This is a genomic window from Qipengyuania thermophila, from assembly GCF_004153605.1.
Taxonomy (GTDB): domain Bacteria; phylum Pseudomonadota; class Alphaproteobacteria; order Sphingomonadales; family Sphingomonadaceae; genus Qipengyuania_B; species Qipengyuania_B thermophila.
Window position 1 is genome coordinate 167,019 of record NZ_SDSI01000001.1, and the last position, 225,474, is coordinate 392,492.

General features: G+C 67.7%; 219 protein-coding genes, 3 tRNA genes and 1 other RNA gene (2 of these 223 running past the window's edge). 94 read left to right on the top strand and 129 right to left on the bottom strand.

Translation table 11 applies throughout. The features are described from left to right. Positions 1-48, bottom strand: the start of a protein-coding gene (fliE, locus tag ETO60_RS00810; RefSeq protein ID WP_130001885.1) for a flagellar hook-basal body complex protein FliE. 315 nt of this gene lie to the left of the window's left edge; the window shows 48 of its 363 coding nt (coding positions 1-48); its start codon is at positions 46-48; its stop codon lies off the left edge, out of view. Further along, positions 45-1,307 (bottom strand): sigma-54 interaction domain-containing protein, encoded by a 1,263-nt coding sequence (locus tag ETO60_RS00815; protein WP_234026247.1) that lies wholly within the window; start codon positions 1,305-1,307, stop codon positions 45-47. Before ETO60_RS00815 ends, fliE begins: the two co-directional genes overlap by 4 nt. Before the next feature lie 212 nt (positions 1,308-1,519). On the opposite strand from ETO60_RS00815, the gene ETO60_RS00820 reads away from it, so the two are divergent. Next, the gene (locus ETO60_RS00820; protein ID WP_130001887.1) at positions 1,520-2,347 is read left to right on the top strand and encodes a flagellin N-terminal helical domain-containing protein; all 828 of its coding nucleotides are present in this window, start codon (positions 1,520-1,522) and stop codon (positions 2,345-2,347) included. A gap of 85 nt (positions 2,348-2,432) precedes the next feature. On the opposite strand, the gene ETO60_RS00825 is transcribed toward ETO60_RS00820, so the two are convergent. Together ETO60_RS00825 and ETO60_RS00830 are read right to left on the bottom strand one after the other, a co-directional pair. Further along, positions 2,433-3,638, bottom strand: a complete 1,206-nt coding sequence (locus ETO60_RS00825; RefSeq protein WP_165362073.1) for a glycosyltransferase family 4 protein — start codon at positions 3,636-3,638, stop codon at positions 2,433-2,435. 877 nt (positions 3,639-4,515) lie between these two features. Beyond that, the gene (locus ETO60_RS00830) at positions 4,516-5,556 is read right to left on the bottom strand and encodes a bifunctional transcriptional activator/DNA repair enzyme AdaA (protein WP_130001890.1); all 1,041 of its coding nucleotides are present in this window, start codon (positions 5,554-5,556) and stop codon (positions 4,516-4,518) included. 80 nt (positions 5,557-5,636) lie between these two features. Between ETO60_RS00830 and ETO60_RS00835 the strand changes: the two genes are divergently transcribed. The 7 genes from ETO60_RS00835 to ETO60_RS00865 all read left to right on the top strand — a co-directional run bounded on the left by ETO60_RS00835 (position 5,637) and on the right by ETO60_RS00865 (position 12,533). Beyond that, positions 5,637-7,184: a S1 family peptidase gene (locus tag ETO60_RS00835; RefSeq protein ID WP_130001892.1), complete on the top strand. Its 1,548-nt coding sequence runs from the start codon at positions 5,637-5,639 to the stop codon at positions 7,182-7,184. 143 nt (positions 7,185-7,327) lie between these two features. Then, the gene (locus ETO60_RS00840; protein ID WP_130001894.1) at positions 7,328-7,885 is read left to right on the top strand and encodes a F0F1 ATP synthase subunit delta; all 558 of its coding nucleotides are present in this window, start codon (positions 7,328-7,330) and stop codon (positions 7,883-7,885) included. Positions 7,886-7,911: 26 nt separating this feature from the next. Then, on the top strand, positions 7,912-9,441 hold the full coding sequence (gene atpA / locus ETO60_RS00845) for a F0F1 ATP synthase subunit alpha (protein ID WP_130001895.1): 1,530 nt from the start codon (positions 7,912-7,914) through the stop codon (positions 9,439-9,441). 25 nt (positions 9,442-9,466) lie between these two features. Then, positions 9,467-10,342: a F0F1 ATP synthase subunit gamma gene (locus ETO60_RS00850; RefSeq protein WP_130001897.1), complete on the top strand. Its 876-nt coding sequence runs from the start codon at positions 9,467-9,469 to the stop codon at positions 10,340-10,342. Between the two features lie 23 nt (positions 10,343-10,365). Then, positions 10,366-10,719 carry a hypothetical protein gene (locus ETO60_RS00855; RefSeq protein ID WP_130001899.1) on the top strand — a complete coding sequence of 118 codons (354 nt, stop codon included), beginning with the start codon at positions 10,366-10,368 and terminating at the stop codon, positions 10,717-10,719. A gap of 19 nt (positions 10,720-10,738) precedes the next feature. Then, positions 10,739-12,211 (top strand): F0F1 ATP synthase subunit beta, encoded by a 1,473-nt coding sequence (gene atpD / locus ETO60_RS00860; protein ID WP_130001901.1) that lies wholly within the window; start codon positions 10,739-10,741, stop codon positions 12,209-12,211. 49 nt (positions 12,212-12,260) lie between these two features. Then, entirely contained in the window at positions 12,261-12,533 is a 273-nt protein-coding gene (locus ETO60_RS00865) for an ATP synthase F1 subunit epsilon (RefSeq protein ID WP_130001903.1), read from the top strand. Between the two features lie 3 nt (positions 12,534-12,536). On the opposite strand, the gene ETO60_RS00870 is transcribed toward ETO60_RS00865, so the two are convergent. The 6 genes from ETO60_RS00870 to glmU form a co-directional block, all read right to left on the bottom strand. Next, positions 12,537-13,106, bottom strand: a complete 570-nt coding sequence (locus ETO60_RS00870; RefSeq protein ID WP_165362074.1) for an SOUL family heme-binding protein — start codon at positions 13,104-13,106, stop codon at positions 12,537-12,539. A 112-nt stretch (positions 13,107-13,218) separates the two neighbouring features. Next, entirely contained in the window at positions 13,219-13,770 is a 552-nt protein-coding gene (locus ETO60_RS00875; protein ID WP_130001906.1) for a CAP domain-containing protein, read from the bottom strand. Positions 13,771-13,845: 75 nt separating this feature from the next. Continuing rightward, positions 13,846-14,550 (bottom strand): L,D-transpeptidase family protein, encoded by a 705-nt coding sequence (locus tag ETO60_RS00880; RefSeq protein WP_234026248.1) that lies wholly within the window; start codon positions 14,548-14,550, stop codon positions 13,846-13,848. A gap of 2 nt (positions 14,551-14,552) precedes the next feature. Further along, positions 14,553-15,170 (bottom strand): PEP-CTERM sorting domain-containing protein, encoded by a 618-nt coding sequence (locus ETO60_RS00885; RefSeq protein ID WP_165362075.1) that lies wholly within the window; start codon positions 15,168-15,170, stop codon positions 14,553-14,555. A 271-nt stretch (positions 15,171-15,441) separates the two neighbouring features. Continuing rightward, a complete protein-coding gene (locus ETO60_RS00890; RefSeq protein ID WP_315850256.1) occupies positions 15,442-15,639 on the bottom strand; it encodes a hypothetical protein in 198 nt (65 codons plus the stop codon). Positions 15,640-15,836: 197 nt separating this feature from the next. Continuing rightward, positions 15,837-17,219, bottom strand: a complete 1,383-nt coding sequence (gene glmU, locus ETO60_RS00895; protein ID WP_130001910.1) for a bifunctional UDP-N-acetylglucosamine diphosphorylase/glucosamine-1-phosphate N-acetyltransferase GlmU — start codon at positions 17,217-17,219, stop codon at positions 15,837-15,839. 62 nt (positions 17,220-17,281) lie between these two features. Here glmU and ETO60_RS00900 point away from each other — a divergent pair, with 62 nt between their 5' ends. The 3 genes from ETO60_RS00900 (at position 17,282) to ETO60_RS00910 (ending at position 20,171) form a co-directional block, all read left to right on the top strand. Continuing rightward, positions 17,282-17,950, top strand: coding sequence for an HAD family hydrolase (locus ETO60_RS00900; protein ID WP_130001912.1), 669 nt, complete (start codon positions 17,282-17,284; stop codon positions 17,948-17,950). A 71-nt stretch (positions 17,951-18,021) separates the two neighbouring features. Beyond that, positions 18,022-18,930: an SDR family NAD(P)-dependent oxidoreductase gene (locus tag ETO60_RS00905; RefSeq protein ID WP_130001914.1), complete on the top strand. Its 909-nt coding sequence runs from the start codon at positions 18,022-18,024 to the stop codon at positions 18,928-18,930. Between the two features lie 65 nt (positions 18,931-18,995). Then, complete coding sequence (locus tag ETO60_RS00910; RefSeq protein WP_130001916.1) at positions 18,996-20,171, top strand: hypothetical protein; 1,176 nt, start codon at positions 18,996-18,998, stop codon at positions 20,169-20,171. Here the strand turns inward: ETO60_RS00910 and ETO60_RS00915 are convergent. Genes ETO60_RS00915 through ETO60_RS00930 form a run of 4 tightly spaced genes read right to left on the bottom strand, consistent with a single transcriptional unit; the run spans position 20,168 to position 23,175 of the window. Next, positions 20,168-20,515 (bottom strand): DUF2794 domain-containing protein, encoded by a 348-nt coding sequence (locus tag ETO60_RS00915; RefSeq protein ID WP_130001918.1) that lies wholly within the window; start codon positions 20,513-20,515, stop codon positions 20,168-20,170. The genes ETO60_RS00910 and ETO60_RS00915 overlap by 4 nt on opposite strands. 5 nt (positions 20,516-20,520) lie before the next feature. Continuing rightward, on the bottom strand, positions 20,521-21,210 hold the full coding sequence (gene epsC / locus ETO60_RS00920; RefSeq protein WP_130001920.1) for a serine O-acetyltransferase EpsC: 690 nt from the start codon (positions 21,208-21,210) through the stop codon (positions 20,521-20,523). 23 nt (positions 21,211-21,233) lie between these two features. Next, a complete protein-coding gene (locus ETO60_RS00925; RefSeq protein ID WP_130001922.1) occupies positions 21,234-21,854 on the bottom strand; it encodes a P-loop NTPase family protein in 621 nt (206 codons plus the stop codon). A gap of 13 nt (positions 21,855-21,867) precedes the next feature. Beyond that, entirely contained in the window at positions 21,868-23,175 is a 1,308-nt protein-coding gene (locus ETO60_RS00930; RefSeq protein WP_130001925.1) for a heavy-metal-associated domain-containing protein, read from the bottom strand. Positions 23,176-23,242: 67 nt separating this feature from the next. On the opposite strand from ETO60_RS00930, the gene purM reads away from it, so the two are divergent. Genes purM through ETO60_RS00945 form a run of 3 tightly spaced genes read left to right on the top strand, consistent with a single transcriptional unit; the run spans position 23,243 to position 26,181 of the window. Then, entirely contained in the window at positions 23,243-24,340 is a 1,098-nt protein-coding gene (gene purM, locus ETO60_RS00935; RefSeq protein WP_130001927.1) for a phosphoribosylformylglycinamidine cyclo-ligase, read from the top strand. Next, positions 24,330-24,929, top strand: a complete 600-nt coding sequence (purN, locus tag ETO60_RS00940) for a phosphoribosylglycinamide formyltransferase (RefSeq protein ID WP_130001929.1) — start codon at positions 24,330-24,332, stop codon at positions 24,927-24,929. The genes purM and purN overlap by 11 nt, the downstream gene beginning before the upstream one ends. Before the next feature lie 7 nt (positions 24,930-24,936). Further along, positions 24,937-26,181 (top strand): sulfotransferase family protein, encoded by a 1,245-nt coding sequence (locus ETO60_RS00945; protein WP_130001931.1) that lies wholly within the window; start codon positions 24,937-24,939, stop codon positions 26,179-26,181. On the opposite strand, the gene ETO60_RS00950 is transcribed toward ETO60_RS00945, so the two are convergent. The 5 genes from ETO60_RS00950 to ETO60_RS00970 form a co-directional block, all read right to left on the bottom strand. After that, positions 26,133-26,531 (bottom strand): nuclear transport factor 2 family protein, encoded by a 399-nt coding sequence (locus ETO60_RS00950; protein ID WP_130001933.1) that lies wholly within the window; start codon positions 26,529-26,531, stop codon positions 26,133-26,135. The genes ETO60_RS00945 and ETO60_RS00950 overlap by 49 nt on opposite strands. 87 nt (positions 26,532-26,618) lie before the next feature. Then, positions 26,619-27,041 (bottom strand): nucleoside-diphosphate kinase, encoded by a 423-nt coding sequence (gene ndk / locus ETO60_RS00955; RefSeq protein WP_130001935.1) that lies wholly within the window; start codon positions 27,039-27,041, stop codon positions 26,619-26,621. Between the two features lie 90 nt (positions 27,042-27,131). Next, positions 27,132-27,566, bottom strand: coding sequence for a DNA polymerase III subunit chi (locus ETO60_RS00960; RefSeq protein ID WP_130001937.1), 435 nt, complete (start codon positions 27,564-27,566; stop codon positions 27,132-27,134). Positions 27,567-27,579: 13 nt separating this feature from the next. Beyond that, complete coding sequence (locus ETO60_RS00965) at positions 27,580-27,735, bottom strand: DUF2256 domain-containing protein (protein ID WP_390612540.1); 156 nt, start codon at positions 27,733-27,735, stop codon at positions 27,580-27,582. Between the two features lie 25 nt (positions 27,736-27,760). After that, positions 27,761-29,221 (bottom strand): leucyl aminopeptidase, encoded by a 1,461-nt coding sequence (locus ETO60_RS00970; RefSeq protein WP_130001940.1) that lies wholly within the window; start codon positions 29,219-29,221, stop codon positions 27,761-27,763. A gap of 194 nt (positions 29,222-29,415) precedes the next feature. On the opposite strand from ETO60_RS00970, the gene ETO60_RS00975 reads away from it, so the two are divergent. From ETO60_RS00975 to ETO60_RS00995, 5 genes are all read left to right on the top strand, one after another. Beyond that, complete coding sequence (locus ETO60_RS00975) at positions 29,416-31,701, top strand: LPS-assembly protein LptD (protein ID WP_234026249.1); 2,286 nt, start codon at positions 29,416-29,418, stop codon at positions 31,699-31,701. Between the two features lie 164 nt (positions 31,702-31,865). Then, the gene (locus ETO60_RS00980; protein ID WP_130001942.1) at positions 31,866-33,227 is read left to right on the top strand and encodes a peptidylprolyl isomerase; all 1,362 of its coding nucleotides are present in this window, start codon (positions 31,866-31,868) and stop codon (positions 33,225-33,227) included. A 29-nt stretch (positions 33,228-33,256) separates the two neighbouring features. Beyond that, complete coding sequence (pdxA, locus tag ETO60_RS00985; protein WP_234026310.1) at positions 33,257-34,255, top strand: 4-hydroxythreonine-4-phosphate dehydrogenase PdxA; 999 nt, start codon at positions 33,257-33,259, stop codon at positions 34,253-34,255. Further along, positions 34,248-35,096, top strand: a complete 849-nt coding sequence (gene rsmA, locus ETO60_RS00990) for a 16S rRNA (adenine(1518)-N(6)/adenine(1519)-N(6))-dimethyltransferase RsmA (protein WP_130001946.1) — start codon at positions 34,248-34,250, stop codon at positions 35,094-35,096. Before pdxA ends, rsmA begins: the two co-directional genes overlap by 8 nt. Positions 35,097-35,225: 129 nt before the next feature. Then, the gene (locus ETO60_RS00995) at positions 35,226-35,888 is read left to right on the top strand and encodes a PEPxxWA-CTERM sorting domain-containing protein (protein ID WP_130001948.1); all 663 of its coding nucleotides are present in this window, start codon (positions 35,226-35,228) and stop codon (positions 35,886-35,888) included. A 69-nt stretch (positions 35,889-35,957) separates the two neighbouring features. On the opposite strand, the gene ETO60_RS01000 is transcribed toward ETO60_RS00995, so the two are convergent. Continuing rightward, positions 35,958-38,075: a malate synthase G gene (locus ETO60_RS01000; RefSeq protein ID WP_130001950.1), complete on the bottom strand. Its 2,118-nt coding sequence runs from the start codon at positions 38,073-38,075 to the stop codon at positions 35,958-35,960. 148 nt (positions 38,076-38,223) lie between these two features. Between ETO60_RS01000 and ETO60_RS01005 the strand changes: the two genes are divergently transcribed. The 4 genes from ETO60_RS01005 (at position 38,224) to ETO60_RS01020 (ending at position 42,057) form a co-directional block, all read left to right on the top strand. Continuing rightward, positions 38,224-39,435, top strand: a complete 1,212-nt coding sequence (locus ETO60_RS01005; protein WP_130001952.1) for a hydrolase — start codon at positions 38,224-38,226, stop codon at positions 39,433-39,435. Continuing rightward, a complete protein-coding gene (locus ETO60_RS01010) occupies positions 39,432-40,448 on the top strand; it encodes an arginine N-succinyltransferase (RefSeq protein ID WP_130001954.1) in 1,017 nt (338 codons plus the stop codon). The genes ETO60_RS01005 and ETO60_RS01010 overlap by 4 nt, the downstream gene beginning before the upstream one ends. Further along, the gene (locus ETO60_RS01015; RefSeq protein WP_130001956.1) at positions 40,445-41,698 is read left to right on the top strand and encodes an N-succinylarginine dihydrolase; all 1,254 of its coding nucleotides are present in this window, start codon (positions 40,445-40,447) and stop codon (positions 41,696-41,698) included. The genes ETO60_RS01010 and ETO60_RS01015 overlap by 4 nt, the downstream gene beginning before the upstream one ends. Before the next feature lie 74 nt (positions 41,699-41,772). Beyond that, on the top strand, positions 41,773-42,057 hold the full coding sequence (locus tag ETO60_RS01020; RefSeq protein WP_130001958.1) for a hypothetical protein: 285 nt from the start codon (positions 41,773-41,775) through the stop codon (positions 42,055-42,057). An 83-nt stretch (positions 42,058-42,140) separates the two neighbouring features. Here the strand turns inward: ETO60_RS01020 and ssrA are convergent. Both ssrA and mscL read right to left on the bottom strand, forming a co-directional pair. Further along, positions 42,141-42,517: a transfer-messenger RNA gene (gene ssrA, locus ETO60_RS01025) on the bottom strand. Continuing rightward, a complete protein-coding gene (gene mscL / locus ETO60_RS01030; RefSeq protein ID WP_199798807.1) occupies positions 42,504-42,986 on the bottom strand; it encodes a large conductance mechanosensitive channel protein MscL in 483 nt (160 codons plus the stop codon). The genes ssrA and mscL overlap by 14 nt, the downstream gene beginning before the upstream one ends. A gap of 118 nt (positions 42,987-43,104) precedes the next feature. Here mscL and ETO60_RS01035 point away from each other — a divergent pair, with 118 nt between their 5' ends. The 5 genes from ETO60_RS01035 to ETO60_RS01055 are packed head-to-tail and all read left to right on the top strand — an operon-like array spanning position 43,105 to position 46,673. Next, entirely contained in the window at positions 43,105-43,785 is a 681-nt protein-coding gene (locus tag ETO60_RS01035) for a LemA family protein (RefSeq protein ID WP_130001960.1), read from the top strand. 5 nt (positions 43,786-43,790) lie between these two features. Next, positions 43,791-44,663: a TPM domain-containing protein gene (locus ETO60_RS01040; protein ID WP_234026250.1), complete on the top strand. Its 873-nt coding sequence runs from the start codon at positions 43,791-43,793 to the stop codon at positions 44,661-44,663. Between the two features lie 4 nt (positions 44,664-44,667). Further along, the gene (locus ETO60_RS01045; RefSeq protein ID WP_130001962.1) at positions 44,668-45,342 is read left to right on the top strand and encodes a TPM domain-containing protein; all 675 of its coding nucleotides are present in this window, start codon (positions 44,668-44,670) and stop codon (positions 45,340-45,342) included. Continuing rightward, entirely contained in the window at positions 45,339-45,887 is a 549-nt protein-coding gene (locus ETO60_RS01050; RefSeq protein ID WP_199798808.1) for an NUDIX hydrolase, read from the top strand. The genes ETO60_RS01045 and ETO60_RS01050 overlap by 4 nt, the downstream gene beginning before the upstream one ends. A 3-nt stretch (positions 45,888-45,890) precedes the next feature. Then, entirely contained in the window at positions 45,891-46,673 is a 783-nt protein-coding gene (locus ETO60_RS01055) for an SDR family oxidoreductase (RefSeq protein ID WP_130001964.1), read from the top strand. Positions 46,674-46,755: 82 nt separating this feature from the next. Here ETO60_RS01055 and ETO60_RS11440 read toward each other — a convergent pair whose 3' ends face one another. Beyond that, complete coding sequence (locus ETO60_RS11440; RefSeq protein WP_255416974.1) at positions 46,756-46,884, bottom strand: hypothetical protein; 129 nt, start codon at positions 46,882-46,884, stop codon at positions 46,756-46,758. A 373-nt stretch (positions 46,885-47,257) separates the two neighbouring features. Here ETO60_RS11440 and recF point away from each other — a divergent pair, with 373 nt between their 5' ends. Further along, the gene (recF, locus tag ETO60_RS01060; protein WP_130001966.1) at positions 47,258-48,337 is read left to right on the top strand and encodes a DNA replication/repair protein RecF; all 1,080 of its coding nucleotides are present in this window, start codon (positions 47,258-47,260) and stop codon (positions 48,335-48,337) included. Here the strand turns inward: recF and ETO60_RS01065 are convergent. After that, positions 48,334-48,975: an arylesterase gene (locus ETO60_RS01065; RefSeq protein ID WP_234026251.1), complete on the bottom strand. Its 642-nt coding sequence runs from the start codon at positions 48,973-48,975 to the stop codon at positions 48,334-48,336. The genes recF and ETO60_RS01065 overlap by 4 nt on opposite strands. 146 nt (positions 48,976-49,121) lie before the next feature. On the opposite strand from ETO60_RS01065, the gene ETO60_RS01070 reads away from it, so the two are divergent. From ETO60_RS01070 to ETO60_RS01080, 3 genes are read left to right on the top strand one after another with little or no spacing between them, the layout of a single operon-like run. Continuing rightward, positions 49,122-49,796 carry an ABC transporter ATP-binding protein gene (locus tag ETO60_RS01070; RefSeq protein ID WP_199798809.1) on the top strand — a complete coding sequence of 225 codons (675 nt, stop codon included), beginning with the start codon at positions 49,122-49,124 and terminating at the stop codon, positions 49,794-49,796. Then, entirely contained in the window at positions 49,793-52,327 is a 2,535-nt protein-coding gene (locus ETO60_RS01075; RefSeq protein WP_130001970.1) for an ABC transporter permease, read from the top strand. The genes ETO60_RS01070 and ETO60_RS01075 overlap by 4 nt, the downstream gene beginning before the upstream one ends. 4 nt (positions 52,328-52,331) lie before the next feature. Next, positions 52,332-52,703: a VanZ family protein gene (locus ETO60_RS01080; RefSeq protein ID WP_130001972.1), complete on the top strand. Its 372-nt coding sequence runs from the start codon at positions 52,332-52,334 to the stop codon at positions 52,701-52,703. A gap of 73 nt (positions 52,704-52,776) precedes the next feature. Here ETO60_RS01080 and ETO60_RS01085 read toward each other — a convergent pair whose 3' ends face one another. Beyond that, positions 52,777-55,413 carry a TonB-dependent receptor gene (locus tag ETO60_RS01085; RefSeq protein WP_130001974.1) on the bottom strand — a complete coding sequence of 879 codons (2,637 nt, stop codon included), beginning with the start codon at positions 55,411-55,413 and terminating at the stop codon, positions 52,777-52,779. 277 nt (positions 55,414-55,690) lie between these two features. On the opposite strand from ETO60_RS01085, the gene typA reads away from it, so the two are divergent. The 3 genes from typA (at position 55,691) to ETO60_RS01100 (ending at position 60,169) form a co-directional block, all read left to right on the top strand. Next, positions 55,691-57,538 (top strand): translational GTPase TypA, encoded by a 1,848-nt coding sequence (gene typA, locus ETO60_RS01090; protein ID WP_130001975.1) that lies wholly within the window; start codon positions 55,691-55,693, stop codon positions 57,536-57,538. A gap of 31 nt (positions 57,539-57,569) precedes the next feature. After that, positions 57,570-58,016, top strand: a complete 447-nt coding sequence (locus ETO60_RS01095; protein WP_130001977.1) for an ion channel — start codon at positions 57,570-57,572, stop codon at positions 58,014-58,016. A gap of 101 nt (positions 58,017-58,117) precedes the next feature. Next, the gene (locus ETO60_RS01100) at positions 58,118-60,169 is read left to right on the top strand and encodes a DUF3857 domain-containing transglutaminase family protein (protein ID WP_130001979.1); all 2,052 of its coding nucleotides are present in this window, start codon (positions 58,118-58,120) and stop codon (positions 60,167-60,169) included. 43 nt (positions 60,170-60,212) lie between these two features. Here the strand turns inward: ETO60_RS01100 and ETO60_RS01105 are convergent, their stop codons facing one another. Next, on the bottom strand, positions 60,213-60,992 hold the full coding sequence (locus ETO60_RS01105) for a hypothetical protein (RefSeq protein ID WP_130001981.1): 780 nt from the start codon (positions 60,990-60,992) through the stop codon (positions 60,213-60,215). Between the two features lie 99 nt (positions 60,993-61,091). On the opposite strand from ETO60_RS01105, the gene ETO60_RS01110 reads away from it, so the two are divergent. Further along, entirely contained in the window at positions 61,092-61,754 is a 663-nt protein-coding gene (locus ETO60_RS01110; RefSeq protein ID WP_130001983.1) for an extensin family protein, read from the top strand. A 35-nt stretch (positions 61,755-61,789) separates the two neighbouring features. Here ETO60_RS01110 and ETO60_RS01115 read toward each other — a convergent pair whose 3' ends face one another. From ETO60_RS01115 to ETO60_RS01145, 7 genes are all read right to left on the bottom strand, one after another. Beyond that, positions 61,790-62,467, bottom strand: a complete 678-nt coding sequence (locus ETO60_RS01115; RefSeq protein WP_234026253.1) for a response regulator transcription factor — start codon at positions 62,465-62,467, stop codon at positions 61,790-61,792. A gap of 119 nt (positions 62,468-62,586) precedes the next feature. Then, positions 62,587-63,345, bottom strand: coding sequence for a proteasome-type protease (locus tag ETO60_RS01120; RefSeq protein ID WP_130001988.1), 759 nt, complete (start codon positions 63,343-63,345; stop codon positions 62,587-62,589). Beyond that, the gene (locus ETO60_RS01125) at positions 63,342-64,181 is read right to left on the bottom strand and encodes a transglutaminase family protein (protein WP_130001990.1); all 840 of its coding nucleotides are present in this window, start codon (positions 64,179-64,181) and stop codon (positions 63,342-63,344) included. The genes ETO60_RS01120 and ETO60_RS01125 overlap by 4 nt, the downstream gene beginning before the upstream one ends. A gap of 25 nt (positions 64,182-64,206) precedes the next feature. Then, positions 64,207-65,151 carry an alpha-E domain-containing protein gene (locus ETO60_RS01130; protein WP_130001992.1) on the bottom strand — a complete coding sequence of 315 codons (945 nt, stop codon included), beginning with the start codon at positions 65,149-65,151 and terminating at the stop codon, positions 64,207-64,209. A 25-nt stretch (positions 65,152-65,176) separates the two neighbouring features. After that, positions 65,177-66,604 (bottom strand): circularly permuted type 2 ATP-grasp protein, encoded by a 1,428-nt coding sequence (locus ETO60_RS01135; RefSeq protein WP_130001994.1) that lies wholly within the window; start codon positions 66,602-66,604, stop codon positions 65,177-65,179. A 54-nt stretch (positions 66,605-66,658) separates the two neighbouring features. Continuing rightward, positions 66,659-67,435, bottom strand: a complete 777-nt coding sequence (locus ETO60_RS01140) for an esterase/lipase family protein (protein WP_130001996.1) — start codon at positions 67,433-67,435, stop codon at positions 66,659-66,661. Positions 67,436-67,491: 56 nt separating this feature from the next. Beyond that, positions 67,492-68,013 (bottom strand): DUF3617 domain-containing protein, encoded by a 522-nt coding sequence (locus ETO60_RS01145; RefSeq protein ID WP_130001998.1) that lies wholly within the window; start codon positions 68,011-68,013, stop codon positions 67,492-67,494. Between the two features lie 99 nt (positions 68,014-68,112). On the opposite strand from ETO60_RS01145, the gene uvrB reads away from it, so the two are divergent. Together uvrB and ETO60_RS01155 are read left to right on the top strand one after the other, a co-directional pair. After that, positions 68,113-70,305, top strand: a complete 2,193-nt coding sequence (gene uvrB, locus ETO60_RS01150; RefSeq protein ID WP_130002000.1) for an excinuclease ABC subunit UvrB — start codon at positions 68,113-68,115, stop codon at positions 70,303-70,305. Between the two features lie 122 nt (positions 70,306-70,427). Continuing rightward, positions 70,428-71,024 carry a hypothetical protein gene (locus ETO60_RS01155; RefSeq protein ID WP_145963469.1) on the top strand — a complete coding sequence of 199 codons (597 nt, stop codon included), beginning with the start codon at positions 70,428-70,430 and terminating at the stop codon, positions 71,022-71,024. Here ETO60_RS01155 and ETO60_RS01160 read toward each other — a convergent pair. Beyond that, positions 70,963-73,110, bottom strand: coding sequence for a protein-disulfide reductase DsbD family protein (locus tag ETO60_RS01160; protein ID WP_130002003.1), 2,148 nt, complete (start codon positions 73,108-73,110; stop codon positions 70,963-70,965). The genes ETO60_RS01155 and ETO60_RS01160 overlap by 62 nt on opposite strands. A 55-nt stretch (positions 73,111-73,165) precedes the next feature. Between ETO60_RS01160 and ETO60_RS01165 the strand changes: the two genes are divergently transcribed. After that, positions 73,166-74,380, top strand: coding sequence for an FAD-dependent monooxygenase (locus ETO60_RS01165; RefSeq protein WP_130002005.1), 1,215 nt, complete (start codon positions 73,166-73,168; stop codon positions 74,378-74,380). Positions 74,381-74,387: 7 nt separating this feature from the next. On the opposite strand, the gene ETO60_RS01170 is transcribed toward ETO60_RS01165, so the two are convergent. From ETO60_RS01170 to hemC, 3 genes are all read right to left on the bottom strand, one after another. Further along, complete coding sequence (locus ETO60_RS01170) at positions 74,388-75,248, bottom strand: MICOS complex subunit MIC60 (RefSeq protein ID WP_234026254.1); 861 nt, start codon at positions 75,246-75,248, stop codon at positions 74,388-74,390. A 114-nt stretch (positions 75,249-75,362) separates the two neighbouring features. After that, on the bottom strand, positions 75,363-76,073 hold the full coding sequence (locus tag ETO60_RS01175; protein WP_130002009.1) for a uroporphyrinogen-III synthase: 711 nt from the start codon (positions 76,071-76,073) through the stop codon (positions 75,363-75,365). Beyond that, positions 76,070-77,038, bottom strand: a complete 969-nt coding sequence (hemC, locus tag ETO60_RS01180) for a hydroxymethylbilane synthase (RefSeq protein WP_255416975.1) — start codon at positions 77,036-77,038, stop codon at positions 76,070-76,072. Before hemC ends, ETO60_RS01175 begins: the two co-directional genes overlap by 4 nt. A 49-nt stretch (positions 77,039-77,087) precedes the next feature. Here hemC and tsaD point away from each other — a divergent pair, with 49 nt between their 5' ends. From tsaD to ETO60_RS01220, 8 genes are all read left to right on the top strand, one after another. Then, positions 77,088-78,140, top strand: a complete 1,053-nt coding sequence (tsaD, locus tag ETO60_RS01185; RefSeq protein WP_130002011.1) for a tRNA (adenosine(37)-N6)-threonylcarbamoyltransferase complex transferase subunit TsaD — start codon at positions 77,088-77,090, stop codon at positions 78,138-78,140. Positions 78,141-78,157: 17 nt separating this feature from the next. After that, positions 78,158-79,168: an NAD(P)H-dependent glycerol-3-phosphate dehydrogenase gene (locus tag ETO60_RS01190; RefSeq protein WP_130002013.1), complete on the top strand. Its 1,011-nt coding sequence runs from the start codon at positions 78,158-78,160 to the stop codon at positions 79,166-79,168. Further along, entirely contained in the window at positions 79,165-80,658 is a 1,494-nt protein-coding gene (locus ETO60_RS01195; protein ID WP_130002015.1) for a lipopolysaccharide biosynthesis protein, read from the top strand. Before ETO60_RS01190 ends, ETO60_RS01195 begins: the two co-directional genes overlap by 4 nt. A 74-nt stretch (positions 80,659-80,732) precedes the next feature. After that, entirely contained in the window at positions 80,733-81,533 is an 801-nt protein-coding gene (locus ETO60_RS01200) for a hypothetical protein (RefSeq protein WP_130002017.1), read from the top strand. Positions 81,534-81,600: 67 nt separating this feature from the next. After that, a complete protein-coding gene (locus ETO60_RS01205; RefSeq protein WP_130002019.1) occupies positions 81,601-81,963 on the top strand; it encodes a response regulator in 363 nt (120 codons plus the stop codon). Positions 81,964-82,063: 100 nt separating this feature from the next. Next, positions 82,064-83,248 (top strand): acyl-CoA dehydrogenase, encoded by a 1,185-nt coding sequence (locus ETO60_RS01210; RefSeq protein ID WP_234026255.1) that lies wholly within the window; start codon positions 82,064-82,066, stop codon positions 83,246-83,248. Then, positions 83,248-83,910: a maleylacetoacetate isomerase gene (gene maiA, locus ETO60_RS01215; protein ID WP_130002021.1), complete on the top strand. Its 663-nt coding sequence runs from the start codon at positions 83,248-83,250 to the stop codon at positions 83,908-83,910. Before ETO60_RS01210 ends, maiA begins: the two co-directional genes overlap by 1 nt. Further along, entirely contained in the window at positions 83,907-84,917 is a 1,011-nt protein-coding gene (locus tag ETO60_RS01220; protein ID WP_130002023.1) for a fumarylacetoacetate hydrolase family protein, read from the top strand. Before maiA ends, ETO60_RS01220 begins: the two co-directional genes overlap by 4 nt. 97 nt (positions 84,918-85,014) lie before the next feature. Here the strand turns inward: ETO60_RS01220 and ETO60_RS01225 are convergent, their stop codons facing one another. Next, entirely contained in the window at positions 85,015-86,178 is a 1,164-nt protein-coding gene (locus tag ETO60_RS01225; RefSeq protein WP_130002968.1) for an acyl-CoA dehydrogenase family protein, read from the bottom strand. 110 nt (positions 86,179-86,288) lie between these two features. On the opposite strand from ETO60_RS01225, the gene ETO60_RS11345 reads away from it, so the two are divergent. From ETO60_RS11345 to ETO60_RS01240, 3 genes are all read left to right on the top strand, one after another. Then, positions 86,289-87,353: a flavin reductase family protein gene (locus ETO60_RS11345; RefSeq protein ID WP_234026256.1), complete on the top strand. Its 1,065-nt coding sequence runs from the start codon at positions 86,289-86,291 to the stop codon at positions 87,351-87,353. An 85-nt stretch (positions 87,354-87,438) separates the two neighbouring features. Further along, positions 87,439-88,482 carry an SPFH domain-containing protein gene (locus tag ETO60_RS01235; RefSeq protein ID WP_130002025.1) on the top strand — a complete coding sequence of 348 codons (1,044 nt, stop codon included), beginning with the start codon at positions 87,439-87,441 and terminating at the stop codon, positions 88,480-88,482. Positions 88,483-88,491: 9 nt separating this feature from the next. Further along, on the top strand, positions 88,492-88,998 hold the full coding sequence (locus ETO60_RS01240; protein WP_130002026.1) for an NfeD family protein: 507 nt from the start codon (positions 88,492-88,494) through the stop codon (positions 88,996-88,998). On the opposite strand, the gene ETO60_RS01245 is transcribed toward ETO60_RS01240, so the two are convergent. Next, a complete protein-coding gene (locus tag ETO60_RS01245; protein ID WP_130002028.1) occupies positions 88,986-89,933 on the bottom strand; it encodes a complex I NDUFA9 subunit family protein in 948 nt (315 codons plus the stop codon). The two genes, ETO60_RS01240 and ETO60_RS01245, sit on opposite strands and share 13 nt — an antisense overlap. 254 nt (positions 89,934-90,187) lie before the next feature. Between ETO60_RS01245 and ETO60_RS01250 the strand changes: the two genes are divergently transcribed. Then, positions 90,188-90,274: transfer RNA gene (locus ETO60_RS01250), tRNA-Leu, on the top strand. Between the two features lie 56 nt (positions 90,275-90,330). On the opposite strand, the gene ETO60_RS01255 is transcribed toward ETO60_RS01250, so the two are convergent. Beyond that, positions 90,331-92,202 (bottom strand): TonB-dependent receptor domain-containing protein, encoded by a 1,872-nt coding sequence (locus ETO60_RS01255; protein WP_130002030.1) that lies wholly within the window; start codon positions 92,200-92,202, stop codon positions 90,331-90,333. Between the two features lie 270 nt (positions 92,203-92,472). On the opposite strand from ETO60_RS01255, the gene ETO60_RS01260 reads away from it, so the two are divergent. Continuing rightward, on the top strand, positions 92,473-93,639 hold the full coding sequence (locus ETO60_RS01260; protein WP_130002032.1) for a hypothetical protein: 1,167 nt from the start codon (positions 92,473-92,475) through the stop codon (positions 93,637-93,639). Positions 93,640-93,695: 56 nt separating this feature from the next. Here the strand turns inward: ETO60_RS01260 and ETO60_RS01265 are convergent, their stop codons facing one another. Next, the gene (locus tag ETO60_RS01265; protein ID WP_165362077.1) at positions 93,696-94,115 is read right to left on the bottom strand and encodes a rhodanese-like domain-containing protein; all 420 of its coding nucleotides are present in this window, start codon (positions 94,113-94,115) and stop codon (positions 93,696-93,698) included. A 43-nt stretch (positions 94,116-94,158) separates the two neighbouring features. Further along, the gene (gene acnA, locus ETO60_RS01270) at positions 94,159-96,831 is read right to left on the bottom strand and encodes an aconitate hydratase AcnA (protein WP_130002036.1); all 2,673 of its coding nucleotides are present in this window, start codon (positions 96,829-96,831) and stop codon (positions 94,159-94,161) included. Positions 96,832-97,034: 203 nt separating this feature from the next. On the opposite strand from acnA, the gene ETO60_RS11160 reads away from it, so the two are divergent. Further along, positions 97,035-97,193: a hypothetical protein gene (locus ETO60_RS11160; protein ID WP_165362078.1), complete on the top strand. Its 159-nt coding sequence runs from the start codon at positions 97,035-97,037 to the stop codon at positions 97,191-97,193. Here ETO60_RS11160 and ETO60_RS01275 read toward each other — a convergent pair. Both ETO60_RS01275 and ETO60_RS01280 read right to left on the bottom strand, forming a co-directional pair. After that, positions 97,190-98,071, bottom strand: coding sequence for a DMT family transporter (locus ETO60_RS01275; protein WP_130002038.1), 882 nt, complete (start codon positions 98,069-98,071; stop codon positions 97,190-97,192). The genes ETO60_RS11160 and ETO60_RS01275 overlap by 4 nt on opposite strands. Before the next feature lie 123 nt (positions 98,072-98,194). After that, a complete protein-coding gene (locus ETO60_RS01280; RefSeq protein WP_130002040.1) occupies positions 98,195-98,932 on the bottom strand; it encodes a murein L,D-transpeptidase catalytic domain-containing protein in 738 nt (245 codons plus the stop codon). 57 nt (positions 98,933-98,989) lie between these two features. On the opposite strand from ETO60_RS01280, the gene ETO60_RS01285 reads away from it, so the two are divergent. Then, positions 98,990-99,511, top strand: a complete 522-nt coding sequence (locus ETO60_RS01285; protein WP_234026257.1) for a hypothetical protein — start codon at positions 98,990-98,992, stop codon at positions 99,509-99,511. On the opposite strand, the gene ETO60_RS01290 is transcribed toward ETO60_RS01285, so the two are convergent. Then, a complete protein-coding gene (locus ETO60_RS01290) occupies positions 99,487-100,431 on the bottom strand; it encodes a histone deacetylase family protein (RefSeq protein ID WP_130002041.1) in 945 nt (314 codons plus the stop codon). The two genes, ETO60_RS01285 and ETO60_RS01290, sit on opposite strands and share 25 nt — an antisense overlap. Positions 100,432-100,526: 95 nt before the next feature. Continuing rightward, entirely contained in the window at positions 100,527-101,672 is a 1,146-nt protein-coding gene (gene ispG, locus ETO60_RS01295; protein WP_130002043.1) for a flavodoxin-dependent (E)-4-hydroxy-3-methylbut-2-enyl-diphosphate synthase, read from the bottom strand. A 211-nt stretch (positions 101,673-101,883) separates the two neighbouring features. Here ispG and ETO60_RS01300 point away from each other — a divergent pair, with 211 nt between their 5' ends. Beyond that, complete coding sequence (locus tag ETO60_RS01300; protein WP_130002045.1) at positions 101,884-102,888, top strand: CorA family divalent cation transporter; 1,005 nt, start codon at positions 101,884-101,886, stop codon at positions 102,886-102,888. A gap of 7 nt (positions 102,889-102,895) precedes the next feature. After that, entirely contained in the window at positions 102,896-103,450 is a 555-nt protein-coding gene (locus ETO60_RS01305) for a DUF924 family protein (RefSeq protein WP_130002046.1), read from the top strand. A gap of 148 nt (positions 103,451-103,598) precedes the next feature. On the opposite strand, the gene ETO60_RS01310 is transcribed toward ETO60_RS01305, so the two are convergent. Continuing rightward, complete coding sequence (locus tag ETO60_RS01310) at positions 103,599-105,047, bottom strand: mechanosensitive ion channel (RefSeq protein ID WP_234026258.1); 1,449 nt, start codon at positions 105,045-105,047, stop codon at positions 103,599-103,601. Positions 105,048-105,175: 128 nt separating this feature from the next. Here ETO60_RS01310 and gltX point away from each other — a divergent pair, with 128 nt between their 5' ends. Next, entirely contained in the window at positions 105,176-106,549 is a 1,374-nt protein-coding gene (gene gltX / locus ETO60_RS01315) for a glutamate--tRNA ligase (protein ID WP_130002974.1), read from the top strand. A gap of 73 nt (positions 106,550-106,622) precedes the next feature. Next, complete coding sequence (locus ETO60_RS01320; RefSeq protein ID WP_165362079.1) at positions 106,623-109,004, top strand: EAL domain-containing protein; 2,382 nt, start codon at positions 106,623-106,625, stop codon at positions 109,002-109,004. 218 nt (positions 109,005-109,222) lie between these two features. Here ETO60_RS01320 and ETO60_RS01325 read toward each other — a convergent pair whose 3' ends face one another. Beyond that, on the bottom strand, positions 109,223-110,455 hold the full coding sequence (locus ETO60_RS01325; RefSeq protein ID WP_130002050.1) for an RsmB/NOP family class I SAM-dependent RNA methyltransferase: 1,233 nt from the start codon (positions 110,453-110,455) through the stop codon (positions 109,223-109,225). 63 nt (positions 110,456-110,518) lie between these two features. Between ETO60_RS01325 and ETO60_RS01330 the strand changes: the two genes are divergently transcribed. After that, positions 110,519-110,692 (top strand): DUF1674 domain-containing protein, encoded by a 174-nt coding sequence (locus ETO60_RS01330; protein WP_130002052.1) that lies wholly within the window; start codon positions 110,519-110,521, stop codon positions 110,690-110,692. On the opposite strand, the gene ETO60_RS01335 is transcribed toward ETO60_RS01330, so the two are convergent. The 4 genes from ETO60_RS01335 to ETO60_RS01350 are packed head-to-tail and all read right to left on the bottom strand — an operon-like array spanning position 110,685 to position 116,489. After that, complete coding sequence (locus ETO60_RS01335) at positions 110,685-112,079, bottom strand: cytochrome P450 (protein ID WP_130002054.1); 1,395 nt, start codon at positions 112,077-112,079, stop codon at positions 110,685-110,687. The genes ETO60_RS01330 and ETO60_RS01335 overlap by 8 nt on opposite strands. A gap of 44 nt (positions 112,080-112,123) precedes the next feature. Continuing rightward, positions 112,124-113,161, bottom strand: coding sequence for a ferrochelatase (gene hemH, locus ETO60_RS01340; RefSeq protein WP_130002056.1), 1,038 nt, complete (start codon positions 113,159-113,161; stop codon positions 112,124-112,126). Then, entirely contained in the window at positions 113,158-115,512 is a 2,355-nt protein-coding gene (locus ETO60_RS01345) for a molybdopterin cofactor-binding domain-containing protein (protein WP_130002058.1), read from the bottom strand. Before ETO60_RS01345 ends, hemH begins: the two co-directional genes overlap by 4 nt. Beyond that, positions 115,494-116,489, bottom strand: a complete 996-nt coding sequence (locus ETO60_RS01350) for a P-loop NTPase (protein ID WP_130002060.1) — start codon at positions 116,487-116,489, stop codon at positions 115,494-115,496. The genes ETO60_RS01345 and ETO60_RS01350 overlap by 19 nt, the downstream gene beginning before the upstream one ends. Positions 116,490-116,567: 78 nt before the next feature. Here ETO60_RS01350 and hflK point away from each other — a divergent pair, with 78 nt between their 5' ends. From hflK to ETO60_RS01365, 3 genes are all read left to right on the top strand, one after another. Then, positions 116,568-117,752 carry a protease modulator HflK gene (gene hflK, locus ETO60_RS01355; RefSeq protein ID WP_234026259.1) on the top strand — a complete coding sequence of 395 codons (1,185 nt, stop codon included), beginning with the start codon at positions 116,568-116,570 and terminating at the stop codon, positions 117,750-117,752. Further along, positions 117,749-118,591, top strand: coding sequence for a protease modulator HflC (gene hflC, locus ETO60_RS01360; protein ID WP_130002061.1), 843 nt, complete (start codon positions 117,749-117,751; stop codon positions 118,589-118,591). The genes hflK and hflC overlap by 4 nt, the downstream gene beginning before the upstream one ends. Before the next feature lie 142 nt (positions 118,592-118,733). After that, a complete protein-coding gene (locus ETO60_RS01365; RefSeq protein ID WP_130002063.1) occupies positions 118,734-120,272 on the top strand; it encodes a Do family serine endopeptidase in 1,539 nt (512 codons plus the stop codon). A gap of 45 nt (positions 120,273-120,317) precedes the next feature. On the opposite strand, the gene ETO60_RS01370 is transcribed toward ETO60_RS01365, so the two are convergent. From ETO60_RS01370 to ETO60_RS01385, 4 genes are all read right to left on the bottom strand, one after another. After that, a complete protein-coding gene (locus ETO60_RS01370) occupies positions 120,318-122,522 on the bottom strand; it encodes a transglycosylase domain-containing protein (RefSeq protein WP_130002065.1) in 2,205 nt (734 codons plus the stop codon). Between the two features lie 76 nt (positions 122,523-122,598). Beyond that, positions 122,599-123,012, bottom strand: a complete 414-nt coding sequence (msrB, locus tag ETO60_RS01375) for a peptide-methionine (R)-S-oxide reductase MsrB (protein WP_130002067.1) — start codon at positions 123,010-123,012, stop codon at positions 122,599-122,601. A gap of 43 nt (positions 123,013-123,055) precedes the next feature. Then, positions 123,056-123,727, bottom strand: a complete 672-nt coding sequence (locus ETO60_RS01380) for a glutathione S-transferase family protein (RefSeq protein WP_130002068.1) — start codon at positions 123,725-123,727, stop codon at positions 123,056-123,058. Positions 123,728-123,811: 84 nt separating this feature from the next. Beyond that, a complete protein-coding gene (locus ETO60_RS01385) occupies positions 123,812-124,123 on the bottom strand; it encodes a hypothetical protein (protein ID WP_130002070.1) in 312 nt (103 codons plus the stop codon). A gap of 109 nt (positions 124,124-124,232) precedes the next feature. On the opposite strand from ETO60_RS01385, the gene ETO60_RS01390 reads away from it, so the two are divergent. Further along, on the top strand, positions 124,233-125,336 hold the full coding sequence (locus tag ETO60_RS01390; protein WP_130002072.1) for a pyridoxal phosphate-dependent aminotransferase: 1,104 nt from the start codon (positions 124,233-124,235) through the stop codon (positions 125,334-125,336). Here ETO60_RS01390 and ETO60_RS01395 read toward each other — a convergent pair. Genes ETO60_RS01395 through ftsE form a run of 4 tightly spaced genes read right to left on the bottom strand, consistent with a single transcriptional unit; the run spans position 125,333 to position 128,268 of the window. Beyond that, on the bottom strand, positions 125,333-126,031 hold the full coding sequence (locus tag ETO60_RS01395; RefSeq protein WP_130002074.1) for a lysophospholipid acyltransferase family protein: 699 nt from the start codon (positions 126,029-126,031) through the stop codon (positions 125,333-125,335). The genes ETO60_RS01390 and ETO60_RS01395 overlap by 4 nt on opposite strands. Further along, positions 126,025-126,555, bottom strand: coding sequence for a YdcF family protein (locus ETO60_RS01400; protein ID WP_315850258.1), 531 nt, complete (start codon positions 126,553-126,555; stop codon positions 126,025-126,027). Before ETO60_RS01400 ends, ETO60_RS01395 begins: the two co-directional genes overlap by 7 nt. Further along, positions 126,555-127,484 carry a cell division protein FtsX gene (locus ETO60_RS01405; RefSeq protein WP_130002078.1) on the bottom strand — a complete coding sequence of 310 codons (930 nt, stop codon included), beginning with the start codon at positions 127,482-127,484 and terminating at the stop codon, positions 126,555-126,557. Before ETO60_RS01405 ends, ETO60_RS01400 begins: the two co-directional genes overlap by 1 nt. 1 nt (position 127,485) lies before the next feature. Next, the gene (ftsE, locus tag ETO60_RS01410; protein ID WP_130002080.1) at positions 127,486-128,268 is read right to left on the bottom strand and encodes a cell division ATP-binding protein FtsE; all 783 of its coding nucleotides are present in this window, start codon (positions 128,266-128,268) and stop codon (positions 127,486-127,488) included. Between the two features lie 179 nt (positions 128,269-128,447). On the opposite strand from ftsE, the gene ETO60_RS01415 reads away from it, so the two are divergent. From ETO60_RS01415 to ETO60_RS01450, 8 genes are all read left to right on the top strand, one after another. Then, on the top strand, positions 128,448-129,245 hold the full coding sequence (locus tag ETO60_RS01415; RefSeq protein WP_130002082.1) for a zinc-ribbon domain-containing protein: 798 nt from the start codon (positions 128,448-128,450) through the stop codon (positions 129,243-129,245). A 107-nt stretch (positions 129,246-129,352) separates the two neighbouring features. Next, positions 129,353-129,439 (top strand) — tRNA-Leu (locus ETO60_RS01420). Positions 129,440-129,628: 189 nt separating this feature from the next. Continuing rightward, positions 129,629-130,504, top strand: a complete 876-nt coding sequence (locus tag ETO60_RS01425) for a phosphorylase family protein (RefSeq protein WP_130002084.1) — start codon at positions 129,629-129,631, stop codon at positions 130,502-130,504. Positions 130,505-130,560: 56 nt separating this feature from the next. Beyond that, the gene (gene putA, locus ETO60_RS01430; protein ID WP_130002086.1) at positions 130,561-133,722 is read left to right on the top strand and encodes a bifunctional proline dehydrogenase/L-glutamate gamma-semialdehyde dehydrogenase PutA; all 3,162 of its coding nucleotides are present in this window, start codon (positions 130,561-130,563) and stop codon (positions 133,720-133,722) included. Continuing rightward, the gene (locus tag ETO60_RS01435; RefSeq protein ID WP_130002088.1) at positions 133,722-134,252 is read left to right on the top strand and encodes a hypothetical protein; all 531 of its coding nucleotides are present in this window, start codon (positions 133,722-133,724) and stop codon (positions 134,250-134,252) included. Before putA ends, ETO60_RS01435 begins: the two co-directional genes overlap by 1 nt. Positions 134,253-134,308: 56 nt before the next feature. After that, complete coding sequence (gene dcd / locus ETO60_RS01440; RefSeq protein WP_130002090.1) at positions 134,309-134,863, top strand: dCTP deaminase; 555 nt, start codon at positions 134,309-134,311, stop codon at positions 134,861-134,863. Positions 134,864-134,944: 81 nt separating this feature from the next. Beyond that, positions 134,945-135,430: a DoxX family protein gene (locus ETO60_RS01445; RefSeq protein ID WP_130002092.1), complete on the top strand. Its 486-nt coding sequence runs from the start codon at positions 134,945-134,947 to the stop codon at positions 135,428-135,430. A 47-nt stretch (positions 135,431-135,477) separates the two neighbouring features. Next, positions 135,478-136,656, top strand: coding sequence for a saccharopine dehydrogenase family protein (locus tag ETO60_RS01450; RefSeq protein ID WP_130002094.1), 1,179 nt, complete (start codon positions 135,478-135,480; stop codon positions 136,654-136,656). Between the two features lie 3 nt (positions 136,657-136,659). Here the strand turns inward: ETO60_RS01450 and ETO60_RS01455 are convergent, their stop codons facing one another. After that, positions 136,660-138,834: a TonB-dependent receptor domain-containing protein gene (locus tag ETO60_RS01455; protein WP_130002096.1), complete on the bottom strand. Its 2,175-nt coding sequence runs from the start codon at positions 138,832-138,834 to the stop codon at positions 136,660-136,662. 332 nt (positions 138,835-139,166) lie between these two features. Here ETO60_RS01455 and ETO60_RS01460 point away from each other — a divergent pair, with 332 nt between their 5' ends. Both ETO60_RS01460 and ETO60_RS01465 read left to right on the top strand, forming a co-directional pair. Then, positions 139,167-140,432: a tyrosine-type recombinase/integrase gene (locus tag ETO60_RS01460; protein WP_130002098.1), complete on the top strand. Its 1,266-nt coding sequence runs from the start codon at positions 139,167-139,169 to the stop codon at positions 140,430-140,432. A 168-nt stretch (positions 140,433-140,600) separates the two neighbouring features. Next, entirely contained in the window at positions 140,601-141,548 is a 948-nt protein-coding gene (locus ETO60_RS01465; protein WP_130002099.1) for an Abi family protein, read from the top strand. 242 nt (positions 141,549-141,790) lie between these two features. Here the strand turns inward: ETO60_RS01465 and ETO60_RS01470 are convergent, their stop codons facing one another. Together ETO60_RS01470 and ETO60_RS01475 are read right to left on the bottom strand one after the other, a co-directional pair. After that, positions 141,791-142,198 carry a DUF2513 domain-containing protein gene (locus ETO60_RS01470; protein WP_130002101.1) on the bottom strand — a complete coding sequence of 136 codons (408 nt, stop codon included), beginning with the start codon at positions 142,196-142,198 and terminating at the stop codon, positions 141,791-141,793. A gap of 91 nt (positions 142,199-142,289) precedes the next feature. After that, complete coding sequence (locus tag ETO60_RS01475; protein ID WP_130002104.1) at positions 142,290-142,910, bottom strand: hypothetical protein; 621 nt, start codon at positions 142,908-142,910, stop codon at positions 142,290-142,292. 174 nt (positions 142,911-143,084) lie between these two features. Between ETO60_RS01475 and ETO60_RS01480 the strand changes: the two genes are divergently transcribed. The 3 genes from ETO60_RS01480 to ETO60_RS01490 are packed head-to-tail and all read left to right on the top strand — an operon-like array spanning position 143,085 to position 146,453. Next, positions 143,085-144,602: a recombinase family protein gene (locus ETO60_RS01480; protein ID WP_255416978.1), complete on the top strand. Its 1,518-nt coding sequence runs from the start codon at positions 143,085-143,087 to the stop codon at positions 144,600-144,602. Further along, positions 144,602-145,501: a plasmid partitioning protein RepB C-terminal domain-containing protein gene (locus tag ETO60_RS01485; RefSeq protein WP_130002106.1), complete on the top strand. Its 900-nt coding sequence runs from the start codon at positions 144,602-144,604 to the stop codon at positions 145,499-145,501. The genes ETO60_RS01480 and ETO60_RS01485 overlap by 1 nt, the downstream gene beginning before the upstream one ends. Next, positions 145,494-146,453: a plasmid partitioning protein RepB C-terminal domain-containing protein gene (locus ETO60_RS01490; protein WP_130002108.1), complete on the top strand. Its 960-nt coding sequence runs from the start codon at positions 145,494-145,496 to the stop codon at positions 146,451-146,453. Before ETO60_RS01485 ends, ETO60_RS01490 begins: the two co-directional genes overlap by 8 nt. A gap of 230 nt (positions 146,454-146,683) precedes the next feature. On the opposite strand, the gene ETO60_RS01495 is transcribed toward ETO60_RS01490, so the two are convergent. Next, complete coding sequence (locus ETO60_RS01495) at positions 146,684-147,004, bottom strand: DUF736 domain-containing protein (protein WP_017183376.1); 321 nt, start codon at positions 147,002-147,004, stop codon at positions 146,684-146,686. A gap of 414 nt (positions 147,005-147,418) precedes the next feature. Here ETO60_RS01495 and ETO60_RS01500 point away from each other — a divergent pair, with 414 nt between their 5' ends. Together ETO60_RS01500 and ETO60_RS01505 are read left to right on the top strand one after the other, a co-directional pair. Beyond that, the gene (locus ETO60_RS01500; RefSeq protein ID WP_130002110.1) at positions 147,419-147,802 is read left to right on the top strand and encodes an antitoxin Xre-like helix-turn-helix domain-containing protein; all 384 of its coding nucleotides are present in this window, start codon (positions 147,419-147,421) and stop codon (positions 147,800-147,802) included. 4 nt (positions 147,803-147,806) lie between these two features. Next, positions 147,807-148,490 (top strand): RES family NAD+ phosphorylase, encoded by a 684-nt coding sequence (locus tag ETO60_RS01505; protein ID WP_130002112.1) that lies wholly within the window; start codon positions 147,807-147,809, stop codon positions 148,488-148,490. A gap of 25 nt (positions 148,491-148,515) precedes the next feature. Here the strand turns inward: ETO60_RS01505 and ETO60_RS01510 are convergent, their stop codons facing one another. Together ETO60_RS01510 and ETO60_RS01515 are read right to left on the bottom strand one after the other, a co-directional pair. After that, entirely contained in the window at positions 148,516-149,271 is a 756-nt protein-coding gene (locus tag ETO60_RS01510; protein WP_130002114.1) for a class I SAM-dependent methyltransferase, read from the bottom strand. After that, on the bottom strand, positions 149,268-150,662 hold the full coding sequence (locus tag ETO60_RS01515) for a CoA transferase (protein WP_130002116.1): 1,395 nt from the start codon (positions 150,660-150,662) through the stop codon (positions 149,268-149,270). The genes ETO60_RS01510 and ETO60_RS01515 overlap by 4 nt, the downstream gene beginning before the upstream one ends. Positions 150,663-150,736: 74 nt before the next feature. On the opposite strand from ETO60_RS01515, the gene ETO60_RS01520 reads away from it, so the two are divergent. Beyond that, positions 150,737-151,867 carry a citrate synthase gene (locus ETO60_RS01520; protein WP_130002118.1) on the top strand — a complete coding sequence of 377 codons (1,131 nt, stop codon included), beginning with the start codon at positions 150,737-150,739 and terminating at the stop codon, positions 151,865-151,867. A 123-nt stretch (positions 151,868-151,990) separates the two neighbouring features. On the opposite strand, the gene ETO60_RS01525 is transcribed toward ETO60_RS01520, so the two are convergent. The 10 genes from ETO60_RS01525 to ETO60_RS01575 form a co-directional block, all read right to left on the bottom strand. Beyond that, positions 151,991-152,932: a DUF2493 domain-containing protein gene (locus ETO60_RS01525; RefSeq protein ID WP_130002120.1), complete on the bottom strand. Its 942-nt coding sequence runs from the start codon at positions 152,930-152,932 to the stop codon at positions 151,991-151,993. A gap of 315 nt (positions 152,933-153,247) precedes the next feature. Next, the gene (locus tag ETO60_RS01530; RefSeq protein WP_130002122.1) at positions 153,248-154,288 is read right to left on the bottom strand and encodes a DUF7146 domain-containing protein; all 1,041 of its coding nucleotides are present in this window, start codon (positions 154,286-154,288) and stop codon (positions 153,248-153,250) included. Positions 154,289-154,301: 13 nt separating this feature from the next. Further along, positions 154,302-158,639 carry a strawberry notch-like NTP hydrolase domain-containing protein gene (locus ETO60_RS01535; RefSeq protein WP_130002124.1) on the bottom strand — a complete coding sequence of 1,446 codons (4,338 nt, stop codon included), beginning with the start codon at positions 158,637-158,639 and terminating at the stop codon, positions 154,302-154,304. Between the two features lie 86 nt (positions 158,640-158,725). Next, the gene (locus ETO60_RS01540) at positions 158,726-159,541 is read right to left on the bottom strand and encodes a DUF7007 domain-containing protein (RefSeq protein WP_130002126.1); all 816 of its coding nucleotides are present in this window, start codon (positions 159,539-159,541) and stop codon (positions 158,726-158,728) included. Continuing rightward, entirely contained in the window at positions 159,538-160,014 is a 477-nt protein-coding gene (locus ETO60_RS01545) for a hypothetical protein (protein WP_130002128.1), read from the bottom strand. The genes ETO60_RS01540 and ETO60_RS01545 overlap by 4 nt, the downstream gene beginning before the upstream one ends. Before the next feature lie 94 nt (positions 160,015-160,108). Further along, complete coding sequence (locus ETO60_RS01550) at positions 160,109-162,199, bottom strand: ParB/RepB/Spo0J family partition protein (protein WP_130002130.1); 2,091 nt, start codon at positions 162,197-162,199, stop codon at positions 160,109-160,111. Between the two features lie 119 nt (positions 162,200-162,318). Further along, complete coding sequence (locus tag ETO60_RS01555; protein WP_234026261.1) at positions 162,319-163,308, bottom strand: ArdC family protein; 990 nt, start codon at positions 163,306-163,308, stop codon at positions 162,319-162,321. Positions 163,309-163,483: 175 nt separating this feature from the next. Then, positions 163,484-164,158 carry a hypothetical protein gene (locus ETO60_RS01560; protein WP_130002132.1) on the bottom strand — a complete coding sequence of 225 codons (675 nt, stop codon included), beginning with the start codon at positions 164,156-164,158 and terminating at the stop codon, positions 163,484-163,486. A gap of 10 nt (positions 164,159-164,168) precedes the next feature. Beyond that, the gene (locus ETO60_RS01565) at positions 164,169-164,750 is read right to left on the bottom strand and encodes a hypothetical protein (RefSeq protein WP_165362080.1); all 582 of its coding nucleotides are present in this window, start codon (positions 164,748-164,750) and stop codon (positions 164,169-164,171) included. 325 nt (positions 164,751-165,075) lie between these two features. Then, on the bottom strand, positions 165,076-166,074 hold the full coding sequence (locus ETO60_RS01575) for an IS110 family RNA-guided transposase (protein ID WP_130002136.1): 999 nt from the start codon (positions 166,072-166,074) through the stop codon (positions 165,076-165,078). A 72-nt stretch (positions 166,075-166,146) separates the two neighbouring features. On the opposite strand from ETO60_RS01575, the gene ETO60_RS01580 reads away from it, so the two are divergent. Beyond that, positions 166,147-167,510, top strand: a protein-coding gene (locus ETO60_RS01580) for an IS3 family transposase (protein WP_085995949.1) whose coding sequence is annotated in 2 segments (ribosomal slippage) — positions 166,147-166,494 and positions 166,497-167,510 — 1,362 coding nt in all. Because the reading frame shifts where the segments join, the coding sequence is not laid out codon by codon here. A 247-nt stretch (positions 167,511-167,757) separates the two neighbouring features. Here ETO60_RS01580 and ETO60_RS01585 read toward each other — a convergent pair. Continuing rightward, positions 167,758-170,715, bottom strand: coding sequence for a Tn3 family transposase (locus tag ETO60_RS01585; RefSeq protein WP_234026262.1), 2,958 nt, complete (start codon positions 170,713-170,715; stop codon positions 167,758-167,760). A 129-nt stretch (positions 170,716-170,844) separates the two neighbouring features. Between ETO60_RS01585 and ETO60_RS01590 the strand changes: the two genes are divergently transcribed. Beyond that, positions 170,845-171,435 (top strand): recombinase family protein, encoded by a 591-nt coding sequence (locus tag ETO60_RS01590; RefSeq protein WP_130002138.1) that lies wholly within the window; start codon positions 170,845-170,847, stop codon positions 171,433-171,435. A 57-nt stretch (positions 171,436-171,492) separates the two neighbouring features. After that, positions 171,493-172,401, top strand: a complete 909-nt coding sequence (locus ETO60_RS01595) for an META domain-containing protein (protein WP_165362081.1) — start codon at positions 171,493-171,495, stop codon at positions 172,399-172,401. Positions 172,402-172,930: 529 nt separating this feature from the next. Here ETO60_RS01595 and ETO60_RS01600 read toward each other — a convergent pair. Beyond that, positions 172,931-174,394 (bottom strand): hypothetical protein, encoded by a 1,464-nt coding sequence (locus tag ETO60_RS01600; protein ID WP_130002142.1) that lies wholly within the window; start codon positions 174,392-174,394, stop codon positions 172,931-172,933. A gap of 154 nt (positions 174,395-174,548) precedes the next feature. Here ETO60_RS01600 and ETO60_RS01605 point away from each other — a divergent pair, with 154 nt between their 5' ends. After that, entirely contained in the window at positions 174,549-175,445 is an 897-nt protein-coding gene (locus ETO60_RS01605; RefSeq protein WP_130002144.1) for a LysR family transcriptional regulator, read from the top strand. Here ETO60_RS01605 and ETO60_RS01610 read toward each other — a convergent pair. The 29 genes from ETO60_RS01610 to ETO60_RS01745 all read right to left on the bottom strand — a co-directional run bounded on the left by ETO60_RS01610 (position 175,433) and on the right by ETO60_RS01745 (position 198,055). Beyond that, positions 175,433-175,660: a DUF2274 domain-containing protein gene (locus ETO60_RS01610; RefSeq protein WP_130002146.1), complete on the bottom strand. Its 228-nt coding sequence runs from the start codon at positions 175,658-175,660 to the stop codon at positions 175,433-175,435. The genes ETO60_RS01605 and ETO60_RS01610 overlap by 13 nt on opposite strands. Then, positions 175,657-176,853 (bottom strand): TrbI/VirB10 family protein, encoded by a 1,197-nt coding sequence (locus ETO60_RS01615; protein ID WP_234026313.1) that lies wholly within the window; start codon positions 176,851-176,853, stop codon positions 175,657-175,659. The genes ETO60_RS01610 and ETO60_RS01615 overlap by 4 nt, the downstream gene beginning before the upstream one ends. A gap of 83 nt (positions 176,854-176,936) precedes the next feature. Next, the gene (trbG, locus tag ETO60_RS01620) at positions 176,937-177,848 is read right to left on the bottom strand and encodes a P-type conjugative transfer protein TrbG (protein ID WP_130002150.1); all 912 of its coding nucleotides are present in this window, start codon (positions 177,846-177,848) and stop codon (positions 176,937-176,939) included. Beyond that, positions 177,845-178,528 carry a conjugal transfer protein TrbF gene (gene trbF, locus ETO60_RS01625; protein WP_130002982.1) on the bottom strand — a complete coding sequence of 228 codons (684 nt, stop codon included), beginning with the start codon at positions 178,526-178,528 and terminating at the stop codon, positions 177,845-177,847. Before trbF ends, trbG begins: the two co-directional genes overlap by 4 nt. Before the next feature lie 22 nt (positions 178,529-178,550). Further along, positions 178,551-179,825, bottom strand: coding sequence for a P-type conjugative transfer protein TrbL (gene trbL / locus ETO60_RS01630; RefSeq protein WP_130002152.1), 1,275 nt, complete (start codon positions 179,823-179,825; stop codon positions 178,551-178,553). Further along, positions 179,822-180,076, bottom strand: a complete 255-nt coding sequence (trbK-alt, locus tag ETO60_RS01635; RefSeq protein WP_130002154.1) for a putative entry exclusion protein TrbK-alt — start codon at positions 180,074-180,076, stop codon at positions 179,822-179,824. Before trbK-alt ends, trbL begins: the two co-directional genes overlap by 4 nt. A gap of 1 nt (position 180,077) precedes the next feature. Beyond that, positions 180,078-180,797, bottom strand: coding sequence for a P-type conjugative transfer protein TrbJ (gene trbJ / locus ETO60_RS01640; RefSeq protein ID WP_130002156.1), 720 nt, complete (start codon positions 180,795-180,797; stop codon positions 180,078-180,080). Continuing rightward, a complete protein-coding gene (gene trbE, locus ETO60_RS01645; RefSeq protein WP_130002158.1) occupies positions 180,794-183,250 on the bottom strand; it encodes a conjugal transfer protein TrbE in 2,457 nt (818 codons plus the stop codon). Before trbE ends, trbJ begins: the two co-directional genes overlap by 4 nt. Continuing rightward, on the bottom strand, positions 183,247-183,516 hold the full coding sequence (locus tag ETO60_RS01650; RefSeq protein WP_130002160.1) for a VirB3 family type IV secretion system protein: 270 nt from the start codon (positions 183,514-183,516) through the stop codon (positions 183,247-183,249). Before ETO60_RS01650 ends, trbE begins: the two co-directional genes overlap by 4 nt. Next, complete coding sequence (locus tag ETO60_RS01655; RefSeq protein WP_066690780.1) at positions 183,516-183,848, bottom strand: TrbC/VirB2 family protein; 333 nt, start codon at positions 183,846-183,848, stop codon at positions 183,516-183,518. Before ETO60_RS01655 ends, ETO60_RS01650 begins: the two co-directional genes overlap by 1 nt. Then, entirely contained in the window at positions 183,845-184,780 is a 936-nt protein-coding gene (trbB, locus tag ETO60_RS01660; protein WP_390612545.1) for a P-type conjugative transfer ATPase TrbB, read from the bottom strand. Before trbB ends, ETO60_RS01655 begins: the two co-directional genes overlap by 4 nt. A gap of 237 nt (positions 184,781-185,017) precedes the next feature. Continuing rightward, complete coding sequence (locus ETO60_RS01665; protein WP_130002164.1) at positions 185,018-186,028, bottom strand: hypothetical protein; 1,011 nt, start codon at positions 186,026-186,028, stop codon at positions 185,018-185,020. Positions 186,029-186,226: 198 nt separating this feature from the next. Beyond that, positions 186,227-186,607, bottom strand: coding sequence for a CopG family transcriptional regulator (locus ETO60_RS01670; RefSeq protein WP_130002984.1), 381 nt, complete (start codon positions 186,605-186,607; stop codon positions 186,227-186,229). 20 nt (positions 186,608-186,627) lie between these two features. After that, a complete protein-coding gene (locus ETO60_RS01675) occupies positions 186,628-188,691 on the bottom strand; it encodes a conjugal transfer protein TraG (RefSeq protein ID WP_130002166.1) in 2,064 nt (687 codons plus the stop codon). A gap of 28 nt (positions 188,692-188,719) precedes the next feature. Beyond that, the gene (locus ETO60_RS01680; RefSeq protein ID WP_130002986.1) at positions 188,720-190,477 is read right to left on the bottom strand and encodes a relaxase/mobilization nuclease domain-containing protein; all 1,758 of its coding nucleotides are present in this window, start codon (positions 190,475-190,477) and stop codon (positions 188,720-188,722) included. 235 nt (positions 190,478-190,712) lie between these two features. After that, positions 190,713-191,447, bottom strand: a complete 735-nt coding sequence (locus tag ETO60_RS01685; RefSeq protein WP_315850259.1) for a lytic transglycosylase domain-containing protein — start codon at positions 191,445-191,447, stop codon at positions 190,713-190,715. Positions 191,448-191,488: 41 nt separating this feature from the next. Then, positions 191,489-191,821, bottom strand: a complete 333-nt coding sequence (locus ETO60_RS01690; RefSeq protein ID WP_130002170.1) for a DUF736 domain-containing protein — start codon at positions 191,819-191,821, stop codon at positions 191,489-191,491. Beyond that, complete coding sequence (locus ETO60_RS01695) at positions 191,818-192,411, bottom strand: S26 family signal peptidase (RefSeq protein WP_130002172.1); 594 nt, start codon at positions 192,409-192,411, stop codon at positions 191,818-191,820. Before ETO60_RS01695 ends, ETO60_RS01690 begins: the two co-directional genes overlap by 4 nt. Continuing rightward, the gene (locus ETO60_RS01700; protein ID WP_066114786.1) at positions 192,408-192,917 is read right to left on the bottom strand and encodes a DUF2840 domain-containing protein; all 510 of its coding nucleotides are present in this window, start codon (positions 192,915-192,917) and stop codon (positions 192,408-192,410) included. The genes ETO60_RS01695 and ETO60_RS01700 overlap by 4 nt, the downstream gene beginning before the upstream one ends. A 247-nt stretch (positions 192,918-193,164) precedes the next feature. Continuing rightward, a complete protein-coding gene (locus ETO60_RS01705; protein WP_066114784.1) occupies positions 193,165-194,031 on the bottom strand; it encodes a replication initiator protein A in 867 nt (288 codons plus the stop codon). Continuing rightward, positions 194,031-194,282 carry a helix-turn-helix transcriptional regulator gene (locus tag ETO60_RS01710; protein ID WP_081097054.1) on the bottom strand — a complete coding sequence of 84 codons (252 nt, stop codon included), beginning with the start codon at positions 194,280-194,282 and terminating at the stop codon, positions 194,031-194,033. Before ETO60_RS01710 ends, ETO60_RS01705 begins: the two co-directional genes overlap by 1 nt. A 118-nt stretch (positions 194,283-194,400) precedes the next feature. Further along, entirely contained in the window at positions 194,401-194,877 is a 477-nt protein-coding gene (locus ETO60_RS01715) for a DUF2285 domain-containing protein (protein WP_073976631.1), read from the bottom strand. 97 nt (positions 194,878-194,974) lie between these two features. Then, entirely contained in the window at positions 194,975-195,172 is a 198-nt protein-coding gene (locus ETO60_RS01720) for a transcriptional regulator domain-containing protein (RefSeq protein ID WP_066114780.1), read from the bottom strand. A gap of 135 nt (positions 195,173-195,307) precedes the next feature. Then, positions 195,308-195,571, bottom strand: a complete 264-nt coding sequence (locus tag ETO60_RS01725; RefSeq protein ID WP_130002174.1) for a DNA -binding domain-containing protein — start codon at positions 195,569-195,571, stop codon at positions 195,308-195,310. Positions 195,572-195,797: 226 nt separating this feature from the next. Beyond that, the gene (locus tag ETO60_RS01730; protein ID WP_026002496.1) at positions 195,798-196,016 is read right to left on the bottom strand and encodes a helix-turn-helix domain-containing protein; all 219 of its coding nucleotides are present in this window, start codon (positions 196,014-196,016) and stop codon (positions 195,798-195,800) included. A 93-nt stretch (positions 196,017-196,109) separates the two neighbouring features. Next, positions 196,110-196,427: a DUF736 domain-containing protein gene (locus ETO60_RS01735; protein ID WP_130002176.1), complete on the bottom strand. Its 318-nt coding sequence runs from the start codon at positions 196,425-196,427 to the stop codon at positions 196,110-196,112. 403 nt (positions 196,428-196,830) lie between these two features. Then, positions 196,831-197,286 carry a hypothetical protein gene (locus ETO60_RS01740; protein WP_066117303.1) on the bottom strand — a complete coding sequence of 152 codons (456 nt, stop codon included), beginning with the start codon at positions 197,284-197,286 and terminating at the stop codon, positions 196,831-196,833. 105 nt (positions 197,287-197,391) lie between these two features. Beyond that, the gene (locus ETO60_RS11165) at positions 197,392-197,556 is read right to left on the bottom strand and encodes a hypothetical protein (protein ID WP_165362082.1); all 165 of its coding nucleotides are present in this window, start codon (positions 197,554-197,556) and stop codon (positions 197,392-197,394) included. Between the two features lie 424 nt (positions 197,557-197,980). After that, positions 197,981-198,055: transfer RNA gene (locus ETO60_RS01745), tRNA-Gly, on the bottom strand. Positions 198,056-198,243: 188 nt separating this feature from the next. Here ETO60_RS01745 and ETO60_RS01750 point away from each other — a divergent pair. Together ETO60_RS01750 and ETO60_RS01755 are read left to right on the top strand one after the other, a co-directional pair. Further along, on the top strand, positions 198,244-199,164 hold the full coding sequence (locus ETO60_RS01750) for a tetratricopeptide repeat protein (RefSeq protein WP_130002988.1): 921 nt from the start codon (positions 198,244-198,246) through the stop codon (positions 199,162-199,164). A 17-nt stretch (positions 199,165-199,181) separates the two neighbouring features. After that, a complete protein-coding gene (locus ETO60_RS01755; RefSeq protein ID WP_130002178.1) occupies positions 199,182-199,790 on the top strand; it encodes an LON peptidase substrate-binding domain-containing protein in 609 nt (202 codons plus the stop codon). Here the strand turns inward: ETO60_RS01755 and ETO60_RS01760 are convergent. The 5 genes from ETO60_RS01760 to argB form a co-directional block, all read right to left on the bottom strand. Then, positions 199,777-200,433, bottom strand: a complete 657-nt coding sequence (locus tag ETO60_RS01760) for a MarC family protein (protein WP_130002180.1) — start codon at positions 200,431-200,433, stop codon at positions 199,777-199,779. The genes ETO60_RS01755 and ETO60_RS01760 overlap by 14 nt on opposite strands. 1 nt (position 200,434) lies before the next feature. Continuing rightward, entirely contained in the window at positions 200,435-201,130 is a 696-nt protein-coding gene (locus ETO60_RS01765) for a YybH family protein (RefSeq protein WP_130002181.1), read from the bottom strand. A gap of 61 nt (positions 201,131-201,191) precedes the next feature. Then, a complete protein-coding gene (gene folD / locus ETO60_RS01770) occupies positions 201,192-202,082 on the bottom strand; it encodes a bifunctional methylenetetrahydrofolate dehydrogenase/methenyltetrahydrofolate cyclohydrolase FolD (RefSeq protein ID WP_130002183.1) in 891 nt (296 codons plus the stop codon). Then, on the bottom strand, positions 202,079-202,360 hold the full coding sequence (locus tag ETO60_RS01775) for a YggT family protein (RefSeq protein WP_130002185.1): 282 nt from the start codon (positions 202,358-202,360) through the stop codon (positions 202,079-202,081). The genes folD and ETO60_RS01775 overlap by 4 nt, the downstream gene beginning before the upstream one ends. A gap of 104 nt (positions 202,361-202,464) precedes the next feature. After that, on the bottom strand, positions 202,465-203,376 hold the full coding sequence (gene argB, locus ETO60_RS01780; protein ID WP_130002187.1) for an acetylglutamate kinase: 912 nt from the start codon (positions 203,374-203,376) through the stop codon (positions 202,465-202,467). A 94-nt stretch (positions 203,377-203,470) separates the two neighbouring features. Here argB and ETO60_RS01785 point away from each other — a divergent pair, with 94 nt between their 5' ends. Both ETO60_RS01785 and ETO60_RS11170 read left to right on the top strand, forming a co-directional pair. Continuing rightward, positions 203,471-204,106 (top strand): thermonuclease family protein, encoded by a 636-nt coding sequence (locus ETO60_RS01785; RefSeq protein WP_130002189.1) that lies wholly within the window; start codon positions 203,471-203,473, stop codon positions 204,104-204,106. Positions 204,107-204,194: 88 nt separating this feature from the next. Next, positions 204,195-204,422, top strand: coding sequence for a hypothetical protein (locus tag ETO60_RS11170; RefSeq protein WP_165362083.1), 228 nt, complete (start codon positions 204,195-204,197; stop codon positions 204,420-204,422). Positions 204,423-204,437: 15 nt separating this feature from the next. On the opposite strand, the gene ETO60_RS01795 is transcribed toward ETO60_RS11170, so the two are convergent. Together ETO60_RS01795 and ETO60_RS11475 are read right to left on the bottom strand one after the other, a co-directional pair. Continuing rightward, positions 204,438-204,734, bottom strand: a complete 297-nt coding sequence (locus ETO60_RS01795) for a hypothetical protein (protein WP_130002193.1) — start codon at positions 204,732-204,734, stop codon at positions 204,438-204,440. A gap of 103 nt (positions 204,735-204,837) precedes the next feature. Further along, positions 204,838-205,521: a DUF1294 domain-containing protein gene (locus tag ETO60_RS11475; protein ID WP_130002990.1), complete on the bottom strand. Its 684-nt coding sequence runs from the start codon at positions 205,519-205,521 to the stop codon at positions 204,838-204,840. Between the two features lie 264 nt (positions 205,522-205,785). Between ETO60_RS11475 and ETO60_RS01805 the strand changes: the two genes are divergently transcribed. After that, positions 205,786-206,487 (top strand): BglII/BstYI family type II restriction endonuclease, encoded by a 702-nt coding sequence (locus ETO60_RS01805; protein WP_130002195.1) that lies wholly within the window; start codon positions 205,786-205,788, stop codon positions 206,485-206,487. A 9-nt stretch (positions 206,488-206,496) separates the two neighbouring features. Here the strand turns inward: ETO60_RS01805 and ETO60_RS01810 are convergent, their stop codons facing one another. After that, positions 206,497-207,150 carry an MT-A70 family methyltransferase gene (locus tag ETO60_RS01810; RefSeq protein ID WP_130002197.1) on the bottom strand — a complete coding sequence of 218 codons (654 nt, stop codon included), beginning with the start codon at positions 207,148-207,150 and terminating at the stop codon, positions 206,497-206,499. A 125-nt stretch (positions 207,151-207,275) separates the two neighbouring features. Beyond that, a complete protein-coding gene (locus ETO60_RS01815) occupies positions 207,276-208,355 on the bottom strand; it encodes a ribonucleotide-diphosphate reductase subunit beta (protein ID WP_130002199.1) in 1,080 nt (359 codons plus the stop codon). Between the two features lie 153 nt (positions 208,356-208,508). Here ETO60_RS01815 and ETO60_RS01820 point away from each other — a divergent pair, with 153 nt between their 5' ends. Continuing rightward, a complete protein-coding gene (locus tag ETO60_RS01820; RefSeq protein ID WP_130002201.1) occupies positions 208,509-208,736 on the top strand; it encodes a hypothetical protein in 228 nt (75 codons plus the stop codon). On the opposite strand, the gene ETO60_RS01825 is transcribed toward ETO60_RS01820, so the two are convergent. Next, positions 208,730-209,782, bottom strand: coding sequence for an acyltransferase family protein (locus ETO60_RS01825; protein WP_130002203.1), 1,053 nt, complete (start codon positions 209,780-209,782; stop codon positions 208,730-208,732). The genes ETO60_RS01820 and ETO60_RS01825 overlap by 7 nt on opposite strands. Positions 209,783-209,928: 146 nt before the next feature. Between ETO60_RS01825 and ETO60_RS01830 the strand changes: the two genes are divergently transcribed. Continuing rightward, positions 209,929-210,318 carry a hypothetical protein gene (locus ETO60_RS01830; protein ID WP_130002205.1) on the top strand — a complete coding sequence of 130 codons (390 nt, stop codon included), beginning with the start codon at positions 209,929-209,931 and terminating at the stop codon, positions 210,316-210,318. 73 nt (positions 210,319-210,391) lie between these two features. Here ETO60_RS01830 and ETO60_RS01835 read toward each other — a convergent pair whose 3' ends face one another. The 6 genes from ETO60_RS01835 to ETO60_RS01860 form a co-directional block, all read right to left on the bottom strand. Beyond that, the gene (locus ETO60_RS01835; RefSeq protein WP_130002207.1) at positions 210,392-210,766 is read right to left on the bottom strand and encodes a DUF4440 domain-containing protein; all 375 of its coding nucleotides are present in this window, start codon (positions 210,764-210,766) and stop codon (positions 210,392-210,394) included. A gap of 100 nt (positions 210,767-210,866) precedes the next feature. Next, positions 210,867-212,822, bottom strand: a complete 1,956-nt coding sequence (locus tag ETO60_RS01840) for a ribonucleoside-diphosphate reductase subunit alpha (protein WP_130002209.1) — start codon at positions 212,820-212,822, stop codon at positions 210,867-210,869. A 349-nt stretch (positions 212,823-213,171) separates the two neighbouring features. Then, positions 213,172-213,705 (bottom strand): YciE/YciF ferroxidase family protein, encoded by a 534-nt coding sequence (locus ETO60_RS01845; RefSeq protein ID WP_130002210.1) that lies wholly within the window; start codon positions 213,703-213,705, stop codon positions 213,172-213,174. A gap of 149 nt (positions 213,706-213,854) precedes the next feature. Continuing rightward, entirely contained in the window at positions 213,855-215,438 is a 1,584-nt protein-coding gene (gene nadB / locus ETO60_RS01850) for an L-aspartate oxidase (protein WP_130002212.1), read from the bottom strand. Between the two features lie 67 nt (positions 215,439-215,505). Continuing rightward, entirely contained in the window at positions 215,506-216,600 is a 1,095-nt protein-coding gene (locus tag ETO60_RS01855; protein ID WP_130002214.1) for a calcium:proton antiporter, read from the bottom strand. Beyond that, positions 216,593-217,543 carry an ABC transporter ATP-binding protein gene (locus tag ETO60_RS01860; RefSeq protein WP_130002216.1) on the bottom strand — a complete coding sequence of 317 codons (951 nt, stop codon included), beginning with the start codon at positions 217,541-217,543 and terminating at the stop codon, positions 216,593-216,595. Before ETO60_RS01860 ends, ETO60_RS01855 begins: the two co-directional genes overlap by 8 nt. A gap of 110 nt (positions 217,544-217,653) precedes the next feature. On the opposite strand from ETO60_RS01860, the gene ETO60_RS01865 reads away from it, so the two are divergent. Together ETO60_RS01865 and ETO60_RS01870 are read left to right on the top strand one after the other, a co-directional pair. Then, positions 217,654-217,917 (top strand): zinc-finger domain-containing protein, encoded by a 264-nt coding sequence (locus ETO60_RS01865; protein ID WP_130002217.1) that lies wholly within the window; start codon positions 217,654-217,656, stop codon positions 217,915-217,917. Positions 217,918-217,992: 75 nt separating this feature from the next. Then, positions 217,993-218,418 carry a hypothetical protein gene (locus ETO60_RS01870; protein ID WP_130002219.1) on the top strand — a complete coding sequence of 142 codons (426 nt, stop codon included), beginning with the start codon at positions 217,993-217,995 and terminating at the stop codon, positions 218,416-218,418. Between the two features lie 79 nt (positions 218,419-218,497). Here ETO60_RS01870 and ETO60_RS01875 read toward each other — a convergent pair whose 3' ends face one another. Beyond that, positions 218,498-219,052, bottom strand: coding sequence for an OmpA family protein (locus ETO60_RS01875; protein ID WP_130002221.1), 555 nt, complete (start codon positions 219,050-219,052; stop codon positions 218,498-218,500). Positions 219,053-219,179: 127 nt separating this feature from the next. Further along, positions 219,180-219,962: an endonuclease III domain-containing protein gene (locus tag ETO60_RS01880; RefSeq protein ID WP_234026264.1), complete on the bottom strand. Its 783-nt coding sequence runs from the start codon at positions 219,960-219,962 to the stop codon at positions 219,180-219,182. Between ETO60_RS01880 and gloA the strand changes: the two genes are divergently transcribed. Both gloA and ETO60_RS01890 read left to right on the top strand, forming a co-directional pair. Continuing rightward, positions 219,961-220,449 carry a lactoylglutathione lyase gene (gene gloA / locus ETO60_RS01885; protein WP_199798810.1) on the top strand — a complete coding sequence of 163 codons (489 nt, stop codon included), beginning with the start codon at positions 219,961-219,963 and terminating at the stop codon, positions 220,447-220,449. The two genes, ETO60_RS01880 and gloA, sit on opposite strands and share 2 nt — an antisense overlap. 61 nt (positions 220,450-220,510) lie before the next feature. Next, positions 220,511-221,212, top strand: a complete 702-nt coding sequence (locus ETO60_RS01890) for a VIT1/CCC1 transporter family protein (RefSeq protein WP_449314208.1) — start codon at positions 220,511-220,513, stop codon at positions 221,210-221,212. Between the two features lie 13 nt (positions 221,213-221,225). On the opposite strand, the gene ETO60_RS01895 is transcribed toward ETO60_RS01890, so the two are convergent. The 4 genes from ETO60_RS01895 to guaA all read right to left on the bottom strand — a co-directional run. Continuing rightward, positions 221,226-221,729, bottom strand: coding sequence for a BLUF domain-containing protein (locus ETO60_RS01895; RefSeq protein ID WP_130002226.1), 504 nt, complete (start codon positions 221,727-221,729; stop codon positions 221,226-221,228). Then, positions 221,726-223,756, bottom strand: coding sequence for a putative bifunctional diguanylate cyclase/phosphodiesterase (locus ETO60_RS01900; RefSeq protein WP_130002227.1), 2,031 nt, complete (start codon positions 223,754-223,756; stop codon positions 221,726-221,728). Before ETO60_RS01900 ends, ETO60_RS01895 begins: the two co-directional genes overlap by 4 nt. 74 nt (positions 223,757-223,830) lie before the next feature. After that, the gene (locus ETO60_RS01905; RefSeq protein ID WP_130002228.1) at positions 223,831-224,070 is read right to left on the bottom strand and encodes a hypothetical protein; all 240 of its coding nucleotides are present in this window, start codon (positions 224,068-224,070) and stop codon (positions 223,831-223,833) included. 118 nt (positions 224,071-224,188) lie between these two features. Next, positions 224,189-225,474, bottom strand: the 3' portion of a protein-coding gene (gene guaA, locus ETO60_RS01910; protein WP_130002229.1) for a glutamine-hydrolyzing GMP synthase. It continues 277 nt past the right edge of the window; only the last 1,286 of its 1,563 coding nucleotides appear in the window; its start codon lies beyond the right edge, outside the window — the gene reads right to left on this strand; its stop codon occupies positions 224,189-224,191.

The following is a 225,474-nucleotide window of genomic DNA, read 5'->3' on the forward strand; positions in this document are numbered from 1 at the left end:
CACCTCGCGCACGCTGCTGCCGGCGCCGCCAATGGCGGCCGCACTCATGCGGCGCCTCCCGCGACCGAGCCGCTGCGCATTTCGGCGAGGCGGTAACGCAGCGTGCGTTCGGAAATGCCGAGCATCCGCGCCGTGCGTGACCGGTCGCCCCCGCACGCGTCCAGCGCGTCGGCCACGGCCGCGGCGCGGGACCGGCGCAGGGCATGCGACAGGCTCGCGGCGTTCCCCTGCTCGTGCTGCATCGCCTGTCCAGCCAGCGGCTCCGGTGGCGGCACGCCGGCGGCTGCCCGGTCGAAGACGATGTGGCTCTCGTCAAGCACCGGGCAGCCATCGGCGAGGATGAGGGCGCGCCGCATGACGTTCTCCAGTTCGCGCACATTGCCGGGGAACGGGTGCGCCTCCAGCCGGGCGACCGCGTCCCTCGAGATCCACTCAGGACCGTGCGCCCCCGCCCGGTGACGGGCGAGCATGGCGAAGGCCAGGGGCGCGATGTCAGCTGTGCGCTCCCGCAAAGCCGGCAGGTGGAGCGGAAACACGCTGAGGCGGTAGAACAGGTCGGCACGGAACCGCCCGGCATTCACTTCACCGGCAAGATCGCGGTTGGCACAGGCGATCACCCGCACGTCGACAGGTTCGGCCCGGGTCGCACCCAGCGGCGTGACCTCCCCTTCCTGAAGCGCGCGCAGGAGCTTGGCCTGGAGGCCCAGCGGCAGTTCCGCAATCTCGTCGAGCAGCAGCGTTCCGCCATGGGCCGCCCGGAAGAAGCCCTCCCCCGCCTCGGCCGCGCCAGTAAAGGCCCCGCGGCGGTGGCCGAACAGCAGGGCTTCCATCATGGTCTCCGGAACCGCTGCACAGTTCACCGCGACGAACGGCCCGGTGGCACGCCGGCTGCACCGATGCACGAGGCGGCTGATCACCTCCTTGCCGGTGCCCGTCGGACCACCGATCAGGACGGGAACGTCGGTCGCCGCGACCCGTGTCGCCATGGCCTTGAGCGCGAGCATGGCCGGATCGCGGAGCACCGGGTCGGCTCCCGCGGCCGCCGCCAGCGCCGCGGGGACGAGGGCACCCTCGTCCGGGTCGGCATAGAGCACCCGGATGCCGTGCGCACCGGCCCGGCGGACTGTTGGCGAATCGCCCCGTGCCATCGTGACCAGCAGGTCGCCGGGCCGGCGCGCGGGTGCCGGTCCGTCATCGGAGACGACGATGCATTCGTGGGTTCCGGCCTGCGCCAGCGCGCTGGCGATCCGGCGCGCCGCCGGCGCATGGCGGCGCTCCACGTCTGGAGGCATGATTATCCTGGTCATGGCGAGGTGCAATCCTGTGGCGGTGTTGCGTGTTTGTTCCACCGCAGTACCTGCTCCACCCCACCCCGCGACAGTCCGTATTCCTACGCAGGCAGGATCGTGAGCGAGACTTTCCTGCGGCGCCGCGGCTTAAACCGGGCGCCCGAGGGTCGTTCATGAGGGGGCAAGCCGCGGCACGGGGCCGGCCGGCACGCGTTCAGGAGAGAGCATTCATGGCCGTCATCAACACCAACATCGGCGCGCTTCGCGCCAGCAATGCGGCTGCGCGCGCAGAGCAGCTGCAAGGAACCGCCATGGAGCGGCTGTCGACCGGAAAACGGATCAACGGCGCGAAGGACGACGCCGCAGGTCTTGCCATCGCGACGTCCATGACCGCCCAGATCCGCGGCATGAATCAGGGCATCCGCAACGCCAATGACGGCATCAGCCTTGCCCAGACGGCAGAAGGCGCGCTGGAGGAAGTGTCCAACATGCTTCAGCGGGTGCGGGAACTGGCGACGCAATCCGCCTCGGGCACGTATCAGGACGCCACTGACCGCGCCTACATGCAGAAGGAGGTGGACGAGCTGACCGCGCAGATCGATCAGGTCGTCACCAACACCAAATTCAACGGCGTGAGCCTGTTCGACGGCTCGACGACCACGGTCACCATTCAGGCGGGCGCCAACGCCTCCGACACGATCGATCTCGCCATGGCCGACCTCACGACCCTGGCGGCGTCCGGCGGCGCAGCGGGATCCTACGACGTCTCCACCGCCGCCGCCGCCAATGCGCTGCTGACGTCGCTGGAAGGCGAACTCGACTCGATCTCCAGCGCACGGGCCACTCTGGGCGCAGGACAGAACCGGCTGGAGTCGGCCGTGAACACGCTGTCCTCGAACGCCGTCAACCTTGCCGACGCCCGCTCACAGATCGAGGACACGGACTACTCGGCCGAGACCACCGCCCTCGCCAAGGCGCAGATCCTCAGCCAAGCCTCCACGGCAATGCTCGCCCAGGCCAATCAGAGCCAGCAGAACGTCCTGTCCCTGCTGCGCTGAGGACCAAGATCGTCTGCGCCCGGCGGCCGAAACGCTGCCGGGCGCTCGCCCCGCGTCAAATGGGCCGAACCTACGACGTGAACTTCTAGGTCGCCGATTCCAGTTTCGCGAGCCTCTCTTGAAGGTCGGGAAAGTGATGCAGCTTGTTCTGCTCCAGCCAAGGCGCGTGCGGCCCGTCGAAGATCCACGTCTTGACCATCGTTCGCCAGTCAACCGGACCCTTGAAGCGGATCCAGCTTCGATCCGCAGCATCAGACAGGCGACTGTAGAGTTCAGGATCGTCCAGCACCCGGCCGATGACCCGCGCGCAATCAACCGGATCTTCGCTTCTGAAGATGCAGGCATCCACCCCGTCACGCAGCACGGCACGAAAGGTTGGATGGCTGCTGCATACAATGGGAGTGCGCGACGCGACGGCTTCGAACAGGGTCAGCGGGAAGGCTTCGGAGTATCCGTCACGACTTGGCAGAATGACGACGTCTGCTTTCCTGAAATACTCGACGACCCGGTCGTTGGAAATCAACCCGTGAAAATTAACCTTTTTGTCGATCCCCAGTCTTGCGGTACGATCCTTCATGTCCGACAATGCCGCCCCGCCACCGGCGACATCCAGCACCACAGAGCGCCCGCCATTTGACATCACAGCCACCGCCTCGAGGAGATCACCGACACCTTTCGACTCCGCAATGGACCCGGCATAGGCGAGCCTCTTTGGTTCATGCTGTCCGAGAGTTTTGGTACTGAACTGGTCGGGAGTAAAAGCATGTGGGACATCCCAGGCGATCAACTTGTTCTTCTTAACTCCAAGATCGGCCAAGCCATAGGTCGATGGAAAGCAGTGGTTCGAGACTAATTCGATGCCTGAATGATTGAGAGCGCGCGCGATACGCCATGCACCTATTTTGGCGCGCAGAGACTTGCCGTTGTAGGTTGTACCAAGAACAGCCAGCACACGCGCCTTCGACCGTGCAGCTTTCTGGAGGAGGGAGCGATTCGGATAATGGACAATGATGCCATCGTTGTCTTGACGACTGAAGACAGCATTTGTTTGAGGTGAATCGACGCTGTCACCGACAAGTTGGACAACACGTATATGATCGCTCCATCGGCGATCATAGGGCTCCGAACCTGCCATCGAAAAAACGTCTACCTTGACGTCTGCTTTCTCAAGGTCAAGCAGCAGCTGAGATACCTCATTGTGGGTCGCATATAATTGCGAATCTCCTGCACTATGTCGACGAAGGGCCTCAAAAAAATCCCCTGCCGGGAAAAATATGGTCAGGTTCTTCATCATAATCCCAGTTTAAAAGCCACATAATTTACTGACAGCAAGTCTATTTTCTGCGACATACCGCAAGCGTCTTTCCAGCCGGCGAGTGCTCTTCATGGGGTTTCGCAGCCTGAGGTATGCTTTTCCCAAGAGGCAATAGCAATCGTCCGGGTCAGGCACGAGAGCGTCTGGAAAGTGACGATTATTGATCCATCCGGCATTCGTGCGCTCCACCGTCGGCCTTCATAGGGGCCCGTTCAGCGCCCTTGGTAGAAGTCAAAGATGAAAACACCTCCTTCGGAGCATGTTGGTTGGATGTGGACTGACTGTCGCGCTGAATGGGCAGTTTGTGAGCGAGCAGATGGTGGCGGACATGATGGCTTGAACGGCGCTGTGGGGGCGACGGCTGCGGCGGAAATGGCTGCCATTCGCGTGGGCCGCAACGACCTCTCGGGCCTGCCCCTTGCGGCTTGATTGGTCGACGAGATTCACAACGACCGGAACATCAAGTCTGCCGGGCGGGGATCTCAGCGGCACAGTGGCGGACGCGGCGCGGGCGCACGAGGGCGTGCCGGGGTCGCCGGACAGGGCCTGCCGCGGGTAAAACTGCAGCCGGAAGAAGATTACGCTGAGCACAGCTTTCCCATGGGCCTGCTCCGCGGACTTTTGGCGCTGCGCTTTTCCGCCTGTCAGGCGGCGACGTTTCGAGACGGCGTGGGTCATCAATTGCACCCCGCCATGTTGCCGGATGCGTGCCGGAGCAGCCGGCCTCCGTGTCGGCATTAAGCAGCGCGGCATGAACCTGCCGCGACGCTTGCCTGCCGCAGGCAGCTCGCTTCTCAGTTCGGCAGTTCCGAAGCCGCCGTCAGAACGCCCGCTGCGGGCCGGATCGATGGGTTCAGCCCCGCTCCTCCCGCTCGCGCCGCAGCAGCTCCTCCTTGAGCGCGAGGCCGTACGCATAGCCGCCAAGCGCGCCGTTCCCCTGCACCACCCGGTGACACGGGATCAGCACCGCCACCCCGTTCGCCCCGTTGGCACGGCCGACGGCACGCGCCGCGCCCGGCGCGCCAATCATCGCGGCCAGTTCGCCGTAGGACCGTGTCTCGCCCGGTGGAATGGTCCGCAGCGCCGCCCAGACCCGCTGCTGGAAGGCGGTGCCCTGCACGTCAAGCGGGATGTGTTCTCCCGCGCCCGGGCGCTCGACAGCGTCAAGCACCCGGCCAAGCAGGTCGCGCAAGGAGCCGTCCGCCGGTCTCAGATCCGCGGCAGGGAAGCGCCGGACGAGATCCTCCCGATCCTCTCCGAACGCAATCCTGCAAACGCCCCTCTCCGTCGCCGCGATCAGCACCGGCCCAAGGGTCGTGGCGAGCACGGCCCAGCGGATCACCTCTCCGGCGCCGCCCTTGCGCCAGGTGTCCGGCGCCATGCCGAGCCGCGTCTTCGTCTCGGCGTAGAAGCGGCTCGGCGCTGCATACCCGGCATCGTACACAGCGTCCGTGACACGCGCCGCGCCCGACAGAGCCGTGCGCGCCCGCTCCTCGCGCAGAGCGCGCGCATAGGCTGCCGGGGACAGGCCCGTGGCACGTGTGAAGACGCGTTGCAGATGCGCCGGAGAATAGCCGGTGAGCGCAGCCAGATCCGCGAGCCGTGCAACGCCTCCCGCGTTCAGGGCCGTCACCACGGCGAGCACCGCCGCCTCGTCGCCGGCCAGGCTGTCGGGCGAACAGCGCCGGCAGGGCCGCAGGCCCGCGGCCCGCGCCGCGGCGCCATGGCGGAAGAAGCGCACGTTGCCGCGCTTGGGATGACGGGCGGCGCAGCTCGGGCGGCAGTAGATGCCGGTCGTGAGGACTCCCGTGACGAAGCGGCCGTCAAACGACCGGTCGCGGTCCAGCACCGCCTGCCAGGCCCGCGCCTCGTCCAGTGGGTTGTCCTCGCTCATGCCAACGGCATAGCGCAGGCGCAGCTCCGCCGCATCCCGCAGCTTGCGGTCAAAGCCCGAGGACGCGTAAGGCGCGGGTCATGACCCGCTGGTTTGCCTCCGTTCTGGCCGCGCTGCTTGCGCTGCTGCTCGCGCCGGGAGCGGCAGCCGAGCCGGCCGACATTGATGCCGCGGCGCGCGGTGTCGTGCGGGTGGTCGTGATCGGCAGCGACGGGACCACGATCTTCCCGATCAGCCACGGCACGGGCTTCGCCGTCACCCCGACGCGCATCGTCACCAATGCCCATGTGCTTGGCGAGGCCATCGAGGATGACGAGCTGCGGATCGGCATTGTGCCCGGCGACGGGCGCCCGGCGGTGTATGCACGCATCCTCAGCGTGAGCGAGCGCAACGATCTCGCCCTGATCGAAACCACCGGGTCGCTGCGCCTCCCGCCGCTGACGCTCGTGGCGCCGGGCGGCGCCGTCAGCGGGGATGTCTATGCGGTGGGCTATCCGATGAACGTCGACCGGGCACAGGGGCTGGGGATCGGCGACATTCTCCGCTCGCAGCCGGCGGTGAAGAGCCGCGGCTCTCTGTCCGGCAATCGCCCCTCGCGGGATCTCGACACCCTGCTCCACACCGCACCCATCGCCAGCGGCAATTCGGGCGGACCGCTGCTGGACTCCTGCGGCCGGGTGATCGGGGTGAATTCGTTCGGCACGGAAGCCGACGGATCGGGCGCGGAATTCTTCTTCGCCGTCTCCAACCGAGAGCTGATCCCCTTCCTGCGCCGTAACGAGGTGTCGCCCGAGGTGAGCAGTCTGCCATGCCGCAGCCTCGCCGAGATCGAGGCCGAGGAACGCGCGCGCGCCGCCGCCGAGGACCAGGCCATGCGGGACCGGCGCGCGGCGGCCGCCGAAGCCACCGCCCTTCAGCGGCAGCGCGCTCTGGTGGAGGCTCAGTTCGCCATCATGGCCGCACGCGAACGGCACGTGGCTGGCGCCTTCGTGCTGCTGCTCGCCGGTCTGGGGCTCGGCGCTCTCGCGTGGCGCTGGCGCGAGGTCCCGGAACGCCGGCGTGGCGGGATCGTCGCCGCGATCGGCGCGGGAGCGGCGCTGATCGGGGCGGCGGCGGCATGGCTGACCCGGCCCGGCATTGACGATCTCGAAGCATATGTCACCGCCGCGCTCGCGGAAAGAGGCGGCGGCGCGCTTGGCGACGCCGGTGCGCTGGCGGCGGCCGGCGAAGGGGAATTCCTGTGCCGCGCGGACCTCGACCGCAGCCGGGTGACGAGCGCCGACACCGCCGACGTGCCGTTCGGCTGGCGTGCCGACGGGTGCGTCAACGGGCGCACCCAGTATGGCACCGCGTCGCCGGACCGCTGGCAGCGGGTGCTCGTGCCGCAGGAAAGCGAAGCGGTGACGGTGCAGACCTTCCTGCCTGCCTCGCGGACCCTCATCGCCGAACGTTTTCTGCTCGACCGCGAGGCCATGAGCCGCCTTCGCGAAGCGCGGTCGCGTGTGCAGGCGCCGGCATGCGGGGACCGGGATGCCGGAGCGCGGCTCGGGGAGGCGCAACAAGCCTTGCTCGAACAGCTGCCCGAGCGGCCCAACGAACGGCTGGTCTATCGCTGCGCGCCGCGGTGACGGTGCGGACGGGGGCCGGTGCATGGTTGCATTCGGCTGATGGCGGTGATAGGCGCGCGCCAATTCCGATGCGGCTTCCGCCCATGCGCGCGCACCGTGCGCCCGGTTGCCCGTTGTTCTAACGCTCGCTTCAAGAGGTACGCGTGGTCACTTCCGCCGCTACACGGTCCAGCCTGTCGGGGCGCTACGCATCCGCGCTGTTCGACCTGGCGGCCGAGGCGGGGCAGGTGACGCAGGTCGAAGGTGATCTTGAACGCCTCGACGCGGCGGTCGCCGAATCGGCAGAGCTGCGGCAGCTGACCACCAACCCCCGCGTGTCGCGTACCCTGGCCGAGCAGGTGCTGCGCGAGGTCGCCTCGGTGCTCGATCTGCACCCGCTCACCACCCGCTTTCTCGGCGTGCTCGCGCAGAACCGCCGGCTAGCCCAGTTGCCGGCCGTGATCCGCGCGTTTCGGGACATCGCGGCGGCGCAGCGTGGCGAGGTAACCGCGCATGTCGTCAGCGCGCACCCCCTCACCGAGGAGCAGCTTGCCGCGCTCCGCCTCAAGCTGACGCAGCGGGAGGGCCGCACGGTCAAGCTGGCCGCGTCCACGGACGCGGATCTTCTCGGCGGGCTGGTGGTCACGATCGGCTCGCGCCGGATCGACGGCTCGATCCGCACCCGTCTCAACGCTCTTGCCCAGGCCATGGCAAACGGCTGACCGGCAATCGAAAGGCTGAACACCCAATGGACATCCGCGCCGCAGAAATATCCCGTGTCATCCGCGAACAGATCGCCAACTTCGGCACCGAGGTGCAGGAGAGCGAAGTGGGCTCGGTGCTGTCGGTCGGCGATGGCATTGCCCGCATCCACGGTCTCGACAGCGTGCAGGCCGGCGAGATGATCGAATTCGCCAACGGCGTTCAGGGCATGGCCCTGAACCTCGAGGCGGACAATGTCGGCGCGGTGATCTTCGGGTCGGATGCGGACATCAAGGAAGGCGACACGGTCAAGCGGACCGGCACGATCGTCGACGTGCCCGTGGGTCGCGGACTGCTGGGCCGGGTCGTCGACGCGCTCGGCAACCCCATCGACGGCAAGGGTCCGATCGTGGCCGAGGAACGGCGCCGCGTCGAGGTGAAGGCGCCCGGCATCATCCCGCGCCAGTCGGTGCACGAGCCGGTCCAGTCGGGGCTGAAGGCCATCGACGCGCTGGTGCCGGTCGGCCGCGGCCAGCGCGAGCTGATCATCGGCGACCGCCAGACCGGCAAGTCCGCGGTGGCGATCGACACCTTCATCAACCAGAAGGGCAACAACGCCGGCTCTGACGAATCCACGAAGCTGTATTGCATCTACGTGGCGGTCGGGCAGAAGCGGTCCACGGTCGCCCAGATCGTCCGGCAGCTCGAGGAGAACGGGGCGATGGAATACTCCATCGTCGTGGCCGCCACCGCGTCCGAACCCGCCCCGCTGCAGTACCTTGCGCCCTACACCGGCTGCGCCATGGGCGAGTTCTTCCGCGACAACGCCATGCACGCCGTGATCGTCTATGACGACCTGTCGAAGCAGGCCGTGGCCTACCGCCAGATGTCGCTGCTGCTGCGCCGCCCGCCGGGTCGCGAAGCCTATCCGGGCGACGTGTTCTATCTGCACAGCCGCCTGCTCGAGCGTGCGGCCAAGATGAGCGATGCCCATGGTGGCGGTTCGCTCACCGCGCTGCCGATCATCGAGACGCAGGCCGGAGACGTGTCCGCCTACATCCCGACTAATGTCATCTCCATCACGGACGGGCAGATCTTCCTTGAAACTGGCCTGTTCTATCAGGGCATCCGTCCGGCCATCAATGTCGGCCTGTCCGTGTCGCGCGTGGGCGGCGCAGCGCAGACCAAGGCGATGAAGAAGGTCGCCGGCTCCATGAAGCTGGACCTTGCGCAGTATCGCGAAATGGCGGCGTTCGCCCAGTTCGGGTCGGACCTCGATCCGGCGACGCAGAAGCTGCTGAACCGCGGCGCACGCCTGACCGAGCTGCTGAAGCAGCCGCAGTTCTCCCCCATGCCGTTCGAGGAGCAGACCGTCTCGATCTACGCCGGCACGAGCGGCTATCTCGACGGCCTCCCGGTCGACCGCGTGACCGAATACGAGGCGGCGATGCTGAGCTTCATGCGGTCCGAGCACCCCGAGATCCTCGACGAGATCCGCAGCACGCAGAAGTTCGAAGGAGCCGTGGCCGACAAGACCAAGGCGGCGCTGGACACCTTCGCGAAGCAGTTCGCCTGAGCGGCCACGCAGCAAGGACGCCGGCATGGCCAGTCTCAAGGAACTGAAAAACCGGATCAACTCGGTCAAGTCGACCCAGAAGATCACCAAGGCCAAGCAGATGGTCGCCGCCGCGAAGCTGCGCCGGGCGCAGGCTGCGGCCGAGGCGGCGCGCCCCTATGGACAGCGGCTGTCCGCGGTCATGGCTTCGCTCGCCGGCAAGGTCACGGGCGACGGCGCGCCGCTGCTGCTGCGCGGCACCGGGTCCGACCAGCGGCACCTTCTCGTGGTGGTCAACACCGACAAGGGGCTGTGCGGCGCGCTGAACGCGAACATCGTCAAGGCGGCCAAGGTCAAGGCGCGCGAACTGCTGGCACAGGGCAAGGACGTGTCGTTCTTCCTCGTCGGCAAGAAGGGGCGCGCGCCCATCCGCCGCGATCATGCCGATGCCGTGGCCCGGCAGTTCGACACGAGCGAGGTCCGCAATCCCGGTTTCGCCGAGGCGCGCGCCATCGCCGACGAACTGCTGACCATGTTTGCCGAAGGGCGTTTCGACGTGGCGCATCTCGTGTTCCCGGTGTTCAAGTCGGCGCTTTCCCAGGATCCGGTGGTGCAGCAGCTCATTCCGGTGGCGGCGTCACAGGGAGAGGCGGGCGCCGCCGGGAGCGGAGTGGTCGATTACGAGCCCGGCGAGGAAGAGATCCTTGCCGACCTGCTGCCGCGCTTTGTGCGCACGCAGGTGTTCGCGGCGCTGCTCGAACTCGCCGCATCGGAACAGGGGGCGTCCATGACCGCCATGGACAACGCGACGCGCAACGCCGGTGACCTCATCAACAGGCTCACCATCCAGTACAACCGCAGCCGCCAGGCCGCCATCACCACGGAACTCGTCGAGATCATCGCCGGGGCCGAGGCTCTCTGATCCCAAGGAAATCACACGCAGTCATGACCAGATTCGCCCTTCTGCCGCTCCTGCTCATCGTCGGTGCGTGCGGCCAGGAACCCGCTCCGGCGCCGCAGCCCACCCAGCCGGCCGAGCCCCTTGCCACTGCGGGCCTGCCGCCGCCGGACGAAGGCGTGTTCCGGACCGTGTTCGCCGAAGCCTGCCCTTCGGCGGAACGGGTCAGCACGGCGCTGTGCCGCCGCGCCGGACTGGGTTCTGCCGATGTCGTGTGCGAGTACGGTCTCGGCAATGATGAATACCGCCGCAACCGCGCGACGCTCACGGCCGCCGACGGCGCCTGGAACCTCAACGAACCCGACCGGGTGTGCGCCGCCAACGCCGCGCGGCCTTCCTGATCTTCGAAGGACATCCCTCATGGCTACCGCCCACGATCTGACCCGCACCGCTCCGAACATGGCCGACACCGGCACCATCGCCCAGGTGATCGGCGCCGTCGTCGACGTCGCCTTCGAAGGCGAGCTTCCGCCGATCCTGACGGCGCTGGAGACACGCAACGGCGACACCACGCTGGTGCTCGAAGTGGCGCAGCACCTTGGCGAGAATACCGTGCGCACCATCGCGATGGACAGCACGGACGGGCTGGTGCGCGGACAGGAAGTGCGCAACACCGGAGCGCAAATCCGCGTCCCGGTCGGGCCGAAGACGCTGGGCCGGATCATGAACGTCGTGGGCCAGCCCATCGACGAGCGCGGGCCGATCGGTGCCGACATGACGGCGCCCATCCATGCCGAGGCGCCGGCCTTCGTGGACCAGTCCACTGAGGCCAGCATTCTTGTCACCGGGATCAAGGTCATCGACCTGCTGGCTCCCTATGCCAAGGGCGGCAAGATCGGCCTGTTCGGCGGCGCGGGCGTGGGCAAGACCGTGCTGATCCAGGAGCTGATCAACAACATCGCCAAGGGTCATGGCGGCGTGTCGGTGTTCGCCGGCGTCGGCGAGCGCACCCGCGAGGGCAACGACCTCTACCACGAATTTCTCGACGCCGGCGTCATCGCGAAGGACGCGGATGGCCATGCGACCTCCGAAGGGTCGAAGGTGGCGCTGGTGTTCGGGCAGATGAACGAGCCGCCGGGCGCACGGGCGCGCGTGGCGCTGTCGGGCCTGACCATGGCGGAATATTTCCGCGACCAGGAAGGGCAGGACGTGCTCTTCTTCGTCGACAACATCTTCCGCTTCACCCAAGCGGGCTCGGAAGTGTCGGCGCTGCTCGGCCGCATCCCGTCGGCCGTGGGTTATCAGCCGACGCTTGCGACCGACATGGGCAACCTGCAGGAGCGGATCACCTCGACCACCAAGGGTTCGATCACCTCGGTTCAGGCGATTTACGTGCCGGCGGACGACCTCACCGACCCCGCGCCGGCGACCTCGTTCGCCCACCTCGACGCGACCACCACCCTCTCGCGGGCCATCTCGGAGCTGGGCATCTATCCCGCGGTGGATCCGCTCGACTCGACCAGCCGCGTGCTCGAGCCGCGGGTCGTGGGGCAGGAGCACTACGACACGGCGCGCCGGGTTCAGGAAACGCTGCAGAAGTACAAGTCGCTGCAGGACATCATCGCCATTCTCGGCATGGACGAGCTGTCCGAAGAGGACAAGCTGACCGTGGCCCGGGCGCGCAAGATCCAGCGCTTCCTCAGCCAGCCGTTCCACGTCGCGGAGGTGTTCACCAACATTCCGGGCGTGTTCGTCCAGCTCGAGGACACCATCAAGTCCTTCAAGGCGGTCGTCGACGGCGAGTACGACCATCTTCCCGAGAGCGCCTTCTACATGGTCGGCGGCATCGACCAGGCCGTCGCCAAGGCGAAGAAAATGGCGGACGAGGCCTGAGCGCCCGTCCCGCCACCCTCCTTCCGCTGCTCGCCGCCTGGAGACACACGTGCCCCTGCGCTTTGAACTCGTCACTCCCGCCCGCCTCGTCCGCTCGGAGGAGGTGCACATGGTCGTGGTGCCCGGCGCCGAGGGCGAGTTCGGGGTGCTCGAAGGCCATGCGCCCTTCCTGTCGGCACTCAAGGACGGCCCCTTGCGGGTCTACCGCACCGCCGGCAGCACACCCGAAACCCTTGAAATCCGGGGCGGGATTGCCGAAGTCGGCGACAGCGGCCTCACCGTTCTTGCAGAAGACGTGGAAGAGCAGACGGCGGCCGGCTGAACCTCAGCCGGGCGCGACCTGCACCCACACCTCGTTGTGCCGCAGCGGCGGCGGAACTGTCGGCGAATTGTAGCAGGCGTGCTCGGCAACGCCGATCGGCCGCAGACCTCGCTCTTCCATCCATCTTCGCAAGGAGTCTTCGTGACGCCGCATTCCGCGCTCGTCGGGAGAGCCGCGGAAAGGCACCACCGCCACCGTCCGCGGCGGGATCGCTTCGAGGGTTATTCCTGCGAGCGGTGAAGGCAGGTTCTCCCGCCCCCATCCCTCCGGCATCAGGACGCACGTGCGCCAGCCACCCTCTCCATCGCGGCTGTGCAGAACCGGCACCATCATCGGAAGACGCGCGCTGCGGCGCTCCGAGGATACCCGGTCCCGTCCGTCGAGATAGCGGCTGAGTCGGCTGTAGGCACGCTTCAGCACCGTGTGCCGCGCGCCCGCATGGCTGATCGCAGCGACAAGCTGCGGCGGATAGGCTCTAAGCTCGAAAGGCTCATCGCTCAGGATCAGGCGGTGATGCGGTCGGGGAGCGGCCCGCTCGCGCAGGAGCCATACCGTTCCGGCCAAGCTGGCCAAAGCCGCGGTCCTGACCGCGCGCCGCTTCCACGAAACCACTGCCACTTTCCCTCGAGCCGTTTCGGGACGAGCGCACAGGGTCGGGACGGGTTCCCGCAGGCAACCAGGGCTTTCAGTAGGGCGCGCGACCCATGACGTTGCCGGGCCGGGCATAACGGCACACGAGCGCGTCGTACCGCGGCCCGGATGCCACCGCGCAGCCGAGATGGGTGGTGTCGCGCCAGATCATCTGCGTGTAGTGGCCGACGTCCGCCCAGTCGCCCGTGGCGCTCACCTGCGGGAACACGCCGTGGCGGAATTGTGCGCGTTCCGCGCTCCACGCGCCGACCATCTGCTCGGCCGCAAAGCGTCCGGCCGTGCCCATCCACAGGTTCTCGCCCTGTCCGGAGCCGCCGCTCTGCGGCGCGTGGGCAAGCTGCCCGGTCTGCGCCAGCGTCGCGGCCCACGCCTTCGCGTCAGCGGCCAGCGAATCTTCCCAGGCCAATGGAGGGAGATTGAGCGCCGCACGCTCGCGGTTGTGGGCCGCGAGGATGCGCGCGTCCGCGCCACCCAATGGCGTGTGGGCGCCGCCGAGCAGCAAGGCCGCCCCGACCGCGGCCAGCAGGCGCGAGGCGCATCGGCCCATGGCAGACTGCAAGGCCGCAAAGGTCGGCTGCCGCTTCATGGCGGAACACTATGCCGGAGCGCGTCTAAAGAAAAGGTGAACGCCGGCGGCTTGGCAGCCCGGAAGCGCGGAGCCTCAGCCCTGCGGCAACGCAGGCTCCCTCGAGGTGCCATGCGCCGAGGAGCGGACGATCGTCACGACGTCGCCGGGTTCGGCCACTGCGAACAGGCGCCTCGCGAACGCCAGCGGCACTCCGATGCAGCCATGCGTCGCCCGACCCCAGCGCACGTCGCTGCCATGCACCGCCACACCGTCATCCGTCAGCCACAGGGAATAGGGCATGGGCGCGTCATAGGTGCGCGAATGGTAGCGCTCACGCTTGTCTTTAATCGGAAACGAGCCCTCCGGGGTGGCCTTGCCTTCGGTGCCGTAGAGGATGACCGACGTCCCGATCTCGTGCCCGTCGAGGAACGCGGACACGAGCTGCCGGTCGAGATCCGCCCAGATCACCAGCCGACCGGAGACGCGCCCGTTGTCCTGCCAGACGAACTGGCCATGCCGCATCCGTTCGCGCACGTCGAGAACCGAACGCACATCGGCCGGGATCAACCCCTGCCGCGCGGCGGCCGCGGCGTCGGCGGCGCTCAGCAGGATGCGGCCTTCATGCTCGGGATCCCTGCGGCTGGGGAGCGCCTCCTCCTGCGGGGCGGCGGCCATGGCGCTCAGCCCGTTCATCGCCGGCGGAGGCGGTGGCGCGCGCATCGGCATCAACAGAACCAGCAGCACACAGGCGACCGCGAAAAGGCCCAACGCTGCCCACAGCCGGGGTGATCGGGACATTCTCAGATGTGTGCCGGGTCGCTGTGCCCGGACAGCGCGGCAGCGCCCGTCTTGCCAGCGCGCAGCGATGCTCCGACGAACGCCATCCCCAGCAACAGCATCAGCCAGGTCGAGGGTTCCGGAATCGGCGCCACCGGCGGAACCGGCGGCACTGGTGGCACTGGCGGCACGGGGGTTTCAGGTGTTGGCGGAACGCCGCCGCCACCGCCACCTCCGCCGCCGATCGAAATGCCGCCGCCGGGAGGGAAAAACAGTCCGCCACCCGGTCCAGCGACAACCCCGCCGGTCGGCGGCAGAACAGCCTCCGTGATGCCGGGTGCCGGCGCGGCTGCCAGCAGATCGTCAGGCAGCACCAGCGGCGTTGCCCCCACGGGCGGCGCAGTCTCCTCGATCACCCGTCGCGCCCCGACAGGCGAGTCGAACGCGTCCTGCAAGGCACGGGACGCGGGGCTGCGGACATAGCGGTAGGCCCGCGCCGGCCCCTTGCCCTTGCCGGACACGGCGACGCGCCGCTCACCGGGCGAACGGCCAAGCAGCGTGTCGAGCACATCGTCGACCACGTCGATCCCGGTCAGCCTCTCGCCATCCTGCATGTCCCCGCCGGCCGACTGCTGCGCCATCGGGGTGGCACTGCTCGATTGATTCCAGGTCGCCGGATCCTGAAGACGGTTGATGCCATAAGTCGCCAGTCCTGCGCCAAGAAGCGCAAGAACGGCGGCAACAGCAAATTTCCCTTTCTGGGTCATAGGCACCAAAACCGACACATGGTTGTCCTAGCACGATTACGCGCAGGGTCCATTAAAGTTCTGGCAAGCATAACGCGCTGTCCCGCAAAAGGACGCAACTTCTGCAAAGATTAACGTTCTTTTGCCCGGCGCCTGGCGTGCCCGATCACCGGACGGGGGCGTCGAAATCAGCCGGACGGGTCCGCAGCCAGGCGAGGAACCGCGCGAGTTCCTCGTTCTCAAGCAATGTCTCGCGCCGGTCACCTATGCGGGCAAGCTGGGCGTTGGTGAACAGCTTGTGGATCGTGCGATGGCAGATCGGGTGGATGGCGACCGTCTTGCGCCCCTTTTTCGAGCGGGGCACAGGATGGTGCCATTCGACTCGCTCGCCAAGGGGGCGCTCGCACAGCCAGCAGATGGGCGGTGCCTCCTCCTCAGGTCCGGGCTCGTCCGCCGGGATGCGCGGCTCACCCCGCCGCGGCATCGCTGTCCTGCGGGTTGCTGACGCAGCGCCGGCGCCACCCGAAACCGGGCGCTGCCGCCATGGGGCGGGCCTCGCCGTTACTCACGCTCGGCCTTCTTCCTTTTCATCGTGTCGTGGAACCTGTCGGCCCAGCCAGGTTTCACTAGCTGTTCGCCCCGCACCATGCGCAGCTCCCCGTCGGCGACGTCGCGGCTGACCGCGCTGCCCGCCGCCACGATCGCATCCGCCCCGATGCGCAGCGGGGCGATGAGCGCGGAGTTGGAGCCGATGAACGCCCGCTCGCCGATCTCGGTCCGGTACTTGAAATACCCGTCGTAATTGCAGGTGATCGTGCCCGCGCCGATGTTGGCGTGCGCGCCCACTCCGGCGTCCCCGACATAGGACAGGTGGTTGGCCTTGGCGCCCTCACCCATGACCGCGTTCTTGATCTCGACGAAATTGCCGACCTTGCTGCCGGGCTTCAGCACGGTTCCGGGGCGCAGGCGGGCAAAGGGGCCAACCTCGCACCCTTCCCCCACCTCGGCTCCCTGCAGATGGCTGAACGCGCGGATCACCGCGCCGTCGGCGACCTTCACCCCCGGGCCGAACACGACGTTGGGCTCCACCACCACGTCGCGGCCGAGCGTGGTGTCCCAGCTGAAAAACACCGTCTCGGGGGCGCGCAGCGTCACCCCGTCCGCCATCGCCTGCTCCCGCCGGTCGGCCTGCCACTGCGCCTCGGCCGCGGCGAGTTCGGCGCGGCTGTTGATGCCGGCCACCTCGCCCGGTACGTCCGTGCGCACGACGGCCGCCGGCCGTCCGGCGGCGATGGCGATGTTGACGACATCGGGCAGGTAATATTCGCCCTGCGCGTTGTCGTTGCCGACCCGCGCGAGGAGAGCGAACAGATCGGCAGCCCGCGCGGCAAGCAGACCCGAATTGCACAGGCGGCAGGCGCGCTCCTCTTCGCTGGCGTCCTTGTACTCGACCATCTTCGCGATCCGCCCATCCGCGTCGGCAATGACGCGTCCGTAGGCCAGTGAGTCGTGCGGTTCGAAGCCCAGGACGACCGCCGCCGGGGCATCATCCGCATTGAGCCGGTCGAGCATCGCCTTCATGGTCTGCGGCCGCACGAAGGGCACATCGCCATAGAGCACCAGCACGTCGCCCTCGAACCCGGCCAGCATGGCGCCAGCCTGCTGCACGGCGTGGCCGGTGCCAAGCTGCGGTTCCTGGACGCAGACCTGCGCCGTGTCGGCGACGGCGCGCTCGATCTGGTCGCGGCCGGCCCCTGCGACCACGACCTTGTGCACCGGCGCGAGCGCGTCGACCGAGCGGAGCAGGTGACGCAGCATCGGCTCGCCGGCGATCGGATGGAGAACTTTGTGCAGGTCGCTCTTCATGCGCGTTCCCTTGCCGGCGGCAAGGATGATGACGGCGACGGGACGGTGCGGCGGCGCGGAGTGTGGCAGGTCAGGCATCGCAAGCCCCTTGCCACCGTTCGCTTGCGGTTTGAAGCGGCTTGCGCCACCGGCTGCGACCCATGACCCCGCTTCCCTTCGACGCGATCGGCTTCGACCTCGACGGCACCCTGCTCGACACGCACCGCGACCTGGGCGCGGCGGTGAACCATGCCCTCGCCCTCGGCGGCTTCCGGCCGGTGCCGGTCGAGGAGGTCGAGGGGCTGATCGGCGGCGGCGCCAAGCGGATGCTGGCCCGCGCGCTCGAGGGTCAGGGCGGTGTCCCGGCTGACGAGTTCCGCCGCCTCTACAAGGCGCTGCTGGCGTTCTACGGCGCCCACGCCGCCGTGCACACCCGCCCCTATCCCGGCGTCGTGGAAACGCTCGATGACCTTGCCGCGCGGGGCATCCGGATGGCGGTGGTCACCAACAAGTTCGAAAGCTTCGCGCGCGACATTCTGGCCGCGCTGGCGCTTTCGGACCGCTTTGACGCCATCATCGGCGGCGACACGCTCGGCAAGGGCCGGGCCAAACCGGCACCCGACCCGGTGCTTGCCGCCATCGACGCGTGCGGCGGCCGACGCTTCGCCTTCGTCGGGGACAGCAGCTACGATGTCATGGCCGCACGAGCTGCGGGTGTTCCGGTGCTCGCAGCCGCGTATGGGTACTGCGACAGGCCGGCCGCGGAGCTGGGAGCCGATGCGGTGATCCGGTCCTTTGCCGAACTGATCCCGGTACTCGGGACGCTGTGACCCGCTGTTGCGCTGCGGCGCAAGTTTTGCCACCGCACCGCTCCGACCTTCAACGCATCGAGGAACCGTTCATGAGCATCGACTTCACCGACAAGGTTGCCATCGTCACCGGCGCGGGCGGCGGACTGGGCAGGGCGTATGCGCTCGAACTGGCGCGCCGCGGGGCGAAGGTGGTGGTGAACGATCTGGGCGGCGCGCGCGATGGCACCGGAGCCTCGGATGCGGCGGCGCAGGTCGTGCAGGAAATCGAGGCGGCCGGCGGCGAGGCGATGGCCAACGGCGCCTCCGTCACCGAGTACGAGCAGATGGAGGCGATGGTCGCCGAGGCGAAGGACCGCTGGGGCGGCGTCCACATCCTCATCAACAATGCCGGCGTCCTGCGCGACAAGAGCTTTGCCAAGATGACCCCGCAGGACTTCGAGTTCGTGGTGCGTGTCCATCTCCTCGGGTCCGCCTACGCCACCAAGGCATGCTGGGAAACGATGCGCGAGCAGAGCTACGGCCGCATCCTCATGACGTCGTCCTCGACCGGCCTGTTCGGCAATTTCGGACAGGCGAACTATGGCGCGGCCAAGCTGGGCCTCGCCGGGCTGACCAAGACGCTCTACCTCGAAGGCGCGAAGAACAACATCAAGGTCAACACGCTGGCTCCGGTGGCGGGCACGCGGATGACCGAGGATCTGTTCCCCGAACAAGCGTTCAAGCTGTTCAGCCCGGAAAACGTCGTGCCGGCCGCCCTCTACCTCGTCAGCGAGGATGCGCCCACCAACGCCATCGTCGGCGCGGGCGCGGGTGGCTACCACTCCGCCTGGGTGGTGATGAACGACGCGGTGTTCCTGCCCGAGGGGGAGCGCACGGTGGAAGGCTTCGCTGCGCACTGGGACCGCATCAGCGCGCAGGAAAACCTCCACGCGCCGCAGTCGGGCGCCGAGCAGTCGGGCGCGATCCTCAAGGCCATGCAGGCGGCTGGGGCTGCCTGAGGGTGCATTGACCCGATAATACGCTTGGCCTAGCCTGTCGCCGGACAGGTGTCGGGGGGCAGGCCATGTACAGCGAAGAGGACATCAATTCGGCCGTGGCGGCAGGGGCGTTGACGCCCGATGCGGCCGCGGCCTTCCGCGCGCACATGACGCGTGTGCGCGCCATGCCGCGCAGCGACGAGGAAGGATTCCGCCTCGTCAACAGCTTCAACGACATCTTCGTGGCCATCGCCATCGTCATCATGCTGGTGGCGGCGGGCGCGATCGGGCAGGCGCTGGCGGGCGCGTTTGCACCGGAACCGGTCTTCCCCGTCGATGCTCAGGTCAACAACGCCGCGATGGACGCGTGGGCGCGGCAGAATGCCTACAGATCCGCAATGAGCCGGCTGTTTTCCGGCCTGCTGGTTGCCGCGACCGCCTGGCCGCTGGCGGAGGTGTTTACGCGAAGGCGGCGGATGGCGCTGCCGTCCATCCTGCTGCTGCTGGCTTTTGTCGGCGGCGTGTTCGCGGCATTCTCCGGCGTGGGCGACGTGCTGAACCGGAGCGCGAACGAGACGACCGGAGCGCTGATGATCTCCGGTGCGGGGCTGGTTGCCGCCGGCGCGGCCTGGCTGCACTGGCGGCGCTTCATGGTGCCGATCACGGTTGCGGCAGGGGTCGGCGCTCTCGCGCTGACCGTGCTGTCGCTGATCGCCGGCGTGCTCAAAGCGGCGGGCGTGGAGGATACCGGCACCATGATCCTGTGGCTCGTGTTCCTCGCCGGCCTCGCCATCTTCGCCTTCGCCATGCGCTGGGACATGTCCGACCGGGCGCGCACGACGCGGCGCAGCGACGTCGCCTTCTGGCTGCACCTGCTGGCCGCGCCAATGATCGCGCACCCGATCTTCTACTCGCTCGGCATCATGGATGGCGGCGACGAGGTCGGCGTCGGCGCGGCCTTGGTGGTCGTGGCGATCTATGTGCTGTTCGGGCTGGTCGCCCTCGTCATCGACCGGCGGGCGCTGCTGGTCTCGGCGCTGGCCTATGTCCTGGCGGCGCTCGGCTTCCTGTTCGACCGCTTCGGCGCGGTCGAGCTGAACGTCGCGCTGACCGCGCTGGTGATCGGCTCGGCGCTGCTGATGCTGTCGGCGTTCTGGACCTCGCTGCGCTCACGGCTGGTGATGGGCTTGCCCGCGGCCTGGCAGGAGCGCGTCCCGCCCGCGATGCCCGTCATGCGAGCGGCACCGGCGCTGCCCGCCTAGCCGTCGACCAGCTTGACCAGCCTACGCTCCACCGGCGCCAGCACGCCGGGCAGCTCATGCCCGCGCTTCAGCACCTGACCGTGCTCGCCGAACAGCGTCCACATGCCCTGCCGGTTGCGGTTGGCGGGCCGCTTCTCCACCCGCGCCTGAGGACGTTCGGCCGTGCGGCGGAAGGCGGCGAAGCTCGCGGCGTCGCGGTCGAAGTTCATCGCGTAGTCGCGCCACTCCCCGGCCGCGACCATCCGGCCGTACAGATCAAGGATCCGCTGGAGTTCCTGCCGGGTGAAGCCGACCTGCCCGAGGCGCGGCTGGGGAAAGGACAGGATCGCCGGGTCGTTCGTCACGACGTTCAGCGGCCGGTGCCGTTGCGCGGCTGGTCCGCGCCTGCGCGCCGCAGCGCGGCGATCTCGTCCCGAAGCGCGTGCACCTCCTGCTCCAGCGCCTCCAGACGGGCGGATGACGGCTCGCACGGCGCCTCGCAGGGCGTGCCATAGGGCATGAAGGCGCGCATGTACGTCTCGACGGGAACAAGCGTCGAACGGGCCTTGAACCCGATCATGGTCGCCCCCGCCGGTACGTCGTCCAGCACCACGGCATTGGCGCCGATGCGCGCCCGCTCGCCGACGGTGATCGGCCCGATCACCTGCGCCCCCGAGCCGATGATGACGCCGTTGCCGATCGTCGGATGGCGTTTGCCCCCGATCCCGTTGGCCGGATTGGTGCCGCCCAGCGTCACGCACTGGTAGATCGTCACGTCGTCGCCGATCTCCGCCGTCTCGCCGATGACGGTGAAGCCATGGTCGATGAAGAAATTGCGTCCGATGCGCGCGCCGGGATGGATGTCGATGGCGGTGAGGATGCGCGACAGATGGTTGACGAAGCGGGCAAGCAGGAACAGCCTTGCCCGGTACAGGGCATGGGCGACGCGATGGAGGCCAAGCGCCAGCACGCCCGGATACAGCAGGATTTCCGCCCGCGAACGGGCGGCAGGGTCGCGGGCGCGGACGGAGTCGAGATAGGAGAGGAAAGCACTTGCCATGTTCGCCTCGTCCTCTCCGCCGGTCAGGCCAAATCCCGCTGCGCCGGTCCGCAGACGGCCTCGAGCGCGGCGCGCCACACCGAACGGCCCGGCGCAATCTTCAGTTCCAGACTCAGCCGGTCAATCTCGGCCACGAGCCGCTCCGCCACGGCGTATGATCGCACCATCCGGGGCACCAGATAGGTAGCGAAGCTCTCGTCCAGAACAAGGCGCCGGAGGCGTGCATGGTGACGCAGGAGCGCCGTGAGCAGGGCATCGTCCGGCTCGCCCACGCTGAGCGCAAGCGCCGCCTGCACCCGCGAGGAAAGGTCGGGCAAGGCTGGCATCCATGGCTCTGTTCCCGCGATGAGGAGCAGCGGCGCTGAGGCTTCCTGCGCCCTGTTCCACGCGTGGAAGAGCACAGGCTCGGCCTCCCGGTGTGCATCGTCGATGACGGTCGCCGCCCGGACTCCGGCGGCGAACCAGCGGCCGAGCAGGGTCTTGCCGGATCGCGGCGGACCGGACAGCACCGCCGTGCGGTAGGGCCAGCTGTGCGGCCGGGCGAGTGCCTCGACCGCAGCGGCGTTGGCCGTTCCGATGAGCACTCCCGCCTCGTCCCCGGCGCCGGCGCTCGCCGGGTCGAGGGGCAGGAGCAGCTGCGTCATGCGCTGCAACCCGTCAGCGGCTGATCGACAGGGCCGATCCACCCTGCTGGACGGTGAACCCGCGCCCGCGCAGCGCGCCGGCTAGGTCGCCGATGGCGCCCTCGTACTGGACGACCATGACCGATGTGCCGCCAAGGGCGAGACTGCGCGTGGACGCGCCGCGCACGCCGCTCACCCCGCGCACCGCTGCAAGGGTGGCGTCCACGCTCGCTGCGTCGGGCGTTGCAAACTGCACCGTGATCGTCGTGAGCGTGGCGGACGGTGCGGGGGCGGTGACCGGCGTTTCGCCCGCCGGCACCGCCGCTCCGGCATCGACCGGCACCGGGCGAGCGGCCTGGGCCGCGGCGGCCGCGCGCTGCCGTTCGCCGGCGCGCACCTGCATGCCGATCTCGACCAGACGTGCGAACGCGGGATCCATCCGTCCGCCTTCCGCCGCAAGGGTCGTGTCCACGCCGAGGTCGCCGCGCGCAAGCGCCTGGGTGAAGATGGCGTCGAAACGGCGGACCGCCTCAGCCAGCATCTGCGGCAACGCCTCGGGCGTCTCCGCGGTGAGGGTGAAGCGGGCAAGGAAGCGGTTGTCCGGCCCGTGCCGGGCGGTGAATTCCCCGTCGATCGGACCGCCGGGAAAGCGGTGCTGCAGCCGGGCGATCGGAATCACCACCCCGGAGGCGGAGAACTGGTCGAGGATGTTGCGCCACCACAGCCGGCTGCGCCGGTCGGTCTGGCCGAAATTGACGAGCAGCGATTCGCCGCCCGCACCGGAAGGACGGACGTAGTCGATCCGGCTGCCTCCGGCCTGGAACTCGGCCCAGGCGCGTTGCCACTCGTTGCGCAGTTCGAACGTGGTGGCGGTGCCGGCCGACAGGGTGACCGGAATGACGAGCATGGGCGGCGACTTCGCCATTTGCCCGCCCTGCCCCAGCAGTCCGCCGGCACGCTGCCGGTCGAACACCACCGTCAGGCGGGCGATGTAGCGGCGGGGACCGATCCGCTCCTGCTCAATGACGATGGAGGAGACCAGCCCCTGAAGCTGGCTGTCGGAGATCGCCGGTCCGCCGATCTTCTCCCAGGCCCTGCGCTGCGCCTCGCGCCAGGCGCTGTCGCGCGCCTCCTCGGCGCTCGGCCCTTGCACATTCACCTCGATGCCGCTGACCTGGATGTCGGTGGTCGCCGCCACCGGAGCGATGCCGCGTTCGCCTCCGACCTGGGCCGCGAGCGTGGCGCCGAGGAGCAGAACAGCCACGGCGACGCCCGTCAGCAGCACCGGACCGGATCGCTGCCGGCGGTTCGGGACGGCGATGGAGGAGGAAACGGCAGTCATGGGCAGAGCCGGCCTTTTGCCCAATGCGGCATGGAAATCCAAGCGCGAAACGCTAAGGCTGGCCGGCATGACCTCCGCACCTCCCCGCTACACCTACGCCGGTGCCGGCGTCTCCGTCGCCGCGGGCAACGCCCTTGTCCGCCGCATCGCGCCGCTCGCCCGCTCCACCGCGCGCGCCGGTGCCGACGCCGATCTCGGCGGCTTCGGCGGCTTCTTCGACCTGCGGGCGGCGGGCTATGCAGACCCGCTGCTGGTGGCCGCGAACGACGGCGTGGGAACCAAGCTGCGCCTGGCGATCGACCATGGCCGGCATGACGGCGTCGGCATCGATCTCGTCGCCATGTGCGTCAACGATCTCATCGTGCAGGGCGCCGAACCGCTTTTCTTCCTCGACTACTTCGCCTGCGGCAAGCTCGACCCGGAGGTTGCCGAAGCGGTGGTGGCCGGCATCGCGCGCGGTTGCCGGGAGGCCGGATGCGCCCTGATCGGCGGCGAGACGGCGGAAATGCCCGGCATGTATGCGCCCGGCGACTACGATCTGGCGGGGTTCTGCGTCGGCGCGGTGGAACGGGGCGAGCAGCTGACCGGCGGCCGGGTCGCTCCTGGCCATGTGCTGCTCGGTCTTGCCAGTTCGGGGGTGCATTCCAACGGCTACTCCCTGGTGCGCAGGCTGGCGGCCGACCATGGCTGGCGGCTGGACCGGCCGGCGCTGTTCGAACCTGACCGCATCCTTCGCGATGTCCTGCTGGAGCCGACGCGCATCTATGTCGGCTCGCTGCTGCCCCAGATCCGGGCCGGTCGGATCGACGCACTGGCCCACATCACCGGCGGCGGTCTGCTGGAGAACGTCCCGCGCGTGCTGCCCGCGGGGTGCCACGCGCGCATCGACGCCGACCGCTGGCCCCAGCCCCGCCTGATGGCGTTTCTGCAGGGGCAGGGGAACATCGAACCCGAGGAGATGGCCCGCACCTTCAATTGCGGCATCGGCATGGTGGTCATGGTGCAGCCTTCGCTGGTGGAGGACACCGCCGCGGCGCTGAGGGAGGCGGGAGAAACTGTACACGTCATCGGCGCCGTCGAGGAGGGCGAGCGCGGCTGCACGGTGCAGGGCGGCGCCGGCACCTGGAGCGCGCGGGCCGCGTGGCAGGCCGCGCATGCCGGCTGACCCGCGGCGCGAGCCGGTGGCGGTGTTCATCTCGGGCACCGGCAGCAACATGGCCGCGCTTCTCTATGCCAGCCGCATGGAACCGTGCCCCTACGAGATCGCCCTCGTCGCCAGCAACAATCCCGCCGCACCCGGCCTTGCCCTCGCCGCGGCCGAAGGGGTGCCGACCTTTGCGCTGAGCCATCGGGGCCTCACCCGGCACGAACACGACGCGGCCATGGGCAAGGCGGCCGAACGGCACGGAGCACGCTGGATCGCGCTCGCCGGATACATGCGGGTGCTCGGATCCGCCTTCGTCGACGCATGGGCCGGGCGCATCCTCAACATTCACCCTTCGCTGCTGCCGCTCTACAAGGGGCTGGACACGCACGCCCGCGCCCTGGCGGCAGGCGACCGGGAGGCCGGGTGCAGCGTGCATCTGGTGACGGCCGAACTCGACGATGGCGAGGTGATCGCCCAGGCGCGGGTCGCGGTGCTGCCCGGCGACACCGCGGATTCGCTCGCGCGCCGGGTGCTCATCGCCGAACACCAGCTTTATCCGCGCGCGCTGGCCCGGTTCGTCGGCACGGCCCGCGCCGAAGGCTGCTGAAGCACGCATGGCCGCACCGCCCCGCCCGCATCCGCTCGCCCGTGCCCGCGCGGCGGAGCGCCTGAACGAACTGCTCGGCATCGCATGGCAGCGGGGCTGGTCGGCGCGCCCGGACCTGTCGGCCGCGGCCATCTTCGCCGCCGGCGCCAAGGGCTTTCATCCTGACGACGAGCGGTCCGGCCGCAACGAGGCCGACGTGGCCGACTTCCGCGCGCGGCTGGAGGTGCTCGCCGGTGCGCTCGAGAGCGAAGCGCGCCTCAACAATCTCGGGCGCACCGTGGCCGCCGGCATGCTCGCCCGCACGGTGCGCCAGCGGCTCGCGCTGGGGCGGTGGTGGCGGCATCGCCCGGCCGATGCCATTGGAGAGATCGCGCCGCCGCTGATCGTCCTTGGGCAGATGCGCGGGGGCACGACGCGCGTGCACCGGTTGCTCGCCGCCGATCCCGCCCACACGGCGACGCGCTTCTGCGACAGCTGGAACCCGGTGCCGCTCCGCCCCGACCTGCGCCCGCTGAAGGGCGCGGCGGCGCTGAGGCTGGCGCGCGTGCTCAATCCCTGGCTCGACGTGCTGCACCCGATGACCGCCACCGGGGTCGAGGAGGAGCTTGGCTGGCTGGCATCGGCACTGGGTGGCAGCGCCTATTACACCCAATGGCACGTGCCGTCCTTCACGCGGGACTGCGAAGACCGCGATCCCGCCCCGCTTTACCGCGAGTTTGGCCGGATCCTGAGGACCGACGCGCAGCACCACGGAACGAGGAGCCGGACGCGCGTGCTCAAGGTGCCCGAGTTCACCGATGCGATCCCCGCCCTGTGCACAGCCTTCCCCGAGGCGCGCTTCGTCATCGCCCGGCGCGACCCGGCGGAGGCAGCGCACAGCGCCGCCTCTCTCGTCGCCGCGCAGATGGCGCCGCAGACGGACGCAGCTGACTTCGCGTGGATCCTCGCCGAGTGGGAACGCAAGACGGCGCTGCGCGAACGGCACCTCGACGCGGCCGTCACGGCGCTGGGCGACCGCTGCGTCGTGGTCGACTTCGCGCTTCTCGACAGGGACTGGCGCGCGGCCATGCGCGGGGTGTACGCCGCGCTCGGCCGAGCGTGGACGCCCCCGGTCGACACGGCCATGGCCCATGCCCAAGCGCGCATGGCACAAGGCGCGCATCGGGAACACCGCCGCCAACGCGCGAATTTCGCCGCCGCCGGTCAGTGTGCGGTCAACGGCGGCGGCACCGGCAGGGGATCGGCGGAGTAGCGTCGCCACTCGCTGACCCGTCCACCCGAGAAGGTGAGCCGCCACAAGGTGCGGCGCGCCTCGGGAAAGAAGCGGCTGACCGTCGTTCCGGTCACCAGGGCCGAGCCGTTGGACGAGGTGACGGCATCGACCTGCAAGGCAAAGCTCGGATCGGCGGCGATCACGTCGCGCAGCCAGTCAATGACCCGTGCCAAGCCCGAAATCTGTCCGCCGCGGCTGTCGCAGAAGAGCAGATCCGCGGTCGCGTAGCGTTCGAGCGCGTCGAAATCGCGCGCGTTCACAGCGGCAATGATCGCGTTGACCAGCTGCGCGGCTGCGCCGTTCCAGAAACGATCGCTGAGCCCACCCATGCCGGCAGGATATCATGCGCGCGGGACGCCGGCAAACCGGCGCCGCACGCCGCAGGAGGAGACGCTTGAACGCCTCCGAACGAAGGGTCAGCCGACGATCTCGTCCTCGGTGAAGAAGTAGGCGATCTCGGTTGCGGCGTTTTCGTCGCTGTCCGAACCGTGCACCGAATTGGCCTCGATCGACTCGGCGAACGTCTTGCGGATCGTGCCTTCGGCCGCGTCGGCGGGGTTGGTGGCGCCCATGACGTCGCGGTTGCGCTTCACCGCGTCCTCCCCTTCGAGCACCTGGACGACGACGGGGCCGCTGATCATGAAGGACACCAACTCGCCGAAGAACGGCCGTTCGCGATGCACCGCATAGAACCCTTCGGCCTGCTCGCGGGTCATGCGGATCCGCTTGCTGGCGATCACGCGCAGCCCCGCGTCTTCCAGCATCTTGGTGACCGCGCCGGTCAGGTTGCGACGCGTGGCGTCCGGCTTGATGATCGAGAAGGTGCGGGTGACCGCCATGGGGTGTCCTTTGCTGCTGGAGAGTTTGGCGCGCGCCCTAGCTGCGGACCGCCGGTGGGGCAACCCCGCGCACGGGCGGCGGCGCCGGTGTCAGGGCCCGGCGCGCCAGCCCCCAACCGGCGTCTGCTTGAAAATCCTCAGCGTCGCCGTGCCGCCGGTGCTCAGCCGCCGCCAGAGCGTCCGCGCCGGCTCGGTCTGCGCGGCGTCGAAGAGGAGCATGGTGCGCGCAAAGCCCTGGGCCTCCTCCCGCCACACCCCGTCGGCAAGCAGGGCGATGCGGGCGCCGTTGGCCGGCGCGCATGCCGTCGACAGCAGGATCGGCTGACGGGCGGCTTGCGGCGTGCCTTCCAGCCCGTGGGCAAGAAACCCCGGATCCTCCCACAGGGCCTGCGACAGCGTGTCGAGTTGTTCGGTCCCGCGCGCCACCACGAGCAGCCGTTCGCCCGAGTCCAGCACCTTGGCCGCAAGGCGCGGGACGACCGCTTCCACCGGATCGCGGCTCAGCTGATAGAAATCGACCTGCATCGCCCGGCCGCGCTCAGGTGCTCGCCGGCGGCGCGGCGGTGCGCGTGCGGCGGCACCGGTCCGAGCAGTGCCGCACCTGGTCCCAGTCGCGCGCCCATTTCCTGCGCCAGGCGAACGGCAGTCCGCAGGTGGCGCACAGCTTGCGGGGCAGGTCGCCCTTGCGCACCATGCGCGGCACTGGCGGAGCCTCTGCCTCAGCCCTCGCCCGTGTCGGCGATGAAGCGGTCGATCAGGCGCACCCCGTAGCCCGTGGCGCCCTTGTCGTAGGTCGCGCCGGGCTTGTCCGCCCACACCATGCCGGCGATGTCGCAATGCGCCCACGGAGTGCCGTTCAGCACGAAGCGCTGGAGGAACTGGGCCGCAGTGATCGATCCGGCCTGGCGCGGTCCGACGTTCTTGATGTCGGCGATGGGCGAGTCGATGAGCTTGTCGTAGGCTGGCGACAGCGGGAAGCGCCACAATTTGTCGCCCGAGGCGCTGCCGGCCGCCAGCAGCTGCTGCGCCAGCGTGTCGTCATTGGAAAACAGCCCGCCATGTTCATGGCCAAGCGCGATGATCATGGCGCCCGTGAGGGTGGCGAAATCGACCATGCGCGCGGGCTTGAACTCGGTCTGGGTCCAGTGCATCACGTCCGCCAGCACCAGCCGGCCCTCGGCATCGGTGTTGATGACCTCGATGGTCTGGCCGTTCATAGACGTGACCACGTCACCCGGCCGCTGGGCCTTGCCGTCGGGCATGTTCTCGACCAGCCCGACGACGCCGACGACATTCGCGCGCGCCTTGCGCAGCGCCAGTGTCAGCATGGCACCGACCACGGCCGCCGCGCCGCCCATGTCCCACTTCATGTCCTCCATGCCGGCGCCCGGTTTGATGGAGATGCCGCCGGTGTCGAAGGTGACGCCCTTGCCGACAAGGGCCGTGGGCGCCGCGTCGGCAGCGCCGCCATCCCAGCGCACGGCCAGCAGCCGCGACGCACGTGCCGAACCCTGTCCGACGCCAAGCAGCGCGCCCATGCCCAGCATCCGCATCTGCTCGTCGTCGAGAACGGTGAGCTGCACGCCCGTGCCTTCGAACCTGTCACGGCACCGTTCCACGAAGCTTTCGGGATAGATGACATTGGCCGGCTCCGCGACCAGTTCGCGCGCGAACTCCACCCCTTGCGCGACGGCGGCAGCGCGGGTCCAGGCATCCTCGGTGCCGGACGGCGCGCCGACGACCGTTATGTGGTCGAGCGTCGGCCGCGCCTCGTCCTTCAGCCGGGTGCGGTAGGTGTCGAGCCGCCACGCCCGCAGGCGCAGCCCGAGCAGCAGCGCGGCGGCCTCCTCCGCCCCAAGCCCGCTGTCCCGCAGGTCGAGGGCCAGTTCCGTCTGGCCCGAGCACAGGTAACGGGCGCACAGCGCCCCGCCCGCCTTTTCGGCGGCCACGGCCTCCGGCTCGCTCCCCTCGGCGCCAAGGCCCGCCAGCGCGATCTGCCGCACCTCGCCCTCGACTTCCTCGAACCCGGCGAACACCTGCCCGGCAGCGCCGTCGAAGCGGCTCGCCGCAGCGCCCTCGCGCGACACCCGGCCGATCGTGTCTGGCAGCTTGCCTTGGCGCACCGGATAGGCAACAAGCCGCGCGCCCGATGGAAGGTCCGCAGTGAAGTGAAAGTCCATGGTAGCTCCGTCTTTGTGTCCCGGCGGAAGACAGGCACGGGTCGGTGGCCGTAACCGCTTCCTCCGCGCGCTGTGATGGGCGGCGTCCGCTCAGGGCTGGCGAGGTAGGCGCCGGCGCGGCGTTAGGCAAGCCGGCGCTCCATCGGCTGCACCGACGACTCGCGCTGCTGCTGACAGGTGCCTGCCTGACGGGGTTGATCGTTCCCGGACAGGCGCGGGCGCAGGACGCCGTGACCGGCCGAGAGGCGTTGCAGCCCCGGGCAGCGGAACGCGAACAGCCGGCCCCGCAGGAACAGGATGCGCCCTCCCCCGCCGCACAGGGTGTGCAGGAGACGACCGGCGGGCCGGCCACTCCCGCACCGGGGAGCGCGGACGCGGTCATCACCTTCTCCGCCAATCAGGTGCAGTATCTTGCCGACACCGACACGGTGATTGCCATCGGCGATGTGTTCCTTGAGTCCGGGGGGCGCTCGGTCCGGTCGGCGCGGGTCGTCTGGAACCGGACCACCGGCGCCATCAACGCCGAGGGAGAGGTGCTGCTCGTCGACGAGAACGGCAACCAGCTGTTCGCCGACAGCATCGCCCTGACCGATGCGTTCGACGCCGGCACGATCGACAACCTGCTGCTGGCGCTCAGCCAAGGCGGGCGCATCGCTGCGGCGAGCGCCACGCGCCTTGCCGACGGGACCCTCGTGCTGGAGCGCGCCGCCTATTCGAGCTGCGCGGTCGTGGATGGCGAGGGTGCGGACCGCTGCCCCACTTGGCGGATCACCGCCGACTCGGTGACATACGATCCCGTGACCGAGCGGGTGCGGTTCCGCGGCGCGACCTTTGAACTGTTCGGCCGCCGCATCCTGCCCCTGCCGGGCCTGTCGCTGCGCACCGACGGATCGGCGGCAAGCGGTATTCTGCTTCCCGACGTGCGGATCTCGCGCAACAACGGCATCGAACTGAGCGGCTCCTACTACTGGCGTCTGGCGCCCAACCGGGATGTAACCGCCACCGCGACGCTCTTCACCGGCGCGCCGCCGATGATCTCGGGCCAGTGGCGGCACCTGACCGAACTCGGCGCCTACCAGGTGACCGGCTATCTCACCGGCAGCCGGCGGATCGGCGTCGGGCCGGGTGAGCCAACCGCGCAGAGCGACATTCGCGGCTACGTGTTCACCAACGGCCGGTTGCAGTTTGACCCGCTGTGGAGCCTGACCGGCTCCGTGCGCCTCGCGAGCGACCGGACTTTCCTGCGCCGCTACGACATCAGCCGCGAAGACCGGCTGCGATCGGTGGTGGAGCTGGAGCGGATCGACGCCTCCTCCTACCTCTCCGTGGCCGGATGGGCGACGCAGACCCTGCGGCTCAACGTCGAGCAGGGGCAGCAGCCGATTGCCCTGCCCGTCGTCGACTACCGGCGGCGTCTCGCCGATCCGCTGGCGGGCGGGACCATCGACCTTCAGCTCAATTCGCTGTCCATCGTGCGGACCAGCGGCCAGGACACGCAGCGCGCCTTTGCCTCGGCGACGTGGCAGCTGCGCTCTCTGACGCCGCTGGGCCAGATCCTGTCGCTCACGGCGCTCGGCCGCGGCGATGTCTACCACACCGCCGACACGCTTCTGACCGACACGGCGGCCTATCGCGGCACGCCGGGCTGGCAGGCGCGGCTGATCGGGACGGCGGCCGTCGATCTTGAATGGCCGCTCGTCGGCCCCGCGTTCGGCGGAACGCAGGTGGTCAACCCCCGGGTCCAGCTTGTCGCCTCTCCGCCGATCCGCAATCTCGCCGTGCCGAACGAGGACGCGCGCGCCTTCGACCTCGAGGATTCCAACCTCTTCGCGCTCAACCGTTTTCCGGGCTACGACCGCATCGAGGATGGCGTCCGGCTGGTCTACGGTGTGGACTGGCGCTTCAACCGCCCCGGCCTGCTGGTACGCGCCAATGTGGGGCAGTCGCTGCGCCTGTCGGGGAGCCGTGACTTCCTGATCGACGGCACGGGCATCAGCGAGCGCGTGTCCGATTTCGTCGGCCGCACGCAGGTGCGGCTGCGCGACCGGCTCACCTTCACCCACCGCTTCCGCATCGACAAGGACAGCCTCGTCCTCAGGCGCAACGAACTTGACGCGGCCTTCGGCACGGCGGAACGCTATGTCGAGATCGGCTATCTGCGGCTGAACCGCGACATCGACGACACCATCGAGGACCTGCAGGACCGCGAGGAAGTCCGCTTTGCCGCGCGCACGACCTTCCGCCGTTACTGGTCGGTGTTCGCGTCGGGCAACATCAACCTGACCGACGCCGCCGAGGATCCGCTCCAGACCTCCGACGGTTTCCAGCCGATCCGGACCCGGCTCGGCGTGGCGTACAGCGACGACTGCCTCGAAATGGGCGTCACATGGCGGCGCGACTATGTCACGGCCGGCGATGCGCGGCGCGGCGACACGTTCCAGTTCACCTTTGCCCTGCGCAACATCGGCTTCCGCCGCTGAGCCCCTTCCACGCCCGGCGCGGGCGGCGTATAGTGCGCGGCCGCGGCCGGCGACAATCAGCTTGCGTTCAGCCGCCGGTTTCCATGGCAATGCGTCATGACGCTGCGCACGGCGCGCCTCCCAAGGGTGGCGGTGGGCAATTTGAGCTAGGGGTGAAGCGAAGCATGCAACGTTTGACAGCCTTTCTGCTGGCAGGAAGTGCGCTCCTCGGGTTGGGCGGCGCCTCGCTCGTGACCGCGCAGGAGCAGCCGCAGGAACAGGGCCGCACCGGTCAGTCTTCGACAAACGCCTTCGGCCTGCCCGACGAGGTGGCGCTGCTGCGCGCCAACGATCCCAATCTCAGGGTGGCGAACGCCAAGGTGAACGGCGAGATCATCACCGGCACCGATGTCGACCAGCGGGTGGCGCTGGTGGTGGCCGCATCCCAGACCCAGGTGCAGCCCGACGAGCTGGCCCGTCTGCGCCAGCAGGTGCTACGCAACCTCATCGACGAGACGCTGCAGATCCAGGCGGCGCGGCGGCAGGAACTGCCGGTCACGCGCGAGCGGATCGAACAGACCTACAACCGTGTCGCCGTGCAGAACTTCGGCCAGAACCCGGCCGCCATGGACGAGTACCTGCGTTCCATCGGGTCGTCGCCGAACTCGCTGAAGCGGCAGATCGAGGGCGAGCTTGCGTGGCAGGCGATCGTCGGCCGCAACGTGTCGCCCTTCGTCAACGTGTCCGCCGAGGAAGTGAACGACGTGCTGCAGCGGCTCGAGGCCGCTCGCGGAACGGAGGAGTACCGGCTGGGCGAAATCTATCTGGCAGCCACTCCCGAGAACGCGGTCCAGGTGCAGCAGCAGCTGCGCCAGATCATGGAGCAGCTGCGCCAGGGGGGCAGCTTCGTCGCCTACGCGCGCCAGTACTCGCAGGCATCGACGGCCGTCGTGGGCGGCGATCTGGGCTTCGTGCGTCTGCCGCAGCTGCCCGCCGCGCTGGCCGACGCGGCACGCGCGATGCAGCCGGGCCAGCTGGCCGGTCCGATTGCCGTTCCCGGCGGCTATTCGGTGCTCTACCTCATCGACAAGCGCCAGGTGCTGACCGCCGATCCCCGCGACGCGGTCCTCGCGCTCAAGCAGATCAGCATCACTTTCCAGCCGGGCATGACCCAGCAGCAGGCGCAGGGGCGGGTGCAGGCCTTTGCAGAAGGCGTGCAGCGGATCCGCGGCTGCGGCGACGCCGAGCAGGCCGCGGCGGCGCTTGGCGCGACCGTCGTGTCGAACGACGAGGTGCGCGCCCGCGACCTGCCCGAGCAGCTGCAGCCGGTCCTGCTCGGCATGCAGATCGGCCAGGTCACTCCGCCGTTCGGCAATCTCGAGGACGGCGTGCGCGTGCTGATGCTGTGCGGCCGTGACGATCCCGAGACCGGCAGCACGCCCGACTTCAACGCGGTGATGGCGCGGCTCGAGGAGGATCGCATCAACAAGCGGGCGCAGCGTTACCTGCGCGACCTGCGCAACGACGCCTTCATCGAGTACAACTGATCGCCGCGGCGCCATCAGCGCCGCCCCTGCTGGCGGTGTCCCTCGGCGATCCGGCGGGGATCGGGCCGGAACTGATCGTGCGCTGCTGGGAGCAGCGCCGGGAGCGTCGCCTGCCGTCGTTCGTGGTCGTGGGCGGAGCCGGCATCCTCGCGGCAGCCGCCCGCTCGCTGGGCAGTGCCGCTCCTGTCCGAGTGGTGGACTCGGCCGAAGAAGCGCGTGCCGCCATCGCGGACGGCATTCCCGTGCTGCCGCTCGGAACCGGCGACCCTGGAACGAAGCCGGGGCGGCCCGACGCGGCCGGCGCGCGTCTTGCGCTTGCGTCGCTGGAGAGCGCCGCCCGCCTCGCCCTTGCCGGCCGCGTCGACGGCCTTGTCACCGCACCCGTCAGCAAGGCAGGACTGGCGGCGGTCGGCTTCGTGCATCCGGGCCAGACGGAATTTCTCGCTTCCGCCTGCGGAGTCGAACCGGCGCGGGCGGTCATGATGCTGGCCGGGCCGAACCTGCGCACGGTTCCGGTGACCGTTCACATCGCCCTGTCAAGCGTCCCCGCCCACCTCTCGGCAGCGCGGATCGAGACTTGCGCGCGCATCGTCGCTCATGGACTGCGGCATGATTTCGGCATCGCCGCCCCGCGCCTTGCAGTGGCCGCCCTCAATCCCCATGCCGGCGAGGACGGGACGTTCGGCTCCGAAGAGCGCGACATCATCCGTCCCGCCATCGCACGGCTGCGGGACAGCGGCATGGACGTCACCGGCCCGCATCCCGCCGATGCGCTGTTCACGCCGCGCGCCCGGCGCGGCTATGACGCCGCCGTGTGCATGTATCACGACCAGGCTCTGATCCCGCTCAAGGCGCTCGATTTCGATGAGGGGGTCAATGTCACCCTGGGACTGCCGATCGTGCGGACCTCGCCCGACCATGGCACCGCGTTCGACATTGCCGGGCGCGGGATGGCGGACCCGGGCGCCATGGCGGCGGCGTTGCGGATGGCCGCCGACTGTGCCGGCCGGCGGCGCCAGCATGGCTGAGCTGCCGCCGCTGCGGACAGTCATCGCCCGCCACGGCCTTTCCGCGTCCAAGGCGCTCGGACAGAATTTCCTGCTCGACGAGCAGCTTCTGTCCCGCATCGCCGCCATTCCCGGCGAGTTGCGTGATCAGGCCGTGCTGGAGATCGGCCCCGGACCGGGCGGATTGACCCGCGCCCTGCTGCGCGCGGGCGCGCGGGTGACGGCCATCGAGGCGGATCCCCGCTGTCTGCCGGCGCTGGCGGAACTCGACGCCGCCTTTCCCGGCGCCTTGAGGGTGGTTGCCGGAGACGCGCTGCGCGTCGACCATGACGCGTTGATGGGCGGACCCTACGCAGTCGTCGCGAACCTGCCCTACAATGTCGGCACGGCGCTGTTCACCCGCTGGCTCGGCGGCGACGCCTGGCCGCCGCGGTGGACGTCCCTCACCCTCATGTTCCAGCAGGAGGTCGCCGAGCGCATCGTCGCCGCGCCGGGAACCCCCGCCTACGGCCGGCTGGCAGTGCTGGCGCAGTGGCGCAGCCAGCCCCGGCTCGCGCTCAGGGTCCACCGCAGCGCCTTCACCCCGCCGCCCAAGGTCATGAGCGCGATCGTGCATGTCGTGCCAACGCCCGCCCCCGCGGGCGTTTCGGCAGCGACGCTGGAGCGCGTGACCGCGGCCGCGTTCGGCCAGCGGCGCAAGATGCTGCGGCAAAGTCTGCGGGAAATTCCCGGCGCGCTCGAGGCGCTCGATCAACTCGGCATCGACCCGCAGCGGCGCGCGGAAACGCTGGCGGTCGCCGATTTCGTCGCCATCGCCGGCAGGCTCGGCAGCGCCTCGGCGCCGGCGGATGCACCGCCCTGACGGCAGAACTGTCCCGATCTGGCGCATGCATGCGGCCGCGGATTTGCCTTCTGCGCGCAAGTGGCTAAGGTATGCCCCTACTGGGGTCGTGCTTCGAGGGTCGCGCTTCGTTCGCACTGGGGGGATATCATGAGAAATATTGCTGTGGCGCTGGTCGGCGCCGTGCTGGCGGCTGGCGCGGTGCCGGCGTCGGCGGCCGTGGTGCTGTGCAGCGGTGCAAATTGCGCCCCGACGGACGAAAACGTCCTCATCCGGTCGGTCGTCAACGGCGTGGTGACCGGCACCACCAATCAGTCGCAGGTGGGCGTGACGTTCACCAGCGGGACCGACGTGCTGACTGCAAACGCCAATGGGCAGGCGAGCGTCGGCGCCGCCGACGGTCTGCTCAACAGCCTCACCTTCACGCTGCAGCAGGGCTTCGGCTTCACCTCGGCGGTGTTCAACCTGTCGCCCCTGCCCGGCAACAGGCCGAACGAAGCGACCAGCGTCTTCATCACCTATTTCACGCCGCAGCTGGGTCAGCAGACGCGCACGATCAGCACCAATGGCAACAACTTCATCGGCATCTCGGCGACCAACGGCGAAATCTTCACCGGCGCCGGGTTCGTCGCCAATCCGGGCAGCACCGGAATCGATTCGTTCCAGCAGCTGCGTCTCGGCGGCGTGCAGAGCCTGACCGCTGCGGTGCCCGAGCCGTCGACCTGGGCGATGATGCTGCTCGGCATGTTCGGCATCGGCGCCTCGCTGCGTTCGAGCCGCCGGCGGACGCGCGCACGGATCGCGTTCGCCTGATCGCCGGAGTTCAAGTGAGCAGGCACCGCCGCGGAGCGCCGCGGCGGTCGCTGTCATGTGGGCGCCGGATCAGGCGGCGAACTCGCCCGGCGCCGCCTCCTTCGCCTGCCGGCGCCAGTGGTGGAGCAACGGCTCGGTGTAGCCCGACGGCTGTTCGACGCCCTTGAACACCAGATCGCACGCCGCGCGAAAGGCCGGCCCATCCGGATTGGCAAGCAGCGGCACATAGGCCGGGTCGCCCGCATTCTGCGCATCGACCTTCCCCGCCATCCGCCTCAGCGAATCCATCACCTCCTCAGGCGTGATCACCCCGTGCAGCAGCCAGTTGGCGATGTGCTGTGACGAGATCCGCAGCGTCGCGCGATCCTCCATCAGACCGACATCGTTGATGTCCGGCACCTTGGAGCAGCCGACGCCCGCGTCGATCCAGCGCACGACATAGCCCAGCAGCCCCTGGCAGTTGTTGTCGAGTTCCTCGCGGATCTCCTCCCCGGACCAGTTCGTGCGGGCGGCAAGGGGGATGGCCAGCAGGTCGCGAAGGTTGGGCGGCGGTGCCAACGCCTTCTGGATCGCGAACACGTCCTCCCGGTGATAGTGCATGGCGTGCAGCGTTGCCGCCGTCGGCGAGGGCACCCAGGCCGTGTTCGCGCCCGCGCGCAGGTGGTCGATCTTCTGCTCCACCATGGCGCGCATCATGTCCGGCGCGGGCCACATGCCCTTCCCGATCTGCGCGCGGCCCGACAGTCCGCAGGCAAGGCCGATCGCAACATTGCGCGCCTCGTAGGCAAGAAGCCAAGAACTGCTCTTCATCTGCCCTTTGCGCAGCATCGGCCCGGCGCGCATCGAGGTGTGGATTTCGTCCCCGGTTCGGTCGAGGAACCCGGTGTTGATGAACACGATCCGGTCGCGCACGGCGTGGATGCACGCCGCCAGATTGGCGGAGGTGCGCCGCTCCTCGTCCATCACGCCGACCTTCACCGTGTTCGGCGCCAGGCCAAGCAGCGCCTCCACGGCATCGAACACCTCGCCGGTGAAGGCGCATTCATCGGGTCCGTGCATCTTCGGCTTGACGATGTAGATCGAGCCGGTGCGGGAGTTGGTGAACCGCCCCTTCCCCGCCAGCCCCAGCGCGCCGATCGCGGACGTGACGACCGCATCCATGATCCCTTCGGGAATTTCGCTGCCGTCCTCGAGCAGAACGGCCGGAGAGGTCATGAGATGGCCGACATTGCGCACGAACAGCAGGCTGCGTCCCGGCAGGATGACCTCCTGTCCGTCCGGCGCGGTGACCCGCTTGTCGCCGGCCAGCCGCCGGGTGACTGTCCTGCCATTCTTCGCGAAGGTGTCGGTCAGGTCGCCGCGGATCACCCCGAGCCAGTTGCGGTATCCCGTGAGCTTGTCGGCGGCGTCGACGGCCGCCACGGAATCCTCGAAATCGACAATGGTCGTGAGCGCCGCCTCCAGCACCACGTCAGCCAGCCCGAGCCGGTCGCCGCGCCCGACCGGGTGGTCAGGGTCCACCACCAGCTCGATGCCGAGGCCGTTGTTCCGCAGCAACAGCCCGCGATCCGTGCGGCCGGCGAACTGGGCCGGATCGGCCAGCGGCAGCGGCTCGAGCGCCTCCAGCTCCGCCCAGCTTCCGCTGGAGAGCGGCACCGCCTCGTCGAGAAAGGCGCGGGCCGCAGCGATGACCGCCTCGCCGCGCGCCTCGTCATAGCCGCCCGGACGCGGCGGCGGCGCATCCAGCACATCGGTGCCGTAGAGCGCGTCATACAGGCTGCCCCAGCGCGCGTTGACGGCGTTGAGGAGAAACCGCGCATTGAGGACCGGCACGACCAGCTGCGGCCCGGCCATGGTCGCGATTTCGGCATCGACGTTCGCCGTGCCGATCGTGAAGGGGGCCGGTTCCGGGACGAGGTAGCCGATGGCCCGCAGAAAAGCCTCGAAGGCGACCGGATCGTGCGGCTGCCCGCGCCGCTCCTCGTGCCATGCATCGATCCGCTGCTGAAGCCGCTCGCGCTCCGCGAGGAGCGCGCGGTTGCGCGGTGCGAAACGGTGCGCCAGAGCCGCGAAACCGCTCCAGAACCGCTCCGTATCGAGCGTCAGCGGTGTCAGCACCTCCGCCTCGAGGAACTCCGCCAGCTCGGCGTCAACCTGCAGACCGCCGCGTTCAACATGTCGTGCCATCATTCCTCCACACTGGTGTCCGGCCGCACCGGCGGCCGGGTCGTTCGGCAAGGCTGATTCCGGGGGAGGAGCGCTTGCCATGGCGGAGACGAGCCGCCGTGGCAAGGGCGGCCTACCCATCCGGACATGCTTTCGCTAAGGCGGCGCCATGAGGGAGTGCAAAGGGGCGCTGGCCGCAGCGATCGCGACCATCGACGCCGCCGCGATGCTGGACGAGACCTGCACGTGGGCGGCGATCAACACGGGGACAGGCAACCTCGCCGGGCTGGCACGGCAGGCGCAGGCGCTGGCGGACGCTTTCGCGGCGCTGCCGGGCGAGATCGCGCTTGTCGATCCCGCGCCGGTCACCGCCATCGACCCGTCCGGGCAGGACACCGTGCTGGACCATGGCCGCCATCTGGTGCTGAAGGTCCGGCCCGACGCGGGGCGCCGGATGCTGCTGGCCGGACACATGGACACCGTCTATCCCGCCGACCACCCCTTCCAGGCGACCCGGTGGCGGGACGAGCGGACGCTCAACGGTCCGGGTGTCGCAGACATGAAAGGGGGATTGAGCGTCCTGCTCCATGCCCTGCTCGCCTTCGAACGCACGACGGACGCAGTGCGGATCGGCTACGACGTGCTGATCAACGCCGACGAGGAAACGGGTTCGCTGTCATCGGCGGGCCTCATCGCCGAACTGGCGCAGGGCAAGTGTGCCGCGCTCGTCTATGAGCCCAGCGCCCGTCCCGACGGCACGCTTGCACACCGGCGCGGCGGCAGCGGCAACTACAGCGTGGTGGTTGCGGGGCGTTCTGCCCATGCAGGCCGCAACCCGCAGGACGGACGCAACGCAGTGGTCGCAGCCGCGGACCTTGCCCTGCGCCTCAAGGCGCTGGACGACGACAGCCTGCGCGTCAATCCGGCCAAGATCGAGGGCGGCTCCGGCAACAATGTCGTGCCGGATCACGCGGTGCTGCGGTTCAACATCCGGCCGGCGGACGATCCTGCGGCCCGGCGTTTCCCCGCCGCCTTCAGGACGCTGGTGGAGGAGGTCGAGCGCACGCACGACGTCACCTGCCGCGTCCATGGCGGCGTGTCGCGCCCGCCCAAGCCGGTTGACGCGCGGGCGCAGGCGCTGTTCAATCTCGTGCGCGAATGCGGCCAGGCGCTCGGTCAGCCCATCGGGTGGCAGCCGAGCGGCGGCGTGTGCGATGGCAACAACATCGCCGCCTGCGGCGTCCCGGTGGTGGACACGATGGGAGTGCGCGGCGGCGCCATCCACAGCACGGACGAGTATCTCCTCACCGATTCCCTGGCGGAACGGGCCGCCCTGTCTGCGGCGGTGCTGCACCGGCTGGCCGGCGGAGATCTGCCATGAGCTACCGGATGCGTGCGGCCACGGTGGACGATCTCGACCATCTCTACCAGATGGCCAAGCTGACCGGCGGCGGGTTCACGAACCTGCCTCCGGACCGCAAGGCGCTGGAGACGAAGCTGACCAACGCCGCGCACGCCTTTGCCGACCCCGAGGACGCGCCGCGTGACGAAACCTTTGTCCTCGTGCTGGAAAACACGCTGACGGGGGAGGTGCGAGGCACATGCCAGCTGTTCACCCAGGTGGGGCAGTGCTGGCCGTTCTACTCCTACCGGCTGAACACCATCAGCCAGCACAGCCGCGAGCTGAACCGCACCGTCAGGGCCGAGCTTCTCTTTCTGGTCACCGATCTGGAAGGGTGCAGCGAGGTCGGCGGGCTGTTCCTGCATCCGGGTGAGAGGGCGGGCGGGCTGGGCCAGCTGCTGGCGCGCAGCCGCTACCTGTTCATCGCCATGCACCGTCCGCGTTTTGCGGCGCGGGTGCTGGCGGAGTTGCGCGGCATCATCGACGAACGTGGCGGTTCGCCGTTCTGGGATGGGGTTGCCGGGCGGTTCTTCGGCATGACCTTCCAGGAGGCCGACTACTTCAATGCCATTCACGGCAACCAGTTCATCGCCGACCTGATGCCCAAGCATCCGGTCTACACTGCCATGCTTGCCGACAGCGCCCGCGAGGTCATCGGCCTCCCGCATCCCTCGGGCCGCGCGGCGATGCGGATGCTCGAACGCGAGGGGTTTCACTACGAAGGCTATGTCGACATCTTCGATGGCGGCCCGACGATGCTGGCCCACACCGACAAGGTGCGCACCGTGAGCGAAGCGCGGAGCGCGACCGTTGCGGTCTGCGATCTGGAAGGCGGCGAGGAGGCGCTGCTGGCGAGCGGCCGGCTCGCCGCGTTCCGCGCCTGCTTCGGCCGCATTTTGCCGGCGGACGACGGCACCGTGTCGGTGTCGGCGGAAGCGGCTGCGTTGCTCGGCGTCGAGGCGGGCGACACGCTGTGGTTCGCCCCCCGATGAGCCTGCGCGAGATCAATTTCGACGGCCTCATCGGGCCGACGCACAATTACGCCGGCCTGAGCCTCGGCAACATCGCCAGCGACCGGCATCGCGGGCAGGTATCCCGTCCCCGTGCCGCCGCCCTTCAGGGGCTGGCGAAGATGCGGGCCAACATGGCGCTGGGCCTGTGCCAGGGCGTGCTGCTCCCCCTGCCCCGCCCCAACACGGCATTGCTGGACCGGCTGGGCTACGACCCGGGCGCCAGTCCGGCGCTGCTGGCTGCCGCGTGGTCGGCATCGGCGATGTGGGCGGCCAACGCCGCCACGGTCAGCCCGGCACCCGACACGCGCGACGGGCGCTGCCACCTGACACCAGCGAACCTGGTGACCATGGTGCACCGGGCGCAGGAATGGCCGGACACGCAGCGCCAGCTGCGCCTCGCTTTCGCGGACACCCGGCACTTCATGGTGCACGAGCCTGTTCCGCCCTCGTTCGGAGACGAAGGGGCTGCCAATCACATGCGGTTGTGCACCCGCCATGACGAACCCGGCGTCGAGGTGTTCGTCTACGGGCGCAGCGGCGGCCGCTTCCCCGCGCGCCAGCACGAGGAGGCGAGCCGCGCAGTGGCGCGCCTGCACGGACTTGATCCGGCGCGCTGCCTTTTTGTCGAACAGAACCCCGACGCGATCGCCGCCGGCGCGTTTCATAACGACGTGGTGGCAGTCGCCAACGAAAAGGTGCTGTTCACCCATGCCCGCGCCTTTGCCGACCAGCAGAGGGCATACGCTGCGATGCGGGCGGTGTTTCCCGACCTCGAGGTGGTTGAAGTGCCGGAGGAGGCTGTCAGCCTCGAGGAGGCCATCCGCACCTATCTGTTCAACGCGCAGCTCGTCACCCTGCCGAACGGCGGCGGCATGGCGCTGATCGTGCCGACGGAATGCCGCGACAGCCCGGCCGTCTCCTCGTGGTGCGAGCGGATGCTGGCCGGCAACGGCCCGATCAGGCGGGTGATCGCCGTCGATGTGCGTCAGTCGATGGCCAATGGCGGCGGACCGGCCTGCCTGCGGCTGAGGGTGGTGGCTGATCCGGCGACCGTCGATCCCCGTTTCCTGCTCGACAGCGACAAGGCGGACCGGCTCTCGGCGGTGATCGGCCGCGAATGGCCCGAGCAGATCGCGCCGCACGACCTCGGGAGCGACTGGCTGATCGCACAGGCGCGGCGCGCTTATCTGTCCGTTTTGGAGACACTTGGTCTCACCGAACTGGGTTAACGCGCTAGACACCCCCATAAGGCTGTTCCACCCTGGCAAGAGATGGGGCGGACGCGCGTACCGGAAGGACAAGCATGCTGCGGAAGCTCGGAAGACTGTTCGTCATCAAGACGCGGCTGGAGGCGTTCCTGATCATCTACGCTCTCGGCCTGGGCGCCACGACGCGCGGCGCGCACTATCTCGACACCTTCCCTGGCGTGGGCGGCTGGCTGCTGTTCGCCGCGTGCACGGGGTCGGTGTTCATGGCCGGCGCCAAGATCCTCGACTGCCTGCGCTATGAAAAGGCCGCGCGCGAAGCTGTCGGGGCCACCTCTCCCGAACGGCCGGCGCGCGAAGGCGCGGCCGAAGCGAGGCGCTGAACGGCGCGCAGATCCGGCGCCGGCAAACGGTTGTGGCCAAACAGGGGTTGGGGGTTTCTGTTGCTACGCACCCCCGGGCGCCCGGTTTCCGATTCTGTTACCCGGTTCGGTCCGAACCGTGCTCGTAGCGTTGCAACTTCAGGCCGCGAAGGCCGTCACGTTACGCGGCGAGAGCAAGTGCTTCGTTGTCGTTGGCACTTGTGTGTGTCGAGCCTTTGACGGGTTACTCAGCCCGGGCGAAAGCGATGTCTTTCAACACACGTCGATCCTGGTTCGGCCCCGTCAGCTGAACCGCGCGGCCGGCACGTCCTCGACGTCCGGCCGGAGCGGCGCAGGTGGTGGAGCCGCCGGGTACTGCCCCCGGGTCCGCTGTGTCTATTGCACACCACACTTTATCGCCATAGCCGGCGGCAAAGCCGGCACGGACGAATATAGCGCGGCGGCCGTCATTGTGAAGGGGTCGACCCGGACCGCTGCAGTTCGGCGAGGATCTTCTTGAGCACGTCGAGCTGCGGGTCCGTCACCACCTCCTCGTCGCGGGCGGTGTCGGTGCTTTCGGCCTGCTTGCGCTGCATCTCGTCGAGCACCCTGTTCACCCCCTTCAGCAGCAGGAACAGCGCCACGGCAAGGATCAGGAAATTCAGCACCTGGGTAAGGAAATCCCCGTAGCCGAGCATGGTCGCCCCGGCAGCGCGGAGCGCCGCGAAGTCACGCAGGGAACCGGTGTAGCCCGGCGGCACCGGCCCGAGAATAATGAACCAGTTGGTGAAGTCGACATCACCGAAGGCCCAGCTGATGAGCGGCATGAGGATGCTTTCCGTCAGCGAGGTGGTGATCCGGCCGAAGGCCGCGCCGATCAGCACCCCGACGGCAAGATCGAGGACATTGCCGCGGGCGATGAACTTCTTGAATTCGGACAGGATCGTCATTGGCTCCCCTTTCCCCGGCACGAGGGGCCGTTCCTGCGGACCAATGATCCGGCTTGAACGGCCCTGCTGCTGTGGTATGCCGATAGGACACATTGCAAGCGCAAGGAACCTGTCCGCGATGAACCCCGCCGCCGCTCTCCGCTCCGCGATTGCCGCCTTCCTCGCCATGACCCTCACGGCCTGCGGGATCAACACCGTGCCCACCAAGGAGGAAGCCGCCAAGGCGCAGTGGGGCAATGTGGAAACAGCGCTGCAGCGGCGCGCCGACCTCATTCCCAACCTTGTCGCCGTCGTCGAGGCGGCGGCGGTCGCGGAACGCGACACGCTGCGCGCAGTGACGGAGGCGCGGGCGCGGGCCACGTCCATCAACATCACCACCGACGACCTGTCCAATCCGGAGGAGTTTCGCCGCTTCAACGAGGCGCAGAACCAGCTCACTCAGGCGCTGGGACAGCTGCGCACCGTCGTCGAGGCGTATCCCCAGCTCGCCAGCCAGCCGCGCTTCGCCGACCTGATGGTCGCGCTGGACGAGAGCAACAACCTCATCAACACCGAACGGGTGCGCTACAACGAGGCCGCCCGCGACTACAACACGACCATCCGCACCTTTCCGGCGACCATCGCGGCCAACGTGATCTATGGCGCGCAGCCGCTGCAGTATTTCGAGGCCGCCGAAGGTGCGCAGGCGAACCCCAACGTCAACTTCGGCAACATCACCGGCGGCGGCACGGCGGCACCCGGGCGCGCGGTCAACGACAATGCCGCGCCGCAGCCCGGACGGGCCACGGCGGCGAACTGAGCGGCTTGTTCGCATTCGTCAATCGCCGCGCGGGAGCATGGCTGCGCCTTTCGGCGCTCGCTCTCCTGGCGCTGCTCGGACTGCTGGCGGCCTCTGCCGCTGCTGCGCAGGGGTTCCCACCGCGTCCGGAGGGACCGGTATATGACGGCGCGAACATCCTGTCCGCCACCACGGAAGCTTCGCTCGACCAGCGGCTGCGGACCTACACCCGCGACACCGGCCGCGCGGTCATCGTCGCCACCGTGCCGAGCCTGAACGGCCAGCCGATCGACAGCTATGCCACGGCGCTGTTCGCCGACTGGGGCATCGGCGGAGCGCAGCGGGATCAGGGTCTGCTGCTGCTCGTCGCCCCCAATGAACGCCGCGTGCGGATCGAGGTCGGCTATGGTCTGCATCCGTATTTCGGCGGGATCATGGCCGGGCGCGTCATCCGCGACGTCATCACGCCGCGCTTTCGCGACGGGGATTTTGATGGCGGCGTGGTCGCCGGCGTCGATGCCATCCTCGAGCACCTCGCCCGCAGCCCGGCAGATGCGGCGGCCATAGCCGAGGCGGCGGAAGCGGCCGACGCGCAGGCGCGCCAGAGTGCCGGCTTTCCCATCGGGGCGGTGTTCTGGATCGCCTTCCTGTGGCTTTTTTTCGTCCTTCCGGCAATGAAGGGCGGGCGGCGGCGGCGCTACCGGCGCGGCGGAATGGGCGGACTGGCGCGCGACATCATCCTGTGGGAGGCCGGCAAGGCCATCGCGCGGGGCATGGACGGCGGCAGGGGCTGGGGCGGCGGTGGCGGTTTCGGCGGTGGTGGTTTCGGCGGTGGCGGCGGCTTCGGTGGCTTCGGCGGCGGCATGTCCGGCGGCGGCGGCGCGAGCGGAGGCTGGTAGGCCGGTGCGACCCCTGTCCCCCGAGGAGCAGGCGCTCGTCACCCGGGCGGTGGAGAGCGCCGAAGCCCGCACAAGCGGCGAGATCGTGACCGTTCTGGCCGAACGGTCCGACGGCTACAGCGACGTGGTGCTCGTCGGCTGTGCGGCTATTGCCTTCACGGCGATGAGCGTCTTTGCCGCCATGCCGGCACCGTTCCTGGAATTGTGGGACCGGATTTTCGCGCAATGGGGTCATGTCTGGAGCATCGGGGAGATCGCCAGCATGACGATCGCGCTCGGTCTTTTCGCATTCCTGCTGGCGTGGCTGGTCCTGACCAACGACGCACTCCGGTTCGCTCTCGTGCCCGGCCCGGTACGGACCCGCCGGGTTCATGACGCGGCCGTGCGCCACTTCAAGGTCGGCGCGGAACGGCGCACGCACGGGCGCACCGGCGTGCTCCTGTACGTGTCGCTGCGCGAACATCGTGCCGAAATCTTTGCCGACGAGGCGATCGCGACCCGCGTGCCGGCCGACGTGTGGGGCGAGGCAATGGCCGACATGCTGGCGGAAATCCGCAACGGACGCATCGCCGAAGGTTTCGCCGCGGGCGTGCGCGACGTCGGCGAGGTGCTGGCGCAGCACTTCCCCAAGGCGGAGAACGACCGCAACGAGCTGCCCGACCGGCTGATCCAGCTGTGAGCGCGACCATTCCTGACGCCGACGCACCGGAGGAGATCGTCTGGCAGGGACGGTTCGTCACCGCGAAGCGGCGGGGTCGGTGGGAGTATGCCGGACGCGCGCGCGGGATCCAGGCGGCGGTCATCGTCGCGCTGGACGGCGAGCACGTCATCCTGGTCTCGCAATACCGGGTGCCGCTCGGCCGCATGTCGCTGGAACTGCCTGCGGGACTCGTCGGCGACGAGGAAGGGCAGGAAAGCGAAAGCATCATCGACGCCGCCCGCCGGGAACTCGAGGAGGAAACCGGCTACCGCGCCGGGCGCATGGAGGTGGTGATGACGCTCTACGCCTCGCCGGGTCTGCTCAGCGAGAGTTTCACGCTCCTGCGCGCCACCGAACTCCAGCGCGTCGGCGAAGGCGGCGGCTTGCCCGGAGAGAACATCACCGTTCACCGCGTGCCGCTGGACGGCCTGCGGGCGGAGGTGGACGCATGGCGGCGCGAAGGCGGTGCGGTCGACGTGAAGGTCGCGCTTCTCCTTGGCCGCGATCTGTTGCAGGAGACCTGAGCGATGACCGGACGCGTGGCAGGCAAGAAGGCGCTGGTGACGGGCGCGGCGCAGGGTTTGGGGGCGGCACAGGCGCGGATGCTGGCGCGCGAGGGTGCCCGCGTGCTGCTGACCGATCTGAACGAGGACGGCGCCCGGCAGGTGGCCGACAGCATCAACACGCAATGCGGCGCCACCGTGGCATTCGCGCTGCATCATGACGTCACCAGCGAGGCAGACTGGGCGCGGGCCATCGAAACGGCGCGGGACCGGCTCGGCGGCTTGTCGGTGCTGGTCAACAATGCCGGCATCGGCGCCGGCGGCAACATCGAGGAGTGCAGCTTTGCCGACTGGAAGCGCAGTTTCGCGGTGAATGTGGACAGCGCCTTCATCGGCATCCAGCACGCCCTGCCGCTCATGAAGGACAATCAGCCCGGGTCCATCATCAACATCTCCTCGATCGCGGGGCTCATCGCCAGCGACACCATGCCGGCCTACAATGCGTCAAAGGCGGCGATCTGGATGCTGACCAAGTCGGTCGCGCTCCACTGCGCCAAGCAGGGCTGGACGATCCGGTGCAACTCGGTTCATCCCACCTTCGTCGACACGCCGATCCTCGACGGGATCAGCCGCCGCGCGGGGCTGGAGCACGACGTCGTGCTGGGCAAGCTCGCGCGCCAGATCCCGCTGAAACGGGTCGGGCACCCTGACGAGATCGCCAGCGGGGTCCTGTTCCTCGCGAGCGACGAAAGCAGCTTCATGACCGGGGCCGAGCTGAAGCTCGATGGCGGCATTTCCGCCATGTGACCGAAGCGCGGGAGGTCGGCGCGCCTCGACGGGGAGCCGGATCCGGGCACGGGATCACGACTCCCCCCAAAGGGGTGCAGCCTCATACGAGAGCGGCGCTGCCAAGGCCGGGCACCCCCGGCAGAACGGCGAGCGCGAGGCAAGCAGCGCTCATGGCCGCGGCGGCGGCCGCCGCGACGAGGCGCTGCACGAGGGGCGAACGGTTGAACATGGCTTGACTCCGTTGGGCGAGAGACGCGCGGCTGCGGGTCTCTCAGAGGACGACAGTGGGCGAGGCCGGCACGATGGCCATGGCCATGAGCAGCACCGACAGGCTGGTGGCGGTGACTGCGGCGACGATGCGGCTGGTGATGATCGACATGTACGTGCTCCCTTGCTGTGGTTGCGAGGGCCAACCTCGCCAACACCTCCCTCATCGCAAGGCGCGTGCCAGTTCTGTAAGTGCATGATTAGGAACGATGTGAAGATCCGGAGAGTGACAGCGCTTCACCTGCCCGACCAACATTGGGTGGATTTCGCCATATCTTGGCAAGAGCGATCCCGGGCTGGCGCTCGTGCCGCCAAAGCACTAGGCAGCGGCGGGCATGGCAATCCGCTCGGTCAGTCTCCGGACCTTCAGGAATCACCGCGACACGGTGCTGGACAAATCCGGGCACATCAACCTGCTGCTCGGCCGCAACGGTGCGGGAAAGACCAACATCCTCGAGGCGCTCTCGCTGCTCGCGCCCGGACGGGGACTGCGCCGCGCGGCGCCGGCTGATCTGCCGCTGGCGGGCGCCGGCGACTTTGCCGTCGGCGTGGGGGTCGCCACCGCTGCGGGAGAGGTGAGACTCGGGACACACACCCTGCCAGGCCAGGGCGGGCGGCGATTCGCGCGGATCAACGGCGCCCCGGCCACGCTGACCACGCTTGCGGAGTGGCTCTCGCTCGCCTGGCTCACGCCGGCAATGGATGGACTTTTCACCGGCCCGGCCAGCGGCCGGCGCCTTTACCTTGACCGGCTGACGGTGGCCTGCGACCCCCGCCATGCCGCCCACGCGACCCGCTACGCCGCCGCCCTGCGGGAGCGCAACCGGCTGCTGGCGGCGGGCGGCGGCGCGGATGACCCGCGCTGGCTGGACGCCGTGGAGCGGCTTCTGGCCGAACACGGCGCCGCTCTTTCGCGCGGACGCAAGGGACTGGTCGACGCGCTGGCTGGCCGCATGGAAGCGGAGCGCGACGCGCTCTTCATGCCACCGGCGCTGCACTACCGCGCGGGCGGCCCGACCGAGGCCGGCGCGCTGCTCGACGCGCTGCAGGCCGGCCGGCGCAGCGATGCGGCGGCCGGACGCACGCTCCTGGGGCCGCATCGGGACGAGCTGGAGGTCCGCCATGCGTCACGGGACATGGCCGCGGCGCAATGCTCGACGGGGGAACAGAAGGCGATGCTGATCGCCATGACCCTTGCTCATGCGCAGCTCGCGGCAGGCAGCAGGCCGGCCGTGCTTCTTCTCGACGAGGTCGCGGCGCACCTCGATCCCGAGCGCCGGGCCGCCCTGTTCGCGCGGCTGCGGTCCGGCGCGGCGCAGGTCTGGCTGACCGGCACCGACGCCGCGCCATTCAGCGCGCTCGGGCAAGACGCAGCCGTCTGGCTGGTCGAAGAAGGCAAGGCACGCCCCGCCTAGCGGGCCTCGGCGGGTGTCGGCGGCAGAGCCGCGGCAACGTCGTCCACCGTTGCCGCCACCAGCGCGTCGATCCCCTGCGCAGTGGGATGGATCCGGTCCGGCTGTATCAGCTGCGGCTGGTCATAGATCGATTCAAGAAAGAACGGCACGAGCGCGGCGCCGTGTTCGCGGGCCAGATCGGCATAGATGGCATCGAACTGCGCCACATAGTCGGCGCCAAGGTTGGGCGGCGCCCGCATGCCCATCAGCAGCACCGGGATGCCCCGCCGCCGCAGTTCCGACAGCATCGCAGACAGGTTCGCGCGGGTCTGTTCCGGCGGCAGCCCGCGCAGCAGATCGTTGCCGCCGAGCTCGAGGATGAAGAGGTCCGGCCGCCGTTCCTGGGCGTCGAGAACGAAGCCGAGCCGCGCCCGGCCCGCAGCCGTCGTGTCGCCGGAGACACCGGCGCCGATCACCCGCACATTGAGGCCCCGCCGGCGCAGCGCCTCCTGAAGGCGTTCGGGATAGCTTTCCCCCGGCTGCAGGTTGTAGCCGGCAAACAGGCTGTTGCCGAAGGCAAGGATGCGCCGCTCGGGTCCGGTCACGGGCGCCGCTGTCGCCGGGGCGGCCGCGGTCGGGGTCTGAACCGCAGGTGCCATCGCATCCGCCGGTCCGGCCGGCTCGCGGCATCCGGCCATTGCCAGCACCAGAGCGCACCATGCCAACCGTGAACGCGCCATCGGAACCCTTTCTTGTGTGCCGTTCATGCCTATGCCATCGGCGCGGCGTGACAAGTGGCAACATGATGATCCGCGCCCGCAATCTGACCTTGCGCTTCGGCGGACCCGGCGCGGTCGTCGAGGTCCTGCGCGGCATCGACCTTGACCTGGCCGCCGGTGAAACGGTCGCGGTGCTCGGCCCGTCGGGCTCTGGCAAAAGCTCGCTGATGGCGGTGCTGAGCGGGCTGGAACGCGCGTCGGGCGGCACGCTGGAGGTTGCCGGGGCCGATTGGAGCGGCCTTGACGAGGACGCGCTGGCCCGTGCCCGGCGGGGCAGCATCGGCATCATCCTCCAGGCCTTTCACCTCCTGCCGACGATGACCGCGATGGAGAATGTCGCCACTCCGCTTGAACTTGCCGGCGTCGCGGATGCGCGGCGCAAGGCGGCCGAGGAGCTGGAAGCGGTCGGGCTCGGGCACCGCCTCGGCCACTATCCCCAGCAGCTGTCCGGCGGAGAGCAGCAGCGGGTGGCCATCGCCCGGGCGCTCGCCCCCTCCCCGCTGCTGCTGTTCGCCGACGAGCCGACCGGAAACCTCGACAGTGCCACGGGCGAGACCATCACCGAGCTGCTGTTCACGCGCCAGCGGGCCGCAGGGGCGACGCTGATGGTCATCACCCACGACCCGGCCCTGGCGCAGCGTTGCCATCGCATCCTGCGGATGGAGGACGGGCAGATCATCAGCGACGGGCCGGGCGGATGAGGGTGGCAAACGATGCCGACCGGCTGCCATGGGCGGCAGCATGGCGCATCGCCCGGCGGGATCTGAGCGCCCGGTTCAGAGGGCTGCGGCTGCTGCTTGCGTGCCTCTTCCTCGGCACCGCCGCGCTCACCGCGATCGGCACGCTCACCGCGGCGGTGGAGCGGGAACTCGCAGCCAATGGCGCCGAGCTGCTGGGTGGGGATATCCAGGTCAGCGTGTGGCAGCGCCCCCTGTCCGACGCCGAGGCGAGTGCGCTTGCGGCGCTCGGCACCGTGTCCGGGGGAACACGCCTGCAGGCGGTGGCGCGCGCCGAAGAGGCCACGGCGCCCGTCGAGGTGAAGGCGGTCGATGCGGCCTATCCCCTCTACGGTGCGCTCGTCCTGACCGACGGCCGCACGGCGGGCGCGCCCCCGCCGGGCGACGCCTGGCTGGCACAGGGAGCCTTGGACCGGCTGGGCATCGAAGTTGGCGACACTTTCACCCTTGGGCTGAGCACGCTGCGCGCGGCCGGGGTCATCGCCGCGGAACCCGACCGGCTTGGAGAAGGGTTCCAGCTCGGCCCGACCATCATCGTTGCCGAGAACCTGCCCGCGCAAGCGGGCCTTCTTGCGCCCGGCGCGATGTACCGCACGAAGGTGCGCGTCGCCTTCGATCCTCCGCGCGACGCGGCGCCGGTGGCCGAAACGCTGGAGCAGCGCTTCGCGGATTCCGGGCTAGAAGTGCGGACCCGCGACCGCGCCTCGCCCGGAGCCGACCGGTTCGTGACCCAGATGGGCGATTTCCTCACCCTGGTCGGACTGGCGGCGCTGGTGATCGCCGGGATCGGGATTGGCGGCGGAGTGGCCTCTTATCTTCAGAGCCGGCGCGGGGCGATCGCCACGCTGAAGGTGCTGGGCGCCGGCAGCGCCGACACCGGCCGCATCTATGCGCTGCAGATCGGCGCGGCGGCGCTGATCGGCAGTGTCGCGGGCGTGGTGGCGGGGATCGCGGTCACGCCGCTTCTGGCCCGCGCCCTTGCCGGCGTGCTGCCGGTCCGGAGCGGTGTGGTGGCCGACCCCGGCGCCATCGTTCTGGCGCTCGCCTACAGCCTGCTCGTCGCGGCGATCTTCACCGCTTCGCCGCTGCTGGCTGCGCGGCGCACGCCGGCCATGGCGCTGATGCGCGGTGCGGTGGCCGAACACACGGGCGACCGCAAGGCGATCATGGTCGTGGCCGGCGGGGTGGCGCTGCTGGTGGCGCTCGTGCTGCTGACATCGGTGCGCCCGGCGCTGGCGGCAGGCTTCATGGCTGCGAGTGCGCTTGCCATGGCCATTCTCGCCGGTCTTGCCCTCCTGCTGCGCCGCGCCGCGCGCAGGGCACCCTCGCCCGCCAGTCCGCTGACGCGGCTGGCTGTCGCCAATCTCGCGCGGCCCGGCAGCAATCTGGTGGCGCTGGTCACCGCGCTCGGCTTCGGCCTGTCCGCCTTCGTCCTGCTGGCGGCGGTGCAGACGAGCATCGCGGGGAACATCGAACGGCGCGTTCCGCAGCAGGCGCCCGACTACTTCGTGCTCGACATTCCCCAAGCCGGTTTGCCCGCCTTCAGCGCTGCGGTGCGGGCGGTGGACCCGGATGCGCAGATCCGTGCGGTGCCCAATCTGCGCGGCGCGATCCTCGCCTACGGCCCGCCGGACGCGATGACGCGGGTGAGCGCGCTCGAGGAGGTGCCGGACGGTGCCTGGGCGCTGCGAGGCGAGCGCGGGCTGACCTATGCGGAGACGCTGCCGCCCGGAAACCGGCTGGTCGAGGGGACGTGGTGGAGCGCCGATCACGCGGGCGAGCGGCTGGTGTCGGTGGACGAGGACCTCGCCCGGGCAATCGGCCTCAGGGTCGGCGACCGGCTGAGCGTCGGCGTGCTGGGGACGGAGATCACCGCAACGGTGGCAAACCTGCGCCAGATCGACTGGGATTCGCTCGGCTTCAACCATGTGCTCGTGTTTTCGCCCAACACGCTGCGCGATGCGCCGCACACGCTGTCGGCCACGCTCGGCCTCAACGACGGCGCTGACCGGCGGCGGCTGCTGCAGACGCTGGTGCAGCAGTTCCCCGCCAGCTCGGTGATTGAGGTGGGAGAGGTGCTGCAGCAGGCGCGCCTGCTGCTGGACCAGATCGGCCTCGCGACGCTCGCCGCCGCCTCCGTCGCGGTTCTGGCCGGGCTGGTGGTGCTTGTCGGCGCGATGGCGGCGGCCCGTGCCGCGCGCGTCTATGACACGGTGATCCTCCGGGTGCTCGGAGCGGACCGGAGGCAGATCCTGTTGCTGCAGGCGCTCGAATTCGGCATCCTCACCGCAGTTCTGGCCGTGATTGCCCTCGCCATCGGCGCCGGTACTGCGTGGCTGGTCATCACCCAGCTGTTCAGCTTCGACTGGCTTCCGGACTGGGGAACGGTGCTGAGCGTTCTGGTGGCGGGGCTGGTCGTGGTGCTCGTCTTTGCCACCGCCGGCTCGCTCCCCTTCCTGCGGGCGCGTCCGGCGCAGGCACTGCGGACGCTCTGACCCGATGCCCCGCCTGCTGCTGAACCTTCTACGTGCCGCCTACTGCGTGCTGCTGGCCGGCATCGTCGTGGCAGCCCTGCTGCCCAACGTGCAGACCGGCATTCTGGCCGGGAACGACAAGCTGCAGCATTTCGGCGCCTTCTTCACGCTCGCGGCGCTGGCGCGGCTTTTGTGGCGGCGCCTGCATCCGGCGTGGCCGCTGCTGCATCTCACCGCCGTGGGCGGCGCGATCGAGGTGCTGCAATGGGTCATGGGGCTGGGTCGTGAAGGCGACTGGCGGGACATGGCCGTCAATCTCGCCGGCATCGCGCTGGGCCTGTGCGCCGCGCAGCTCGTGCTTGCCGCCTTCGACCGGACGCAACAGGTCGCGCGCTGAGCAGGCAAGAAAAAAGGCGCCGGCTGGTGAAAGCCGGCGCCTTGCGCATGATCCTGTCCGGCGGAACGGCGGTTCAGAACCGGAACCGGCCCGTCACGCCATAGGTGCGCGGCTGGTTGGGGTAACCGGACACCGTCCCCGCCTGCGCCACCCCGTCGAACACCGACAGGATGTAGCGTTCGTTGGTGAGGTTGCGCACGAAGGCGGACACTTCGAGCCCGTTGACCAGCGCCAGCGTCAGCGACGCGTTGACCTGGTTGATCTCGCGACGGAAGTTGCGGGCGGCCGCGATCCCTTCCGCGAGCGTGGGGAAGCCGAGCAGGCCGTTGAGGATCTGCGTGTTCGACTCGTGGTAGTAGTCGATCCGCCCGATGAGCTGGTTGCCGCTTCCGCCAAGATCGTGTGCATAGGTGGCGGAGGTCGCGATGCTGAACTCCGGCACGCCGGCGGGCCGCTGCCCCGACAGGTCGCCGAACGGCGAGTCGACGAAGCTGTCGAACTTCGCATCGAGGTAGGTGAGCGCGAAGGTGAAGACCAGCGGGTCGATCGGCTGGATGGTGGTGTCGAGCTCGAAGCCGCGCGTCGACTGCTGCCCTGCGTTCACCAGCGAGAAGCCGGTGCCGGTGAAGATGTTCGACTGGAACCCCTGAAGGGTCTGATCGAACAGCGCCAGGTTCACCGTCAGGCCGGGGAACGACCCCTTGACGCCGATTTCATAGACCTCCGATTCCTCCGGCCCGGCGAAGCGGGTGCCGGTGCGCAGGTTCGGGATCGCAAGCCCCGCATCGCGGATGGCGGAACGCGGCGCAAGGATCGTGCTGTTCAGCGGACCGGGCGTGAAATCGCTGGCGAACGGACGGCTGTCGCGCGACAGGTTGACCGACGACGCTTTGAACCCGGTCGCGTAGGTGAAATACGCGTTGAGCTGGTCGTTGATGTCGTAGGCCGCGCGCAGCGTGTAGCTCCAGTCGTCGTCGCGGGTGCGCCCCGGTTCGACGGCGTTCGGAAGGTTGAGGAACGGCGGCAGGAACTGCAGCGGCCGCAGCGCCAGCAGCGGGTTCGTTGCCGGGTTGACCGCCTGCCCGGCAATGGCCTGGAAGATCGGCGCGGTCGCGGGGTTGCCGGCGAACTGCTGGACCACGGCGGGCGTGACCTGCGCCGGAGGAATGCGCAGCGCCTGAGCGATGCCGCCGACGATGAACGCATCGACGAGGTTGACGTTGGCGAGCGGATCGGTCGACACCTGCGACAGCTGGAAGTCCTTGCGGTCCTTGGTGTAGTTGAACCCGCCGGTCAGCGTCAGCCGGTCGGTGACGTCGAAATCGACCTGTCCGAAGATGGACCACGACTCGTTCTGCAGCGCGAAGGCCTCGACTGTGGACGGGCCGGGGCGGAAGATCGCGCCGGCCGGAATGCCGAGCGCCGCTTCCGCCGTCGGCAGGGCGCCGCCGGACAGAAGGGTGAAGAACGGGCGCGTGGCGACCCCGTTGACGATCGAGCTGTCCTGGGTGATGTCCTCCTTGAAGAAGAACCCGCCAAGCAGGAAGTTCAGCGGACCGGCAAAGTCGGAGGCGAGGCGCACTTCCTGCGTGAAGGTGTCGATCTTCTGGTCCCGGAACTCGGTGATGAGATCGGCGCCGGTGAAGTCCACATCCTGATTGAAGAACGAGCGCAGCTCGCGGTAGGCGGTGATCGAGGTCAGCGTCAGGTTGCCGAACTGGAGATCGGCCTGGAGCGAGCCGCCATAGCTCTCGATGTCGTTCTCCGGCAGCACGTTGAGGAACGTGCGGTCGGCGAACAGATCCTCGGGCACGATGGCCCCGCCGACGGCGAACACCGCCGGCACCGTCGGACCGGCGACAAGGTTGCCGGCGTAGCAGCACAGCTCGCTGATCTTCTGGTAATCGCCGATGGCCCGCAGCCGCAGCGCGCCGCCATTGTCGAACAGGAGCTGCCCGCGCGCCGACCAGCGGTTGCGGTCGTTGATGCGGTCGTTGAAGCCGACCACCTCGACATAGCCGTCGCGGCGGTTGTAGTTGCCGTCGATGGAGAAGGCGAGGCTGTCGGTGATCGGGCCGGTGACGTCGCCCTTGATGACCACCTGGTTGAAGTTGCCGTAGGTCGCCGAGACGGAGCCGCCGAACTCGAATTGCGGTTCACGGGTGATGACGGAAATGACACCGGCCGAGGCGTTCTTGCCGAACAGGGTGGATTGCGGCCCGCGCAGCACCTCGACCCGCGCGACATTGGCGAGGTCGGCGATCTGGCCGGCCGAGCGCGAGCGGTAGACGCCATCGATGAACACGGCCACCGAAGGCTCCACCCCGACATTGTTGTCCCCGTTGCCGAAACCGCGGATGAAGAAGGTGGTGTTGGACGAATTCTGCAGCTGCCCCACGCGCAGCGACGGGGCCACCGTCTGCAGGTCGAGGAGGTCGCGGATTTCGGCCCGCTCCAGAGTCTCGCCCGTGGTGACGGTCACGGCGACGGGCGTGTCCTGAAGCGTCTGTGCCCGCTTGGTCGCGGTGACGATGATCTCGTTGCCGAGGGTGACGGTGGGCGTCGTCTGGTCCTGAACCCCGGTGTCGGTCGGACCGGCCACGCTGTCGTCGGGCCGCACCTGCGCCAGCGCGGGCGCCGCCGCCCCCGCCGCAACGCCCGCCATGAGAAATGCGCGCGTGACCTGTCCGAATAGCCGCTTGGTGTTCATCCGATGTGCATCCTCATTCCCGCTGACCCGCGGCCGGACGTGGCCGTGTGCCCTTGTTCTGTGCCCTCGGTGTAGCAGGCAGCAGCCGCGCTCCGCAAGCGCGCCCGCGCGGACGGGTGACGCTGTGGCCGCAGCGACACAGGCGCATGTCCGGAAGAGCCCCTTGCCCGCGCCGGGCGCGGGTTGCCGCGCCACCGTCGAACGGGTAAGGGCGGCGCGCCCGCTGTCCGCGACAGGGCGCGGCGGACGTTTTCCCCCGACAGCAAGAGTAGCCTTCATGTCCCACGGCTTGCGCAACATCGCGATCATCGCCCACGTCGACCACGGCAAGACCACGCTCGTGGACCAGTTGTTCCGCCAGTCGGGCACGTTCCGCGACAACCAGCGCGTCGAGGAGCGGGCGATGGACTCGGGCGACCTCGAGAAGGAGCGCGGGATCACCATCCTCGCCAAGTGCACCTCGGTCGAGTGGCCCCCTGCCGGGGCGCCTGGCGACGTCACCCGCATCAACATCGTCGACACGCCCGGCCATGCGGACTTCGGCGCCGAGGTCGAGCGGATCCTGTCGATGGTCGACGGTGTGATCCTGCTGGTCGACGCCGCCGAGGGGCCGATGCCGCAGACCAAGTTCGTCACCGGCAAGGCGCTGGCTCTCGGCCTGAAGCCCATCGTGGTCGTCAACAAGATCGATCGTTCCGACGCGCGGCCCTCCGAAGTGCTGGACGAGGTGTTCGACCTGTTCGTGTCGCTCGACGCGAACGACGAGCAGCTCGACTTCCCCGTGCTCTACGCCTCGGGCCGCGACGGGTATGCCAGCGAGGACGCGGCGGCGCGCTCGGGCACGCTGGAGCCGCTTTTCGCGCGGATCGTGGAGCATGTCCCGGCACCCGGACTGGATCCGTCCGGGCCGTTCTCCTTCCTTGCCACCCTGCTCGACCGGGACCCCTTCATGGGGCGCGTGCTCACCGGCCGGGTGCAGTCCGGCACGATCAGGGTCAACGATCCGATCCGCGCGCTCGATGCCGAGGGCAACGTGGTCGAGACCGGCCGCGCAACCAAGCTGATGAGCTTCGACGGGCTGGAGCGCGTGCCGGTGGAGAGCGCGAGGGCCGGCGACATCATCGCGCTTGCCGGGCTGGAGAAGGCGACCGTCGCCAACACGATCGCCGATCCGGCCGTGACCCGCCCCATCGAGGCGCAGCCGATCGATCCGCCCACCCTGGCCATGCGCTTTGCCGTGAACGACAGCCCGCTGGCCGGGCGCGAGGGCGATAAGGTGACCAGCCGCATGATCCGCGACCGGCTGTTCCGCGAGGCGGAAACCAATGTCGCCATTCGCGTGACCGAAAGCGCCGACCGCGACAGCTACGAAGTGGCGGGACGCGGTGAGCTTCAGCTCGGCGTCCTCATCGAGACCATGCGGCGGGAGGGTTTCGAACTCGGCATCTCCCGTCCCCGCGTGCTGTTCGGCACGGACGAGAACGGCCAGCGCACGGAGCCGTACGAACAGGTCGTGATCGACGTCGACGACGAATATTCCGGCACGGTCGTCGAGAAGATGCAGCGCCGCAAGGCCGAACTGCTCGACATGCGCCCGTCCGGCCAGGGCAAGACACGCATCACCTTCTCCGCGCCCTCGCGCGGCCTCATCGGCTATCACGGCGAGTTTCTATCCGACACCCGCGGCACCGGCATCATGAACCGGCTGTTCGACCGCTACGGCCCCTACAAGGGCCCGATCGAAGGACGCATCAACGGCGTGCTCATTTCCAACGCCACCGGCGAGGCGGTGCCCTATGCCCTCAACGCGCTGGAGGAGCGCGGCGAACTGTTCATCGGCGGCGGGGCCAAGCTCTACGAAGGCATGATCATCGGCGAAAACGCCAAGCCTGAGGATCTGGAAGTCAATCCGCTCAAGTCCAAGCAGCTGACCAACTTCCGCTCTTCCGGCAAGGACGATGCCATCCGCCTCACCCCGCCGCGGATCATGACGCTGGAACAGGCCATCGCCTACATCGACGACGACGAGATGGTCGAGGTGACACCGAAGTCGATCCGCTTGCGCAAGGCGGAACTCGACCCGCACGAGCGCAAGAAGCAGAAGCGCAAGAGCGAGGCGGCTTGACCGTTTCCGCTCCCGCCGGCGGAGCGGCGCGATGAGCGGCAGCGACTGGCTGATGCTGCTGCTCGGGGTGCTGATGCTCGGCCTGTTCGGCGGCGTGCACCTTGCGGGACTGGAGATCATCCGCCGGATGCGGCCGAGCGAACGCCGGCACCCGTGGCTCGCGGCGGTGCTGGTGTTCTGGAGCGTCGGCCTGCTGCACCTCACCGAGATCGCGCTGGCGGCGGTGCTGCTGTTCGCCATCGCCGCCGTCAGCGCCGCGACGGGCGCACTGGCGGCGCCCGATGCGGCCTCGTGGCTCTACTTCGCCGGCATCACCTTTGCGACGCTGGGTTTTGCCCAGGTGGAGCCGGAAGGACCGCTGCGCCTTCTTTACATGATGCTGTCGGTGACAGGGTTCATGCTCATCACCTGGTCGGCGACGTTCCTGCACGACGTCTGGTCGCGGAGCGAACGGGCCGAGGAGACCGGCGGCGGCTGAGTGGCCGCCGGGACCAGCTGCCTGCGCTTGACACGCGCTCATGCAGCGCGCGAAGTGTCTGCCGGACAGGGCTTTGAACGGCCTTGGGCAAAGGGGGACAGATGCAGAAATGGATTGCGGCATGTGCGGCGGGCCTCGCTGCGGGCGCGCTGGCCACTCCGGTGCGGGCCGACAACGACGCCGTTCTGCGCGGACCTGCGCCCGCCTGGGCCATCGCGCCGGCACTGGCCGACGTGCCGGAGGACGCGTCAGGGCTGGTGTTCGTGCGTGCCAGCGTCACGCAGGCGCGGCTCGACGCACGCGGGCAGCAGCATTACCAGAGCATCCGCGTGCGTCTCCTGCACACGTCGGCGTTGCAGATGGGCACGACTGGCTTCGCGTGGAACCCGGCGGCGGGCAGTCCGGTCCTCCATGCCCTCAAGGTGCACCGGGGCAACGAGGTCATCGACCATACGCAAACCGCCGAGTTCGAGATCCTGCGGCGCGAGGATCGGCTGGAGGCGCAGCAGCTCACCGGCATCCTGACGGCGGTGCTGCGCGTGCCGGACCTGCGCGTGGGGGACGAGCTGGAGATGGCCTTCACCCTGCCGGCCAGCGACCCCACGCTGGGCAAGGACGACGCGGGGTTGCTGGCCCTTCTGCCCGAGCCCGCGCCCGGCTTGCACGTGCTTCAGCTGAGCTGGGCGGATGGTCACCGGCCTATTGTCCGCGTGCCTTCGGCCATGACCGCGGCCATGACCTCGGCGCAGCAGGATACCGCAGGCAGCCTCACCTTCACGTTCCGCGATCCGCCGCCCCTCGCCGCGCCCGCCGACGCGCCGGGCCGGTTCGGCTGGGCCCGGATCGTCGAATTCAGCGACTATCGCGACTGGCCGGCGGTGGCGGCCAAGTTCGCCCCTCTCTACGCCAGCGCGGCCCGGCTCGCTCCGGCCTCGCCCCTGCGGGCGGTGGCGGCGCGCATCGCTGCCGAAACGACCGATCCGCTGGCGCGTGCCAACGCCGCGCTCAAACTCGTGCAGGGCGAGATCGGCTACATCAGCGACGGCATGAACGGCGGCAATTACACCCCCGCAGCCGCCGATGCAGTCTGGGAGCGGCGCTTCGGGGACTGCAAGGGCAAGACGGCGGTGCTGCTGGCGCTGCTCGGCGAACTCGGCATCGCGACCGAGCCGGTGCTCGTCAACGCGTCGGGTTTCGACGACGGGCTCGACGAGCGCCTGCCCTCGCCCGGGGTGTTCGATCACGTGCTGGTCAGGGCGACCATCAACGGGGAGCCGCTCTGGCTCGACGGCACCCTGCCGCCCGTTGTTCCGGCCTCGGCGCAGTTCGTGCTGCCGCTGCGCTGGGTGCTGCCGCTCGGCGGTGCGCGGCCGACGCTGGAGCGGCTTGCCTGGGCGCCTCCGGCGAAGCCTGACACGCGCGCGGTGTACAGCATCGACGCGCGGGGCGGCTTCGACAAGCCCGCCCCGGTGGTGCTGACCATGGTCGAGCGCGGCCCCGAGGCGCTGAAGGAGTATGTGCGCTTCTCCGCCCTGACGCCGGCCCGGCTGGAACAGTCGGCGCGCGAAACGCTCGAAAACGACGGCTGGGAACAGGTGGAGCGTGTGACATGGCGCTTCGAGCCGGCCACCGGGGAGAGTGTCTACACCATTGTCGGGACCCAGCAGCTCGAATGGACGGACACGGACGATGGCAGGCGCGAACTTGTCCTGCCGCAAGGGGGTTTCTCGCCGCCGGCGCGACGCCGCCGGCCTGCCGGACAGGATCAGGACGCGCCCTACCTCGTCAAGCCGACGTTCTCGTGCAGCGTCGTAACCCTGCACCTGCCAGCCGACAGCCGCCCGGCGCAGTGGTCGCACGGCTCCTCCTTCAACACCGTCCTCTTCGGTCGCCGCTACGCCCGCGCGTTCGCGCGCGAAGGCGGTGTCGTGCAGATGCTGCGCGCGGACCGGGCGGACGTTGCGGAGATCACGGCCGAGCAGGCACGGCTCGACAACGGCAGGGTGGGGGCCTTCGACAACAGCAAGGCCGTCGTCACCTACAACCCGAAGGGCCGTGGTGGCGGTGCCGCCGGATCGGGCCGGGCGCTTCCCGGCGCCGGACATGACTGGGTCGCCGATCCGTCTCCCTGCGCGGCGGTCGTCGCCGGTTGAGCGTGGCGCTGTCCCGCACACGCCGTTGGCCCGCGCCCGGTGTTCAGCCGTGTGCCAGCCACTCCTCCGCCAGCACCAGCGCTCCGTAGAGCAGCGCCCCGGCGAGGAACGGGAAGAACCGCCCTTCCCGCTCCGCCGGCAGTTCTTCCTTCAGCACGGTCAGGATGATCCCCCCCGCCACAAAGGCGAACATGCCGCCGACGACCGCCGGCTGCAGGTCCACCACCAGGCCCAGACCCCATCCGCCGATCGTGGCGCCGGCCAAGACCCAGCGCCCGCCGCGATCATAAAGATGCGGATGATGGGCGCGGCTGCCGAAATCGGCGGTGGCGAAATGGAGGGCCATGGCCGTGAAGTAGGTCATTGTGCCCGCGGCGGTCATGGTGTCGCGGTTCTCCAGCAGATAGGCGACGATCGCCGCCAGCAGCGCTGAACACCCGATGTGGAGCCAGAACACGCCCGCGCCCGCCTGCCGGTCGGCGTCTGCGTCCGGACCAGCCGCCGGTTGCCGACGCGAAATCAGCATCGCCCGCTCCACCCCGTAGAACAGCACCAGCCCGAGCAGCGTCAGCCCGTACACCGCGCTTCCGGCGAAGGCGGCGCCGAACGGCACCGCGAGCGCCCGCTCGTGCCCGGCAAGCTCGGGCAGCATGTGCATGACCACGTAGGCGACCGCCACCCCGCCGGCGAAGGACAGCCAGCGGCTGCGCGGCTCCGCATGCAGGAAGCGCAGCCGGCCGATGCGCAGATGCACCGCGCAGAATGCCAGTGCCAGCAGCGCAGTGAGCGCCGCCGGTGCCGGTGGAAGAGCGGTCACTGCCATCCGAGCGCTACGAAGATCGGGCGGGATTGTGCCTGAAGCGCCGGCACAAACGAAACGCCCTGTTCATCGCGGGGCCGCCAGCTATGCTTTTGCACCCCCATGCGACCGGCGTTCCTGCTCCTGTACCTGCTGGCCATGAGCCTCCTGCTCGCCGCCTGCGCGCGCGACCGCGCGGCCGTGCCCACGCGGCCGGGAGAAGAGCGGCCGCGCAGCGAGTCCCGCGCGGTGGCGCAGTGCGTCGCCCAGTTGCACGAGGGGCGTGCGCGCTTCAGCACCGTGCCCGACCAGACCTTCGGCAATGGCTGCGCGATCCGGGACGCGGTCTTTTTCACCGCGCTGGGCAGCGACGAGGGCAGCATCGCGCTCGGCAACATCGGGCCGGTGGCCTGCCCGCTGGCGCAGACCTTCGCCGCCTGGGCGCGCTACGGGGTGGACAGGGCCGCGCGGCAGATCCTCGGCAGTCCCGTCGTGCGGATCGAGACCATGGGCAGTTACGCCTGCCGCAATGTGGCGGGCACCGCGCGGCTCTCGGCCCATTCGCAGGCGCGCGCGATCGACATCGCGGGCTTCGTCCTCGCCGACGGACGGCGCATTTCGGTGCTGCGCCACTGGACCGAAGGATCGGAGGCGGAGCGGCAGTTCCTGCGCACCGTCCACGCAAGCGCCTGCCGCCGCTTCGGCACCGTGCTCGGTCCCGACTACAACGCCGCGCATCGCGACCACTTCCATCTCGAGGAGAGCGACGGGCGCTTCTGCCGCTGAGGCGGCCGGACGGAAGCCGCGGGAGGCGCGCCGGTTCAGCCGACGCCCATGACCAGGCCACAGGCTCCCGCTTCCAGCCGCAGGCGGATGGCTTCGGCAGCATGGCGGGCGCCCAGCTTGGTCATCATCTTGGCGCGGTGGATCTCCACCGTCCGCGGGCTGATGGTCAGCTGACGGGCGATGGCCTTGTTCGAGCACCCGCGGGTCAGCCAGTCGAGCACTTCCCGCTCGCGCCGCGACAGGTCGGCCATGCGCCGCGCGGCGGCAACCGCCTGCCGCTGGGCCTCGCCATGGGCGGCCACGTCGGCGCTGATCCGGGCGAGACTGTCGGACAGGCGCGCGGCATCGAGCGGCAGGGGCAGGTAGTCGAGGACGCCCTTCTTCACCGCCGCGACGACACGGTTTGTTTGCGGATCGGCATCAAGGGCGATGACGGGCAGCCAGCAGCCCGCCCGCGTGAGCGCAGCAACAGCCGCGGCGGCAAGTCCTGCGCCACCGCCGCCGTCCGGGTCCGGCGTCTCGGCGCACAGCACGATGCCGTGCTGCGGTTCCCGCTCGGCGAGTTCGGCCGCATCGGCATAGACCTCGCAATGGTGGCCGAGCGCGTATCCGGTCCTCGCGACCGCCGCGCGGACCTGGTGGGAGAGGGCGATGATGTGGAGTGTGTGGTGCTGTTCCATGGCTCCCGTGCTGCCACGGGCGGTCGTCTCCATCACGCACAGGTGCCGCCATTCCGGTGCGACAGCGCAGCCCGCCAGCGCCGCGCGCGCCCGACGACTCTGGATGACACCGCAGTCCGTTTCGGAGCCAACGGCTTGGGCAGGCGCGCCTGTCAGGCGGTCGTAGCCGCCGGGTCGGTGAAGTCGTAGTCGGGCAGCGAATGGAAGGCGCCGCGCAGAGCGTCCGCCCACGCGGTCGACAGCGACTGGAAGTATGCGTCCTCGTATTCGATGCGGCGGCAGTGCCGCGGCTCGTAGCGATCCCGCTCCACCACCATCAGGTCGAGCGGCATGCCGACGGACAGGTTGGCCTTGAGCGTGGAATCGAATGACACCATCAGCAGCTTGGCGGCATCCTCCATGCTCATCGCCGCGTCATAGCCGCGGATGATGATGGGCCGGCCGTACTTGGTTTCGCCGATCTGGAAGAACGGCGTTTCGGCACTTGCTTCGATGAAGTTGCCTTCGGGATAGATCAGGAACAGGCGCGGCTCCATTCCCTTGATCTGCCCGGCGACGATGAGGGAGGCGGTGAAGCGGTTGCGGCCGCCCTCCCCGTTGGCGTCCTGCCGCTCGGCAATCGTGGCGCGCAGCAGCCGTCCGACCTCCGTCGCGACCTGGAACATGGTCGGCGCCTTGAGCAGCACGTTAGTCCGCTCGTCGGGAGATTTGGTGCGTTCCTCCAGCAGGCTGATCACCGCCTGGGTGGTGGCGAGGTTGCCGGCGGTCATGATGGCGACGATCCGTTCGCCCGGCACGCACCAGTGGAACATCTTGCGGAAGACGGAGATGTTGTCGACGCCCGAATTGGTGCGGGTGTCGCTCATCATCACCAGCCCCTTGTCGAGGATCATGCCCACGCAATAGGTCACTGCTGCTGTTCCTTCTGCTGCTGTGCGCGCATGGCGCGTTCCACACGCACCGCCACCTCGGCCTCGTCGGTGACGGCGCCGTAGCTCACGCCAAGAACGGGGGCCGCATCGCGGTAGTCGCCCCCTGTCGCCAGCCGGACGTAGCGGGCATCAGGGCTGATGGCGTTGGCGATGTCGAAGCCGACCCAGCCCAGCCCGTCGATGAACGCCTCGGCCCAGCCGTGCGTGGCCTCCTGGTCCACGCGGTCGGTCATCAGCAGATAGCCGCTGACATAACGGGCCGGGATGGAGAGCGCGCGCGCCACGCCGATGAACACATGCGCCTGGTCCTGGCAGACGCCGGCGCCTCCGGCGCACGCCTCCTCTCCGGTGGTGCGCGTGGTGGTCACTCCCTTGCGCCACACCACCCGCTCGCGGACCAGCGCCGAGAGATCGTGCAGCAGCGCCACCTGATCGCCGGTGTCGCGGCCGCGTGCCGCATCGGCCAGCGCCGTCATCGCCGGGCCGGGGCGCGTCAGCGGGGTCTGGCGGAGGAAGCTCCACAGCGGCATATAGCCCGAGTGCCAGCCGATGACCCCGCTCTCGTCGCGGGTGTCGACCTGCCCCTCGCAGGTGATCACCACCTCGCGCGCGCCTTCGTTGACCGAAACGAGCGTCACCTCGTTGTGGTGGCTGTCCTGGTAGCTCAGCTCCTGCGTCGCGCCGGTGCACATGATCGACCAGCTTGCCACCGCCTGCCCGCCGCTGGCCTTGGGGGTGAGGCGCAGGCGCTGAAGCCCGAACACGACGGGCTGGTCGAAGCGGTAGCGGCTCGTGTGCCGGATGCTCAGGCGCATGGCGTCCCTCCGTGCGGCGCGGTGCTCATGACAGGAAGCGGTAATCGGCGGAAATCGCCTGGGCGATGGCGTTGTTGCGCCCCATGAAGCCGAGCAGGAACTGGTGCAGCCCTTCCTCGAAAATCTCGTCGATGGTGCGTCCGGCAAGAAGGGAGTCCGCCTCGCGCATCAGCGCATCGGCCTTCCCCTCGCGGCCATGGATCTGCGCCAGTGCCGCCAGCTCCGCCTTGAGAGCGCGGTGACAGAACGCCAGACTGCGCGGGAAACGCGCGTCAAGCACGAGAAACTCGACGATGCCCCGCGCGTCGATCTGCCCCGCATGGATGGCGCGGTAGGCCCGGTCGCCGGAGACGGAGCGCAGCACCGTGTCCCACTGCCCGGTGTCGAGGCTCGAGCCGACATAGGACAGGGACGGGAGCAGCAGGTAGTACTTGATGTCGAGGATGCGGGCGACGGCGTCGGCGCGTTCGGTGAAGCTGCCGGCGCGCGCGAAGTGGTAGCTTTCGTCGCGCATCATCGACCCGATCATCGCCCCGTGGGCGAGCACCGCCAGGCGGCGCACGACGCTCACCGCCTCGCCCACCTGGTTCTGTCCCAGCGGCCGGGCCAGCATGCGCGAGACATGGTGCCAGGCGTCGTTCACCACCTCCCACAGCTCGCTGCTGATGGCGTTGCGTGCCAGCCGCGCATTGGTGCGGACCTGACCCAGCATGGCGAGGACCGACTGCGGGTTTTCGGGATCGCGCAGCATGTGGTTCCAGGTCTGGATGCCGGTGTAGCTGCTGTGCCGCGCCTCGTAGCCCTCGCGCTGTCCGGCGGTGGCGATGACCGACCGCCACTCTTCCTCCGCCGCCACCATGTCGCGGGTGAGCGCCATTCTCAGGCCGGCATCGATGAGCCGCGCCGTGTGCTCCGCCCGTTCGAGATAGCGGAACATCCAGAACAGCCCGTTGGCCGTGCGCCCGAGCATCAGCGCGCCTGTTCCCGCGGCCGGATCATTCCTTGAGCACCCACGTGTCCTTGGTGCCGCCGCCCTGGCTCGAATTGACCACCAGCGACCCTTCGGTGAGGGCCACGCGCGTCAGGCCGCCGGGCGTGATGTCGATCGTGTCGGGGGACACCAGCACATAGGGGCGCAGGTCGACATGGCGCGGTGCCAGTCCCCGCTCTACGAACACCGGGCACCGCGACAGGGCGAGGGTCGGCTGGGCGATGTAGTTGTCCGGCCGTGCGACGAGCTTGGCCCGGAACGCCTCCAGCTCCTCCCGGCTGGCGGCGGGACCGATCAGCATCCCGTAGCCGCCGGAGCCGTGGACCTCCTTGACCACCAGCTCGTCGAGCCGGTCCAGCACGTAGGCCAGATCGTCCGCCTCGGCGCAGCGCCAGGTCTGCACATTGGCGAGGATCGGCTTCTCGCCGGTGTAGAACTCGACGATCTGGGGCATGAAGCTGTAGATCGCCTTGTCGTCGGCGATGCCCGTGCCGGGCGCGTTGGCGATGGTCACGCCGCCGGCGCGGTACACGTCGAGGATCCCCGGAATCCCCAGCATGCTGTCCGGCCGGAACGACAGCGGATCGAGATAGTCGTCGTCCACCCGCCGGTAGATGACATCCACCGGCTTGTATCCGGCGGTGGTGCGCATCGCGACCCGGCCGCCGACGACCCTGAGGTCGCTGCCCTCGACGAGCTCGGCGCCCATCTGGTCGGCGAGGAAGGCGTGCTCGAAATAGGCGGCGTTGTAGATCCCCGGTGTCAGCACCGCGACGACGGGGCGCCCCGTGCAGGCCGGCGGCGCGCAGGCGGCAAGGCTCTTGGCCAGCCGCCGCGGGTAGTTGGACACGGTCTCGACCCCGATCCGCATGAACAGTTCGGGAAACATCGCCATCATGGTTTCCCGGTTCTCCAGCATGTAGGAGACGCCGGACGGCGTGCGGGCGTTGTCTTCCAGCACGAAGAAATCGTCTTCGCCCGTGCGCACGAGGTCGATGCCGACGATATGGGTGTACACCCCGCCGGGTGGCCGCTGTCCCACCATCAGCGGCAGCCAGGCCGGATTGTCGAGCAGCAGCCGGCGCGGGAGGCGTCCGGCGCGCACGATTTCCTGCCGGTGGTAGATGTCGTCGAGAAAGGCGTTGAGCGCGCGCACCCGCTGTTCGATCCCGCGGGTCAGGCGGCGCCATTCCGCGGCGGTGAGAATGCGCGGGACGAGATCGAACGGGATCAGCCGCTCCTCCGCCTCCGCCTCGCCATAGACGTTGAAGGTGATCCCCGTGCGGCGGAAGATGGTTTCGGCGTCGCGGTGCTTGCGCTCGAGCGCGGCCGCGTCCTGTTCGGAGAACCACCGGCTGAACTCGCGATAGGCGGGACGCACCGCACCCGACGGGTCGTGCATCTCGTCAAACAGTGCGCGGGAACCCTCCATTCGGCCTTTCGGATCAGGTCGCGCCGGCCGACCTGCCGGGCGAATGCCCGTCTGTCAAACCGGAGGCGGGCTGTCCAGTTCCGACAGGAGGGTGCCGATGGCCTCCGGCATGAAGATGAAGCCCATGTGCGTGCAGCGCAGACGGATCGCGCGGTCGCGCTCCCCGGGGCGCCCGCAGGCGCAGCGCGGGCTGACGATGCCGTCGCGCGCGCTCCACAAGGCCACCGTCTCGACCGGAGGCTTCTGCGCCAGCTGCGTCTCGACCGGAGGCTGGTCAACGCGGTAGCCCGCGATCGCCTGATAGGCGCGCCACGCATTGTTGGCCCGCATGTTGCCCGAAAACGGCGTGCCCATGGTGATGACCTTGGCGACGGCGTCAGGGCGGCGCTTGGCGACCTCGCGGGCGAACAGGCCGCCAAGGCTCCACCCGATCAGCACGAGCGGCTCGCCGTGACAGGCACGCAGCTGCGTCACCCGGCGCTCGACACTGGCCAGCCGCTCGGGCGTGGCGCCCCAGTTCATGCCGAGACCCCAGTGGCTGACCCGGTGCCCTGCGGCCTCGAGCGCCTGCTGAAGATAGCGCATCCGCGCCGGATGGGTGACGAAGCCCGGCAGCAGCATGACCGCACGCGGGTGCCGCGCCGACGTGATCGGCAAGGTGCGGAACCGCCGGCGGACAGGCTCAAGAACCCAGCCCATCTCTCCCAGCAGCAGCCGCCGCGGCGGACCATGCACCTTCTCGGTCAGCGGCTCGCGCGCCAGGGCAATTCGCCGGGCGATCTCGGCCCTGTGCCTGCTGCGAACGACGGGGGAAGAAGCGAAGGTGGTCATGGCGCCATCATGCTCCGGCGCTGCTGTCGCCAAGCCGAACGCGCGCCGTCCCGTTTTCAGCCGGGGCAGTCACCGATGCGCTCGTTCTGCAGCCGCATCGTCATGCTCGCATCCCCCCTTCCGCCAAGCGCTCCCGTCATCGCCAGCGTCATGTCCGATCGCGTCGGCCCGCCCGAGCCGTTCATGGTGATCCGCACGACCCCGGCCTCGCTGCGGCAGGTCAGCGCGGCGCGGAACTGCTCGCCTCGCGCCTCGTAGCTGTCCGTCGTGCAGTTGCCTTCCTGCGAGCGGCGGGCCATTTCGGCGAAGGATTGCTGCGCTTCCTCGGGTGTCAGGCAGTACACATGGGTGCGCGCGCCCATCATCTGCCGCATCATCTCCACGGCGCCGGGTGGCGCATCGGGAAGGCTGGCGTCCACCAACGTCAGCTGCGCCCGGTACTGCCCCGGCAGCGGCCTCGCCTCGGCCTGCCCTTGCAACGCTGCTTCTGACCCGGCCGATCGTCCCTCCGGCGCGGGATCGGCGGAGCCGCACGCCGTCAGCAGGAGCGCAACGATTGCGGCGGCGGGGGTTTTCATGACGCGGCTCCCTGATATGCCGACGGCAGTGTACCACCGCCCGTCCACGCCGCCAAACGCGCGTTGCGCGGCCGGGAGGCGGTGCCCATATGGCGGCGCATGGAACTCGTGATCCGCCGCGGGCTGGCAGAGCCTGTCACCGCCGACGATTTCGTCCCCCACCGGCCCGTTCGTCCCGAGAAGTCGCTGCCCGGCAAGCGGTTCACGCTGGTGTCCGATTACACCCCCGCCGGCGATCAGCCGCGCGCCATCGCCGAACTGGTCGAGTCCGCCCGCGCCGGAGAGAAGACGCAGGTGCTGCTTGGCGTCACCGGCTCGGGCAAGACATTCACCATGGCCAGTGTCATCGAGCAGCTGCAACGCCCGGCGCTGATCCTGGCCCCCAACAAGATCCTCGCCGCGCAGCTCTATGGCGAGTTCAAGAGCTTCTTCCCCGACAACGCGGTGGAGTACTTCGTCTCCTACTACGACTACTATCAGCCCGAAGCCTACGTGCCGCGCTCCGACACCTACATCGAGAAGGAGTCGAGCGTGAACGAGGCGATCGACCGGATGCGCCATTCGGCCACCCGCGCCCTGCTTGAACGCGACGACGTGATCATCGTGGCGTCGGTGTCCTGCCTCTACGGCATCGGTTCGGTCGAGACGTATTCGGCGATGATCTTCGACCTCAAGACCGGCACGTCGCAGGATCAGCGCGAGATCATCCGCAAGCTCGTCGCCCTGCAGTACAAGCGCAACGACGCCGCCTTTCAGCGCGGCAATTTTCGTGTCCGCGGCGACAGCCTCGAACTGCATCCCAGCCATCTGGAGGACACGGCCTGGCGGATCAGCTTTTTCGGCGACGAGATCGAGGAGATTGCGGAATTCGATCCCCTCACCGGCAGGAAGGGCGCGGTGCTGCCGTCGGTGCGGGTCTACGCCAATTCGCACTACGTCACCCCCGGCCCGACGATGAAGCAGGCCATGCAGGCAATCCGCTTCGAGCTGGAGGAGCGGCTGAAGGAGCTGCACGCCGAAGGCCGCCTGCTGGAGGCGCAGCGGCTGGAGCAGCGAACCAATTTCGATCTCGAGATGATCGCCGCCACGGGTTCGTGCAACGGGATCGAGAACTACTCCCGCTTCCTCACCGGCCGCCTGCCGGGTGAGCCGCCGCCGACGCTGTTCGAGTACCTGCCCGAAAACGCCTTGCTGTTCGTGGACGAGAGCCACCAGACCGTGCCGCAGATCGGCGCGATGGCGCGGGGCGACCACCGGCGCAAGATCACGCTGGCGGAATACGGCTTCCGCCTGCCGTCCTGCATCGACAACCGGCCCTTGCGCTTCAACGAGTGGGACGCGATGCGGCCGCAGACCGTCGCCGTGTCCGCCACTCCCGGCCAGTGGGAGCTGGACCAGGCCGGCGGCGTCTTCGCGGAGCAGGTGATCCGTCCGACGGGCCTCATCGACCCCCCGGTCGAGGTGCGCCCGGTCGAGGATCAGGTGCAGGATTGCATTGCCGAGTGCAAGGCGACCGCCAGACTGGGCTACCGCACGCTGGTCACCACGCTCACCAAGCGCATGGCCGAGGACCTGACCGAGTTCATGCACGAAGCGGGCGTGAAGGTGCGCTACATGCATTCCGACGTCGAGACGCTGGAGCGCATCGAGCTGATCCGCGACCTGCGCCTCGGCGTGTATGACGTGCTCGTCGGCATCAACCTGCTGCGCGAGGGGCTGGACATTCCCGAATGCGGCCTCGTCTGCATCCTTGACGCGGACAAGGAAGGGTTCCTGCGTTCCGAAACCTCGCTGATCCAGACCATCGGCCGCGCGGCGCGCAATGTGGACGGACGGGTGATCCTCTACGCCGACCGCATCACCGGGTCCATGGAACGGGCAATGGCGGAGACCGAACGCCGGCGCGAGAAGCAGCGCGCCTTCAACGCCGAGCATGGAATCACGCCCCAGACCATCAAGCGGGACATTCACGACATCGTGGCGCACACCGCATCGCAGGACGGCGTGGTGATCGACACCGGCGACGCGGAACGCAACAATCTCGTCGGGCACAACCTGCGCGCCTACATCGAGGATCTGGAGAAGCGGATGCGCAAGGCCGCCGCCGATCTCGAGTTCGAGGAAGCCGGCCGACTGCGCGACGAGATCAGGCGGCTGGAGAACGACGAGCTGGGTCTGCCGGACACGGACAAGCGCGCGCCGGTGGTCGGCCGGAGCAACGAGGGCAAGCCAGGCACGCGCAAGACGCGCTTCGGCAAGACGCGTTACAAGCGGATGGGCGGTCGCCCCTGAACGCCAGAGGGAGAGCGCCGGCCGGCCGGTCCCGGCCGCGGCCGCGGCCGCGGGGTTGCGCCCCTGCCGCAGGCCGGGCTAGATGCCGCGCCATGACGTGCCCGGTCAGCAGGATCAAAGGCTTGCCCGTTCCGCATCGCGCCGGCGCGGCAGGCATTGCGGCCATGGCCACCCTGCTGCTCGTCTCGTGCGATGCGGGTGTCGCTGCTGTTCCGCCGGGTGCAGGAGCGGACGAACCGCCGCACGAAGGGGTGCCGCCGGCGCTTGCTTCCCCCGACGTGACGGGTGCGCGCTGGGCGACCGATGCCAGCCCGCACCGGATCGTGTACGGCAAGGAGGGGGAGGCGCCGCTGATCGCGCTCGAATGCGTGCAGAACGGACCGCAGCCACAGCTTCTCCTGACCCGCCTCGCTCCTGCACCCGCAGGCGGCAAGGCCATCTTCGCCGTGGATGGCAACGGCTATATCGGCCGCTGGCACGCCGATGCCGCAGAGGTGAACGGTGAGCGGGTGTGGCAGAGCACCATCGATCTGTCCGAATACAAACTTCCGGCGCTCACCGGGCCGCGCTTCATCGAAGCCACAGTGTCCGGCGCAGGAACGGTGGTGATCCACCAGAACGAACTGCCGCGCCAGCTGGTGGAGACCTGTCGCGGCTTCACCGTGCCGTCGGCGACGGGCCCGACGCAGCCGCCCGGGCGCTCAGCATCGCCGGGGTGAGCACCTGCGGCAACTGCTCGGGCGCGCGCGCGCCGGGGGCATACCACAGATAGAGCGGCACGCCGGCCGCCCCTTGATCCGAAAGGAAGCGGGTGATCGCCGGATCGCGCCGTGTCCAGTCGCCGCGAAGGGCGACGACGCCGGCTTTGGCAAAGGCAGTGCCGGTGTCCTCGCGTTCGATGGCGGCGGCCTCGTTGACCTTGCAGGTGATGCACCAGTCGGCGGTGAACCAGACGAACACCGGCCGGCCCTGCGCGCGGGCTTGCGCCAGGGCGGCTTCGCTGAAAGGTTGCGTGCCCGGCAGCGCAGAGGCGGCAGCTGCGCTCTGCCCCGGTGATGGCGCGGGCAGCAGCGCCACCGCGAGAACAGCGCCGGCAAGCGCGGCCACACCCGCCAACCCGGGCCGTCCGGAAGCGCGGCGCTGCTCCCGTCCCGCCAGCCCGAGCAACGCCAGCAACACCGCGCCGCCGGCGAGCACGAGCGCGAGATATCCGTGCCCGCCAAGCCGCCACAGCAGCCAGGCGAGCGCCATCGCCGTCAGCCCCATCGGGACGGCCATGAGACGGCGAAACCGCTCCAGCCAGGGGCCGGGACGCGGCAAGCGGCGCCGGAGCCCCGGAACAAGCGCGAGCAGCAGGAACGGCAGCGCCAGCCCAAGTCCGAGCGCGGCGAACAGCGCCAGCGCCCACGGAGCCGGCAGCAGCAGCGCCGCACCCAGCGCCGTCGCCATGAACGGTCCGGTGCACGGCGTCGCGACGAATGCCGCCAGCAGACCGGTGGCGAAGGCCCCGGCCGGTTTTCCGCCCGCGCGCAGCGGCAGGCCGGGCAGTTCGAACAGCCCGAGGAAATTTGCGGTGAGGGCCAGCGCCAGCAGGAAGAGCGCCAGCACCACGGCCGGTTCCTGAAGCTGGAAGGCCCAGCCCACCTGCTCCCCGCCGGCGCGCAGCAGCAGCACCGCCGCGCCGAGACCGAGACAGGCCAGCACCGCGCCGGCGGTGTAGGCAAGGCCATCGCGGCGCGGCGCACCCTCGTCCGCGCCCGCGCGCGCCAGCGACAGCGCCTTCAGGCTGAGGATCGGAAACACGCACGGCATGACGTTGAGCAGCAACCCGCCGAGCAGCGCTCCGCCCATCAGGAGCACGAGCGCACCCATAGGCCGCTGCGCCGCGATCGGAGGCAGACCGTCCGGCACGGGACCGGGCGCGGCGGTGAAGCGAACGCCATCGGGAGCGCCTTGCGCAAAGGCCAGAATGCCCTCGATCGCCTCCGGCGGCGCGGCAGCCGCACCGGGCAAGAGCGGCAGTTCGGCAACCAGTTGATCTCCCGCCCGGGTGAAGCGCTGCGCGCCGGCCGCTGCGACCACTCCCTCGGTGCGCACGAACAGATGCGGATCGGAGAGTGACTGCGCCGCAGGAAGCGGGATCAGAACCCGCACCCTGTCTCCCGCGAGCGTGAAGCGCCCCGGCGCGGCAAGGTCCGGCGCCAGCGCCGCTCGCCATCGTTCGAACCGTTCATCACGCCCGTTCTGCGGCCAGCGTCCGGTGACGACGGCTGTCTCGGGCACGCAGATCTGATCGGTGCAGGCAAGATAGTCGAGGCGGACGCGCACCTGACCGCCCGCTGCATCGGCGCCGGGCATCAGCGGCACGATCACCACATGCTCGCCCTTGTAGACGTGGTTCATCAGGTCGCCGATGCGGAGCGTGTACGGCACCGGGTAGAGCGGCTCGCCCGCGGCCCATCCGCGCGGCAGCTGCCACTCGGCCTGCATCCCCAGACCCGCATCACCGGGATTGGCCCAGTAGCCGTGCCATTCCCGCGAACGCGGCACGAACCGCAGCGCGGCCGTGACCGGCTCACCCGCGCGCGGCGCGTGTTCGAGCAGCAGTTCCACGGCGATGTTGCGCCCCGGCTGATCACCCGGCCAGACCTGCGCCGCGGGGGTCTGCGCGGCAAGAGGCCGTTCGCCGTCCGCGCCGCCCCAGAAGACCAGCAACGCCAGCAGGACGAGCGCCGCCTGCGCCGCCACCCGCGTCAGGACCGTCACCCGCGTCCGCGTCTGGCCGATCGTGCTTGCCTCGCCCATTCCGGGCCATCTAGAGACGGGGCGGTGAACACTCAATGAGAACAGGCCCCATCCGATGACCGACCACCGCGACCTGCTGATCCTGGGAGGCGGGCTGGTGGGGATGACGCTGGCCCTTGCCGCCGCCCGCCGCGGCATCTCCGCCCACGTCGTCGACCGTGCCGACGCGTCGGCCTTGACGGCGCCGGGTTTCGACGGACGCGCCTCGGCCATTTCGACCGCAAGCTGGAACCTGTTCACGAACATCGGCCTTGCGGACGCACTCGAACCGTTCGGCTGTCCGATCGCGGCGATCGCCGTCACTGACCAGCTGCGCCCCGGCCGGATCGACTTCCGCCCCGAACCCCACGAGGGCACCCTTGGACGCATGTTCGAGAACCGCCGCCTGCGGCTCGCCCTGTTCGAAGCGGCGCGCGGCGAACCGCTCATCGCCTGGCACAGCCGGGCCGATGTCCGGCGCCGCCACCGCACGGCGCACGGCGTGGCGGTGGAACTCGCGGGCGGCGAGCGGCTCGATGCGGCCTTGATGGTGGCGGCGGAAGGGCGCGCCTCGCCCACCCGGGACGAGGCTGGCATCGCCATGGCACGCTGGGACTACCGGCACCGCGCCATCATCGCCGGGCTGCACCATGCGCGCCCGCATGAGGGCGTCGCGTGGGAGATCTTCTATCCGCAAGGCCCCTTTGCGCTGCTGCCCCTGCGCGACACCGATGACGGTGCATATCGCAGCGCGCTGGTCTGGACAGTGGCCGAACGCCAGGCAGGCGCCATACTGAAACTTGCCGATCGCGCCTTTCGTGCCGAAGTCGAGAAACGCATGGGCGGCCTGCTGGGGCGGGTCGAGGCGGTGGAGCCGCGCTCGTCCTGGAAGCTTGGATTCCACCACGCGGCACGGCTCACGGATCAGCGCCTGGCGCTCGTCGGCGACGCCGGTCACGGGATCCACCCCATCGCGGGCCAGGGTCTGAACCTTGGACTGCGTGACGTCGGCGCGCTGGTCGAGGTTCTGGAGGACGGGCTGCGGCTGGGCCTTGAACCGGGCGATGCACAGCTGTTGCGCCGCTATGACAGATGGCGCCGGCTGGACGTGTTCTCCGTCGCCCTCGCCACCGACACGCTCACCCGGTTGTTCGGCGTGCCGGGACGCCTGCCCTCGGCGGTGCGGCGCCTCGGAATGGCCGGGGTGGAGCGGATGCCCGCGCTCAAGACCTGGTTCATGGACGAGGCCCGCGGCGTGTCGGGGCGCCTGCCACGACTGCTGCAGGACTGAACCGGCCTCAGGGCGCGCCGGCGGCGCCTTCGCGGTCCAGTGGGCTCGCCTGCTCCACGAGTGCTCCCTCGCCGTCGCGCAGGCGACGCGGCTCAAGCACCGCGGCCGTCTCGATGAGGTCGAGCGCCTGCTGCATCGCCGCGTAGCGCGAGGCGTCGGCGATCCATGCTTCGCCGTTCCGCGCACCGGGCAGCATCCGCACCTCGGCGATCGCCGCCGGCACCCGGCCGCTTTCCAGAAACAGGCGGGCCCGTTCGAGCCGCCGCTCGGGTTGCAGCCCGGGCGTCGTGTCGCGGCGGATGACGAACAGGGAGGCCATCTCCTCGCGCAGCGCTTGCCATGACAGCTCGCGCGGGCGGGTGGAGAGCGAGCCGCGCAGCCCGTCGAGACGCGTGAGCAGCTGGTCCAGCGTGACCGGAGCACGGGCGCCGTTCACCACTGTTGAGACGGCATTGGGCACCGCTTCGCCGAAGCGCAGCTGAAGCTGGTGTTCAAGGTAGCCGAGCGGGGTGCCCCGCTCCACCGCCCGCCGCGCGGCGAAAGCAATCAGCAATCCTTCCGCGCGCGCGACGTTCCCGGCAGCCGCCTGGCTGCGCAGGTCGATCTGCGCCAGCCGCTGTTCGGCGGCGATGAGGCGCTGTTCCAGCCCGCCCTGCTGCGCGGCGACGGCGGCCACGTCGGCTCCGACCTGCGCAGCGGCGAGTTCGGCGGTGCCACCGGCGCTCGCAGACACGAGCGGAGCCGGCACCGCCGGCCTCTCGACGACCTGAACCGGCAAGCGCCGCGGATCGAGCCAGCCCTGGCTCCACGCCATCAGCGCCGCCGCCAGCGCTCCGGCCACAAACGCGAGCAGCGCCGCCAGCAGCACGGCACGCCGCCGGCCGCCGCCGGCCGCGCGGCGAACCTCTGCGGCGTGCGCGGGCGTGGTTCGTGCGATGTTCGCCGTGTCCGTGATCGTGTCTTCCCGCCAAGCGTGCGGCTGTCAGGCCGCGGCACCCCCGCCCGCTTCCTGCCACAAGCGGGCGGTCGCTGCCAAGAGCGCAGCATCGTTGGGCGCCGCGGCGACCGCATGCGCACGCCAGCCGGGACCGGCCGCCGCCAGCACCCGCGGCGCCAGCGCGGCAAGCGCCACCTTCGCGCGGGGGAGCGCAAGACGCTCGCACTCCGCCGCCCAGTGCGCCGCCGCCGCCGCCGAATGCAGCAGCACGACGCCTCCGCCGGCCCGCAGTCGCGCCGCCCGGCCGGCGGAGAGCGGCTTCGGCCGCATGGTGTAGACCACGCGCAGGTCCACCGTGCAGCCGGGCGGAGGGACCACCTGCACATGCGCGTGCCCCGCCAGCCGCAGCAGGCGTCCCGGCCGCAGTGAGCCGAGAAGCGACTGGAGATCGCCGCGACCGGTCGACACCACGGTGAGGCCCGCATCTGTCGCCGCCTGCGCGGTCGCCCTGCCGACCGCGTGGACCGGCAGGTGCCGGAAAAGGGTCAGGGCCTCACCGGCACAGCGAACCGCGGCCCCGCTCCCCAGCAGGAGGGCATCATAGTCCGCCGGATCGGGCGGCTGCCACGGCAATGCGTGTGCCTCGAACAATGCTTCCCCCTCCATCGGCAGGGCGGCACGCCGGGCGGCCGCCAGCGTCCGTGACAGACCCGGCTGCGGGCGGATGGCGAGCAGCAGCGGCGGCGCCGGCGTCATGGCCCGCCGAACACGGCTCTCACGGCGGGGGGTGCGCGGCGGAGGAGATCGTCGGCCTGAGCGGCGATCCAGTCGTCCCGACCCGCCGGTCCCTCGGCGGTGCCGTCCACCCGGTCCGCGCCGTCCGGGCTGAACAGCGCCACGGTGAGGCGCAGCGTGCGGGGTTCCGCCATCCGGCAGACCAGCGCCACCGGGCTGCGGCACGAGCCGTCAAGCCGGGCAAGCAGCGCCCGCTCGGCCTCGATCTCGGCCCGGGTCGAGGCGTCATCGATTGCCGCCAGCGCCCGGCGCAGCGCCTCGTCGCCTGCGCGGCACTCGATCCCGATTGCACCCTGCGCCGGCGCGGGGAGGAACTCGGTCTCGTCGAGCAGCGTCCCCACGCCGGTCTCGTCCAGCCGCTCCAGCCCGGCCCGCGCGAGCAGGGTGGCGTCCGCCTCGCCGGCAGCGAGCTTGGCGAGGCGCGTGGCCACGTTGCCGCGGAACAGCACGATGGCAAGATCGGGGCGCAAGTGCAGGAGCTGCGCCGCGCGCCGCGGCGCGCTCGTGCCTACCCTCGCCCCGGCCGGCAGTGCGGCGATGCTGCGGGCGCCGACCAGCACGTCGCGCCGGTCGGCTCGTGGCAGCAGCGCGCCGACCGTCAGTCCGGCGGGCCGGACGGTCTCGACATCCTTCATCGAATGCACCGCCGCGTCGATCCGTCCGTCGAGCAGGCAAGCATCGAGTTCACGCGTCCAGAGCGCCTTGCCGCCGATCTCGGCGAGCGGGCGGTCCTGGATCCGGTCGCCGGCCGCGGTGACGGGAACCAGCTCCACCGCATCGCGCGGCCAGCCATGGGCCGCGCACAGCCGCGCCCGGGCCTCCTCCGCCTGCGCCATGGCCAGCGGCGAGCGGCGGGTGCCGAGGCGCAGGGGCAGAGCGGGCGGAGCAATGTCGGTCATGAGCAGCAGGACGGCGGGACAGCGCATCCCGGGCCGGCTGCTTGCCCTAGCGGGGCATTGCGGTAAGGGAAAGGGCATGGACGTGGTGCTGGGCATTGAATCGAGCTGCGACGAAACGGCGGCGGCCCTGGTGCGCGCCGACGGCACCGTGCTGGCGCAGGCGATCGCCAGCCAGGATGACCGCCATGCGCCGTTCGGCGGCGTCGTGCCGGAGATCGCCGCCCGCGCCCATGTGGAACGGCTCGCACCGATGATCGACCGGGTGCTGGACGAGGCGGGCATGACGCTGTCCGGCTGCGCCGCCGTTGCCGCCACGGCGGGACCGGGCCTGATCGGCGGGGTGATGGTGGGGCTGGTCACGGCCAAGGCGCTGGCGATGGCGAGCGACCGGCCGCTCCTGGCGATCAACCATCTCGAGGGTCATGCCCTCTCCCCGCGCCTTGCCGATCCGCGGCTCGGCTTCCCGTATCTCCTGCTGCTGGTTTCGGGCGGCCACTGCCAGATCCTGCTGGTGGAGGACGTCGGCCGCTACCGCCGTCTCGCGACCACCATCGACGATGCCTTGGGCGAAGCCTTCGACAAGACCGCCAAGGTGCTCGGCCTCGGTTTCCCCGGAGGACCGGCGCTGGAGCGGCTGGCCCTCGCCGGCTCCCCGCAGGCGGTGCCGCTGCCGCGCCCGCTGCTGGGCAGCCCCGAGCCGCACTTCTCCTTCGCCGGTCTCAAGAGCGCGGTGGTGCGCGCTCATGACAGCGGCGCCCATGCGGCGGCCGACATTGCCGCCAGTTTCCAGCAGGCGGCCATCGACTGTCTGCTCGATCGCCTTGAACTGGCCGTGGGCCGTCTCGATCAGGCGCCGCCTGCGCTGGTCGTCGCAGGCGGCGTGGCCGCGAATGCGGCGGTGCGGGCGGCGCTGCTCCGCTTTGCCCACGCGCACGGACTTGCCTTCGGCGCGCCGCCTCCGGCGCTGTGCACCGACAACGCCGCCATGATCGCGTGGGCCGGGCTGGAGCGGCTTGCAGCCGGCGGAGCAGCGGCGCGAGCGGGGGACGCGCTTGACGTGGCGGCGCGGCCACGCTGGCCGCTCGATCCGGGCGCCGAGGCCGTGCGCGGCGCCGGAGTGAAGGCTTGAGCGGCGCGGTCAGCGACATGCCGGCCATCGGAGTGCTGGGCGCGGGCGCGTGGGGAACGGCGCTGGCGCAGATGCTGGCGAGCGACGGATCGTCGGTGCGCCTGTGGGCGCGCGACCCGGCGCTTGCCCATGCGATCACCGCGACGAGGCGCAACGAACGCCACCTGCCGGCGATCGTGCTGGCGCCGCAGATCGACGCCACCGCCGCGCTGGACGCGGTGGCGCGCTGTCCGGTGCTGCTCGCCGTGGTTCCGGCGCAGGTGATGCGCTCGGTCCTTGCGCGGCTGCCCGACCGGCCTCGAGATCTGGTGCTGTGCAGCAAGGGCATCGAGCGGGAAAGCGGCGCGCTCATGCACGAAGTCGCGCGCGCTGTCCTTCCTTCCGCCACACCCGCCGTGCTGTCGGGGCCGACCTTTGCCCACGAGGTCGCCGCGGGCCTGCCCACAGCCGTCACCCTGGCTTGTTCCGGCGGCAAGGCGCAGTGGGAACGTCTGTCGCCGGCGCTCGCCCGGCCCGCCTTTCGTCCCTACTACACCGACGACCTGCTCGGCACGGAGATCGCCGGCGCGGTGAAGAACGTGCTGGCAATCGCCAGCGGCCTGGTCGACGGGCTGGGGCTGGGCCAGAACGCGCGCGCGGCGATGATCGCGCGCGGCTTTGCCGAGCTGCTGCGGCTGGGCGAGGCGACCGGCGCCCGCCGCGACACGCTCACCGGCCTGTGCGGACTGGGAGACCTCGTGCTGACCTGCACCTCGGCGGCGAGCCGCAACTATTCCCTCGGCCTGGCACTGGGACGGGGCGAGACGGCGGACGCGCTGCTCGGCGGCGCCCATGCCCTGACCGAGGGTGCGCACACGGCTCCCGTGCTCGTCACGCTGGCACAGGCGCACGGTGTCGAACTGCCGATCGCCGCCGCGGTCCGCGACATCCTTGCCGGTGCGGAGCCCCGCGACGCCGTGGACAGGCTCCTTGCCCGCCCGCTTCGGCCTGAAGCCGGCCCGGACGCGGCGACGCGCGCCCGGCCGTGAGCGCCACCGCGCAAAGCGACATCGCCGCGCTGGCCCGGGGCGGACGCACGAACCTGCTCGGCTTCCTGCTGCGGCTGCTCGCCCGCCTGCCGTTCCTGTTCATCGCCGGGCGGCTCTACGGGGCCGATGCGCTCGGGAGGTTCGCCTCGGCGCTGGTGGTGGTGGAACTGGTCGCGCTGCTGTGTTCGCTGGGCGAGAAGCGCGGACTCGCTCAGCGTCTGGCCGAAAGCGACGAGCCGCCCGCGCATCTCGTCGCCGACGCGCTGCTGCTGGCGCTGCTGCTCGGGAGCGGGGCGGCGCTGTTCTTCTGGTGGGTGCCGCAGCCGCTGTTCCCGGCCGGCAGCTTCACGAAGCTCGACAAGCTGGTCGTCGTGGCCATCCCCGCTTACGCCATGACGGAAATCGTGCTGGCGGCGCAAGCCTACCGTTTCGACGTCGCCACCACCGTGCGCGCCCGTGCCATCGTCGAGCCGTGGACGATTTCCATCATGGCCGGCGTGCTGTTCTTCGTTGTGCCGGAGGCCGGATTGCCGCTTGCCTATGTGCTGTCGGTGCTGGCCGGTCTCGTTGCCGCGCTGGTGCCGTTTGCGCGCAGCTACGGCTGGCCTCGCGGCTGGCGTCCGCGGCCGCGCGCGCTCCACGCCCTGACGTGGAGAGCGCTGCCGCTGGCGGGCGCGGACGTGGTGGAGTGGGGCACGCGGCGCATCGACATCTTCATCCTCGGCCTGTTCGCCGCTCCGGCGGTCGTCGGCGTCTATTACGTGGCGCAGCAGGTCGCCTCACTGCCGCAGAAGCTCAAGACCAGCTTCGAGCCGATCCTCGGCCCGGTCATCACCCGCAACCTCAAGCTCGGCGATCACGCCGCGATCGCCGCTCAGGTGCGACAGGTGGGCTTCTGGATCATCGCTGCCCAGGCCGGCATCGCGCTCGCGCTGGCGATCCCCGGCGAAGCCATCATGGGGCTGATGGGTCCGAACTTCGTCGGCGGCACCGGCGCGCTCGCGCTGCTGCTGGCGGCCGAGGTGGTTGCCTCCCTCGCCGTCGTGGCCGAAGCCGCGCTCGTCTACATGGCGCGCCTGCGCAACCTCCTGCTGTCGGTGGCGACCATCGTGTTCCAGGCCGGATTGACCGTGGCGGCCATCCATCTCATCGCCAGCCAGGATGTTCCGGCGACCTGGCAGGGTGCGGGCGCCGCGGGCGCGCTGTTCGTGGCGCTGGGCATCGCCTCGCTCATCAAGGCGGCCATGCTGGGCCGGCTGCTGGGCGAACCGGTCGGGAACTGGCGCTGGCCCCTCCTGTGGGCGGCGGGGCCGGCGGCGTTTGTGGGCTGGCTGGCGACCCTGCTGCCCGAATGGGCCGAGCTGGCCTTCGGCGTGCCGGCGGTTCTCGCGACCTACGGGCTGATCATCTGGCGGTGGGGTTTCGGGCCGGACGACCGCATCCTGTTCCGGCGCAGCCTTGCGGCGCCCGAGCCGGCTCCGTCCGGTTGATTGAACCTGTCGGCGGTGCCATGCGTTGCACAGGCGACGGCCTGCATCTGCGGGCGGTGGTGCGAGGTGGGCGTATGATCGAGTGGGTGGAAGCCAACTGGCTGCTGGTCGTCCTTGCCGTGCTGTTCGCGGTGGCGATCGCATGGTATATCTTCAACGCGCGCCGCCGCACGCGGGTGGTGTCGGACAGCACGGATGTGCTCGACGAAGGCGCTCCGCCCGCCCGGCGCAATCAGGCGCTGCTGGATGCGCCGCCGCTTGCGGTGCCGGGCACCGGGCCGCCGGCGGCAGGCGATCCGGCGGGCTCGCCGGCCGTGCAGCGTGATTTGCGGACACCGGGCGAGGCTGCGGCACAGGCGGCATCCGCTCCGAGCGGCGATCCAAGCGATGAGGTGGCCGGTCGCGGGACGGCCTCGCCGCCCCTTCCGGGCGCGCTCGGCGGCGCCGACGTCGCCATCACCGCTGCCGGCGGCGCGTCCGCCGCCATCGCCCGTGCCGAGCAGGCCGAGCGTGAGGAGTTCGGTGCCGCGCCGACGGACCCAGACGAGCCTTCCGGGCTTCCGCCCGAAAGCAGTGCGGCCGAGACGCTGGCCGAGGCCGTCTCGCTGGTCGAGCCGCCAGCCTCGCCGTTGCCGGACGGTGGCGAGTTGACCCGGCTCAAGGGCATCGGCCCCAAGCTCGCCCTGCGCCTGGAGGAGCTGGGCATCACGCGGATCGAGCAGATCGCGCAGTGGACGCCGGAAGAGGCGGAACGGATCGACGCGCAGCTTGGCCGCTTCCAGGGACGCATTCATCGCGACGGGTGGATCGAGCAGGCGCGCCTGCTGAGCAGCGGCGATGCGGCCGGGTACGAGGCGCGGTTCGGTCGTTTGTAAGACGAGGCGGAACCTTTCCCGCCTGCGCGCGTATGCGTCCGATGCCCCGCCCGCGAGGAGTGATGCGATGAAGGAGCACCCGGTCGTCCTGGTCGCCGAGAATGAGCCGGTGATCGCCCTCGACCTGCGCGACACGGTCGAAGAGGCGGGCTACATCGTCGAAGGGCCGCATGAACGCGTCGACCAGGCGATTTTGGCGGTGCAGGCCAACCGGCCCGACCTTGCCATCCTGGACATCGAACTGGATGACGGAATGGTGTATCCCTTGGCCGAGCGGCTGGCCCAGGAACAGATTCCTTTCATTTTCCACTCGGGCCGCACCCCCTTGCCCGACACCAGCGATCGTTTTCCCGGCGCCCCCATGCTGGCCAAGCCTTGCCCGCCTTCCGAGATGCTGCGCGGCCTCGAGGCTGCCTTGGCGCATCGCTGATCCGCCCCCCGTTCCCGTCGCCCGTCCGCGCCGCACCGGCTGCACTCTTGAAGCGGGTCCGCTTCGGTGCAATGAGCCGACCGGCAGCTGAGGACTACGGATGGCCGGCATGATCCCCTTCGACTGGAGCGACCCGCTCGGTCTCGACGACCAGCTCAGCGACGAGGAGCGCATGGTGCGCGACACGGCGCAGGCCTTCTGCCAGAGCGAACTGCAACCGCGGGTCGTCGACGCCTATCGCGACGAACGCGACGCTCCGGAACTGTTCCCCATGATGGGTGCGGCCGGCCTTCTGGGTGCCACCATTCCCGAGGAATACGGGGGCGCGGGCGCGTCCTATGTCGCCTATGGCCTCATCGCCCGCGAGATCGAGCGGGTCGACAGCGGCTACCGTTCCATGGCGTCGGTGCAATCGAGCCTGGTCATGTATCCGATTTACGCCTTCGGTTCGGAGGAGCAGCGGCACCGCTATCTCCCGCTGCTCGCGCGCGGGGAGCTGATCGGCTGCTTCGGCCTGACGGAGCCGGACGCCGGCTCCGACCCGGCCGGGATGAAGACGGTGGCGCGGGCCGATGGCGACGGCTTCGTGCTGAACGGATCCAAGACCTGGATCTCGAACGCGCCCTTTGCCGACGTGTTCGTGGTGTGGGCGAAATCCGAGGCGCATGACGGCGCGATCCGGGGGTTCGTGCTCGACAAGGGCACTCCCGGTCTCAGCGCACCCAAGATCGACAACAAGCTCAGCCTGCGCGCATCGACGACGGGGATGATCGTCATGGACGATGTGCGCGTGGGCAAGGACACCCTGCTTCCGGATGTGACCGGGCTGAAGGGGCCGTTTTCCTGTCTCAACCGCGCGCGGTACGGCATCTCCTGGGGCGCCATGGGCGCGGCCGAGTTCTGCCTTCACGCCGCGCGGCAGTATGGCCTCGACCGGCACCAGTTCGGGGTGCCGCTCGCCTCGAAGCAGCTCTACCAGAAGAAGCTGGCCGACATGATGTGCGACATCGCTCTTGGCCTGCAGGCCAGCTTGCGGGTCGGGCGGCTGATGGACGAGGGCCGGTTCGCGCCGGAGATGATCTCGATCGTCAAGCGCAACAATGTCGGCCGGGCGCTGGAGATCGCCCGCCATGCCCGTGACATGCACGGCGGCAACGGGATTTCCGGCGAGTACCAGGTGATCCGTCACATGATCAATCTGGAGACGGTGAACACCTATGAAGGGACACACGACGTCCACGCCCTGATCCTGGGCCGCGCCATCACCGGGATCGCGGCGTTCTGATGAAGCTGCACGGCTACTACCGCAGCTCCACGACCTACAGGTTGCGCATCGCGCTCGAGCTGAAAGGGCTGGCCTACACGGTGGTGCCGGTGAACCTGCTCGAGCAGGCGCACAAGGCGCTGGACTTCACCGCCCGCAACCCCTTCGGCTCCGTGCCGGTGCTGGAGGTTGACGGCCGCTGGCGTGCCCAGTCGCTGGCCATTCTCGAATGGCTCGAGGAAGAATGGCCGCAGCCGCCGCTGCTGCCGGCCGGCGGCGAGGCGCGGTTCGTCACCCGCGAACTCGCCTATGCGATCGCCACCGAACTTCACGCACCGCTTAACCTGCCGGTGCTGCGGTATCTCAAGGAGCCGCTCGGTCACGCCCAGGACGAGATCGACACCTACTACCGCCATGTCCTTGCCCGCACCCTCACGCCGGTCGAGCAGCGGCTGGAGAGGCTGGACACGGGCGATTTCCTTCACGACGCGCCGGGGCTGTTCGAAGCCGTGCTCGTCCCCCAGCTCTACAACGCCCGGCGCTTCGCCTACCCGGTTGACGATCACCCGCGCCTTGCCCGCATCGAGGCAGCCTGCCTTGACCTGCCCGCCTTCCGGCGCGCCCATCCCGACGTCCAGCCGGACAATCCCGCCGCCCCTTCATCGGAGAAGACCACGCCATGAAACTCGCCACGCTCAACACCGGATCGCGCGACGGGCGGCTGGTGGTGGTTTCGCGCGACCTCACCCGCTACTGCGAGGCGGACAACATCGCCCCCACCCTTCAGGCGGCGCTCGACGACTGGGCGAGAACGGCACCGCTGCTCGAGGCGCTCTACCGCGATGTCGAGCACAAGGCCGTCCCGTGCCAGCGGTTCCACGAGCGCGAGGCGCACTCCCCGCTGCCCCGCGCCTACCAGTGGGCCGACGGCTCGGCCTACATCAACCACGTCGAGCTGGTCCGGCGCGCCCGCGGCGCTGAAGTGCCGGCCTCGTTCTACACCGATCCGCTGATGTACCAGGGCGGATCGGACTGCTTCCTGCCGCCCCGCGGCGACATCCCGCTGCGCGACACAGCGTGGGGTTGCGACATGGAAGGCGAGGTCGCGGTCATCACCGACGACGTGCCCATGGGCGTCACCGAGGAGGAAGCTGCCGAGCACATCAAGCTGGTGATGCTGGTCAACGATGTCAGCCTGCGCGGGTTGATCCCGGACGAACTGGCCAAGGGGTTCGGCTTCTTCCAGTCGAAGCCCGCCTCCGCCTTTTCCCCCGTCGCCGTGACGCCGGACGAGCTGGGTGACGCCTGGCGCGGCTGCGTGGTCCATCTGCCGCTGATGGTGGACTACAATGGCGAGCCTTTCGGCCGCGCCAATGCCGGGGAGGATGCGACCTTTTCGCTGGCGCGCCTCATCGCACACGCCGCCAAGACGCGCGACCTGTGCGCAGGCTCCATCATCGGCTCGGGGACGGTGTCGAACCGCGATGCCGATGGCGGTCCTGGTCGCCCGGTCAGCGAAGGCGGGCGCGGCTATTCCTGCATCGCGGAAATCCGCACCATCGAGACGATCCGCGACGGTCAGCCCTCAACCCGCTTCATGGCGCCGGGCGACGTGGTGCGGGTCGAGATGCGCGACGCGCGCGGGCAGTCGATCTTCGGCGCCATCGAGCAGCGCGTCGTCGCCGCCTGAGGGAGCGGAGAGCGGGTCAAGGCTGCCGTTCACCCCGCCCCGCCGGCGCGGTGGCTCTGGCCTGACCCCGCAGCCCGCCCGCCCGGCGCGCGTCCTGCTACATGCTGCGGGCGATGAGCATCTTCATGATTTCGTTCGATCCGCCGTAAATGCGGCTGATGCGGCTGTCGCGATACATCCGGGCGATCGGATAATCGTTGATGTAGCCGGCGCCGCCATGAAGCTGCAGGCACTTGTCGACGACTTCGCTCTGCAGCTCGGTGATCCAGTACTTCGCCATGCTGGCCGTCGCGACGTCCAGCTTCCCGTCAAGCAGCCGCGCGATGCAGTCGTTGACGAAGACACGGCTGGCGGTGCCCTTGGCCTTGAGGTCGGCGAGCACGAACTGCGTGTTCTGGAAGTCCCAGATGGTCTGGCCGAACGCCTTGCGTTCCTTGACGTAGTCCACCGTCACATCGAGCGCGTGCTCGATGCCGAGCTGCGCCTGGAGAGCGATGACCAGACGCTCCTGCGGCAGTTCTCCCATCAGCTGGTAGAAGCCGCGCCCTTCCACACCGCCGAGGATGTTCTCGCCCGGCACGAACACGTCGTCGAAGAACAGCTCGGAGGTGTCCTGCGCGTCCAGCCCGATCTTGTCGAGCTTCTTGCCCCGCGCGAACCCTTCGGCCCCTTGCGTCTCCAGAAGAACGAGCGAGATGCCCTTCGCCCGCGCCTCTGGATCGGTCTTGGCCACGACGATGATGAAGTCGGCAATCTGCCCGTTCGAAATCCACGTCTTGGAGCCGTTCAGGCGGTATCCGTTGCCGTCCTTCAGCGCCGTGGTGGTGATCGCCTGAAGATCCGAGCCCGCACCCGGCTCGCTCATGGCGATGGCGCTGACGAGTTCGCCGGAAACGAGGCGCGGCAGATACTTGCGCTTCTGCTCCTCGGTCCCGTGGCGCACGAGATAGGGCAGGATGATGACGTTGTGCAGGCTTGCGGCGAAGCCCTCGGCGCCGTGTTTCGTCACCTGCTCGACCACGACCATGTCGTGCCGGAAGTCGCCGCCATGCCCGCCATATTCCTCCGGCACGCTGACGCCGAGCAGCCCGGCCTCGCCGGCCTCGCGCCAGAAATCGCGCTCGACCTGTCCGTCTTCGCGCCACTTCGCGATCCGCTTGGCCGGCGCGGCGCGTTCGAGGAACTTGCTTACGCTGTCGGAGAACATGGAGATTTCCTCGTCCTCCATGAAGGCCGGACGGGGAATGTCGATGACGGGCATGGGCAGTTCCTTGCAGTGGACGTTCGGGACGGTCGGCATGATGTGCCAAACGCCGGCCTGTCGGGCAATGCCGCGTTGCCAGCGGTGCAGGGGCGCACTAGGCAGGCGACGTGATCGCTCCGCTGCTCGACCCCGCCGGACGTCCTTTGTCCGCCTATCGTGCGGGCGCGGGCGATGCGCCGCTCGTGCTGCTGGTGGCGCACGACGCGGCAACGCAGCAGCGCTGGCATCGCTGCGCCGAGGCGCTCGCCGATGCCGGACGGCAGGCGCTGGTGCTCGGCGCCGAGGCGCTGTGCGGCGACGCGGCGCTGCAGGTCGCCACCTTGAGGGCGGTGCTGCGCCAACTGCCTGCGCGCCCTGCGATCGTCGCCGCCGGAGCCGCAGCGGCGCCGGTGCTCGCCGCGCTGTCGGGCGGAGAACCCGACCCCGCCTCGGCGCTGGTGCTCATCGATCCGCCGGACCCGTTGTGCGACGACGCGTCCATCGGCGCGCGGGCCTGCCACGCGGCGGGCACCCTTGCGCTCCCCGTGCTGGTCCTCGCCAGCGACGGCGCGGAGGCGGCGGCGCTGGACATCCCCGCAGCCGAGCACGCATGTCTCGCCGACGGCGCGGGTGAGACGCAGGATGCGTTCGACGCCCAGCTGATCGAGTTTCTGGAGCGCCGCGTGCCCCGCGCGCCGATCGACTATGTGGGCGGGTCGGACCAGCGCACGCTCCGCGACGCGCTCGGCACCTTTGCCACCGGGGTGACGGTGGTGACCGCCACCGCCCCGGACGGCACCCATGTCGGCCTGACCGCCAACAGCTTCACGTCCGTCAGCCTCGACCCGCCGCTGCTGCTGGTCTGCCCCGCACGGTCCTCCTCCTCCGCCCCGATCCTGGCCGAGGCGGAGTTCTTCGCCGTCAACGTGCTCCACATCGGCCAGCAGCCCGTCTCGACCCTGTTCGCCACCCGCGGCGCCGACCGCTTTGCGGACACCGCCATCGAACTTTGGGAGCGCGGCGTGCCGATCCTGCCGAACTCCCTCGCCTCGTTCGAATGCCGGCGCCATGCCGCGCACGATGCGGGCGACCACTTCATCCTCGTCGGCGAGGTGGAGCGGGCCCGCTACGCCCCGCAGCGCGATCCGCTGCTCTATTTCCGGGGCAAGTACCGCCGGCTGCATTTCGCCTGATGCGCGAGGGCCGCGCGGTTTCGCTTTCACGCGTTCCCCCGTCCGGCTACACTTCGCTCTGAACACGCCGGGGGAAGGGGCGCTTATGGAATATGTTCTGATCGGTCTGGTGGTGCTTGTCGTCATTTTCCTGCTGATGGCGGTGACGACGGTGCGCCAGGGGTTCGTCTACACCATCGAGCGGTTCGGCAAATACACCAAGGCCGCTGAGCCCGGCCTCCACCTCATCGTGCCGCTGATCGACCGCGTCGGGCATCGCATCAACATGATGGAGCAGGTGCTCGACATTCCGGGGCAGGAGATCATCACGGCCGACAACGCCATGGTCGGGGTCGACGCCGTGGTGTTCTTCCAGGTGCTCGACGCGCCCAAGGCCGCCTACGAGGTGTCGGGCCTGCAGAACGCGATCATGGCGCTGACCACCACCAACCTGCGCACGGTCATGGGGTCGATGGACCTCGACGAAACCCTCTCCAAGCGCGACGAGATCAACGCCCGGCTGCTCGGCGTGGTCGATCACGCGACCTCGCCCTGGGGAGTGAAGATCACCCGGGTCGAAATCAAGGACATCCGCCCGCCGCTCGACATCTCCGAGGCTATGGCGCGGCAGATGAAGGCGGAGCGCCTGAAGCGCGCCGAAATCCTTGAGGCGGAAGGGGACCGGGCCAGCCGCATCCTGCGCGCTGAGGGCGAGAAGCAGTCCGCCATCCTCAAGGCCGAAGGCGCGCGCGAAAGCGCGTTCCGCAACGCCGAAGCGCGCGAGCGCGAGGCGGAGGCCGAAGCCAAGGCGACGCAGATGGTGTCCGACGCCATCGCCGGGTCGGGGGTGTCGGCGATCAACTACTTCGTCGCGCAGGACTATGTGAAGGCGCTGGGCAGGTTCGCCGACAGCCCCAACGCCAAGACGATCCTGATGCCGGTCGAAGCGACGCAGATCCTCGGCTCGCTCGGTGGGATCGGCGAGCTTGTCCGGGAAACCTTCGGCGAGCGGGAGCCTGCGGGCACACCGCCGTCGTCCGGTCCCGCCGCGAGCCGCGAAACCACCCGGCAGCTGTCGCAGGCATCTCCTGAGCCGGTCGGCCAAAGGTCCGCCGCAACCGGCGTGCCGCGCACCGGCGAGCGGACGTAAGGCTCCGCGATGAACGGCATCGATGGCATCGACGCGCACTGGCTGTGGGCGGCGCTTGGCCTTGCCCTGTTGACGGCGGAGATGCTGGTGCCCGGCGTTTTCCTGCTGTGGTTCGGTCTCGCCGCGCTTGCCACGGCCGTGCTGGTGTTCGCGACCGATCCCTCGCTTCCGGTGCAGATCGTGTCGTTCTCGTTTCTCGCGCTGATCTTCGCCTACAGCGCCAAGCGGTTCGTCACCGACCGTCCGATCGCAAGTTCCGATCCGCTGCTCAACAACCGCGCGGCGCGGCTGGTCGGCGAGGTGGCGGTGGTGTCGCTCCCGCTCGACGGAGGTCGCGGGCGGGTGCGCCTTGGCGACAGCGAGTGGCAGGCCGAAGGGCCCGATCTGCCGCTTGGCGAACGTGTCCGGGTGACAGGCACGCGGGGCACCGTGCTGCTGGTTGAACGCAGCTCCGGCCCGGTCATCGAGATCCGCAAGAACCCTGCCGACGACGCGGCGGGCGATCAGCGCTTGTAGTCGGGGTTCTTGGTCGCAAAGCGCCCGTGGCGGCGATACGGCACCATCCACTCGTCGAGAAACAGGTCGAGCGGACGCGGCGTAATGCCGAGCTCGGCAAATCCGGGCCAGGAGCCAGACACTCTCGTTCCGGCTTTCAGCATCAGCCACTGGTCCCGGCTCATCGGCGAGCCGGGAAGGCTGGCGAACAGCCCCGATGCGGCGTCGGGCATCGGCACGAAGGTGCGGCGGCGGCGCTGCGCCCTGGCGATCCGCTCGTTCAGCTCCAGCATGGTGAGCGTGTCCGGCCCGCCCAGTTCGAAGATCTCGCCCCCATGCCTCTCCGGATGTTCGAGCGCGGTGGCGATCGCTTCGGCGACGTCGTCGACGTAGACAAGCTGGAGCGGAGCGTCGGGGCCGAACACCGGCAGCACGCGGAACCGGCGGATCAGCCGGGCGAACATGGTGATGAAGCCGTCGTCGCGGCCGAACACGATCGTGGGGCGGACCACCACCGCCCGCGGCTGATGCTCGCGGACCAGCCGTTCGCCCAGCGCCTTGGCCCGCGCATAGGCCGTCGCCCCTTGCGGGTCGGCGGCAGTGGCGCTGACGTGGACGAACCGATCCACTCCCGCGGCCGCGGAGAGCCGGGCCATGGTGCCGGGCGCGTGCCCCATGAGCAGGTCGAGATTGCCGGCAAACGCCCCGACCAGATTGACCACCGCTTGCGCTCCGGAGAGCGCGGCGGCGATGTCGGGCTCGCGGGTGATGTCGCAGCGCACCGCCTGCATCTGGCCCAGATTGGCGAGCGGGCGCAGCCGGTGCGCGCGCGACGGATTGCGGCTCGCGATCCTGAGCCGCGCACCGCGTGCGAGCAGGGTGGCGGCGACATAGGTGCCGATGAAGCCGTCCCCGCCGAACAGCGTGACCAGCCTTCCTCTGAGATCGCCGTTCATAATCCGCCTGCTCGTCCCGTCCGGTGTCTTGCGGCCGCGGCCTTGCCGACCACCCCCGGTTGCCGCCCCGCCACAGTGTCCGCGCCTGATGGCTCAAGCGCCGCGCGCGTGCAAGGGGCTGCGGGGCTGTAGCGAGGCGCGGACCGCCCGGCTGATCGAGCGCGGGCGATTTGCGCGTTGACAAGCACGCCCGCCCGCCGCTAACCGCGCCCCACTACCGCGTCGACAGGGCGAAGAAGCCATGCCGACACCGTGCCCAGATGGCGGAATTGGTAGACGCACCGTCTTCAGGTGGCGGCGGTCGCAAGGCCGTGGAGGTTCGAGTCCTCTTCTGGGCACCACTTTTCTTGGCTTATCCGTGCAAGCCCGGCCCGTGCGCCAGCAATGCCCGGCTGCGCTACACGTCGGCGGAGAGGGACAGCGTGAACGTCCGTGGCGCGTTGAATTCGTAGGCGCCGCTGCTGACCGGGCGCCATTCGAAGACGTTGGTGAGGTTCGTCACCTGCAGGCGCAGCATGGCGGGCGCTTCGCCGAGCGCGAAGCGGTAACGCAGACCCGCCTCCAGCGTCGCGACGGCGGGCAGGCGCACTTGGTTCTGCCGGTCGCCATATCGCTCTCCGCGCGCGCGCAGACCGGCCGTCAGGGTCAGCCCCTCCACCGCTGCCAGATCGTAATTGGCTGACACGGACACGAGCGTCCCCTCCTGTCCCACCGGCCGCCGGCCGATCCTCCCTTCCTCGACCGGCGCGCCGGACACTTCCGGGTCCATCAGCACCGCGCCGGCCACCAGCGACAGCCGCGGCACGGGCGATCCGGTCAGGCTGAACTCGAAACCCTGGTGACGCACCTCGCCCAGCTCGACGAAGACGTTGTTCTCGTCGGCCGCGAAATAGGGCTTGCTGATGCTGAACGCGCCCGCGACAAGGCGCATGCCGCCGGGCATGGCCCACCGCACGCCGCCGTCAATCTGACGGGTGAAGATCGCCGGCAGCACCTCGCCGCGATTGGCGGCGCTGTCGGGCGCGGTGCCGCTCTCCTCGAGGCCGCGAGTGTAGCCGCCATAGACGACGAGCGGACGCGAAGGGTCGCTCGCCGCCATCGCGCTGAGCAGCCAGGCCCGGTCCCGGACTGCGCTCGCCGGACTGGCCGGCGCCCGCACCTGCTTGCGGTAGTCGGTCCGCTGCACCCCGAGCTGGAGTGAGCCGAGCCTCCGCCACTGCAGCCCGTAGGCGACGCCCGGCGTCCACTGGCGGATCTGCTCATGCGTCTGCGGTCCGAACGCGAAGTCGGGCTCATCGGGTCCGAGCGGCGCGGGCGCCGGCTGGCTGCCGAGGTCCAGCACTGCTCCGCCGCCGTAGCGGTTGGCGCGTTCCCGCCCGCGCAGCATCAGGGCGAGACGGTGCCGGCGCTCCCCGTCCGCGAACACGCGGGTTGCGCGCACCTCGCCGCTGGTCGCCGCCTGACGCCGGTCACGCTCCGCAATCACGGTGCGGCGGACGCCTTCATCCCCGTCTCCCGCCGCGCGCACGAGGTCGGAGAAGGCAGTCCTGTTCTCCTGGGAGGAGCGGAACAGCCCGGCGGCAAGGCTCCACGGGCCGACGCTGCCGCGCGCCACGACGCCGGCATTGGTGCTGACGCTGCGCGCATCGGTCCAATCGGCGCCGACGAAGCGCCGGCGCGGCACCCGTGGCGGCACGGACGGGCCGCCGGCGACGTAGATCGCCTGCGCCTCGCGGTCGAGCCCGTCGATCCGGCTCCAGAACGGCGAGACGGTCACATCCGCACCCGAACGCCAGTGAAGCGCCGCCGCCTGGCTGATGAAGAAGCCGCCATTGCCTGCCGGCAACTCGTCGGCGTAGACGCCCAGCCCCGCCGTCATGCCCAGCCTGTCGCCGGCCAACGGCACTTGCGCGTCCAGCTCGACCCGCCCACCGCCGAACGGCCCGACGCCCGCAAGCACGGCAAGAACGGGTTCGGAGCCGACCGGCCGAAGCCGGAAGTCGGCGATGCCGGTGGGCGCGGCGAACAGCGTGTCCTGCGCCGTCAGCCCGACGCGCACCGTGCTCCCCGCCGTCAGGCGGTCGGTGAACCCGGCCGCGCGGTCGATGTACAGGTCCTCCAGCCGGACATTGCCGGCCGCGACCGGGGAGAAGCCGCGCACGTCGCCGGCGTTGTAGACGCCCGCACGCTCGTTGCCGACGCTGATGCCGAAGCCGTCCTGTGCCTGGCGCACGGGATCCTCGTCGACGCGCTGGGCCGCCGCCGGCATGCAGAGCAGCGCGGCGGATGCGGCGAGGAACCCTCGCGCAAGTGCATGAGAAGAGAGGAACAGGTGCAGCACTCCGCCGGTGATGAGAACGGCGCCCTGCCCTGCCCGCCTCCGCGCAGGCTGGCAAGGTGCGTTCGTCGGCGTCCTGACGTTTCCGCCGAAAGGTGCCCAAAGAGCCGGCGGACTGCGCCGCGCGGCTCGCGCGCATTGGGCCTTGCCGTCACCCTGCACATGTGAGAGCCTCTTCCGGCAAGGTTGGGGAGACAAGCCATGCTCGCGAGTGCACTGATGCTGCTGATGACTGCGTCCGCACAGGCGCCGGACCGGCAGGAGACGATCGTCGTGGTCGGACGCAAGGCCGAGGAGGAGCTGGCCGAGTGCCTGGCAAGACACTGTCCGCCGGCGGAGGAGATCGAAGCCTCGCTGCAGGCATCCGTGGAACAGTTCGCGGACGCGCGCTATGCCGACGCGCGCCAGACGCTGCAACGCGCCATCCGGCGCAACCGCCACCATGCCGCGCAGCTTCCGGGTCCGGTCTCCAGCCTTCACGCGACGCTCGCCACGGTGGCCGAGCACGAAGGAGACCGCGATCTGTGGCTCAGGGCGGAGCGCGACAGCGTTCTTGTCCTGCGCCGCCACGCGGGCCTGAACAACCCGGCCACCTTGATGCAGGAACTCACACAGGCCGACACGATGGTGCAGCAGGGGCTGAGCGTGGCGGCCGACGAAGCCTACGCTTCCGTCCACCGCCGTGCGCAGGCGGAAGGTCTGCGCGATCTGGCGGCAGCGGCGACGTTCCGTCGTGCTTACCTCGCCTACGCCCTCGAACGGTATGACCGCGCGCGGCGGTTGGCGGACGAGGCGGTGGCTGCCGCCGGGGAGAGGGCTGCGGATATCGAGGAGATGCGGGGCCTGCTGCACGAGCGGATCGCGTTCCGCCGCGGCGCGGACATTGCACAGGCCGACGTCGCGGCGCGGATGCGCCGATCACCCACGGACCGTCCGGTGCTGCTGTTCGCCGACAGGAAACTGGTTCAATCCCGCGTGGGCGACAGCGACCTCGACCGTGGAGCGAACCGCCTGCTGGACGACGGTTCGATCCGGTTCGCCGATGTGGGGTTCTGGATCATGCCGAACGGGCAGGTGGGTGAGGTCGAGGTGCTGCGTCAGTACGGTCTCGGGCAGCTGCGTTCCACGATCCTCGATCACGTCGCCACGCGTCAGTATGCCGCTCTCGACCTGCCGGCGGACCACCCGGGCATCTACCGGATCGAGCGTTTCACCATGCGCGGCGAACAGGAGACACCCACCGGGTCGCGGATCGCCATGCGGGCGGGCACGCCGCGTCTGCGCATCGTTGATCTCACCGAGACCGAAGCCATGAGCGATGTTCACCGGCAGCGCAGCCGGCAGCAGTCGGCAGCGCTGCCGAACTGACCTGCGAGGCGGCCTTCGGCTGCCTCTCTCGTGTCACGGATTGCCGCGCCGATGGCTCAGCGGCGGCGCGGATCATCCGCCGGCTGGTTGGCGATCGTGGGATAACCGGCCGCGGTCCACGCGCCGAAGCCGCCTTCGAGATGCCGCACCACGCCGCCGCGCAGGGCGACGAGGCGCTCCGCCGCCTGCTGCGAGCGCCGCGAGGTGCCGCAGTACAGAATGACCTCGCGCGTGCGGTCCACCGGCACCGCGGCGGCGTCGAAATGGGTGAGCGGCATGTTGAGCGCACCCGCGATCCGCCCGTCGGCAAATTCGTACGGGGTGCGCACGTCGATCAGGACGACCTGTCCCGAGTCGACCAGCGCCTTGAGCTGCGTCGCCGTCAGGGTGACGACGCGCGCCTGCGGCGCTGAGGCCGCCGGGCGCGCCGCAGACGGATCCGTCGCCGCGCAGCCGGTGGCAAGAAGCGCCGCCATCAGGGCGCCAGCAAGGCGTGGAGGAGACATCGATCGCGTCCTTTCAGGCGGCCAGCTTGCGGATCACGTAGGGCAGGATGCCACCATGGCGGAAATACTCCAGCTCGTTGGGCGTGTCGATCCGGCACAGCGCCGTGAAGGTGAACTGGCTGCCGTCGGCACGCGACACGTCGACTTCCACCTCCTGCCCCGGCTGGAGATCCGCGACGCCGCGCACCGTGAAGCGGTCGTCGCCCTTCAGCCCCAGCGAGGCGCGGCTCTCCCCCTCGCGGAACTGCAGGGGCAGCACGCCCATGCCGACAAGGTTGGACCGGTGGATCCGCTCGAAGCTTTCGACGATCACCACCCGCACCCCGAGCAGCATGGTGCCCTTGGCCGCCCAGTCGCGCGACGAGCCGGTGCCGTATTCCTTGCCGGCGATGACGACCAGCGGCGTGCCGTCGGCCTTGTGGCGCATGGCGGCGTCGTAGATCGGCATCGTCTCGCCCTTGTAGGCGGTCATGCCGCCCTCCACGCCCGGCACCATTTCGTTGCGGATGCGGATGTTGGCGAAGGTGCCGCGCATCATCACCTCGTGGTGGCCGCGGCGCGAGCCGTAGGAGTTGAAGTCCGCCCGCGCCACCTGATGCTGGCGCAGCCACTGCCCGGCAGGGCTGTCCTCCTTGATCGAGCCTGCCGGGGAGATGTGGTCGGTGGTGACGCTGTCGCCAAGGATGGCGAGCGGCATGGCGTCGACAATGTCGGTGAGCACCGGCGGGGTCATGGTCATGCCCTCGAAGAAGGGCGGGTTGGCGATGTAGGTCGAGCCGGGCTGCCACTGGTAGGTGTCCGACCCCGTCACCTCGATCGCGCGCCAGTGCTCGTCCCCGTCATAAACGTTGGCGTAACGCGACACGAACATCGATCGGTCGATGTTGGCGGCGCGCAGTGCGGCGATCTCGTCGCTGCTCGGCCAGACATCGGCAAGCATGACGTCGCGTCCCTGCTGGTCCTGCCCCAGAGGCGTCGTGGTGATGTCCTCGGTGACTGTGCCCTTGATGGCGTAGGCGACGACCAGCGGTGGCGAGGCAAGGAAGTTGGCCCGCACGTCGGGCGACACGCGTCCCTCGAAGTTGCGGTTGCCGGACAGGACGGAGGCGGCGACGATGTCGTTGCCGTTGATCGCGTCGCTGATCGGCTGCGGCAGCGGTCCCGAATTGCCGATGCAGGTGGTGCAGCCGTAGCCCACGAGGTCGAAGCCCATGGCGTCCAGATCGTCCTGCAGCCCCGCCTTGACGAGGTAGTCGGTCACCACCTGGCTCCCAGGAGCAAGCGAGGTCTTCACCCAGGGTTTTGGCTTCAGGCCGCGTTCGCGCGCCTTGCGCGCCACGAGGCCGGCGGCGATCAGGACGTCGGGATTGGACGTGTTGGTGCAGGAGGTGATGGCCGCGATCACCACGTCGCCGTCCCCGATCCGGTGGTCGCGCCCGTTCACCTCGACCCGGCGCGGCGCCGCCTTGCCGTAAACGGTCCTGAGGTCGCTGTTGAACAGCTCGTCCACATCCGGCAGCGACACCCGGTCCTGCGGCCGCTTGGGTCCGGCCAGCGACGGCACGACCGAGGCCATGTCGAGGTGCAGCGTCTTGGAAAAGACCGGCTCGTTGCGGGGATCGAACCACAGCCCCTGCTCGCGGGAATAGGCTTCGGTGAGGGCGATGACATCCTCGTCGCGCCCCGTCAGTCGCAGATAGTCGATCGTCTTGCCGTCGATGCCGAAGAAGCCGCAGGTGGCGCCGTACTCCGGCGCCATGTTGGCGATGGTCGCGCGGTCGGCGAGGCTGAGCGTCGCGACGCCTTCGCCGTAGAACTCCACGAACCGGCCCACCACGCCCACGTCACGCAGCATCTTGACACAGGTGAGCACGAGATCGGTCGCGGTCACGCCCTCGGCCAGCGCGCCGGTCAGATGGAAGCCGACGACCTCGGGGATGAGCATGGAGATCGGCTGCCCCAGCATGGCCGCCTCGGCCTCGATGCCGCCAACGCCCCACCCGAGCACGCCGAGGCCGTTGATCATGGTCGTGTGGCTGTCGGTCCCGACGCAGGTGTCGGGATAGGCGACCGGCTCGCCGTTCTGATCAGTGGACGACCAGACCCCGCGGGCGATGTATTCAAGGTTCACCTGGTGGCAGATGCCGGTCCCCGGCGGCACGGCGGAGAAGTTCTCGAAGCTCTTGGACCCCCATTTGAGGAAGTCGTAGCGTTCGGCGTTGCGGGCATATTCCAGCGCCATGTTGCGTTGCATCGCCTTGGGATGGCCGAATTCGTCCACCATGACGGAATGGTCGATGACGAGGTTCACCGGCACCTGCGGATTGATCCGGGCGGTGTCGCCGCCCAGCGAGGCGATGGCATCGCGCATGGCGGCGAGGTCGACGACGCAGGGCACGCCGGTGAAATCCTGAAGCAGCACGCGCGCCGGCCGGAACTGGATCTCCATGCCGGTCACCGGGGCGTACTGCCACGCGGCGATGGCGCGGGCGTGCTGTTCGCCCACGGTGAAGCCCCCGTCCTCGAAGCGGAGCATGTTCTCCAGCAGCACCTTGAGCGAGATCGGCAGGCGGGCCACGTCGCCCACCTTCTCGCGCGCCTTGTCCAGCGAGTAGTAGGCGTAAGCCTTGCCGTTCACGTCGAGGGTGGAGCGGGTGGAAAGGGTGTCGGTGCCGACCTGGGTCATGGAAGCGTGTCGTCCTTCGCGTCTGGTGCGGCAGGCCACCGTCCGGCGAAGAACGGCCGCGCCGCGTCTGCTGTGTCCCCTGCGCCGACACGCCCGCAAATGCAAGGACCGCTTGACCCCCCTCTTAACCTTGATTTAAGCAACTGAAGGGATTGTGGAGACGCGGCGGGTCGATGCCTCGCCCACGTCAGGGAGTCGCAGGAATGTCGGCAGAAACGGGTGTCGGAACGTCGCGCCGCTCGGTGCGGATTGCCATCGTGATCGCCTCGACGGCGGTCGGCTTGTGCTTTGCCGCCGCCTTCGGCCTGGTGCAGCAGCCGTTGAAGGCCGAAACCGCCCAGTCGGCGGCCCGCACCGACTAGACCAGATCCGGCAGCGGCCGGCGGCGCGCGGCGATCAGGCATCCCGTCACGATCAGAGCCGTGCCTGCCAGGGTCGTGAACGACACCCGCTCGGCAAAGAACCACCAGCCGAACAGCACCGCCCAGACGAAACCGCTGTACTCCACCGGCACCAGCCGCTGCGCTTCCGCCCGCGCGTAGGCCCAGGCCAGCGTCATCGCGCCGCCCACCGTCAGCGCGGCGGCCACCCCGATCGACGACAGTGCGGCGCTTTCCGGCCAGCGCAGCAGCCATGGCGCGGCGACGCCCAGCACAAGGGCGGCAACGCCGCCGTGGAAGGTGGCGATCTCCGCCGGCCGGGCGAGCAGGGCCTGTTGCCGCATCAGGATGAAGTTCCACGCATAAAGCAGCGTCGAGACGCCGATGGCGGCAAGTCCCTCCGCCGCGTCGCGGTCGAGCGCCTGCTGCCCGAGGCGCCCGCCGATGATCACCAGCGCGCCCGCGAACCCCACCACCGAGGCGAGCACCGCCTCGCGCCGGATCCTCTCGCCGAGCAGCACCGCGGCAAGGTACAGCGCGATGAGCGGCGCGACGAAGGAGATGGCGATCGTCTCTGCGATGGGCAGCTTGGTCAGGGCATGGAAGAAGGTGAGCGCCATGAACGCCGACACCGTGCCGCGCAGGAGATGAAGGCGCAGCGCCGCGCGTCCCGGCCAGCGGCCGCCCAGCACCAGCCACAGCGGCGCCATGAGGCAGACGGAGAACAGCGCGCGCAGCAGGGCGGCGCTGTAGGCTCCGGCCGCGAGCGAGGCGCCCTTCATGAAGGCGTCCATGAGCGCGAGCATGGCCACGCCCGCCAGCGCCGCAGCCACGGGCAGGATCGGTTCTCCGGTGCGCATGCGGCGCCGGCCTAGCCGGTTCGCGCGGGCGGGTCACGCGGCTTTCGGATGGCCACGCCCCGTCGCCACGCCACGGCGCCGCGGTGCAGGATCACGGCTGCGGACGGCTGCCGGCGCCGGCGGTCAGTACACGCCGGGGAGCAGCCTTGCGCGCCCGTGCGGCCGCTCCGGCAGCAGCGGCCGCAGATTGCCCGGCAGCCGCTGCGCCAGCGTGCCGTCCGGCTGCACACCGTAACTGTCGGCAAGGAGCAGCCGCCCCTCGGGCAGCAGGTTCAGGGCGTGACCGAACTCCGCCGGGTCCATGGCGAAGCACCCGAAGGAGCGGCCCAGCTTCCCGTGGCGCGCCACATGGCTCGCCCGGGCATACTCGGCCGCATGGGCGACGATCGCGCGCTGGCGGGCGTTGCTGTTGGTGGGATCCAGTCCGTCGAGGCGGAACGACGTGCCGTACTGCCCGTCATAGACCTCGCCGGTGCGGTAGGCGCCTCTGCTCGTCGCCAGCGAGCCGTCGGCGTTCGAATAGGTCTTGAGCCAGCCGTCGTGCTGGGGATCCGAACCCTGCCCGTGCGTGACGAGAAAGGACCGCACCCGGTTGAGGGCGAAGCTGAGTAGGTGAAGCCGCGGCTGCGCGGAGTGGTGCCCGAAGTCGACCACGGCCACGAGGTCGCGCTGCGGGATGCGGTTGCCGAGCCGGTCGAGCTGCGCGGTGGCGAGCGCGAAGAGGGTCCGGTCGCGCGGCCGCAGGGCCGACGGCGCCGCATACACCGGCGCCGACAGCGACGAGGGCACGGCCAGTGCGGCTCCCGCGCCGACCGCGCCTTTCAACACCGCCCGGCGGGGGAGGGGGTTGCTGATGGGCATGCCGCTCGCCTAGCACATTCCTGCCGACGCTGCATGAACGGAGGGGAACAGCTTGCCATGTCTGCTGCACACGTGATCGCCGCCACCGCCGGAGCCGTCCTGCTGGGCGGCTGCACCGCCGCCGCCACGCAGACACCGCCCGTCCTTTCGCCCCCGGTGCCGGCGGCGGCCGCCCCGGCCGCGCCGGGCATCCGTGTCCTCGACGGCGCGGCGCTGGAGCAGCTCAAGGCGAACGCGGGTGTGACGCTGCAATGGATCAGCTGGCGCCAGCGCGGCCATGCCTTCGTCCGCGCCGAAGACGGGCAGATGCGGCTCAGCGCCGTGCAGGGCGAGGTCGACGGACCGGGACAGCTCACGCTGGAAGGGCGGGTGACGGAAATCGGACGCGACTACTTCGTCTTCGCCGGGCAGATCGCGATCAGCGACGTGCCGGACCGGGGGCGGCGCTGCGTGGCGACCCGCGACAACTGGCGCTTCGCCGTGACCCAGAACCGGCCCTACTGGCGGCTGCGCGACTTCGAGTGGTGCGACGGACTGACCGACTACATCGACATCTACCATCCCGGCACCCGCCCCTGAGGCAGACGGACCGGGGCGGCATGGCGGGCGTTTTCCTCCGCCATGGCGATCATGCCCGCCGCGTGGCGCTGGCCAAGCACCAGCGGATCGGGACCGTAGCCGCCGCCCAGCGCCGACGCCACCGGCACACCGCGGCGGCGCGCCTCGCGCAGCACCAGCCGGTCGCGCGCCAGCAGCCCGGCGTCGCTGAGGGCAAGCCGCCCCAGCCGGTCGTCGCGGTGCGGATCCACGCCGGCCTGGTAGAGCACGAGATCCGGGGCGAAGGTGTCGAGGATGGCGGGCAGGCGCGCGCCGATCTCGGCAAGATAGGTGTCGTCGTCCGCCCCGTCGGGCAGCGCCACGTCGAGCGAGGAGCGCGCCTTGCGCACGGGGAAGTTCCTGGCCGCATGAACGGAGAAGGTGAAGACCTGCGGCCGTCCGGCCATCAGCGCTGCGGTGCCGTCGCCCTGGTGGACGTCGAGATCGACGATGAGGATCCGGCGCGCATCGCCTTCGCCGATCAGCCGGTTGGCGGCGACCGCCAGATCGTTGAACACGCAATAGCCCGCGCCCGTCTCATGCAGGGCATGGTGGCTGCCCGCGGCGCTGTTGGCGGCATAGCCGTGGCTCAGGGCCAGCTTCGCTGCGAGCCAGGTGCCGCCGTTGGTGTGCTGCACCCGGGCGGCGATCCGCGGCGTCACCGGAAAGCCGATGCGCCGCTCCTTGGCGGCTGGCACGCGGGCCGCCAGCACCTCGTCGACATAGGCGGGGTCATGGACCGCTTCCAGCCATTCGCGCGGCATTGGTGCCGGCGCGTGCTCCGTCAGCGGATAGCCGCTTTCCCGCAAGGCCGCCATGACGGCCCGGTACTTGTCGAACCGGAACGTGCCGCGCGCGGGACTGGCCGGGGCGTAATCGGCGTGATGGACGACGTGAAGCACAGCTCAGGCTGGCGCCGCGACCCCGGCTGTGCGCGCCGCCTGCCCTGCGCCGTGCCCGGCCGGGGCCGGCCCGGCAGCCTCACGAGGCAGCCGGCTCACTCCGCGGCGACGCCCATCGCGTCGGCATCGCCCGCATCGCTCATGCCGGCCTCGATCTCGGCCGCCTTGGCCTCGACCAGCGCGACGATGTGGTCGATCATGCGCTCGTCCTCGACATGGTGGTCGGTGACGCCGGACAGGTACACCATGTGCCGGCCCTTGCCGCCGCCGGTGATGCCGATGTCGGTTTCACGCGCCTCGCCAGGGCCGTTGACGACGCAGCCGAGCACGGAGAGCGACAGCGGCGTCTTGATGTGCTCCAGCCGTTTCTCCAGCGCCTCGACCGTGCGGATGACGTCAAATCCCTGGCGCGAACAGGACGGGCAGGACACGACCCGCACGCCGCGCGTCCTGAGGCCGAGCGACTTCAGGATTTCGAAGCCGACCTTCACCTCCTGTTCCGGTTCGGCCGACAGGCTGACCCGGATGGTGTCGCCGATGCCTGCCCACAGCAGCGAGCCGATGCCGATGGCGCTCTTCACCGTGCCGCCGACGAAGCCACCCGCCTCGGTGATGCCCAGATGCAGCGGACAATCCACCGCGTCGGCCAGCCCCTGATACGCCGCCACGGCGAGAAACACGTCGCTGGCCTTCACCGCGACCTTGTATTCGTGGAAATCGTGATCCTGCAGCAGCTTTATGTGATCGAGCGCGCTTTCGATCAGCGCCTCGGGACATGGTTCGCCGTATTTCTCCAGCAGATGCTTCTCGAGCGAGCCGGCGTTGACCCCGATGCGGATGGCACAGCCATTGGCCTTGGCCGCGCGCACCACCTCCGCCACACGCGCGGACGAACCGATGTTGCCCGGATTGATCCGCAGACACGCCGCGCCCGCATCCGCCGCCTCCAGCGCGCGCTGGTAGTGGAAATGGATGTCGGCGACGATCGGGACGCGCGCCGCGCGGGTGATCAGGCGGAAGGCGCGCGTCGCCTCGGGCGTGGGGCACGAGACGCGGATAATGTCGGCGCCCGCATCCTCGCACCGCCGGATCTGGTCCAGCGTCGCGGCGGCGTCCTCCGTCGGCGTGTTGGTCATGGTCTGCACGGTGATCGGCGCATCGCCGCCGACCGGAACGTTGCCGACCATGATCTGCCGGCAGGGGCGCCGTTCGATCGTGCGCCAGGGACGGATGCTGCTCATCGCTTCGTCTCTCGTGAAGAACACATGGACCGGATGTGACACGGTCCAAGGACACGCCGCCCGGTCATTCGCCCATGAACCCGGCACGGCGCGTGCCGCACCGGGAGAAGCGAGATTGCGGCGCCAGACATGCCCCGCTAGCTAGCATGGCGCATCCCGATAGGAAATGCGCGCGTGCGGCAGAGCGGAGGCGGACACGATGAACGGGGCCATGACGCGCGCTGAAATGACCGCTTCCGACGGGCCGCTGCTGTTCGGCCGGGTTCTGGACGGCGCGGGGGGAGGTGCGCCGATCACCTGGGACGAGGCGCGCGACTGGCGACCGGAACGGCCGGGTGCGGTGCTGTGGCTCCATCTCGACCGGACACTGCCCGAAGTGCGGGCATGGCTGCTGCACACGCTGAGCCTGCCCGAGCCGACGGCCGAACTGCTGACCAGCGACGACACCCGCCCGCGCGCCTTCCGCGAGGGCGAGACGCTCGTCGCCACGCTGCGGACCATCAACTTCAATCCCGGCGCCGAACCCGAGGACATGGTGTCCATGCAGCTGTGGAGCGACGGGACGCGGGTGCTGACCTTCCGCCGCCACTGGCTTCAGGGTCCGCGACAGGTGCTGGCGCTGGTGGATGGCGGCGGGCCGGGGCCGACCGACGCGGGCGCGCTGATCACCAGCCTGGTGGAACACATGATCCACCACATGAACCATTCGGTGATCGACATGAACGAGCAGATCGACGCCCTGTTCGCCGTCGACGGCGCGGACGACCGCGCGGACGACCTGCTGGGCCGGATCTCGGCCATCCGCCGCGACTGTCTGGCGCTGAAGCGGCACATGGGGCCCGAGCACGTCGCGCTGGAGGCGATCGCCCGCGACGCGCCGGGCTGGTTCGAGCCGCACGACCGGCGCGAGATCGGCGAGAGCATCGCGCTGCTGCGGCGGTTCCTCGACGACATCGACGTCAGCAAGGAATCGGCGGTGGTGCTGATGGACGAGATCCGCGGCCGGTCGCTCGCCCGCTCGGAACGGACCAACCGGCTGCTGACGGTGGTCGCGACCGTGTTCCTGCCCCTCACCTTTCTCACCGGCCTGCTCGGCATGAACGTGGAGGGGATTCCGGCCGCCGAGCACCCTCTGGCGTTCTGGAGCGTTGTGGGCCTGTGCGGTGTCGTTCTGATCGTGCAGGTCATGCTGTTCCGCCGCTGGCGCTGGCTGTGAGCGGGCGGTGACGGCGGCCCGGCGCGGCTGGGCGGCGGCCCTGCACCACCACTGGTTCCACCGGCTCTCCCCCGCTGACTGGTTCGGCGGCTCGGATGCGGTGGATGACGGGCTGCGGGCGCGGTTCGGCCGCTGGCACGCGGCGTTGCGGACGCAGCCGGCCATCCGGTTTCTCGCCAGCCCGCGCGATGCGCTGGGAGCGGTGCTGCTGTTCGATCAGGTGCCGCGCAACATCTTTCGCGGGCAGGCCGAGGCCTGGGCGACCGATCCGCTCGCGCTGGCGATCACCCGCGCGGTGCTGGCGCGCGGCTGGGAGGCCGGGCTGCGGCAGGAGGAGCGGCAGTTCCTCTACATGCCGCTGATGCACAGCGAGGACATCCGCGACCAGCGCCTGTCCCTGCGCGCCTTTGCCAGCCTGCCGCGCCGCATGGGCTGGGACTATGCCCGGGCCCACCACCGGATGATCGCCCGCTTCGGCCGCTATCCCCACCGCAACGCCATCCTCGGCCGGGCAAGCACGCCGGCGGAAGAGGCGGCGGTGGCGGCCGGCTACGCCTGGTAGCGCACACCAGGCCGTTCGGGCGCGCGGAGCGGCCGCGCAGCGCCGTTTTCGGCGCCTGTTGATCGGATGCGGCGACGAAAGAACAGGGCGCAGGCGAATGGCCCGCGCCCTGTTCGTTTCAGCCGCCGGCTGCGCCCGTCAGGCCGGCTCAGGCGCCGGGAGGCAGCGGATCGTCCTCCGGCCGGCTGCTGCCCGCGGCCGGACCGCTGCTGGGCCGCACGGCGAGCGGGTCCGCGGCCGCCGACGAGGAAGAGGAGGCGGGCGACGCCGTGGTGCCGGTGGCCGCCGCGCCGCCGCGCCGCAAGCCGCCGAGGCCCGGCCCAGCGGAGGCCGAGGCCGGCTTTTCCGCCTGCTCGCGCACCTTGGTGTCCATCTGCTCGAGCTTGCGGCTCGCCCATTCCCGGCCGCCGATGCCAAAGGCGAGCGCTCCCGCCACCGCCGCGCCGATCACGAGCGCGCCGAAGAAGATGCGGATGATGTCCTCGCCGATGCCGGTGAACTGCAGCCCCATGAAGGTGAAGACGAAGATCGTCGCCCACTTCACGATCAGCGCCGCCAGCCCCGTCTCTTCCGCTCCGCCGATCATGCGCGCCAGCATGCGGGCAAGCAGGAAGCCGACGATGATGACCACCGCGCCGAAGATGACCTGACCGCCGAGTTCGAGCACCTGGCTGAGCAGGGCGCTCAGCTCCGGGAAGTTGAGCAGCCGGGTCGCGGCGATGGCGAAGAACAGGATGATGGCGATCTGCGCCACGCGCGCGACGATGGAGGACAGCGTCACGGAGCCGGGCAGCAGTTCGGTGGTGCCGAACGCCCGGTCGGCGCCGAGGCCGGCCATGATGCTCTTGATGAGATCGACCACGAACCGGCTGATGACATAGCCCAGCCCCAGCAGGATCGCCGCACCGATGATCAGCGGGATGGCGTTGAGGATGAGGTTGAGCATGGCGCTGGCCGGGCCCGACACCGCCTGGATGTTGAGGACGTCGAGCGCCATGATCGAGAAGAAGATCACGATCAGGGCGTAAAGGACCGTGCCGATGGTCTGGCTGAGCTGCGCCCCGCCGCCGGCAGAGGGATCGTCCGCCGCGCGGGCGTCGGCGCCGGCATTGTCCATGTCGGACCGCACGGCCGCGGCCGGCTCCCCGGCCGTGCGGTAGGCGCCCGCCCGTCCGATCAGGCGGTCGATGTTGAACGTCTGCAGCCCCGTCGTGGCGATGTCCCGCACGATCCGGGCAATCACGAGGCCGATGAAGAACAGCACGGCCGCACCCACCAGATTGGGAATGAAGGCGGCGATGTTGTTGAGCAGGTTCTGCGCCGGCGCCAGCACCTGGCCGAGCTGAAGGATCTGGAGCACGGTGACGAGGCCGAACAGCCAGATCACCAGCGACACGAGCCGGCCGAGCGACGAGCCGATCGTCTCTCCCGAGGTGGTGTTGTGCCGCCGGAAGAACCCGACATTGTCGACCAGCCTGGCGAACGCCCAGCGGGCGCCCCGCGCCAGCAGCCAGGTGATGACCAGCGTCGCAAGCACCAGCAGCCCGCGTTCCAGCCACAGGCTGGCAAGCGATTCGTTGAAGCGCAACTGTCCCATCGGTCGAAAATCCCCCTGAAGAACCTTGCTCTCTTACCAACGCGCCGACTTTTGGTTCCCTGCGGCCTCGGGGGTGCCGGCGGGTGCAGGATGGCCAAGTGCCGGTCCTGGCGGTAACGGCACTCGCCATGGTCACGACCCGGTTCGCCCCCTCGCCCACCGGCCGCCTGCATGTCGGCAATCTGCGCACGGCGCTGCACAACTGGCTGCTCGCCCGCCGCGCGGGCGGACGGTTCCTGCTGCGCATCGACGACACCGACGCCGAGCGCAGCCGGGAGGCGTATGTGGACGCGATCCGCCGCGATCTCGACTGGCTCGGCCTTCGCCCCGACGGCGAGGTGCGCCAGTCCGCCCGCCTCGACCTCTACAAAGCGGCCTTCGCCCGGCTGGTGGCCGAGGGGCGCGTCTACCCGGCGTACGAGACGGCACAGGAGCTGGAGCTGAAGCGCAAGGTGCGCCTCGGGCGCGGCCTGCCGCCGATCTACGACCGGGCGGCGCTGCGCCTGAGTGCACAGGAGCGCCGGGCGCTGGAGGAAGGCGGCCGGCGGCCGCACTGGCGGTTCCGCCTTGATCACGACCAGCCGATCGTCTGGCACGACGCCATCCGCGGCGAACAGCGCTTCGATCCGGCGCAGCTGTCCGACCCGGTGGTCCGGCGCGCCGACGGCAGCTGGCTCTACATGCTGCCCAGCGTCGTGGACGACATCGACATGAACATCACGGACGTGCTGAGGGGCGAGGACCATGTGTCGAACACGGCCGTGCAGGTGCAGATCTTCGCCGCACTCGGCCGGACGCCGCCGCGTTTCGCGCACGAGGCGCTGCTCGTGGGAGACGAGGGCAAGCTGTCCAAGCGCCTCGGCTCCATCGACTGCGACACGTTGCGGGCGCGGGGCATCGAACCCGACGCGCTCGCGGCGCTGCTGGCGAGGCTCGGCACCAGCCGTCCGGTCGAGCCGGTGGGCGAGCGCGGCGTGCTCGTGGAGGAGTTCGACCTGTCGCTCTTCAGCCGCGCGCCGGCGCGCTTCTCGCTCGACGAACTCGACCGGCTGAACCGCGGCATCGTCCACCAGCTGCCCTTCGAGCGGGTCGCCGGCCGTTTGCCCGACGGGATCGGAGAGGCGGCGTGGCTGGCGCTGCGCCCGAACCTTGGCCGGGTCGCCGACGCCGGCGACTGGCTCGCGGTGCTGTCCGGCCCGCTTGCCCCTCCCGCGCTTGAGCCGGAGGATCAGGCGCTTGCCGCGCTGGCGGCCGAGCGGCTGACCTGGTCGGCGACACCCTGGCAGGACCTCACCGCTGCTCTCAAAACGGAGACAGGGCGCAGCGGACGGGCGCTGTTCCTGCCGCTGCGTCTGGCGCTGACCGGCCGGGCGCAGGGGCCCGACATGGCCGCCCTCCTGCCGCTCATTGGAGAGCGGGAAGCGCGGGCCCGCCTGCGCGCGGCCGCCGGCCTGCCGGACGGCGCGGAACAGCTCCATTCCGGAGGAGATCGCGGCGCCTGAACGAACGCTTCGTTAACCAATCTGAACGCATGGTCGTGCGGCACACCCGAGGCCCGAGAGCCGGAAGGACATGATGCCGGGAGCGTTGATCAGGACGAGGGCAAAGCGCTGGCGGCGGCTGTGGACGCTGCGGCAGCGGCTGCGCGTCCGCCGCGAACGTTCCATGCCGCAGCAGCAGGTCGTCGCCCGCGTCCGGCTGCGCCACGTGCTGACCGCGTGCGCCACCGGACTGCTGCTGGGGACGGCCACGCTGCTCGAGCCGATCGACCAGATCACCTGGGTCACGCAGACCCACCTCGTGCGCAAGGCCCCGTCCGGGACCATCGTGTTCGTCGCGCTCGACCCGGATGTCGCCTCCCCCAACTCTCCCGACGCCCGGCGCAGGCTGGCCCAGGCGCTTGACCAGCTACGCGCCGCCGGGCCGCGTCTCGTCGCTCTCGACGTGGTGTTCGAGGCGCCCACCACCCCCGACGCCGACGCCGCGCTGCGCCGCGCCATCGCCCGCTACGGCGACCGCATCGTGCTGGTGCAACGGCGGGTGGATCATGTGAATGGTCAGCGCGTATACCGTTCGACTCATCCGGACATCCGCGGAACCGCGCCTCAGGCGCTGAACTTCCGGTACGTCAACTACCTGAATCTCACGTGGGACTCCTACCGCCGACTGGATCAGCGCGCGGAACTGCCGACGCTTCCGGTCGCCCTCGCAGGCGAACCGACCAGTGGTCCAGAGCGTTTCGCGATCGACTACCGGTACGACACCGACGAGATCGCCTACCTACGCAAGAGTGAATTGCTGGAACAGATTCAGCCGGCGACTGTGAAAGGCAAGGTCGTCGTCCTCGGGATCGACAACGGTCCTGTCCGTGAGCTTGCCAACATTCCGGGACGCATCAATGTCCCGGCGAGTTATGTAACCATCCTTGCGGCGGAAACGCTGCGTGGCGGCGTGCCCTGGGTGACACCGCAATGGCTGCCCTTGACGCTGTTCCTTGCTGCCCTTGCAGCAGCCTCATTGCTGCGAAGGGCGTTGTGGCGGTGGGCCGGCTACGGTGTGGCAGTCCTCGCAGGCGGTCTGGCTGTCTACGTCGCCACGGTGTTCAACATCATGGTCACGTCCGGCCCTGTCGTCATGGCCGCGCTGATCTATGCGGGCCTGCGGATCTGGTGGCGGGCGCGCAACCGGGGGGTCATGTTCGACGACCGCACGGGCCTGCCGACGACCCGCGCGCTCGAGCGCGAATTCTCGCCGCAGGAGACGCAGACCGCCAGCTTCATCGTCGCCCGGGTCCACAATTTCGACGACGTGCTGAGCACGCTGCCCGAGTCGCGTCACGCCGAATACATCAAGCTGCTGTCCGACCGGCTGCGCATCGCCGACGAGAACCGGCAGCTCTACTCGGGCGGCAACGGCTTCTTCGCCTGGACCATGCCGGTCATGGGGCGCGAGCGGCTGAGCGACCACCTGCTCGGCACCCGGCTGCTCTGCTACGAACCGGTGCAGCTCGGTGACACCGCCATCGACATCAACGTCACCTTCGGTGTCGATGCCAGCGCCGACAATTCGCCGGGTCGCAAGCTCGCCTCCGCCCGCAACGCGGCGCAGCGCTCGAACGAGGCCGACCGCCCGATCGTGTTCGTCGAACATTCCGCCGACGAGGAGCACCTGTGGAACCTGTCGATCCAGCACAAGATCGACGCGGCCATCGCCGGGGGGCACATCTACCCGGTGTTCCAGCCGCAGTTCTGCACGGCCACCGGCGCCGTCGTGGGGGTCGAGGCGCTCGTCCGCTGGAACGATCCGGCCCGCGGCATCGTGCCGACCGACTGGTTCATCGACCAGTGCGAGAAGGCCGGGCGGATCGATCGGCTGACCCGGCTGATGCTGCACGAATCGATGCGGCTGGTGCAGCAGCTCGACGGCGAGCAGTCGCTGCGCCTCTCGGTCAACATCTCCGCCCTTTCGGTGCAGGACATGCGGCTGTGCGACATGGTGCGCGGGCTGCTCGAGCTCACCGGCTTCCATCCGGCGCGGCTGACGCTGGAGCTGACCGAGACATGGCACATTGCCCGGCCGGAACGCGCCGCGGCGGTGATGGAGGCCATCGCCGCGATGGGCGTGCGCTGGGCGCTCGATGATTTCGGCGTCAAGACCGCGACCTATGACGCGCTGATGCTCTACCCCATCGACGAGCTGAAGATCGACCGCAGCCTGACGGGCAAGGTGCTGGACCTGCGCAAGGGGCGCCGGATCGTGCGGCACATCTGTCGCCTGGGCGCCGACCTCGAGATCGACGTGGTTGCGGAAGGTGTCGAATCGGAGGCCGAGTTCGAAACTCTGCGCGCGTTCGGCTGTCCGCTGGTGCAGGGGTTCGTGCTTGCGCCGCCGGTGCCGTTCGACACGCTGCGTGCCATGGTGTCCTCCGGCGGGACACGGGACGAACGCCGGATGTGAGGCGGTCTTTACTTCCTGTTAAGGTTAATTTAGCCTTAAGCTCTCAACTAAGCAGGGGAGCTTTGTGATGAAAAAGTATCTCGGTCAGGTTCTCGGCGGTTTCTGGGACTGGTTCTGGGGCGGCCGCGCCATGGGCTTCGCGTTCTGAGACCAGACGCCATCGAACACGGAAGGCCCTCGCGAAAGCGGGGGCCTTTTTGCGTCACCGTCTGGCGCGGTCACCCCCGCCAACGGGCGATGAAGAAGCCGTCCAGCCCGCCCTCTTCCGCCAGCATGCCCGGGTGCGTGCGCACCCGGCCGAGCGCATCGGGCCGCAGACCTGCCGGCAGTTCGTCGGCAGCAACCGGAAGGGAAACGGCGTCCACCCGCGCGGCCTGCTCCTCGCCCTCCTCCCGCTCGAGCGAACACACCGCGTAGACCAGCACCCCGCCGGGTCGCAGATGCGCGCGCGCCCGGCGCAGCATCGCCTCCTGCATTCCGGCCATGCGCGCGATCGCGGCGGCGTCGATGCGGTGCAGCACGTCCGGGTTGCGGCGGCAGGTGCCGGTGGCGGTGCACGGCGCGTCGAGCAGCACGGCGTCGAACGGTTCCGCCGCATGCCATGCGAGCGCGTCTGCGCAGATCAGGTCCGCCCGCAAGCCCGTGCGGGCAAGATTGTCGCGCAGGCGCCCGAGCCGCCGGGCCGAAGCGTCGAGCGCGGTGACCTCCCAGCCGCGACTCGCCAGCTGAAGCGTCTTGCCACCGGGCGCCGCGGCAAGATCGAGCACCCGCCGCCCCGCGCCCTCGCCCAGCAGCCGCGCCGGCAGTGACGCCGCCAGATCCTGCACCCACCAGGCACCTTCGCCGAAGCCGGGCAGGTCCGGCACCGCCCGGCCGCGCTCCAGCCGCACATGCCCCGGCGCCAGCGAACGCCGGCCGAGCCGCGCGGCCCACAGGGCGGTGGCGCCCGCATCCTTCAGTGTGAGATCGAGCGGCGGCGGCTCGCGCAGCGCCGGCGCCACGGCCTCGGCCATCGCGCCCCAGCGGGCGCGCACCGCCTGCGGCAGGGTTGGCGCCGGTGGTAGCTGCACACCCCGGCGGACGAGGGCGGCGAACACGCCATGCGCAAGCCGGCGCGGACCTCCGGTCAGGAGCGGCAGACCGGTCGCCACCACCGCATGCGCCGGCATGCCGAGGCGCAGCGACTGGGCAAGCATCAGACGCAGCACCGTGCGGGCCTTCGCATCCGGGGGCAGCGGACGGGCGGTGGCGCCGTCGATGAGGTGATCGAGGTCGACCAGCCACCGGAGCGCCTCGCCGGCGATCGCCCGCGCCAGAGCCTTGTCAGCCGGATGCGCAAGGCCGCTCAGGGCCGCAGCACCGGCCTGATCCAAAGTCTCGCCCCGCCGCAGCACGGCATCGAGCAGCTTCAGGGCCGCCAGCCGGGCCGCCGTTCCGGGAACCGTGTCCATCGGCCGCTCTTAGGATGCGCGGGCCGGATTGAAACCCCGTCCGTCGCGGCGCATCTGGGGCGCATGACCCAGCGCAGCACCCGTCGACCGGCCGGCTTCCGCAAGCCGGCCTACTGGACCAACGACCCCGCACCGGCTCCGCGGGCGATCGATCCCGCGGCCAGCGAACCGCGGGCGGTCAGTCCCACGCGCTATGGTGACTGGACCGAGAACGGCATCGCCATCGATTTTAGTTGAGCGCCCTGAGAGCAATCCGCAGGCCGTCACGCGGCTGCGGGATGGGCCAGGCCTGCCAGCGCGGCTCGTATCCGTCCGCGACCTCGATGCGGTAGCGGGTCAGGAGGTGGGCCATGAGGATCTTGATCTGCATGTAGGCGAAATGCAGCCCGAGGCACATGTGCGCGCCGCCCCCGAACGGCACCCAGGCGTATTTGTGCCGGGCGCGGACCTGTTCGGGAAGAAAACGCTCGGGGTCGAAGCGGTCGGGCTCGGGCCAGTGTTCCTCCAGGTGATGGACCATGGCCGGGCTGACGCTGACCGGCGCGCCCGCCGGGATGTGGTAGCCGCCGAACTCGAACGCGCGCAGCGCCCGCCGCGGCAGCGAAGGCACCGGCGGGATCATCCGCAGCGCTTCCTTGAAGGCCATTTCCGTCAGCTGCGGCCTGGCGAGATCGTCGAAGGACAAGGGCGCGCCCGGCGTCCCGGTGAGCGCCAGCAGCTCGTCCCGAACACGGTCCTGCCAGACCGGATGCCGCGCGAGCAGGTATACGAGCGCCGTGGCGCTGGAGGTGATGGTGTCGTGCGCCGCCATCATCAGGAAGTTCATGTGGTCGACGACCTCGTCGATCGGCAACAGCGTGCCGCTCTCGTCCGTGGCGGTCGCGAACTGGCTGAACATGTCCTGCCCGCCGCCACTTTCCCGGCGGCGCAGGGTTTCGCGGGTGAAGTAGTCGACCAGGAACGCCCGGCCGTCCACGCCCTTCTTCATCCGGCTGAAGGGCAAGGGCTTGCGGACAGGCGCGACCGACGCCTGCACCATGTCGACGAAGGCCTGGTTGATGCGCTCCGCCTCCGGGCCGAAGGGAAGACCGATGAAGCTGTCGGCCGCAAGGTCCAGCGTCAGCTGCTTGATGGCGGGATAGAACCGCATCGGCCCGCTCCCCCAGCTTTCGACGCGCCGGGCGATCTCGCGGTTGAGCGTGCCGGCGTAGTGGCGCATCGGCTCGGGCTTGAAGGCGATCGACAGCGCCCGGCGGTCGGCGCGGTGCTTCTCGAAGTCGAGCAGCATCAGACCACGCGGGAACAGCCGGTGAAGCACAGGGCTCCAGCCCTGCTCGCTGGAAAAGATCCCCTGCCGGTCGAACAGCACCAGTTCGTTCGCCTCGGCGCCGATGAGGTTCACGTTGCGGATGCCGAAGCTGTTGGTGCGGAAGACCGGACCGTAGCGGGCATACATGCGCCGGCCGTAGGCGGGCGGATCGGCGAGAACCTTGAGGGTGGTGCCGACGAGCGGCCAGCCATCATCGCCCGGAATGTGGTCGAGCGCGGACTTGGGCAAGCGCTGCGACCAGTGCGCGGGCGTGAACGGCTCTGCGCCTGACAGCGGCGCGGCGACGGTAGCCATGGCTCGACCCTCCTTGTTGACGTGAGTGTAAATAGATCGCGGCGTCAAATCCACCCTGACAGTTCGCGCCGGACCATGGCCTCCAGCATCGCCATCCCGTCCCCGGACGCGTTGAGGCAGGACAGCACGGCATAGTCGCTGCCACCCGCCGCCTCGAACTGTTCGCGGCCGGCAATCGCCAGCTCTTCCAGCGTCTCGACGCAGTCGGCGGCAAAGCCGGGCGCGGCAACCGCGATCCGCCGCGTGCCTGCCCTCGCCTCCGCCTCGAGCGTGGCGTCGGTGGCGGGTTCCAGCCATTTGGCCGGGCCGAAGCGCGACTGGAACGTCGTCTCGATCCTCAGCCCCGCCCAGCGCGGATCGGCGTGCAGGCGCGCCGCGAGCAGCCGCGCCGTCTTGCGGCAGTGGCAATGGTACGGATCACCCTTGTGCAGCGTGCGCTCCGGCATGCCGTGGAAGGAAAGCAGCAGCACCTCGGGCGCGAACGGCAAGGCCGCAAGCTGCCGGCCGAGATCGCGGTGAAGCGCGTCGAGGTAGAGCGGATCGTCGTGATAGGGCGGCAGGGTGCGCAGCGTCGGCTGCCAGCGCATCGTCCGCAGCGCCTCTGCCGCCTTGTCGACGGCGGTCGCCGTCGTGGCGGCGCAGTATTGCGGATAGAGGGGCGCAAAGAGGATGCGCTCGCACCCTTGCGCCATCAGCGTGGCGAGGCGGCTGGCGATGGACGGATTGCCGTACCGCATGGCGTAGTCCACCCGCACGCCGTCGCCCGCCAGCCGCTCGGCCAGACCGGCCGCCTGCGCCCGCGTGATCGCCGCCAGCGGCGAGCCGTCCGCCGTCCACACCTTGCCATAGGCATGGGCGGACTTGCGCGGGCGCACGTTCAGGATCACGCCGCGCAGGATGGGTTGCCAGACAAGCCTCGGCACTTCGATCACCCGCGGGTCCGAAAGGAACTCGCGCAGGTAGCGGCGCACGGCCGGCGGATCGGCGGCGTCGGGCGTGCCGAGGTTGACGAGCAGCACGCCCACGCCTCCCGAACGGACCGGCGGGTGGTCCGGGGGCAGCGCTTGGGTTGTCCAGGTCATGCGTTCTCCAGCAGCGGCAGGGCACGGATCCGCCGCCCCGTGGCGGCGAACAGGGCGTTGGCAATCGCGGGCGGCGCCACGACCGTCCCCAGTTCGCCGGGATCGAAGGGCGGTGCCGCTTCGTCGCCGACGAACCGCACCTCGATCTGAGGTGTCCGCGCCAGCGGCGCAATGGCCAGATCGCCAAGCCGGTCGCTGACCGGGAGGCCGCCGGCGAAAGCGGCCTGTCCGCCAAGCGCCATGGTGAGGCCGAACAGCAACCCTCCCTCGATCTGCTGGCGGGCGATGTCCGCGTTGACGATCCGCCCGAGGTCCACGGCGGCGAACAGGCGGCGCACCGCGATCTGCCCGCCGGCAGCGTCCACGGCCGCAATGCAGGCGATCCGCCCGCCGCCACCGTCCTCGTCATTCTCGGCGGCCGCCCGCAGCCGCGCGCAGGCCAGTCCCTGTCCCCCCGACCGGCCGGCGCCGTCCCACTGCGCCATCTCGGCCACGGCCAGCAGGCAGGCGGCGAGGCGCGGGTCATGCCCGAGCATGGCGATGCGCCAGGACAGCGGCTCGCGCCCGGCCCTCGCCGCAAGTTCGTCGATCATGCTTTCGGTGCAGAATGCCGCCACCGCCGCGCCGTTGCCGCGCACCGGCCCCGCCGGCAGCGGCAGGTCGACCGGCACGTGCTCCACCGCGACATTGGGGATGGCATAGGGCGGCACGGCGTCGCGCAGCGCCAGCGGATCGGCAACTCCGGCGCTCGCGCGCAGGGCCGCCGTGGCGGTCATGTTGTCGAACAGCCGGTGCCCCATCTGCCGCATCCAGGCCGGCGCGGCAAAGCGCGCCGACCACTGGCCGATGCGCGGCTCTCCTCCGGGCTGGAAGGCGGCGCCAACCCGGACGTGGACAAAGGGACCGTGAGGCAGGGCCAGCAGCTCCTGCCGCCGGGGCCAGGTGAGCTGCACCGGGCGGCCGACCGCCTCGGCAATCACGGCGGCCTCGATGGCGTGGGTGTGATCGAGCCGCGCATCGAAGCTGCCGCCCCCCGCGACAGGATACAGCACCGCGTCCTCCGGGCGCAGCCGCACTGCCCGCGCGGCCGCCGCCAGCGCCTGTGCGGGCGCCTGCGCCGCCAGCCACAGCTCCAGCCGGTTGCCGCTGATCCGCGCCGTGGCGCTGGCTGTCTCGAGCGCGGCGTGAACGGCGGGCGCGATGCGGTAGGTGGCGGTCAGCAACCCGGCCGCGGACGGATCGACACTGCCGGAGGCGGCGATCACCTCGCCGTCCTGCTCCAGCGCGGCGTCGAGCATGCGGGTCATGGCCGCGCTGCTCACCGGCGCACCGCCGCCAAAGCGCGGGCGCATGGCATCGAGCGCCCGTTCCGCCATCCACCAGCTTTCGGCGACGGCCGCGAGCCAGCGCTTCGAGCGCACCACCCGGACCAGACCCGCGATGCCGCGCGCCGCCGCGGCGTCGAAGCCGGCCAGAAAGGGCGCTCCGGCCGGACCGTGGCGGATGGAGGCATGAACAAGGTTCGGCAGGCGCACGTCGCCGGCGAACAGCGTCGATCCGCTCGCCTTGGAAGGAAGGTCGAGCCGCGGAAACGGGTTCGGCCCTGCGCGCGCCTGCGCCCGCGGATCAGGCTGCGCGGGCGGTGCAGGCCCCGCGTCATCAGGCGCGTCGAGCCGCGCCGCGGCGGGCGCCAGCGCACCGAATGTCGCCCGCCGCTCGCCGCAGGTGATCAGCCCGTCGGCGACCAGGCACTCTGCCGGCGCGACGTTCCACTGGCGGCTGGCCGCCTCGACCAGCAGGGCGCGCGCGGCCGCCCCGGCGCGGCGGCACGGCTCCTCGTAGGCGGCAAGCGCGGTGCCGGCGGCCGTGGCGGCGAAGGCCGCGCGGCGGGCAAAGGCGCGCGCGCCCACGCCCCCCGGCAGCCGGGCGAGCACCGGGGCCGAAGGCGCCCACAACGGCTCCCAGAGCTGCGCCAGCGGCACGTTGGCGAAGGCGGCATGCGGCGGCACCGGCTGCACCGCGATCAGCCGCCAGTCCGCCCCCAGCTCCTCCGCCACCACCTGCGGCAGGAGGGTGCTGATCCCCTGCCCCGTCTCAACCTGCGGCACCGCCACGGTCACCACGCCGTCGCGGCCGATGGTCAGCCACGCCCCGAACGGCAGATCGTTGCGGCCGGACGGCAGGCGCGGGCCGTCGGCATCGGGCCAGGCAAGCCACGCCACGAGGAGTCCGCCACCGGCGGCGGCGCCGGCGAGCAGACCCCGCCGGCTCAGACGCCAGTGCGGGGACAGCAACGTCCCCCTTCCGCCGGACCCGGACACCGCCGCACGCGTCAAGGGCGGGCGAGCCATTGCGCCACCTTGCGGGCGATGGCGTCGAAGGGTTCTGCATCCGGGCCGCCCGCCGCCGCCGGCGGGGTGCCCCGGTCGCTCGCCTCACGCAGGGCGATGGAGAGCGGGATCCGGCCGAGGAACGGGATGTCCATGCGCGCCGCGGCGCCTTCGATCCCGCCTTTCCCGAAGGGATCGCTCCAGCCGCCGCAGTGGGGACAGCTGTAGCCGGACATGTTCTCGACCAGGCCGATGATCGGAACGCCGGCGGCCTCCAGCATCTGCCCGGCCCGCGCCGCGTCGACGAGCGCCAGATCCTGCGGCGTCGACACGATCACCGCGCCCGCGGGCCGGAAGCGTTGCAGCATGGTGATCTGGATGTCGCCGGTTCCGGGCGGCAGGTCCGCCAGCAGCAGTTCGGTGTCGCCCCAGTCCGCCTCGACGAGCTGGGCCAGTGCCTTGCCCGCCATCGGCCCGCGCCATGCCAGCGCCCGGCCCGGCGGGACGAGGTGTCCGGCGGACAGCACGGGAACGCCGCCGGCGCCGCGGACGGGCAGGAGACGGTTGCCCACCGCCTCGGGCTTCGCCGCCGTGGTGCCAAGCAGCATCGGCTGCGACGGTCCGTGTATGTCGGCATCGACGATGCCGACGCGAAGCCCCGTCCGCGCCAGCGCCAGCGCCAGATTGGCGGTGAGGGTCGACTTGCCCACCCCGCCCTTGCCCGACCCGACCGCGACGATGCGCGGACGCACCGGCGAGCCGCTTGCCGCCGGCGGAGCCGGGGCGGGTTCGCTCGCGCCGATCGCCACATGCACGGCGGCTCCCGCCGCGTGATCCTGCGCCGCCGCGACCAGCTCTGCCTCCAGCCGGGTACGCGCGGCCGCGTCGAGGCCGTCGCCGCTCGCCACCAGCAGGATGCGCCCGTGCTGGCGCCTCACCGTCAGCACGCGCCCGGCCAGCGCGGCCGGAAGCCGGTCGAGAAGTGGATCGCGTGGCATGCGAACCGGTGCCTTTAGCAGCAAAAACGGAATGCCAACCCCTGTTTTTCTCGCGGACGCGCGCCTATAACCTTCGTCATGACATTCATGGACGGGATCGGCCGCGCGATCGGCTTGAGCATGGCCGGCCAGCGCAGCCCGTGGGGCAAGCCCAAGGGCGCGGACGGCGGCGGCGGCGAACCGCCACGCGCGGAAGGCGCCGGGCCGCCGCGCAATCCGTGGCTGCCGCCGGGTGGTGGCGGGACACAGCCGGGGCGCCGCCCCGCGAGCATCGAGGACCTGTTCAAGAACCGCGGACCCGAAGGACCGCGGCGGATCGGCGGCGGTGGCGGCGGGACGGGCGGACCCGGCTTCCGGCTGCCGCGGCGGGCGGACGGCAAGAGCTGGGTTCCGGTGCTCCTGATGAGTGCCGGCGCCCTGTGGATCATCCTTTCTTCCGTCCATCAGGTGCAGCCCAAGGAACAGGGCATCGTCACGACCTTCGGCCAGTACACCCGCACGCTGCAGCCGGGCATCAACGTCACCCTGCCCTGGCCGTTGCAGAACGTCTCGGTGGTCGATGTCAGCACCTTCCGCTCCGAACGCGTGCCGGGCACCGAGGCGGAGAAGCTGATCCTCACCGGGGACCAGAACCTCGTCGACCTGTCCTATCTGATCCGCTGGAACATCAAGGATCTGCGCCAGTTCCGCTTCCAGCTTGCCGAGCCGGAGGAGACGGTGCGGGAGGTGGCCGAAGCGGCGATGCGCGCCTCCGTCGCCGAGCACGAACTCGACTACGTGCTGTCCGGCGCCGGGCGTGCCGACATCGAGCAGCGGGTGCGGACCCGGATGCAGGAGCTGCTCGACGCCTATCGCTCGGGCGTGGCGGTGCAGGGCATCGAGATCGAAAAGACCGACCCGCCCGAGCGGGTGGTGGAAGCGTTCAAGGACGTCTCGGCCGCGCAGCAGGATGCCGAGACGGACATCAACCGCGCGCGCGCCTACGCCCAGCAGCTGCTCGCCCGCGCCGAAGGCGATGCCACCGCCTTCAACAAGATCTACGAGGAATACCGGCTGGCGCCCGAGGTGACGCGCCGGCGCCTCTATTACGAGACCATGGAGAGCGTGCTGGCACGCACCGACAAGACGGTTGTCGAGGCACCGGGAGTCCAGACCTACCTCCCCCTGCCCGAGGTGCAGCGGCGCGCCCGCGAGGCGCAGCAGCAGGCGCAGCAGGCGCCGCGCCCGGCGCAGCCGGCCGCCCCCGCGGGAGCCGGACGATGACGCGCACGCAGAACCGGATGAAGCTCATCGGGGTGGCGCTGGTCGCTGCGCTGATCGTGCTGTGGTCGTTCTTCTTCGTCGTGCCGGAGACGAAGCAGGCCGTGATCGTGAGAGGCGGGGAGGCGATCGGCACGGTGAACCGCTTCACGCCCGACCGGCAGCCGGGCAACACCGGCGCGGGCATCTGGTACCGCATCCCGTTCCTCGACCGGGTGCAGATGGTCGACCGCCGGGTGCTCGATCTCGACATGGAGCGTCAGCAGGTGCTGTCCAACGACCAGCAGCGCCTGCAGGTCGACGCCTATGCCCGCTTCCGCATCATCGACCCGGTGCTGATGGTGGAAACGGCGGGCACGGCGGAGAACGTCGAGCAGCAGCTTCAGCCGATCCTGACCTCGGTGCTGCGGCAGGAACTCGGCCGCCGTCCCTTCGCGGCGCTGCTGACGGCCGAACGCGGCAACGCCATGGCGAACATCCGCACCGCTCTCGACCGGCAGGCGCGGCAGTACGGCGCGCAGGTGATCGATGTCCGCATCAAGCGCGCCGACCTGCCCGAGGGCACGCCGCTCGACGCGGCCTTCACCCGCATGGAGACCGACCGGGTGCAGGAGGCGGAAACGATCCGGGCGCAGGGCCGCAAGAACGCGCAGATCATCCGGGCCGAGGCGGAGGCGACCGCCGCGCGGACCTACGCCGCCGCCTATGGCCAGGATCCGCAGTTCTACGACTTCTACCGGGCCATGGAGAGCTACCGCCGGTCGTTCGAAAGCGGGCAGGGTGACAGCTCGGTCGTGCTGTCCACCGACAACGAGTACCTGCGCCAGTTCCGCGGCCGCTGAACCGCCGCCATGGCTCGGGAAACCGGCGGCGGTGCCAGCGGTTGTTCAATGGCCGTTCAGTGCTCTTGTGGCGAAATTCCGGGCTGAGCGGCGCGGCCGTCCGGCCGCCCGACTTCCCCGCAGCAGGAAGGATTCCCGACACGTGCGTTATGCTTACGGAATAACCGCAACTCTCCTCGCCGGCGGTGCGGCACTGTCGCTGGCGACCGGGCACCCGGCCGGCGCGCAGGTGGCCCAGAACGACGACACCCAGATGACGCGCGTGGCGCCGCGCGCAGGGGCTCCGGCCAGCTTCGCCGACCTGACGGCTCAGCTCCAGCCGGCGGTGGTCAACATCTCCACGCGGCAGCGGGTCGAGGTCGGCACGGGCAATCCCTTTGCCGGCACGCCGTTCGAACAGTTCTTCGGCCAGCGCGGCCAGCCGGCGCAGCCCCAGACGCGGCAGGCCCAGTCGCTCGGCTCGGGGTTCCTCATTTCCGCGGACGGCTATGTCGTCACCAACAACCACGTCATCAATCCTCCGGGACAGCGCGCCACGCTCGAGGAGGTGACGGTGACGCTGGCCGACGGAACGGAATACCGCGCGCAGGTGGTGGGACAGGACGCGCAGTCCGATCTCGCCGTGCTCAAGATCAGCCGGCGCGAACCTTTTCCCTTCGTCCGCTTCGGCGATTCGGCCCAGGCGCGCGTCGGCGACTGGGTCATCGCCATCGGCAACCCCTTCGGTCTTGGCGGCACGGTGACGAGCGGCATCATCTCGGCGGTTTACCGGTCCAGCGGTTTCGGCGGCGCCTACGACCGCTTCATCCAGACCGATGCGGCCATCAACCGCGGCAATTCGGGCGGCCCGCTGTTCGACATGCAGGGCAATGTCATCGGCATCAACAACGCCATCTTCTCTCCCACCGGCGGCAATGTGGGTGTCGGCTTCGCCATCCCGGCCGAGATCGCCGCACCCATCGTGTCGCAGCTGCGCGCCGGGCAGACGATCACCCGCGGCTATCTGGGCGTGTCGATCCAGCCGGTCACCGGCGACCTCGCCGCCTCGCTCGGCCTGCCGCAAAACCGCGGCGAGTTCATCCAGTCTGTCGTGCCGGGCGAAGCCGCCGACCGCGCCGGACTGCGGCCCGGCGACGTGGTGCTGTCAGTCAACAACGAGGAAGTCACGCCCGAGCGGACCCTGTCCTTCACCGTCGCCAACATCCGGCCCGGCACGACGATCCCGGTCGAAATCATCCGCGACGGGCAGCGGCGGCGCCTCAACGTCACCGTCAGCCGGCGCCCGAGCGAGGAGGAACTGCGCCAGACGCAGGGCGAGTTCAACCCCGAGCAGGACCAGCTCGCTCCGCCTTCCGGGGGCAGCGACAATGTCAGCGCGGCGGTCGAGCAGAGCCTCGGCCTGCAGCTGCTCCCCCTCAACGAGCAGATCCGCCGGCAGCTGCGTCTCGGCGCAAACGTCAACGGCGTCGTCATCGCCAATGTCGATCCCAGCAGCGATGCGGCCGCCAAGGGCCTGCGCCGGGGCGACCTGATCATCGCCGCCAACAACCGGACGACGACCTCCATTGCCGATGTCGAGGGCGTGGTGCGGGACGCGCGGGCCGCGAACCGCACCGCCGTGCTGCTGCGCATCCAGCGCGGCACATCGCCAGCGGTGTCGATCGCCGTTCGCCTCCGCTGACCGCCCGCACGTGCGGCTGCCCGTTGGCGGCCGCACGGGCGTGCGCTAGCGCGGCGGCGCCGGCGGTCCTTCCGGGGCAGGCTGGCGTCCGGTCGCCTGCCGGAGAAACTCCTCGCTGGCCGCGGGAGGGATCGCCGGACGGGCGTCGTTCGGCGCCGGTCCGGGCGGCGGGCGGCGGGGGGTGCCCGGTGACGGCGCGGCCGGCTGGCCGGGCGCCGGCGGCAGCGCGATCTCGCCTTCGGGGCCAGCGTCGCGACCCGGATCCGCTCCGCCCGGCCGCGGTCCAGGGTCGAGAGGATTGCCCTCCTCGTCGACGAGGTAATACTCGTCCGGGTTGCCGAAGCCGTATTCCGCGTCCGGCTCCAGCTGCCATTCAGGCAGCTGGACCTGTGTCATGAACGGCTCCACCGGCCGGTCGGCGACCGCCACGCGCATGAATTGCGAGAACGCCCGCGCCGGCGCCGTCCCTCCCTGCAAGCCGGCCACGGGCCGGGCATCGTCACGGCCCATCCAGATGCCCGTGGTGATGCCGCTCGAGAAGCCGAGGAACCAGCCGTCGCGGTTGGAATTTGTCGTGCCGGTCTTGCCCGCGACGGGCCGGCCGATCTGAGCCGCCCGGCCGGTGCCGGTGTTCACCGTCGTCTGCAGCAGGTCGGTGATGCCCGCCGCCACGTAATCCGGCACGAGCTGCGTCACCCGGCGGCTCTCGCGCCGGTAGATCGTGTCGCCGCTGGCCGTGGTGACGCGCACCACGCCATAGGGCTGCACCGCCTGCCCGCCCGCAGAAATGGCGGCAAAGGCCTGAGTCATGTCGATGAGGCGGGTTTCCGAGGTGCCGAGCACCATGGCGGGCGTGGTGCTGATCGGCGTCGTGATGCCGAACCGCCGCGCCATCGCCGCCACCGTGTTGAAGCCGACCTCGTTGCCGAGCTGCGCCGCCACCGTGTTGGTGGAGAAGGCGAACGCCGAGCGCAGGCTCATCTCGCCGACATTGCGGCCGTTGGCGTTGCGCGGGGTCCACTCGCCGATGGTGACCGGCGCATCGACCACCCGGTCCTCTGGCGTGTAGCCGGCCTCCAGCGCGGCGAGATAGACGAACAGCTTCCAGGCCGATCCGGGCTGGCGCACCGCCTGGGTGGCGCGGTTGTAGTTGGTCGCGACGTAGTCGGTGCCGCCGACGAGGGCGAGCACGGCGCCGTCACGGTCGAGGGCCACGAGCGCGCCCTGCGCGCCGGCGGGCACATTGTCCCGCAGGGTGCGGGTCGCCACGTTCTGAAGATTGGCGTCGAGCGTCGTCCACACCTCGATCGGCTCGAAGGTTTCGGGCAGGAGCACGTCGAGCTGCGGCAGCACCCAGTCGCTGAAATAGCGGGCGGCGTTGGAGCTGGTGTCGCGCTTCAGCCGGATGGAGGAGACATCCACCGACGCTTCCGAGGGCGAGATGTAGCCCTGCTCGCGCATCAGCCGCAGCACGATCCGCGCCCGGTCGACGGCGGCCTCGACATCGGCGCTCGGCGCATAGCGCGACGGCGCCTTGACCAGCCCGGCGATGATGGCCGCCTCTCCGGTGCTGAGGTCGGTGGCGGGATGGCTGAAGAACCGGCGGCTGGCGGAATCGATGCCCCACGCCCCGCCCCCGAAATAGACCTTGTTGAGGTACAGCTCGAGGATCTCCTCCTTGGAGAATTTGGCCTCGAGCGCCATGGCGAGCACCGCCTCGCGCATCTTGCGGTCGATCGAGCGGTTGGAGTTCAGGAAGATGTTTCGGGCGAGCTGCTGCGTGATGGTGGAGGTCGCGCCGAGCCGCCGCTCTCCCGTCGCCCAGACATAAACCGCGCGTGCCAGACCGATCGGGTCGACGCCGAAATGGTAGTGGAACCGCCGGTCCTCGACCGCGATCATCGCATGCTTCATGACCTCGGGGATCTCGTCGCTGCTCAGCCATTCGCCGTAGGAGGGACCAAGCTCGACCACCGCCGTGCCATCGCGAGCGCGCACCACGATGGTCTGGCCAGGCTGGGCGTTGCGCAGCTCGCCGAAGGAGGGCAGCTCGCGCATGGCGAACACCACCGCCGCGCCGGTGAAGAGGGCCGCGATGCCGGCAAGCAGCGCCAGCCAGCCGAACACCCGTCGCAGCCGCCCGGTGCGGCGCGGTGCCGCCGCGCCTCGCGCCGACCGGGCCGGCGCCCCGCGCGAAGGCATGCGGCGCCGCGCCGCGCCCGTCGTTGACGTGCCGTTCCCGCGCGCCATGGTGCCTCAGCGATATCCTGCGGGCAGCGCGGCCGCGATGGCGGCGATGCGCAGGGCCGCAGCCGCGCCTGCGCATTCAGCGGGGGTCATTGCCATCATCCGGATCGAAATCGAGCGCCGCCGAATTGATGCAGTAACGCAGCCCGTCCGGCCCCGGCCCATCGGGGAAGACGTGCCCCAGATGCCCTTCGCAGCGGGCGCAGACGACCTCCGTGCGGACCATCCCGTGCGAGATGTCGCGATGCTCCTCCACGGCATCGGGTGCCGCCGGAGTGGTGAAACTCGGCCAGCCCGACCCGCTGTCGTACTTCGCCTCGGAGGCGAACAGGAGCGCCCCGCAGCCGGCGCAGCGGTACTGTCCCGGCTGCTTGTTCGCCTCGTAGGCGCCGGTGAACGCACGCTCGGTGCCAGCCTGACGCAGCACACGGTACTGTTCCGGGCTGAGGCGGCGGCGCCACTCCGCGTCGGTCAGGGTCAGCTTGTCGGCCATGGCAGAAACTCCGCTGGGGACGATGGGGTGGACGGGGCGCGGGTCAGGCGTCGACCTTGGCATAGTGGGCGGGCGGCAGAATGCCTTCCATCTTTTCCGCCAGCAGCGGGCGGAAGCTTGGTCTGCTCTTGAACACGGCATACCAGGCGCGCGCCGGGTCGTGCCCGCGCCAGTCGATCCCGTTGAGATAGTCGGCGACAGAAATCTGCGCCGCCGCGGTCAGATCGGCCAGGCTCATCGTCGGCCCGGCAAGCCAGGGACGATGATCGACGAGCCAGTCGATGTAGTCGAGATGGCCGTGCGCGAGCTTCATCGCGCCGCGCAGCACCCGGCTGTCGGGCGACTGGCGGTGCAACAGGCGCTTCGTCATGCGCTCGTGCAGCAGGGGCGCGGTGACATCGCGGTAGAAGTTTTCGCTGAACAGCGCCACCAGCCGGCGGATCTCCGCCCGGCCGGCGGCATTGGCGTTCAGCATCGGGCTGGTCTCGCCCGTCTCCTCCAGATATTCGCAGATCGCCCGGCTGTCCGCGAGGGTGATGCCGCGCTCGGGATCGTGCAGGACCGGCACCTGCCCCGCCGGGTTGAGCGCCCACAGTTCGTCGCGCCGCTCCCACGGATATTCGCGCTGGAGTTCGTAGGCCACTCCCTTCTCGCCCAGCATGATGCGGACCGTGCGGCTGAACGGGCAGAGCGGAAACTGGTAAAGACGCCACATGGAGCATGACGTTGTGCCGCAACCCGGCACCCGCGTCCACCGTCTCGAACGGTCGCCCGCCGCGGCGCCTGTCCTGCGCGGCTCTCAGCGCGCCGCGGGGCCGGGCAGAAGCATGCGGCATGGCGGCAGGACACGCTCCAGCTCTCCGGGCGTGTCGGCCAGGCGGCGTGCCTCCGCGCTCGCCATCCCGGCGATGGCCGCGCGGTCGGCTCCCGTCTCGTCCATGATCTGCGCCAGCACCTGCACAAAGAATTCGCGCTCGCGGGAGCGGTCCCGCACCTCCGCCCCGGGCTGCCCGGCATCCACCGCGAAGGCCGCGGCGCAGGTCAGGGCGCCTTGCTGCAGCGGGCTGAGCTGCGGCGCGGCCGCGGCGAGAAGGAAAAGCGCGTGGAGCATGAGAACGCCTCTAGCCGCGGACAGATGAACAGGGGCCAACCAACAACCTTTGGAGGAATAGGCCTTCCCCCGCTTGCCCGGCGCGCAAAGCCGCGTAAGGCGCTGCGGCATGACTGCTGACGCGCCGCGCATGAAGCCCTGGACCGCCGCCATCCACGCCTACACGCCCGGCGCCTCGAAGGCGGCTGACGGGCGGGCGCTGGTGAAGCTTTCGGCCAACGAGAACCCGCTCGGGTGCAGCGCGGCGGTGCTGGCGGCCGCCGCGGACAGCCGACAGGCGCCGGCCACCTACCCCGATCCCCAGTCCGAACTCCTGCGCGAGGCGCTGGGACGCTGCCACCGGCTCGACCCCGCGCGGATCGTGTGCGGCACGGGATCGGACGAGCTGCTCAACCTTGCCGCGCAGGCGTTCGCCGGGCCGGGCGACGAGGTGCTGTTCACCCGCTACGCCTTTGCCGTGTACGACATCGCGGCGCGGCGGTGCGGGGCCACGCCGGTCGAGGCGCCCGATCGCGGCTACGGCACCGACGTGGAGGCGCTGCTGGCCTGCGTCACGCCCCGCACGCGGGTTGTCTTTCTGGCCAATCCGAACAACCCGACCGGCACCTTCCTCCCCCGCGCAGAGCTTGCCCGCCTCCACACGGCCCTGCCGGCCGACGTGCTGCTGGTGGTGGATCAGGCCTACGCCGAGTATCTCGAACCCGAGGACGAGGACGGCGGCCTCGATCTCAGCCGCCGGGCGCCCAATGTGCTCGTCACCCGCACCTTTTCGAAGATCTACGGTCTTGCGGGAGAGCGGATCGGCTGGGCGACCGGAGCGGCCCCGCTCGTCGAGGCGCTGAACCGGATCCGCGGACCCTTCAACGTCACCGCCACCGGACAGCGACTCGCGCTGGCTGCACTCGGCGATCAGGAGTTCGTGGCCCGTTCGCGGGCGCACAACCTGCGGTGGCGCACCTGGCTGGCGGAGGCGATCGGCCGGCTGGGCAACAGCGGTCTCGCCGCCGTCCCGAGCCGGGCCAACTTCCTGCTCGTGACCTTTCCCGATACCGCGGCCGCCGCAGCGGCGCTCGGCGCCTTTGCCGCCGAAGGCTACGCCGTGCGCCACCTCCCCGGCCAGGGGCTGGGCCATGCCCTGCGGATCACGATCGGCACCGAACGCGATGTTCGCGCCTGCGCGGCCATTCTGCAGCGGCTGGCGACGACACTCTAAAGAGCGGCCGGGGCCAGCATGTTGATGGCGGCATGCACCCGCGCCTCGGCCTCCTCGCGCGGCAGCCCCGGCGGCACCGGCGCGCCGAAGCGGTAGGTGATCGGCACCGGCCGCTTGATCCAGCGGTGGTAGGCGCGGCCGCTGTCGACGGCGACAGGCACCACCGGCAGGCCGAGCGCCTTGTACAGGCCGGCGAACCCGGACTGCAGCGGCGGAGCCGTGCCGACCGGCACGCGCGTGCCTTCGGGCAGCAGCACCAGCGGACGCCCCGCCGCCACCATTGCCCGTGCCTCGCGCAGCATGGTCATCAACGTGCGTGCCCCGCCATCCCGCGCGACCGGGATCAGCCCGTAGGCGCGGGCAGCGCGCCCCCACAGCGGGATTCCGAACAACTCCTGCTTGGCGAACACCGACGGCGTGTCGAACAGCGCCGGCGCGTCGATCGCCTCGAAGAAGCTTTCGTGCTTGACCGCAAACAGGGCCGGCCCCGGTGGCGGCGCCCCCTCCACCCGGATCGGGGAGCCGATCAGCACCCGCACGCACCAGCGGTGGAACAGGCTCCATCCGCGCACGACCCGGCGGAACGCGTCGTCCGAGCGCAGCCGCGCCAGCAACGCCGCGCTCGTGTAGCCGGCCGAGCCGAGATAGAACACCGCGTAGAACAGCAGGCTGCGCGCGGCCGCGACAGTCACCATGGCAGCAGTCGCCACACGAGGCTCGCCACCAGCTTGTTGTATTCCGCGAACATCGTGCCGAGCGACGGACGCGTCCGGACCGCGTCGCGCAGGATTGTCACGCCGGGCGGCATGACGTCCGCGACCTCGCCGGCGGCGCGCCGCATGTGATAGTCGGCGGTGATCAGCCGGACGGAGCGGTGGCCGCTTTCCTCCACCCACTGCGCCGCCTCGCGGGCGTTGCTGCGCGTGTCGACGGCGGCATAGCCCAGCGTGACGCAGCACCGGCGCAGCGGCGCCGCAATCCGGTACCGGTCCGCAAATTCCTGCTCGGTCACCTGACGGGCCACGCCCGACACGAACACCTCGCGCGCCGCCCCGGCGTTCACCACCGCGAGGCCGCGCTCGATCCGCCCCGGACCGCCCGTCAGCACGAGCGCGGCGTCGGTGCGTTCGGCGACCGGCGCGGGCTGCGGCGGAAAGGCGGCCTGCCAGATGAAGCCGCCCACATACAGGAGCAGCAGAGCGGCAAGAAAGCGGATCATCACAGGCGTCTCTGCAGGGCGGACAGCACGGTCAGCCAGGCCGTTAACAGAGCGACGCCAGCAGCCGCAAGCGGCACCAGCGCCAGCAGCGCCCAGGCACCGGCGCCGAACTGCACTCCGCCGCCAAGACCCGCCTCCACCGCCGAGAAGCGGCGGGCGATGAACCACAGCACCGCCGCCCCGCCGGCCGCTCCGGCAAGGCTTCCGCCGACCACGGCCGGAAACACCGAGCGCAGGAACACGCGGGCGATCTGGCTGTCGTCGGCGCCCAGCAGATGCACCACCTCGACCGTGTCGGCACTGGATGCCAGGGCGCTGCGGGCCGCCAGCCACACGGCGATCATCCCGAGCACCGCCAGCAGCGCGACGACGCCCAGCGCCAGACGCTGAAGCGAAGTCATGGCGCCGAGCGCCGGCGCCAGAAGAGCGGCGTGCGTGTCCAGCCGCGCAGCGGGCGCGACTTCGGCGAGGCGCGTCTCGAGGCGCCCGAGGACGCCCTCGTCGACCGGCCCGCGCGTGGTCACGTCGATCAGGCCGGGCACCGGCAGGCCCTGCGTCTCAAGCAGGTCGGCGCCAAGCCACGGCGCGACCAGCGCGTGCAGCTCGTCCGGCGGGATCACCCGGACCGACGCCACCTCGTCCTGAGCGGCGAGGATCTGCGCGGCCGCCCGCACCTGCCGATCGCGCACGGCCGCATCGGAGGCGACGATCTGCACCGTCGCCGTGCGGGCGAGCTGGCTGCGCGATGCCGCTCCTGCGCCGTTCAGCGCGAGCGCCGCACCCGTCGCGAGCATCACCAGCCCCACCATGATGGCAAGGATCCACGACATCGGCCCGCCAAGCCGCGTGGCGGGCAGCAGCGGCGCCTCCCGCGCGGCGCGTCGCGGGCCGGCGGTGTCGCGGCGTCGCCGTCCGGTCCATGGCCGCATGTCAGCCCCCCTCCCCGGCGCCGGAATGCGGATGCGCCGGACGCCGGACCTCCGCGCGCGGCGGGGCGATCCGGTCGGGACGCGGGGGATAGCGCAGGGCGCCGGTCGGATCGTGCAGGCGGCCCCGGTCGAGGCGCATGATGAGCGCGTCGGGGATCTGGCGAAGAAGCTGCACGTCGTGGGTGGCGACCACCACGGTCGTGCCAAGCCGGTTCAGCGCCTGGAACAGGCCGATGAGCCGCAGCGACATCTCCGGATCGACATTGCCGGTCGGCTCGTCGGCCACGAGCACGTCGGGACGCGAGATCACGGCGCGGGCGATGGCGACGCGCTGCTGCTCTCCGCCCGACAGGGTCGGCGGCCGCGCGCGGGCCCGGTGCCCCAGCCCGACCCAGTCCAGCATGTCGGCGACCGGCTGGGCGAGATCCCGCTCCCGCACGCCCGCGACCCGGAGCGGCAGGGCCACGTTGTCGAACGCGTCGAGCTGCTCGATCAGGCGGAAGTCCTGGAACACCACTCCGATCCGGCGGCGCAGCGCGGGCAAGGCGCGGCGCGGCAGGGTGACGAGATCCTCGCCGAACATCCGCACCGCACCGCGCGAGGGCCGCTGCGCGAGGTACAGGAGCCGCAGCAGCGACGTCTTGCCCGCGCCGCTGGCCCCGGTGAGGAAGTAGAACCGGCCCTCGAACAGCGAGAACGACAGGTCGCTGAGCACCTCGCGGTCGGTCCCGTAGCGCAGGCCGACATTGTCGAACCGCACGATCTCGCCGTCGGGAGGCGTCATTCGGCGGGGCGCCGCCCGATCGGTCGCAAACCCGTTGCCGGACCGCCTGTGCTGTGTCCCTCGCCCGTCATTCGCGGCGGCTATAGCCGGGCGCGGATGTGGAAAAAAGGGTGCGTCGATGGCGAGCCGGGCGCCGCAACCTTGCCAGCGCGGTTAACGCCTGCCTAAGAAGACGGCCCATGCTGATCGCCTGCCCGGAATGCGGGACCAGATATGTCGTGCCCGATCAGGCGCTCGGCGAGGAAGGGCGGACCGTTCGCTGCGCCAAGTGCCGGCACAGCTGGTTTCAGGACAACCCTGCACCATCTCCCGCGCCTCCTGCCACTTCCCCGCCCCCGCTCCCGCCCCGCGAGGCCGAGCCGCCGGAGAGCGCCCCCCGCGAAGGTGTGGCAGACGCCGCCGGGCGGGAGGGCGGCGCGCCCGCGCCCGAACTGCCCGAGCCGCCGTTCTACCGCCCGTCGGACCACAGGCGCGGGGGAGACACGCCGGAGGGGCGTGCGCGGGACGAGGTGGGTGAGGCCGACGACGACACCCGCGAGGCGGCACCGGAGCGGAGAAGGCGTTGGCGCGGGCCCGTGCTCGCGGGGGCGTTGCTGCTTGCCCTGGCAGCGGCGCTGGTGATGTCGCGCGCCATGTCCACGCCAGCCTGGCTGTGGCAGACCCAGCCGCAATTCGTCGCCGGCGATCCGGGTCTGACGATCCATTTCCCCGACGAACGCAACCAGACCCGCACGCTTCCCGACGGAGGCGAGTTCCTGGCCATCAGCGGAACGATCACCAACACGAGCCGCGAGAGCCGCAACGTGCCCCCTGTGTTGGTCATCCTGCGCGACGCGCGCGAACGGGTGGTCTACAGCCAGGTCATCCAGCCGCCGCGCACCCGTCTCGCGCCGGGGGAGAGCGACGAGATCAACGAGGCGATCGCCGACGTGCCGCGCTCGGCCGTCGTCGCCGAGTTCGGCTGGGCACCACGCTGAGCGCCTCGGACGCCGCGCATTCGCCCTTGCCACGCCGCGAGGCGGTTGTTAGGGGCGCACCCTTCCGGCAGGAGCGCCCGGTCCCGGCCGGTGCGATGAAGCGACGTGCGGTCGTGGCGGAATTGGTAGACGCGCAACGTTGAGGTCGTTGTGGGCGAAAGCCCGTGGAAGTTCGAGTCTTCTCGACCGCACCAGCCGCTTGTCGGCTTCTGTCTCCTTGGCTTCTGCTGCGTGCCTTGGCATGCATCCGGCGAGTGGTCGCCGGCCGGCCCGCGTCCCTGACTGGTTAATCCTGCCGTAGCATCTTGAGCGCTAGCACGCGTCGGCGCAGCATGGCGGCGGGATGCGGCCGCACGGGAAAAGCACATGGGCAGGGGGCGGGGATGAGCGGCGAGTGGACTGTGGGGATCATCGGCGGGTCGGGCTTCTACGACCTGCCTGATCTGGAGGACGCGCAGTGGATCGCGGTGGAGTCCCCCTGGGGCACGCCGTCGGATGCCGTCCTGTGCGGCCGGCTGGGCGCGCTCAACATCCGCTTTCTGCCGCGTCATGGCCGTGGACACCGCCTTCCCCCCGACCGCATCAACGCCCGCGCCAACATCGACGCGCTGAAGCGGGCCGGGTGCACCGACATCGTCGCCTTTGGCGCGGTAGGCGCGCTCGATCCCGGCATCGCGCCGGGGACGACGGTCATTGCCGACCAGTTCATCGACCACACGCACGGGCGCGACCGGAGCTTCTTCGGCGCGGGTCTGGTGGCCCATGTCAGCCTGGCCGAACCGGTGTGCCCACGCCTCGCGGACGCGCTGACGGCGGCGGCCGGGCGCGCCGGCGCGCGGGTGCAGGCGGGCGGCACCTGCATCGTCGTCGACGGCCCGCAGTTCCCGACTCGCGCGGAAGCGTCGCTGTGGCACCATTGGGGCGCCGGCATCGCCAGCATGACGGCCATGCCGGAGGCGCGGCTCGCCCGGGAGGCCGAGCTGCCCTACGCGCTGATGGGCTTTGTCACCGACGTGCATCCGGGCCTCGACGGAAGGACGCCCCTCGGCGTCGAGCAAGTGGTCGCCCACGGCGCGGCCGGTGTGCGGCTGGCGCGCATGGTGGTCGCGGGGCTTGCCGCCCAGCTCCCCCGCTTCAGGGAGGAGTCGCCGATCGACTTCGCGCTGGAGGATGCGGTGGTGACGGCGCCCGCCGAGCACGACCCCGAGCTGCGGATCCGGCTCGGAGCCGTGGCGCGGCGGCTGCTGGAACGCCTCTGAGCCACGGCGCCACCTGCGCCCTTGCCGCGCATGACGGAGCGCAATATCTGCACCTTATGGCCAGCCCGTCTCCGCGCACCCCCGTTCCGCCGGCGCCCGTCGCAAAGAGCGTGCCGCGCAACCACCTGCGCGCCGCCTACCGGCAGGACGAGGAGTCGTGTGTCCGCCAGCGGCTCGTCGAGGCGGAAGCGGCGGCGGGCGTTCATCGTCCGGCGGCCGAGATCGCGGCGCTGCTCATCGCCGGGGCGCGCCGCCGCAAGGCCAGCGGCATCGATGCATTCCTTCACCAGTTCGGCCTCGACACGGACGAGGGCATCGCGCTCATGTGCCTTGCCGAAGCGCTGCTCCGGGTTCCCGATCCGGCGACGGCCGATGCGCTGATCCGCGACAAGCTCGGCCCCATCGACTGGTCGGAGCATCTGGGCGAGAGTTCGTCAACCTTCGTCAACGCCGCCACGTTCTCGCTGATGCTGACCGGCGAGGTGCTGGACCGGCCCGACGAGGCGCAGCGCGGGCTGGGCGCGTCGCTGCGGCGGGCCATCGGGCGTGTGGGAGAACCCGTCATCCGGCGTGCCACGCTGCAGGCGATGCGCATCCTGGGCGGGCAGTTCGTCTATGGCCGCGACATCGAGGAAGCGCTCCGCCGCGCCGCACCGGAGCGCGCCCGCGGCCTGACGCAATCCTTCGACATGCTCGGCGAAGCCGCCATGACCTTTGCCGATGCGGAGCGCTATCGCCGGTCCTACGAAGCGGCGGTGACGCGGCTTGCCCGCGAGGGCGGCGCCGGCGTGACACGGGCGCCGGGCATTTCGGTCAAGCTGTCCGCGCTGCACCCGCGCTACTCGTTCCTGCACGCCGAGGAGGCGAAAACGGCGCTGGTGCCCGTGCTGCGCACCCTGGCGGGACACGCGGCGGCCGGCAACATCCATTTCACCATCGATGCCGAAGAGGCGGAGCGGCTCGAGCTGTCGCTCGACATCATCGAAGCGCTCGTCGCCGACGACAGCCTGTTCGCGCTGCAGCCGGGCGGCTGGCAGGGGTTCGGCCTTGCCATTCAGGCCTATCAGAAGCGGGCCGTGCCGCTGTGCGACTGGGTCGTGGATCTGGCCCGCCGGCACGGGCGGCGGCTGTTCGTGCGGCTGGTCAAGGGCGCCTACTGGGACAGCGAGATCAAGCTGGCGCAGGTCGGCGGGCATTCGGAATACCCCGTGTTCACGCGCAAGGTGGCGACGGACGTGTCGTATCTTGCCTGCGCGGGCCGGTTGCTGGACGCCCCGGACCAGGTGTTTCCGGCCTTTGCCACGCACAACGCCTACACGATCGGGGCGATCAAGGCGCTGGCGGCGGCGCGGGGCGCAGATGGCGGCTTCGAGTTCCAGCGCCTGCACGGGATGGGCGAGGACGTGTATGCGGAACTCGCCGCGCTCGAGGGCGATGCCCGCACGCCGGTGCGCGTCTATGCACCCGTCGGCAACCACAAGGATCTGCTTGCCTATCTCGTGCGCCGCCTGCTGGAGAACGGGGCCAACTCCTCGTTCGTGAACCGCATGGCCGATGCCCATGTGCCCGTGTCGGCACTGACCGGGGACCCGGTGGCCGAGCTTGCCGCCATGACGCCCGCGCGCAATCCGCGCATCCCGCTGCCGCGCGACCTCTATCCCGGCCGCCGCAACAGCGCCGGAGTGGATCTGAGCGATCCGCTGGTGCGCGAGCCGCTGCTGGCGCGGCTTGACGCGCTGAGCGCCCGCCGATGGGACGCGGCGCCGACCTTCGCCTCGGGCGCGCCAGCCGCTCCGGCGGAGGTGACGATGCCCCAGAACCCGTCCGTTGCGGTCGGCACGCGGGTGGACGCGACGGAGGCCGATGTCGCGGAGGCGATCACCCGGGCCGAGGCGGCACAGCCCGGATGGGACGCGGCAGGCGCCGAGCACCGGGCGCAGCGTCTCGAGGCCGCCGCCGACCTGTTCGAGGCGCATGCGGCCGAGTTCCTCTCGCTGTGCACGCGCGAGGCCGGCAAGACGCTTGTCGACGGGGTGCTGGAGGTTCGCGAGGCGGTCGACTTCCTACGCTATTACGCGGCGGAGGCGCGCCGCCTGTTCGCCCAGCCGGTGCCCTTGCCCGGCCCCACGGGCGAGACGAACTGCCTGCGCCTGCACGGCCGCGGCGTCTGGGCCACCATCAGCCCGTGGAATTTCCCGCTTGCAATCTTCATCGGCCCGGCGGCAGCGGCGCTGGCTGCGGGCAACAGCGTGGTGGCCAAGCCGGCGGAGCAGACCCCGCTGATCGCCGCGCTGGCGGTGGAGCTGTGTCACCGGGCGGGGATCCCGCGCGAGGTGCTCCAGCTCCTGCCGGGTGACGGCAATGTCGGCCGCCTGATCACCAGCGATCCGCGCATCACGGGCGTAGCGTTCACCGGCTCGACCGACACGGCGCGCGCCATCAACCGCACACTGGCCGCTCGGGACGGGCCGGTCGGCATCCTCATCGCGGAAACCGGCGGCCAGAACGCCATGATCGTCGACAGCTCCGCCCTGCCCGAGCAGGTCACGCGGGACGTGGTCGCCTCCGCCTTCCAGAGCGCGGGCCAGCGGTGCAGCGCCCTGCGCGTCCTCTATGTCCAGGACGACATCGCCGACGGGCTGCTGGAGATGATCCGCGGCGCCTTCGACGCCCTGCATGTGGGCGATCCGGCGCGGCTGGACACCGATGTCGGCCCGGTCATCGACGCGGAGGCAAAGGCGCTGCTCGAACGTCACGTCGCAGCCCAGCAGGCGCTCGGCCGGCCGGTGTGGCGGCGCAGCGGTGCGCCCCCTGCGGGCCATTTCGTCGCGCCCACCATCATCGAGGTGCCGACGATCGCGGCCATCGACCGGGAGAACTTCGGACCCGTGCTCCACGTCGTGCGCTTCCGCAGCGATCAGCTGGCGGAGGTGATCGCCGACATCAACGCGACGGGCTATGGCCTGACGCTGGGCCTGCACAGCCGCATCGCGGCCACCGCCCGCCTGGTCGAGCGGCAGGCGCGGGTCGGCAACCTGTATGTGAACCGCAACCAGATCGGTGCGGTGGTCGAAAGCCAGCCCTTCGGCGGCGAGGGACTGTCGGGCACCGGACCCAAGGCGGGCGGTCCGCACTACCTGCTGCGCTTCGCCACCGAGCGGGTGACCACCACCGACACCACGGCGGCGGGCGGCAACGCCTCGCTGCTCGCCAGCTGATGCGACGGCTTGTCGCGGCGCTTCTCGCCACCGTCCTGCTGACGTGGAGCCACGCCGGCCTCGCCGCGGTCCAGCTCCACTTCCACAGCTTCAACGGATCCATGGTGGGCGGACGCTATCCGCACACCTTCATCGTTCTCGAGGGGACGCTTCAGGCCACCGGCGCGCCCGTGAACGAAAATTACGGCTTCACCGCGCGCCGGGTGACCCCGGCCATTCTGCGCGGCCCGGTCGAACACATGATCATGACCGAGCAGCCCCGGTACATCCAGACCACCAACCGTCACTTCTCCGTGACGTTGACGGACGCGCAATACCGCGCCATCGTCGCGGAGGTCGCGCGCTGGCGCAATGCGCCGGGTCGCTTCTACGATCTCGACACCCGCAACTGCATCCACTTCGTCGGCGCGATCGCCGAGATCGTCGGCATCCGGGTCGAGTATCCGCAGGCCATGCTTCGCCGTCCCAAGCAGTGGCTCAACCACATCGCCACGCTGAACCCCAAGCTCGGCGCGCGGCCGATCCGGTAGCGGATAACCGCCCCGCGGCGCTTGCCGGACGCGTCCGTCACGTCGCAAGGAGAGCCATGGCGATTCTTTCCGACCGCTGGATCCGCAAAGCTGCCGAGCGTCACGGCATGATCGAACCGTTCGTGGAGGCGCAGCGCCGGGACGGCTGCATCTCCTACGGCCTTTCGTCCTATGGCTACGACGCGCGGGTGGCCGACGAGTTCAAGATCTTCACCAATGTCGACAACGCCGTGGTCGACCCCAAGAACTTCGCCGCCACCTCGTTCGTCGACCGCAAGACGGATGTCTGCACCATCCCACCCAACTCCTTCGCGCTGGCCCGCACGGTGGAATACTTCCGCGTGCCGGAAGACGTGCTGGTGATCTGCCTGGGCAAGTCGACCTATGCGCGCTGCGGCATCATCGTGAACGTCACGCCGCTCGAGCCGGGATGGGAGGGCCATGTGACGCTCGAATTCTCGAACACCACGCCGCTGCCCGCGCGCATCTACGCCAACGAGGGGGCGTGCCAGTTCCTGTTCCTCAAGGGCAACGAGCGGTGCGAGACGAGCTACGCCGAGCGCTCGGGCAAGTACATGGGACAGCGCGGCGTCACCCTGCCCCGGCTCTAGCGCGGCCGGCACCAACGCGCCGTTGATGCGTTGCCTCGACACGACCGGCGCGGGGGCGCCGTCAAGGGGAGCATTGGTGCCATGTCCGCAATCACCGCCACAGTCGGCCGGATCCTGATCGGCCTTCTGTTCGTCATTTCCGGGTTCAACAAGGTCATGTACCCAGCCGGCTTCGTCACCGATCTGCAGGCCGTGAATCTCCCGGCTGCCTGGGCGCAGGGCATCGGCATCTTCGAGATGGTCGCCGGCCTCCTGCTCGGCCTCGGCCTCATGACGCGGCTGGTGTCGGTCGTGCTGGCGATCTGGACGCTGCTGACGATCTTCTTCTTCTACAACCAGTTCAGCGACTACGACACCGGCACGACGGCGCTGCGCCTGCTGGCGGTGACGGGCGGTCTGCTGCTGACCTTCGCCTATGGCAATGTGCGCGGGAGCCTCGATCATTACCGCAGCCGCGCCCGCGAACAGCAGGCGGAGCTGCGCGCCGCCCGCGCCGAGGCGGACGCCGAAGCGACGCGCCGGGTTGCCGCGGAGACGCCGGCCGACAATCGTCCCGTGCGCCCGTGACCTGACGGGCGGTTGCCGGCGCGAAAGGATTGGTCCACACCCGGCCCATGGACCAATCCTCGCGCGAGTTCGACATCATCGTCTTCGGCGCCACCGGTTACACCGGCCGCCTTGTGGCAGAGCATCTCGTGCGCGAACACGGCGCCGCGCCCGACAAGCCGCGCTGGGCCATGGCGGGGCGCAGCCAGGCCAAGCTCGAGGAGGTGCGGGAGCGCATCGGCGCCGCCCCCGACACGCCGCTGGTGGTGGTCGACGCGCAGGACCGGTCGGCTCTCGAAGCGATGTGCCGGCGCACGCGGGTCGTGCTCACCACCGTCGGGCCGTATCAGCTCTATGGCGACGCGCTGCTCGCGGCGTGCGTCGCCACCGGCACCGACTACGCCGACCTGTGCGGCGAGCCGGCGTGGATGGCGCGCAAGATCACCGAGCATCACGCCGATGCGCAGGAAAGCGGCGCCCGCATCTGCTTCTCGGCCGGCTTCGACTCGATCCCCTTCGACCTCGGCGTGCTCATGCTTCAGAAGGAGGCGATCAGGCGTCATGGACAGCCCGCACCGCGGGTGAAGGCGCGTGTGCGCCGCATGGTCGGCACGTTTTCCGGCGGGACTGCGGCGTCGTTCAGGGCGACCATGGCGGCGGCGGCGCGCGATCCGGGGCTGCTCAAGGTGCTCGCCGATCCCTTCGCCCTGACGCCCGGCTTCTCCGGACCTGACCAGCCGGCCGGACTGCTGCCGGAGTATGACCGCGCCCTCGACAGCTGGGCCGCACCGTTCGTGATGGCGCCGATCAACACCAAGACCGTTCACCGCACCAATCTCCTGCTGAACCATCCCTACGGCCGCGATTTCCGTTACGACGAAATGGTGCTGACCAGCCCCGGCGAGATGGGCATGAAGGCGGCCAAGGCGATCGCCGGGGGCATCAGGTCGATGTTCGGGGACAGCGGACCCAAGCCTGGCGAGGGGCCGACCGCCGAGGAGCGCGAAAACGGATCCTACGACATCCTGTTCCTCGGCGAGTACCCCGAAGGACGGTCGCTGCGCTACGGCGTCAAGGGCCGCTACGATCCCGGCTACGGCTCGACCAGCCGCATGCTCGGGGAAACCGGAATCGCCCTGCTGGCGTGCGCGGCGCCGGGCGGGGTCGGCACGCCCGGATCGTTGCTCGGCGAGGCGCTGGTGGAGCGGCTGCGCAGGCACGCCGCCCTCACATTTGCACCCGAATGAGCCTCAGAAGCTGAGGCGGACCGACGCGGACAGGTTGCGTCCCGGCAGCGGAACGAAGTCCTTGGTGAAGCTGGAGTGCCGGCGTCCTTCCGCGTCGAAGATGTTGTCGGCCTTCAGCAACACGGTGACGTTGCGGTCGCCCCGGAACGGCCTGAACGCCAGCGACGCGTTTACGAAGGCGAAATCGTCCGTGGGAGTCTCGAACGCCGCCACCCGGTTCTGGGCGGCAAACCACTGGACCTCCACCCGCGCGTCGACGATCCCGGCCTGCGCCTCCAGCGCGCCGAGCAGGCTGAGCGGCGGGATGCGCGGCACGGGCGAGCCGTCATCAAGCGTCGCGCGCACATAGTCGCCCCGCAGGTCGGCAAGCAGGGTGAAACCATCCTGCCGCAGCAACGGCACGCTCACCTGCCCCTCGACGCCGAAGTAACGCGCCCCGTCTTGCTGGTAGACGAACACCGGCAGCCCGTCCTCCTCCTCCTCGCCGGTCTGACGCAGATAGATGAAGTCGTCGAACCAGTTGTGATACACGGCGGCGCTGAGCTGGGCGGGGCCCAGCTGTCCGCGGACGAACCCTTCGACGCCCCACGCCTTCTCCTTGCGCAGATCGACGTCGCCGATCTCGAACGCCTGCGTGGCGACGTGCGGACCATCCGAGAACAACTCCTCGCCCGACGGGGCGCGCTGAACCCGCGTGCCGTTCAACCCGACGCGCAGCCCGCTGGCGAGATCGACCGACAGGCCGAGCGCTCCGGAGAGGGCGTTGAACTGCCGCTCGACGCCCAGGGGCGAGGACACGACCCCGGTGCGCTCCCAGCGCACCGCTCCTTCGAGCTGGGCCGCGCCGAGGTCATACTCCTGCAGGGCGAAAAGCCCGACCTGGCTCGTGCGGTGGGGCGCCACGAACGCCTCTTCCCCGACCGCCTGGAAGTCGCGGGCGTAGTATTGCGCCCCGAACGATCCGCGCAGCGCACCGGCCCGGTTCTGCACGAACTCGGCCCGCGCCTCGATGCCGTGCACGTCGAACACCGTGCCGACCTCGTCGCCCTCGAACTCCGTATGGGTGTAGTTCGAATAGCCGACGCGGGTGATCAGCCGTTCGATCGCCCCCGTGCCGAGCATCAGCTCGCCGCGCAGATCCGCCCGGAACTGCCGCAGGTCGATGGTGACGTTCTCGTGCCCGTGTTCGTCATGATCGTGGTCGTGGTCATGATCGTGGTCATGATCATGGTCGTGGTCGTGATGGTGGTGATGCCCCGCGCCGGGCCGTGTGGGCAGACCATAGCGGGTGTCATACCAGCCGACCGCCGCGCCAAGCATGCTGCCGCCCGAGAAGAAGCTGACGCCGGCATTGGCGCTCCAGGTGTCGACGAAGCTGTTCGGCAGGCGTCCGCGCTGTTCGGCAAGCTCGCGCAGTTCCTCGGCGTCGGCGAGTTCGCCCTCGGCTTCCTCCTCGGCGGCGCGGGCCAGCACGTCCGCGCGCAGGCGGCGAGACAGGACATACCCCGGCACCCGCAGGTCGCCGGCGCTGCGCCACGATCCGTCCGCGTGCACGACGAACCCGCCGCCGAGCGGCGCATCGACCGATCCGGCCAGGCTGGCGCTGTCGTTGACGCTGTCATAGCGCGCAAGGGCGTCGACATGCACCGACTCGTCCGGCACCCGGCGAGGGATGCGCTTGTCGATCAGATTGACCGCGCCGCCGATGGCCTGGCTGCCGTATAGGAGGACCGCCGGGCCGCGCAGGACCTCCACCCGTTCGAGCGTCAGCGGCTCAAGGCTGACGGCGTGGTCGTCCGACGTGTTGGACGCGTCCAGAGTGCCGAGACCGTCGACGAGCACCCGCACGCGTTCTCCGGAAAAGCCGCGCAGCACGGGCCGGGAGGCGCCCGGAGTGAAGCTCGTGGCGGTCACGCCCGGCAGGCGGGTGAGCACCTCGCCGATCTGCGCGTCGAGGTTGCGCTGAAGCTCCACCCCTTCCACGACCGACGTGCCGGCAAGGATGTCCAGTTCGCGCAGGCCCTGCGCGCTGACGACGATGACGCCGGCGTCGCGGCTGTGGAAGTCGTCATCCACGGCCGGCGGCGCTGTGCCGGTCTGCGCCGCAGCAGCGGCGGGAACGAGGGTGGCGAGGGACAGGGCGACGCGCGACGCACGCGCAAAGGCATGATACAACATATCCCGCCTTTTGCCGATCGCTGCTCGAAGCGCAAGCCGGTAAATGCTGCGCGACAGGAACATGCGGGTGCCGGTGCACCGGTGGCCGGCAGAATGTCGAAGGAAAATGGAGCGGGCGAAGGGATTCGAACCCTCGACCCCAACCTTGGCAAGAAGAACGACGGGCTTTTCTCCAGTACGCTCCACATCGCTATACCACGCTAAACGCTCGATATATGTAGCATTCCAGTTTCCCTTAGTGCGATCAAGATGCCTGAAATGGACTTGCATCTGCTGACAATTTGGTGACAAAAGGCTCGGCAGAGAATTTTGTCACCAAATGAGGGGTGGGGATGACTCCGGTCAAGCTAAACAAGCGCTGCGTCGATAGCCTGCTTCCGCCCTCCAAGGGGCAAGCGGTTCTCTGGGATACCGAGGTACGCGGCTATGGCGTACGTGTCCTTCCGTCGGGCACAAAGACCTTCATCCTCCAGTATCGCAACCCAGAGGGAATTCAGCGCCGCATCAATATTGGCCGATACGGCGTCCTTACCGTCGATCAGGCGCGCGATCAGGCCAAGCTGTTCCTGGCCTCCGTGATCAAGGGAGAAGATCCGGCTGATGAAACACGTCGTGCGCGCAAAGGCATGACGGTCGCGGAGATGTGCGAATGGTATCTGGCCGAAGCGCGGGCCGGGAACATCTTGGGACGACTGAACCGACCGATAAAGGCATCGTCCCTTGATATGGACGAGAGTCGTATTAAGACGCACATAATCCCACTCCTCGGAAAGCGCGTGGTGGCGCAGCTGAGCGTCGCCGATGTCGAGCAGATGCAGTCCGATGTTAAGAACGGGAAAACCGCTAAAGCTCGGAGCGGTGGTCGTGGCGGACAGGCGACCGGAGGAGCTGGTGTAGCCTCGCGATGCCTGGGTACGCTTCAAGCGATCATAGGGCATGCCAAGCACAAGGGGTTGCTGGCGGCCCATCCAACCCAAGGTGCGAAAAAGCTGGCCAGCGCAAAGCGGACCCGACGGCTGAGCGTCGCCGAGATTGAGACGCTCGGTAAGGCAATCGCGTTTGCCGAGCGAAACCACGAAAATCCTGTGGCGCTGGCCGTTTTGAAGACGCTTCTGCTAACGGGTTATCGCCGGGAAGAAGCCCAAGCCATGCAGAGGTCCTGGGTTAACGCCGCGGGAGGGTTCATCAGTTTCCCGGACACCAAAGGCGGTGCGCAAGTCCGTGCCATTGGCCCTGCGGCCCTGAAGATCGTCCTGAGCCAGCCAGAAATGCTCGGCAATCCTTATGTCTTCGCATCAGAAATCGGGGCCGGGCCCTATACTGCCGTGAGTTCCTGTCTTGACCGTGTTTGCAAGCTCGCAGGAATTTCGGGCGTCACGCCACATACCCTTCGGCATACGTTCGGAAGCATCGCAGGCGAACTGGGTTTTTCGGAACTGACAATCCGCGCTATGCTCGGTCACGCTTCGCAAAACGTGACGCAAGACTATATCCATATCGACGAAGCGCTGAAGCTGGCTGTTCAAAGGACATCGGATGAAATTGCGCGTCTACTCGACTTGGGGGCAAAACGTCTTGCAATGATGTCCTATCCATAACCAGCACCTTGTACCGAGCCTTGTTGGGACTGCCACCGGCTAGCTGCATCGAGACTCCCGGCGCCCAGTCCATACAAAGACCGGCGCCGTGTCGATGTCGCCAGTTACTATAAAATCTGCTTCGGGTGTGGCACTCAACACTCATGGTTGACGTATCGGGGGCATTGCGTGTCGGGGACAGACTGGAAAAGCTTCGCTGATCAGCTCCAGATTCTGAAGGATCGCGGCTTGACGGTGGGGGATGATACCCGAGCGATCAGTTACCTCGAGAAGATCGGCTATTATTGCCTCAGTGGCTATTGGTATCCGTTTCGCTCGCCAAAAGCACAGCCCGTCGGCCTGGTGTTCCGGGAAGACCATTTCCTTCCTGACTCAACATTCGAGGACGCTGTTGCGCTCTACGCCTTCGATCGCAAGCTGCGGCTCCTGGCGCTCGATGCGCTGGAACGGATCGAACGAGCCATCCGGGTCGACGTAGCCCACCTGCTGGGCAGGCTCGACTGCTTCGCGCAGTACGACCCCGCCCTACTGCACGGCAATTTTGCTCGCAGGGCAATTCCGAAGGGCTACAACGCGGGAAAGACCGAGCACCAGCTTTGGCTCGATCACCAGGACAAGCTGATTCACCGTAGCCGGAAGCAGCATTTCGTTGCCCACAACATGAACAAGCACGGGCGCTTGCCGATCTGGGTGGCGATCGAGATCTGGGATTTCGGTGCCCTTTCGCGGCTCTTTGCCGGCATGAACGTAAAGGACCAGGATGTCATTGCGGCCAGCTACGGTCTGGGGACGGGACGCGAACTGGAGAAATGGTTGCGAAGTCTGAGCTATCTTCGCAACGTCGCAGCGCACCATAGTCGCATGTGGAATGTGAACGTGTTGGAGCTGTCGCCGGTGCCACAGTTCGACCAGAACTGGCAGTCGCTCGCCAATGCGCGCCCATTCATGTACTTTTGCATCATGCGGTTTCTGCTGGCGCGGATCAGTCCGAATTCCAGCTGGGGTGAGCGGTTCAAAGCTTTGATGGCGGAGTTCCCCGAACCTGCAAACAAGGCCGTGACGGCCGCCGATTTCGGGTTGGTTGCAGGCTGGGAGGGATGGCCGCTTTGGGCCTAGACCATCCGCACAAAAGAAAACCGGCACGTACACATCGCTGTGCAGAGGTGCCGGTCATATTACGTCCATATATACCCATACGAACGCGTTTGTCAATGAGAGACATTCGCGGCGCTGCCCCAGACACTAGCTGAATCGGAGCGATTCTCGCCGTGGCGCGCTCAGATCAAGGCCTGCGGCACGGCGTCAGCCTGAGGCCAAGCTTCGCCCAATGCGCTCTTGCGACGGCTATATATCGGACCCTACAAATCGAGCTCAACCCCTGTGTGTTGCTCGATCTTCTTCTTCACCAAGCCCTTGGCGAGCGCCTTCAGGAGATCGAGACTGAAGCCGCCAGCCTTCTTTGCGCCGGCCTTTGTCTCGCGCCAGATGGCGGGATCACGGACGGTGTCGAGGAAGTCATGCCCGGCCCATGTGATCTGGCCAATCTGCCAAGCCGCGCCGGATAGCTTCGCTTTTATGGTAATGAGACCAGCATTGTCGAGCAGGTCCAGGTGATACTCCAATAGTTCTGCCTGCTCGCGCGGCAGCTTGCCTTCGCTGCTCTCGCCCAAAACCTCAGCGATCTCCGGGGTCAAAAGATCAAACGAGCGTCGTCCGTCTTCGATCTGCAAGAGCAGATCCCGGATGAGGTCCATGTCGCGCTTCATGCCTTGGACCGTACCGCAAACACAGCGGAAGGACAGCGAACTGTTCGACCGGCAATGACTGATCGCCATAATTGCCCGCACTGCTTGCGGGTCAGCGGTGAGCGAGCTGATAGCGGCCATTCTTGCGGGCACCGACAAAGCGCAAAAGACCGCAGCCGCACAGACCCGCAAGATCGCGCCGCGCGGACTTGATGCTCACCTGCCAGTGTGCCGCGATCTCGCGGGCTTTGACCGAGTGCCCCTTGCCGACTCGGTCGAGCACCCAGCGTTGGCGCTCATTGAGACCCAAACTTATTGGGTCATTTCCAGGGTCATTTCCAAGGTCATTTATAGGGTCAGAATTCGGTCGATGCTTGCCCAACGGCCGCTCATTCCCGTTTTCATGTGCCCACGATGTTCCCCCGCGCAACCATTCGGATGACTCGGCGAGTCTGGATTGCTGGCTTTCGATAATGCCGAGAACGAACGCTCGAATAACGGGAGACGTCGCAACCAAGCGCAGAAAGAATAGCGTGTCGGGGCCATGTTGCCCGGCCATCCAATGTTTTGCGGACCGCTCGCTGGCATGGGTCAGCCGCATCAGTTGCTTCACGGCACGATGCGTGTCCCCATGTTCCTTGCGCAGCAAATTGGCGATGGTCTCGGCAAAGGCTTGGCGACTGGCGAGCGCACCCTCCCAAGCTGGCAACTTCCTGCCCTTTTTCGGCAACATCTTCCGGTCCTTTCCCACATATACTGTTGAGAGTGCGGGAATGCCGGAGCGGTCCGTAGTTCGCGCTGCAGCGGTTGGCCGCCCTGGCCACTGCAGTTCGGGTTTCGAAAGGGGCGAGCATTGCCGGGATGGGAGAAAGACGAGGCACCGGGCGATGCAGAACAGAGGCCTACCGTGCGCGCGGCCGAATATGTTCGGATGTCCACGGACCATCAGAAATACTCGACCGAAAATCAGGCAGATGCGATCCGCCACTACGCCGCATCTCGAGGCATAGAGATTGTCAGGACCTATGCTGACGACGGCAAAAGCGGCCTATCGATCGACGGTCGCGCTTCTCTGCAGCGGCTGATTGCCGACGTCGAATCCGGCGCCGCCGATTTCCAGATGATCCTGGTTTATGATGTCAGCCGCTGGGGCCGTTTCCAGGACGCCGATGAGAGCGCCTACTACGAGTACATCTGCCGCCGCTCCGGAATTCAGATCGCCTATTGCGCCGAACAGTTCGAGAATGACGGGTCGCCGATGAGCACCATGTTCAAGGGCTTCAAGCGCGCCATGGCTGGTGAATACAGCCGGGAACTTTCGGTCAAGGTTTTCGCTGGCCAGGGGCGGCTCATCGAAAAGGGGTATCGACAAGGCGGTCCCGCTGGCTTCGGCCTGCGTCGGACATTGATCGACGAGCATGGTAACGTCGAAGCGGTCCTCTGCCGCGGCGAACAAAAGAGTCTCCAGACCGATCGGGTCATCCTGACACCGGGCCCGCCCGAAGAGATTGACGTGGTTCGCGAAGTATATCGCAGCTTCGTGCACGAAGGTCGCTCAGAGCGCGAAATCGCCGAGGAGCTTAATGCTCGAGGTGTTCTATCCGACCTCGAACGCCCCTGGACACGTGGCACCGTCCATCAGCTGCTGATCAACGAGAAATACGTCGGCGACAATGTCTGGAATCGGCGGTCGTTCAAACTGAAGAAGAAGCGGGTCCGCAACGCTCCTGACATGTGGATCCGCTCGGAGGGGGCATTCGAGGGGATCGTTGAACGGGACCTGTTCGAGGCAGCTCATTCGATCATCACGGCACGCTCGTTCCGCCTGACGGACGAGGAAATGCTCCAAGCGCTGCGAGGCCTCTACGCCAGCAAGGGTCTGCTGTCGGGCATTATTATCGACGAATGCGAGGGATTGCCGTCAAGCAGCGCCTACAGCTCGCGGTTCGGCAGCCTGCTTCGCGCATACAGTCTGGTCGGTTTTTCGCCGGAGCGGGACTATCGCTATATCGCCATCAACAAGGTCCTGCGCCGTCTCCATCCGGATATCGTTCGCGAAATCTTGGCGGGCCTCCATGCCCAGGGGAGCGATGCGTTTCAGGATCTTGCCAGTGACAGCATCCGGGTGAACGGCGAGTTCAGCCTTGCAATCGTTCTGGTGCGCTGCACGCCAACGCCGACCGGGATGCTGCGTTGGAAGATTCGCTTCGACACGAGCCAGCTTGCCGACATCACGGTGGTTGTCCGCATGGACATGCACAATCGCGCGCCGTTCGATTACTACCTGTTCCCCAGGATCGACGTCACGAGCGAACGACTGCGTCTCGCCGAAGACAACGATCTGCACCTCGATGCCTATCGCTTCGACACGCTTGATTTCTTCTATGACATTGCGGCGCCCGTCGCCATTCCGGAGGCTGCGTAATGCCTGTCGTGCGTCCTCAGCAAATCGAGATGATCCCGGTCGCCAAGATCACGGTTCTCAACCCGCGCTCGCGAAACAAGCGTCAGCACCGCGAGATCGTGAACAACATTGAGTCGATCGGATTGAAGCGACCGATCACGGTCAGTCGACACCGCGGCCCCGGCGGGCCTCGCTACGATCTCGTATGCGGCGAAGGTAGGCTCGAGGCATTCCTCATGCTTGGCCAGACCGAAATCCCGGCGGTCGTCATCGAGGCGAGCGAGAGCGATTGCCTCGTGATGAGTCTCGTGGAGAACATCGCTCGACGAACCCCGCGCCCGATCGATGTGATGCGCGAGATCGGTGCGCTGCGCGAACGCGGCTACAATGAAACCGAAATCGGTCAAAAAATCGGGGTTAGCAGTTCGTGGGTCAGCATGATCGTTTCCCTTCTGGAGCGCGGCGAGGAGCGGCTCGTGGCAGCAGTGGAAACGGGCCTCATCCCGATCAGCCTCGCCATGGAAATCTCGCGGGCCGAGTCCGAGGAAGCGCAGAACCTGCTGCTCGACGCTTATGAGACGGGCAAGCTGCGCGGCAAGAAACTGGCTTCGGTGAGAAGGTTACTCGAGCTGCGAATGCGCGGGCAGAACAAGTCCATGCCGTCAGGCAAGCTGGGCAGACGATCCGCCAATCGGAAACTGACCGCGAGCGACCTTATGCAAGTTTATCAGCGAGAAGCGGAGAAGCAGCGTCTGCTCGTGAAGAAGTCCGATTTCACGCAAACCCGGCTGCTGTTCATTGTCGAGGCCATCAAGGATCTGCTCGGTGACGAGGGGTTTCTGACCTTGCTCCGTGCCGAGGGGCTGGAGACCATGCCACGAGCCCTTGCCATGAGAATCGCGGGCCAAACCGATGACTGACTGGACCGAGACTGAGACATCAGGTCAGGAGCCGGGCTCGGAACACCGCGTCCGGCTCGGCTTTGAACGCGAAACCGTCACCGTTGCACTCGATCAGCTCGTCCCTCTGAAAATACTCCAGCAAGGCGTCCGAGAGAGCAAGAAGTTCGCCCAGATCGTCAGTTCGATCAAGGCGATCGGGATCGTCGAGGCTCCTGCTGTCGCGCCCGATCCCAAGCATCCGGGGAAGTATTTCCTGCTCGATGGCCATCTGCGGATTGAAGCTCTGCGCCAGCTCGCGATTCCGACAGTCGAGTGCCTCGTCGCAAATGACGATGAAACCTACACCTACAACAAACGCGTCAATCGCCTGCCACCCGTGCAGGAGCACCGGATGATCGTGCGCGCGATTGAACGCGGCGTCACAGAAGCGGTCATCGCTGATGCGCTCGGTCTCGAAGTGCAGTCGATACGCGCACGCTTCCGTCTCCTCGACGGCATCTGCGCTGAGGCCGCTGATGCGCTGAAGGACACCAATTGCTCAATGAAGGTGTTTGATCTTCTGCGGCGCATGACCGCGTTCCGCCAGATTGAAGCCGCTGATCTGATGATCGGTCAGAACAACTTCTCCGTGATGTTTGCTCGTGCGCTACTAGCGGCGACCCCGGATGAGCAGCTTGTTCCCGTCAGCAAGAAGGCGGGCAAGGCCGACGCGGCGGGACCAACCAGCCAGCAGATCACTCGCATGGAGCGAGAACTTGCCGCTTTGCAGACGCAGGTCAAATCGGTCGAGGAAAGCTATGGGATCGACAACCTCCACCTGACCTTTGCGCGAGGCTATCTCGGCAAACTCCTTGCCAATGCGCGCATAGTGCGTTGGCTCTCGCTGCACCGTCCAGAATATCTGACCGAGTTCCAGCGCATTGCGGAAATCGACAGTCTCGGCGGCTTACCCGCGCCCAGCGCTGAGTAATGTGATGGGGACCCGGACCCGATAAGCGCGGGGACCATGGGAGACGCCGCACTGAGGGGCGGATCGAGCATGGAGGTGGGAATGGCGGCGAACCCGCAGGAAGCCCACCAGGTCGGCCGCCATAGGGTCCGACCGCCTATTGAAAATGTGACGGGCGCGTCCTGCCGTGCGCGCCCGTCACGAGATGGGAGAACCGGCCCCGCCCGGTTAGGCGGAGCCGGTGCGGCGGGTCAGGCCGGCGGATTCCAGATGATGACCTTCTTGGAGGGATCATCGCCCGGCGCGTTGGCGATATTGCCGTAGATCGTGCCGAACTCGGGTGCGGAGAGCGAAACCGAAACATATTCGGCGCCGGTGTTCTGCGAGAAGCGCTTCCAGCCTGCGCCCAGCTCGAAGCCGTTCTTGCGGCTGACGATGCGATAATCGGGCTCGGATTCCTTCGCCTTGCGGTTGTTGGGGATGATCGCGATCGGCGCGGAGACCGTCAGCGTCGCCAGCGTGCCCTCGAAGCTGTCGTCGGCCTTCACGGTCAGGTTAGCGATGGTAGCCATGAAAATTCTCCTTCGATTGTCGGGGACCATCCCCGATGGCGCCCACCAAAGGGTCCGGCTGCTGGCGTCACCGAGCGCGCCGCGCGAGGGCGAACCCCGCACGGGGTTGACGGCATGAGGCGGACGAGACCCGCAGACAGGCGACAAGCAAGGGGTGGTTCGCGCACGATCTGGAGAACAACCGATACCAAGCTCCCGGCAAAGGCCAGCGACTTCGACACGCGTTTGAGCGGTGTCAGGCACTGGGATCATTCCCGACACCCAAGGCGAGCAACTGCCAATCGCGTCAGCCATGTGACCGGATGAGGCGCGTGCCAGACAAAGCCTCGCGTGAGCGGCGCCATGTTCATATTTCTACGCATCATTGACTTTCGCGCGATTTATAATCATATTGCTGCTTGGAAAGGATGAGCAATGAACGTGAGCGAAGCCAAGGCGACCGATCGCAAGGACCTGACTGGTCCGGCGCTCAGGACATTCTTTCGCATTGCCGAAGCTTGGGGCCTCCGCGAGCAGGAGCAGATGCGCCTGCTTGGGCTAGATAGCCGCTCGACCTTTCAGTCCTGGAAGCGCGGGGCGATCGCAGCCCTTCCGAAAGACGCGCTCGAACGGATTTCCTATGTCATGGGCATCTACAAGGGGCTGCATATCCTCTTGCCCAAGACCGCCGACGACTGGGTTCGCAAGCCAAACAAGGCGCGGACGTTCGGGGGCGCGTCGGCGCTCGACCGCATGATGTCGGGTAACGTCTCGGACCTCTATGTCGTGCGGCAATATGTCGACGGGCAGCGCGGCTGATCCCTTGGACATTCCCGTAACCGAGGTTCGGTGGCAGCCCTGTTACCGGATCATTCCGAGCCGCTTTCCGCCTATCGCGCTGTTCGAGGCGGTTGCCGATCCCGCTGATCTCGAAGCTGTCTTCCAGATCGAGGCAATGACCAATGACCGCTTGCGCGAGGAGGCCGGTGACCTTGCGCTCGTCCCTGCCGAAGATCGCATCGCAGGCCCTGGCACGTCGCCGATCATGGCGGCCTTTACCCATCTCAATCCCGAAGGCGACCGGTTCACGGATGGGAGCTATGGTGTGTTCTACGCTGGCCGCACTCTTGGCACGGCGATTGCGGAAACGCGTTACCACAGAACCCGCTTCCTCGCCGCGACGGACGAACCCGCGCAGGAACTCGATATGCGCGTCTATGCAGTCGACCTTGACGCCGCATTGCATGACATTCGCGAGATGCGAGCCACCCAGGCCGCGCTGTATCACCCGGACAGCTACGCCGTCGCCCAGGAGACGGCGCGCAGCCTGCGCCACGAGGGTGCGAACGGCATCGTCTATGCGAGTGTGCGCGATGAGGGCGGCGAATGTGCAGCGGTGTTCCGCCCGCGACACCTGTCCAATTGCCGTCAGGAACGCCACCTCACTTATGTCTGGGATGGCTCTGCGATCAGCACTGTCTATGAGAAGCGCATGTTGGAAGGGTAATCTTCAGGAGTATTGCCACCAATTTTCAGTGATCCTGATACTTACCGCTGTCCCCGTCTGTTACAACCAGACGGTAGCCAGCATCGTAAACCTTGCGTTCAAGCATGTTTGCATATCGCCGCGCCCACTCGCCAGTCTCGAGATCGTCGCTAAGGCGGGCGATCCCCTTGGAAATGTCCGGCAGTGCCCAAAATGAAGAACTGCCCGAACGGAGCCTTGGGTCGAGGTAAGCATACGGTCGGCGCCAATAGGCGTAGAGGAAGCCGTCGCTGCAATCGTGCGGGATCATGAGTGGCTCTACACGGACCCGACCCAAGTATTTCTCGTACTCGTCGAGCGAAGGCATCTGCGCTTCGTCGAGTGCCGCGAGCTCCGGAAGGTAGTCTGTGAGCCAAGGACGACTGGCGGGATCAAAGGTCAACAGAACAACTCTGCCGCGCGCCACCCGCCGCAGCTCGCGCAAACCTTTCGGCTTGTCGCGCCAGTGGTGCACAGTCAAAATTGCCATGGCAGCATCAAAGCTGTTGTCGTCGAATGGCAAACATTCCGCTGATGCCTTGACTGCCGGTGCAGCATTGGGTGCACGTTTGCGGATCATGTCTATTGACGGTTCGACCGCCACAACTTGCCGGTCGGTGGGTTCGTAAGAGCCGGTGCCCGCCCCCACGTTGACCACTGATCGGCAGTCACTCAGCGCTTCCTTGATCGCCGAGGCAATGCGGGGATCGGGCCTGCGCAGATCGGCGTAATTGATGCCGATTGAATCATAAAGTGCAGTCATGTCGATTCCCCCGAAACCCTCTCCCAATGCGCACCTGCCGATCCCAGCTTTTGCGCGGGGCGCTCCCAACGCATGTCGCAGTTCGACAACTTCAATGGGGACTTCAATCGAAGCGCAGGACCCCAGGGGGTGAATTCCGTAGCGCTGGCGTAGTCGGTACGCGCAGCTGGCGGAAAATCGCCAGTGGTTGGCTCACCACGGGCGGCGAATAAGAGCTCAGCCGTACGCGCAAGGGAAAGGCGCGCCTTTCGCTGTGTCGAACCCGACAAGCGCGCGCGTACCCCGATGATCACAGCAGCCGCCATCAGATACCCCGTAGCGTGATCGAGCGCCTGCACCGGCAAGGAGACCGGCCGATCCGACGACCGCCAGACCATGCCCGCCGCAGCAATGCCCGATGACAGCTGAACCAGACTGTCAAACCCGCGTCGGTTGGCCCACGGGCCGGAATGACCATAGGCATTGAGCGAAACGTCGATCAGGCCGGGCCGGATGGCCTGCCGTGCGACAGGGCCAAGCCCCAACGCCTCAAGCGCATCGCGCCGATAGCCATGAACTAGCACATCCGCTTCAGACAGCAAATGCTCGAACACTTCTCGATCAGGCTGACGGCGAAGATTTAACCGCGTGCACCGCTTGCCGAGCGTTACATCGGGCGCGATGGCGGGCTCATCCCAGTCTGGGGGATCAATCCGCAACACGTCAGCGCCAAAGCCTGCCAGAAAGCGGGTCGCTATCGGCCCTGCCAGAATGCGTGTCAGATCCAGAACGCGCAGCCCTGCCAGCGGGCGATCCAGCTTCGGCCTCCATGCAGAGGGGATGTCACTGCCAGCCTCTCCCCAATGGACGAGCGGCTCGGCAATCACCGCTCGACCTTGAGGGTGCTCCTGCCACTCGACATGGCTTCGCATTACCGCAGCACATCCACCTGCTGCGACAATGGCCGTTTCCAGCTCTTGCGATGATCGTTCAGCGATAGCAGCTGAAACTGCATCACGGTCTGGCTCGCAATCCAGAACCGAGAGTGCTGCCTGCTTGTGATGCGGCGCATTGGTGTGCAATTTGATCCAACCATCGTGAGCCTCATAATCGCCCGCAATCGGATCCCAAGCGTTCGGCAATTCCCACCCCAGAGGCGCAATTGTGAAATCGAACCATAGCGAAGCCATGCGTCGATCCACCTCCACGCGCACAGTCTGGCCCTGAGCAGCCATCAGGTCTGCCAGCGCCAGTCCGGCCGCACCGATCGAAGCGACAGCAAGGTCGGTCACCGGGAAGCAGGACGGAAGGCTCTCAGTGCCCGTCACGCTCAGCCACTCGATCACATGATCGGGCAGTCCAAGCGCTGATGAGCATTGCGTAAGAATCGCATGCGCGGAAAATTGGGGCATCGGTGCTTCCTCTTGAAACGGAAGAAACTAACCGCACTTGGATTTTGCGATCAATCTTGATACATATAATCAATATGAAGTCCTGGATTGATCGAAACGCCGCGCTCGCTCTGTTGGGGGTCAAGGCGCAGACTCTATACGCCTATGTCAGTCGTGGTCGTATCCGCATGGAGCCGGATCGCGCGGACGCGCGCCGCAGCCTCTATCATGCCGGTGATATCGATGATCTGGTGAGGCGGCGCTCGCGCGGGCGCAAGGCTGCTGCCATCGCAGCAGGGGCGCTCTCGCTCGGTGAACCAACCATCCCAACCGGAATTTCAACCTCAGCCAAAGGGAGATTGTTCTTCAAGGGTCAAGATGCAGTTGCGCTCGCCCAGACCGCACCGTTGGAACATGTCGCCAGCCTGTTATGGGAAGCGGCGATTCCTGCTAATCTGTCCAGTCGCTCGGTGGCTGCCCCCGATCCCTTTGCTGCCCTAGCGTGTCTCGCATCAGCCTCCCAGCCGAGCCTTGGGCGTGGTCGCGTAACCCTGATCCAGGATGCGGGCCTGATTGTCGGTTCAATTGCCAACGCATCTGGCGCATCATTGGATGATGCACCGCTTCACCAACGGCTCGTGGAAGGCTGGGGCTGCGATCCCACGGTAGCGCCCAAGCTGCGTGAAGCGCTTGTGCTGATGGCTGATCATGATCTGACGGCATCGACCTTCGCCGTCCGGGTTGCCGCATCGACAGGAGCCTCGCTTGCAGCAAGCATCCTCGCCGGACTCTGCGCACTTTCTGGCCCGCGCCACGGCGGTGCGCCAGCGGCCTTAAGCCAGCTCATCGCCGAAGCCGCGCGCGACGGCGTGGCAAGCACGGTTGATCGCTGGCTCAACCGCGGCGCAGAGTTACCCGGTTTTGGCCATCCACTTTATCCGGATGGCGATCCGCGCGCGGTCGTCATGCTTGAGGGCATCGTCATCCCTGATGCCATGAAGCGCTTGGTGGACGCCGTTTTCGCGAAAACTGGCTTACGGCCCAATTGCGATTTTGGACTTGTTGCGATTTCAACCCGATTTGCATTGCCTCAAAATGCGCCCTTCAGCCTCTTCCTGATCGGCCGAAGCGTTGGCTGGTGCGCGCACGCGATGGAGCAATCCCTATCAGGCCAGTTGATCCGCCCTCGCGGTCGGTACCAAGGTCCGGTGTTAGCGATTGATTGAACCTGAGCACAATCGACGATACCTGGGCTGGACGAGCGGCGGAACTCCTTTTTTGCCAGAAGGCATTCAAACGTCAGGAATGTTCACGTAACTGGCTCAATCAATTTCCGTACAATTCGGCGGTCACGCCGGTTTCCGATCACGGAAATCCCAGAGTGGAATGCCCATCTTGCGCGCCTTGTCGGCAAGGTTGTCCTGAATGCCCGTGCCGGGGAAGACCACGAGCCCGACTGGCAAGGATTCGAGCATGCGATCATTGCGCTTGAACGGTGCGGCCTTCTTGTGCCGGTTCCAGTCGGGACGAAAGGCAACTTGCGGTACGCGCCGGGCATCGGCCCAGCAGGCGGCGGCGCGCTCAGCGCCGGTCGGTGTAGCCCCGTGCAGGAGTACCATATCGGCATGGCGAGCATGGACCCGGTCGAGCGCATCCCAGATCGCTGCATGGTCATTGCAATCAGGGCCACCTGTAAAGCCGACGCGTGTTCCTTGAGGGAGCATCACGCGAGCCTTCTCGCGGACGCGCTTGTCGAGGAAATCCCGGCTATCAATGACGGCGGAGGTAAGCGCCTTGTGATTGACCCGCGATCCCGAGCGCGGTGTCCAGGCCTTGCGCATATGGATGCGGAACTGATCGGCTGCGGTATCGCGAAAGAACTCCATCGTGTCGCGGCGCTCGATCATCGATACGCCTTCACAGATTGAACGCTCCAGTTCGACCGAACGAACTTCGCTGCCGTCCTGCTCGCGCTGCAGTCGCTTTTGCGCCTGCTCGTTGTCGTCGAGGTCGCGTTCGATTCGCTCGGCCGAGCGATGGAAGACGTTGACCAGCTGCCAGAGCAGATCCTCAAGATCGGGTTCGATCCGGGTGTCGATCAGCGCTGCGACCATGCCGTCGAACATGTCGGCAACCGCGCCGCCTGCGAGCCTGGCTTCGGGCAACGGACGTGCGTCGGGCTCGTCGTCGAAGGGGCGATAGCCATAGAGCTGCATTTCCTGGAGGAGATAGGCGGTAGGACCGGGTTCGCTCTGGCCCTCGTCATCGAAATGGTCGGAAGCGTTTTGCATGATTGTCTCCGCATCTCACGCCGCGCCACTCGCGGCTTCGTGGCGACGCCGGGCGGCAGGGGAGGCAGGGATGCACCCGCGCTCTCGCGGGCCGGAGCGACAGCGGAGGATGGAAGAAGACGCCTATTTTGCTTCGCGATGCAAAGGAGCACCGCTCCGGCGGAAAATAGGCGCCGCTCGCCCATTGCAGCGCCTGGCGCCCATGCCGCAGTCGCCCCTTCACGAAGCCGTTGCGCGGCAACCGACCGATTGCGGAAAATTTTCAATGCGCTCCTGCCAAAGAGACGGGCGAGCGATGGGCATCACCGCTTCCCTCTATGGTCGCAAAAATGCAGCCGCATCGTCGCCGAAAAGTTGTGCCCGCAGTGCCATCGCCAGCTGCTCGGCACCGTCAGCCTGCAAGTCAGTGTTGAAGTCATCGCGGCTGGGTTTCAGCGCGATGACCTCGATCCCGGTCCCGGCAACACGGTGTTGAAGCGTTGCCATAGCGTTTTCGCCAGCCGTATCGTTATCGCACCCTACGTAGAGGCGACGCAGGGCAGGAGGGAGGTTCACAGCAGCCAGATGGGCAGCCGACAGGCAGGCGATCATCGGCACTTCCGGCAGGACGTGGCGGAGCGACAATGTGGTTTCGATGCCTTCGGCTGCGAGCATGACCGGACCGGCTAGCCCGAAGCGGACGCCATTGCCCAGAAGACCGCCCATAGCGCGGCGTGGATTGGTGATCTGCGCCTTGGTGCATGTCGCGGGCTCGAGCCAGGTTCGGTGAACGCCGGTGATTGCACCGTGAAGATCAGTGACAGCAGCGATCATCGCAGGCCACGCACGTGGTGTGTCGGGAGAGTCTCGGCGGGACGGACGGTAGTAGCACGAGGGATGGAAGCGAAGAGCCTGGCCATGTCCGGCTGACACGAGCGACCGGCCTTCCAGATACTGCGAGACGACAGTGCTCTCGATCGGCTTTGAGGCGGCCCAGAGTCGCCGTGCTGCCTCGGCGGTTCCAGGCCGTGCCTTCGCCGTTCGTGCATTCTCCACATGGGCATCCACTTGCGGCAGACTCAAGAAGCGACGCGCTTCCTCCAGCGTCTCGCGCATCGAATGGTGGCCGGATGCGGCGGCGATGATATCGAGCAGGTCGCCATGCTCGCCAGTATGGGCATCGGTCCATTTTCCCGCAGCCCCGCGCCCGTCCGCCGATGTGCTGAGGCGAACATAGAGACTTTGGCCGGGCGAGTTTCGCGCATCACCGACCAGCCAGTAGCGTCCTTCCTTGCGTCCGGCAGCGAGGTAGCGGCGGCATACGGCCTCTGCACATTCGCCAAGGCGGCGGGCAATGTCACGGGCGGGACTGTCCATGCACCGGGCTCCTTCATGCGGCCTTGCGTGGAGTGACGCGCACAACCGGGAACCGGTCGAGCAGCTTTTCCAACACATCACCGCCGACAGCCCCTGTCGGCACGTAGAGGCGGAGTTTCCATGAGACGATCTCGGAGATCAAGCCCATAGACTTGAGCCGTTCGACCCCCAGATCGTTGAAGCCGGTCAGTTCGATGCGCCATTCGTTCATCGCGCGAACGCGGCGCAAGGTCTGACCCTCTGCGATCTCGATCGATGCCTCGTCGGCGATCAGCATCGACCAGGCCGTGTCCGGCGTGATTTGCGGGGCAGCGTCCGGGACAATGCTTGTTGCCCAGGCCGGTGAAACGCGGCGTCCGATGACACGTTCACCTGCATCGGTCTGAAGGCGATAGACCCGTGTCGATTCGTTCGGGAGACGTCTCCAGATCGGCAGAAGCAACCCTGTCACCATGTGCAAGGTCGAGATTTCGAATTCGGGCAGTTCGGCAAGTTCGCCGGTCCATGCGGCACAAAAGCTGGCACGATCCGCCTTTTCCCAGTGGCTCGTAGCAAACAGGTCCGCGAAGAGGAAGGAAGCTTCCATCGGCCGTACGAGGCGGACCCGGGCGAGTATGGCACCGTCATCATCGACAATGCTGCGGGCACGCAATTTGACGGCGGCCCGGCCGGATCGGGCGTTGATCATCAGATCGGCGTGCTCCTCGCCCGCCAGTTCCAAAGCGCGCTCAAGCGATACGGGTGTGAGCTTTTCTTTGCGCGAGATGGTGAGCAAGTGGGTCAGCGCACCGGTCCCCGGATGCGTGTAGATCGTGCGCCGCTCCGAGATCGTGAAACTCTCGGCCTGGAGAGTTTCAAGGCCAGTCTCGAATGTGCCGCTCGCGATCGCGCCTTCGATCCGGGCGGTAAGAAGGCCCTCGAATGCCTCAAACAGGATATTCTGAAGGTCGATTGTCAGCGCCAGCATCCGGTTGAGGAACGTCGTGATGCCGGGCAATTCGTCCTTGATGCCGCCATCGCTGTCGAGCAGTGAAAGCCCCGTCGCTGTCTCGAAGGCGGTGAGAGAGCATCCTTCGATCCGCCCGCGCACCAGCAGCATGTAAAGCTGGCGCAAGGCATCGCGGGCGTAGAAGGATTCGAGATTATCCTCGGGCCGGAACATATTCTGCCCGCCGGTCTGGCGTTGGCCACGGGTGATGGCACCGAGGCTGTCGAGACGCCGCGCAATTGTTGAGATGAACCGCTTCTGCGCCTTCACATCGGTCGAAACCGGCCGAAACAGCGGTGGCTGCTTCTGATTGGTGCGATTGGTCCGGCCAAAGCCTTGTATGGCGGCATCTGCCTTCCACCCGGCCTCCAGCAGATAGTGAATCCGGCGTCGCTGGTTCTTCGCGCCAAGGTCGGCATGATAGGAACGGCCGGTGCCGCCTGCTTCGGAAAACACCAGGATGCGTTTGGCGTCGTCCATGAAGGCATGGGTCTCGGCGATGTTCGCTGATGCGGGCCGGTTCTCGACAGCGAAGCGGACGGAACCGTCATTGCCTGTGCGCGGCACGATCCGGCGCGACCGGCCGGTAACTTCGGCCACAGCATCGCTCCCGAAGTACTGAACGATCTGATCGAGTGCGCCCGGCACAGGCGGCAGCGCGGCAAGACCTTCGATCATTTGGTCGCGGCGGCGGCAGGCCTCGCGATTGAGCACCGGATTGCCGTCGCCATCGAAGACAGGCCGTGATGCGAGATTTCCTTCGCCATCAGTATAGGGCTCGTAAAGCTGAACCGGAAAGCTGTGTTCCAGGTACGACAGAACATATTCGCGCGGCGTAATGTCCAGGCGGACATCGTCCCACTGGTCGGTGGGAATTTCGGCAAGGCGCCGTTCCTGCAGCGCCTCACCGGTCGAGACAATTTGCACGACTGCGGCGTGGCCTGCTTCAAGATCGCTCTCGATCGACGCAATGGTGCTCGGGGTCTGCATGGCGGTAATGAGGTGGTTGAAGAAGCGTTGTTTCACGCTTTCAAACGCCGATCGCGCTGCCGATTTCGCCTGGGCATTGAGCGTGCCGTGTGCCGAGCTGGTTACGCCGGACGCCTCAAGCGCGGCATCGAGATGGGTGTGAATGATCTGGAACGCCGCGGCATAGGCGTCGTAGATGCGGACCTGCTCTGCACTCAGTCGATGCTCGAGAAGGTCGTATTCGACGCCGTCGAACGAGAGCGAGCGGGCGGCATAGAGGCCCAAAGCCTTCAAATCGCGTGCCAGCACTTCCATCGCCGCAACGCCGCCTTCCTCGATGGCCGATACGAAGTCCGCGCGCGATGCGAACGGAAAGTCTTCGCCGCCCCATAGGCCGAGCCGCTGCGCATAGGCGAGGTTTTGCACGGTCGTGGCACCGGTTGCAGACACATAGAGAACGCGCGCATTGGGCAGCGCGTGCTGGAGGCGCAGGCCTGCACGCCCCTGCTGAGAGGCAGCGACATCGCCGCGCTCGCCTTTGCCGCCCGCCGCATTGGCCATCGCGTGGGCTTCATCGAAAACGATGATGCCGTCGAAGTCGCGCCCTAGCCACTCAACGATCTGGCTGACCCTGCTGGCCTTGCCCGACCGCGCCTGCGAGCGCAGGGTTGCGTAGGTCGTGAACAATATGCCCTCGGCGAGCCGGATTGGCGTCCCCTGCCGGTAGCGGGACAAGGGCGTCACAAGTAAACGTTCTTGCCCGAGAGCGGACCAGTCGCGCTGTGCGTCTTCGAGCAAGCGATCCGAGACCGAAATCCACACCGCGCGGCGGCGTCCCTTGCACCAATTGTCGAGGATGATGCCTGCGACCTGACGCCCTTTGCCCGCACCGGTCCCGTCACCCAGAAACCAACCCCTGCGGAAACGAACTGCGCCTTCAGCATCATCCGCGGCTGCAGACACGACGTCCCAGGTCGCATCTACCGCCCATGCGCCTGACAAGTGCCCAGCATGGGCTTCGCCAGCGTAGATGATGGCTTCAAGCTGCGCGTCCGAAAGGGTGCCGTTCGCCACCAGCGTCGCCGGGATATGGGGCCGATAGCTGGGCTTGGGCGGTGCGACCGATGCCATCGACGCTGACTGGACGAGCGGCGTCGGATGAGGTTGTGCGCCGGGAATAACCAGCGATTGCAACCCATAGGCTTCGTAGATCGTGTCGCCGAGCCGCTCTGAAGCGGGCGCCCAATCCACGGTCTGGTAGGCGAGCTCGTCTGCCTCGACCGCAATGACGGTCTCCGATGGTGCAACCACTTGTCGGGGCCGATCGGTCGGCCTCGATGGTAAAACCGCAAGCTCTGCCGGCGGCATCGGTGCAACCGGTGGCCGCGGTGGCACAAGGCATTCCACCCATTGCAGCAGGGTCGCAGCATCAGGCGCGATGCCAGCACTGGGCACAAATTGGGCAGGATCTTCCGCCGGCACCTTGTCGATCACGGTGAGCCGGGTCTCGATTGTCGTTCCGTGCTTGCGATAAATGCGGCCGTCGATGGCGGCGGTGAAAACAATCCGGCCGCTGCGCTGCAAGGCTTCGAACGCAGCACGCCAATTCCCATTCTCCGGGCAGCATGTCGCTGAAGTAATCGCGACCAGTCGCCCGCCCGGTTCAAGCCGTGCCAGCGCTGACGCGATGTGCCGGAGCGCGGCATCCTTCATCGCGCGATCGACGTGCGCAATGGCCGAAAAAGGCGGGTTCATCAGAACAACTGTCGGGCGATGGCCCACGGGTAGCCTGTCGTCGATCGATGCCGCATCATGCTTACTGACGGGCGCATCCATGATTTTGCTCAGCAGTTCAGCGCGGGTCTCGCTCAGTTCGTTGAGAACGAGGTTTGCCCGCATTAGCTCGGCGTGCACCGCCAGCATCCCGGTGCCGGCTGATGGCTCGAGTACTACATCGCCAGGCTCGATCATTGCAGCGGTCGCAGCAACAAAGGCGAGCCCAAGCGGGGTCGAGAATTGCTGAAGGGCCTGCCCGACCTCCGAACGGCGCGTGTGCGTAGGCACGCGTGCCGCGATCCGCTCCAAAGCCGTGAGCATGCGCTGGGGTTCAGGATTGCGGCGGGCCAGCGCTCTGCCATAGCGACGAAGAAGCAGAATCTGGGCGGCTTCGCAGGCGTCATACGCCATCTTCCAGTCCCATGCCCCTTCGGCATCGCTCCGGGTAAAGGCACCGGTCATGACATCGCGCAATTGAGTGCTGCTGATGGGCGAGCCTGTTTCCAGCAAAGGAAGCAGCGCATTTGCTGCGGCGAACAGTGCAGCCGAGCGGGGGCTGGTAAGGCGCATGGAAGTGGGCGACGCGGCGCAGGCCGCATCGGCTAGAGTGTCGGACATGATGAGGACTCCGGGAGAATGGAGAAAGGAAAGCCCGCGCCCAAGGCTCTTTCGATGCTATGGCGCGGTCATGGGCAACGGGCAGGTCATCGAGGCGAAAGTTCGATCTCGCCGTGCCTGTCCGGGTCGATGACGAAACCGTGGCGGCCACGGTGTGCATAGTCTTCACCGGGAACGAGGAATGCTCGCTTTGGCGAGGCGTCGCGCCGACCACCCAGCGACGCGATTACCTCGACGTAACCGGGGGGCGATGCTGTTGTCCTGGCGGAAATGACGACCCAGTCTTGGGTATGCCTGCGGGAAAATTCGTCGCGCTCACGGGAAAAGGATTCACCTGGCGCCAGTGCCCGTCCGTGGATCGCTTCCCAGGCGTCGGGGCACCAGTCGCGCAATATCCGGTCAGCTGAGGCCTGCTCACGGTAGGTGAAGAGGTCAGGATAACCGGCTGCAACCCTCGCCCAGTCTCCATCCTCCTCATACCATCCGCCAGCGATGCGCAGCGCTTCTGGCATGGCCTTGTTGCGCATACGATCGAGCTTGAACCCGCCATGCCCCGCAGTGGAGTGAAAAACGATCCCCGGGGCATAGACCGTGGCGGTCTGCGATTTGCCCCAAGGCGTCGAAATGGGATGGACCGTCTCGATCCGCCCGAGCGCCTCGCGCTGGCGCACATGAAGCGCGATGTCTCCGACATAGGCCCGGAAGGCTTGGTGGTCGCTGACCGAGCATTCAGCACCGTAAACATCTGCGCGGTTCCACTCGTGTAAGGGGCGACTGAGACGCCAAGCCGATGCGACCGAAAAGCCGGCGTCTATCGGAATGGCGATATAGGCGAGATCACCCACGCGCGCGGCCATATCGCCATCGCGCGTGGTACCAAATTCGACCATGATGGCGCTCATGCCGCCCTCCTCGTCGTTGGCGGGAGGATGACCGGGTCCGGATCGCTGACAATCTCCGTCCGCATGTTCGAGTAACGATTGACTTGCATCCAGCTCTCGGCGGCAGCCAGGTTGCTGGCGAGATGACGCAGCTCATCGCGACCATCGACACTGGTCAGGATGCGCACGGAACCCGCTCGCGGGGTCTCGACAATCTCAAAATGCAGACTGCTATCGAGGCCATAGGCGCGCCGCACGGTCAGGACGATCGTGCCCTGACTGCCATAATCGCCCAGGTGGAGCATGAAGTGGGGCGGCGAGTTGAAACTTGCGCTGACGTAACCCGGATAGCGCTCGACCAAGCGACCCACGCCGTTTTCATGCTCCCATGCCCTCAGCTTGCGCCTGAAACGGGCCGGAGGACGGGGTTTGCCATTGGAGTAGCGGATCAGGCTGCCGAGCGGAGCGCTGGTGTAGATTTGCTGGGCTGACACGGGATATTCCTCAAGAAATGCGAAAGCCCGACGCAGTGGCCGGGCTTTGCGGGAAAAGGGAAAGAGCAAGGCGGCTCTTGCCGCCCTGCCGGTTTCATTCGGCAGCGATCGCGTAAGCGCCGTCCTCGTTTTCGAGGAAGGCAGGCAGAGCATCGCTGTCCATGTCGCCGGGCTCTGCTTCGCAGGCTGGCGGCGTGCGGAGCGGCTCGGGCAGCCATTGGGCGTCCTCGAGCAGACGTTCGGCCTCGCGCGCCATGTCTGCCTTTTTGAGGTGATCGATCATGCCTGCGAACTGCTCGCCGCGCGCTTCGGTGACGTCGGCGAGAATCCGCGGCTTGGTGACGCTCCGGAAGTAGCCGTCGACGGTCGGTCGCCAGCCTGCGGCTACAGGATCAAGACCAACGGCCCGCGCGAGGACGTGGCTATGGGCAAGACGGCGCTCGATGCTGTGCTTCGATACACGGCCATTGTCGTACTTGGGCACAATCTCGCACTGGGCATTCACGCTGCGCGAAGCACAATGAGCGAACAAGGCCGCCTGCTCGTCGCCGTTGAGGGCGAGCAACGCATCCCACAGATCAGCGTCTGACTCGGGAAGCCGCTCCTCCCAGTAACGGGCGCGCTCGGCGAGGCTGCGGGCAGGCGCGCTGTCACGCAGGCCGGAGGGCGGATTGGCGAAGCTCACGTCCTGTACAGTAAGCTGGAGGCAGCTTTCCCGGCTCGCGAAATAGCAGGTCTGCAGAACCAGTGCATGCAGCACCGCCGCGAACGCGGTTGCCGGATTCTGCGCCAGCGCATCCTGCAAGGCGAGTGTGCGCCAGGCGGTCAGATCGGCAACGAGACGATCCGGCAGCGGCTTGAGCCCCTCGTCGGCTTCCTCGTCATCCTCGCCCCCAGTGCGGCCATCGTCATCCGTGCCGACAGGTCTGGCGCTGCCCGTGTCGCCGTTAACCGATACCAGCTCGTGCTCAGTGCCATCCGGTACCGGATCTGCTGCCGGCTCGTCTTCGGGACGGACATAGCCGCGTTCGACACATAGGGAGCCGTCGCGCTCGATCGAAACAAAGACGCCAGCGATTGCCACATCGGCGGGTTCGAAAACCAGCGGTCGATCCGCGAGTTTGCCGATCTCAGCGTTGATGGCGTCGAGCCGGTCATAGACGTCCTGCGGCACATCATGCTCGTCCGCCCATTGCGCTTCGATCTCTTCCGATTCCCCTTGCAGCGCGACAAAGCGTGCTTGCTCAGCCTCGGTCATGGCGACTTCGGTCCCGCTGATTTCGCGATGGCCGTTGGTGACCGCCCAGGGCATGTCGACGGCCGTCGCCACCCACTTCCAGCCTTCGGCGGCGATGTCTTCCCCCGCCCGGCGCAGCTTTTCTGCAACGAGCGTGTCGAGCAATCCCGGGTCCGTCAGCCAGCCTCCATCGTCGTCCTCGAACAGGTCGCGCATGACCCCGCCGCCAGCAGCGACATAGGTGTCGATGGTGACGAAGCGGACCCGCTTGTCGGCAACCCGCACGCTGTTTTCGGTGAGGCGCTGCCGAATATAGGCCGCCGACTTGTTGTAGCTATGGGCCAGCATCTCCCACACCTGCTCCTGGCGGGCATGGTCGTCCGACACGGTGAACGCCATCAACTGTTCGAGGGTCATGCCGTCATCGGCATAGATTTCGCACAGACGCGGCGAGACCGATGCCAGTTTGAGGCGCTGGCGCACCACGGCGGGCGTCACGCCGAAGTGGGAGGCGATGTCCTCGACCGCGCTGCCTTTATCGACCATGGCCTGCATGGCGCGAAACTGGTCGAGGGGATGGAGCTGCTCGCGCACCGCATTTTCCGCATAGCTGTCCTCCTCGGCAGATATGTCGGTAGTGGCCGCCTTGACGATGCAGGGTACGAGAGCGGTGCTTGCCAACCGCCTTTGCTTCACCAGCAGTTCGAGCGCACGGTAACGCCGGCCGCCGGCCGGAACCTCGAACATGCCGGTTTCGGCACCATTCCCGTCCAGAACAGGCCGGACATTGAGGCTTTGCAGAAGAGTGCGCCGGGCGATGTCTTCGGCAAGCTCGGGAATGGATACCCCCGCCTTGATCCGGCGGACGTTGGACTGGGACAGGACCAGCTTGTCGAACGGGATGTCGCGCGACGGGCTGAGGGTGATTTTCGCAGGCTGTTTGCCCATGTGGTTTCTCCATGACAGGCCGCCGCGAGACTCTCTCCCGGCTCCCGGGCCCATCACGAATTTCCCGGCCCTCCTCTTCCTCTGGCCCGCCGCGAGCGGGGCCGTGCGCAGCCGCGGGGTCACGCCACCGCCCTCGAGGTGGGAGCACCTCCCGCATCAGGCTCGTCTGGCTCCCCGGGATCGTTGGCGGCTTTTCCGCTCGCAGCCGACGGGCCATGCTCGAGCAAGTAGTTGGCCGCCTTTGATGCGGCGCTGGCGGCACGGAGAATGGCGCGATTGTCCTCACGGATAATCTCGAGCCACGACCCGATATAGTCAGCGTGACGGACGGTTGGGGTGATCCCCAGCGCGGCGCAGACAAAGGCACCGGTCATCTCCGCGACCAACTCCTCGCGCCCATAGTCCTTCGATCCGAATGCACCAGTCTGGTCACGATCAAGGCGGCTGCGATGCCCGGTCCAGTGCCCCAGCTCGTGAAAGGCTGTGCGATGCCAATTGACGGGGTCGTGAAAATCGTCCGGCCGGGGCACGGCCACGAAATCGTGTGCCGGGCTGTAATAGGCCGATGCGCCACCGATCCGGAAATCTGCACCCGTTGCGCGGATAAGAGCATCCGCCTGCGGCAAGATCAGACCGGCAGGTACGGGCGGTGGCGGTACGCAGACATGTTCGGGCAGTCCTTCGCACTGATCGACCGAAAACACCGTGAAGGTACGCAGGAACGGGATACCCCCGACCGGCTCGCGTTCCTCGGTGGCGGCTCGGCGTTGCTCTTCGCCGGGCACGAACCGGCGCGTGTAGATGATCGGCACGCCGTGCTCGCCGCGCCGTACCGTACCGCCGAGCATCGATGCTTGCCGGAAAGTGAGAAAGGCGTGGCCCGAATATCCGTTGGAGACTATCGCATCCCACAAGGTCAGGATATTGATACCGCTGTAGGCCCGCTGGCTGACGGCATTGTGCGGCATGCCGACGCCCGTCTGGGCACTGGTCCACGGCTGGACCCAAGGCACTCGACCAGCTTCGAGGTCGGCAATGATCCGGTCGGTGATCTGTTGGTAGAGGTTGGCGCGTCCGTTGGGCGAGCGCGGTTTGGTTCGAGATGCCATCGCATGAAGCTCCGCGACGGACCGCGACAAGCCTCTCTCGCCGCTCTTCATCCGTCACGGACTGATGGAGGCACTCTCACTCTGGCGGGGCGTTGCGGGGCAGCCGCCCCGCTCGAAGGGGTCCGTCAAGACCGGAACGGGCATGGCGGCAGGGGAAGGCCTTCCCCAACGCTAGCTAGAAGCCTGCCTTGAACAACTCGCCTTTGCGTGGCTGCAATCGTACCAGCATGGCGCGCGCAAGATGCGGCGGAATGCGGTGATGCATCGACCACAGGTCGGTATCGTGGCAGTCGCGCAGGCGCCTGGTGCTGCCGCAGGGACAGGGCCAATGCCCCCTCGGCCGCGGCAGTCTCAATATCCGCAGGTAATAGAGAATGTCCTTGCGCCGGTTCGCAATGCCAAGCGCATCGGCATAGGCCTCCTCCATACCCTCCATCCCATGCGCTCGTTCACCGAATGGCCAGCTGCCGGTCTTCTCAAACCAGAACTGACCCAGAAAATACTCACGCAGAGGTCCGCCGAGATAGGCCGCAATGCCGGTGTCGGCTGCTGTCGCCAACCAGTTTTCCCAGACCGTCACGCAGCAATCGCCATCACCGTTGATGTGGTGATCGGGGTCGCGCTTGATGCGCCCGCCGGTCTCGAACACGCGCGGTTCGATGCGCGGATAGGCGTGGGTCAGCTCGATTCTTACAGCGTAGCGCGCCAGTGGACCTGCCGGATCACATACGGCACTGCCGGCTGTGACGACGAACGTCCCTTCAACGACGATCTTGCCGTCTATCTCCGTTGCCCGGAAACCGGGCTGTTCAAACGCGATCGCGGCTTGAACCTCGAGCAAAGTGAGCAAAGTGGCCGCCTCAGCGCACCCAGGGGCGGGACTGGGATCCGCTGCTCTGGATCGCGTCAACCGCGTGGCGGGCACGCTCGAGTTCGGCATCATGGCCGCCCCCCAGAAGCAGTGCAGGAGCCCCGATGGCACCATCGTCCGGCATAACGCTGTTGAGCGCGCGCTTTACCAGGGCGGGACCGAGCCGCCGCTCCAGTTCGTCCGGAATGGTATCGTAGGGGCTGGCGCGCAGATACTGCGCGAAATCCTGCCGGGCCTGTGCGAGCCAGCGGAAGAAGTTGTCGCGCTTGCACGGCTCTTCCGGCCATTTGTCGGCGAAGTTCTCGGCCGGATTAACGGGGTTGGAGACCCAGGCAATGCCGTCACGCTCCTCGATGTAACGATCCATGTTCATCAAGATGGACTGCAGCGCTGCCGACAGCGAGGCTTCCTCGTTATAGGCATGGGCCGCGAGCGTCGTGATGATGATCGAGATGGGCTTGTGTTCGCCGTCTTCGGCAAACATGCAGTCGCGGTGACGCTTGAGAAGCTGGATGGCCTGCTGAAGCGGCGTGCGCACCTTGTAATCCGGGATGCTCCCCGTCAGCACCAATGGCACAGATTTGAGGTTGTGATTTAAGGAGGATTTGGGCTTCTTCGTAGTGACGAAGGAACGAATCTATGGACGCCTCCCGCGCAAGGCAATTTCTCGATGTTGCTCCGGCATTGGATGCGTGAATCTATCCGGCCTTTTGATCGGGGCAGACTTGCCCCTGGCCATGATGGGAATCCGCTCGTTTCATTGCCTTTTAAGATGAGCGGCCTCGAAGGCCATCGTTCCTTGCAGGCTGTGAAGCGGCGGTCCGTGCCGTTACACCATCAAGTCTTCCACCTCGCATTCGTAATTTCTGATCAGACTGCGGCCCGCATCCGGACGGTCAGGCCATTTTGTAGTTATCGCCGCTTCGCAACATCGCCCAGGCTATGCGAGCAGTCTTATTCGCCATCGCGACGAGTGTCTTGTTGTGGCCTGCCCTCGATTGCAGTTCCTGCGCCCATTTTGAACGTCGGTCGTCATGCTTGGCGACCCGCAGCAACGCAGATCGTGCACCATGTATTAGCTGGCGCCTTAGGTAATGATTGGCTCTGTTCCCGATACCACCGAGCCTTGGCTTTCCACCGGTCGTGTATTGGCGCGGAACCAGTCCAATCCAGGCGGAAAGGGCTCGGCCCGATGCGAAGTGTCGGCCATCATCAATTGCGGCGACTAGAGCGGTTGCGACAATCGGTCCCACTCCGGGTAGCGTAGTCAGGCGTTTGCAACGCTCATCCTCCCGGCAAATCTCAGCCAGCATGTCATCGAGAGCTGAGACTCTGGCATCCAGGCTGCGATACTCCTCGGCCAGCTTCAGGAACAGATTCTTCGACAGTTCCGACAGTTCGGCAGTCTCGACCATCTTGTCGATCTGCAGCCGGAATCGGGATGCACCTACCGGCATGACGACACCATATTCGGCCAAAAGACCACGAGTGTGATTGATCAGCGCGGTGCGCTGCACGATCAGTCTGTCGCGTGTTCGGTGTAGAGCTTGCAGATCCTGCTGCTCGACACTCTTCAACGGCACGAACCGCATCGTCGGCCTGTTGGCAGCTTCGAAAATGGCTTCGGCATCGACTGCATCATTCTTCGATCCCTTCACGAATGGCTTCACGAAGCGCGGATGGATCAGGTGCACCGTGTATCCCTGCCCCTCGAAGACCCGCCCCCAATGGTGCGAACTGGCGCAAGCCTCCATCGCGACCGATTGCGGGTGCAACTTGGTCACCGCATCGGTCAACTTTGCCCTGCTGACCTTTCGCGAAACCACTTCGCCATCGCCAGTGATCCCATAGATATGAAAGGACTGCTTGCCCAAATCGATCGCCAACATTTGCATGTGATGAACTCCTCGCCTCGGTCGCACTGGCAATATGCTCGGCCCGATTGCGGGAGGCGTCCATCCCATAAGATGAAGCCCAAATCCTCCAATGCAAAATCGCCGACCAAGGCCCCTGCGGAGCGGGTGGTGAAGGACATCCGGCGTGCAACCCGCCGGCACTTCTCGGCCGAAGACAAGATCCGCATCGTGCTGGATGGCCTGCGCGGCGAGGACAGCATCGCCGAGCTGTGCCGCAAGGAAGGCATTGCCCAGAGCCTGTATTACACCTGGTCGAAGGAGTTCATGGAAGCCGGCAAGCGCCGCCTGGCCGGCGACACCGCCCGTGCCGCGACCACTGGCGAGGTGCAGGATCTGCGCCGCGAAGCCCGCGCCCTGAAGGAATGCGTGGCCGACCTGACGCTCGAAAACCGTCTGCTCAAAAAAAGCATGATCGCGGATGGGGGCGACGACGAATGAGGTATCCCGCCTCGGAGAAGCTCGAGATCATCCGGATCGTCGAGCAGTCGCACCTGCCCGCCAAACGCACGCTGGACCAGCTCGGCATCGCCCGTCGGACCTTCTACCGCTGGTATGACCGGTTCCTCGAAGGCGGCCCGGAGGCCTTGGAGGATCGGCCGTCGGCGCCGACCCGGGTGTGGAACCGCATCGGCGATGATATCCAGGACCAGATCGTCGAGATGGCCCTGGACTACAGCGAACTGTCACCGCGCGAGCTGGCGGTGCGGTTCACCGACGAGAAGCGCTACTTCGTGTCGGAAGCCACGGTTTACCGCCTGTTGAAGGCCCATGACCTGATCACCAGCCCGGCCTATGTCGTGATCAAGGCCGCCGATCAGTTCCACACCAAGACCACCCGGCCGAACGAGATGTGGCAAACCGACTTCACCTACTTCAAGATCATCGGGTGGGGCTGGATGTACCTGTCGACCGTGCTCGACGACTTCTCGCGCTACATCATCGCCTGGAAACTGTGCACCAACATGCGGGCCGAGGACGTCACCGACACGCTGGACATGGCGCTGGCTGCCTCGGGCTGCGACAGCGCCACCGTGCTGCACAAACCCAGGCTGCTCAGCGATAACGGTCCCAGCTACATCGCTGGCGAACTGGCTGAATACATCGAAGCTCAGCAGATGAGTCATGTGCGCGGTGCACCGTGCCACCCTCAGACCCAGGGCAAGATCGAGCGCTGGCACCAGACTCTGAAGAACCGCATCCTGCTGGAGAACTACTTCCTGCCCGGCGACCTCGAGGCCCAGATCGAAGCCTTCGTCGAGCACTACAACAATCAACGTTACCACGAGAGCCTGAACAACGTGACGCCCGCCGACGCCTACTTCGGCAGGGCACCAGCCATCATCAAACAGCGTGAAAGGATCAAACGACAGACCATCGAATATCGACGCTTGCAACACCGCAAGCTCGCCGCATAACATCAACCCCGAGACGAGGCCCGCACTCCGCTAATTTACGCCGCGAGTTGTGCCAAATGTTCTGACGACGGACATTGGAGAGATATCTGGGCAGCTCTCTGAACTGTAAAATCTGTGCTTAAGTCCTCGTTTCAATGCACTACATTGCTAATGGCGAATTTTTTCATTGAACTCGAATGCTGAACTTGGCTCAATTGGCCCCAGTGCATTATTGGGACACAGATTCACGGTAGCAACGTAAGCGGCATCAGCGCTGGCCAACCTTGAGTGGCAAAAACCCGTCAGCGTCGAACACCGCGGGGTCCGACCAGACATAGTCGCCGGTCAAATTGATGTGGTCCCAGCCCAGCGGTGAGAGCTGACCGAGCGCGCCCTTGTGGTCGGCGATCTCGATGTTCAGCGTGCTCATTGCGCGATCAAGATAGCGGCAGTTGAACAGGATGATCGCCGCCGTGACGAGGTTCAGGGCGGCAGCACGCGTCTGCTGGTTCTCGTGTCCGCGATCGCGAAAGCGGCCAAGGCGATGGAACGCGACAGCGCGCGCGAGGGTGTTTCGCGCCTCGCCTTTGTTCAGCTCGGCAGTGACCTGTCGGCGCAGCGCCGGGTCTTCGAACCAGCGCAGCGTGAACAGCGTGCGCTCGACGCGACCGATCTCGCGAAGCGCGGCGGCCAGCGTATTCTGCTGCCGGAACGCGGACAGCTTCTTGAGGATGAGCGACGGGGTGACGGTCCTGTTCCGCATCGCCTCGATCAGCGGCGCGACGTCCTGCCAATGGCCCCGAATGAGGTTTGCATCGAGCCGGTGCCCGAACAGCGGCGCGAGGCGCCCGTATCGGGCTCGCGGTTCGAATGCGTAGAGGCGACGATCGGAGAGGCGCGGGATGCGTGGCTCGAAGTTGAGCCCGAGCAGGTGCATGACCGCGAACACGATGTCGGAGACGCCACCACCGTCGGTATGAAGTGCACCGATGTTCGCTCCGCTCTCATGACCGAGAATGCCATCCAGCGCGTGGATGGCTTCGCCCGCCGTCCCCGCAATCACGGTCTGGTGCAGCGGCGCGTACCGGTCGGTGATCGTCGTGTAGATTTTGACGATCGGGTCGCGGCCGTAGTGGGCATTGACGCTGCCGCCGCCTTCGCCGGGACCGCCGAGGTAGAAGTGCTGGCCGTCGGCCGTCGCGCGCCAGCCTTCGCCGAACCACGCCGCGACCGGCTCGGCATGGATGGCGTCGGTCAGACAGCCGAGTGCGGCGCGGAACGTGTCCTCGCGCATGTGCCAGGTCTGCATCCTGAGCAGTGCGCGCCTCGACGCGACGCCGCAAATGTCGGCCATTCTCGTGAGGCCGAGGTTCGTAGCTTCAGCGATCAGCGCGGCCAGGAACGCGCGTTCGTCGGAAGGCGGCAACCCTGATGAGACATGGCCGAAGTGATCGACAAAGCCGGTCCAGCGCGCGACCTGCGAGAGGACGTCGGTGATGCGGATCGTCGGCAGTGCGCCATACATTTGCGCCCCGAGCGCGCGCCCCGGCGCGTCGTCGCCATCGTCGGCCTTCGGTCCCTTGGGGAAGCGGAGCTTCTCGCCGGTAAACAGCAACGGGTCCTTCCCCGACAGACCGCGAGCAGTCGCCAGCAGCGCGGCGTCGAGTTCGACCGACTTGCGCGCGAGCCACTCGTCCGCGCTGAAGGTCGGCGGCGGAAGGAGCGCGACGGGGATACCGGGCTGCGCTGTTGCGGGCGTGATCAGATCCTCGAGCGCGCGGTGCACGCGCGAGGTTGGCACCCATAAGTCGCCCGAGGTCAGCGCGCTCGACACCGCGAAGTATGTCGCCAGCTCCCAATAGGTCCGGTCGATTCTGCCGCCGCTCACGACATGGCGATGCCAGCGCAGCTCGACATGCCCGAGCGGAACGTCGGCGGGTAGCGGTTTGCGCCAATCACCAGCGAGGTCGACCAGAACACCGATGGCGGTGCGCAGCGCCGCCGTCGCTGCACGTCCCTCGAATGCGAAGCTGCACAGGAAGCGATCACCGACCTGCTTGAACACGCGGTATTCAGCGGCGAGCTCGCCGAGGGCGCGGGGTCGCCCCGGTCGGACCGTGCGACGGATGAGCGCGGCGTCGGCGGCGATGACGTCGAGGTCGGCGACGGCGGCGACCGCCGCGGCGATATCGCCGCCGGTTCGCGCCGCACTCGTCAGTGCTTCGAGCACTCCGGCGATGCGGGTGAGCCGTTCGCGTCCCTGCTCGTCGGCGACCGCGATCGTCTCCTCGAGCCGCTTGCGCGCGTTGAGGTTGGCACGCCCGACCAGCGCACCGAACATGGCGATTGCGGCATCGGTCAGTGTCGCCTCGAGCTCGCGCAGCGTTGCGACCAGTGTAGTGTACCGTCGCGCCGGGCCCATCTGCTGCAGGGACTGAGCGGTATGTCGCGCCCCCTCGCGTGCCATCAGCGCGAAGCGGGCGCTGAAGTCACCGGGCACGTCGACATCCGCATAACCCGTCGCGCGTAGCAGATCGATCTTGTCGAGCAGCTCGAGCAAGCTTCGTCCGCCGACCCGCGAGGGCGGCTCGCGCAGCCAGCTGAGGCGACTTTGCTGCGCGTGCGCCTTGTCAGACAATAGTGCATCGAGCGCGGCTCGCTGTTCCTCGCGAAGCGCGGCGTGGACGTCACTCGTCACGCGCGTGTCGGCCGCGTGCATCGCCTCGCCTGCCATGCGCTCGACCACGGTGACGCCGGGAACGATGATGCGCTGCTCGCGCATGCGATTCAGGAGCCGCTCGATCAGCAGCTTGCCGTCAGTCAGCCCGATCGCTTCGTCCGCGAGCCATGTCGCAAGTTCGCGGCGTGCGGGCCGTGTGAGATCGGTAAAGCCGAATTGTCGCTTGATCGCCGCCAGCTGCTCGTACCGCGTCTGTGTCCGCCGTGCGAAGGAGGCGATCGCGGCGGCATCGACGCCGACCTGCTCGGCCACATGGTCGAGCATGATGGCCGGTAGCCGCTCGCCCCTTCGCAGATGCCGTCCCGGGTAGCGGAGGCACGCGAGCTGGAGCGCATAGCCGAGCCGGGTCTCCGGCGTCCGCGCTCCGGCGATGGCGGCAAGGTCGCCGGCGTCGAAGCTGTGGTGCCGAACCACCTCGTCCTCGGTCTCGGGCAAGGCGAGCAGCGCGCCACGCTGCCGCTCGGTCATCGGTATGCGCGCGGGCATCGCTGATCCTCTCAAAAACCGCTTGCCATTAGCCGCCGTTTTGAAAGAGGATATTGCAAGACGCAACGTCGCGGTTTTGCGTGAGCCGTCGATCGGCGATGCAAACGTTCGTTTGCGAAAGGAGCATGCTTGACCGCCGAACCCTATCTGATCGGTTATGCCCGGGTGTCGAAGGGCGACGACCAGTCGAACGCCGCGCAGGCGCGCGCGCTCAAGGCGGCGGGGTGTAGGCGCACATTCGAGGAGACCGCGAGCGGGGGACGCTGGGATCGGCCGAAGCTCCAGGAGCTGGTCGGCCAGCTGCGCGACGGCGATGTCGTCGTCGTGTGGAAGCTCGACCGGCTGTCGCGCAGCCTCAAGGACCTGCTGCACCTGATGGAGAAGATCGAGGAAGCCGGCGCCGGATTTCGTTCGCTGACCGAAAGCATCGATACGACGACGCCCGCGGGCCGCATGATGATGCAGATGGTCGGCAGCTTCGCCGAGTTCGAGCGCGCGATGATCCGCGAGCGCACGTCCGCGGGGCTGGCGCAGGCGCGGATCGAGGGACGCGTCGGGGGGCGCCGCCGCAAGCTCGACGCCAAGAAGCGTCGCGAGATCGCGGACTCGGTGATCTCGGGGCGCAAGTCGGGCGCCGAGATGGCGCGCCTCTACGATGTCAGCGAGCCGACCGTATCGCGCATCGTCGCCGAGCATCGACGCGCAGGTGAAAAACCATGAAGATGGGACTAACATGATGTCCTTCCGGGACCATGGTCGACACTCAGAATGCTAACGGTGGCACTTGCCGCGCTGGGGATCCTGGCGGGCTGCTCTGGTAACCGAGCCAAGGAAACAAGCGCAAAGCCTGTCGACGAAACGATCGCCGAGACGAATTGGGAACTTGTTGCGCTTGACGGCGCGCAGGTACCCGCGACGAAGCCCGCGGCAGCAATCATAGCTTTTGGACCCGATGGCTCGATCGGAGGCACGGCAGCGTGCAACGAGGGCGGGAGCCCGATGCGGTGGCATCAAGGCAGATTCGCCATCTCTTCGAACGTCAACACTGTGCCGTTGCCCATTTTCACCGTCATGCGATGCCTTGACGACGCTTCCAGCGAGATTGGCAATCGTTTCTGGAACCGGATGATGACTGCCCAAACCTGGGTGCGCGATGGTCGGACGCTGAAGATCGTCTTCAAGGACGCGAGAACCGCGTCGCTTCGTCTGTTGCCGCCGCGTATCGCTGCGGACGCCCAATTACCCGCGGGGGATCGACTTGCACTCGTCGGACCAGGCAGTACCGAGGGAGTTAGCAACCGGCAGCTGATCGCAATGTTCGGTCAAGCCTTGGCCCGGGGGGCACCGCTCGCCGAGGCTAAGGCGGTTTGCTTGGGGCTTCAGGGTGAGCAAGACAACCGGACGCGCGACGCCCCGGCCTTTATACTCAAACTCCTTGCGCCCAGCATCGGATTGCCCGTGCTGCCAGCTTCGAAATGCTCAATGGATACAGTGCCTCGAAACGCTGCAACGCGCGAACAGGCAGTCCTGTATACCGCGAAGGTCGAACACCTCGGACAGCCAATCACCTTCATGGCTACAGCCGTCTTCGGCAATCTTGGAGCCAAAGGCACACAGTATCGACTTCGCTCGCTACGCGGTGGTGGGTTTGCGGCCGAACCTACCGGACTCACCGTTTTGTCCTAGCGCTGCACGCCCGAATTATGGCTGGCTGCTAGTTGGTCAACCGACGGAGAGTGCCAGCAGTGACGAGGATAGCGTCACGGGTGCCGCACGCTCCTGCAACCCCGTCCATTGGATACGTGCCCTGCCGATCGTTCACCCGGGAACCAGCTAGTTCGACTTTAGCTCCGAAGGGGACGACTTCATCATTTGTCAGACGGATGCCGTTCGCGTTGGCAGATACAGCCGTCCCCTTTTCAAAGACCAAGGGGACGGCTTCGGTTTGCATCCGAAGCCGGATGCAGCTGCCGTTTGATTCCAAAATGCCCTCAACTCGCGCCATTGGCCCGGCGGATGGCGGCCCGCCGTTGGCGGTTGGCTGCTGGTCGTATTGAAGCAACATGACTGTCTCGGACGCTCCTTTGCCATGTATGTCTGGATCTGACGCAGTCGCCACCGCAGCACGGTTGGGCGCAGAAGTGCCATCGCTGCCTGATGAGCATGCCGATAAAAGCAAAACAGTGGACGCCAATACAGTTCTCATAGCTTCTTCCTAGTAGGCAAGCCGATAGCCTGCCGCATATGCGGCGTCGGTGCTGGAGTAATAGAGAACCGAATCCTTGCCGGCGTTGTAGGAATTTTCGCTACAAGCAGTGACCACGCCGAACGCTGTCTGCCAAGCAAACACGGGGCCACCGCTATCTCCGGGTCCGCAGCGAAGTCCCGTCGTTGGTCCGATGATCGTGGCGTAGTAGCTGGGACCGGTCCCAGGCGAGGCCGTCGGATGGGTATAGTCGATGTATTTCCAGTATACTTCACCACATCCCTGACCGTAGGTCGGGCTCGAGGTCACGCCGTAAAAGCAGATCCAGCTCCCTTGAGGCGTGCCGTCCGTAATTTTGGCTTCGGTAGATGCAAGGGTTCGACGGCCCGTCAACGACCGCGGACTCTCACCCTTATTCCCGATGAACTGCGGCAGCCCGGTCAGGCCAGTTGGAAATCTCAGGAAGAGGAAATCGCGCTTGGAGTCGTAGACGACAGAAGACGTGTCGGTGATCAAATTGTAGCGCTTGCCGTCGGTATCGACATACGTGAAAGTGCCCGGCGCAAGCTTCTCACAATGACCTGCCGTTATGATGCCCGGGCGGTTGCTTGAGTCATAGCCGATAAAGCCAGCCGTACACCGCGCTCCTCCACTCGCGTTCTGGAGCGCTGTTCCACCGCGCGCCGCGGTCGGCCCGACGGGTTTGGCTAGATACTCCACCCTTGTTGGTACCCCGAGCAAGGTGGCGAGCTGGCTTCGAGTTGCTTCTGCAACGGAGTTTTCGGCACCGACGACTGCGACGACGATTTCTCCAGACTTCTCGTCGTATCCAGTCGACTGACTTGCGGGCAGCAATTCCTTGATCTGCCGACCATTACGCTCGATTGCCCTAAGGGCCGCCCTTCGGGTAGCGCGGGCATTTGGCACGAATCTGACAGTCGTCGAGACATCGGAACCGATAACCTGCTCAGCCTGAGCAAGTTCTGCGTCTGTGATGCGTCGGCCCTGACGATCGACCGCCCTTGCGGCTTGTCGCTCGGATTTTCTTGCATCTCGACGCTCTTGCCGGGCATCACGCTTGATCGCGCGACGCTCCAGCTTTCGCTGCTGCCTTGCTTCGGCACCCGTGAGGCGAAGGACCAAGCCGAAGTTGTTGCTATTGTCGAAGTAAGCGCCGGAAAGCTCCTGATTGAATTCCTGCTGGAGAGCCTCGATTTGCTCGCTCGTACCTGCCATGACCGTCACGCGCCGCATTGCTTCTTCGAGCGACACACCGAAACGCTCAGCATAGGCTTTCCCGTCGAGGACGAGCGCCTCTTCAGCTGTTAACGACGCGTCCTCGGTTAGGGGCGCTCCGGTCTGTCCCGTTGCAGGCGGCTCCTGCGCGATCAACGGCGTCGCAGCAGGAACACTGCTCAGGAGCAGCGTTCCTGCTAACTTGGCAGGGAACGAGCGGGCAATCCGAAAAGGCAAGGCATGTCTCCTTCGCACGATTTTCAAAATCAACAGGAGAAGCGGGCATTCGTTCCCATTGAGGACCGGATCACGTCCATCCTACCGTGAATCTGTGTCCCAATAATGCACTGAGGCCCAATTGGCATAAGGGACCGAGTTTGGGGGCGGATGCATGACGATCGAGGTTCGGCAGCTGCGCTACGCAGTGCTGACGGCAGACATGAGCAGTTTGTCCCGGGCTGCGGCGGCGCTCAACATGCGACAGGCGACGCTCAGCCAACGGGTAACGCAGCTTGAGGATCAGCTGGGGATCAAGCTCTTCACTCGGTCTACGCGCGGCGCTGAGCCGACCGAAATGGGCAAGGTATTCATCGAATCCGCCCGGCGTATCATCACCGATATCGACAATCTGCAAACCACGGCGCGGGCGGTCAGTTACGGCGAACAAGGTCGGCTCGCGGTTGGCTACAGTTCGTCCCTGATGGCCGGAAACCTCAAGCACACCTTCTCGGATTACCTGGTGCGGTTTCCCGACGTTCAATTCGATGGCGTCGAAGCGGGTCCCGAGCGCCTGCTCCATCGCTTGCAAGCCCGGACGATCGATGTCGCGGTGGCTCCGACAGGTATGGAAGAGGCCGGGATACGGTCGCGACGGGTCTGGTCGGATCGTCTGATGGTGACTCTGCTCGACGGTCATCGCTTGTTGCAGAACGAACGCATCTATTGGTCTGACCTGCGGCGCGAAGTGTTTGTCGTCCCCGGCAGTGGGGTTGGCCCTATCATTTCAAACCTGCTGGCCGCGCGCCTGACCGAGCAAGGCTACCGCCCCAATATCATTGTCCAGGATACAAGCCTGGAAAGCGTCCTCAGCATCGTGTCGGTCGGGCGTTTCATCACGATCGCGACCGAAGCTTCACAGGGCGTGACATGGCCCGGGCTCAATTTCCGGGAAATACATGATCAAGGTGGAACGGCCCGCCTGGAGTTTTCGGTCTACTGGCGCGAGGACAATGAAAATCCCGCGCTGCAACGCTTCTTCACGCTCATCAACGAGCGCTACCCCGCCTGAGAATTTCGACGCCCTTTGGAGAAGCCCCGGTCGGTGGCAATGAACCGCTCCAGCATGGGCGGGACAAGCCTTTCGACCGTGGGCGCCCCCTTGGGATCTCCCCCGTTCACCGCAAGGGCATAGGCGGTAAGATCCCGATGTAGCCGCGCTGGCAGATCGAGTGTCAGGCGTACAGGCTTTTCGTCGGCAAGATCGCTCAGTTTGAGCCGGGTCATCGCGCTTCTCCTGTCTGAAAGGGCTCAAGGATCAGGTCACGCGTGACAATGATCCGGAGAGCAAACCCCGGACGCACGGTAAGGGTGGGTGGAACATTGAGCTGCCGCTGCACCACCTGCCGCCCCGTCTGGTTGACGGTATCCTGTGTGCCATAGCGCAGTGCCCGGACAAGATCGCTCTCATCACTGGCGACCAGTTCCGTGCCCGCGCCGAGCAGCGTTGAGATCAGGGCAGCCTTAAGCATGTTGCCCCAGTGGAAGTTGGTGCGATCCTGAAGGCCGGCCATACCTGCGACATCTGCACCGGGAAGCCGGTCGAGCAGGATCGAGTGCCCACCCGGGAGGATGAGCCTGTCCCAGGCCAGCAGTACGCGGTTTTGCCCGGACGCGACGTCGCTGTCGTACTCGCCGATCAGACGCGCCCCTTGCGGAATCAGCAGGATGCGTCCGGTGGGACTGTCGTAGACATTCTGCGTGACCTGCGCCGTGATCTGGCCAGGAAGATCCGAGCGAATTCCCGTGATCAACGCGGCGGGAATGATGCTTCCTGCCTGCACGACATTGGGAGACCCAAGCCGCATAATGCGCTCGGGGCTCTCTGTCCCACGATCCGCCCTTCGCTCCAGAAATGAACGGCGACTGGTCGACGGTGAGGCAGGAGCGGCCTGAGCCGCCTCACCGGCGGAATTGGCAATCGCAGGTATTGCGTTAGGCGCCGCATCGGCTCGATTCTCGTTCGCCCGTGTGCCCCCTGCCAGAAACAGCTGACTCGTGCGCGCGCTGTCGCGCTCCTGCGCGGCCCGTTCCCGCGCTTGCTCCGCAGCTATCTGCCTTGGATCGGACGTTGGTGTGTCATTGGCTGGCGGTCCGATTGGGGGAATCGGGACATTTTGACCACCCTGTTGTGCAGCGACGATTGGCCTTCCCAGATCACCTGGTAGCGGAGGCCCTAGTTTGGGGACATCGCTATAGTTGGCTGGCGCGCCGGTCACCTGTTCAGCGCGGTTCCGGCTGTTCGTATCGAAGAGGTTTTCTGGCGGTACAGGCGACTTGGGCTGAAGGGCATAGATGAGCGAACCGCCAATGGCGACGCTGGCAGCCACGCCGAGCGTGGCAAGAGCCTTTCGCGATAGCCGCATTACGCGTGGCGGCTCTCCGCCAAGGCGAAAGCTGTTGGGGCTGGTCGGCGCCATTGGGGCTTCTGCTTCCGGCTTTTCATGCAAATCCTCGAGCAGCTCGTCGGCAGATGGCTGATGATGAACCTGGGAGGATGTGATCATGCCCGCCCCCTGCTGCGGGGAATTTCGCGTACGATGCGAACCTGACGTGCGTTGCGGCCGACACCGAGCCGCAGCTCGGCTTTATCGAATAGACGGTCTACGACCATGTAGCGCCCTCGCACCCGATAGTTGACGAGTTCCGCCGAACCGTCTGCGCCGATTACGAAGAGGGGTGGCATATCACTGTTCGCGATGCTCGCGGGGAACTCGATGAAGACTTGGCGTCCGTCATCAAAGACCCGCAATGGTCGCCATTGCGGCCGGTCACCAGACATGCGGTAGTCAAAGCTAAGCGCTGAAAAGTCGATTCCTGCCGCAACCGGGGCGCTGCGTTCGGCCTCGGCCTCAGCGCTGCGCAGAGCAATGAGGGCATCCTGCGGATAGGTCCACGAGACGGCTGCCATATAGGTGGACGTCGTGGCGCTCAGTTCGAGGTGATAGGTACGACGATTGGTGTTGATGACCAGATTGGTGCTGATATCGGCCCGCGTCGGCTTCACCAAAATGTGTACGCGGCGCGTAAGGCCGGTGCCGCTCACTGTATCTCCGATGATCCAGCGGACTGTATCGCCCGATGCTACCGGCCCCGGCCCCACAAGCTCCTCGCCTTCCTGGAGCATGATATTCGTGACATGCCCCGGTGAGGTGTAGATCTGGAACAGCGCGCCTTCAGCATAGGCATATTGCTGGATCGCATTGAAATAGCTTGTCCGCTCCGGCTGCACGCGCGCCGCAGCGTTTGCGCGACCGATACGTGTTCGCGGGTCTGCAGGTTCGGCAGTGGGCGGCGGCGTCTGCGCAAAAGCCCGAACGGGAGCCCCGCTGGCAATGACAGGGACAGGAATGTTTCCGAGAGCGGTTACCGACAACAGAAGCGACAGGCGCAGCGCGCGTGAATGGGGGATCATTGGCTAAGCTCCTTTGACCAGTTGATGGCGTTGACAAACAGGCCGAGCGGATTCTTGCGCAGCGCGTCAGGTGTGCGTGGCGGCTGCACGACCGTGGTTAGAATGGCGGACCAACGTGTGGTTTCGATCAGCGCCCCGTCTTGATAGCGCCTCTCGGTCCATGCGACGCGGAAGCTGTCGTTCGAGGCACGGATGACGCTTGAGACATCCACTGCGACCTGCACCTTGCCGACTTGGGCGAAAGGATCGTTGCCACGCGCATAGTCGTTGAGCGCCTGTGCGCCGCGGTCAGTGGTGAAGTCGTAGGCTCTGAGCCAGTCCTGCCGCAACACAATGGGATCGGCCGGGATGGAGCGCACCTGCTCGATGAAACGGGCGAGGTGAAAAGCCATTTGGGGATCGGTTGGATGAAAATCGGCGTCTGCCGGAGCAATGGCCTGAGCCTGTCCCAACTTGTCGACCTCGACCACCCATGGGGTGATTGTGCCGCGTGCGGATTGCCAGACCAGACCTCCCGCAAGCCCACCCGAAAGCGCAAGGCAGCCAAAGAATGCCAAGCGCCAGTTTTTCGCCTGGACGCGTGCGGAGCCAATACGATCGTCCCACACCTGCGCTGCGCGCTGATAGGGAGTGACGGGTTCGGGACTTGCCCCGTAGCGGATGGATGGACGTCGAAACATGGTGATGTCCTCGTGGATGATTTCAGCTCTTGTCGGTGATGTCGGGGCCTGAGCCGCTGCCATGGCTGTCGCCGCCCTTCAGCGTGTGCGTGGCAATGGAGGCGCCTTGGCCCATGGTCTGCCGGCGCCGCATTGCTGTTGCCCAAGCCGGTGGACCGTCAGGCGTCGCTGTTCCGTCTTTGGGGGCGTCAGCCTTCGCCGAGGCATAGTTGGCCTTGAGGCTATTGGCTGCGCGCTTGAGCGGCGAGGTTGCAGCGTCGGCGGCCGATTTCGCGACGTTGGCAAAACCCGATGCCGCTGCGGCCCCGCCAGTCTTGCCGGCGGCGCCTGCTGCGTAGGCGCGCGAGGCACCACCCGCGGCGCGAGCGCCTCCAGTGGCAGCTCCTGCCATGGCCGATCCGGCGCCACCCGCAGCAAGCTTGGCGCCCGCGATACCACCAGCCAATGTAGCACCTGCAGCAATCGCCGTTCCTGCCGCCGCGCCTGCGCCGAGCTGCGGGCCACCGGCAACGATGCCGTTAGCGATGCTGGGACCAAAAATGCCGAGGCCGAGCAGTGTCAATGCGGCCAGAGCAATGGCCATGACCTGCTGGATGTCAGGTTCGGCGCCAAGCCCGGCGTTGATGAACTGCGCAAAAAGAGTGGTGCCGATGCCGGTAATGACGGCCAGCACGAGGACCTTGATCCCCGACGAAATGATATGCCCAAGAACGCGCTCTGCCATGAAGGCGGTGCGTCCAAAGAAGGCAAACGGTAGCAGGACGAAGCCTGCAAGCGTGACCAGCTTGAACTCGATGATCGTGACGAAGACCTGGATTGCCAGCACGAAGAAGGCGATTACGACGATCACCCAGGCAATTAGCAGGATGAGGATCTGCACGAAGTTTGTGAAGAGCCCTACCGGTCCGACGAGGTCTGCGGTCGCATCGATCAGAGGCTGTCCGGCATCAAGCCCGGTGGCGGCGACGACACCGGGGCGCATGAAATCGCCAATCGCCATGCCGCTGCCGCTGGCCTGGAGGCCGAGACCGGCAAAGCTCTGGAGCATGATCCCGGCGAGGCTCGAGAAATTGCCGATGATGAATGCGAAAGTGCCAATATAGAGCGTCTTCTTGATCAGACGCTGCAGGACATCCTCGTCCGTGCCCCAAGCCCAGAACAAGGCCGCCAGGGTGACGTCGATCACGATCAGGGTCGATGACAGGAACCCCACCTCGCCGCCCAGCAGGCCAAAGCCACTGTCGATATATTGGATGAAGACCGCCAGGAACTGGTCGATCACGCCGGTGTCATTCATCGGTGATCATCCCTTCCATGGAAAAATCGCTGGCGTTCGGCATCCCAGACGGCGTCGCACCCAGATTCCGGCATGGTGATTGTCCGACAGCGCCTGAGTTCGGCGGCATGAGGGTCGGGCGACGTTGCCTCGTCAGCGACAAGGACGGTCGTCGTTGGCACCACTGGCGACCGCGTTGCCGAAGCAATCGCGATCGCCATGAGGAGCCCGCCAAGTGCTGCGGCCGCCGCCAACTTGACCGACCGGCTCATGTCAGTTGCGGGTCCGGAAGCGGCGGAAGCGCTCGCGTCCTTCAGCCTCAGTCGCTGCACTGCGGGCAGATTCCAGTGCCTGTGCGCGGCTATGCGCCGCGATGGCCGCTGTCAGATCGGCAAGCTGCTGGGTCTGCAACGCGAGCAGCTGATTTCCCACCTGTGCTGCCTGAAGAGCGCCTGTTGCCGACTGGCTGGCACCAACAAGCGTCGTGATGGTGCTGCGGGTCGCGCCGAGATTGCCGACGATCCCGGCCTGAACCTTCATGGCATCTTCAAACGCGCCGACGCTGTCCTGCCAGCGGGCATCGGCATTGGCGACCATCTGAGCCTGCCCCGCTGACAGGGCTGCGCCCTTGTAGCGACCGTTGAACACCTGCTGGACGTCGGTCACATCGTAGGCGATCCGCTGCGCCTGGTTGAGCAACTGCCTTGTCTGATCGACCTGTTGCTGGAGCGTCTGGATCGTCGAAACCGGCAAGCTTGCGAGATTGCGCGCTTCGTTGATCAAGCTGGTCGCCTGATTCTGGATCTGCTGGATCTGGTTGTTGATCTGCTGCAGCGTCCGGGCGGCGGTCAGCACGTTTTGCGCGTAGTTGCTGGGATCATAGACAATCCCGCCGAACTGGGCCTGCGCTGGCGCGGCGATCATGGTGCCTGCCACCAGCGAGGTGGCGATTGCCGTCGCCATGAGGGTGCGGCGTAGGACGGGAATTTTCATGGGAGGATTTCCTTTCCGTTGAGTGCGGGCGGCGGGGGAGGAAGCAGTTCGGCCGCCCATGCGAGGCTGCGATGCCGGAGCCAGGCCGCAGCAAAGCCGTCGCGGCCATGGGCAGCGACAAGTTCGGCAATGCGGAGCTGGTCGGATTTGGAGGATGCCGCGCTGAAGGCGAGTGCGACCTCGCCAAGGCCAAGTTCGAACAGGCGATTGCCGCGCCGTGACTGGCAGTAATAATCGCGCTTCGGCGTGGCCCGGCTCAGGATCTCGATTTGCCGGTCATTCAGTCCAAACCGCTCATACACCTTGGCAATCTGGGGTTCGGCGGCCCGCTCGTTAGGCAGAAATATCCGCGTCGGGCAGCTCTCGATGATGGCCGGCGCGATGGCCGAGCTCTCGATGTCGGCAAGGCTTTGCGTGGCGAAAATGACGCTGGCATTCTTCTTGCGCAGCGTCTTCAGCCATTCGCGCAGCTGTGCGGCGAAGGCCGGGCTATCGAGCACCAGCCAGCCCTCATCGATGATGATCATGGTTGGCGAGCCGTCGAGCCGACCCTCGATCCGGTGAAACAGATAGGCGAGAACAGCTGCAGCCGACGACGCGCCGATTAGACCCTCGGTCTCGAACGCCTGGACCGGGGCCTCACCAAGACGTTCCTGCTCGGCATCAAGCAGCCTGCCCCAAGGGCCTCCGACGAGGTAGGGCGACAGCGCCTGTTTCAGCTCCTGCGATTGCAGCAGCACGGCTAGTCCGGTCAGGGTGCGTTCGGGCGGCGGGGCGGACGCAAGTGACGTCAGCGCCGACCAGAGATGCTCCTTTGCCGCCGGGTCAACATGCACGCCTTCGCCCGCGAACATCGCTGCCAGCCATTCCGCAGCCCAGGCGCGCTCACCCGGATTGTCGATGCGGGCGAGCGGTTGAAGCGCGACGGCCGTATTGTCATCCTCATCTGCGCTGAGGGCACCGCCCAGGTCCTGCCAATCGCCGCCCATTCCAAGTGCTGCGGCCCGGATGGAACCGCCGAAGTCGAAGGCGAAGATTTGCGAGCCGGGGTAGCGCCGGAATTGCAGCGCCATCAGCGCCAGCAGCACCGATTTCCCGGCCCCTGTCGGGCCAACAATCAGGCTGTGGCCGACATCGCCGACATGAAGGGAAAGGCGGAACGGGGTCGAGCCTTCGGTCTTGCCGTAAAGCAAGGGGGCGTCACCGAAATGCTCGTCCCGTTCCGCTCCCGCCCATACCGCTGACAGGGGGATCAGGTGGGCGAGATTGAGCGTGGAAATGGGGGGCTGGCGGACATTGGCGTAGACATGACCGGGGAGCGATCCCAGCCACGCCTCGATCGCGTTCATGCCCTCGATCGTGCAGGTGAAATCGCGGCCCTGGATGACCTTCTCGACCAAGCGAAGCTTCTCGGCAGCAAGCGCCGGATCGCGGTCCCAAACGGTGACCGTTGCCGTAACGTAGGCAATGCCGGCATGGTCGGCGCCGAGTTCCTGAAGCGCCATGTCAGCGTCGGCGGCCTTGTTCGAAGCGTCCGAATCCATGAGTACCGATTGCTCGTTGGTCATCACCTCCTTGAGAATGGCGGCGACCGATTTGCGCTTGGCGAACCATTGGCGGCGGATTTTTGCCAGCAGCTTGGTTGCATCGGTCTTGTCGAGCATGATCGCACGGGTCGACCACCGGTATGGAAATGCCTGCCGGTTGAGTTCGTCGAGCAGTCCGGGAAATGTTGCGGTCGGGAAGCCGGTAATGGTGAGCGTGCGCAGATGGGCTTGCCCCAGCTTTGGTTCGAGACCGCCGGTCAGCGGCTCGTCGGTCAGCAAGGCGTCGAGATAGACGGGCGTTTCGGGAACGCGGACATGCTGGATTTTGGTTGAAACAGTGCTGTGAAGATAGGTCAGCGTCGCGCGATCATCGAGCCAGCCGGCATCGGGCATGAAGCCCTCGACAAGGTGCAGTACGCGGTCCGTTCGATCGACGAAGGACTTAACCAGCTCGTTTGGGTCAACACCCGTCGCCGCCTTGCCCTCGTAGAGCCAGCTTTCGGCGCGGGCCGCATCCTCCGGCGGTGGCATCCACAGCAGGGTGAGGTAGTAGCCGCTCTCAAAGTGCGCTCCCTCTTCGCGAAACTGCTCACGACGCTCCATGTCGACCAGGGCCGAAACGGGATCGGGGAAATTGCTGTGCGGGTAAGCCTGTGCGGGGATACGCTGCGCTTCGACGAACACGGCCCATCCCGAGCCCAGTCGCCTCAGGGCATTATTGAGGCGTGATGTCACGGCTACCAGCTCAGCGGGCGTGGCGCTGTCGAGATCCGGACCGCGAAAGCGCGCCGTGCGCTGAAACGATCCATCCTTGTTGAGCACCACGCCCGGCCCCACCAGTGCGACCCAGGGGAGGAAGTCGGCCAGACTGGCGGATTTGGCGCGGTATTCGCGGAGCGACATCATGGCCGCACCCACGTTGGATATTTGAGGTGACGGCGCGCGACATCGACGAACTGGGGATCACGCCGGGCCGCCCAGACAGCGAGTGCGTGTCCGATTGCCCATATCGCGAGGCCCGCGATCCACAGCCGCAAGCCGAGGCCAATCGCGCCCGCCAACGTACCATTGACGATTGCCAGAGCACGAGGGGCACCGCCGAGCAGAATCGGCTCTGCCAGCGCGCGGTGGACCGGCGCGTAGTAGCCCAAGATATCGTCAGCCGGTGGCATCAGATGAGCGCCCCGCCGCCAAAGCTGAAGAAGCTGAGGAAGAAGCTCGATGCGGCAAAGGCGATCGAGAGGCCGAAAACGATCTGGATCAGCCGGCGAAAGCCGCCGGACGTATCGCCGAACGCCAGGCTGAGGCCGGTGACGATGATGATGATCACCGCGACAATCTTGGCGACCGGCCCTTCGATGCTTTCAAGGATCGATTGCAGTGGTGCTTCCCACGGCATCGACGATCCACCAGCAAGGGCCGGGGTGGAAGTGGCCACCGCAACAAATGCTGCGGCAGCGGCGAGCGAAGCACGAGTGGTGCCACGCCGGAGGGCACGGGTCATAGGAGGTCTCCTTGAGTTTGGGTGGCGGGGATCAGTCGATAATCGCCGGTGACATGGTCGAGCCCGTCGACGCGGGCCAGTTCAGCGAGACGTCGTCCCGTGCCCTCGCGCACCAGCACGGCAACGAGGTTGATAGTCTCGGCAATCAGGGCGCGCGGAACGGTGAGGACCGCTTCCTGGATTAATTGCTCCATCCGCCGAAGTGCGCCCATGGCGCTTCCGGCATGGATCGTTCCGATCCCGCCAGGGTGGCCAGTGCCCCAGGCTTTGAGCAGATCGAGCGCCTCGGCGCCGCGCACTTCGCCAATCGGGATCCGGTCAGGGCGCAGACGGAGGCTGGATCGAACCAGGTCGGATAGCGAAGCCACGCCATCTTTTGTCCGCATTGCCACGAGGTTTGGCGCGCGACATTGCAGCTCGCGGGTGTCTTCGATGAGCACGACTCTATCTGTGGTTCTGGCCACCTCGGCGAGTAGAGCATTGGTCAGGGTGGTTTTGCCGGTGCCGGTTCCGCCCGCGACGAGGATGTTGAGGCGGTCAGCCACGCCGGAGCGAAGCGTTGCGGCCTCTTGAACGGACATGATCCCGGAACCGACATAGTCTTCGAGCAGAAACACTGCGATGGCGGGCTTGCGGATCGCGAAGGTTGGTGCGGCTACCACCGGTGGCAGAAGGCCTTCAAACCTCTCCCCGCTTTCCGGCAGCTCGGCCGACACGCGGGGAGCATCGCTGTGGACTTCGGCACCGACATGATGAGCGACCAAGCGGATTATGCGCTCCCCATCGGCAGCCGTTAGCCGGTCACCGCTGTCCGAGAGACCCATACCCAAACGGTCGACCCAGAGCCGCCCATCGGGATTGAGCATGATCTCGATGACCTGCGGATCGGCAAGCCAGGTTGAGATCGATGCACCCATCGCGGTGCGCAGCATGCGTGCGCCGCGTGAACGTGCCTCGATTTTGACTGGCTCAATGCCCATCGGATACCCCGCCTTGGGAGCGGGACAAGTTCGTCCTGCTCGACGGGGACGATTAAGAGACGCAGAAAAGGGGCAGATTCAACAAGGATTTAGCATCATCGTAGTGGGGCGCAGAAAAACAGGGATGAGCGTAGATTGCGACCTGTATCAGCCGTCGACGCTGCGACGCTTACGCCGGGGATTTGATGGTTAGGCCAATACAACCTTGCGGTTCGGTGCTGGCGTTAGGTGGAAGCGGCGCAACTTGATTCCGAGTTCTGCTAAGCAGAGATCCATCCCCTCTGGCAGGTCCCCTTCTGGCAGGACCAGTGTCCGATTGACTTCTGCGCCTTCGCGGACTGAGTGGGCTAAGAGTTGACCGATACCTGTGTAGAGAGACTGGCGCCCGCAATCCGTTTTGACCTCATAAATTTCGGTCATCCTGCTTCCGATTTTCACCATGAGGTCGACAAGCAGACTGTTTACGACCACTTCATTTTTTGCGGCCATTGCCTGGCGTTCATCACGAAGCGCCCTCACAACATCGCCGTGGTAAGAAAAATAATCGAACTCGGGGCGTCGCCGTCCTTTCCGGCGGCCTGAAGCTTCATTTCTGAATTTATCCCATTCAGCGATCTTCTTACGAGCAGCGACGTTATCAAGGTCTCCTCGCTTCACGGCGTCCTTGAATTGACGGACGGTGCAGACGAAGGTCCAGATGCGGCCAGCCAGATCGGGATCATCTACCCGACCGATGACGATCCCTGATCTTGGCTCGCCTGTCGTTCGTTCGACATCCTCTAGGACACTGTCTGACCAACTCATGAAAGCACCGCGTCCAACGCCCTTTTTCCCGCCGCCCACGCTTCCATCGTGCATGAGATAGGTGGCGCCCGTTGATGGGTCGTGAGCGAAGAAACCTGCGACAGATGCGGAATTCGTAGTGGTCGGGACGTTAATCTCGACGGTAATCATCTGGGTATGGCGCTTGCTGTCATAGACTCCGAAGGCATTCCAGCGCCTCGGTATTTTGGCATCATTGGCATGCGAGAACGCTGCCCACAAAGTGCCGTCACCGTTGGCATACATAGTTTCGTCGAGATTTCCGCTGGGAAAGCCGATGTTGCGCTTTCCGATGCACTGCAAAGATCTAGTCAGGACGTCTTCCATAGCCTTCTGGGCTGCGTCTTTCGCCTTTTTGTCTTCCACCAGTACGAGCATGCATCACCAATTTCTGGAATTTCCGGCCATATGAAGCATGAATATATGTGCCGGGCAGCAGAAAATGTCAGGCAACATTTTTGCAGGGGCACTGCCGGCGCGCGTATGTGACGGCATTAACCTTCGTGATGATGTTGTGGGCTTAAAGTCGGATGAGAGGCTGACCACAAACCAAAGGCCATCGCCAGGGTCGGTTTCTTACCCTTCCATCTCTTCCCGCAGCTTCGGCCCAGCCTCCATCCGCCGCGCTAAGGACTCCACAAAGGCCTGATACCGCTTTTTCCCGGTTGTCTGTGCGGCCCGCATTGCCTCGTCGGGCAACGGAGCATTGCTGGTCAGCCAGAACCGCACGAAGATCGCAAACGCTTCATTCGACAGCTCAACATGCCATTCGAGGCGCTCAAGCTGCCGCGATATCCGGTCGAGCCGCTTGGTCAGCACGGCCTCGACCCGTTCCTCCTGGTCAGGAGTGAGCATCGAAGCGAGCGCGGCCTCGAGGACTTCTGTTTGCGACACCCGCCTGGACCGCGCACGCTCCGAAAGCTGTCGCGCCAAGTGGGCATCGATGCGGAACGTCATCTTTTGGCGATCAGGCTTCTTCACAGCTCGATTCCATCGTCTGGATCGAGCGAGGCATTACGCGCATTGCGCCGCATTGCCCGGTCAATGGCCTGCCGGTTCTGTACCGTCTCGTCCGGGGATGTGTCGGCGTCGGGATCGAACGGGTTGAAGGGACGGTCCGGCTCCGGCTCGATATTCTCATGCTCGGGCAGGCCGGGCTCCTGGCGGATACCGCTGGTCTCGGTCTGACTATCGGCCTTCGACTTCATGTTGCGCCTCTTGACGGACGCATTGGGCCTGGTGGTTTTCAAAGCTCCTATCGCTGCGGGCCGTCCATTGGCCTCGGGAGCCTGGAGAAGCTGTTCGGCTTGGATGGGCTCACGGCCAGACCAATCATCTGCAGCAGCTTTCGAGAAATTGGCGTGTACCGGCTTGGGTGGCTCGAGCACACGCATGGTGAATCGCGGGTCTCGGAAATAACGTGCCTTGTGCGCACGGATCGGCGGGATCCCAGCAGCCATCACGACCTCGTCATCTGGGGGCAGTTGCATCACTTCGCCGGGCGTCAGCAAGGCCCGTGCTGTCTCGGAGCGCGAGACCATGAGATGCCCCAGCCATGGTGAAAGCCGGTGCCCTGCATAATTCTTCATGGCCCGCATTTCCGTCGCGGTTCCCAAGGCTTCCGAGATTCGCTTCGCAGTCCGCTCGTCATTGGTCGCAAAACTGACCCTGACGTGACAGTTGTCGAGGATGGCATTGTTCTGGCCGTAAGCCTTCTCGATCTGGTTCAATGACTGCGCGATCAGGAACGCCTTGATCCCGTAGCCCGCCATGAAGGCAAGTGCGCTCTCGAAGAAATCGAGCCGTCCGAGCGCCGGAAACTCGTCGAGCATGAGAAGCAGACGCTGCGGACGATTGCCGGGATTGAGGTCTTCGGTCAGGCGTCGGCCGATCTGGTTGAGGAGCAGCCGGATGAGCGGCTTGGTCCGGCTGATGTCACCGGGCGGAATGACGAGATACAGCGAGGTCGGATGCTGACCGGCCATAAGGTCTGCGATGCGCCAATGCGACGCGCTGGTGACCTTCGCCACCACCGGATCGCGGTAGAGCCCAAGGAACGACATCGCGGTCGACAGCACGCCGGACCGCTCATTGTCCGATTTGTTGAGCAGTTCCTGCGCCGCTGCCGCCACGACGGGGTGGACACCCTTTTCACCAAGATGCCGGGTGGCTTTCATCCGGTGCAGCGTCGTTTCGATCCCGCAGCGCGGATCAGACAGGAACGCGGCGACCCCGGCGAGCGATTTGTCCTTTTCGGCATAGAGCACGTGAAGGATCGCGCCGACAAGCAAAGCATGGCTGGTCTTTTCCCAGTGGTTGCGCTTTTCAAGGCTGCCTTCAGGATCGACCAGCACGTCGGCGACATTCTGCACATCGCGCACTTCCCATTCGCCGCGCCGGACCTCGAGCAGAGGATTGTAAGCGGCGGAAGCGGGATTGGTCGGATCGAACAGTAGAACGCGGCCATGGCGAGCGCGAAAGCCTGCCGTGAGCTGCCAGTTCTCGCCCTTGATGTCGTGAATGATCGCCGATCCGGGCCAGGTCAGCAGCGTTGGAACGACCAGGCCCACACCTTTGCCTGACCGTGTCGGTGCGAAGCAGAGGACATGCTCAGGCCCGTCATGCCGGAGATAGGTGTCCGCGAAGCGTCCGAGTACCACACCAGCATCTCCGAGCATGCCCGCCTTGCGGATTTCGCGCTCATTGGCCCACCGCGCCGAGCCATAGGTTTCGGCCTTCCGGCGTTCGCGGGCACGCCAGACAGACATGGCGATAGCGACCATGAAGGACAGAAATCCGCCTGATACTGCAATGAGGGCACCGCGCTCGAATACTGACGGCGCATAGGCATCGAATGCGAACCACCACCAGAAGAAGGCCGGTGGCGGATAGACGGGGGAAGCGCCGATCCAAAACCACGGCTGTCCCAGTTCCGGCTGATAGCCGAGCGCGGCAGCGGTCCACTGGGTCGCGCTCCAGATGGTGAAGAGGATAATCGCGAACACGGCCAATATCTGGCCCCAGAGAATCTTGTCATTCATGGGATTTTGTCCTCTCGGAATTGGTGCATCACAGGCCGATCCCCCGCCCGCGACCCAAGCTCCAATCGACTGTCCCGCCGGGCGACATCGTGCCTGTGATGTGTTGCCCAAGGTGCGTGTCGAGCGCTGGGCGCCACGGCACGAGCTGGAAGCTCATACCGTCGTCGATCATCGCGAAGCGCCCGGACGATAGTGTCAGGCGCTCGCGATAGATCCCGCTGACGTATTCGCCCGAAGACGACGATTTGTGCTCAAGCCCGGTCCGCGCAGCGATCGCTTGCGCGGTCGACGCAAGCTCTTCGTTCCGGAGCGTGCCGATAAGGTCCTGTGCGAGGATCAACCTCTGTCCCTGCCGCCGGGCAAGACCCTGCGCTTCGAGATGGTGCGCGCGGGCCTCCATCGCGTTGCGCACTTCGAGTCCGAAGCCATTGCCTGTGGTTACCGGTTCGCGCGCGACGATCTGGCGATCGAGCCATGTTGCGCCTGGCGAAGTGATCTGGTCCGCAAGGGGCACGTCCGAACGTGTTGCCAGCGAGAGCCGTGTCTGGCCTTTGGCGTCCTCCCATGATCTGAGCTCGACGATTGCTCCCGGCCTCGTATCGCCGGTCATGTCCATGTCGTCGAAGCGCAAGTGATGCGTACGGCCATCGGTGCCGTCGACGATGGCATAGGCGCTGCCTGCCAGTTCATCCTGGAGGCCGCGCTCAACGAGCCGCCCGACGATGGGGTCACTGGGCGTCTTTGAGTGCAGAGCCAGTGCAGCTGGATCGAAGCGTCCGCCGTCCCGGGTCATGGCGCGGTGCATGGTCTTGATGATGTCGTTGCGGACCGAAAGATCGCGCAAGGCGCGCTCGGCACCGGGATCAATGGTCCAAACTGCAGGACCTTCGCGGGACGCAAGCCCTAGTTGTTCCAGCTTGGCGGCACGGCCGATGAGCAGACGGCGCATGCCGGGTTCGCCATCGCCCCCTGGGCGAAGGTCGACCCGGCCCGACATGTCCTCGCCGAGCTTTGAGAGCTGGCGGTCAAGACCAGTCCACCGTTCGGCATCGACTTCGCGTTCAAGTGCCGTACGGATATCCAGTTCACTGCGCCGTCCGAGTTCGAGCGTGACGCGCTCCTCGGCTCGGCGGCGCAGTCCATCGCTTATGTAGCCGCGGTCGATGATCAGGTCTGTGCCGTCATCAGCAACGCCGCGGACAAGGATATGAATGTGCGGATTGTCGGTGTTCCAGTGGTCGACCGCCACCCAGTCCAGCCTGGTGCCGAGATCCTTGGCCATGTCGGTCATCAACTCGCGGGTGAATGCCCGCAGGTCCGGCATGTCGCCCGCATCTTCGGGACTGACGATGAAGCGGAAGTGGTGCCGGTCATCCTCGCAACGATCGGCGAAGCCTTCGCGATCACTCTCGTCAGAGCGGGCATCGAACATGGATGCATCGCGTCCGTCGCGGGTCACCCCGTCGCGTTCGAGATAGGAGATATGGCGAGCAAGCGGTGCGGCGCGATAGTGTGCGCCCTTGTGCCGGACGATGCGAGCCAGGACAGTAACCCGTCGCTGACCAGGCGAGCGGTGTCGCATAGCGGCAAGCGCAAGCCGACCTCGGCCCGCTCTGCCAGAGCTTCGGCCTGTTCGCGTCCCACCTCTGCGCAGGCGCGTTTGGCCTGATCGTGCTGCAGCACGGCGGACCTGTGCCGCCAGCTTCTGGCCTCTTTGGCCTGCGCCCTTACCGCTGTCTCTCCCCCTTCCCGGCCGGACACGAAATTCACTGTCGTCCCCGCTCATGGTCGGTGTGCCATACTGTTTTGCGTTGAAAACAAAGCCGAATTCGAAGCAGCGTATGGCAGACATGCCTTCATGCCATACGAAATCTGCCAATCATCCCAACCACATAGGACTAGCCTGCTGGCAACCCTTTTATCTTGCCCTCCAAAACTGACCTGTCTCTCCCACGCCTGCCTCACCGCCAGAACAAGCCCGCACATCGCCGTGACCGTCAGAACTGCGACCGAGAACACCATCACGGCACCCGCGGTGAAAGCGGAATAAACAGGGGGTGCGGAGCCGACTCATCGCGCTGCGAAGAAGCCGCTGTTGGTGCACTGATCGCACGTTCCAGCTGCACCGAAGTTGCATCGGTGATGACTTCTGCGCCGCCATAGTCACGCGCCGCAAACAACGCCGCCTGACGCCAAGATTGCGGAGCTGATGCCGGGATCGCCGCAGTGGCAACAGTACTGGCTATACCAAGGCTTGGGGTGATCTGCGCAACATAGCTGACGGTTTCTGCTGGCAGTCGCCGACGGCCATTTGCATAATCATCAGCACGAGCCGGCCCGGCATTGTAGGCCGCCAGCATCAGGCTGACGTCGCCATATCGGTCCCACATAGCGCGCAGATAGGCTGTCCCGCCGAGAATATTTGCGCGGACATCGAACGGGTCAGATCCAAGCCGGTGGCGCTCGGTGAGCATTGCCCAAGTGCCCGGCATGATCTGCATCAGACCCATGGCGCCTGCTGGCGAGACGGCACGGGAGTTGCCCCGGCTTTCGGCCCGCATGACCGCCCAGATCCAGAGTTCGGGTATACCGAAACGCCGCGAGGCTTCCACGACATGCGGCGCGTAAGGATGGGCCGCGAACTGGTCTGACCCGCTAGCAGACGCTGCCTGCTGGGCGGTCACTGAACTGACACCAAGTGCGAGGCAGAGACCGGGAAGGAGGAGATAGCGGTGCAGATGAACGGCGATCCGCAATGGATGCCGCCTGCTCGCGGAGCGTGATCGACGATCCATGGCTATCTCCGATCGCGATGTGTTGGACGTGTCCAGAGCAGGTGATACTCATCATGCCGACTCATCGAGCGCAGCAGGTTGGCGCGCAAAGGCTGGACAAAAGCCGGGTCATCGATCTGTACCGCAACATAGGCGCCGGCGCGCTCGCCGGTGCGATCCCATCCCGCACCGATTTCGATACCGGTGTCCGCATCGCCAAGCAGAACGCGCCAGTCGGGCGCATTTTCGCTGTCGTTTGCAGGCGCTGGAACAAGTGTCACAACAGCATCAAGCATGAGCGTCCTGATGCGGCCTGCAAAGCCGTCCTGCGTGGATTGAAAGTCGCCGATCATCATGGCTTGATCTCCTGGTTGGTCGTCGGGAAAGGGATGGGTCTGTCCGGCACGCGCCAGCGCAGCGGCTCTCCGGGTGCATTGCGTGTGAGGACGGGGTGCGCGGTGCCAATCAGGCCTGCTGCTGGGAGCACCCCGAAATAGCGCCCATCGAGACTGTCGGGGGCAGGATTGAGGAGGAAGATTTCACCGGCTCGGACGCGATGGCAGCCGCGCCAGACAGGCAGCGCGCGGCCCATGCGGTCCTGCAATTTGGCCACAGCCAATGGCCGTCCATCGATCGTGATGACTGCACCGACGCGGCAGACCTGCTGACCCGGCAAAGCCGCGACATGCTTCATGAGCGGCACACCGGACGGCAGATAGCGGCGGTTGTCGAGGAAACGGGCAATCTCGGCGCTAGGCGCGACAGCGACGAGCTGGCCGAGCGTCACAGGCGCATCGCTATCGATCCGGTAGAGACCGATGGGCGCGCTGGCGCTCGCGTTCCACATCAATCGCGGTCGCGGTGCCAGCACAGCGACTGCGGCAAATCCGGCGCTGAACAGGCATGCCGACAGCAGCGTCGCGTGCAGATAGGGACGGCGGCTCACGCTTCGAGCGCCTTACGGCGAAGCCAGGCTGCATGGCGCTCAGCCGTATAGGCGCGAGCCGGCATTCCGGCGCTCAAGCGGTTGCAGACATGGCGCCAGTGATCGGGTGATGCGTCGCACGGATCGACCCCAGCCGCTTCGACGGCATCGATGGCCTGGAGCACTTGTGCGACCTTGGGCCAGCCTTCGATATGCAACAGGATTTCACCGCCCGGGCGCACGAATGGCAGCGTCGTGTAAGGCTCGCCGGGTTTGACGGCGGTGATGATGTCGATGCTGGAGTAAACCGTTCCGAAGTCGCTCGACAACCAGCGCACAAACGCGAAGGTTGTCCCAGGACGGAAGCCGACGATGCGTGTGCGACGGTTGATGATCCGATCCGTCGCCATGCGGCCGAAGCGGATCCATTGCTCGTAGCGCTTCTCGATCCAGGTCAGTTCCACCTCGGTCAACGCGCTGCGTGGTTGCGGTCTGGATGCAGACCGTTGCAATGCCGGACTGCTCATGATTGCCGTCCCGACCCCGAGCGCAAAGCGGCGGTCCCAAGGCCTGGAAGCGTCGGCGCTGCGCCAGCGTTTTCCACAGGTGGCCGGGCCGTTAGCAAGAATCCGAAGGATTCTGTTCTATTAGCAAAGTTAGAGAGCAGTCGATTTGTCGCGGATTTCTGCGGGTTTCTGGCACTATCGGGTTTCCGATAGGCCGAGGATCGGGTTTCTGATGGGCCGAGTCTGGCGGTTTTCGATAGGCCGAGCGTCATGGCAACTTCTCCACAGGCAAGCCAACGCGCCGGGCCGCAGCGACGAACGAGTCGACGGGAATGGGTTTGAAAATCAGCCGCTCGCGGCCGAAGCTGTGCTCGAGGCTCAAATGGTAGCCCGGAAGCGACTGCTGCCGGACGATCTTGCGCAGCTCGAACGCGAATTGCTTGAGCGGCGAGAGCACGCCTGATTTGAGATGCAGGTGTGGAACGTCGAAGCTCCAGCCACCGCGCTGATGGCCGCCATGCTTGCGCACAATCCGGTAAAGCCAGCGCTCGACGCCGCCAGTCAGGCTGAAATAGGCCCGGTCGATGGTCAGGATCAGCCCTCTGTCCAGCACGCCTTCATAGAACCAGTCAGGCAGGATCATCTCGATGCCGGTCGCCCGGCCACGATCGTCCAGTGTTTCCCGCCATTCGTTGATCCAGGAGAAACGGTGACGGCGACGTTGGTGCTGTTGCCGGATTGAGGTCGCAACGGTGGTGGATTGCAGTCGGTCAAGTGCCGCGCGCAGCCGCTCATAATGGTCTTTGCCAGTCCCGCGCCCGATGAAGTTCAGGATTTCGTGCGGTCGAGCTGCAACAAGGCGTGACGTGGGTCTTCCTGCATCGCGGGCCTCGACGAGTTGGCTAGCCGCCCAGATCAGGATGTCGGCGTCCCAGATGGTCGCCATGCCATGCTCCGGCACGGCCTCGACCGAAATCCACGTCGCGCCCATCGTGAAATCGATTGGTGTGCAGCGGCGCGATTTGGCGAGGCTGAAAAAGGGCCACGCCATGAGATCCTGTGCGTCCCGCGCGGCGATATCGCCGCCGATCGGCCGGAACAGCTCCAGTTGCGTGGCGGGCGCAAAGGGCCGCATCAGCGCCGCACCGGTCGAGCGGAGAGACAGATGCCTTTTCCGGGGTCCGACGTCGAATTCCGGCGTCCATTCTGTGCCCAGGCGTCGAGGTCTGCGATGGCATAGACGATCCGGCGCCCCAGCTTATGAAAGGCGGGCCCTGTCCCATAGCACCGATGCTTCTCCAGCGTGCGAGCGGAAAGCCCAAGGTGAACGGCAGCGTCTGGTGTTCGAACGTAGCGCGGAACGACGGGTACAAATTCTCCATCCATGACTGTCCTCCTGTGAAGTGCCGGACACACGGGGATTGACCGGCGAGCAGGAGGCGAGAGATCGGATTTTCAGGGGATTGGGTGAACGGACATACCGCGACGGTCTGGATTGTCCCGATCAGTTGCCGTTCAGCAGGCGGCGGTAGCCGCCGTCGCGGACTGCGAGCGCGTGGCGGTGCCAGCGTGCAATCCGCTTGCGCTCGCTTGAGCTATCCCATTCAGCTGCGGAGTAGTGGCGCGCGTCGTTGGCAATCAGGTCAACTGCGAGTTCGCGTGCGCTGACACCTTCAGGCAAGGCATCGAGCAACCTCAACCATTGCACCAAACGCCAGCGTTCGGATGGCCCAGGGTCGAGAGAAACTGGTCGCGGACGCAGCCGACCAAAGTGAATATGCTCATGGAAAGCTGACATGGCAGCCCGGCGCAGTTCCCAGAACGTGTCCGCAGGCAGCATATAGGTGAGCGGGTCAGTGTCGGATGCTCCTGTTGGGACGGTCAACCGATAGCGTCGTCCGCTAGACGTCAGCACCAGATGTGATGCTTGATCAGCAATATGGCTGGCGATGACCGTCGCACCTTTGCCAGCGGAAAGCATATTGAAGCTGCCGGTCGTGGCTGGATCCGGTTGCAGCCGGATGATTGTAGCGGATGCGAAAGGGTCCCAGATGGCGGGGCTTTGCGTGGCGGTATGTTCAGGGTCGGCCGCGAAAGACCAACCCCCAGTGCTTGGCCAGACGTTTGCGCGCTATGGGCGCTGCGTCGATGGCACGAGCATATTGGGCACGATAATCGGGATTGCGGCGCAGGAATTCCTGCGCGAAGTCCGCACGGTCGTGTGCTTCAAAGGCTTTGGCGTAACTCTCCGAACGCCAGTCGGGCTTCTCTTCCATCACAGCTCTCCTGTGAGGTTTTTTGGAGTCGGACGATCATGTTACCGGCAAGCTCCGAGAAGTGCCGGAGTCAGTGGCACGCTATCAGCGCGAAATGCACAATCGATTGCGCCACAATCGTGGAAAGTCGGGAGTTTAGTTTGTGCGAGGATCCAGCAAATGACGGTATCCGCTCTGTGTCATCCATTTGGCACGAGCGAGGTGGCCGTCGTAAACCAGCTTGGCCCGCTCGGGCTCCTTTTTGGGATCGATGGCGAAGATGATCGCTACCGCCTCTTCCCAGCGCGCACCCTCTTTTTCGGCGTCCAGCAGACGCAAATAGGTCACGAGGTGGCGCTCGTCATAAGCGCTTAGCCGGTCCATCTGCGGTGGTTGATCTTCGAAGTCAGGAGCCGACATGGGTCCCTCCTAAGTGTGGAGCCATAATAGTCGCGTTAACGCCGCAACACGAGTGGTGAAGCAGGCCACATTTCCCCCTAAATCCGTAGGGCATTATGCGCTTTCCCGCATAAGCTGAGACGGATTGTGGTTGCGCAACCACTTGCGAAGAACAAGCTTCTGCTTTCTGTCGTTGAAAAATTGTAAAGTTGGAACGTCGAATCTGCGAACGGGCGCTATTGTGCGGTCACTGTTCGCCAGTCTTGTCGAAGAATCGGGCCGGATCGACGACAAGTTCCTCTGCCAGTCGTTCAACCGTGTCGAGCGTGGGCGAATTTGCTGCGCGTTCAAGCAGGCCGACATAGTTGCGGTTGAGCCCAGCACGATGCGCCAATTCCTCCTGCGAAAGCCCACTGGCGTGACGCATTCGCCTTAAATTCGTCGCAAAAATCTCCCGAAGCTTCATGCTCCGTGGGTCGGCGGAACCCTAATATACTGCCACCCAATATACTAGGGATTCGTCATCGCCCGGTGTTGCCCGGGCGATGACTTGGCCGGGTCAGCTTTCGCTGCGTCGTGCGGGGCGGTTCCAGACCAGATCGTAGCTGCCGTCTTCAGCTTCGAAGAGCTGGGCGAAGATGGGGGCTACAAAGCTCGGATCATCGAGCTTGATCGAGAGGTAGTGCCGGTCATCCTGGGTGCGCTTTTCCCATGCCGCGCCGATTTCGACGTCGCCGACAAATACTCGGTGGCTGGGAGCATTCGAGCTGGCGCCTTCTTCTGCTGCGATACAGACCGACTTGGCCTGCAGTGCGAGAGTGGCGATCTGGCCACGGAATTCTCCCGAGACCTTCTTGAAATTGCCGATCTTTGCCATGGGTATTTCCTTTCCGTTGGTCGGACCGCTCCAGTGCGGCCTCGATGCGCGGATGAAGGTCAGCCAGTGGCAGGCGCCGCAGCGTCAGCCCGCAGCGTCAGCGAAGGACGGGGTGATCGGTCTTTCTTGTCTCGCGAGGAACGGCGGAACGCCGGGGGAAGAAAGTCCGAAACACACCGTTGCGGCAAGCCTGCCAAGCGTAGCATCTTGCTGACATAGGCGCGGATCGAAAGAGGCCGTCCTAGAGCTGTCCGTCTGGAAATGAAGCCCGGTACGCAGTTCGCGAGGTCAATCGTCGGGAGGGCCGGTCCAGAGGAAGCTCGAACCTGGTCAGTCGATGACGCTGCAGGAGGCAATCGCCCTGACCACGCCGTCCTGCTATTCGTTTCCGACGAATGCAGCGCTATCGGGGATAGCTTCCATCTGATCGGTCGGTAGCTGAGGCCATGTCGAACAGATCGCTGCCACTCATTACGTTTCGCCAGGCGGAGATGGATGTGGCGACAGCCGCGATCGTTCCGAGAATCGCCAATGCGGGATCGCTGCTCGTCGCTAGTGAAGCCAGGCCGTGGGCAGCTTGATAGCCGGCGAAGGCGGCCGGCACCGCAAAGAGCAGCGCAATTCCAAGCCGAACCGAGGGTGATCGGATATAGGCGATCAGAAATCGGCCGATAAGCAGGGTAGCGATTCCAGCGAAAAAGCCAGTCAGAATTGCCGCAGGATAACCGTGCGCGCCGCGAAGCAGGGCAAAGCTCGTACCGATGGCGACGTAGACTGGCAGCGCCAGGCTGGCGAGCCGGAACAGGAGCGAGAGCATGTAAAGGCCGGCGATGCTCCCGAGGATGAGAAGAATGGTCATAGGCGTCCCTTGTCTGGACGCGCTCGCCACCACCACCTCAGCGCAATCTGCGCGGCAAGATTAGCACAATGAATCTCGGTTCGAAACGTCCGAGTGTCCCTGAAGTCAGCGGGCGAATGGGTCATATTCGCGCACGACCTGATCGGGGTCGCCGTCAAATTCGTCGGCAGGGATGACAAAATAGCCCTGACCGGTCTTGATCAGGACGATAACCGTCATCAGCGTCCGGGAAAGGTTCAAGCCAAGTGATTGTGCGGTTGCAAGTGGCATGATGCGGCTCCTGTCGAGGAGCGGGACCACCCCGCTCGACAGTCGCCCCAAGGGCCGGGGGCTGGCCGCAATCACCGCGGCTCGGCTGCGGCCGCACGCGCTAGCGTAGCGGACCCTTCACGGGTTGATTGAAGGAGGACAGGCTTCGAGCCCAGGGATCAGCGGCTAATGCGAGTGGTTGGTCATGCCCGGGTGCAGGCAATTCGCGTAACCGGCGCCCCAACAAGATTGGCCTGTCCCGACCACCGGTCGTGTGATTATCGATGTTATTGATTGGGCTGGCTGGGACGTGAGCACGCCTGAATTGTCCCAAGCTGGAATTGCACTGGTGACAATGTGGTGACAATCCCGGGGGAATTGACTGTTGTCACCAAGCCCTCGCGAGCTTCGCGAGGTTCAAACAATTGGTTTTCTGGGAGAAAACTGGAGCGGGCGAAGGGATTCGAACCCTCGACCCCAACCTTGGCAAGGTTGTGCTCTACCCCTGAGCTACGCCCGCTCTGGCGCAACCGGCGGCGTGGCGCCGGATGGGAGAGGCGCGGTTAGCAAGCGATCCGTGGCCCGGCAAGCGGAAAAGATGGTGCATTGACGGCCGGAACGACCGCCCGGGCGTTTCCCCTTCACAAAGGCGGCGCAGCGCCCACATTGCGGCAAAAGCACCAGCAGGGGAGTGTCATCTTGGCGAGTTTGGGCCTGAACATGGACGAGCAGAAAGCCGTCGACCGGTTCCGCAAGGACGTTGTCGAGCCGTCCATGAAGAAGCTGGTGGTGCTCGACTTCTATGCGGACTGGTGCGGCCCCTGCAAGGCGCTGACGCCGTTGCTGGAGAAGGTCGTCGGCGAGTACGGCGCGAAGGGTGTCGTGCTGCGCAAGATCGACGTCGATGCCGAGCAGTTCATTGCCGCACAGTTCCAGGTGCGCTCGATCCCGACCGTCTACGCGATGTTCCAGGGTCAGCCCGTGGCGGACCTGACGCCGGCGCGGTCGGAAAGTCAGCTGCGCGCAGCGCTCGACCAGCTCCTCGCCCAGCTTCCGGTGCAGGCCGGCGCCGAGACGGCGGAAGGCCCGTCCGTCGAAGAGCTCGCGCAGTTCGTCGCCATGGGGGAGCAGGTGCTCGCAGACGGCGACGCCCAGCGGGCCGTGAGCATTTTCAACCAGGTCATTGACATGGCGGCCGATCACGCGCCGGCGCATGCCGGACTGATCCGCGCGCTGATCGCGGCAGGCCAGCCCGAGGTCGCGCGTGCTGCGCTGGACGTGGCGCTGGCCGATCCGGCGCTGGCCGCGCATCCGCTGGTCATCGCCGCCCGCAGCGCGGTCGATCTCGCCAGTCGCCGGGTCGATGATGGCGAACTCGCCGCGCTCCGCTCCCGCGCCGAGCAGCATCCTGACGATGCGGAGGCGCGCTACGCCTATGCCGAAGCGGCGTTTGCCGCCGGCGACCGGGACGAGGCGGCCGACCAGTTGCTGCATCTTGTCGCCCACAGTCCGGACTGGAACGAGGGCGCCGCCCGCAAGCGGCTGCTGCAGATCTTCGAGGCCGTCGGACTGGAAGATCCGTGGGTGGTCGCCAACCGCCGCCGCCTGTCGCGGCTGCTGTTCGGCTGAGCCGGGCGGACCCGGCAATGCGCCTCTCGATCTTCCCGCTGCCGGGCGCCATTCTGTTTCCGGGTCTTCAGCTGCCGCTGCACATCTTCGAACCGCGTTACCGGGCGCTGGTGAGCGATGCCCTCGCCCGCGACCGGCGGATCGCGATGATCCAGCCGCGCCACCCCGGCGATGCGAGCCAGCTCTACACCGTCGGCTGCATCGGCCGCATCGGCGACGTGGAAGCGCTGGAGGACGGCCGATTCAACCTCGTTCTCGAAGGAGAGCAGCGGTTCCGCCTCGTGCGCGAGCTGGACGTCGCCACCGCCTTCCGTCAGGTCGAGGGCGAACCGATCGAGGAGAGCCGCGAACAGTATCTCTCTTCCGTCGAGCGCGCCGGCTTCGAGCAGGAGGCCAGGCGCTTCGCCGACCGTCAGGGCTACAGCGTCGACTGGGCGGCGGTGGCGCGCCTCGACGATCAGTCGCTGATCAACGGCGTGGCGCAGATCGCGCCTTTCGACCCGGCGGCCAAGCAGGCCTTGCTGGAAGCGGCGGACCTGAGCACGCGGTGCGAGCTGCTCGTGCAGCTCATGCAGTTCTTCGGATTGCACGACGGCGGCGAGGACGGGCGGGTCACGCTCCAGTAAGCGCGGGCGCCAGAGCGAAGCTGCCGCGCAGCCCGTCGATCACGTATTGCGCCGCCAACGCGGCCAGCAGCACGCCGAGCAGCCGCGTGATGACCGCCTCCACCCGATCGCCGAACAGGCGCATCAGCGGGGCCGCCCCGATGAGCGCCAGCATGGTCAGCAGCAGGACGCTCGCCAGGGCGCCGAGGACGACAAAGGTCTGCGGCCAGCCCTGCGCCGTGCTGGTCAGGAGCATGATGGAGGCGATGGCGCCCGGCCCGGCCAGCATCGGCATCGCCATCGGAAACACCGACACGTCCTCGAAGTGCGGTGTCTTCTCATTTTCCGCAATGATCCTTTCGGCCCGCTCCTCGCGGCGCTGCGTGCGCTTCTCGAACACCATGTCGAGCGCGATCAGGAACAGCATCAGGCCGCCGGCGATGCGGAACGAGTCCAGGTCGATGTGCAGCGCGCGCAGCAGCTGCTCGCCGAACAGGGCGAAGCCGAGCAGGATGAGTCCGGCGATCCACGTCGCGCGAATGGCCATCGCGCGCGTGTCGCGGGCCGGCGCCCCTTTGGTCAGCCCTGCGTAGATCGGTGCGCATCCGGGGGGATCGATCACGACGAACAGGGTGATGAAGGCGGAGAGGAAAATCTCGAGCATGTCAGTCGCCCCCCGCGCCGACCTCGTCGTCCACGACGCGCACGAAGCCCCCGTCGCCGAGCAGCAAGGCCGAAATGGTCCGCGATCCGTCCGGGCGGACATGGGCCATCCACATCAGGCTCCGGTCTTCGGCCTGCCCCTGCAACACCTCCCCGGCCTCTGACGCACGCGCGCGCTCCGGCGCGGTGATGGCGGCTCCCGCCTGCGGGCAGGTCGCCACGCGCGACTGGATGAAGTCGGGCCGCGGCAGCGGCGTGTCAACGATCTGGCCGTGGTCCATGACCCACATGTAGCGGCCGTCGCGTTGCCGCTGCCACACGGTCGTGAACCGCCCCGGCCGCCCGTCCGGCCACTGGGCAGCGCCTGTCGTCACCGCCATGGTCCCGTCACAGCTCATCCACACCGCATGCGGCTGCCACTGGACCGCCTGAGCCGGGTCCGGCCGGCCGCGCAGCCATTCCTGCGCCCGGACAGGCTGGGGCACGAACAGCACCGCATCCTGTGCTGCGTAGTCACGAAAGGCGGTCCACTGCCCCCGCTCCCGCGCCGCACGGGCAAAGGCGAGCTCGGTGGCGATGACCGCCGACGGATTGGCTGCGACGGCCTGCGTCCGCTCGCCACGGCCCGTGGCCACGGCTCCTGCGGTGCAGGCGGAGGCGGCAAGCGCGAGAGCCACGAGGGCGGCGGTCCTGATCAAGCCGATCTCCTCTCCCGTTCGCGCCTGATCCACGCCGCCATCCCCGCAGCGGCGCACCGCGTCACAGCGCGGGCATGTCGAGGCCGCTGCGGTGATACGCGGCCTGCAGCGTGTTGCGCAACAGCACGGCGATCGTCATCGGCCCCACACCACCCGGCACGGGTGTGATGGCGCCCGCCATCTCCCGGGCCTCGTCGAAGGCGACATCGCCGACGAGACGGCCCTTGTCCGCGCCCGGCTCGGGCGCCAGCCGGTTGATGCCCACATCGATCACCACGGCGCCCGGCTTCAGCCAGCTGCCGCGCACCATCTCGGCCCGGCCCACCGCCGCAATCACGATGTCCGCCCGGCGCACCACGTCGGCAAGGTTGCGCGTCCGGCTGTGCGCCACTGTCACGGTCGCGTCGGCAGAGAGCAGCAGCTGCGCCATGGGCTTGCCGACGATGTTGGAACGGCCGATCACCACCGCTTCCATTCCTGTCAGGTCGCCCACTTCCGCGCGCAGCAGCATGAGACAGCCGAGCGGGGTGCACGGCACGAACCCCGCCTGCCCGACCGCCAGCCGCCCGGCATTGACCACGTGGAAGCCGTCCACGTCCTTGGCCGGGTCGATGGCGTCGATCACCGCCGCCGCGTCGATGTGGCCGGGCAGAGGCAGCTGCACCAGGATGCCGTCCACCGCATCGTCGGCGTTCAGCCACCGGATGAGCGCCAGCAGGTCATCCTGCGAGGTGCCGGCCGGCAGGCGATGGCTGAAGCTTGTCATGTTCGCCGCCGCCGTCGCTCGGCCCTTCGCGCCGACATACACCGCGCTGGCAGGATCGTCGCCGACCAGCACCACCGCCATCCCCGGGCTGCGCCCGGCGCGCGCCGCGAACTCGAGCGCCAGCGTCCCCGTCCGCGCGCGCAACCGCGCGGCATGGGCCTTGCCGTCGATCAGCCGCGCCGTCACGCCGCCGCCATGCTGCGCAGGATGATCAGCAAGGCGTTGAGCAGCAGGATCAGCACCAGCGGGGAAAAGTCGATTGCACCGGTGCCCGGCAGGATCCGCCGGATCGGCGCCAGCACCGGATCAAGCAGCGCGTTGATCGACTGGTACACCTGCGCCATGAACTCGTTCGAGCGGTTGATGACGTTGAAGGCAAACAGCAGGCCGATGATGAACTGGACGATCACCAGCATCACCAGCACGTTGATCAGCATCGACACAATTTGGATGAGCGCGGTCATGGGCGGGAAGGCTCTTTCACACGGAATGTTGGCCCAGGCGGGCAAGGTGTCTTGAGCACCTAACACGCCGAACGCGGACAGGCGAGAGCAAAGGCATCATGCGGTCAGAACCGTGATCCGTCGCGGCGCACCAGCGTACCGACCCCCCGCGTGGTGAAGATTTCCAGCAGAACGGCATGCGGCACGCGGCCGTCGAGCACGACCGCCGCCTCGCAGCCGGCTTCGACGGCGGCGGTGCAGGTCTCCAGCTTGGGGATCATGCCCCCGCTCACGATGCCCGAGGCGCGCAGCTCCTCGATCTGCGAGGGCGTCAGGTCGCTCAGCACGGTGCCGTCCGCGTCCAGCACCCCGGCCACGTCGGTGAGCAGGAACAGCCGCGCCGCGCCGAGCGCTCCGGCGAGGGCGCCGGCCATGGTGTCGGCGTTGATGTTGTAGGTCTGGCCGTCCTCGCCCGCGGCGACCGGCGCCACGACCGGGATGAGACCGCCGCGAACGGCCGTGTCGATGACGTGCGGGTCGATGGCGGCGGGCTCGCCGACGAAGCCGAGATCCACCACCTGCGTGATGGCGCTGTCGGACGCCGGTCCGGGCCGCTCCATCTTGCGCGCGCGCACCAGATTGCCGTCCTTGCCGGAGATGCCGATCGCTCGCCCGCCGGCCGCGCCGATCGCCGCCACGAGTTGCTTGTTGATGGCGCCGCTCAGGACCATCTCGGCCACTTCCATGGTCGCCGCGTCGGTCACCCGCAGCCCGTCGACGAAGCGTGTCGCCACGCCCAGCCGGTCGAGCATGGCGCCGATCTGCGGCCCGCCGCCATGCACCACCACCGGGTTGATGCCGACGGCCTTGAGCAACGCCATGTCTTCGGCAAAGGCGCGGGCGGTCTGCGGATCCCCCATCGCGTGTCCGCCATACTTCACGACAAAGTTGCGCCCGGCATAACGCTGCAGATAGGGCAGCGCCTCGATCAGGACCTCGGCCTTGGCGATCGTCGCGGGCGCGGGAGTGTCGCTCATGGCCAAGCGCCTTTAGCGTGCTGCACGGCCCGCGCAAGGCGCACGCCGGCCGGGCACTGGAGGCGCGCGGCCGCTCCCGCTACAAGGGCGGCGCATGGGCTTCCGTCCGAGACTTGTCTGGCCGACCGCGCGCCGGCGCCCGGCGGCCGGTCGGCCGGGGCGGCACGGGACCGGCGGCCTGACCGGCGGGCGCAAGCTGCCCCGGCCGCCCCGTTTCCGCACGCCGCGCCGCGCGGGTGGCTGGGGTGCGGCGCTGCGGGACGTCCGTCCGTTCATCCTCCTCATCGCCCTCGTCACCATCGCCGTGGTGCTGCACGACGCACCGGGCATGCGGACGCCGTTTTCCTTCGACGCTGAGCGGCAGGAGATCGCGGCCGGGCGCTGGCCGGTCTGCGGCAGCCTCACGCGGGGCGGCCAGTGCGTCGTCGACGGGGACACGGTACGGATCGGCGGCACCGCGGTCCGGCTGGCGGGCCTCGACGCGCCCGAGATAAACGGTGCCTGCGAGGCGGAGCGTATCGCCGCCCGCGCCGCCCGCGACCGGCTGGCAGAGTGGCTGGAACAGGGGCCGTTCACCGTGCAGGGCACCCGGAGCGACCGCTACGGCCGGGCGCTGCGCCGCTTCACCCGCGGACCCGGCGTGCTGGCCGAGGACGCCGCCGACGTGCTGATCGCCGAAGGGCTGGCGCGCCCCTACCGTGGCGAGGCTCGGGAGGGCTGGTGCGGATGAGCGCGGACGACCGCCGCGCCTTGTCCTGCGACGAGCCGCCGCGGTTGCGGGTGGCCGCGGCCGCGCCGATCGGCTAGGATGCCGCGCCATGGGCAAGATCATCAAGTTCGACCCCGCCCGGCGGCGCAAGCAGGCCCGCAGCTGGACCCGCCCCGAGGATTACATCGCCCTTCCGCCGCGCGAGCCGCCGGCGCGGCAGGCCGCGTTCCGCCCCGACGCGCCCGAGCGCACGACGCCCGTGCGCTGGCCGGCCCGGCTCGCGGTCGCCGGTCTGGTGCTCGCCGCCGTCGCCGCGTCGCTCTTCGGCGTGCAGTGACGCCGCTGCCGCGCTTCAGCGCGGTGCGGGCGTGGCCGTGGCGGTCGCGGTTGCGGCGGTCGCCTGCGGCGTGGGCGGAAGCGGGGTCGCGGCCAGCGCCGCCTCGGTCTCCGTCGTGACACGCACCGGCGCAGTCGGCACCTCGACCGGCACCGAGCCTTCCGGCTGATCCGCCACGATCAGCTGAGAGCCGTCGTTGGTGGTCGCGTCGACCCGCGTTTCGGTCGCCGTCGGCTCGTTGCTGCACGCGGTCAGCGCCGCCCCGACAACACCCGTCAGCATCAGCCGCGCTGCGGTCGTTCCCAGTCGCATCTCGTGTCTCCTTGCCTGCTCCGCCTGACGGTATCGCATGGCGCGGCGCCCGGTTCCAGCGCGCAGGCGCGGCCGGACGCGCAGCCCGACCGCATCCGACGGTTCAGCGGCGCAGCGGCTCGCAGGCGATCCCGTCGCCGTCGCCGTCCATGTCGGGATGGTAGTCGGGATCCCCGGCATAGACCGGGGCGCGCCCCGCCGCGCGCAAGGCCGAGCAGCCGACCGCCCGGCCGCCAACGGGCGCGGCCTGCGCGAAGGAGCGGACGGGAGCAGCCGCGTGCCGGGACTGCCACGCGCCCGACGACAGCCCCAGCCCGCTTGGCGTGTCGTCGATCGGGCCGGAGCGGTCGTCCGGCGCCTCGATGCTCGCCATCGGGCCGCGCGCGGCCCCGCCGGCAGGCCCGGACGACGGCAGCGGGACGGGGCCGTCCGCCCAGGCCGCGGACGCCGCCGCCGGCACTGCGCCGGGCAACGTCCCCGTCGCGGCGAGAAACGCCGCCACCAGCGCGCCCGCCACCTGAAACATGGCCACGCCGCCAAGCGCGCGGACGAACGGCGCCTTGCGCGTCTTGTGCCGGAAGGCGTAGCGCCCGGCATAGGCGCCGGGCGTTCCGCCGAGCAGCGCGAGGGTGAGCAGCGTGCTTTCGCTGATCCGCCACGCCCCCGCCTCGGCCCGCGCCTTGTCGATGCCGAAGGCGGCGAAGGCGGCGAAATTGAGCGCGATGAGCCAGTAGGTCGCCAGCTCGAGCGGCTGGAACGGCAGGGCGGCGAGAAGATCCGGCGGCATGGCGCGAACGATGACGCGTCCCCGTTAACATCGCGTTTTCACCCGCCCCGGCCGAGACATGGACCGCCTGTGACACGGTCCTGGGTTGAAATGCCGGAGGGGAGCGTGGGTCGCAGGTTCCACGGTCGGCGACAGGTGCTGGCGGTCTTCATCAGGCATGTCCTAGCGCGTCAGGCGCGGTGTAGGACAGTTAAGAGCTTTTCAGGATCACTTAGCTGAAGGATGAGACTTGGCCCACGCGCCCGCATGCAGCATAGACCTGATATGTTCCTCACATCGACTTACGATCTTCCTCATGTTTTACCGCCTGCCGCCCGGCAGCATTGGGACTTTATGGAATCGAACTCCGCTGCCGCAGTCATGCAAGCCGTGTGTCCCAACGAATGGGCGGATATTGTGGAGGTATTATCGACCTACCGTCTTGACCCTAACTCATGGCTGAAGGCCGGGGGCAACCGAGGCGACATTGCGGAGGAAATCGATGGTGAGTTTGGCAAGCGCGGCTGGGTGGAAGCGAGGCTTGATCTAGAGACCAAGGGCATCCTCTACCGCAAGAGCGGCGACAGGATTGGCGAATTGCCCGCTGTGAAGCAGGAGGGCTATCTCGTCGACAACTTCAAAAATCGCGTTGTCCTTGACGTAGAATGGAACGCCAAAGATGGAAACTTAGACCGGGATCTTGCCTCCTACAGATCATGGTTTGAGGCAGGCGTTATATCGTCTGCTGTAATCATAACGAAGGACAGGCTGAAGCTTCTGTCCTTGGCGCGAAAGCTATGGGCGCAGCATCAAGCAACGCTGCCCGAAGAGAAACGTAACGCGAAGCTACCCATTGATCTGACCACCTCGACCGTCACTGCATTCGATAAAGCACAGATGCGAGTAAAGCGTGGAGTGATGGGGACTTGCCCTGTGTTGATCGTCGCTGCGACTGACGCGACGTGGAACGGCAAACCTTTTTTGTAATGATATGATCTACTCGGCCGCCACCCCAGCTGCGCTGTTATAGCTGTACGTGTTCCAGTCAGGCTTGTAGCTATCGTCTGCCTGATTGCCCCAAACTGTCCAGCCGGCACGGGTGCCGCGGCTGAACAGCTCAATGCGCGGGCCCCAGCTACAAGACTCGATGATGGCATATTGCTCGTCAGGCTTTCGTGAGTGCTCGCGCTTCCGGGTCTGCATCATGTTGACTTGGCTGCGACCGGGTTGAAGCGTACGGGCGCTCTTGCCATGAACACCGAACAGCAAGAGTTCGGTGACGTTGCGGAAGTAGAACCCAACACCTCGCCCATCCGAGCCGCCATCCTTACGGACCTTATGCCAGACGATGTTGGACACATAGCGAAAGCCCCAAGCTTCCATCACCCGTAAGCCCTCGGGCAGCAGCGCATTGGGTACCCAGAGGTATAAGTGCGCAGGATCGGCAGCGATTTCTGCCACTGGCAGCGCGCAGATCTCGGGCAACTCCATCGTTCCGTAGCGGTTCAGGCGCTTATGCTCCGGCGCGACCTTGCCGGTGCGGTTCTGGAACTGCCATGGGGGATCGGCAAGGATTGTCCCGAACCGCTGCCCTCTTGCGGTGCTCAGCAGATCGAGACGCGCATCAATAATGAATTGCGATGAGAACATAACAGGATCTCACCGCAGTTTCAGCGGCGCGTCAAGTGCTCTCGTCGAATTGCCGCAATCGCTGTGGATCCCCTCAAATTCGGGAGTGACGGAATTCCGATCAAGATGGAAAGCTGACAGGGAGATCACTCCGCCGCCACCCCCAGCACTCTGCCCGCGCCCGCATCCCCGAACAGCCCCGGCCCCTCGTGCTCGGCGGCCTCGTCGTTGGCGCCTTCGCCGCGCTTGGCGGCCTGGCGCTTGTCGAAGCTCGACCACACGTCGTTCCAGTTGCCGCGCGTCGCCGCCTTGGAATATTCGGTCGCGCGGGTTTCGAAGAAGTTGGCGTGCTCCACCCCGTTGAGCAGCGGGGTGAGCCAGGGCAACGGGTGCTCATCCACCATGTAGATCGCCGGCAGGCCGAGCTGCCCCAGCCGCCAGTCGGCGATGTAGCGGATATACTTCTTGATCTCCTTGGCGGTCATGCCGGGGACCGGACCCTGCTCGAAGGCGAGGTCGATGAAGGCGTCCTCGAGCCGGACGGTCTTCTGGCACATGTCCATGATGTCCTCCTTGACGCTGCGGGTGAGGCACCCGCGCTCGGCGCAGAAGGCGTGGAACAGGCGCGTGATCCCCTCGCAGTGCAGGCTCTCGTCGCGGACCGACCAGCTGACGATCTGCCCCATCCCCTTCATCTTGTTGAAGCGCGGGAAGTTCATCAGCATGGCGAAGGACGCGAACAGCTGCAGCCCTTCGGTAAAGCCGCCGAACATGGCCAGCGTGCGGGCGATGTCCTCGTCATTGTCGACGCCGAATTCCTGCAGGTAATCGTGCTTGGCCTTCATCTCCTCGTATTCGAGGAACATGCCGTATTCGCTTTCCGGCATGCCGATCGTGTCGAGCAGGTGCGAATAGGCGGCGATGTGGACCGTCTCCATGTTGGAGAACGCGGCCAGCATCATCTTGATCTCGGTCGGCTTGAACACCCGGCCGTATTTCTCGTGATAGCAGTCCTGCACCTCGACATCGGCCTGGGTGAAGAAGCGGAAGATCTGCGTCAGCAGGTTGCGTTCGTGATCGGTCAGCTTCTGCGCCCAGTCGCGGCAATCCTCGCCCAGCGGCACTTCCTCGGGCATCCAGTGGATCTGCTGCTGCCGTTTCCAGAACTCGTAGGCCCAGGGGTATTCGAAGGGCTTGTAGGTCTTGCGGGCTTCGAGAAGGGACACGGGCCTGGCTCCTGACGGACGTGCGGGGTGGAACCGTCCAATATAGGAGCGCGCCGGATTCGGCCAATGGAGCCGTGCCCGCGCGGCTGGGGATAACCTTCCGCGGAACGGGGTGCGGGACGCGCCGTTGACCCGGGGCAAAGGAGAACCGCGATGGGCGAATACGCACCCGACGACAGCCGCAATGTGACGCTGGGCACCCCGAACAACCCGATCGAACCGGAGCGCACCGGCCCGCGCGAGGACGCGGCGCGCGAGGCGGTGGCCGAGGGCGAAGCGGAAAAGGGCGATCGCTGGGCAGAGGCGAACCCGTCGTCGGGCGACGGCGCTCCTGCCAGCGGCAACGCCGCCGAGGTGGCCAGCCGGCCCCGCGATCAGTAGGCGCGCAGGGGCACGGCGCCGCGCGGGCGGGTGATCTGCCGCGCCCAGTCGGTGAACCGCTGCTCGAAATGGAAGGTGGACAGGTGCGCCGCCGCCCATGTGGCCAGGGCGAGCAGCGGCCGCTTGAGGTATTTCTCCAGCGTGTCGCCGCTCCCCAGCCAGGTCGCGCCGAGCATCAGGTGGAACACGTAGAGCGCGTAGCTGATCTGCGCGATGTAGGCGGCCGGTGCCGAGGTCAGGACCGGCCCGAGCCAGCGCGGGACGCGCAGCAGGGTGACGCCGACGAGCAGCGCCACGGCATAGGGCCGCGCATAGGCGAGAGGCGTCTCGATGAACCAGACGCACAGCACCGCCGCCACCACCGCGGCCCAGAACGGCACCGCCGCCAGCGCCCGGCGGGCCGCATCGCCCAGCAGGCCGTAACAGACGAGCGCCAGCACGGCCCCCGCAAGGATCTCGTCCACCCGGTGCCAGGTGACGATGCTGATCGTTTCCCCGGCGGCGATCCGCGCGCCGGTGACCGCGGCCGCAAGCAGCGGCAGGACGAACAGGCTGCGCCGCCCGCCGACTGCGACGAGCAGGGCGATGCCGCCATAGAAGTGCATTTCGACCGCGAGACTCCACAGGTGCTCGCCGCCGGGAAACAGCCGCGCCGGCGGCAGATTGCCGAAGAACAGCAGATTGGCGACGAGATGCTGCGGCGTGGCGGCAGGGCTGTCCTGCACCCAGGCGGCCATGAACAGGATCGCGACCGCCAACCAGGCGAGCGGCACGATCCGCAGGACGCGCCGGATCAGGAAGGCGCGCGGCTCGGGCCGCTTGATCATGAACCCGGTGATGAGGAAGCCCGACAAGGTGAAGAACAGGGCCATGCCGCCCGCCCCTGCGGCCGCGTTGGCGCCTTGAAGAAAGGGGTCGAGCGGCAGCCAGTGGGCGGCGATGACCAGCAGGATCGACAGCGCGCGCCAGCCGTCCAGCACCGCCAGCCGCTCGCCCCCGCCGCCGATGGCGGGGGCCGTAGCGGGAACGGAAACAGGTGCGATCATTGCGGTTTGTTAACGTAACCCGGCGGGGGTGGGAAGAGCCTGACACACACTGTGCTGCGCCGGCACAGGTTGCGCCGCGCTGAACCCCACACGCCACCGCGGAACTCCTGCCCGCATCGACCGCTTGGCCAGCGAAGGAGAGCCGCATGACCCGTTCCGATCCCGACACACGCACCACACCCGCCACGCAGAAGCAGCATGCGGGCGGGCAGTCACAAACCCTGGGCACGATGACGCAGAGCCAGGGCTTCACATCGCCTGAGGCGGGCACTGCCCGCGGCGAGGCGGCCACCGGACCTTCGGGCCACGACATTCCGCAGGAGCAGGCGGGCTATGGCAGCTCGCACGGGACCCAAGCTGCGTCAGGCGGCGGCGATGCGCAGGCACCCGAGGACAAGACCGCGTCGGCTTGGCTTGAGGACGACGCTGACGACGCCGAAGCGGCGCTGGGCGGCAAGGCGGTGCCGGGCGAGATCTCCAGCCGCCCGGACGAGCAGGCCCGCGCCGACGCAAACCCGCAGCTTTACGAAGGCTGATCCGGCCGGGCGCGGCGGCCGGCTGCCGTGGCGAGACCGGCCGCCGCGCCCCGAATGCAACCGCCGCCGGGCGTCAGCCGTCCTCGGGTTCGGCGATCTGCACACCCAGCGGGGTCTGCTGGTGCTGGACGACGTCCCAGACCTCGTGCTCGAGCCGGCGCAGCGTGCTGGTGCACAGCGCATGATAGGACCGCTCGCCCTTCTTCGCCCTGACGCGATAGGCAATGACGATCAGCCCCTCCTGTGGGCGTTCCACGCGGCGGTCGAGAAACTCGGCCTCGTCCCAGCGCGGCGTCGCCTTGACCGCCTCGCGAGCCTGCGCCCCGTCGAGCAGCCACGGATCGTGGGGCAGAGCCATCACGACCGCGTCAGACACCTTGCGGTCATAGGCCTCGGCCGGTCCCGTCCACAGCTCCTGCTCGAACTCCCAGATGCGGCTATCATCCATGCGCGTGCTCTCCTGCTTGAGCAGGCTCAACGCGCGAACAAGTCTTTGGGTTCAGGCCCGACGCCCTGCCCGGCCAGGCGGCGGGGGAGGCCACCACCCCTTACTGGCAGGCCAAGCACTCCTCGTAATCCGTCTGCCCACCTTCCGCCGCCAGCTCGTAGCGCGGCGCTTCCGGGGTGTTGTCCGCCTCCACCCCGCCAGCGAAGCCGGCCCGCTGCACCGACTTCGAGCGCAGGTAGTACAGCGACTTGATGCCCTTCTCCCACGCTTGGAAATGGAGCATCATCAGGTCCCACTTGTCGACATCGGCGGGGATGAACAGGTTCAGCGACTGCGCCTGGTCGATATAGGGCGTGCGGTCGGCGGCGAATTCGAGCAGCCAGCGCTGGTCGATTTCGAACGAGGTCTTGAACACCGCCTTTTCCTCGGTTGTCAGGAAGTCGAGGTGCTGCACGCTGCCGCCCCGCTCGAGGATCGAATTCCAGACGTTGGTCGAGTCCTTCGACTTCTCCCGCAGGAGCCGCTCGAGATACGGGTTCTTGACGATGAAGCTGCCCGACAGCGTCTTGTGTGTGTAGATGTTCGCCGGAATCGGTTCGATGCAGGCCGAGGTGCCGCCGCAGATGATCGAGATGGACGCGGTCGGCGCGATCGCCATCTTGCAGGAAAACCGCTCCATCGCGCCCATGTCGGCCGCGTCGGGGCACGGGCCCCGCTCCTGCGCGAGCAGCAGCGAGGCCTCTTCGGCCTTGGCGGCGATGTGGCGGAACATCTTGAGGTTCCACACCTTCGCCATGGGCGATTCGAAGCCGATGTTCTTCGACTGCAGGAAGGAGTGGAAGCCCATCACCCCCAGCCCGACGCTGCGCTCGCGGCTGGCCGAATACTTGGCCCGCGCCATCTCGTCGGGCGCGCGGTCGATGTAGTCCTGCAGCACATTGTCGAGGAAGCGCATCACGTCCTCGATGAACCGCTTGTCGCCCTCCCACGCATCCCAGGTCTCGAGGTTGAGCGACGACAGGCAGCACACCGCCGTCCGGTCGTTGCCGAGGTGATCGCGGCCCGTCGGCAGGGTGATTTCCGAGCACAGGTTCGAGGTCGACACCTTGAGGCCCAGATCGCGGTGATGCTTGGGCATCATCCGGTTCACCGTGTCGGAGAACACGATGTAGGGCTCGCCCGTGGCGAGGCGGGTCTCCACCAGCTTCTGGAACAGCGAGCGCGCGTCCACCGTCTTGCGCACGCTGCCGTCCTTGGGCGAGACGAGGTCGAACTCCGTTCCCGACCGCACGGCTTCCATGAAAGCGTCGGTCAGCAGCACGCCGTGGTGGAGGTTCAGCGCCTTGCGGTTGAAGTCGCCCGACGGCTTGCGGATCTCGAGGAACTCCTCGATCTCGGGATGCGAGATGTCGAGATAGCAGGCCGCCGACCCGCGCCGCAGGCTCCCCTGGCTGATCGCGAGCGTCAGCGAGTCCATGACCCGGATGAAGGGGATGATGCCGCTCGTCTTGCCGTTGAGGCCGACCGGCTCGCCGATGCCGCGCACCTCGCCCCAATAGGTGCCGATGCCCCCGCCCCGGCTGGCGAGCCAGACGTTCTCGTTCCAGGTGCCGACAATCCCCTCGAGGCTGTCCGACACCGAATTGAGGTAGCACGAGATCGGCAGGCCCCTGTTCGTGCCCGCGTTCGACAGGACGGGCGTCGCCGGCATGAACCACAGCCGCGAAATGTACTCGTAGAGCCGCTGCGCATGCGCGGCGTCGTCGGCGTAGGCGTCGGCCACCCGGGCGAACAGGTCCTGAAACGATTCGCCGGGAAGGAGATAGCGGTCGGTCAGCGTCTCCTTGCCGAAGTCCGTCAGCAACGCATCGCGGGCCGGATCGGTGCGCACGTCGAAGCGGCGCGGATTGACCGCCTTGCTGTCATCGCCTTCGGCCGGAGCGGTCGGCATGGCCGCGGCCGGTGCCGCCGCCTCGTGGCTTTGTGCGGAAGCGGAACCGGCGCTGTGCCCGCTGTCGTGGCTGGCGGTGGCGGGATCGTCGCTTCTGAAGTCCATGTCGGCATTCCTGCTCGCTGCGGTTGGGTTTTCGCCTTTCCGGCGCCGGTCGTCGTCCGGCCGCAGGCAGCGCCCCCGGTCGGTCCGCCACAATGGTGAAATGGTCCCCGCTGCGCAAGCGCCAGCCTCTGTTGCGGTCCCTGTCCGAGCAGGGCCGCCGGCGGTCTGTCCGCCCCGGCGACTCGCCGCTTTTCAGCGCCTTTCGCGAGGGCGCGCCGCTATGCGAGAAATCCGTGGATAGTGGTAAAAAGTGCGTGAGCGCCCGGCCTTGGTCGGTGGCGCGCATCGCGGGCCGCCGACGCGGCGCCGACCGCCGCGGCGCGCAGCGCACCGCGGCGGCGGCTTGGACTCAGGCGTCTTCGTCTTCGTCCTCGTCCTCGCTCTCCGCCTCCTTGGCGCGCAGGTTGACGCTGCGCTCGGCGAGGTCGGTCATGTTCTGGTCGGCGTCGTAGATCTGCGCCACAATCTCGTCGAGCTTCTGCGCATGATCGTCCATGCCCAGCGCCTCGGCGAAGGCCTTGGCCGATCCCAGCCCGGCCAGCCCGTAATGGCACATCCGCTGGTACTGGGTGATGATCACGACGTCGCGCACGTCGCTGTCCTCGATGTCGGCATCGATCGCGTGCTTGTGCGCTTCCTTGACGAGACCTTCCATGCCCTTGCAGTGCTCGGGCTCGTCCTCGCCGAGTTCCTCGAGCAGCGACTTGATCGTCTCCGTGTGCTTCTCGATGCCCTCGCTCGCCTTTTCGAGCCGCTTGCGCAGGGTGTCGTCGCCGGCCACCTTCGCCATTTCCTTCACCGCCTTGCGCATCTGGTCGTTGGCGGACCAGTTGTCGGCGAGCTCGTCGATGTAGATGTCTTCCAGGTTCTCGGGAGTGGACATTCTGGATTCCTCACCTTCTCAGCCAGGCCGCGCACCACCGCGCGTCCTGCGGGAAGAGAACGCAGCGGGGGCAGCATTGTGTCCGTGCGCCAAGACATTGTTTTTCCGGCGCGCGCCGGGCCGGGCGCGACGTGCGGTTATCCGCCGGATCAGGGCACCAGCACCGTGTCGCGCGGCTCGGCGTCGGTCAGCGGCCAGTCGCGGACGAAATGCAGGCCGCGGCTTTCGCGCCGCCGCAGCGCCGAACGCACGATCAGGTCGGCGCACTGGTGCAGGTTGCGCAGCTCGATGAGATCGGTCGTAACCCGGAAGCTGCCGTAATAGTCCTCGATCTCCTGCCCGAGCAGGCGGATCCGGTTCGCCGCACGCTCCAGCCGCTTGGTCGTGCGCACGATGCCGACATAGTTCCACATGAACCGGCGGATCTCCGTCCAGTTCTGCTTGATTACGACCTCCTCGTCCGAGTCGGTGACCCGGCTCTCGTCCCAGGGGCGGATGGGCGGCGGCGCGGGCAGCGTGCCCCAGTGCGCGGCGATGTCGCGGGCGGCGGCTTCCCCAAACACGAAGCATTCCAGCAGGCTGTTGGAGGCGAGGCGATTGGCCCCGTGCAGCCCGCTCTCGGTGCACTCGCCCGCGGCCCACAGCCCCGGCAGGTCGGTGCGCGCATCGCGATCGACCACCACCCCGCCGCAGGTGTAGTGCTGCGCGGGGACGACGGGGATCGGCTGGCGCGTGATGTCGATCCCGAGGCCGAGCAGGCGGTCGTGGATCGTGGGGAAATGCGCGCGGATGAAGGCCGCCGGACGGTGGCTGATGTCCAGATGGACGAAGTCCAGCCCGAACCGCTTGATCTGGTCGTCGATGGCCCGCGCCACCACGTCGCGCGGCGCCAGTTCCAGCCGCTCGGGATCGTAGTCGGCCATGAACCGGTGGCCCGTCACCGGGTGGAGCAGGCGGCCGCCCTCGCCGCGCACCGCTTCGGTGATGAGGAAGTTCTTGACCTCCAGATGGTACAGGCAGGTCGGGTGGAACTGCATCATCTCCATGTTCGAGACCCGGCAGCCCGCCCGCCAGCCCATGGCGATGCCGTCACCCGTGGCGCCCCGCGGCGCGGTCGAAAACTGGTACACCCGCCCTGCCCCGCCGGTGGCGAGCACGGTGGCGGGGGCGACGTGGGCCTCCACCCGGCCGCTCTCCGCGGCCAGCGCATAGACGCCCCACACCCGCCCCTCGCCCGAGAACCGCTGCGCATGGCGGCCGGTGATGAGGTCGATGCAGGTCTGCCCCTGCGCGAGGGTGATGTTCGGCTGCGCCCGCGCGGCGCGCAGCAGCGCGTCCTGGATGGCCCAGCCGGTCGCATCGTTCACATGGACGATCCGGCGGTGGGAGTGGCCGCCCTCGCGCGTCAGGTGCAGGTTCGCCCCTTCGGCGTTGAACGGCACGCCAAGGTCCCGCAGGCGGGCGATGGACCGGGGCGCCTGCTCGACCACCCATTCCACGATCTCGCGATCGTTCAGACCGGCGCCCGCGACCATCGTGTCGCGCACGTGGTTTTCGAACGTGTCGCCCGCGTCCAGCACCGCCGCCACGCCGCCCTGCGCCCAGGCCGTGGACCCGCTGTCCAGCGCGCCCTTGGCCAGCACCAGCACGCGCCGGGTCTCGGCCAGGGCCAGAGCCGCGGTGAGGCCGGCCGCGCCCGAGCCGATGACGATCACGTCGTGTGCCGCTTGCATGGCTGCGCCATGGCGCCGGCGGGAGCAGGTGGCAAGCCGCGCCGGCCGGCCGGCGGAGTCGACGCGGTCAGGGAACGATGGTGGTGAACAGGTAGACGGCGAAGATCACGAGGTGCACCATGCCGTGCAGCACCGTCGTGCGCCCGGTGCTCAGACTGACCGCGGTGACGAACAGCGACAGCGCGAGCAGGGTCATCGCCTTGCTGCTCACGCCCAGCGCCAGCGGGAGGTCGAACACCAGCGACACCATGGCGACGGTCGGGATCGTCAGGCCGATCGTCGCCAGTGCCGAGCCGAAGGCGAGATTGACGCTCGTCTGCAGGCGGTTGCGGCGGGCGGCGCGGACCGCCGATGTCCCTTCGGGCGCCAGCACCACACCGGCGATGAGCACCGCGACCAGCGCCAGCGGCAGCCCTGCCCCCACCACCGCCCGTTCGATGGGCGAGGCCAGCGCCTGCGCTAGCAGGATCACCGCCGTCAGCGCGGCGATGAGCGCGACGAACGCCGCCACCGCGAGCCGGCCGGACGGAGGCGGCGCCGACTTCACCGTGATGTCTTCCTCGGCGGGAAGGAAATAGGTGCGGTGCCGCAGCGTCTGCACCATGACGAAGGTGATGTAGAGCACGAAGGTGACGACGGACACGAACACCAGCTGCGACGGAGCGTAGGAGGCGCCCGGCTCGCTGACGGTGTAGTTGGGCAGGATCAGCACCAGCACGGCCAGCGCCGCCAGGGTCGAGAGGCCCGCGCTGACCCCCTCGCGGGTGAACCGCTGCTCCCGGTGACGCAGGCCGCCGACAAAGAAGCACGCGCCGAGCATACCGGTCAGGATGATCATGATCGCCGCCACCACCGTGTCGCGGGCGAGCGTGGACGCATCCGCCACGTTGGAGAGCATCAGCGACACGATCAGCGAGCTTTCGATCACCGTCACCGCCAGCGCCAGCACCAGCGTGCCGAACGGCTCGCCGATCCGCAGCGCGATGACCTCGGCATGGTGGACCGCGGCGATGACCGACCCGATCAGCACGGCCGCGAGCACCGCCACGCTCGCCGAGCCCGACTGCGCCAGCCCGGCCAGCGAGGCGGCGATGCCGACGATGGGGGTCAGCAGGCTCCAGGACGGCAGCCGGACCTGCGGCTTCTTGCTGCCGTCAGGCATCGCGCGGCGCGCTGTCCTGCGTCAGCTGGACGAACACGTCCTCGAGGTCGGCTTCGCGGGTGGTCACGTCCTCGATGCCGTAGCCGGCCTGCTGAATGATGGCGAGCACCTGCCCGGCGGTCGCGACGTCGCGGTCGTAGGTGACCTCCAGCATGCGTGGCTGCGGCGTCTCGACACGGCGGAACGCGTCGTGGGGCGGCAGCGTCGACACCTCGCGGTCGAGCGACACGCGGACGATCTTTTCCCGCGCCATCTCCACCAGCTCGCGGGTCGGCTTGCTGGTGATGAGTTCGCCGTGGTTGATGATGGCGATGTGATCGCACAACGCTTCGGCTTCTTCGAGGTAGTGGGTGGTGAGGACCACCGTCACCCCGTCGCGGTTGAGCGCCGTGACCAGCTCCCACAGCTGCCGGCGCAGGTCCACGTCCACCCCGGCGGTTGGCTCGTCAAGCACGAGAATGGGCGGGGAATGGACCATCGCCTTGGCGATGAGCAGCCGGCGCTTCATCCCGCCCGACAGGGTGCGGGCGTAGGCGTCCCGCTTGTCGGCGAGCCGCACCGCCTCGAGCAGCGCGGCGCTGCGCCGGTCGCGGGCCGGGATCCCGTAGAACCCGGCCTGGTTCTCCAGCACCTCGTAGGGCGTGAAGAACGGGTCGAAGACGATCTCCTGCGGCACGATCCCGATCGAGCGCTTGGCGTTGCGCGGGTGCTCGTCGATGTCGAAGCCCCAGATGCTCGCCCGGCCGCCGGTCTTGACCACCAGCCCGGCAAGGATGTTGATGAGGGTCGATTTGCCCGCTCCGTTTGGGCCGAGCAGCCCGAAGATCTGCCCCTGGGGTACGTCGAAACTTACACCCTTGAGCGCGTGCTTGCCTGGTTCGCCGCGCACGCCGGCATAGCGTTTTTCAAGGGCCTCGATGCGAATGGCAGGAGTTGTGGTCATGCGCAGCCTCTAGGCCCAAACCGCAGGCGGGGGAAAGAGGCGGGGAGGCGGTCGACCCGCCACGTCCCGGTTGCGCGCGAACGCGCACCGCTTTATCTGCCCGCCAGCCCATGACCATGCCCGCGCCGCCCGAGATCATCCGAACGCCCACGCGCTATGTCAGCTGCGACGGTGCGTCCGCCATCCGCGGCGGGCCGACCTTCGCCGCATCGGCGCTGGGGCACCCCAAGGTCTACCTGACCATCGACGAGCACGGCTATGTCGACTGCGGCTATTGCGACCGGCGGTTCGTGCTGGAAGGCGGTCCGGCGGACGGCGCGGACCACAGCCGGCTGCCCGACATCGCGGAAGGAGCCGATCCGGGCCACCGCTGACGCGGGCGGTGTCCGGCCACGCTTGGTTCAGGCGGCGCAGTGCATATATCCGGGCACGTCCATAGGAGCGTCGCCATGCCGAACATCCGCGCCATCCTGTTGTCCGCCGCAGCCGCAGCCGGTCTCGTTGCGCCTGCCTTCGCCGGAGAGCGTGCGCCGACCCGCGCCGAGCGCGGGCAGGAGCAGCTCGCCCGCCTGCTGGAGGGACGCGTCGCCGGGGAACCGCAGCGATGCGTCCGCACCTTCCCGAACCGCAACCTGCAGATCATCGAGGGCACCGCCATCGTCATCCGCGACGGCAACACCGTGTGGGTCAACACCACGCGCGATCCCGCCGCGCTGAACGACAACGACGCCCTGCTGATCCGCAACTTCGGCACGGTGGGACAGCTGTGCCGGCTTGATCCGGTGACCACCTTCGACCGGATCACCGGCTTCTACACCGGCAACATCTTCCTGACGGATTTCGTGCCGTACCGCCGCGAGCAGCCGACGCCCTGACCGGAACGTCGCGCTGACGGGGTGAAGGCTGACGGGCCGGCCAGGTGCGCCCTGGCCAGCCCGCCCCCTCGCCGCAAGCTCAGTTCTGCTGGTCGCCGAACTCGATCCGCACTCGGCGGTTCTGCGCTTCACGCACATTGTCGCCGGTGTCCACCCGTGGGGACGACTGTCCGTGCGCCTCGAGCTGGATCTCGCCGGCCGGGACGCCGCGGCTCACCAGATGGTCGCGCACCGCCGCGGCCCGCCGTTCGGACAGCTGCTGGTTGTACGGGCGGGTGCCGACGGTGTCGGTGAACCCGGCGACGGTCAGCCCCGCGCCCGGGGTCTGCCGGTAGGCTTCGGCGATCCGGTCGAGCTGCTGGCGGGCATCGGCGGTGAGTTCCGCCTGGTCGAAGGCGAAGAACACCCGCGTCGTGTCCTGGTTGCCCGCCATTGTCCCGGCCGCGGTGCCCTGACCGGCCATGCCCTGCTGTCCGGCCGTGGTGTTCGCCATCGGGCCGGTGTCGAGGTTCGCGCCGTCCTGATAGGCCCCATCCATCGTCGCCGTTTCGGTGGTCTGCTGCCGGCCGTCATTGCCGCACGCGGCGAGCAGCGCCGCTGCACCCGCCATGGTGATCATTCCCGCAATCTTCATCGTAATCTCCAATCGCCCCCAATGGACTTCTGCGTTGCGGGCGCGCCGCGCGCCCGCTTCTGTCGATGAGCTTCTGAATACAAGCTTGTGCTTGGATCAGCCCATGTATTCAGGCCAACGCGCCACCTCACGATTGGTTCAGACCGGCCGAGGATTGCGCCGGCGGCGATGCAGGAGCGGCATGGAACACGGCCGCGCTGAGGCACAGATCCGCAACCGGGCAGGCCACGCAGCGGGGTCGTCGCGCCGTGCACAGGCGCTTGCCGTGCTGGATGAGCCAGAAATGGCCGTCGGCCTGCGCCCAGGCGGGCACCCGTTCCTCGAGCTGGCGGGCGGTTCCTTCGGCCGTCGAGGCTGCGGCCAGCCCGATCCGGTTCGCGACCCGGTGGACGTGCGTGTCGACGGCGATGACCGGCTGGCCGAAGGCGAACGACAGCACGATGTCCGCACATTTTCTGCCGATGCCCGGCAGCGCCATCAACGCCTCGCGGCTGTCCGGCACAACTCCGCCATGCTGCTCCAGCAGGGCGGCGCAGAAGGCCCGGACGTGGCGCGCTTTCGTGTTGTAGAGGCCGCACGGACGGATGGCCTGCGCAATCTGCGCCTCGGAAAGGCGCAGCATGGCCGCGGGCGTCCGGGCCAGCGCGAACAGATTGCGCGTCGCGGCGCCCGTGTTGCGGTCGAGCGATTGCGCGCTCAGCATGCAGGAGACGGCGGAGCGGAACGCATCGGGCTGCTCCTTCGGCCCCTTTGCGCCCCGCACGCGGCCGGGATGGTGCGCGGCCAGGCGCCGCATGACCTCTTCCACCTTGTCGGGAAGCAGCAGCGCAGGCAGATTCCGTCGCACGGTGCCGGAACGCACGCCCATGGCCTCCCGTTGCACGACCAGGGGAAGGAGACGCAGCGCCATGTCCGCCAATCCGCACGGCTACACGTTCAACCACACGATGATCCGGGTGAAGGATCCCCGCGCAAGCCTCGCCTTTTACCGCGACCTTCTGGGCATGACCCTGCTGCGGCAGATCGACGTCGAGGAGGGCGCGTTCTCCCTCTACTTCCTTGCCTTCATGGATGAAGGCGACAAACTCCCCGAGGACGAGGCGGATCTGCGCGAGTACGTGTTCAGCCGCCCGGGTGTGCTGGAGCTGACCCACAACTGGGGCACCGAGGATGAGGACGGGCCTGTCTACCACTCGGGCAATGGCGAGCCGCGCGGCTACGGCCACATCGGCCTTGCCGTGCCGGACGTGGAGGCCGCCTGCCGCCGGTTCGCGGATGCGGGCGTGCGCTTCATCAAGCGACCCGAGGAAGGCCGCATGAAGCACATCGCCTTCATCGCCGATCCGGACGGCTACTGGATCGAGATCCTCAGCGCACGCGCGATGGCCGGGCGGTGAGCCGGACTTGGCCTTCCCCGCCTGCCTGCCGCCACGGCGGGCGGACCTGTCGCGGCCTGCGGTGATGCGGCTCGTCCACCGCGAGCGTCACGCGGTGCAGCGGATCGGCTGGCTTCGCGCGGCCGTGCTTGGCGCCAATGACGGGCTGGTGTCCACCGCCAGCCTCATCGTGGGCGTGGCGGCGGCCGGCGTCGGACGGGGCGAGATCCTGATCGCCGGGCTTGCCGGCCTCGTCGCCGGAGCCATGTCGATGGCGGCGGGCGAGTATGTCTCGGTGAGCTCGCAGGCCGACGCCGAAAAGGCCGACCTCGAACGCGAGCGCGGCGAACTGGCCGCCATGCCGGAGGCGGAGCTGGAGGAACTGGCCGGCATCTATGCCGCGCGCGGGCTGGATCACGACCTTGCCATGCAGGTGGCGCAGCAGCTGACGGCGCGGGACGCGCTCGGCGCCCATGCCCGCGACGAACTCGGCATCACCGACGTGGCGAGCGCCCGGCCCGTGCAGGCGGCATTCGTGTCGGCCGCCACCTTCTCGGCCGGAGCCGCGCTGCCGGTGCTGGTGGCGGCCGCGGTGCCGGCGGCCGTCGTGCTGCCGGCGGTCGCGCTGAGCGCGCTGGTGGGCTTGGGCGCGCTCGGCGGGCTCGGCGCTGCGGCAGGCGGCGCTGCGCCCCTGAAGGCGATCCTGCGGGTCGTCTTCTGGAGCGCGGCGGCAATGGCGGTGACGGCGGGCGTGGGGCGGGTGTTCGGAGTCGCCGTGACCTGATCCGCGGATCGGCTCAGGCCGGCGATGCCGTAGCCGCGACCGGCGCGGGCGCGCACCCGCCCGTCTGGCGCAGGGCCGGAAGACCCGCGGCGAACAGCTCCTTCATCTGCCGGACCGCCGCCGCCGCGTTCACCCCGACGAGGCAGCGCACATCCTGCGCGTCGCTGCGCAGCGATTGCGGCAGGTCGCCGCCCGCGTCGAGGCAGGCCATGCCCCATTCGCCGAACAGCCGCGCATCGGTGTCGACGAGGTCGACAAGCTGCAGGTCGCGGTGGCGCAGGTCGGCGCAGATCCGCTCGAACGTGGTCTCCACCATCGCCACCGGCCCCTCGAGGATCTGGACGAACACGCCGTCGACGAGCAGGAGGCTGCCGGTGATCGCGACCTTGCTGTTGGCGGCTGCCGATGACCGGGCGAGGGCGTGCAGGTCAAGAGGGGGCGCACCCGCGGCCGGAGGTGCCATCCGGCTCGTGTAGAGCAGGCGGCACAGGCGGGCGCGGACAGGATGATCGCTCATGCGGCCGCTCCGACCGCCTGCCGGGCCATGGCGGCGAGGGCGCTGGAGGACACCGGACGGCTGATCAGGAACCCTTGCGAGTTGTGGCACCCCTGCCCCGCCATGAAGGCGAGCTGCTCGTCCGTCTCGATGCCCTCGGCGGTGATCTTGAGATCGAGGGTGACGCCCAGTTGCACGATGGCGCGCACGATCGAGGCGCTGCTGGCGTCGTCCGGCAGGCGGCGGACGAAGGAACGATCGATCTTGATCCGGCTGATGGGGTAGCGGTGCAGGTAGCTCAGCGACGAGTAGCCGGTGCCGAAGTCGTCGAGCGAGATGCGCACGCCGAGCTCCCGCAGGCGGGTGAGCGTCGCCATGACGACATCGTCATCCTCGAGCAGGGCGGTTTCGGTGATCTCCAGTTCGAGCCGGGACGGCGCAAGGCCCGCCTCCTCGAGCGCCTGTGTCACGAGGCTCGGCAGGCGCGGATCGAACAGCTGCACGGGAGAAATGTTGACCGACAGGTTGACGTGCGACGGCCACCCGGCCGCGTCGCGGCATGCCTGCTTCAGGACGCCTGCGCCGATGCGGGTGACGAGGCCCAGATCTTCCGCAATCGGGATGAATTCGGCTGGCGACACCTCGCCGCGCTGCGCGCAGGTCCAGCGCAGCAGGGCCTCGGCGCCGGTGACAGAGCCGGTGCGCGTGTCGGTGATGGGCTGGTAGACCACATCGAACTCCTCGCGCATGCAAGCCCGGCGCAGATCCGCCTCGATCATGCGGCGCCTGTTCAGCGCCTCGCTCATCGCCGGCTCGAACACGCAGAACCGGCCCTTGCCCTCGCTCTTCGCCGTGTAGAGCGCCACGTCGGCCTTCTGCACGAGGGCGGACGGGTCCGATCCGTGCAGGGGCGCAAGGCAGACGCCGACGCTCGCGCCGATGTCCGCGATGTGACCGTCGACAAGGAAGGGGCGCGCCATGATCTCGACGATGCGGTCGGCAAGCGCCCGAGCGGCAGCGGCATCGGCGACGTTGGGAGCGATCACGGCGAACTCGTCACCGCCGAGGCGCGCGATCAGATCCCCGTCGCGAATCGCCTTCCTGAGCCTCTGGGCAACGCGCCGCAGCACCTTGTCGCCGACCGGATGGCCAAGCGTGTCATTGACCGCCTTGAACCGATCAAGGTCGATCAGCAGCAGCGCGAAGGGACGGGCGAATGCACGCATCCGGCGGCACTCCTGCTCGAGCGCCTCGGTGAAGGCCCGCCGGTTGGCGACAGCCGTGAGCTCGTCGTGCATGGCGATGTGGTGCAGCCTGGCCTGCGAATGGCTGACCGCCTTGCGCTCGACCACGTAGGTGGACAGGCCCACGCCGACGATGAGCAGCGCCACCAGCGCGATGGCCGCAGCCATGGCGGCGAAGGCGTCGCGGTCGACAAGCGCGCTCACGCCGGGAATGGGCTGCACCGTGAAGGCGGCCATGCCGGTGAAGTGCAGGACGAGGATCGCCGCCGCGAGCAGCAGGGCGGCCTGCCGCGTCGCACCCCGCCCGCCCGTGAGGCGGCCGAGCGCCGCCACGCACAAGGCGACACAGAGGATGATCGACGCCGCCACATGGCCGGGCAGCCAGGTGACGACCCCTTCCACCCGGTAGGCGAACATGCCGACGTAATGCATCGCCGCAATGGCGAGGCCGATGATGCTGCCCCCGCCCACGACCGCGACCGCCGGCCGGCGGGAGGTGGCCAGCAGCAGGCCCGCGCCGATCCCCGCGACCGCGATCAGCGCCGAGAAGATCGTCAGCGGACCATCGAACGTCACCGGCACGTTGGCGCGGTGACCGAGCATCGCGACGAAGTGGGTGGCCCAGGTCGCCGCGCCGGCGGTCAGGGCCGCAAGAAGACACCAGTAAAGGCGGGTCGCCCGCGGCGCGGTGACGCAGCGGTGAAACAGACGGGACGCGACGCACGCACCGGCAAGGCACATGGCGGCAGCAAGGACGACCAGCCAAACGACATGGTCCTGCGTCACGCAGGAAAGGACTCGCATCGCCCGGCTCCTTCACGCGGGGCAGGCAGCCCCGCAGAATGTGCGTCGATGCCAAAACATGCGTGAAAACAGTGTTAAATCGCGCCCGTGGATGTTGCGGATGGCGGCTGGGGCGACGTGAAGAAGCGGCGGTAATGCGCGTCCCGCTCCACCTTGGCCATCCCTTGTGTCTCCTCCACGAAGCGGTTGCGCTCCCTGCGGGTGGCGAAGACCCAGATGCAGATGCTGTCGGCGGAATGGTAGATCGCCTTCCGCTCGTCATCGACGGCGCAGAGTTCGGGCGGGATGGCGGCGGAGATGCAGAAGGCGGTCATGGCTCAGCCCCTGCGCCGGATGCGTCCTGCTTCAGGAGCCGTGAAGGCCGCGCGAACCCGCCGCTCGCGGCAGTGGTGCAGAAGGCACCGCGCAGAACACGATGCGGGAGACCTGAATTCATTCCCACTCGATCGTCCCTGGCGGCTTGCTGGTGTAGTCGTACACCACCCGGTTGATGCCGCGCACCTCGTTGACGATGCGCGTTGCGACATTCGCCAGGAATTCGCCGGGGAAGTGGTACACGTCGGCGGTCATCCCGTCGGTGCTGGTCACGGCGCGCAGGCCGCACACGCTGTCATAGGTGCGCCCGTCGCCCATCACGCCCACGGTCTTGACCGGCAGCAGCACGGCGAAGGCCTGCCAGATGGCATCATACAGCCCGTGGCGGCGGATTTCCTCGAGATAGATGGCGTCGGCCCGGCGAAGGATGTCGCAGCGTTCCTTCGTCACCTCGCCAGGGATGCGGATGGCAAGGCCCGGGCCGGGAAACGGGTGGCGCTTCACGAAGGCGTCCGGCAGCCCCAGCTCGCGGCCGAGATCGCGCACCTCGTCCTTGAACAGTTCGCGCAGGGGCTCGACGAGCTTCATGTTCATGCGTTCGGGCAGGCCGCCGACATTGTGGTGGCTCTTGATGGTGACCGACGGCCCGCCGGTGTGGCTGACGCTCTCGATCACGTCGGGATAGAGCGTGCCTTGTGCCAGGAACTCCGCCCCGCCGATCTTTCTGGCCTCTTCCTCGAACACGTCGATGAAGGTCTTGCCGATGAACTTGCGCTTGGCTTCCGGGTCGGTCACGCCGGCGAGGCCGGTGAGGAACCGCTCTTCCGCGTTCACATGGACCAGCGGGATGTTGTAGTGACCCCGGAACAGCTCCACGACCTGCTCCGCCTCGCCGCTGCGCAGCAGCCCGTGGTCGACGAACACGCAGGTCAGCTGGTCCCCGATCGCCTCGTGGATCAGGACGGCGGCCACCGCGCTGTCGACGCCGCCCGACAGGCCGCAGATGACGCGGCCCGAACCAACCTGTGCGCGGATCTCGGCGATCTTGGTTTCGCGGAACTCGGCCATGGTCCAGTCACCAGCAAGGCCGCAGACATGGCGGGCGAAATTGGCGATCAGGCGGCCGCCATCGGGCGTGTGGACGACCTCTGGATGGAACTGCACCCCGAAGAAGCGGCGTTCCGCGTTGCAGATGACGGCGTGCGGCGCCCCTTCGCTCGACGCGACGGCGCGAAATCCCGGCGGCAGCGCGATCACCTTGTCGCCGTGGCTCATCCACACCTGATGGCGGGTGCCCGCCTCCCACAGCCCGTCGAACAAGGGGCAATCCGCGTCGATGTCGAGGAACGCGCGGCCGAACTCGCCCGTGGCGCCGCTCTGCACCGCGCCGCCGAGCTGCTGCG

Coding starts and splice junctions, on each gene's coding strand:
- ETO60_RS01455 (WP_130002096.1), bottom strand. CDS start 138,834: ATGTTGTATCATGCCTTTGCGCGTGCGTCGCGCGTCGCCCTGTCCCTC.
- ETO60_RS00925 (WP_130001922.1), bottom strand. CDS start 21,854: ATGACGCAGCTGCTCCTGCCCCTCGACCCGGCGAGCGCCGGCGCCGGG.
- ETO60_RS01160 (WP_130002003.1), bottom strand. CDS start 73,110: ATGGGCGAGGCAAGCACGATCGGCCAGACGCGGACGCGGGTGACGGTC.
- ETO60_RS01285 (WP_234026257.1), top strand. CDS start 98,990: ATGTCTGCTGCACACGTGATCGCCGCCACCGCCGGAGCCGTCCTGCTG.
- ETO60_RS01680 (WP_130002986.1), bottom strand. CDS start 190,477: ATGAGCGGGGACGACAGTGAATTTCGTGTCCGGCCGGGAAGGGGGAGA.
- ETO60_RS00930 (WP_130001925.1), bottom strand. CDS start 23,175: ATGACTGCCGTTTCCTCCTCCATCGCCGTCCCGAACCGCCGGCAGCGA.
- trbL (WP_130002152.1), bottom strand. CDS start 179,825: ATGAATGACACCGGCGTGATCGACCAGTTCCTGGCGGTCTTCATCCAA.
- ETO60_RS01810 (WP_130002197.1), bottom strand. CDS start 207,150: ATGTTCTCATCGCAATTCATTATTGATGCGCGTCTCGATCTGCTGAGC.
- ETO60_RS01235 (WP_130002025.1), top strand. CDS start 87,439: ATGGAATATGTTCTGATCGGTCTGGTGGTGCTTGTCGTCATTTTCCTG.
- ETO60_RS01010 (WP_130001954.1), top strand. CDS start 39,432: ATGAGCTACCGGATGCGTGCGGCCACGGTGGACGATCTCGACCATCTC.
- glmU (WP_130001910.1), bottom strand. CDS start 17,219: ATGCCTGACCTGCCACACTCCGCGCCGCCGCACCGTCCCGTCGCCGTC.
- ETO60_RS01080 (WP_130001972.1), top strand. CDS start 52,332: ATGCCCCGCCTGCTGCTGAACCTTCTACGTGCCGCCTACTGCGTGCTG.
- ETO60_RS01400 (WP_315850258.1), bottom strand. CDS start 126,555: ATGATCCGCTTTCTTGCCGCTCTGCTGCTCCTGTATGTGGGCGGCTTC.
- ETO60_RS01670 (WP_130002984.1), bottom strand. CDS start 186,607: ATGACGTTCCGCATCGATGCCCACTTGGCGCGACAGCTTTCGGAGCGT.
- ETO60_RS01110 (WP_130001983.1), top strand. CDS start 61,092: ATGCGACCGGCGTTCCTGCTCCTGTACCTGCTGGCCATGAGCCTCCTG.
- ETO60_RS01100 (WP_130001979.1), top strand. CDS start 58,118: ATGCAGAAATGGATTGCGGCATGTGCGGCGGGCCTCGCTGCGGGCGCG.
- ETO60_RS01615 (WP_234026313.1), bottom strand. CDS start 176,853: ATGGCGCCGACCAGCCCCAACAGCTTTCGCCTTGGCGGAGAGCCGCCA.
- ETO60_RS01840 (WP_130002209.1), bottom strand. CDS start 212,822: ATGGACTTCAGAAGCGACGATCCCGCCACCGCCAGCCACGACAGCGGG.
- hemC (WP_255416975.1), bottom strand. CDS start 77,038: ATGCGCTGTCCCGCCGTCCTGCTGCTCATGACCGACATTGCTCCGCCC.
- ETO60_RS01900 (WP_130002227.1), bottom strand. CDS start 223,756: ATGCGAGTCCTTTCCTGCGTGACGCAGGACCATGTCGTTTGGCTGGTC.
- ETO60_RS01205 (WP_130002019.1), top strand. CDS start 81,601: ATGAAGGAGCACCCGGTCGTCCTGGTCGCCGAGAATGAGCCGGTGATC.
- ETO60_RS01895 (WP_130002226.1), bottom strand. CDS start 221,729: ATGAGCGATCATCCTGTCCGCGCCCGCCTGTGCCGCCTGCTCTACACG.
- ETO60_RS01300 (WP_130002045.1), top strand. CDS start 101,884: ATGACGCGCGCTGAAATGACCGCTTCCGACGGGCCGCTGCTGTTCGGC.
- ETO60_RS01265 (WP_165362077.1), bottom strand. CDS start 94,115: ATGGCGGCGCTTCTTGCCACCGGCTGCGCGGCGACGGATCCGTCTGCG.
- ETO60_RS01405 (WP_130002078.1), bottom strand. CDS start 127,484: ATGCGGCCATGGACCGGACGGCGACGCCGCGACACCGCCGGCCCGCGA.
- ndk (WP_130001935.1), bottom strand. CDS start 27,041: ATGGCGGTCACCCGCACCTTCTCGATCATCAAGCCGGACGCCACGCGT.
- ETO60_RS01210 (WP_234026255.1), top strand. CDS start 82,064: ATGGCCGGCATGATCCCCTTCGACTGGAGCGACCCGCTCGGTCTCGAC.
- ETO60_RS01710 (WP_081097054.1), bottom strand. CDS start 194,282: ATGGATGGAGAATTTGTACCCGTCGTTCCGCGCTACGTTCGAACACCA.
- ETO60_RS01675 (WP_130002166.1), bottom strand. CDS start 188,691: ATGAATGACAAGATTCTCTGGGGCCAGATATTGGCCGTGTTCGCGATT.
- ETO60_RS01065 (WP_234026251.1), bottom strand. CDS start 48,975: ATGGCACCTGCGGTTCAGACCCCGACCGCGGCCGCCCCGGCGACAGCG.
- dcd (WP_130002090.1), top strand. CDS start 134,309: ATGGCGATTCTTTCCGACCGCTGGATCCGCAAAGCTGCCGAGCGTCAC.
- ETO60_RS01735 (WP_130002176.1), bottom strand. CDS start 196,427: ATGGCAAAGATCGGCAATTTCAAGAAGGTCTCGGGAGAATTCCGTGGC.
- ETO60_RS01445 (WP_130002092.1), top strand. CDS start 134,945: ATGTCCGCAATCACCGCCACAGTCGGCCGGATCCTGATCGGCCTTCTG.
- ETO60_RS01005 (WP_130001952.1), top strand. CDS start 38,224: ATGAGGGAGTGCAAAGGGGCGCTGGCCGCAGCGATCGCGACCATCGAC.
- typA (WP_130001975.1), top strand. CDS start 55,691: ATGTCCCACGGCTTGCGCAACATCGCGATCATCGCCCACGTCGACCAC.
- ETO60_RS01605 (WP_130002144.1), top strand. CDS start 174,549: ATGACGATCGAGGTTCGGCAGCTGCGCTACGCAGTGCTGACGGCAGAC.
- ETO60_RS01905 (WP_130002228.1), bottom strand. CDS start 224,070: ATGACCGCCTTCTGCATCTCCGCCGCCATCCCGCCCGAACTCTGCGCC.
- ETO60_RS01700 (WP_066114786.1), bottom strand. CDS start 192,917: ATGAGCAGTCCGGCATTGCAACGGTCTGCATCCAGACCGCAACCACGC.
- ETO60_RS11170 (WP_165362083.1), top strand. CDS start 204,195: ATGGGCAAGATCATCAAGTTCGACCCCGCCCGGCGGCGCAAGCAGGCC.
- ETO60_RS01140 (WP_130001996.1), bottom strand. CDS start 67,435: ATGACCACCTTCGCTTCTTCCCCCGTCGTTCGCAGCAGGCACAGGGCC.
- ETO60_RS00885 (WP_165362075.1), bottom strand. CDS start 15,170: ATGGCGCAGCAGTCGGCCGGCGGGGACATGCAGGATGGCGAGAGGCTG.
- ETO60_RS01805 (WP_130002195.1), top strand. CDS start 205,786: ATGTTCCTCACATCGACTTACGATCTTCCTCATGTTTTACCGCCTGCC.
- ETO60_RS01500 (WP_130002110.1), top strand. CDS start 147,419: ATGAACGTGAGCGAAGCCAAGGCGACCGATCGCAAGGACCTGACTGGT.
- ETO60_RS01020 (WP_130001958.1), top strand. CDS start 41,773: ATGCTGCGGAAGCTCGGAAGACTGTTCGTCATCAAGACGCGGCTGGAG.
- atpA (WP_130001895.1), top strand. CDS start 7,912: ATGGACATCCGCGCCGCAGAAATATCCCGTGTCATCCGCGAACAGATC.
- ETO60_RS01475 (WP_130002104.1), bottom strand. CDS start 142,910: ATGTTGCCGAAAAAGGGCAGGAAGTTGCCAGCTTGGGAGGGTGCGCTC.
- ETO60_RS00965 (WP_390612540.1), bottom strand. CDS start 27,735: ATGGTGCGCAAGGGCGACCTGCCCCGCAAGCTGTGCGCCACCTGCGGA.
- ETO60_RS01145 (WP_130001998.1), bottom strand. CDS start 68,013: ATGAAAACCCCCGCCGCCGCAATCGTTGCGCTCCTGCTGACGGCGTGC.
- ETO60_RS01450 (WP_130002094.1), top strand. CDS start 135,478: ATGGACCAATCCTCGCGCGAGTTCGACATCATCGTCTTCGGCGCCACC.
- ETO60_RS11165 (WP_165362082.1), bottom strand. CDS start 197,556: ATGCCACTTGCAACCGCACAATCACTTGGCTTGAACCTTTCCCGGACG.
- ETO60_RS01705 (WP_066114784.1), bottom strand. CDS start 194,031: ATGCGGCCCTTTGCGCCCGCCACGCAACTGGAGCTGTTCCGGCCGATC.
- ETO60_RS01510 (WP_130002114.1), bottom strand. CDS start 149,271: ATGACTGCACTTTATGATTCAATCGGCATCAATTACGCCGATCTGCGC.
- hflC (WP_130002061.1), top strand. CDS start 117,749: ATGACGCGCACGCAGAACCGGATGAAGCTCATCGGGGTGGCGCTGGTC.
- ETO60_RS01845 (WP_130002210.1), bottom strand. CDS start 213,705: ATGTCCACTCCCGAGAACCTGGAAGACATCTACATCGACGAGCTCGCC.
- tsaD (WP_130002011.1), top strand. CDS start 77,088: ATGGACGTGGTGCTGGGCATTGAATCGAGCTGCGACGAAACGGCGGCG.
- putA (WP_130002086.1), top strand. CDS start 130,561: ATGGCCAGCCCGTCTCCGCGCACCCCCGTTCCGCCGGCGCCCGTCGCA.
- ETO60_RS01245 (WP_130002028.1), bottom strand. CDS start 89,933: ATGAACGGCGATCTCAGAGGAAGGCTGGTCACGCTGTTCGGCGGGGAC.
- ETO60_RS01830 (WP_130002205.1), top strand. CDS start 209,929: ATGACCCGTTCCGATCCCGACACACGCACCACACCCGCCACGCAGAAG.
- purM (WP_130001927.1), top strand. CDS start 23,243: ATGACCTCCGCACCTCCCCGCTACACCTACGCCGGTGCCGGCGTCTCC.
- ETO60_RS01825 (WP_130002203.1), bottom strand. CDS start 209,782: ATGATCGCACCTGTTTCCGTTCCCGCTACGGCCCCCGCCATCGGCGGC.
- trbB (WP_390612545.1), bottom strand. CDS start 184,780: ATGCTGCGCACCGCGATGGGTGCATCGATCTCAACCTGGCTTGCCGAT.
- ETO60_RS11160 (WP_165362078.1), top strand. CDS start 97,035: ATGTCGGCAGAAACGGGTGTCGGAACGTCGCGCCGCTCGGTGCGGATT.
- ETO60_RS01320 (WP_165362079.1), top strand. CDS start 106,623: ATGCCGGGAGCGTTGATCAGGACGAGGGCAAAGCGCTGGCGGCGGCTG.
- ETO60_RS01435 (WP_130002088.1), top strand. CDS start 133,722: ATGCGACGGCTTGTCGCGGCGCTTCTCGCCACCGTCCTGCTGACGTGG.
- ETO60_RS01380 (WP_130002068.1), bottom strand. CDS start 123,727: ATGTGGCGTCTTTACCAGTTTCCGCTCTGCCCGTTCAGCCGCACGGTC.
- ETO60_RS01730 (WP_026002496.1), bottom strand. CDS start 196,016: ATGAAGCTTCGGGAGATTTTTGCGACGAATTTAAGGCGAATGCGTCAC.
- ETO60_RS01485 (WP_130002106.1), top strand. CDS start 144,602: ATGCCTGTCGTGCGTCCTCAGCAAATCGAGATGATCCCGGTCGCCAAG.
- ETO60_RS01165 (WP_130002005.1), top strand. CDS start 73,166: ATGACCGACCACCGCGACCTGCTGATCCTGGGAGGCGGGCTGGTGGGG.
- ETO60_RS01720 (WP_066114780.1), bottom strand. CDS start 195,172: ATGGAAGAGAAGCCCGACTGGCGTTCGGAGAGTTACGCCAAAGCCTTT.
- ETO60_RS01330 (WP_130002052.1), top strand. CDS start 110,519: ATGACCCAGCGCAGCACCCGTCGACCGGCCGGCTTCCGCAAGCCGGCC.
- ETO60_RS00995 (WP_130001948.1), top strand. CDS start 35,226: ATGAGAAATATTGCTGTGGCGCTGGTCGGCGCCGTGCTGGCGGCTGGC.
- ETO60_RS01690 (WP_130002170.1), bottom strand. CDS start 191,821: ATGATGATCGGCGACTTTCAATCCACGCAGGACGGCTTTGCAGGCCGC.
- ETO60_RS01525 (WP_130002120.1), bottom strand. CDS start 152,932: ATGCAAAACGCTTCCGACCATTTCGATGACGAGGGCCAGAGCGAACCC.
- ETO60_RS01325 (WP_130002050.1), bottom strand. CDS start 110,455: ATGGACACGGTTCCCGGAACGGCGGCCCGGCTGGCGGCCCTGAAGCTG.
- ETO60_RS01785 (WP_130002189.1), top strand. CDS start 203,471: ATGGGCTTCCGTCCGAGACTTGTCTGGCCGACCGCGCGCCGGCGCCCG.
- ETO60_RS01875 (WP_130002221.1), bottom strand. CDS start 219,052: ATGAAGATTGCGGGAATGATCACCATGGCGGGTGCAGCGGCGCTGCTC.
- ETO60_RS01865 (WP_130002217.1), top strand. CDS start 217,654: ATGACCATGCCCGCGCCGCCCGAGATCATCCGAACGCCCACGCGCTAT.
- ETO60_RS01715 (WP_073976631.1), bottom strand. CDS start 194,877: ATGCTTTCCGCTGGCAAAGGTGCGACGGTCATCGCCAGCCATATTGCT.
- ETO60_RS01740 (WP_066117303.1), bottom strand. CDS start 197,286: ATGACCATTCTTCTCATCCTCGGGAGCATCGCCGGCCTTTACATGCTC.
- ETO60_RS01200 (WP_130002017.1), top strand. CDS start 80,733: ATGATCGAGTGGGTGGAAGCCAACTGGCTGCTGGTCGTCCTTGCCGTG.
- trbE (WP_130002158.1), bottom strand. CDS start 183,250: ATGATGTCGCTCCGCGAATACCGCGCCAAATCCGCCAGTCTGGCCGAC.
- ETO60_RS01105 (WP_130001981.1), bottom strand. CDS start 60,992: ATGGCAGTGACCGCTCTTCCACCGGCACCGGCGGCGCTCACTGCGCTG.
- ftsE (WP_130002080.1), bottom strand. CDS start 128,268: ATGACGCCTCCCGACGGCGAGATCGTGCGGTTCGACAATGTCGGCCTG.
- ETO60_RS01085 (WP_130001974.1), bottom strand. CDS start 55,413: ATGAACACCAAGCGGCTATTCGGACAGGTCACGCGCGCATTTCTCATG.
- ETO60_RS01000 (WP_130001950.1), bottom strand. CDS start 38,075: ATGGCACGACATGTTGAACGCGGCGGTCTGCAGGTTGACGCCGAGCTG.
- ETO60_RS01540 (WP_130002126.1), bottom strand. CDS start 159,541: ATGAGCGCCATCATGGTCGAATTTGGTACCACGCGCGATGGCGATATG.
- gloA (WP_199798810.1), top strand. CDS start 219,961: ATGTCCGCCAATCCGCACGGCTACACGTTCAACCACACGATGATCCGG.
- ETO60_RS01535 (WP_130002124.1), bottom strand. CDS start 158,639: ATGTCCGACACTCTAGCCGATGCGGCCTGCGCCGCGTCGCCCACTTCC.
- ETO60_RS01130 (WP_130001992.1), bottom strand. CDS start 65,151: ATGCTCGGGCGCACGGCCAACGGGCTGTTCTGGATGTTCCGCTATCTC.
- ETO60_RS00950 (WP_130001933.1), bottom strand. CDS start 26,531: ATGGGTGGGCTCAGCGATCGTTTCTGGAACGGCGCAGCCGCGCAGCTG.
- ETO60_RS01220 (WP_130002023.1), top strand. CDS start 83,907: ATGAAACTCGCCACGCTCAACACCGGATCGCGCGACGGGCGGCTGGTG.
- ETO60_RS01470 (WP_130002101.1), bottom strand. CDS start 142,198: ATGAAGCGCGACATGGACCTCATCCGGGATCTGCTCTTGCAGATCGAA.
- ETO60_RS01860 (WP_130002216.1), bottom strand. CDS start 217,543: ATGACCACAACTCCTGCCATTCGCATCGAGGCCCTTGAAAAACGCTAT.
- gltX (WP_130002974.1), top strand. CDS start 105,176: ATGGTCACGACCCGGTTCGCCCCCTCGCCCACCGGCCGCCTGCATGTC.
- hflK (WP_234026259.1), top strand. CDS start 116,568: ATGACATTCATGGACGGGATCGGCCGCGCGATCGGCTTGAGCATGGCC.
- ETO60_RS01425 (WP_130002084.1), top strand. CDS start 129,629: ATGAGCGGCGAGTGGACTGTGGGGATCATCGGCGGGTCGGGCTTCTAC.
- ETO60_RS01035 (WP_130001960.1), top strand. CDS start 43,105: ATGAACCCCGCCGCCGCTCTCCGCTCCGCGATTGCCGCCTTCCTCGCC.
- ETO60_RS01490 (WP_130002108.1), top strand. CDS start 145,494: ATGACTGACTGGACCGAGACTGAGACATCAGGTCAGGAGCCGGGCTCG.
- ETO60_RS01820 (WP_130002201.1), top strand. CDS start 208,509: ATGGGCGAATACGCACCCGACGACAGCCGCAATGTGACGCTGGGCACC.
- ETO60_RS00830 (WP_130001890.1), bottom strand. CDS start 5,556: ATGAGCGAGGACAACCCACTGGACGAGGCGCGGGCCTGGCAGGCGGTG.
- ETO60_RS01115 (WP_234026253.1), bottom strand. CDS start 62,467: ATGGAGACGACCGCCCGTGGCAGCACGGGAGCCATGGAACAGCACCAC.
- ETO60_RS01390 (WP_130002072.1), top strand. CDS start 124,233: ATGACTGCTGACGCGCCGCGCATGAAGCCCTGGACCGCCGCCATCCAC.
- ETO60_RS01055 (WP_130001964.1), top strand. CDS start 45,891: ATGACCGGACGCGTGGCAGGCAAGAAGGCGCTGGTGACGGGCGCGGCG.
- ETO60_RS01385 (WP_130002070.1), bottom strand. CDS start 124,123: ATGCTCCACGCGCTTTTCCTTCTCGCCGCGGCCGCGCCGCAGCTCAGC.
- atpD (WP_130001901.1), top strand. CDS start 10,739: ATGGCTACCGCCCACGATCTGACCCGCACCGCTCCGAACATGGCCGAC.
- ETO60_RS01855 (WP_130002214.1), bottom strand. CDS start 216,600: ATGCCTGACGGCAGCAAGAAGCCGCAGGTCCGGCTGCCGTCCTGGAGC.
- ETO60_RS01280 (WP_130002040.1), bottom strand. CDS start 98,932: ATGCCCATCAGCAACCCCCTCCCCCGCCGGGCGGTGTTGAAAGGCGCG.
- trbF (WP_130002982.1), bottom strand. CDS start 178,528: ATGTTTCGACGTCCATCCATCCGCTACGGGGCAAGTCCCGAACCCGTC.
- ETO60_RS00945 (WP_130001931.1), top strand. CDS start 24,937: ATGGCCGCACCGCCCCGCCCGCATCCGCTCGCCCGTGCCCGCGCGGCG.
- ETO60_RS01370 (WP_130002065.1), bottom strand. CDS start 122,522: ATGGCGCGCGGGAACGGCACGTCAACGACGGGCGCGGCGCGGCGCCGC.
- ETO60_RS01260 (WP_130002032.1), top strand. CDS start 92,473: ATGCTCGCGAGTGCACTGATGCTGCTGATGACTGCGTCCGCACAGGCG.
- ETO60_RS00880 (WP_234026248.1), bottom strand. CDS start 14,550: ATGTCCCGATCACCCCGGCTGTGGGCAGCGTTGGGCCTTTTCGCGGTC.
- ETO60_RS01725 (WP_130002174.1), bottom strand. CDS start 195,571: ATGTCGGCTCCTGACTTCGAAGATCAACCACCGCAGATGGACCGGCTA.
- ETO60_RS01175 (WP_130002009.1), bottom strand. CDS start 76,073: ATGACGCCGGCGCCGCCGCTGCTGCTCGCCATCCGCCCGCAGCCGGGT.
- acnA (WP_130002036.1), bottom strand. CDS start 96,831: ATGACCCAGGTCGGCACCGACACCCTTTCCACCCGCTCCACCCTCGAC.
- ETO60_RS01190 (WP_130002013.1), top strand. CDS start 78,158: ATGCCGGCCATCGGAGTGCTGGGCGCGGGCGCGTGGGGAACGGCGCTG.
- ETO60_RS01835 (WP_130002207.1), bottom strand. CDS start 210,766: ATGGATGATAGCCGCATCTGGGAGTTCGAGCAGGAGCTGTGGACGGGA.
- ETO60_RS00815 (WP_234026247.1), bottom strand. CDS start 1,307: ATGACCAGGATAATCATGCCTCCAGACGTGGAGCGCCGCCATGCGCCG.
- ETO60_RS01530 (WP_130002122.1), bottom strand. CDS start 154,288: ATGGACAGTCCCGCCCGTGACATTGCCCGCCGCCTTGGCGAATGTGCA.
- ETO60_RS01655 (WP_066690780.1), bottom strand. CDS start 183,848: ATGACCCGTGCCCTCCGGCGTGGCACCACTCGTGCTTCGCTCGCCGCT.
- ETO60_RS00960 (WP_130001937.1), bottom strand. CDS start 27,566: ATGCAGGTCGATTTCTATCAGCTGAGCCGCGATCCGGTGGAAGCGGTC.
- ETO60_RS00875 (WP_130001906.1), bottom strand. CDS start 13,770: ATGAAGCGGCAGCCGACCTTTGCGGCCTTGCAGTCTGCCATGGGCCGA.
- trbG (WP_130002150.1), bottom strand. CDS start 177,848: ATGATCCCCCATTCACGCGCGCTGCGCCTGTCGCTTCTGTTGTCGGTA.
- ETO60_RS01255 (WP_130002030.1), bottom strand. CDS start 92,202: ATGCCGGCGGCGGCCCAGCGCGTCGACGAGGATCCCGTGCGCCAGGCA.
- rsmA (WP_130001946.1), top strand. CDS start 34,248: ATGGCTGAGCTGCCGCCGCTGCGGACAGTCATCGCCCGCCACGGCCTT.
- ETO60_RS01225 (WP_130002968.1), bottom strand. CDS start 86,178: ATGCCCGTCATCGACATTCCCCGTCCGGCCTTCATGGAGGACGAGGAA.
- ETO60_RS00900 (WP_130001912.1), top strand. CDS start 17,282: ATGACCCCGCTTCCCTTCGACGCGATCGGCTTCGACCTCGACGGCACC.
- ETO60_RS01125 (WP_130001990.1), bottom strand. CDS start 64,181: ATGCGCCTGAGCATCCGGCACACGAGCCGCTACCGCTTCGACCAGCCC.
- trbK-alt (WP_130002154.1), bottom strand. CDS start 180,076: ATGAGCCGGTCGGTCAAGTTGGCGGCGGCCGCAGCACTTGGCGGGCTC.
- ETO60_RS00980 (WP_130001942.1), top strand. CDS start 31,866: ATGCAACGTTTGACAGCCTTTCTGCTGGCAGGAAGTGCGCTCCTCGGG.
- ETO60_RS01795 (WP_130002193.1), bottom strand. CDS start 204,734: ATGCGACTGGGAACGACCGCAGCGCGGCTGATGCTGACGGGTGTTGTC.
- hemH (WP_130002056.1), bottom strand. CDS start 113,161: ATGACCTGGACAACCCAAGCGCTGCCCCCGGACCACCCGCCGGTCCGT.
- ETO60_RS11440 (WP_255416974.1), bottom strand. CDS start 46,884: ATGTTCAACCGTTCGCCCCTCGTGCAGCGCCTCGTCGCGGCGGCCGCC.
- ETO60_RS00820 (WP_130001887.1), top strand. CDS start 1,520: ATGGCCGTCATCAACACCAACATCGGCGCGCTTCGCGCCAGCAATGCG.
- ETO60_RS00855 (WP_130001899.1), top strand. CDS start 10,366: ATGACCAGATTCGCCCTTCTGCCGCTCCTGCTCATCGTCGGTGCGTGC.
- ETO60_RS01755 (WP_130002178.1), top strand. CDS start 199,182: ATGCGCCTCTCGATCTTCCCGCTGCCGGGCGCCATTCTGTTTCCGGGT.
- ETO60_RS00910 (WP_130001916.1), top strand. CDS start 18,996: ATGTACAGCGAAGAGGACATCAATTCGGCCGTGGCGGCAGGGGCGTTG.
- ETO60_RS00835 (WP_130001892.1), top strand. CDS start 5,637: ATGACCCGCTGGTTTGCCTCCGTTCTGGCCGCGCTGCTTGCGCTGCTG.
- ETO60_RS01345 (WP_130002058.1), bottom strand. CDS start 115,512: ATGGCTCGCCCGCCCTTGACGCGTGCGGCGGTGTCCGGGTCCGGCGGA.
- ETO60_RS01665 (WP_130002164.1), bottom strand. CDS start 186,028: ATGCTCGTACTGGTGGAAGACAAAAAGGCGAAAGACGCAGCCCAGAAG.
- mscL (WP_199798807.1), bottom strand. CDS start 42,986: ATGACGATCCTGTCCGAATTCAAGAAGTTCATCGCCCGCGGCAATGTC.
- ETO60_RS01515 (WP_130002116.1), bottom strand. CDS start 150,662: ATGCCCCAATTTTCCGCGCATGCGATTCTTACGCAATGCTCATCAGCG.
- ETO60_RS01015 (WP_130001956.1), top strand. CDS start 40,445: ATGAGCCTGCGCGAGATCAATTTCGACGGCCTCATCGGGCCGACGCAC.
- ETO60_RS01760 (WP_130002180.1), bottom strand. CDS start 200,433: ATGCTCGAGATTTTCCTCTCCGCCTTCATCACCCTGTTCGTCGTGATC.
- ETO60_RS00825 (WP_165362073.1), bottom strand. CDS start 3,638: ATGAAGAACCTGACCATATTTTTCCCGGCAGGGGATTTTTTTGAGGCC.
- ETO60_RS01310 (WP_234026258.1), bottom strand. CDS start 105,047: ATGGGACAGTTGCGCTTCAACGAATCGCTTGCCAGCCTGTGGCTGGAA.
- msrB (WP_130002067.1), bottom strand. CDS start 123,012: ATGGCCGACAAGCTGACCCTGACCGACGCGGAGTGGCGCCGCCGCCTC.
- ETO60_RS01135 (WP_130001994.1), bottom strand. CDS start 66,604: ATGGAGGGTTCCCGCGCACTGTTTGACGAGATGCACGACCCGTCGGGT.
- ETO60_RS01555 (WP_234026261.1), bottom strand. CDS start 163,308: ATGGCATCTCGAACCAAACCGCGCTCGCCCAACGGACGCGCCAACCTC.
- trbJ (WP_130002156.1), bottom strand. CDS start 180,797: ATGAAAATTCCCGTCCTACGCCGCACCCTCATGGCGACGGCAATCGCC.
- ETO60_RS11475 (WP_130002990.1), bottom strand. CDS start 205,521: ATGCCGCCGGATCTTCTCGCCGCCCTGCCGTTCCAGCCGCTCGAGCTG.
- nadB (WP_130002212.1), bottom strand. CDS start 215,438: ATGCAAGCGGCACACGACGTGATCGTCATCGGCTCGGGCGCGGCCGGC.
- recF (WP_130001966.1), top strand. CDS start 47,258: ATGGCAATCCGCTCGGTCAGTCTCCGGACCTTCAGGAATCACCGCGAC.
- ETO60_RS01520 (WP_130002118.1), top strand. CDS start 150,737: ATGAAGTCCTGGATTGATCGAAACGCCGCGCTCGCTCTGTTGGGGGTC.
- ETO60_RS01650 (WP_130002160.1), bottom strand. CDS start 183,516: ATGCCACCGGCTGACGATATCTTGGGCTACTACGCGCCGGTCCACCGC.
- ETO60_RS01460 (WP_130002098.1), top strand. CDS start 139,167: ATGACTCCGGTCAAGCTAAACAAGCGCTGCGTCGATAGCCTGCTTCCG.
- ETO60_RS01350 (WP_130002060.1), bottom strand. CDS start 116,489: ATGCCACGCGATCCACTTCTCGACCGGCTTCCGGCCGCGCTGGCCGGG.
- ETO60_RS01585 (WP_234026262.1), bottom strand. CDS start 170,715: ATGCCCGCGCGCATACCGATGACCGAGCGGCAGCGTGGCGCGCTGCTC.
- ETO60_RS00905 (WP_130001914.1), top strand. CDS start 18,022: ATGAGCATCGACTTCACCGACAAGGTTGCCATCGTCACCGGCGCGGGC.
- ETO60_RS01395 (WP_130002074.1), bottom strand. CDS start 126,031: ATGGTGACTGTCGCGGCCGCGCGCAGCCTGCTGTTCTACGCGGTGTTC.
- ETO60_RS01095 (WP_130001977.1), top strand. CDS start 57,570: ATGAGCGGCAGCGACTGGCTGATGCTGCTGCTCGGGGTGCTGATGCTC.
- ETO60_RS01275 (WP_130002038.1), bottom strand. CDS start 98,071: ATGCGCACCGGAGAACCGATCCTGCCCGTGGCTGCGGCGCTGGCGGGC.
- ETO60_RS01075 (WP_130001970.1), top strand. CDS start 49,793: ATGAGGGTGGCAAACGATGCCGACCGGCTGCCATGGGCGGCAGCATGG.
- epsC (WP_130001920.1), bottom strand. CDS start 21,210: ATGGCAAGTGCTTTCCTCTCCTATCTCGACTCCGTCCGCGCCCGCGAC.
- argB (WP_130002187.1), bottom strand. CDS start 203,376: ATGAGCGACACTCCCGCGCCCGCGACGATCGCCAAGGCCGAGGTCCTG.
- maiA (WP_130002021.1), top strand. CDS start 83,248: ATGAAGCTGCACGGCTACTACCGCAGCTCCACGACCTACAGGTTGCGC.
- ETO60_RS01495 (WP_017183376.1), bottom strand. CDS start 147,004: ATGGCTACCATCGCTAACCTGACCGTGAAGGCCGACGACAGCTTCGAG.
- uvrB (WP_130002000.1), top strand. CDS start 68,113: ATGGAACTCGTGATCCGCCGCGGGCTGGCAGAGCCTGTCACCGCCGAC.
- ETO60_RS00970 (WP_130001940.1), bottom strand. CDS start 29,221: ATGGACTTTCACTTCACTGCGGACCTTCCATCGGGCGCGCGGCTTGTT.
- ETO60_RS01880 (WP_234026264.1), bottom strand. CDS start 219,962: ATGGCGCTGCGTCTCCTTCCCCTGGTCGTGCAACGGGAGGCCATGGGC.
- ETO60_RS01610 (WP_130002146.1), bottom strand. CDS start 175,660: ATGACCCGGCTCAAACTGAGCGATCTTGCCGACGAAAAGCCTGTACGC.
- ETO60_RS01335 (WP_130002054.1), bottom strand. CDS start 112,079: ATGGCTACCGTCGCCGCGCCGCTGTCAGGCGCAGAGCCGTTCACGCCC.
- ETO60_RS01550 (WP_130002130.1), bottom strand. CDS start 162,199: ATGGGCAAACAGCCTGCGAAAATCACCCTCAGCCCGTCGCGCGACATC.
- ETO60_RS01240 (WP_130002026.1), top strand. CDS start 88,492: ATGAACGGCATCGATGGCATCGACGCGCACTGGCTGTGGGCGGCGCTT.
- ETO60_RS01415 (WP_130002082.1), top strand. CDS start 128,448: ATGCTGATCGCCTGCCCGGAATGCGGGACCAGATATGTCGTGCCCGAT.
- ETO60_RS01870 (WP_130002219.1), top strand. CDS start 217,993: ATGCCGAACATCCGCGCCATCCTGTTGTCCGCCGCAGCCGCAGCCGGT.
- ispG (WP_130002043.1), bottom strand. CDS start 101,672: ATGAGCAGCATCCGTCCCTGGCGCACGATCGAACGGCGCCCCTGCCGG.
- ETO60_RS01070 (WP_199798809.1), top strand. CDS start 49,122: ATGATCCGCGCCCGCAATCTGACCTTGCGCTTCGGCGGACCCGGCGCG.
- ETO60_RS01775 (WP_130002185.1), bottom strand. CDS start 202,360: ATGACCGCGCTCATCCAAATTGTGTCGATGCTGATCAACGTGCTGGTG.
- purN (WP_130001929.1), top strand. CDS start 24,330: ATGCCGGCTGACCCGCGGCGCGAGCCGGTGGCGGTGTTCATCTCGGGC.
- ETO60_RS00850 (WP_130001897.1), top strand. CDS start 9,467: ATGGCCAGTCTCAAGGAACTGAAAAACCGGATCAACTCGGTCAAGTCG.
- ETO60_RS01575 (WP_130002136.1), bottom strand. CDS start 166,074: ATGCAAATGTTGGCGATCGATTTGGGCAAGCAGTCCTTTCATATCTAT.